This window comes from Providencia sp. 2023EL-00965, from assembly GCF_033550225.1.
Lineage (GTDB): Bacteria > Pseudomonadota > Gammaproteobacteria > Enterobacterales > Enterobacteriaceae > Providencia > Providencia manganoxydans.
This window is the reverse complement of record NZ_JAWUEH010000003.1, coordinates 110364-341049: the sequence shown is the minus strand read 5'-3', so window position 1 is coordinate 341049 and position 230686 is coordinate 110364. Positions and strand designations below refer to the sequence as shown.

Sequence of the window (230686 nt, the reverse complement as noted above, 5' to 3'; positions counted from 1 at the left end):
TGAAAATGTGAAGAAATTTGTTCAAGCATATCAATCAGATGAAGTAGCTAAGAAGGCTGATGAGGTCTTTGATGGTGGTGCAGTTAAAGGTTGGTAATCTTTTTTATTAGTTAAAAAATGATTAATATACTAGGTGGTGCAATGCCACCTAGTATTTTTTGCATTATACATACTATAAATAATTCAAGGTGCGTCTAGGCGATTCGTGTTTTTAAGCACAGACAACGACTTGAAATACGACCAGTATAAAGACAACACATAGCAACTGTATTTCCCCAAGAGCTACTATAAGAAAGGAAAAACTTATGAGATTGTTATTGCTCACCCTCGCTACTTTTATTTTAGCTGGGTGTGGAATGAATCAATACATTCATCAGGGCCAAAATAAAGGCTTCACAAGTATGAAGCTATCTAAACCAGTGCCAAAGAAAGTCGCTGAACCAAATACCGCTAATGTAAAATTAATGAATAGCCCTGAAGAGTTATTAGGGATGCCATTTAAAGATTTAGGGGTTGTTTCTGGCGAATCGTGTCGTGAAAGTATCAAAAGCCCACCCGCCAACTTAAATACGGCTAAAAAAAGCATGTTAACACAAGCAGCTTATATTGCAGCTGACGCTGTACTGCTACATCAGTGCCAGACCTTAGCATCACCCGGTTGCTATCAAGCAACAATTTGTGAAGGTAGCGCAATACAAATTGTTGAATAATAATTATATGCAATCATTCGAGTGTAATGTTATAGGGCATATCGAATCACCCTATAAAGAAAAGTTTGCCATTCCACGCCAACCTGGGCTTGTACCAGGTGGCTCGGGACGTCTACATTTGCATTCACCATATAATGATCCGAATTCAGTGAGGGGACTCACTCAATTTAGTCATATCTGGGTTTTATTTATTTTTCATCAAACAATGCAAGGAGGCTGGAAACCTTTAGTCCGCCCTCCTCGGCTTGGTGGCAATGAAAAAATGGGGGTTTTTGCGACACGTTCTACTTTTCGCCCTAACCCTATTGGTATGTCGCTGATCGAATTAAAAGATGTCATCGTTAAAAACAATCAAGTTATCTTAGAGCTAGGTAGCTTGGATTTGGTAGATGGTACTCCTGTTATTGATATCAAACCTTATCTGCCTTTTGCTGAATCTATTGCAACAGCAAAAGCCGGCTTTGCACAAGATGCGCCATCAGATGATATGCAGGTTATTTTTCTTCCTCAAGTTCAGCAAGATTTAGTCAAATACCAGCAAAGCTATCCAGGTCTTAGCCAATTTATTCAACAAGTTCTTATGCAAGATCCTCGACCTGCCTATAAAAAGCATGGTACTAATGAACAACGTGATTACGCCGTTCACTTATTGGATTTTAATATTCGTTGGCGAGTTATTGATAGTGTGACGGAAGTATTCGCTATCGAACCTTATGAAAAAACCGTTTAACCCCTTTTGACAAAGCTCGGTCACTGATAAACTAACCGTTTATCATGTTGCTTAGCAACCTAGATTGATTTTGGCGAATACATATATTCGCCATAACCCGTTGTTCTAATGGAACCTATACAATGCGTACTAGCAAATATCTGCTCTCAACACTAAAAGAGACTCCTGCTGATGCGGAAGTTATCAGCCATCAGCTGATGCTTCGTGCAGGAATGATCCGTAAACTTGCATCTGGTCTTTATGACTGGCTACCGACTGGTGTCCGTGTTCTACGTAAAGTCGAGAATATCGTCCGTGAAGAAATGGAAAATGCGGGCTCAATTGAAGTGTCTTTGCCCGTAGTTCAACCCGCAGATTTATGGCAAGAGAGTGGTCGTTGGGAACAATATGGCCCTGAATTACTACGTTTTACTGATCGTGGTGAGCGCCCATTTGTTTTAGGTCCAACTCATGAAGAAGTCATTACTGATCTAATTCGTAATGAAATCACTTCATACAAACAACTCCCATTAAATCTATTCCAAATTCAAACTAAGTTCCGTGACGAAGTGCGCCCACGTTTTGGGATCATGCGTTCACGCGAATTTATCATGAAAGACGCTTACTCTTTCCATACATCTCAAGAATCATTACAAGAAACGTATGATGCAATGTATGAAGCGTATAGCAAAATCTTTACCCGTATTGGCTTTGATTTCCGTCCTGTTCAAGCTGACACAGGTTCAATTGGCGGTAGTGCCTCCCATGAATTCCAAGTGTTAGCTCAAAGTGGTGAAGATGATATCGTTTTCTCGACTGAATCTGATTTTGCAGCCAACATTGAACTCGCAGAAGCCGTTACACCACTGACTTCACGAGCAGCTCCAACTGAAGAAATGCGTTTAGTTGATACACCCAACGCGAAAACTATTGCTGAATTAGTTGAACAGTTTAACTTACCAATTGAAAAAACGGTTAAAACACTGATTGTTCGTGCTAAGAAGGATTCAGGTCATACACTCGTTGCTCTACTGATCCGTGGTGATCACGAGCTAAACGAAGTCAAAGCAGAAAAACACCCACTGATTTCTAGCCCATTAGAATTTGCCTCAGAGGAAGAAATCAAAGCAGCAATTAAAGCTGCTCCAGGCTCTCTTGGTCCTGTGAATATGCCATTGCCAATGGTCATTGACCGTAGTGTTGCTGTGATGAGTGATTTCGGTGCTGGCGCTAACATCGATGGCAAACACTACTTTGGCATTAACTGGGAACGTGATCTTGCGCAGCCAGAAACATTCGATTTACGTAATGTAGTCGAAGGCGATCCAAGCCCTGATGGTAAAGGCACGTTACTCATTAAACGCGGGATCGAAGTTGGCCATATATTCCAATTAGGGACTAAATATTCGGAAGCGATGAAAGCCTCTGTTCAGAATGAAGAAGGCCATAACCAAATCGTGACTATGGGCTGCTATGGTATTGGTGTAACCCGTATTGTTGCCGCCGCTATTGAGCAAAGCCATGATGAACGCGGTATTATTTGGCCTGATGCGATAGCGCCATTCCACGTTGCGATTTTGCCGATGAATATGCACAAATCATACCGTGTCAAAGAAGTGGCAGAGAAATTATACGCTGACTTAAAAGCACAGGGTATTGATGTCATTTTTGACGATCGTAAAGAACGCCCAGGCGTTATGTTTGCTGATATGGAATTGATCGGGGTGCCATATACCATCGTTATTGGCGATCGTAATTTAGACAATAACCAAGTGGAATACAAAGCTCGCCGTAGTGACGAAAAATCACTTGTTGGCTTAGATAATGTTATCAGCTTCTTAAAAGAGAAACTGGGCAAATAATTTAATCTGCTATTTTTACTTGCCCAACCTATTTATATTAAAGACAAATAGGTTGGGCTATTTATTATAAGTCCAAATAAGTTGCTAACTGATACCCTCTATCCCTAATTGCTTGCTTAAGCCCTTTTCCAGTTAAAACCTCTAACTCTGTCAATCTCTGATAGGCATATCCACTCATCATTAAATCGTTATCAATAAATGCTGGATGGCACATAATCTCTATAGATTGATATCCCTGTTTTGTTGATCTGTCGAGTATACTCAAAAACAGCGCCTCTGAAACTGAACTAGGTTCACCATAAAACTCAGGTGAAAAATAATCAGTACTACGAGGAATATTCAATATATTTTCAGTACTGTTATGTTCGTGGTAAACCCGCAAGGGTATTCCCTTTTGATTGGCAAATTCAGCAATTAATGGAAAAAGCTGTGCAATCATATGTATATGGTGATGGCTATCTATATGACTTGGTGGGCGACCAAAAACATCATTAAACCGTTGATATTGAGCATTCAACTCTGCCATTATTTCATCTAAAGGTAATTGCCCCTCTGCTTCCAATTCCCACAGCCATTTACCTAATTTACCTTCACGGGTTAAGGTAGGCATTACAGTAAGAGGCGTACCGGTAGTTAATACAAAGTGCATTCCTATCGCCAAGGTGGGTACTTGGATGGCAAGTTCCGCTGCGTGTTGAATATTTTGCATATTCATCATCGCTGTCGTTGATGTCACAACACCATAACGGTGTGCATCAACAATTCCATAATTGACCGATTTAGATAATCCAAAATCATCAGCATTAATAATTAATAAAGAGGGCATATCCCATTCCTATTAAGCTCCAGAGACAATTTTTTCCTGTTCGATATATTTAATGGCTTTAGCAAAATTCGGTAAATAATATTTATGCGCTAGGAGAAGATCTTTCGCCATCTGGCGTGCATCATTATCGGAATTAATAAGAGGATTTAAATTCATGGCTAATAAAATTTCATTGAAATCCCCATTGATTGCTGCATGAGTTGTTGCTATTTCATACTCTTTAATTGCATAAATCAATCCTAATACTTTTTCGTCAAAATACGTGATCCTTTCACTCGGTATTGCACCATCACGACCTAATTTACTGGTTACCTCAATCACCCAATCGGCTGGAATATTATTTATATGGCCATAATGAGGAATATTAACATAGTGCTCCGTTTGCTTATCATTATAAATAGCATTGATAACTTCACAGGCTGCATCTGAATAATAGGCACCGCCACGAGACTCTAATTGCTTGGGTTTTACTTTTAATTCAGGATCTTTATACAACTCGAAAAGTTCTTTTTCTAATTTTTGTACGACTTGCGCTCGTGTGCCCTCTTTATAAAACTCTGCCATTTCAATAACTAACATTTCTTTATGTTTAAAATAATACTGTAAGTATGAACATGGTATCAGTTTCAAAGCACTTAATAGTCCACTATCAAAAGGTAACCCTGTAATATTTTTTACTGAATTAGTGCTATATGCCTTTGATATGATGCCATTCAATACTTCATCAAATCGAGAAACACCATCAACAGTAATATTTTTAATGAATACCATATGGTTTAAACCAAATAAATCTATCGATAGCTGGTTTTCTTTTGTTAAACCTAATACATCTGTAATGAACATTTTCATACCAATCGGGACATTACAAACACCAATAAAACGTTTGAAATTAGTGTGCCGATAAACCGCTTCTGTCAACATTCCAGCAGGATTGGTAAAATTAATAATCCACGCATCTGGACATAGCTTTTCTACATCCTTAATTATGTCAAAAATGACAGGGATTGTGCGTAATCCTTTAAATAAACCACCAGCGCCATTTGTTTCTTGCCCTAAATAGCCATAACTTAGTGGGATCACTTCATCTTTTTCGCGTGCTTTTAATAATCCAACCCGAAATTGTGTCGTCACAAAGTCTGCATCTTTTAATGCTTGCTGACGATCTAATGTTTTATACAATTTAAGTGGTATATTCGCATTCTTTATCATCCGTAAACTTAATTCATAAATAATATCTAGCTTTTCCTGTCCTTCTTCAATATCAACTAACCATAATTCACTAATAGGTAAATCATGATAACGTTTAATAAAGCCTTCAATTAATTCAGGTGTATAACTACTACCACCACCAATAGTCACCACTTTTAATTTTTTGCTCATGTGTGTTCAGACCTCACTAATGAAATTTAGATATAGTAAGTTATAATTAAGTTGAAATATAAACAGGGAATACAATAAATAATGTAATTTCTTTATTTAATCTATATACTCTAAATAATTCTATGTGACTCGGCTAGCTGAGCGTAGTCAACAACCCTGCACCTTGAAGTATGACGAGTATATTAGCCACTTTGTAAACTCTTTCTATACTCACTCGGAGTTAATGTTGTTGCTTCCTTAAATTTTTTCACAAATAAACTCGGACTGCTATAACCTGATTCAAAAGCAATATCAGTTATAGAGTAATTAGTTATCTCTAGTTGTTTTTTTGCAAAATTTATTCGAATACTATTGATAATTTGCATTGGCGTTTTACCGTAATAACGCTTTGTTGCTCGTGTTAAATACTCTTGAGACTTCCCTGTTATTGCAATCATGTTTTCTAATGCATTTTCATTGAACATCGCTATTTCATGCATTTCTTCAATTGTATTTTTTAACCATTGAGGTGTGTCATCTTGCACTTTTTTCTCTCTATAATGACGTAAACGATTAACGACATTGAAAGTAACAATCTCAATAAATTCATTAAATTCATTTTCTCTAAAGTTTAATGAAGCTATTACTGATTCGATATAAGCCATAAATTCATTTTTCAAAGTATAAGATTGAGAAGCAACAAAGAATGAAGGCAATAACGGTGAAAAATACTCCTCAAAAAATGTTTTTTTGATTCCAACATTTAAAATTCTTGTTGCGCCAAACTCATAAAAACTTTCGTGATTTGAACCAATAGGTAAAAAAACAAATTCCCCTCTTTCTAATAATACTTTTCTGCCGTTAACATTTTGGTAGTAACGCCCTGTAAGAACAATCGTATACTCGTAATAATCATGTTGATGCAGCCCTGTAGCACTTTCTGTTTTATTATAAATAACCACATGAAAATCCTTATCATTAAAAATATCATTTTCATAGACAGTTTTAACATCCATATTAGAATTGTTTGTGCTTATTATTGGCTGCATCATACACCCCCTAATCAAGAGTTTATTTTTTTATAGAGCTCAATGAACTCCGTTACCAATTCTTTGGCTAGCATCGTGTTCATTAAGTGATCTTGAGCGTGAGCTAAAATCAAACTCACTTTAATTTTCCCTTCACCCATATCAGTTTCAATCATTTTAGTTTGAACTTTATGTGCGTCACTCAATGCTAATTTTGATTGTTCCATTAACTCAGCAGCTTCAAGATATTGACCTTTTTTCGCTTGCTCTAACGCTTTATAAGCAAAACTTCTTGCCTTACCTGAATTAATAATGAGACCCATAACAATTTCTTCAAGGTCATCAAAAGATAAATTTCCATTATTATCTAAATCAATCATAGCTTCCTCATTTATTATTAAACATTACCGACCAATTAAAACTGTAATGCTTTTTTAGTTTCTTCTTCGCTTTCTTCTTTATTCGTCGTCACTTGGGCTTTATTAGCAATTATTACAAACGGTAAATAAACTAACGTTGCAATACCAAGGTTAAATAAAGCTAAAAGTAAAGCTGCAAAACTGCCGTTTGTATTAAAGAAAGCTCCTAATCCAGTTGGCATTGTCCATGGTCCGATATTCGTGATAGGCGGAATAATTCCCATATAATAGGCAATTACAGTGATCGCCAATAAGATAGGTTGAACAAAAACAAATGGGATAAACATAATAGGATTCATTATGATAGGAATACCAAATATCATAGGCTCGTTAATTTGAAATATTGATGCAGGTAATCCTAGTTTTGCAACTTGTCGATAATCAGCACGGCGTGAAGCAATAAAGATAGCAATAATTAATCCAAGAGTAGCCCCTGATCCTCCAAGAAATACATAAGAATCAAATAAGGGTTTGGCCCATAAGTGGAATGTTTTCCCTGCTGCAAGTGCAGCTTCAACAGAACCATATTCATGATATAACGCCACGTTTTCTATCGCCCATGGTGTCATTATCCCTGAATCTAGCGCTGTTAACGCCAAAGCACCATGAATACCAAAGAACCATAGTAGTGTACAAAAAATAGTATAAGCCCATCCAACAATGCCGCCAAGAGAAGCTAATGGTTTTGATATACCATCCATAATTAATTGATGGAAATTAGTTGTGCTCCCTGCCAAGCTCCATGCAATAACCCCCATAATCAATAAAATGATAAAACCTGGAATTAATGCAGAGAATGAGCGACTAACTGCGCTAGGTACTGTGCTAGGTAATGTAATAACCCAGTTACGACGAACAATAAACGTAAATGCTTCAGCAACAACCAAGCCGATGATCATACCCGAAATGATATTCGCACCGCCTAACCAATTTGCACCTATTGCATAATTACCATTCACATCAAATGGAGTAACAGTAACAAATGCTGCAATAGCAATAACCCCTGCGGCTATAGGATCAACTTTGCGTTCTTCTGCTAATGCCATACTGATAAAGAAAGGTGTCATTAAAGACATGATCCCTAATGTACCATTATAAACATTACCACCAATCCCTTTAAACTTATTTAAAGATTCTATTGCTTCAGGTGAAATATGAATGCCAAGAGAATAAAAAAAAGAACCTTCACCAAAGCTAAGAAAAACGTTATTTATCAAAACGAATAATGCCCCAATTAATACCAAAGGCATTAATTTAATAAAACCATTTTTTATTGCATTTATATGTGGTTGATTTCCTAGTTTTATAGCAACTGGAAGTAATACCTTTTCAAGTGACGTGAGCATATGATTCATAGAATATCCTTAGATACTTTAATCACATATCTTGTTTGTATGAAATAAGACAACCATAACAAATAGATAACGAATTTAATTTATTTAAAATTAATATTTATTGACTAGATTTATTTTTTATTGCTGCTACTGCTGACTTTAGTACTCCCAATCCATCGACTTTGCCATAGAGTACAGAATCAATAACCTCTACAGGCTTAGTGGGTAGGAGCTTCTGGATTTCAGAACATTTCCATGCTATTTGAGGACCAAGTAAAACAAGGTCTGCATCAATTCCCTTTTCTGTCACAAGTGTTTCAGAAAATGCCTCTATAATAACTGGAACATCATATTTTTCAGCTTGTTGTCTCATTTTTGATACAAGAAGAGATGTTGACATTCCCGCTGAGCAAAACAAATAAATAAGCTTTTTTTCCACAATAAACCCCTCGTTCATCCGTCTGCTTTAAATACCGATTAACTGCCATATATATCATTATATTTTTATATTCTATAATTTAACCTTGATTGCTTTTAGTTGAATCGAGTATACGTAATCCCCCTTAATATGAATATTTCACCACTATCTATAATTGTTTCTCATTGACCAACAGCTATGACCTTCTTCACATTTCTTATAAATAACTTATTAATATAAGCAAGCAATTAATAACAACTAGAGAGTATCATTAATGGTTATTATTTGATTTTATATTCTATTTAAGGATTAATTGGTAGTTTTTTAACAAAAAAAGCCAATTTCATATGAAATCGGCTTTAAAATAAGAATATATAGAAAATATTAATTTATTTACAAGAACTCGACTTATCAAACATTATTTGCCCCGTTTGCACTAATGCTGGGTCAAATTGACCATCCTCCATCGAAGGACGAATAGTATAATAACCTTCTATTTCAGCATAAACAGGTGTTCCACCTGTTACGCCTGTCGCACTATAACCTTTTTCAAGCTCTAAACCTGATGCGCTATAAGTACGACCTGTTTTACATTCAGTGAAAGTCGCAGCATCTGCGAGATAACGATATTCACCCACTTTTTTAGTTGAGGTTACTTGGTTTAACGTATAGTTTAATTGCGATTCAATTTTGTTACCTTCTTGGTCAAGAAGGATCATTGATTTATCATCTGCGGATGGTAAGAAGTAACTGCGTTCACCATTCGCATTGGTCATACGCAATTTTTCACCATCTTTTGCCCATGAGCCAGTTTCATAAAAAGTTTGGTTACCATCACGAGTATCTAAATAAACCAATTGCTCTACATAAGTGCCATCTTGATTAACGAGTAATGTTGCCTCAATTCCAGAGCAGTCTGCACAAGGCAATGTTCCTGTATAAGCTCTATCGATATAAGTCACGTTAGGTTGTTTTGCTATTGTTTGGCAACCCGCGAGTGTTACTACACCTGCCGCCATTAATGCTAATAATAGTGATTTTTTCATTACCTTTATCTCCTAACCATTCCATTATTATAATTTTAGTCTATACATTAATGATAACATTTTACGCCAATAAAAATATTATCATGACTATATTTCGGATTTTCCTGACATCTTGAACAAAATAGAGTCACTCGCGAACAAGAATTTATTTATTTAAGTCATCACTGATTATTGTTCTTAAAATTACTGTGCTATTATCCTATTAAGCATGTGATGCTTAGTGAAAATATACTCTAAATAATTCGAGGTATAGCTAGGCTGCAAGTAAGCAAATCACTAGGAGCCTACACCAATAGGTGACTAGTGCGAGTGAACGCCAGCAATAATGCTACAACTCGAAGTATGACGAAGGCGGCAATAACCGCCACTAACACAGTGGTGAGGGAATATGTCTACAGATACTGAATATCAACCTATCAATTGTGATGATTACGAATATCTTGAAATCGCTTGTCAGCGCCAGTTAAAACTTGAGATTAAACTTCATGGCGGCGAAATCATCGAGGGTAAAGCCAGCGATTTGCTCTTGCGTAAAAAAGTTGAGTATCTCATTTTAGAGACTCAAGAAGGCACAAAAGAGCTTCGATTGGATCACATCAACACCTTCAGTCATCCTGAGATCGGCACAATTGTTGTCGATAGCTCTCACTAAAGCTCATACACTATTGAGTCCTTCAGCGCCCCTTATGAACATCCCTGTCGTAAGGGGCTTCTTATTTTATTGACTACTTAAGTTGATATTCATCGAATTTGTCCCAATGAAATGCAACGCCCACTTGCTCATTGTCCACTAACCCTTCGGGGGTAATAAAGCATCCAACAGCAGTAATCAATTGTTCATTGTAATAAATCAGTGGTGTTCGCTCACGCATCCAAGGAGAGATACCTAATTCTTGCCAGATCTTCTTACTGCTTCTGGAATGCATTCTACCGACAATTTTATAAGTACCCTGCAAACCAAAGCGTACAGTCACCTTTTCCGTTGGCATGGGCGGACGAATTTGCCCTTCATCAACCATAACATTCAAAGTGCCTAGCGCTTCAGGTAACATAAATGGTTGCGGGTAATGCCATGTAAATTGTTGCCCGAGTAAGCTGTTAATACGACGTACAATCCACAACGCTCCTTGATACCGCCGAATATCGACATTGCCGAGCTGACAAATAGGTTCCGCATCTTGCCTTGCCAATGCGACTTCCAGCCAAATACGCTGTAATTGATTGAAAGGTGGCATCGATAATTGATGCAGTGCCATCCAGCGACGTAATAACGCATTACGTTTTGCTTGCGTGCAATCATGTAGACCATCAATAAATAAACCGCCTCGATAGTCCATCATTTCATCAAGTGAATCTTGTAATAGCTCATCAAGTAACGCTTCTTGCTCAGCACATAACGACGCACTACGTGAAACAGCTTTTGCAAAATATGGCCAACGCTGTGCTAATGTCGGCATGACACGCAATCTTAAAAAGTTACGGTCATAGCGATCATCTTGATTACTGTCATCTTCAACCCAAATAAGTTTTTCTTTAGCCGCGTATATTTCTAAATCATTGCGAGATACTTCCAGTAAAGGCCTCAATAGCCACGTTTGACCAATTGTTGCATTAAAATTTAAAGATTCGGGCATTGAGGAAAGCCCTGCGGGTCCACTCCCCCGTTTCAAAGCTAATATGAAAGTTTCAGCTTGATCATCTAAATGTTGAGCTGTCACTATAATTTCATTTTCAGCAAGTTCATCACGATAGGCTTGGTAACGCGCTTCCCGAGCAGCAGCTTCAATACCATTTTTAGTGGGATCAACCGTAACACGATAACAAACAAAAGGAATTCCCCATTGATGACATAACTCCAAACAATGCGTTTCCCACTCATCGGCTTTATTATTTAAGCCATGATGGATATGGATCGCTCTAATTTCTAGTTCAGGAAGTTGCTGCTGTTTCAATTGATATAACGTATGAAGTAGAACCGTTGAATCAACACCACCACTAAGTCCAACAAGTATTTTTCTAAAATGACCAATTTTGTTGAATACATGTTCAACGATGGTTTGCGATGATTTCATCATTATTCAGACCTTCTCTATTGTTTACCGCGACCCACACACAACACACCAGAAATAATCACTAGCAGTACTCCTACGATATACGCAATTTCAAATGGATCACTTAAAATCATCACTAACCACAGTACTGACAAAACCGGTGATAAAAATACAATTGAAGCAATTTTTGCGGAATGCCCAGTATTCATAGCTTTAAACCACAAAATATAAGAGACGCCATTAATCAATACGCCATTAATGATAGTTGGCCAGAATGCAGCTTTAGAGGGTAATTTTATTTCGCTAAACATAAGCAGCAAGACTAATGAGGTTAATGTAGAAAATATAAATAACCAGACGGTGCTAATATAAGGATCTATTGAGTACTGTCTAGAGAATACCGACATTAGTGCAAAGCAAAATGCACCACTAAACACAAGTAACAACGCAATCGGATTTTCTACTTGTAGCTGTGTCAAATGGCCTTTTGTAAAAGTAATAATGACAGCAATAAAACCAATGATCACACCGACAATTTGTCTACCCGCTAACTTATCTTTCAGTAAAATAACAGATAGCAAAATAATAATTAAAGGCCAACTATATTGAATGACTAGAACAGCAATGCCATTCTCAATCGAGTAGCCGTAATACAGTAACAAATAAAAAAGACAGTCTAAAAAACCAAGCACAAACACTTTACACAACGTGTTTTTAGGTAGAATAAATAAGTTAGCAGGCCTATAACCAGCGCATAAAGCGACACAAATAACTGAAATAGCAGAAATAAAGTTAGACCAAAACAAAAATTGAAAACTATCCAACCCATTTTGCCCAAAGCGCGAAACAATAGGAATAAAACTCCAAATCAACACACATAAAAATGCGTAGATTAAATAGTTATACTGACGCATGGTCACCCTTCATATTTTCTGCAACCAATAAAAACGGGAGCTGGCTTTTACCTAACTCCCGTTTTTCCGGCACTAATCAATAATGATTAGCAATAGCCATATTCCATCAAACGTTGGTAACGACGATTCTTTAGTGCTTCTTGATCTAATTCAAGCAGCTCATTTAGATCTTCCTCGATACGTGCTTTTAAAGAAGCTGCAATTTCATCATAGTTACGATGTGCGCCACCTAATGGCTCTGTCACAACATTATCAATCAGTTTCAGCTCTTTTAAGCGAGGAGCCGTGATCCCCATAGCTTCTGCTGCTAATGGTGCTTTATCAGCGCTTTTCCAGAGAATAGAAGCACAACCTTCTGGAGAAATCACTGAGTAAGTGCTGTATTGCAACATGTTTACTTTATCACCAACACCAATTGCTAATGCCCCACCTGATCCGCCTTCACCAATAACGGTACAAATCACAGGAACAGATAAACGAGACATCTCACGTAAATTGCGAGCGATAGCCTCTGATTGTCCACGCTCTTCAGCACCTACACCAGGGTATGCGCCTGGGGTGTCGATAAACGTAATTATCGGCAAGTTGAAGCGCTCAGCCATTTCCATTAAACGTAATGCTTTGCGATAGCCTTCAGGTGCAGGCATACCAAAATTGCGGCGAATTTTTTCTTTCGTTTCACGCCCTTTCTGATGGCCTATAACCATAACGGGTAGACCATTTAAACGCGCAATACCACCGACAATAGCTTTGTCATCTGCATAAGCGCGATCGCCCGCTAATTCCTGAAAATCAGTAAATATACGAGATATATAATCTAACGTATAAGGGCGACGTGGGTGACGAGCGAGTTTAGCAATTTGCCAAGCACCCAGATCAGAGAAAATTTTACGTGTCAGCTCAAGACTTTTTTCACGTAAACGAGCAACCTCGTCATCTAGGTTGACTTCTAAATTGTTGTCTTGACGGCTAACTGCGGTCAGCGAATCAATTTTCGCTTCCAGTTCAGCAATTGGCTGTTCAAAATCAAGAAAATCCAGACTCATAATATTCCTATTTTAGTCAAATTCTAATTCTACCTGCTCATTACCCAGCAGAGTTCGCAGAGAATTCAGAAGGGCATCAACGGGTGTTACACGCCAAACAACACCAAATTTAAGCTTGGCTCTGGCGTCATCCTTCTGATAATACAAATGAACCGGAATCGTTCCTGAACGATGGGGTTCAAGAGTGCTGCGAAGTCGGTTCAGCAACTGGTCGTTAATTTGTTTGTCTGACAGTGAAATAGCAAGCCCTCGTGCATATTTTTCCCTTGCTTCACTAATGTCCATCAACTCCCGCACTGTCATTTTATTACCACCGTTGAAATCATCAAAGCTGACCTGACCAGTGGCAATCAGGATACTGTCTTTTTCCAGCAAATGCTGGTATTTATCTAGTGCGTCTGAAAATAGCATAATATCCAGACGACCGGAACGATCATCAAGCGTACAAATACCGATTCGATTGCCACGCTTAGTGGTAATAACTTTAGATGAAAGAACTAAACCTACCACAGTTGTCACTTGACCACGAGGGGTTGGGTTCACATCTTTTAATCTTAAACCGTTAGTATAGCGCTCAATCTCACTTAAGTATCGTGTTATTGGATGTCCAGTTAAATAAAGCCCCAATGTTTCACGTTCGCCATCAAGTACAACTTGTTCAGGCCATTTCGGTACACTTGCATACGAACTTTCTACTTGCTCAGGTGCTTCAGCCAGCACACCGAACATATCAGCTTGCCCAATAGCTTCTGCTTTCGCATGTTGATCCGCGGCTTTTAATGCATCCTCAAGCGAAGACATCAGCGCCGCGCGATGTGGACCCAATTTATCAAACGCCCCTGCCATGATCAGTTTTTCCATCACACGGCGGTTAATTTTTTTGATATCAACTCGAGCGCAAAGATCGAAAATCTCTTTAAAGATCCCTCCTTTTTGGCGGGCTTCTATAATAGCTTCGATTGGGCCTTCACCAACCCCTTTGATTGCACCAATACCGTAAACAATTTCACCTTCATCATTAACGTGGAAATGATACTGACCACAATTAATATCTGGTGGTAACACTTTTAACCCCATCCGCCAACATTCATCGACGAGACCAACCACTTTTTCGGTGTTATCCATATCGGCAGTCATTACCGCAGCCATAAATTCGGCTGGGTAGTGGGCTTTTAGCCATAATGTTTGATATGAAACCAGTGCATAAGCTGCTGAGTGTGATTTGTTAAATCCGTAACCGGCAAATTTCTCTACCAAGTCAAAGATTTTCATCGACAGCTCGCCATCAATACCATTTTTGATGGCGCCTTCTTCAAATACAGAACGCTGCTTCGCCATCTCTTCAGGTTTCTTTTTACCCATTGCACGACGCAACATATCAGCGCCGCCTAATGTATAACCTGCAAGAACCTGAGCAATCTGCATAACCTGTTCTTGGTATAAGATAATACCGTATGTTGGCTCTAGAACAGGTTTTAATGACTCATGTTGCCATTGTACATCAGGGTATGAAATCTCTTCTCGCCCATGTTTACGGTCGATAAAGTTATCTACCATCCCTGATTGTAATGGGCCTGGGCGAAATAGTGCCACCAAAGCGATCATGTCTTCAAAACAGTCTGGGCGTAACCGCTTGATCAGATCTTTCATACCACGGGATTCCAACTGGAATACCGCTGTCGTTTCTGAACGTTGCAACATGTCAAAACTTTTTTGATCATCTAGAGGGATCGCAGCAATATCAATAGGCTCTAAATTTTTCTTAGCTCGCCTTGGGTTGATCATTTCCAACGCCCAGTTAATGATCGTCAGCGTACGCAATCCCAAAAAGTCAAATTTAACTAAACCCGCATATTCGACATCGTTTTTGTCAAATTGAGTAACAGGGTTGTTCCCTTCTGCATCGCAATATAGGGGAGCAAAATCCGTGATCTTGGTTGGCGCAATAACTACGCCACCTGCGTGTTTCCCCGCATTACGGGTAACCCCTTCAAGCTTACGCGCCATATCAATGAGCGCTTTAACTTCTTCATCTGCTTCATAGATTTCAGGAAGCTGAGGTTCTGCTTCAAATGCTTTATCCAGCGTCATCCCGGGATCAGGTGGGACTAATTTAGAAATCCGATCTACAAAGCCATATGGATGACCCAGTACTCGACCAACATCACGAATAACCGCTTTTGCTGCCATCGTACCGAAGGTAATAATCTGTGATACCGCATCACGACCATACATCTGTGCGACATGATCAATGACCTGATCACGTTTCTCCATACAGAAGTCAACGTCAAAGTCAGGCATCGAAACACGTTCAGGGTTTAAGAAGCGTTCGAAGAGAAGATCAAACTCTAACGGATCCAGATCGGTAATTTTCAGTGCATAGGCAACTAAAGAACCTGCACCCGAACCTCGCCCTGGCCCTACAGGTACACCATTGTCTTTTGACCATTGGATAAATTCCATCACGATCAGGAAGTAACCAGGAAACCCCATTTGGTTGATTACGTTTAGCTCGACATCTAAACGTTCATCATATTCAGGTCGTCTTTCCGCTCGAACTTTTTCATCAGGAAATAAAAATTCAAGGCGCTCTTCAAGCCCTTCTTTCGAGCGCATCACTAAAAAGTCTTCTGTTTTCATATCCCCTGTTGGGAACTGAGGTAAGAAGTATTCACCTAGGCGAATAGTAACATTACAACGCTTAGCAATCTCTACACTGTTTTCTAAGGCTTCAGGAATATCAGCAAATAATTCACACATCTCTGCTTCAGTGCGTAAATATTGCTGAGGACTATAATTTTTAGGTCGTTTAGGATCTGATAATGTAAAACCATCATGAATGGCAACGCGAATCTCATGAGCGTCAAAATCACTGCTCTCAATAAAGCGCACATCGTTAGTCGCCACGACAGGCAAACCACGCTGAGTCGCAAGCTCTACCGCAGCATGTAAATAGCTTTCTTCATCCGGCCTTCCCGTTCGTATTAGTTCGAGATAATAACTATTCGGGAAATGGGTTTCATAGAACGCTAAACATTCCTCAACAAGCGCCTGATTGCCTCGCAATAAAAATTGCCCAACATCGCCTTTTCGTCCACCGGACAGTAGAATTAAACCCGCTTTGTGTTTAACTAGCCAATCACGATGGATAGTCGGGCCTATCGCACCATAACCTTTTTGGTAAGCTTCTGAAATTAGTAATGTTAAGTTTTGATAGCCTTCATTATTACGTGCTAAGACGGTTAGATGCGCTATCTCATCGCCCAATTGTTCACTTTCAACAAAGAAATCAGCCCCAATAATAGGCTTGATCCCTGAACTGTGCGTCGCACCATAAAACTTCACTAACCCGCAAAGGTTAGTAAAGTCAGTAATAGCGAAAGCAGGCATCCCCATTGCTGCCACTTTTTTGACTAATGGGCCAGTTTTCGCTAATCCATCAATCATGGAATAGTCGCTATGAACGCGTAAGTGAATAAAACGAGGTTCAGCCATCTAATTTATACTCAGTCTTTCGCTGCTAATGCACGGCGCACTGGCGCAAAACTCGTACGATGAAATTTTGTTGCGCCATGTTGAGCCAATTTTTCTAAATGATAAGCCGTTGGATAGCCTTTATGTTTCGCAAAGCCATATTCAGGATAAGTTTTATCTAGCGCCACCATTTCTCTGTCCCTAACGACTTTAGCTAAAATCGAGGCAGCACTGATTTCTTTAACCAAGCTATCACCTTTGACCACCGCCTGTGAAGGCATTGATAATTTAGGGCAGCGATTTCCATCCACTAAAACAAAATCAGGTGTGATGCTTAAACCTGCAACGGCTCGTTGCATCGCTAACATAGTGGCATGCAGTATATTGATCTCATCAATTTCTTCTGGCTCAGCTCGGCCTATACACCAACACAATGCCTTTTCTTGGATCTCAATAAATAACTGCTCGCGTTTTTTTTCTGTGAGTTTTTTTGAGTCAGCTAACCCGATAATGGGTTTATTAGGATCCAAAATGACCGCGGCAGTGACAACCGCACCAACCAGTGGGCCACGCCCAACTTCATCAACGCCAGCAATTAAGTTGGCTTCTGGGTATATAAAATCCATTAATTTCTAACCAAATCCAAAACAGCATCAGCCGCTTGCCTATCCGCATCACAGCGGATCAACTGGTGAAGCTGTAAAAATGTTGCTTTTAACTGCTCAACCTGTTCGCCACCTTCTAATAACGGCATTAATTGCTGGGCTAATTTCTCAGGCTGACACTCTTCTTGCAGCAGTTCTTTGATAATTTCTTTTCCTGCTAACAAATTGGGCAGTGAAACATAAGGCGTTTTCACTAAACGTTTTGCTAACCAAAAGGTAAAGGGCTTCATTCGATAGCCAACCACCATCGGACATTTTGCTAACATACACTCTAACGCCGCAGTCCCAGAAGCTAATAATGCTGCATCCGCTGCTATCATCGCATCTCTAGCTTGACCATCTAATAAATGAATTTTCAGCTCTGGAGCGACCTGCTGACGAATAGTTTCAAATTGTTCGCGCCGCTTTTGATTGACCAACGGTACAACAATATGTAATTCGGTAAAATGTTGATTGAGAATGGCCGCGGTTTTTAAAAAATCCGCACTCAACATCTCCACTTCTGAATGCCTGCTTCCGGGTAAGATAGCTAAACATTTTGCATTATCAGGTATACCAAGACGTTGCCTTGCTGCTAATTGGTTCACTTGAAGTGGAATTGCGTCCGCCATAGTATGCCCAATAAAACGACAAGGCACATTAAAACGGTCATAGAATGCTTTTTCAAACGGTAAAAAGGCTAGCACCAAATTCGTGGATCGACCAATTTTAAATACCCGTTTTTGCCGCCACGCCCATACTGATGGGCTAACGTAATGAATAGTTTTAATACCTTTTGATTTTAATCGCCCTTCGAGCGTGATATTAAAATCAGGTGCATCAATACCGACAAAAATATCAGGTTGCAGTTGTGTAAAACGTTCAGTTAAATCTTTACGTATAGACAATAACCGAGGGAGGCGCCCTAAAACTTCAACAACCCCCATCACTGCAAGTTCTTCCATTTCATACCAAGCTTCACAGCCTTCAGCTTGCATTAAAGGTCCCGCAACACCGACAAAACGTGCATCAGGAACCTGCTCTTTTAATGCTCTGATAAGCCCTGCACCCAGTATATCGCCAGATGTTTCGCCAGCGACAAGGCCAATAGTCAGTGGGCGATTATGATCCGCCAAAGTTCTCTCCTTAATATACTCGCCATACTTTTTAAGTTGCAGCGTTTCGCATTAAGATAGGATGACTACACTCACTCGCGCCAGTCACATAATTTTCTATGCTTCTAGCGACGCATTGGTTTGTCGCCTCACTGCACCTTGTGTTATTTAGAGTATCGGCCCTGATTTCGCTATTTTTATTTAACGAATAATACCACGGTTAGATTCTGCTGAATCTTCTAAGAAATCACTAAATACCTTCACATGCGGGTTTGCTAGTGCAAGCTGAGCTATTTCACTACGTGCATCTTCCAGTGACTTACCTGAGCGATAAAGCACTTTATAAGCATTACGGATAGCATGGAGTGACTCTTTATCAAAACCACGACGCTTCAGGCCTTCAATATTTAAGCCATAAGGTGTCGCATGGTTACCCTGAGCGATAACATAAGGTGGAACATCTTGTGCAACACCTGAGCAACCGCCGACCATAACATGAGCACCTATTTGACAGAATTGGTGAACCGCCGTCATTCCACCAATAATGGCAAAATCACCGAGTGTAACGTGTCCGCCCAAAGTGCCATTATTAGCAATAATGCAGCGATTACCAATGATGCAGTCATGAGCGATATGTGCATTAACCATTAATAAGTTGTCATCACCCACTTTGGTCAAACCACCACCTTGAGTTGTACCGCGGTGGATTGTCACACTTTCTCGAATACGGTTTCTATCGCCGACTTCGACACGTGTAGGTTCACCTTGATATTTCAAGTCTTGGTTTGCTTCGCCAACTGAAGCAAACTGATAAATCACATTATCACGACCAATTTTTGTATGGCCGTTGATAACAATGTGAGATTTGAGCTCAGTGCCTTCGCCTATTTCAACGTTAGCGCCAATATAACAAAAAGGGCCAATACGAACATTGGCACCGATAATAGCTCCATCTTCAACAATGGATGAGGGATGAATACAGGCTGTTTTATCAATCATATCAGACCTCACGGCGACGGGCGCACATCATTTCTGCTTCGCAGGCCACTTCTCCATCAACTTTTGCAACACCTTTAAAACGCGCAACGCCTCGACGTTCTTTAATAAACTCTACTTCGAGGATCATCTGATCTCCCGGTAACACAGGGCGCTTGAAGCGAGCGTTATCGATCGCAGCAAAATAATACAGTTCACCAGGTTCCAATTTCCCTACGCTTTTAAACGCAAGAATCCCCGTTGCTTGTGCCATTGCTTCCAGAATCAAAACACCTGGAAAAATTGGCTTGCCGGGAAAATGGCCTTGGAAAAATGGCTCGTTGAATGAGACATTTTTTACTGCACGTAGGGATTTCCCTTTTTCGAAATCCAATACACGGTCAACCAAAAGGAACGGGTAACGGTGCGGAAGCAGTTCTAAAATCTCTTCAATGTTCAGAGTATGATTATCACTCATCGAAATACTCTTCCTGTCTATTAATTCAATTTAATTAACGAATCGGCCTGCTTTAACCATGAAGTTAGGTTAACTGGCAGGCCGGAAAAACGTAACTCAGTCGGTTATTTTAACCTGAATTACAAAATGATTACTGATTTTTTTGAATTTGGCTATCTAATTCACGCTCAACTGTTTTCAAGCGCTTATTCATTTCATTGATATTTAACACTAAAGCTGCTGTTTTACGCCATGTTTTATTAGGCTGTAAAGGTATACCCGAAGAGTATACACCAGGCTCAGTAATTGGTCTCATGACCATACCCATACCTGTGACGGTCACCTTATCGCAGATCTCCATATGACCGTTAATCACACTCGCACCACCAATCATACAATAACGGCCAATTTTCAAACTTCCCGCCATGATGACCCCACCCGCGACGGCAGTGCCTTCACCAATGGTTACGTTATGTGCTATCTGACATTGATTATCAATAATAACATTACTACCAATAACCGTATTATCTAATGCGCCGCGATCGATAGTGGTACATGCACCAATCTCGACATGATCACCAATAATGACGGTGCCAAGTTGCGGGATTTTAACCCATTTACCACGGTCATTTGCGTAGCCGAAACCATCAGAACCAATAACGGTACCTGATTGGATCAAACATTGCTCTCCAATTTCAATATGATGGTAGATGCTAACATTTGCCCATAAGCGGCTACCCGCACCAATACGCGTGTTTTTACCAACAAAGCAACCTGCACCGATGACGACGTTATCACCAAGCACCACACCGCTTTCAATGACGGCATTCGCGCCAACCGCAACATTGCTACCTAATATCGCATCCTCAGCAATCACAGCTGACGCATGAATATTTTCTGCGGGACTTGGAGTGGTATCCATTATTTGAGCCATGCGTGCATAAGCCAGATATGGATTATCAACAACCAAAGCTGCAACTTTGCAAGCTTCTAGGTCTTTCGCTGTTAGGACTACAGCAGCCGCCTGACATTCAGCTAATTTATCGCTGTAACGGCTATCAGACAGGAAGGTAATTTGTTGATTGTTTGCTGAATACATCGGAGCAATACCGGTGATGACAATATCGCCATCACCGTGTAACTGTGCATTCAACTGCTGAGCAAGATCAGCTAATCGAATTGAAGACATCTATTATTTAACCTGTTTTTGAACCTGACTGGTGATGTCAATGCTATCTTTTGCATAAGCGACTGCGTTTGCGTCGATAACGACATCATAGCCTTCTTTGGCTGCAACAGATTTAATAGAATCTTGAATACGGCTGAGAATTTTGTTGCGCTCTTCCATTTGACGACGACGATTGTCTTCTTCAAATTTCTGCGCTTTTTCAGCAAACTGATCACGTTTAGTCATCAGCTCTTTTTCTTGCTTTTCACGATCGCTTTGCTTCATTGTTGCACCATCACGGCGCAGTTTCTCTACGCGTGATTGGAGATCTTTTTCCAAGTTCTGCAACTCTGTCGCACGGCTCTTGAATTCGTTCTCAAGCTGTTTAGCAACGGCTTCGCGTGCTGGCATATTTTGGAAAATTTCACCAACGTTCACAACAGCAATTTTATCTGCGTAAGCTCCCGCAGACATCGCTAACGCCAGACTCACACCCGCTGCACACAACAATTTTTTCACACGAAACTCCTTAACCCATATTTATGGCTGGAAATTTTGGTTACCCCCACGCTATATGTGGGGGCTTTCCTTAGATAGACACGATCTAGATTACCATGTTCTACCAATATTGAATTGGAACTGTTCTGATTTATCGCCTTCGTAGTCCTTAATAGGCTGCGCATAGGAGAAGACCAGAGGCCCAAGTGGCGACATCCATTGTAAAGCAACACCCGCAGATGCACGGACATTGGTTGCTTTACCATAGTCAGGCATGCCCGCACGCCATGCTGGATCAATACTGTTCCAGTTGGTATCCCATACAGTACCTGCATCAACAAACAGCGATGTACGTACTGCGTTGGCGTATTTCTCATCAATGAATGGTGTCGGGGTAATCAGCTCAAATGACGCTGCATACATCGCATTACCACCAACCGCATCGCTTGATGGACTACCTGGCTCTGGACCAACAACCCCATTCACATTTTTCAGATAAACGGCTTTCGGACCGATGTTATTGGAGCGGAAACCACGAATGGTACTCGAACCACCTGCATAGAAGTTTTCATAGAATGGCATTTGCTTACCGCCAATACCATCACCAAAACCAGCTTGTGCTCGGCCTAAAATCACCCAAGTTTCATCTTCATTGATTGGGTAGTACTGAGCCGTATCAAAACGCAGTTTATAGTATTCGTTATCAGAACCTGGAACCGTCACTTTACCAGACAGGTTAGTTTTATTACCTGATGTTGGGAAGAAACCACGGTTTAATGAATTATAGGTCCAACCTACGTTAACCGTGAAGTCATCGGCATTAAACTTCTCTTTATTGCGACCGTCGTCATTAATTGGTGGTTTATCCCCCATTGAATAGAGGTAATCCCACATCGCAGCTTGAGGGCGCATATCAGAAAGTGAGTTATGAACATAACCCGCACCAAGGCGGAATGAGTTATTTTCATTGAATGGGAAGCTTAAGAAGCTGTCTAAACCATAAGTTTTGTTAGTATAGCCAGATAAATCAGCATCTTTCGCACGGAAGTCGTTATAGAAAATACGACCACCCAAGCTCACACCGTTAACGGTAAAGTATGGATCAGTAAATGACATCTCAACGTTGGTTGAGTAATCGTTTTTACTTGCGTTAATACCAACCGCATTACCTGTACCTAACCAGTTATCTTGTGTCACACCAACTTGGAAACTGACGCCACTTTCAGTACCAAAACCAACACCAAAGTTCATTGAACCCGTGTTACGTTCTTTTACCTTGTAAACTACATCAACTTGGTCAGGACTACCTGGCACACGTTGCGTTTCGACGTCAACAGTTTCAAAGAAGCCAGTACGATTCAAACGTTCTTTACCTAACTCAACCAAATCATTACCCAGCCAAGCACCTTCCATTTGGCGCATTTCGCGACGTAAGACGGTATCTTTACTAGTATCATTACCTTGGAAACGAATTTGACGAACATAGAAACGGTTACCTGCGTCAATATTGACATGCAGTTTTACGGTTTTATCTTCATCATTAATTTCAGGCTGAGTCATTACACGTGGGTAGGCATAACCATATCGACCAAGAAGGTCTTTAATTTTGTTTTCCATACCCGTTACTTGGGTACCGTTATACAGTTCACCCGGAGTAATGGTAATGAGTTCTTGAATTTCTGTGAGATGATCTGCCGTATTACCATTAACCTCAACGCCGGAGATCTTATATTGATCGCCTTCCGTCACATTAATCGTAATGTAGATATCTTTTTTATCTGGCGTCAAACTGACCTGAGTGGAATCAATATTGAAGCGAGCATAACCTCGGTCAAGATAGAAGCTGCGGAGGGTTTCTAAATCACCAGCCAGTTTTTGTTTCTGATATTTTTGGTCTGCTGCTAAGTTCCACCATGGCACATCATCGCGTAATTGGAATTTATTGACCAATTCCGCTGTCGTGTAATTTTTATTTCCGACCACGTTGATCTGCTGGATTTTTGCAGAAACGCCTTCAGAGAATACAAATTTTAAATCAACACGATTACGAGGCAGTGGTGTAGCAACGGCTTTTACTGTCGCGTTATATTTACCAACACTATAGTAAAAGTCTTCTAGACCTTTCTCTATGTTCGCGATTGTCGTGCGGTCAAGGGCTTCACCAACACGAATATTTGATGCTTCCAAGTTTTGTTTGAGCATATCGTCTTTAACAGATTTGTTACCTGTAAAAGTGATACTCGCGATGGTTGGCCGCTCTTTAACTTGAACGATCAGCGTGTTTCCATCACGCAGGACCCTAACATCTTCGAAGTTACCGGTAGAGAATAGAGATCGAATTGAACGACTAATATCATCGTTATCAATCGAGTCACCTACCCTTACAGGCATGTTCAATAATGCTGCACCAACGGCGACGCGTTGTAGACCTTCGAAACGAATGTCTTTAACTACGAATCCGTCTGAACCGTATGCAGTGGCGCTGCCGAAAAGCAGCGACGCTATGAGCAACTTTTTCATCGCCATCGTTGTTATGCGTATTCCTTACTGGTCCCCGGCTTACTTGTTAGAAGCGAGAGAAATCATTAAAAAGTGCAAGTCCCATTAACAGAATCAATGCCATTGCACCTATCCGATAACTAAAGTCTTGTACTCGCTCAGACACTGGACTTCCTTTAATTTTCTCAATTAATAGGAAGAGCAAGTGCCCCCCATCTAATACAGGCAATGGAAACAAATTGATAATGCCCAAGTTCACGCTTATCAGCGCGATGAACATCAAATAATATACCAAGCCTGACTCTGCCGATACCCCCGCGCCTTTAGCGATCGAGATCGGCCCACTCAAGTTGTTAAGTTTGACATCCCCAACAACCAATTTACCCATCATATTCACGGTCAGCTTCATCAACTGCCATGTTTTATCGCTAGCTTGGTAAATTGCAGAAAATGGCCCATATTGCTGCACCATTTTATATTCATCCGCTAACGGTAACACTGAAAGTTCGACTCCCGCAATTCCAATTTGCTCTCCACCTTTCCCTTTTTGACTATCTGGAGTCAATGTGAGCGAAATGAGCTGGTTGTCTCTTTCAACGCCTAATTTCATTGGTTGATTCGGACTTTGACGAATAAACCGCGTAACAGGATTCCATAAATCAATGATATTCCCATCTACGCTAACAATTCTATCCCCTGCTTGTAAACCTGCGCGTTCGCCAGCAAGCCCCGGTGAAACTTTTAAAATAACAGATGACACTTTCGCCGAAACAGGCATGATACCAAGAGAAAGCACAGGATCTTGCTTTTCAGGATCGAATTGCCAAGTCGTTAAATCAATTGTTTTAGTCACAGGCTCACTAAAACCTTGAGGCAACACTTCTGCGGTTAATTGACGATCACCAATTTTACCCACTAACGCTAGACGAATTGAATTCCAGTCAGGCGTTTCGATACCATCAATTGATTTTAGTTCCATTCCAGGCAAAAAATTTGCCTCAGCCGCTACTGAACCCACTTTTACATCTTCAATAATTGGGCGAACGGATGGAACTCCAATCATAAATACCAACCAGTAGACAACAATTGCTAATAAAAAGTTCGCAATTGGCCCCGCACTAATAATTGCGGCGCGTTGCCCAATGGTTTTATTATTAAAAGCTAGATGACGACGTTCAGGTGTCACATCCCCTACACGCTCATCCAACATTTTGACATAGCCGCCCAATGGGATCATGGCAATAACAAATTCGGTCCCCTGACGGTCAACTTTACGCCATAACGTTTTCCCAAAACCGATAGAAAAACGTTCGACATAAACGCCACAACGACGAGCGACCCAAAAGTGACCAAATTCATGTACGGTAATTAACACGCCAATAGCGATGATAAATGCCGCTAAACTCCAAAAAAATCCCATTTCCTATCCTAAAGACCGAAACCATTAAAAACTAATAAATTCAGGCCAGCAAATACCGGTATTGCAGCGGTTAGACTATCGATTCTATCAAGAATTCCACCGTGACCTGGAATTAAATGACTACTGTCCTTGATCCCTGATTGACGTTTAAACATGCTTTCAGTCAAATCACCGAATACAGATACTACAACAACAATAATTGATGTAACCAGCAAATAATCAGGCATAACAGGGATTGGCGCAAATAAACTAAATAGCCAAGAAATAATTCCTGCTGTGATTAAGCCGCCAACTAACCCTTCCCATGTTTTACCAGGAGAAACTTTTGGTGCCATCTTATGACGTCCCATGGTACGGCCAAAAGCATACGCTCCGGAATCTGCACCCCATACCAACAACATCACATATAGCAACCACCATGCACCAAAGAAAGTATCAGTATGATAGCCAATCGTTCTCAATACCATCATGCCACAATAGAAAGGGATAATGGTCAATACACCAAATAAAGCGCGAACAATCGCTGATTGTCCCCAAGCTTGGGCTGATTGAGGATAAGTGACAACTAATACTATCGCCACGACCCACCAAATGAGTCCTGCCCACAAGCCATATAAAATCAAAGGTTCATTCGCCAACATGGTCATATCAGCAAAAGAGAATTGCATTGCTAATAATGCAACAGCAAAAACGACCGCAAGAACGATGCGTTTAGCTTGGGTTTGCCATCCGGCAAATTGTGCCCATTCCCAAGCCCCTAGTGCACACACTGCGATTACAACATAGCCAAATGCAGCAGGTGAAAGCAAAAAAAGCGCGGCAATAACCAGCGGAATTAATATAATTGCTGTAATTAAACGATATTTCAGCACAATTTACCCCTTTTACTTAACGAGCTCATCATCTGACTCAGCCCCACCATAACGTCGCTCGCGTTGACTAAAAGCATCAATTGCATTCTGAAACACCATTTCATCAAAATCTGGCCACAGTACATTGGTGAAATAGAATTCGGCATAAGCAACCTGCCATAATAAAAAGTTACTAATGCGGTGTTCACCACCCGTTCTAATAACCAAATCAACGTCTTCTTGCTCATGCATACAAACATAATCATTAATTGACTCTTCATTAATATCATCAATAGTCAATTCGCCGTTTTGTACGCGCTCAAAAACCTGTTTCACACTATTAGCAATATCCCAACGACCACCATAGTTTGCTGCGATATTTAACCTTAACCCTGTATTGTTTGCAGTAAGTTCTTCTGCTTTTTGAATACGTTTTTGAAGACGTTCACTAAATCGACCAATATCACCGATAATTTGTAGTTTTACATTATTCTTGTGTAGGTTTTTTACTTCATTATCGAGAGCAAATACAAATAGCTCCATTAAGGAACTGACTTCTTTCTCAGGCCTTCTCCAGTTTTCACTGCTAAAGGCGTATAACGTCAGTGAACTAATGTTATTTTTAACTGCGAAGCGTACCGCATTACGCACAGACTCAACGCCAGCCTTATGCCCAGTTATTCTTAATTTCCCTCTCTGCTTTGCCCAGCGCCCATTGCCATCCATAATAATAGCAACATGCTTTGGTAGCCCTGAGTTGGAGAGATTTTCACCACTAGAGTTCATTAAATATTAATCCTTGTATGCATAGCGTTGAGAATTCAGCATAATCATACCTGTTATTTTTGAGTTTGCTGATAAGACAGATCCTTAATTCCGCGCTAAATACCGATATTATGTTTTTATACTCGTCATACTTCAAGCTGCCGAGGGGTTGACTACGCTCAACTAGCCGAGTCACATAACCTATATATGCTCCCCGCCTATCTTCGCTAGTCGCCTACCCGCAACTCGAACTCTTTTGAGTATATATGCGCGTGACATATTAAAGACTTATCATGCTTATCAGCAACTAAATAAATCACATACTAGACCGAAAATGTCTGTTTGATTAATTGTGCAGCTTCACATCGAGCCTGATTATCGATGTCTAAGACCTCATCAATTGAAACTGGTTCAGATAAATGCAGTTTTTCTAATGTTGCAAGATTAATTTTCGCAATATCTGTAAAACGAACCTTTCCTTCAAGGAAGGCTGCGACAGATATTTCATTAGCAGCATTTAAAATCGTGGTTGCTGCTTGACCTTGATGGCAGGCATCAATGGCAAGTTTCAAACAAGGGTAGCGCTGATAATCAGGCTGAACAAATGTTAATGACGACAATTTTGCAAAATCCAGTGGCTCAACGCCTGAAGAAATACGTTGTGGATAAGCCATGCTATAAGAGATAGGCGTGCACATATCAGGCGTACCGAGCTGTGCAATCACACTACCATCACGGTAGCGAACCATTGAATGGATCACCGATTGAGGATGAACAATAACTTCCATTTGTTGTTGATCGGCATTAAAGAAATAACAAGCCTCAATATATTCAAGACCTTTATTCATCATAGTCGCTGAATCAACAGAAATTTTACGGCCCATCGACCAATTTGGATGATTACAGGCTTCATCAGGCGTTACCTTATCGAGATAAGATAATGGCGTTTCTCTGAATGGACCACCTGAGCCAGTCAAAATAATACTCGAAATACCAGACGCAGATAGGTCGGCAAAACCGAGGTTCAATTGAATAATTTCAGGCAAGCTTTGGAAAATAGCATTATGTTCACTATCAATTGGGAAAACAGAAGCACCATGCTCACGAATCGCATTAAAGAATAGTCGACCACTGGTGATCAGTGACTCTTTATTCGCTAATAAAATTCGTTTTCCTTTGCGAATGGCTGCCAATGTAGGGAGCAAGCCAGCAACACCTGTAATTGCAGACATGACTTGGTCGACATCATCAAGGCCTGCAAGTTGAATAGCCGCTTCACGCCCAGACAAAACTTGCGTTTTACACTGATTATCTGTCAAAATTACACGTAGCTCTTGAGCTGAAACCTCATCTGCCATCGAAGCATATTGTGGTTGGAATTCAAGACATTGCTTTGCCAATTCAGCGACATTTCTGCCAGCAACTAAGGCAACAATTTTAAATTTATCGGGGTTGTTTCTGACGACAGAAAGTGTGCTAGTACCAATTGAACCTGTAGAACCTAGAATAGTAAGACGTTTCATAATGCAGATACTCTGTATTTATTCAATACTGAGATTATATCAGCTTGATCGCTAAGAAAGGATGATTATTAGATCATTTGATATGAGAGAATAAAACCACCAAAGTTGCTCCTTTGATGGCTTTATTGGATGGATTAAAACTCCATCAGCTCAGCTTCTTTTTGAGCTAAAGCATCATCAACTTTTTTGATGAAGTTATCAGTCAATTTTTGAATGTCATCTTGTGAACGACGCTCATCATCTTCACTGATTTCTTTGTCTTTCAACAATGCTTTTACTTTATCGTTAGCATCGCGACGCACGTTACGAACAGCAATACGACCTTGTTCAGCTTCAGCACGAACCACTTTGATCAGGTCTTTACGACGCTCTTCTGTCAATGGTGGAAGTGGAACACGAATCACTGTACCCGCTGATGATGGGTTTAGGCCCAGATCTGAAGCCATGATTGCTTTTTCGATCGCAGGTGACATAGAACGGTCAAATACAGAGATAGCTAATGTACGTGCGTCTTCAACGGTCACGTTCGCTAATTGACGTAAAGGTGTTGCTGAACCGTAGTAATCTACCATAATACCATCAAGCAGGCTTGGAGATGCACGACCAGTACGAACTTTACTGATTTGATTTTTCAGTGCTTCGACACTCTTTTCCATGCGGTCTTGAGCATCTTTTTTGATTTCATTAATCACGTTTTCAACCCTTAAAAACTGGTTATTAAAGGCCGCAATGCAGCCTCGCTTAAACTTTCTGAATTTACGTTAGATAATACAATTAAACTCAGCCGATGTCTCTGAGTATTAATTGTGAGAAATCAGAGTTCCTTCATTTTCGCCCATAACAACACGGCGTAAAGCACCTGGCTTATTCATATTGAAAACACGAATAGGCAAATTATGGTCACGCGCTAGCGTAAATGCAGCCAAGTCCATTACTTTCAATTCGCGCTCAAGGACGTCTTGATAAGTTAATGTTTCATAAAGTACAGCATCTGGATCTTTTGCTGGATCCGCTGAATACACACCATCAACTTTTGTTGCTTTCAATACAACATCTGCTTCGATCTCAATGCCACGTAAACACGCAGCAGAGTCAGTTGTAAAGAATGGATTCCCTGTTCCCGCAGAAAAAATCACAACGCGGCCATGACGTAACAGACTGATAGCCTCAGCCCAACTATAGTTATCACACACGCCGTTAAGTGGAATAGCAGACATTAGTCTTGCATTCACATAAGCACGATGCAATGCATCACGCATGGCTAGCCCGTTCATCACGGTAGCCAGCATCCCCATATGGTCACCAACCACACGGTTCATACCCGCTTGTGCCAAACCAGCACCACGAAACAGGTTACCACCGCCAATAACCACACCGACCTGTATACCCAGCTCTATGAGTTCTTTGATTTCCTGAGCCATACGATCTAAAACGCTAGCATCGATTCCAAAACCTTCTGCGCCTTGTAAGGCTTCGCCACTGAGCTTAAGCAGGATACGCTGATAAACGGGTTTTGCATTGGTTGCCATGGTGTTCTGTCCTACACAGATAATTTATTGGGGTAACACACGCAGAATGCATAAGGCGATTTCTACGTACCTTAATTTTTTTGGGATATACTCCAAATAATTCGAGTTGTAGATGGGCGACAAGTTAAGATAGACGGGGAGCATAGATAAACTCTATGACTCGACTAGCTGAACACAGTCAACACAACTGTAACTTGAAGGATTTCGGGTATATGCTAATTAAAACAGAGCCGCCAATCGGCGGCTCCTTGTAAAGCTGACTACTTACTTACTCATTGCAGCAACTTCTGCTGCGAAGTCAGTTTCAACTTTCTCGATACCTTCACCCACTTCAAAACGGATAAAGTTAGTCACTTTCGCATTTTTCTCTTTCAGCAGATCACCAACAGATTTGCTTGGATCCATAACGAAAGGCTGGCCAGTCAGTGAGATTTCGCCAGTGAATTTGTTCATGCGACCAATAACCATTTTTTCTGCGATTTCGCGTGGTTTACCAGATTGCATAGCGATGTCTAGCTGGATTTGGTGCTCGTGAGCAACAACATCAGCAGGTACATCATCAGGAGTAACATATTCAGGCTTGCTTGCCGCGATGTGCATAGCAATGTGCTTCAGCAGTTCTTCGTCCGCGCCTTCAGCTGCAACTAAAACACCGATACGTGCGCCGTGCAGGTAGCTACCTACTTGTGCGCCTTCAAGGATTGCAACACGACGGATGTTGATGTTTTCGCCGATTTTAGCAACCAGAGCAGTACGAGTGTCTTCAAATTTTGCTTTCAGTGCATCGATATCTGCATTTTTATCAGCAACAACAGAAGCCATCACTTCTTTACCGAATGCCAGGAAGCCAGCATCTTTAGCAACGAAGTCAGTTTCACAGTTCAGTTCGATCAGTGCGCCAGTTTTGCCGTCAGCAAAAACTTCTGCAAGGATAACACCTTCAGCAGCAACACGGCCTGCTTTTTTAGCCGCTTTAGCCTGACCTGATTTACGCATGTTGTCGATGGCTAATTCGATATCACCATTCGCTTCAACGAGCGCTTTTTTACATTCCATCATACCTGCGCCAGTACGTTCGCGCAGTTCTTTTACCAATGCAGCGGTAATTCCAGACATGTGATTTATTCCTCGATATACCTTGCGGGAGGATCCCCCCAAGGATAATTCTGATTCAGATAGATAAAAGGGGCCCAAAGGCCCCCTTCTAACCATATAGCAATACCTGGTTAATAAGGGCTCTACTGAGCAGGCCTTATTATTCAGCTTCTACTAAGCTTTCTTCTGCTTGTACAGCCAGATCTTGAGAACGACCTTCACGAACAGTAGTTGCTACAGCGCCCAGATACAATTTGATTGCACGGATTGCGTCGTCGTTACCAGGGATAACAAAGTCGATACCGTCTGGATCAGAGTTAGTATCAACGACAGCAAATACTGGGATACCCAGGTTGTTTGCTTCTTTGATAGCGATATGTTCGTGTTCTGCATCGATAACGAACAGAGCGTCAGGTAAACCGCCCATATCTTTGATACCGCCTAAGCTGTTTTCTAACTTGCCAAGTTCACGAGTACGCATCAGCGCTTCTTTCTTGGTCAGTTTATCGAAAGTACCGTCTTGAGACTGAACTTCCAGATCTTTCAGGCGTTTGATTGACTGACGAACTGTTTTCCAGTTAGTCAGCATACCGCCTAACCAGCGATGGTTAACGAAATACTGGTCACAGCTGTTAGCAGCTTCTTGAACGGCTTCGCTTGCTGCACGCTTAGTACCAACAAACAGAATCTTGCCTTTACGAGAAGCAATTTTAGTCAACTCAGCCAGAGCTTCGTTGAACATTGGAACAGTTTTTTCCAGGTTGATGATATGTACTTTGTTACGAGCGCCGAAAATGAAAGGTTTCATTTTAGGGTTCCAGTAACGAGTCTGGTGACCAAAGTGTACGCCCGCTTGTAGCATATCGCGCATGGAAACAGTTGCCATTTAATACCTCTGTATTTAAGTAATTGGGGTTATGCCTCCACAGATCCCATAACACCGACTCCAAAGCTGCGTCTAGACGCATAAGAGCACCCCGGTGCATGTGCCGACCTGTGTGTGTTATACACAATTGAGTTTAGTTTAAGCTTACCCATAATTCTAATTATGCGGTGCCATCAACCAAGGTTAAAGTCACATTTGTTCATCGAGAATATGGATTGCCGGCGCGCTTTATACCATAAATCGAATTAATAAGCCAACTTTTGTTGTTTTTTTGCGGGGAGAAAAAACCCATCGATCTTCAATATAAATTGACAGCTAACTCACTTTTTTTAATGCCACATAAATTGGCAATTTGTGCTACCTAAAGCTCAAAATGATAAGCCACACGAGCCGCTCAGCGTATCCTACAACCATTTTTACAACCCAATAAACATCGATGCCTAGTTGGCAGAAAATGCGGTGGCTGGTACCATAATCCTATTAATCTTGAATAGATGGCACTGCTGCCTATTTATTAATCCTTTTCATTTAAATTGTGTCACGCAGCCGTTGCTGACATAAATGGACTGAATTCATGGCTATTATTATCAAAACTGAAGAAGATATTCAGAAAATGCGTGTTGCTGGCAGACTCGCTGCCGAAGTGTTAGAAATGATCGCACCACACGTCAAACCTGGGGTAAGCACTGGTGAGCTAGATCGCCTCTGCCATCAACATATTGTCGATGTTCAACAAGCGATCCCCGCATGCTTAAATTATCACGGTTTTCCTAAATCTGTATGTATCTCCATCAATGATGTTATCTGTCACGGCATTCCTAGTGATGATAAAATTTTGAAAGATGGCGATGTGGTTAACATTGATGTGACTGTCATTAAAGAGGGTTTCCATGGTGATACCTCTAAAATGTTTATTGTCGGTAAACCCACGATCCAAGGTGAACGTCTGTGCCACATTACACAAGAAAGCCTTTATTTAGCATTGCGTATGGTAAAACCGGGTATTCGCCTACGCACACTGGGTAAAGCTATTCAGGAATACGTAGAGAAAAACGATTTCTCTGTTGTTCGTGAATATTGTGGCCACGGTATTGGCGAAGGATTCCATGAGGAGCCTCAAGTTCTCCACTATGATGCAGATGACAGCGGTGTTGTATTGCAAAAGGGCATGGCATTTACCATCGAGCCGATGGTCAACGTTGGCGATTATCGTATCCGTACCATGAATGACGGCTGGACAGTCAAAACCAAAGATAGAAGTTGGTCAGCGCAATATGAACACACGTTAGTCGTTACTGACAATGGTTGTGAAATCATGACACTCCGTAAAGAAGAAGAGCCGTTTATCTCCGCGGTTTTAGTTAACGCTTAACCTTTACACGCTAATCCATTGTGTCATGTCACGTTCAGGTTTCTATATACCAACGTGACATGTCACATTTTTCATTTTTACCGTCCACTCATTCACTCAAAATAATTCAACTTCTGGCTGTTCATCCACAATAATCCCCAGTAAGCTGTTAATTATCCAGTTGAGCTCTCTATGTGGAAAGATAACGATGACACCATCTCCTGTAACCTTCTTATCGCCCTCCTTATTTCAATCTTCAGATATTGAACTATTTTCTCTAAAACAACATGTCGAATCTTTTAACAACTATCTAGAAGAAGCATTCAAGCAAGGTCAGTCGGTCATCGATCTGGTGCATGCACGCAGTGATTATCTTGATGCTCTTTTAACTCGACTATGGCAGGAGTATCAGTTTGATCAACAACCACAAATGTCATTAGTCGCAGTTGGAGGCTATGGCCGACACGAACTGCACCCTTTATCTGATATTGATATTTTAGTGCTCAGCGCCCAGCCCTTGAGCGACGAAATTGCCGCCAAAATAGGCCAATTTATTACCTTACTGTGGGATTTAAAATTTGATATTGGCCACAGTGTTCGCTCGCTAGAGGAGTGTATTGATGCAGGTAACGCCGATTTAACGGTTGCCACTAATCTAATTGAATCAAGACTGATCTGCGGCGACATCACCTTATTTTTGCGCTTACAAAAAACCATATTTAGCGATAACTTTTGGCCTTCAGAGACCTTTTTTGCCGCAAAATTGACTGAACAGCAAGAGCGTCATCAGCGTTACCACAGCACTAGCTATAACTTAGAACCGGACATTAAAAGCAGTCCAGGTGGCTTACGTGATATACACACGCTACTGTGGGTTGGGAGGCGTCATTTCGGCGCGACCACGGTCGATGAAATGGTCGGGTTTGGCTTTTTAACCGAAGAAGAACGACAAGAACTTAAAGAATGTTTGGCTTTTTTGTGGAAAATTCGTTTTGCATTACATTTAGTGGTTAAACGCTATGATAATCGCCTATTGTTTGATCGTCAGTTTAGCGTTGCCCGTTTGTTGGGTTATGAAGGAGAGAAAAATCAGCCTGTTGAACGCATGATGAAAGATTTTTATCGTGTTACTCGACGCGTGCGTGAGCTCAATCAGATGCTATTGCAGTTATTTGATGACGCGATCCTTGCACTCAATCCCGATGAAAAGCCACGACCACTCGATGAACAATTCCAACTACGCGGTTCGTTTATCGATGTCATTGATGACATGCTATTTATCAAACAACCGGCTGCCATTCTAAAAATGTTCTATTTAATGGCCCGCTATCCGAATATTACAGGGATCTACTCAACAACTTTACGCCAACTACGTTTTGCAAGACGTAATTTGTCAGCACCATTATGTGAATTAGCAGAAGCAAGACAGCTATTCCTTAAAATATTACGTCACCCAAGGGCGATTAAAGGTGCCTTTGTGCCAATGCACTTACATAGTGTATTAAGCGCTTATACGCCCTATTGGAGCAATATTGTTGGCCAAATGCAGTTTGATCTTTTTCATGCCTATACTGTGGATGAGCATACTATCCGTGTGTTACAAAAAATCGATAGTTTTACACATGAAGAAAATCGTCGCGATCACCCATTATGTGTCAGTGTTTATCCCAAATTACTGCATCCTGAAACATTAAGGCTTGCTGCATTATTTCACGATATTGCCAAAGGGCGCTCAGGAGATCACTCTGATTTAGGTTCTGAATTTGTCTATGAATTTGCGATGCAACATAATTATCCCATCAAAGAAGCTGAGCTGGCCTCTTGGTTGGTAAAAAGTCATTTACTCATGTCAGTCACCGCACAGCGCAGAGATATCCAAGATCCCGATGTGATCAAACAGTTTGCCCTCGAAGTGAAAACAGTTCCTCGCTTAAATTATTTAATGTGCCTAACTGTTGCTGATATTTGTGCCACCAATAGCACGCTGTGGAATAGTTGGAAGCAGAGTTTGATCCGTGAGCTATTCCTCTCGACAGAGCATCAACTCAATCAAGGCATACAGAGCACACCGGACTTACGTGAGCGCATCCGCCATCACCGCCATCAAGCTTTAGTCCTACTGCGACAATCCCCTATTAATGAAGAAAAGCTCAACAAACTATGGTCTCGCTGCCATGCTGATTATTTCCTGCGACATACGCCATCACAACTCGCTTGGCACGCTTGTAATTTACTCAAGCACGACCTCGAACGACCTTTAGTTTTGATTAGTACACAACCCAAACATGGCGGAACAGAGATTTTTATTTGGTGTCCTGATAAACCTCACTTATTTGCCGCTGTTGCGGGCGAACTTGATAGGCGTAATCTAAGCATTCACAGCGCCCAAATTTTCACCAATAAAGATAATATGGCAATGGATACCTTCGTTGTGCTCGAACCTAATGGCATGCCATTATCAAAAGACCGGTATGAGCAAATCCGTAAAACATTATTGCATGCCGTTCAACAACCTGCGATCCCACTCCCTAAACCACGGACATTACCTTCTAAATTACGTCACTTTACTGTACCGACTAGAGTGAATTTTTTACATTCGACCAACGAACGTCGTAGTTTTATGGAATTATTTGCACTTGATCAGCCAGGCTTGCTTGCTAGAGTGGGTCATGTTTTAGCACAAATGGAAATCTCCTTGTATGGCGCTCGGATCACGACTATTGGTGAAAAAGTCGAAGACTTTTTCGTGCTTGCAGATAAAAATCACCAAGCACTTAATAAAAAAATGCAACAAGAGTTATCAGAAAGGTTGACAGAAACCCTCAATTCGAAGGATAAAACATAACCTTAAAGCAATATTATTACTCGTCCTTAAAGGGGAAAAACAATCAATGCAGCATTTACAAGCAATCATTGAACAAGCATTTGAAGACAGAGCCTCAATAACGCCGTCTACAGTGACACCAGCAATTCATCAAGCAGTCACAGAAACAATTGCATTACTCGATAGCGGTAAACTCCGTGTCGCAGAAAAAATTGATGGGGTTTGGGTTACCCATCAATGGCTGAAAAAAGCCGTATTGCTTTCATTCCGTATTCACGATAATCAGGTAATAGAGGGTGCAGAGAGTCGTTACTTTGATAAAGTGCCAATGAAATTTGCAGATTATGACCAAGCTCGTTTTGAACGCGAAGGTTTCCGCGTTGTGCCACCAGCCGCAGTTCGCCAAGGCGCTTACATCGCTAAAAATAGTGTGCTGATGCCTTCTTATGTCAATATCGGTGCTTATGTTGATGAAGGAACGATGGTTGATACATGGGCTACCGTTGGTTCTTGTGCTCAAATTGGTAAAAACGTTCACTTATCTGGTGGTGTTGGTATTGGTGGTGTACTTGAACCTTTACAAGCAAACCCAACAATTATTGAAGACAATTGCTTTATTGGGGCACGTTCTGAAATCGTTGAAGGTGTAATTGTTGAAGAAGGATCTGTGATTTCAATGGGCGTATACATCGGCCAAAGTACCAAAATTTATGACCGAGAAACTGGCGAAATTCATTATGGTCGCGTACCAGCCGGCTCAGTCGTTGTATCGGGTAACTTACCGTCAAAAGATGGCAGTTATAGCCTGTACTGCGCAGTGATCGTTAAAAAAGTTGACGAAAAAACACGCGGTAAAGTGGGGATTAACGAATTACTCAGAAGTATTGATTAAGCCCCTCTCCTAAGTGGCTAAAAATCGAGCCAACCTCTTTCCCTATCCAAAAAATGATTAACCCCCTTTTATTTCAAGGGGGGGTTTGTCAAATCAAATATTTCACGCATAATATTGTTTTAAACAATGACTCTGTATTTCTACCATTCTCGATTTTCTATAATTCGGTGAACTTTATGTACGATAATCTAAAAAGTTTAGGTATTAGTAATCCGCAAGATATTGATCGTTATACACTACGCCAAGAAGCCAATAACGATATTTTAAAAATCTATTTTCGCAAAGATAAAGGTGAATTTTTCGCCAAAAGTGTGAAATTTAAATATCCACGTCAGCGCAAAACGGTTGCCGCAGCAGATGGCAGCAACAATTTCAAAGAAATTAATGAAATTAACTCAAACCTGCGCTATGCAATTGAAGAGCTAGACCAAATTTGTCAAACCGTCAGCACAGACATTGATTTGAAACATAAGATTCTGGATGATTTACGCCATCTTGAGCACGTTGTTTCAAATAAAATCGCTGAAATTGAAGCTGATCTTGAAAAACTAACTCGCAAATAATAATGCTATTGTCTTAACAGCACCGTAAAATATATTCGCGGTGCTGATATTTACAGTAGTTCAGCCCAAGATTGTAACCACGATTTTGCATACTCTTCAGGCATATCTTCTTCAAGCGCATCGATAAACAGAACATCGCCAATTCTTGTTGCCGATTGTTCAGTAAGTAACTCATCAAAACGTTTCCCTGCACCACAGAAGTTCTCATAACTACTGTCACCAAGCGCAATTAAGCCATAGCGTAATTCAGGTTGATATCCAACCACATCTTGGATTTCATAAAATAATGGAGCAATTGTGTCAGGCAAATCCCCTTGCCCCGTTGATGAGGTGATGATTAACGCGATACCTTCACCACCATTGTATTGTTGCCAGTCATTAAGAATGGGTTCATCAAAGATGGTTATCTCATGACCCAATTGCTCTAATATTTCCTTAGCAGATTCAGCCACTGCTAAAGAATTACCGTAAACTGTTCCTACAAAAATACCAATCTTTGACATGAACACCTCCATTAAATTTACTGCTTATATTCTAAATAATTCGGAGTGCAGCTAGGCAGCTAGCTGAGCGTAGTCAACAACGCTGCAACTTGAAGTATGACGAGTATATCAATCCAATTTGATCATACCTAAGCTATCAGCCACCTGTTGCCAACCAAACTGGTTAATCAACGATAGCCATGATCCATCCCATTTAGCCACTAATGATAGCCGCTCCCCCGAAATAGGGTGACTTAATATTAACTGAGTTGCATGCAACATGAGCCGTGAAACTGCGAAATTTTGGCTAATACCACGATTTTGCCGCAGATCGCCATGCTTACTATCCCCAATAATAGGATGACGAATGTGCGACATATGACGTCTTAATTGATGTTTTCTACCCGTTTCCGGCTTTAATTCTAATAAGCTAAAACGCGATGTAGGATATCGACCAATAGCAATGGGACATTCGACTTGAGCCAGTGGCAAACAATGAGTCACGCACTCTTGCAGTGCTGGCTCACGAGTTGCATGTTTGTCGGCTATTTTATCCAACTGCTCCAGCAGTGGATAATCAATGGTTTGAGCTTCTTCAACATAGCCTCTAACCACTGCATGATAAATTTTTTCAATTTGATGAGATTCAAATTGAGCTGCTAATAACCGTGCAACTTCACTTGAAAGCGCAAATAACAGAACCCCAGAAGTTGGCCTATCGAGACGATGAATTGGATAAACAAACTGACCAATTTGGTCACGTAATGTTTGCATCACAAATACGGTTTCTCTGCTATCGAGCCAGCTCCGATGAACTAACATGCCAGCAGGTTTATTCACTGCAACCATGAATTCATCATGGTAAATAATTTCTAACATCAATAAATTACCTGCATGATCCAGTGCTAAAAAAGCTATCTAACTCACGCAAATGCTCAAGTAATAAGCTATATTGCGCTTCTTCATCATGCTTATACGCTTCTTCAAAATAAGGAGTAATAGCAAAGGCGCCAGGTAAAACAGCATTTTGCTCAATAAGTGCATATAAACGCGGGATCAGCACCCATTGCAACCATTCGGTGGCTTCCATAGTATCAATCGAAAAAGGCTCCGTGCTTTCAAAAGCTTCAGGGCTAGGAGGATATTCATTCCATAGCGATTTCGCTCTCATCTCTTCTTCAATATGACGAAGCTTTTCGATGATCCGCAGTTCAATATTCATAATTCACTCACTCGATAAAATTGGCTCAATTATACGACATATTCCTTATTAACTCTGTCGTATATATGGGGTTTGCAACAATCAAAAACAATTAAGCTCTCACAAGTATTACTCGTGCTTTCACGTAGCACATTTTACCGCAAGTTATTTTTGTAAAGTTATTTAAGGTTTATTTAACTTTTGTTGTAGTTCAGAGGCGCATTATTGTTCGCTTTTAGATCATCCAAATAAAAGATAACTCAACAATCAAGCATGGTTATATATGGGATTATTAAAACAGTGGCGCAATCAGAATAAAATTTGGCAATCCATAAATAAGGGTTATGATAATTTAAAACGACAAGCACGTATTGCCAAACTTCCTAAAAAACCTTATCAGCAATTCCAAATCATGTGTGAAAATTACACTAGTGCTCGCATGTCTAAGCAATTTAGCCATACTCCTGATTTTGCTGAGCGCCCACTAAATAAATATTTGCACCGCAAATGGAATGGAAAGCAAAAGCTACTAACAGCAAGTTATACATTAGAGCTGATAGAAAAAACCTTTACTGCTGACGCTATTCAAGCAATGTTTTCTACAGAACGTAAAGGTTTAAATGTAGCCAATATCGAGCTGAAATCAGGCGATTTTGCTCAATTAAAACTTGTGTATTCTGCATTCCCAAGAGAGGGAGACTTGACCTTACATTTGTTCAACGAATTTGGTGATGATATCTACTTGATGAGCTTTTCATTCGGTACAGAAGGCCAGCTCTATGTATGCTCGCTGCAAGGGCCATCAACAGAACAAAGTACAGAGCAAGTTAAATCTATTACTAAGCAAATGCATAATATGCGTCCTAAAAACCTTTTAATGTCAGCGATATATGCCGTTGCTGCATTTTTCCATTGCACCGCTATTTTAGGTATTTCAAATAATAGCCATATCAAACGTCAACATTTGAAATCGAGTTATGATAATTTTTGGCAAGAATGCAATGCAACAGCAAACAGTGATGGCTGGTATTACTTGCCATTAACTGAGCCAGTTCGTGATATTGAATCGGTTAAAAGCCAACACCGTTCCGCATTTCGTAAACGTGAAGCGTTAAGAGAAGCGATGTATCAAAGTGTTTTAAGCTCACTATCGCAGTATTCTGTGGATCCAAACAAGCAGAGCAAGACGCTTAATTAATAAAAAAAAGCCAGCCAACAAGCGGGGTTGACTGGCTTATCTCATGTTTTAAATGGTGTTACTGCATCCTGCAATGACGACATCCTGCCGTTGACATCCTGTCTCTGTAAACAGTTTAGTGAGCTACATGCATCACTTAGCCATCCTTGACCCTGTATTACTGATAGAATCGCTGAGCAAGTGCACCCTCACCCAGCCGTTTAAGAATGTATTAAAAACATTAATGAAACAACCTAGTAAAACAAATTAAAAAAAACTATAAAACTTGATTTACGTAGGTTGATAGTAACTACATGAAATTAAAAATTTAAATAATTCTCATTTAGATAAATTAAGAAATTTAGAGCTTATCTCTTCATTAATTTGTAAGTCATTTCCTACAAGTAAAATCCTTAATAACTTACTCGACATGCGCTAAGATAGGTGACAGTTTGCCAATAAATTGGGCTAAATCAGGGGCTAATACTTTTCGTTCCTTACTACCAAATTTTTCTAAAATAATTTCCCCAGTTAAGTTACACAAAGAAATCATTTCTAAATCGGATTCTAATGTAGCTATAAATAATGTTGGTGATAGTTTCAAACGTTTCTGAGTGACTAAATGACCAATTAAATTTTCTTGTAACCGTATAAAATCATCTTCATTCCACACCTGAACCAGGCTCAACGTTTGATCTTGAAATTTTGCTTTCATATCTCCCGCAAGCTGTGTGGTATAAAAATCATGGATCGCGGGCTGTAGCTCAATATCTAATGCAATCGCCACTTTATCTAAGTTTTTATTCTGCTCAGGAAATGCCTGCGGTTCCCAATACACCCAGTTTTCACCTGTGCGCACAATACAAGGGGAAGGTATACCATAAAGTTCGGTTGAGGCAGGAGGTAACCCCGTATGCTCCAGCCACATCGCGACATATTGTTGAGTAAAATGAGTTAGTGCTTCAGAGACAGTCATATTCATGTTTATTTAATTATTCAGAATGTTATTAATAGAGATGGCGGCAATGTCGTTAATAAGTGATATTATGGCAGAAATTAACTAATGAATGAACACACCTCATTGTTAACGGCATTTATGCTCTAAATAATTCGAGATGCAGCTAAGCAAAGGTGAATGAGTCGCTAAAGACATTGTAAGCACAGTGGCTAGCGTGACCATTCCCCGACAAAAGAGCCACACCTTGAAACATGAAGAGCATAGCTCAACCGATGACGTTTTAAGGATCAACATGTCACACTATCAGAATAACCCTGCTTTGGATAACCTTACATTAGGCAAAAAAACGGCATATTATGACCAATATGATCCAAGCCTATTGCAAGCCGTTCCTCGTAGCCTAAATAGGGATCCACTCGATATTCACGCTGACAATCTTCCTTTTCATGGTGCCGATATTTGGACTTTATATGAGCTTTCATGGCTAAACAGCAAAGGGGTTCCCCAAGTCGCTATTGGCTTAGTCAGTGTCGATGCCCAAAGCGAAAACCTAATCGAATCGAAAAGTTTTAAGCTTTACCTTAATAGTTTCAATCAAACACGTTATGAAACTTGGGAAAATGTGCGAAGCGTTTTGCAAAATGATCTCTGCGGCTGTGCTAATGGAAAAGTTAGCGTTACACTCCATAAACTTGATGAGTTTTCACAACAGCCCATTAATCAGTTCCAAGGTATCTGTATTGATGATTTGGATATTGAAATAAATGATTATGAATTCAATCGTGAGTTCCTAGCGGGTAGTAGCGAAAGTGACATAGTTGAAGAAACACTAGTCAGCCATTTATTGAAATCGAATTGCCTGATCACTAATCAACCTGATTGGGGTTCAGTACAAATTCATTATCGTGGCCCTAAAATTAACCGTGAAGCATTACTACGCTATTTGGTTTCTTTTCGTCATCATAATGAATTTCATGAACAGTGCGTAGAACGCATTTTTAATGACATAAAACAACTGTGCAACCCTGAAAAACTCAGTGTTTATGCACGTTATACTCGCCGAGGTGGTCTTGATATCAACCCATGGCGCAGCAATACACTATTTACGCCTGAAATAGGACGTTTAGCACGGCAATAAGCAAATTAAGTTAATTGAAATAATTTTTCCCTTTGGGATAAAGGAGAGTTACTTGATTACTCATATCAGTCCATTAGGATCCATGGATCTCTTGTCTCAACTCGAAGTTGATATGTTAAAGCGCACTGCCAGCAGCCATCTCTATCGGCTGTTTAGGAACTGCTCATTAGCAGTGTTAAATTCAGGCAGCTTAACTGATAATAGTAAAGATTTATTAGATAAACACACTGACTTTGACATCAATGTGTTACGCCGTGAGCGAGGTGTTAAACTTGAGCTAATTAATCCACCGCAAGAAGCATTTGTGGATGGTAAAATTATTCGTTCAATTCAAGCTAACTTGTTTGCTGTATTGCGTGACATTCTCTTTGTACATGGCCAAATCATCTATGCAGAACAAAAACTGCATCTCGATTTAGAAAATAGCGCTCATCTTACTAATATCATTTTCTCAATATTACGTAATGCACGAACTCTACACCTCGATGAAGATCCTAGCATGATCGTTTGCTGGGGGGGTCACTCAATCAATGAAGTTGAGTACCTCTATGGACGTAAAGTAGGTAATGAGCTCGGTTTACGTGAGTTGAACATTTGTACGGGATGTGGACCGGGTGCAATGGAAGCACCAATGAAAGGTGCCGCAGTAGGTCATGCGCAGCAACGCTATAAAAATAGCCGTTTTATTGGCCTGACCGAGCCTTCTATTATTGCTGCTGAGCCACCTAACCCTCTGGTTAATGAGCTGATCATCATGCCGGATATTGAAAAGCGCCTTGAAGCATTCGTTCGCTTAGCTCATGGCATTATTATCTTCCCAGGTGGTGTGGGTACAGCTGAAGAGTTACTCTATCTATTGGGTATTTTGATGGATCCTGAAAATAGTGAACAAGTATTGCCTCTGATTTTGACCGGTCCAAAAGAAAGTGCTGAATATTTTGCGGTATTGGATGATTTTATTCGCCATACACTGGGTGATGAAGCTAGCAAACATTACCAAATCATTATCGACGACCCGCAAGAAGTTGCTCGTGTCATGAAAAAGCATATGCCTCTGGTCAAAGACAATCGCCGTAGTACAGGTGATGCCTATAGCTTCAACTGGTCAATAAAGATCAATTCAGAGCTACAGCATCCGTTCGAACCAACCCATGAAAACATGGCGTCACTTAACTTGAATCCAAATCAATCCCCTGAGAAATTAGCTTCCGACTTACGTCGTGCTTTCTCCGGGATTGTGGCGGGTAACGTGAAAGAAGTTGGCATGAAAGCCATTGAGCAGCATGGACCATTCAAGATCCACGGTGATAAAGAAATCATGCAACGCATGGATACCTTATTACGTGGCTTCGTTAATCAACATCGTATGAAGCTCCCGGGTGGAACCGCCTATGAGCCTTGCTACGAAATAGTAAAATAATCACTAACAGGCCAAGGATGGCAAAAATTTTATGATCCACTTATTAATTATTGATGCACTCAACTTAATTCGTCGCATACATGCTGTCCAAGGTAGCCCTTGCGGCGATGCTTGTATGTCTGCCGTTATACAGCTAATCGCACACTCTTCACCAACACATATTGTTGCTGTCTTTGATGAAGAAGGTCGACACCATAGCTGGAGACATGAAAAATTACCTGACTATAAAGCAGGTAGGCAGCCCATGCCTGAAAATTTGCAAGCCGAGCTTCCTCAGCTGATACAACAATTTGAGTCTAAAGGCATCCATTGTTGGCAATCAAGTGGTGATGAAGCTGACGATCTAGCAGCAACATTGGCAAAGAAAATCGCTGATGCAGGCCAAACAGTGACTATTGTTTCAACGGATAAAGGCTACTGCCAACTGTTATCACCATCAATTCGCATCCGTGATTATTTTCAAAAGCGCTGGCTAGATGTCCCTTTTATTGAAAAAGAATTTGGCGTAAAACCTCACCAATTGCCTGATTATTGGGGACTTGCAGGGATCAGCAGTAGTAAAGTTCCGGGGGTAACAGGGATCGGAGCCAAAAGCGCGACTCAACTTTTACAGCAGTATCATTCGATTGAAAACTTGTATGCCAATTTAGATACAGTCGATGAAAAATGGCGAAAAAAACTCACTGGGCAGTTGGATATCGCCAAAATTTGTCGCGACATCGCGACACTAAAAACGGATATTAAATTACAAGGGAATTTAAACCAACTGCGTTATCAGGGGACATTGAATACCCCATAAAAAAACCGAGCCTTAAATGGCTCGGTAGGTTATTAAGATTATCTAATCGCTAATCACGAATTGGTGCGTATGCAGACCAAATTCGTTGAACATGTACTGTAATTTCTTCACGATCGTGATAGAGCTGCTTCGCTTGAATACGCACGTTAATACCTTGTTCGGTTAATTGAGTACGCATCTTTTCAAGGATGTGAGCAACTTCCTCATAGCGTTTTTTCATTGGCAATTTTAAGTTAAAAATGGCTTCACGACACCAACCCTGTAGCAACCACTCCGTCATAAGTGCCGCAACTTTAGCTGGCTTTTCAACCATATCACACACTAACCAAGTGATATTGTTGGTGCTAGGCTGGAATTTAAAACCATCTACTCGATGATGCTTAACTTGCCCTGTATCCATTAAACTCTGAGCCATCGGACCATTATCAACCGCATGTACCATCATGCTGCGTTTTACTAACTGGTAAGTCCAACCTCCGGGGCATGCCCCTAAATCAACGGCATTCATACCGCTACCTAAGCGCTCATCCCATTCATCATAAGGAATAAACACATGGAATGCCTCTTCAAGTTTCAATGTTGAACGACTTGGTGCATCCGATGGAAACTTCAGACGAGGGATCCCCATATAAAATGGAGAGCTGTTTGTACTATATGAATAACCTGTATAACAGCAGCCTGATGCAATAAAGAAAACATGGATAACAGGACGTTTAAAGTTTTCTTTCGCTAATAAGATTTTTTCCTGCCTTAACGCATTACGTAGAGGCACCGTAAATTTACGGCAAAATTTCATTAACTCTTTGCTTTCATTAGTATCTGCTACTTCAACCCGAACATCACCAGCACGCTCGACTTGCTCCTTAAGTGCATTTACTATTGGTGTAATGCGATCCTCTGGAGGTAGATCCTTAAGTAATTCACCCACCACAATCATTTGACGTGCAAAAATTAGCTCACGAAAAGGTAACTCACGAGCAAGCTTATCGGCATCTTCAGCCTGATAACATTCAAAAATAACATAACCGCTATTTTCTTTAACGCGAGCAAAACCATAAACTTCTTTCTGCCCTGCTTTGTCTGTAATTTCTGCCGCACACTCTTTTTCAAAACCTGGGCGACAATATAATGCAATTTTATTACTCATGGCGTAACGCCGGTTTCCTTAGACGCATAGCGCCGATAACGACCAACAGCCAGCCAATAAGAAAACACACTCCCCCTATTGGCGTAAAATAGGAAAAGTATTTTACCTGTAACAAGGCCATACAATAAAGGCTACCACTAAAAAGAAGTATCCCTACAGCAAAAAAAACGCCACACCAGTAGAACCACAAAATCACTTTACGCAATAAAATAGCTCCCAGTACCATTAAGGCAACGGTGTGTAACATTTGATAACGTAAACCAATTTCAATCCATTCCATCTGATGCGCACTCATGACTGATGAAAGTGCATGGGAACCAATCGCACCAAAAGCGACACTAAAAAAGCCACTAATCCCTGCAAAAATCAACATCAAACGACTATTCACAGTAACACCTTCTTTTAACTATACGCGTCACACTTCAAGTCATATAGATTGCAGAATCTATTAACAGATAACTACTTTTTATCATGATTTGAAGCATTATTGGCATGTATGATTACTGAATAAGCGCCACATCCTGGTCACCCATAATAAAACCCAATTTTTCTTGTTCACTCGCTGCCTGAGTCAGGATCCATTGACGAAATGCGGCTATTTTTCCTAAATCCGCTTGGTTTTCCTGACAAACAAGGTAGAACGCGTTTTTACTGACAAGCACCTCACTAAACGGGCAAACCAGACGACCTGCGTCAATTTCATTTTTAGCCATTACATTATTGGTTAATGCCACCCCTTGCCCGTGTACCGCAGCTTGGATCACCATAGCACTATGACTAAAAATTGGACCTTGTTGTACATTGACAACGTTGTGCAATTCTAATTGGCGAATGTAAGCTTGCCAATCCCGACGTGAAGAATCATGCAATAAAGTATGATTCACTAGATCTTCGGGTTGCTTTAACTGGTGTGCTCCAGTTAATAATGCCGGAGAACAAACAGGCATTAAATACTCGGCGTACAACCTATCGGTTCGAAGACCAGACCAATTGCCACGCCCATAAAAAATAGCTACATCAACATCATCAGCTAATTTATCTTCTTCCCTATCAACAGCTTGAATACGCACATCAATACCAGGGTAGGCTTGATTAAAACTTGAAAGACGCGGTACAAGCCATTGAATAGCAAAGCTAGGGGATAAACTAACGGTTAACGCCCCTTTTGCGCTACGTGCCTGTAATTTTCTTGTCGCCTCATTAATTGAGGAAAATATTTCTTTAATATCAAGGTAGTAACTCTGCCCATCTTCCGTTAATAGCAGTGAACGGTTACGACGACGAAATAGTTTCAAGCCAAGAAAATCTTCCAAACTTTTCATTTGATGGCTAACAGCTGCTTGGGTAACAAACAATTCCTCTGCCGCTTTAGTAAAACTTAAATGACGAGCGGCTGCATCAAATACCCTTAACGCATTAAGTGGCGGTAATCTTTTAGACATAATCACTTCTACTCGACATGGTTACACGCATTAGTTTTTTTCATCCGAAGCATTATAAATTGTCCATTGAGGATACGCCAGTAAATACCTATAGTATGCGCACTTCCTAAGCCGGAACGAAAAGTTACAGAGTTTAGTTACTTTGGAACTTTTGGCTTTGTGGTTGTGATGTTGTGTTTGCAAGTTGTCTGGATATACCAGACTTTGTAGCGTTAGCTACTGTTTTTTTCACTTCCTGTACATTTACCCTGTCTGTCCATAGTGATTTTTGTGATGCACCGCTCAAATGCGGTGCTTTTTTTTTCTAACAACACAAAAAAAAGTCTAAAAAAGACAAGCATTCATTAGTTTACAAAAAATATCCTTAGTAAGATATTTAAGATAAATCTTGAATTTGATGCAGTTACAGATCTAAGTGCCTACTCAATATATTCTAAACTATTCGAGGTACAACTCAGTGACTAGTACAAATGAAAATAGTCACCATTCCTCCAAGGAAAGCACTACACTTAAAGTATGATGAGTGATAAATAAAAATGATTGCAATATGACCTAAAACACATAATCATTTCTGTGTAGTCTTAGCCAACCTAATAAATGTAACAAGATATTTCAATAGTAGTTCTAGAATATCATTATTAGTATTGATTACAAATAAAACGCTCAAATTTCAGATACAGAACACACTCAGATAAAGAATAAATAAAATGCATTATTTTTCTGCAAAACAATTTCGCGATCAGTTTCCTGCTATTCATTCTCAAACTATCTTCCTTGATAGCGCGGCCACATCACTAAAACCTTCATTAATGTCTCAAGCCTCTGATGATTATTATCGCTATTCAGGAAGCTCGGTGTATCGTGGTCAATCTCCAGAAGCATTAACAACAACAAAAAATTATGAGCTAGGGCGTAATCGGGCTGCCCAATTGATCAATGCGCAAAGCGATAAAAATATTATCTGGACACGTGGAACAACTGAGTCAATTAACCTAATTACCCAAAGTTATTTTAGAAATAATTTATCACCTAATGATGAAATCATTGTTAGTGAATTAGAACATCACTCCAATTTATTACCTTGGATTATTCTTGCTCAACAAACTGGTGCTAAAATTATTAAATGGCCGGTGAATAAACATTACACTTTAGATATAGAGAGCCTTAAACCTCGATTGAGCTCACGAACAAAAGTCGTTGTGATTACCCAAATGTCAAATGTAACTGGCTTTCAACCCGATATTGCACAAATAACGCTATTAGCCCATTCTGTAGGCGCCCTAATTGTCGTTGATGGTGCCCAAGGGGTCGTTCACTGCCCTATTGATGTCAGTGAGATGGATATCGATTTCTATGCATTCTCTGCACACAAACTCTATGGTCCAACAGGATTAGGTGTGTGTTATGGCAAAACAGAGCTGCTCGCTAAAATGCCACCATGGCACGGAGGAGGGAAAATGCTCACAGAGGTTAATTTTGAACATTTTACTCCGGCTCCTGTTCCATACTGCTTTGAAGCAGGCACTCCGAATATTGCGGGCGTTATCGCTTTTTCTGCTGCTCTTGAATGGCTTGATACAATTGACTTGCCTCAATCTGAAACATACTGCTGCGCTTTAATTGAATATGCATACCAGCAATTGAAGCAATTACCCGGTTTTATTTGTTACAGCCAGCCAAACTCACCTCTACTTGCTTTCAATTTCGCAGGGATCCACTTTAGTGATTTAGGGCTATTGTTGACTGAACAAAAAATTGCATTACGCTATGGTCAACACTGCGCACAACCGTTAATGGATGCGATGGCAATTAGTGGTTGTTTACGTATTTCGGTTATGCCATATAATGATCAGCAAGACATTGATAAATTTATTAATGCAGTCAAATTTGCACTCTCGATATTAAATGATGAAGATGAATAAGGAAGCCTAATGACTTCAATAACACCGACATTTGCTCCACACCCGTTTGGTACGGAGTTAAAAATCGAGGAAATGATAGAACAGTTTTCGACACAAAAAGCGTGGGAAGATAAATATCGTTTACTCATCCAACTCGCTCGCCAACTTCCAGTTTTGACTGAAGAGCAAAAACAGCAGACCCAAGAAGTTAAAGGATGCGAAAATCGAGTATGGATTGGTGCTAGGCTCAATGACGACCAAACTTTTCACTTCTATGGTGATAGTGAAGGACGCGTTGTAAAAGGTTTATTTGCGCTTTTACTCGCCGCTGTTGAACAAAAAAATAGCCAAGAAATTTTGGCTATTGATTTCAAAGAAATTTTGAATAAAACTGGTCTTACAGGGCAGCTCAGTGAGTCAAGGCAAAATGGAATAGCCTCATTAATCACCACTATTCAGAACTTTGCAAGTGAAATGACCCCAACAGAATAGCTAGATAGAGAGGGAGGGAAACGGCAAGTTTCCCCCCTCTAATTTTTTACTAAATTCTCTCTCTGATGTTTAGCAACCATCTTCTTAAGTGCGTGTGATACAGCAATAAAACCAAAGCTGGCAGTTACCATGGTTGCAGCACCAAAGCCTGATGCACAATCCATTCTTTTTGAACCATCGGCTGTACTTTTAGCGGCACAGACAGAGCCATCACTTTGTGGGTAAACCAATTGCTCTGTGGAAAAAACACAGTCAATACCTAACTTCCCTTTGCTATTTTTCACCACATTAAAATCAGACTTCAATCGCTCACGTAACTTAGCCGCTAGAGGATCTTGAACTGTTTTTGCCAGATCAACCACTTGAATTTGGGTTGGATCAATTTGGCCACCTGCTCCACCAGTGGTCACAATAGGAATTTTATAGCGTCGACAATAAGCTAAAAGCGCAGCCTTCGGCCTAACACTATCAATGGCGTCAATCACATAATCAAATCCCACAGCAAGCAACTCTGCTACGTTATCAGCTGTTATAAAATCATCGACAACATTAACAGTACATTCAGGGTTAATCTCAAGGATCCTGGCTTTCATAACATCAACTTTTGGCTGGCCAACGGTTGTTTTGAGAGCATGCAGCTGACGATTAGTATTAGTAATACAAATATCATCCATATCGATCAACGTGATCGCACCAATACCAGTACGAGCCAACGCTTCAGCAGCCCAAACGCCTACGCCACCAATACCAATCACACAAATGTGAGAACGAGCAAAAAGAGACAGCGCCTGCTGCCCATAAAGACGACCGATTCCAGCAAAACGCTGCATCCAAGCATCTGAAAGCTTAGTTTGCATAATAAGTAACAACCTTAATAACTACATATACTCGTCATACTTCAAGTCGCAGCACTTTTCGTTAAGGTATGACGACTCATTCACTTGTCGCCTAGCTGCATCATGAATTATTTAGAGCACAGTTCCAAAAAGTGGTTGGCTTTTCTTCAAAACCCACACTCTTCCATAATGATTATAAAAACCGGCCATTTTACCTGCTTCATGACCTGTCCCGTGATAAATATCGAAATGATGGCCTTTGATAGCCCCACCTACATCAAGAGCAACCATCATACGCATTTCGTAACGCCCCGTAAATTTACCCGTATTATCCAGAACAGGGATTTCAGCCAATAATGCGGTGCCAGGTGGTATCAATGTTTTATCGGAAGCAACTGAAGCTTTAGCAATAAGCGGTACTGCACTTGCCCCTCTTACTGGTACAAATGATTGCGGTTTAAAGAAAACAAATGAAGCATTCTCTTCAAGTAGCTGGCGAACCTCTTGCTCACTGTGGCTATTTGTCCAATCATGGATTGCTTGCAGAGACATTTTTTCTAAAGGAACTTCACCACGATCTACAAGAACCTTACCGATGCTTTTATATCCATGACCATTTTTGCCTGCGTAACCAAAGAAATTTAATGGGCTACCATCACCAAAATCAACATAGCCACTGCCTTGTACTTCCATCATAAAATTATCAACAGCTGAGTTGCTATAAGCCAAAATCAAATTATCGCTTAAAGCACCATTATAGATGGCAGCACGGCTAGGCAATCGTTTCTTTCCTTTTGGCGGCATGGCATAAAGTGGATGTTGGAAAGTGCCTTGTTTAGTACGACGTGCTTCAATAACTGGGGTATAGTAACCCGTAAATTGCACGTTACCGTAGTTATCTACCCCTTCCATCTGGAAAGCGGTTAAATTGAAATTTGCCAACAATTTAGGATCACCACCCGCAACTAACCAGTTTTCAATTGCATGGTAGGTATCATTGTTATTTTGAAAGAGTCTTGGTGATGCATTTTTGATTTCAGTAATTTGGCGCTCGAAGTCTTGTGAGTTGACGGGACGCCCCTGAACATTCAGTTGGCTGACTTGTTTAAGATCTTGATTTAAACGACCATCTTTATATTGCTGCCCTTTGTCCGTCGGATGAGACTGACAACCCGCCAACAAAGAAATAAATGCCCCTGCGACACACCATTTTTGCCATAGTTTCATATCATAATGCCCACACCAATCCAATATGTAGCGCACAATAGCAAACCCAAATCAATAATGAAATGACAAAAATTATTTAGTACGTTAATTAATTCATTCACTCATACATGAGTTTAATAAATGAGCACAGAGAGTATTTTTTGTTCTATTTATGCGAAATTTTGAAAAAAAACACGAAAAAACTTGCATCAGATCTCATCCCGAGTATAGTGCCCGCATCGGACGCGGGGTGGAGCAGCTTGGTAGCTCGTCGGGCTCATAACCCGAAGGTCGTTGGTTCAAATCCAGCCCCCGCAACCAATAATAAGTTAGTATCAAAATATATTTCAGGCGCGGGATGGAGCAGCCTGGTAGCTCGTCGGGCTCATAACCCGAAGGTCGTCGGTTCAAATCCGGCTCCCGCAACCAATATCCCTGAAATATACCCTCTTCTGTCGCGGGGTGGAGCAGCTTGGTAGCTCGTCGGGCTCATAACCCGAAGGTCGTTGGTTCAAATCCAGCCCCCGCAACCAATTTTCGTCATTTCCAATAGAATCCACAAATAAAAAAGGCAACTCACATCTCTGTTCGCCGCCTCTTAAAAACGCAATATCATCTGATTAATTTCTTATGGCAAGTTCACCGCCATTGCGGAAATAAGCTTTAATTCCATGAAAGATTGATTCAGCCATTTGCTGCTGAAATTTAGCCGTTTTTAGTTTTCGCTCTTCCTCAAGGTTACTGATAAACGCCGTCTCAACTAAAATAGAGGGGATCTCCGGTGCTTTAAGTACCGCGAAGCCTGCTTGATCGACTTTGTTTTTATGTAAGCGGTTCACTTTCCCCATACGCTTTAACACTTCATCACCAAACTTCAAGCTATCATTGATAGTCGCCGTTTGCACTAAATCAAGCATCGTATGGTCAAGGTATGCGTCTCCACTTTTACTCACCCCACCAATTAAGTCAGCTTCGTTTTGAGTTTGAGCAAGGTAGCGGGCTGTGTTACTCGTCGCCCCTTTAGTTGATAACGCGAACACAGAAGAACCATTTGCAGAGCGATTAGTGAAAGCATCAGCATGAATTGAGACAAACAAGTCCGCTTGCATTTTCCGCGCCTTCGCAACTCTAACTTTTAATGGGATAAACACATCTTCATTACGTGTCATATAAGCACGCATTTCAGGATCTTTATCAATTAGCGCCTTTAAACGCCGTGCGATTTGCAGCACCACGTCTTTTTCACGTGTTTTATATTTACCCATTGCACCGGGATCTTCACCGCCATGACCAGGGTCTATCATAATAATAATTGGGCGATCTCTACCTGCTTGACCTGGTTTTTTGGCCTGAGCAGGCATTTTTTCTTCTAAATCACCTTTATTGTAATCTTCTAGTAATGCCAGTAATGGATCATCATTTGCACTAACACCCTGCGGATAGAAATCCATTACTAAACGATTTTTAAATTCAGCCACTGGGCCTATAGTAAAAATCTGTGGGCTAACTTTATTTTTAACTTCAAAAACCAAACGTACTGTTTTTGGATCGAATTGTCCGACCCTAACTAATTTTAAGTGAGGATCTCGAGATTGAATTTGCGTTCCCATTTGCTTCAGAACATTATTCAGCTGGACACCTTCGAGATCAATAACTATGCGCTCAGGATTGTGTAATACCAACTGACGATATTTTAATGGGACAGTCGATTCTAACGTTACTCGTGTATAAGACGATGCAGGCCAAATACGAACGGCAATAACGTTACTACTCGCAGCAAAACCGAATGGGCTAACGCTGAGCAACATAACTGCCGCTGCCCCTTTGATAAAGCGGCGCTTCGATGAACTGTGATCTTGGTGACTCATCAATAATTCCGAACCTAAAACATAATATCAGGTGATTTTAGAATAAAAGCCAAGTAGAGGCCAGAAAGATAACTCTAACGAATCATTAGCATACTGTCATCAAGAATACACATTTAAATATAGAGATATGTAAACTCAAATAATAAAAATGTTACAAGTCTTATCTTATCTTTTACTTGATATTTATCGCCAAAAAGAATAAAAATACATAATTAACGAATAAAAATTCACTTAAGAGGGTGGTTATGAAAGAGCGCAGCACCGAATTGGTTGATGAGTTTCGCCATTCGGTACCTTATATCAATGCCCACCGCGGCAAAACGTTTATTATTATGCTTGGTGGCGAAGCAATTGCGCACGAAAATTTTCCAAGTATTGTCAATGATATAGGGCTATTACATAGCCTTGGGATCCGTATTATTGTTGTTTATGGCGCTCGCCCACAAATTGAAGGCATTTTAGCTGAACATAATTATGAGGCTATTTACCATAAACATACTCGGGTTACTGATTCGAATACACTTGAATATGTTAAACAAGCCTCAGGCGCTTTATTACTTGATATTACAGCACGTTTATCAATGAGCCTGAACAATACGCCATTACAAGGTGCCCACATCAATGTCGTTAGTGGAAACTTTGTTATTGCCCAACCACTTGGTGTTGATGATGGTGTTGATTATTGTCACAGCGGACGTATTCGTCGTATTGATGAAGATGCTATCAATAAGCAACTCGACAATGGTTCTATCGTGCTAATTGGCCCAGTAGCTGTTTCTGTCACAGGAGAAAGCTTCAACCTCACTTCCGAAGAAGTCGCTACTCAACTCGCTGTCAAAATGAAGGCGGAAAAGCTGATTGGTTTCTGCTCTTCGCAAGGTGTTGCAGATAAAGAAGGTAATATTTTATCTGAGCTGTTCCCCAATGATGCAGAAATTCGTATTCAAGAATTAGAATCTGAAGGTGATTATTACTCAGGAACCGTTCGTTTCTTACGCGGAGCTGCAAAGGCTTGTCGCCGCGGAGTGCGTCGTAGCCACCTATTAAGCTATCAAGAAAATGGAGCATTGATCCAAGAACTATTTTCCCGTGAAGGTATCGGTACGCAAATTGTTATGGAAAGCGCAGAGCAAATCCGCCGTGCCAATATTAATGATATCGGAGGGATCCTTGAGCTTATTCGCCCTCTTGAACAACAAGGTATCTTAGTTAGACGATCGAGAGAACAACTTGAGATGGAAATTGATAAATTTACCATCATTGAACGCGATAGCTTAATTATCGCATGTGCTGCGCTATACCCCTACCCCGATGAAAAATTAGGTGAAATGGCCTGTGTTGCAGTGCATCCTGACTATCGCAGCTCCTCTCGAGGAGAAGAGTTATTACACCGTGTCGCATTACAAGCAAAACAATTAGGGCTAGATAAATTGTTTGTCCTTACAACACGTAGCATCCATTGGTTCCAAGAGCGAGGCTTCGTACCTGCGGAAATTGAAATGTTGCCTGTAAAAAAACAGGCTCTCTATAATTACCAACGACGCTCTAAAATTTTGATGCTTGATTTAAAAACGCAAGCAGATAAATAACTCACTAAACGACTAACCTAACTCTTAGGTTAGTCGTTGGTTATGCACTTATGATTTAGGCTATTACGCTATTTGCACTATGCGTGATTTTTCACAGAGTGGGAAGCTATCAATTATAGGCTGGATGAGTGCTGACATCTCTGCAAATGAAGTACCATAGAAATAGAATGCGGTTTCTGTCGGTCCTTCCCAAACGCCATGGATTGCACCTATCTCTTCAACAGCCTCATCCAGTTTATCAAAAATTTCATTAATATCGCTATTTTCATAAACCTCATCAGGTAATTCAGTACCATTGAAATATAGCGCCAGCCCTTCTTCATCACCAAACTCAATTACGGTGTCTTCACCATGAATGGCTAAGCGAGATCCTTTAGGGGCTAACATTGATGAAAACAATTGAATAATCAAGCTAATATTCTCATCGCTTGCATCTGCAACCGCGAGTTCAATATCACACTCTTCGGCTTCACCATTATCAGAAAGTAAAGTTCCACCACCAGTCACTTGGATTTCTTTTCCCATTCCTTGCATGACTTGTGTAAATGCATCCTCTAAATCAGCACGTCTTTCCGGTTCAATCCTAGCTTTTAATGTTACCGTCATCGCCGTCATTTCTTGCTGGTTTTCCATATCATTACCTTTTTGCATTTAAATCCAATTATATTGCCAAAACTACGGGGGTTACTTTTCTTTGGCACTCAAAAGCTGTATTGCCAAACCACTACGCCGTTTGGTTGGTGTTTCAATAGCGCGACGAATGATTTTCATACCGCAATACAATGAAAGTTCTTTTTTCGCTCGAGTAATTGCTGTGTAGACGAGCTCACGAGTCAATACAGGCGAATATACCTTCGGTAAAACTAAAGCGGTATGAGTAAACTCCGAACCCTGTGATTTATGAACCGTCATTGCATAAGCTGTTTCATGCAATGGTAAACGATTAGGCTGAATACCTTTAATTGTTCCATCTGGATATTGAAAGTATGCCCTTAATGCACCATCTTCATCTGGAAGTATGATACCTATATCACCATTAAATAAGCCTAGTGGGCTATCATTACGGCTGATCATAATAGGCCTTCCTGCATAATGTTTGTTCATCTGATTGTATGGACGGTGGATCAATCCTTGCCGATGAAGCAGTTTTTCTAGCTTGTCATTGATCCCCATAACACCATAAGGGCCATCTCTCAAAGCAGTCAATAACCGATATTGATTAAACTTATGTAACACCTCAGAAGCAGGCTGCCTAGTTTTTACTGCTAACAGATATTCCTGATAAAAGCCTGCCGCTGCAATCAACATTTGTGCATAATCGTCTTCATCTTGTTGTAAGTATGTATGCACATCAGCTAAGTCCTTAGTTAATAATTTTTCAGCGCGCTTTGTATCACCTTCATTGACCGCTAAAGCTAACTGCCCTATTCCTGAAGATGCAGAGAAACGATAACTTTTGCGTAGTAAGCACAGGCTATTTCTAATTGGGGGTCCTTGCTCAGCAGTAAAATGTTCAAGCGAATAATTGGTCAATTGAGATAACTCAGCGGCTCGTTGAGGACTGTAGCCTACATCAGCAAATTGACAAATATCACCAAGTACAGCTCCCGCTTCTACCGATGCTAACTGATCTTTATCACCTAAAAAAATTAATTTTGCCTGTTTGGGTAAAGCCTCAATCAACTTCCCCATCATCGGCAAATCAACCATAGATGCTTCATCGACAATCAATATATCTAGCACCAATGGGTTATCTTGATTGTAGCGAAATTGCTGGCTTTCAGGTTGTGCACCTAATAATCGATGCAGTGTTTTAGCCTGATTGGGTAACATGCCTCTCTCATCATCATTAAGTGGCAAGCTATTTAATGCTGTCCCTAAAGATTCTGTTAGCCTTGCTGCCGCTTTTCCTGTTGGTGCTGCAAGTTCAATTTTAATAATTTGCTTATTATTGACTGCAAGTTTAATTAAAGCGGCGAGGATCCGTGCAACTGTGGTTGTTTTTCCTGTTCCCGGACCACCTGAAATGACAGATACTTGACTAGTGACTGCAACTGCCGCAGCTATCTTTTGCCAATCGATTTCATTGGCTAAAGGAAATAGCCCATCTAATATGAGTTTAACCGCTTGGTTATCATACTGAGGCAACGAAGTATGCGAAAAAAAACGAGATACCCTTTGTTCGTATTGCCACAAACGCTGAAAATACAAGAAATGATTAGATAAAATTAACGGTGATAGCTCTTTCTCATCAGCTAAAGAGACAAAAGGCGCATCTTTGATATCTTGATAAATAGCTTCGGCACTCGGCTCCCCGATTGCTAGCCAAAATTCCTCAGCTAATTCAGGATGCCTACCTGCAAATAACGTCTCAACACTAATTTCAGACAACGCTAAACACACGTGCCCAGCCATAGTCTCCGAACTTAATAAAGCTGCGGTAAAGAGTAATAATGGGCTCTGCCCTTCTGCGATATTGTAAGCAAACTGAACATCAAGAGGCGTGAACAAATGTTCTTCAAGCGCTTTATCAAACAGCTCTTTCATCATTTTTCTTGTTCCTCTAATGCCTTACAAAATAGCTGATCAAGCTCATTGATAAACGAAGATTCAGGTCGATAATAGAAAATACCATTTTTCGACTCAGCCCGATCAATACCTCGTAAGAAGAGATAATAAACTCCTCCAAAATGCACATCATATTGATAATTTGGTAAACGTTGTTTTAGATAGCGATGTAATGCCAATGAATACAGCTGATATTGTAAATCGTAACGATGATCTACCATGGCTTCTGCCATGGCGGCTTGAGTATAACTCTCTGCACTTTCACCGAGGTAATTTGATTTATAATCAAGAATATAAAACTTACCTTTCCATAAAAATGTCAAATCAATAAACCCCTTCAAAATACCTTGAACTTTTTCAAAGTTAAGAGGCGGGCATACTTTAGATAATGGGTCATAACGATGCGTAATTTGATCAAGCTGTTTAGCTTCTAATAAACTATCAATAGGTAGGTAAAACTGCATTTCATCTAGCATATCACTGGCCGCTAATGCAGATAAACATAAGCCATCATCGTTAAGCGGCGCTTGAACAATCGCAGTCAGCCATAGCTGAAGCATATCGGCCCATTTACTCTCAAAGCCCGAGAGCTCTAATTTCTCCACCAGCCACTCTAATGAAACCTCTTGAGAAAAATCGATTTCTTCCATTAGTTCATGTAAGAACGTGCCTGGAGCTGCTCCTTTAGGGAATTGATGAGGCGTTAAAGTTTGTTCGACTATTGAAGGAAGAGAGGCATCAATACTGACTTCAATATCCATTGTGGGTGCGAGTGAGTTCGCCAACTGTTCAGCACTAATTGTTTGTGCACTTTCAACATGCCCACTACTGTAGCTTAAACCTGAATAACTCGTAACTCGCCAATGATCATCAAAAAAACGGGTAATATTCCTTGCACAAAGCGCTTCATGATCGACTTCACTTAAAGATAACGAATTGGATTTAATATGTGCTATTTGTTCGACACTAATCGTGCTATTAACTAGCTCAGCTAATCTTGCATTAAGTAAATTAAAATCCCCTGCTTCACCTTTTTGTATTAAATAACCTAGAGCAGATAAATGCAGATCTGTTTCGCCGCTTTTCTTGCGGTTACCTTTAATGATAGGGGCAATACCAACACTACAATGATAAATAGCACGAGTGAGTGCAACATAGAGTAAGCGTAAATCCTCAGCTAAACGTTCTTGATCGGCAAGCGCTACGTTTTCTTCACTATCCGCTAAGTCTAAACGTGTACCGTAATCTTCACGATCATGAAAGAGGGCTTTTGATTGTGGTAAAAAATTGCTCACAAAAGGTAGCCAAACAATTTTATATTCAAGCCCTTTCGATTTATGAATAGTGCTGATTTGCACTAAGTGTTTATCGCTTTCTAAACGCATTTGTTGGGCATTCGATTGATGGTCTGGATGAGCTATTTGCTGTGTTAACCAGCGAACTAGCGTATGTTCCCCTTCAAGTTGTAAAGACATTTCTTGAAGTAGCTCACCGATATGCATCATATCCATCAAGCGCCGCTCACCATCTGTCGCAGCAAGTAATGTTTCCGCAATATGCCGCTCTGCCATCAGTACCCGCAACATAGGTAATACTCCCCGCTTGTGCCAAATTATTGCATAGCGGGTAAATTCATCGACCAGTGCTTCCCATGCTTTTTCATTATAGTTTAAAGCATCTATTTGCTGAGCATCCAACCCAATAAGACCTGTCGCTAGCGCACAACGCAACACACGCTCTTTTTCTGGAGACAATACAGCTTGAAGGATCCATAACAGATCCTTTGCTTCTTGAGTGGCAAATACACTTTCACGATTTGATTGGAATACCGAAGGGATATTTAATTGGTTCAAAGCATCTCGGATCAAAACAGCTTCTCGGCGGCTTCTAACTAATACCGTAATATCTGCCGCAGAAACTGGTGATTGCTTCCCATCACCATTTTGAAAAACCGTAGTACCAGCTAATCCCCCCTGTAACCATTCACTGATTTTCCCAGCACACTGTGATGCCATGGTTTGCTCATAATCAGTAATGGATACCGCTTCTCTATCTAGATGCCAAAATGTCAATGCCGTCAGTGGCTGACCATTTTCCAATAATTTTTTACCTGCATTTTTTGCAGAGAAATTAACAGGGTTGAATGGAATTTGTTCAAATATAAACGGATTATCACAATGTCTAAAAATGTGGTTTACCGCCTCTACCATATGCTCAGATGAACGGTGGTTCGTTTCTAACGTATAATGGGCGTTAACCTGCTTCTTCGCCTCAATATAGGTAAAAATATCTGCTCCACGAAATGCATATATAGCTTGTTTCGGATCACCAATAAATAATAAAGCGCTGTGTTCGACACCACGATATATACGCTGAAATATACGGTATTGTTGTGGATCTGTATCTTGAAACTCATCAATCATTGCGACAGGAAAACGCTGACTAATTGCCTCAGCCAGAAACTGCCCACCTTCATTTTTCAATGCTTTATCTAAGCGAGTCAGTAAGTCATCAAACCCCATTTCACCACGACGATGTTTTTCATGAGCAATACTTTGCCTCACTTCAGTAATAGCGAGAGGGATAATTAAATCTTTAATCGTCAATGATTGTGTAAGCAATTGGTCGATTTGAATAAATGCTTGATGTTCAGGACCAACACCGCTTTTCGATTTTTCATGTAAAGTGGCTTGAGAGAAGCGAATAATCTCTTTAGGCAATTGATAATCTTGGGTATCTTCCTCTGCCCAGTTGGTTATTTTCTCTAACCAACTGGGTAAATAACGAGAGCTATAGCTGCGTTTATCGACATCTGAGTTAGTGATTAATTTTTCAAATTCACTGCACCCATCTAACCATGCAGATTTGACATCATTAATTAAGCTAATAAAACGTTGATGTCGTTCTTCAAAGGTCTCTGTATCCTCTCCTCCATTAACAATATATGGCATATCCCCTTGTAAAAACGGTTTTATTTCAGCCAATAATGCTTCTGGGCTATTCCATTGTGACAAAATAACTTTTGCCATCGAATAATCAAGAGGATAAAAGTGGCGGCGCCAAAAATCAGCGCATGCTTGCTTTTGAATTGGTTGTTCATCTTGGATCATATTTTGTTCAAACAAAACGCCCGATTCAAAAGCATTGTTGACTAACATCCTTTGGCAAAAACCATGAATAGTATAAATAGCTGCTTCATCCATTTGCCGTTCAGCCGTTAACAACCAATTTGCGGCAAATTCTCGTTGCTCTGGAGTTGCAATTTGTGAAAGTAGCTCCAAATATTCAGGCTGATCCTCAAACCCTACCCCCTCACGAATACACGCGAGTCGCATATTGTGGATCCGTTCACGTATGCGACCACGTAATTCGTTGGTTGCTGCCTCAGTAAAGGTCACAACCAAAATTTCCTCAACGCTAAGAGGCCGAGGGAAAGCATTTGCTTCCCCCAACCCAAGCAGTAAACGCAGATAGAGGATCCCTATGGTATACGTTTTACCAGTACCCGCTGATGCCTCAATTAATCGCTGCCCTTGTAAAGGCAATGAAAAAGCATCTAGCAATTGGGAACTTATCTGCATTTTATTCACTCTGCATCTTCCTTAATTGGTAACATCTTTTGGAACTCTGAAGCATTTGGATAGAACACCCAGCCTTTCAGTGGTGCGTATCCTGTTTTTTCATCAACATCCTGACCAATAACTTGAGAAGTTAACGCTAAACCTTTACGTTGCATTACTGCATTTTGGTAATAATCAATGACTTGCTGCTGTGTCGTTTTACCAAACAATTCAATAACTTTAGCCCGAGTATCAAAGGTAAAGATATTGCGGCTAAAGTCAGATGAATAGCGTCCTACCTCTTCATAGAAAGTTTGTGGTGGTTGCTTCATTTCTGTAATGATCGACTGTTTATACTGTTCAAACTCTTGAGCGGGTAATTTTTTCAACTTTTCAAGAGCCGTACTATAAAACTCTTGATAACGAGTATTTAAGTAATCAGGCGTTTTTGCATTACTTTGCAGTAAGAACCCAACCCCCCACTGATCACCTAACCCTACTTTGAATGTAAACACAGCATAACCAAGTTGCTCGTTAGTCCTAAGCTGATCATAGAACCATGGTTGAATAATATTAGACAGTAAACCAGATAGCACAGCCCCCTCAATACGGCTATACCCTTCAGGAATAAAAATTTCTGCTAACGCATTATCCGTACTTTTGGCTTGATTATGAAAATCGGCTAGATAAGGCTTATCAATCACAACAATGTCACCACGCCACCAGCCTTTTCCTTTGCTTTTCAGTAAATCACGAGCATCTTTAATAACATTAATACTTTGTTTATCGGTTAAATTACCAATTACCATAGCTTGTAATGATGCGCTCTCTATCATCTTGCTACGATATTCAGTGAGATCTTTTAGTGAAATATTGTCTAGTGTCGATAGACGCTCTTCTTGTTCAAAATAAGGAACAGTATCGATACGTCGTAGTGGCTGCATAGCTATTTCATAAGCTTTGGCATTATTCGCTACTTTTATTTGTTCCTGATACCAAGATTTCGCTTGAGCAAGTTCCCTTTCTGTTGGCTCAAAGCTTAAATACAGCTTTGTCATCGATAGAAATAGCTCAGGTAAATGCTGAGTATATCCACTCGCATTAAACTGCAATCCAACGCCTTGTGAAACAGACACCGACATACCTGCTACCGATGCTTGATATTGCAGCTCATCCATTTTTAATGATGCTATATATTGCAATAATGCTCCAGTCACTTGGGATTTAGCATCTTGATCACCAACTTTTGTTTTCAGTAATAAATTAATAGTTGCTTTAGGCTCATCTGCAAAATATTGGCTTGGCATATACAGCACACGTGTATTGCCATCCTGATAAACTAATTCAGGATGTTTATAGGTTTTTTCGGTCTTAATTAATGACAAGTTATCCGGAATGTATGGGTTCAATTCAGGTAATCTAAATTTCATTTTAGATTCTAGCTGTTCCCACTGAGTTAACTGCTTCTGAGTTATTTTATCGACCTGATAAGCTGCATCAACAAAGTAGGCTTTCTTATTGTGTGGCTCATTTGGGCTAATAAACCAAATCCGTGCATCCTTAGCCGTTAGCTCAGAGAGCCTTGCCTTTATTGCCGAAGGATCATATTTGTCCGCAATATAATCAGAATCTAATACATGGTTGACCGGTACATTAATCATTTGGTCTGATAACCATTCAATGTAGTTCATATCTCTGACGATAGAGCCATAACGGAATGATAAATTCAGTACATTCGCGATTTCATCAAAGTAACTTTTGGTTACGCCTTCTTTTTTCAACAGATCAATATAAGCAAATACAGCCGCAATAATTTCATCACGCTCTGCTAACCCTTTATCTGTCAAAGTAATGTAGATAGAAAAAGTCCCATAATTCCGATCTGCGTTAGGCATTGCAGAGGCACTAATCCCCTCAGCCAATCCTTCAGATACTAGCCAATCTGCTAATGTGCCAGGACTGCGATTTCCGATCAGATAACCAATGTATTCATCACTTTTACTGCGAAAATCAGCCATATTGTTCTTAATACTGAACTCTAATTGAATGGCTTTTTGTGGCTGAGCAGGAACATAGTGGATCACAATCCCTTTTTCATTGTCTGTGACAGCGGGAACATCCGTTGTTGGCGCTTTAACATTATGGTCTGGAATACGCCCAAAGGTTTCTGCTGCAATTTTTGCCAGCGACTCAATAGATTGGTCACCATACAAAACACCATTCATCAAATTCGCCGAATAATATTGCTTATAAAAACCCACTAGTTCATCTTGTAACTTACTACCGGGTTTATCTTGCAACGTCTCTAAATTTCCACCAGAAAAGCGTGAGTTGGGGTGATTAGGATTTAATGTTTCAGAACGAACTTGCCATAGACGCATTCCATCACGGGAACGAGCCATAGTCAGCTCCGCATTGACGGCATTTCGTTCTCTATCTGCATTAGTCGGATCCAGTAGTGGCTCAGCTAAAGCATCCGCTAATCTATCCGTAGCATCCTTTAAGGCACTATTTTCAACTTCTAAATAGTAAGCAGTACGATGTGCCGCGGTACTGGCATTATGACTCCCACCATGCTTTTGTAAAAACTCAGACAAACTGCTGGGTTCTGGATATTTTTTAGAGCCCATTAACACCATATGTTCTAAATAATGTGCAAGCCCTAATTGGCTATCTGGGTTTTCTAAGCTACCAACAGGAATAGAAACAGCGGCTAGTGATTTAGTCGCTTTTGGATCTGAAACCAATAACACTATCATTCCGTTATGTAGCTTAACGGCTTGATAGGTTCGTGGATCATGTTCGCTCTTATTGATAGTTTCGGGTAACACCTGCCAAAGGGGCTGGCCAATCGCTGCTGCCCCCCAAACCATTAAGGTTACCAATAAGAAAAATTGAGCGATACTTTTGGATAAACGTCGCATCCTTTAATGCACCCCTTTTTTTATTTTAGATATTCTGCCATCGGCAGAAGATAACGCTGAGTATTTTCCAACAGCGACTGAATTAAGTTTTGGTCAATATTTCTACAAACTCGTAACACATAATCATCCTCCATCTCCCCTCTTTTCATGGATGAACCTTGGAGGCTTTGCACTAGTACTGATAATGCTTTTTGTTGTACATCTTCAGAAACAAAATCATATTGTTGCGTTTTTTTATCAAAACAAGCTGATAACCAATTCCAACCACTTTGATTTAACAATAACAATGGGCTATTTAGGCCATTACAGTAACCCGTTATAAGCTGTTCTAAATAATTCTTAGCATTTTCTTGCTTTACACTAGAAAAATGCCACGTACTGTTATCACGACCTAGTGCAATACTATCACCTTCACCGATCGTAAAATTAAACAACAGATGTTCTATCCACAGTTGAATACCATCATTTGCTGTCAAATAAGCAGGCCGATAACGTAATACCCCGTTTTCATGCACATTTCTTAATACTCCTGTTAATTTGATGCCATTGATATCAGTATCAATCACATGGTCAAACGGTTGAATATTTTGCTCCTTAACCTTTTCAGCCAATGGCATAATATTATTCATTTGTTGCTCCCAAAACAGCTGCCCAAATTGCTTAGCAGGTAACTGCCCAGAGGCTCTCAGTGATTGATAAAGCTGAACTGGATCTTCATCTTTAACTAATAAAGCTAATACACGCTCATTAATTTTATAGCGCTGTAATCTATCTAAAATAAAAGGCTCATCCTCTGGCAGTTCTGTTTCTTCAATGGCGAAATGAACTTTCAAACGTTGTTGAAAAAAAGCTCTTATTGGATGACGATAAAAACGCAATAGTTGTTCAACTGAAAGCTCAGTGATGATTTCACGTTCATTAAGCTGAGATATAAAAGGTTTGTTCCCTTGAAATACAGTTTGCGCGGCTGGTAACCACTCACTTGCAAAACTCTGATTTATAGAATCGGCAATGAAGTTTTCTTTGGCAAAAGGCACACGGTTGTGCTGTGTGACAAGATGTTTTTTTAATCTCATCGCACTCTCATCAATGTTAAGTTCCTCATCCCCCTGTAAACAAAAACTTTGGCAAATATAATCCAAAAGCTCAGTCACTAGCACAGATGGGTTACAGGTTTGGTTATCCTGTATAGATAGACCAATATAGCTAACATAAAGTTGCTTCGCTGCTGAATTCAATGCTTCTAAGAATAGGTAACGATCATCATCTCGGCGCTTTCGATCCCCTCTGGCAGGCTTCTCTGCCATTAAATCAAAGCCTAGTGGTGGAATACTACGGGGGTATATACCATCATTCATCCCTAACAAACAGACGACTTTGAAAGGTACCGAACGCATTGGCATTAAGGTACAAAAATTCACAGCACCAGCTAGAAAACGCTGACTTATCTTTTCATCGTCAAAACATACAGCTAGTTCATCACGGATCAAACGTAAAGGGACTTTTTCATCATAACCAGAGCTTAAGGCATTTTCGATAATCCTATGCCATTGCTCTGTAACAAGAGTAAGCACTAACTCTGTATCGCCATCAACTTTAAAAAAGCTATGAAGTAGCTGCTGGCAAATCGCTTTCCACTCTTCAAGATTTCTCTCAACTTCTAGTAATGTTCGCCACTCTTTTAATGTATTGACTAATAATGCGAGCTTACCTGCTAACTGAGCAGCTAACCCACTACTTTCATCATAAGGTAAAACATTATGCCAAGGGCCATATCGACTATCCATTGCATAGCCTAATAGCATACGGCTCAACCCAAATTGCCATGTATTTTGCCCGATTACGGGCAGTGCCAAAGCACGCACATTATCATCATCTAAACCCCAACGGATCCCTGACTCATTAACCCATCGACGTAATAAACTTAATTCACTTTCATCAATATTAAAATGAGCGGCAAACGCAGACACCTCAAGTAATGTAAGTACTTGTTCAGTTGAAAAACGGCTTTGCGGAAGGTCAAGTAATAAAATAAATGCTTGTAAAATAGGATGGGCTTGTAATGCCTTTCTATCTGAAATGGAAAAAGGGATATAGCGCCCAGATGCCGTATTGCCAAAAACGGCTTGAATGAATGGTGTATAACTGTCGATATCTGACACCATGACAATAACATCTCTAGGTGTAAGCGTTGGGTCATGCTCAAACAATGACAATAATTGATCTTGCAAAACTTCGACTTCCCTTTGTGCACTATGGCACGAATGAAAAGTCACGGATTGATCGGATAAAGCTAACCTACGTTTGTTGTTACTCGTGAGGTAATCTTGTAGTGTAGTTCCGAATTGAGCATGATTTTCAAGATCTAAAATATCCTGTTGTAAATTCTCTAGTAGGTTGCGACGATTTGTATCAACAAATGCTGATATTTCATTCGCATTATCAATCTGTGAGATAAAATACAGATTATCCCGCCCTAATTTTCCCCATGACGCAAGCAATGGGTTAGCGAGTTCTTGTTCACCTTCATCGTTGAATAACCTTTCAACATTCCCATCAATTCTAAAACGTGATATTTCATGCTTATCAATATAATGCTTCAATTTTCTTTTCTGTAATTTGGCAAGAAAAGAGTGGCTGTAAATATCTCCCCAGTAATAGCGACATGGGTTAGTAAACATCAGGTGAATATCAGTATGCTCTGCAATTGCTTTTAGGGCTTGCAGGTAAACAGGCGGTAAAGATGAAATCCCGCAAATAAAAATACGCTTTGGTAATACATTTTTTAAATCCTGCTCACCTTGTAGCTTGGCAATAAACTGCTGATAAAGATTCGCTCGGTGCCATGGTGACTGCTCAAGAGTTTGAGTATAATCAACCAACTTCAGCCATAATCGTCTTTGCCATAATTGATTTGAGCTTAACCCCTCGACTAATTCATTCTGCTGCCATTTTTCTATCCACTGAGGTCGATAAACTAAATATTGGTCAAATAAATCTGCGACTCGTCCCGCTAGCTGGTGTAACTTTCGCTTATCTGAATCATTCTGTAAGTAATGCCGTAACGGCTCAAATTCTTCTTCATCAATGACTTCAGGTAATATTTTCATCAGTTTCCAAGCCATAGCTTGCTTGGTATAAGCGCTCTCTTTCGGTATATCGGGGAGCACACGACGAAACATATCCCAAATAAAAGTTGCTGGTAGAGGATAATAAATATTCGCAGCTATCCCAAAGCGCTTTGCTAACTCTATTTGTAACCATTGGGACATACCCGGACTTTGTACTAAAACGATTTCTTGCTCGAACGGATGAGAAAGTGGTTCATTTTCCATTAAATGAGCAATTAACTCCTTTAATAGCTCTAATTGATTAGAATGATAAACCTGAAACATGACTATCTCCTGTTCTGCAAAACCAACGGTTTAGCGAAAAATCTTGCTGAGTACTTAATAAACTGACGGTTGTACTTGTGCAACTATCAGACACCATAAGTGACTGTAAGTTTATCTGCCAATTAGGATAAATAAATGATGGGTCATTTGGTATTAACGCCATCTTCGCCGCTTCCTGCTCTAAACGACTTTGTAGCTCCCTTACTGCAACTGAGCTACTAAATATCCAATTGAAATTCAAGGTAATATGTTGAGTGTAGTTTAACAGAGCGACTAGCAGCATAGCAAAAATCACTACAGCAAGCATTGACTCTATGATTGCAAAACCACGCTGCTCTTCCAGCTTATCATTCATTGGCAAAATCCCTTTTTATCAACTGGACAGTAATCAAGCCAACCTTTTATTTGGCTTCGCACTTTCTGTGTACCTGAAATAGGAGAAACCCAGCGATAAAGCGTAACATCATATTGCCCCCTATATTTTCCTTTACCAGAGAGAATAAATTGAGAACCTTTATAATGTTTAAGGCAGCTTTCCCATGAGTGCTCTGATGCTCTCTGGCATTGCCATTTTTGGCGGCTAAATGTTTGCAAAGTCCAGGATTGTTGAAGCCCCCATGACAGCGCTGACTCTGCTTGATTAAATGCTTCAACATATTTTTTTTCCTTTAAAAATTCGTTGCGGGCGTTTTCTTGATAAAAATGTAATGCTTTTAATAACAGTAGCGCTGTTGTCATCAATACCACGACCATCACTAACGCAATGTTTCCCTGCTGCTGAAAAATACGATGCTTCATCGTAAATTCCTTAGCAAAACAGCGCTACGATAATGAAAGGCTTTGTTTGGTAAATACGGTGTTTCAATAACTAAATATATTTCCAGCAACGACTGAACTTCATGCCATACAAATTTTAATGAAGAGACTTTAATCATTAGAGGATCAAATAAAGATTGCCAACGGTTACCATCACAATCCATAACATTTCGATTTGATTCTAATTTTTTGTCATTCAGGCGATAGCCAAAAAAATCAGATTCTTTATTCCTACCTCGAACTGGCCGCCATGTTCCTGACAAATTCTGGTCATAAGCAAAAATAATGCATGAGTTAGGGTATCGACTCAAAAATTTAGCATCAATTTTAATCGCCTCACCTTGGCAAGAAACACGGCTACAATAACCGATACGCCGGAGATCCTTCTCCATATTAATTAGCACCTGACGAGCATCTCTATCAATTTGATATTGAATATATGATTGATGTACTTGCTTAATTAATGTTGGAAAAACAGAGATTGCAGCAATACATACCAAGCTACTGATCGACATAGCGACTAGTGTTTCTATTAACGAAAACCCTTTTTGATGGCTGACATTCATCTGTAAGCCCTAACAGCGGGGAACGCCAATGATTTTTTTATTACTGCAACCTCTTATCCGGCCTGCTGCGGACATAAATACAGTCATTTGCCCAAAATCGTTGATCAGCTCAATGCGAAAAGCCTGACTAGTTCCTTGTTTTCCATAAAGGTCAACGGATGTACGAGTTGCTGATTTCATGCCGATATTGTTAAATTTCGCCGATGACAATATCGCAATCTGTTGGTTAGTCACAGAATCTTTGATAGTGACCGCCCAATCACCCTGAGCATTATTAATTAATAAGATACGATGTTGATTTAAGTAAATGCTTTCCATTAAATGACTGTAAATGAATACGGCAACTTGCCTTGCAGCGTCAATTAAACGGGTGCGTTGTTGCTGTTGCTGCCAACCATATAAAGCAGGTAATAAAACCAATGAGCATATAAATATCACAACCAATATTTCGATCAGCGTAAATCCTTTTTCCTGTTCTTGAGTTTGTCCGCCCATCTATAGCCACCGCCTGTTCGTAAAATATGCGCCTGATAATGTCAGCAAAATCGAATTAAAATAGAAAAAAAGAAGAGTGTTGCGTAACGTTTCGCAAACAGATGCAAGATTTACACATAATCAGTCGTGTTTTCGGAGTAGGCTCGCAAAAAGCTAAAATATGCGGGGAAAAAGATAACGTAGTGGTTAAAAAAACGATAAAAAAGCCAAGGTACAGTATGACCTTGGCCTTCTAAGAGAAGATTAAACGTTATACCGTAAATGGGTATTTAATCGCTTCATGACATTGATAACCTTCAAGAGAAAAATCATCGGTGGTTACCCATGTTTCCAGATCTTCTAACGTTTTAATTTGAGGGTTTATCGTTAATGATGGTAAAGCAAAAGGCTCGCGTTTTAACTGAACATCGCGCATCAGTGGTAATTGGTTTTCATAAATATGTGCATTCACAATTTTATGATACGCCTTACCCGGTTGATGACCCGTAATCCGCGCCATCAAAGCGAGTAACACGAAACATTGTACTTGGTTAAAATTCAATCCAAGTGGTACATCGCAACTACGTTGATAGGAGGTTAAGTGCAGAGTATCACCGAGCAGTGAAAAAGTATGAGTATGCATACAAGGCCGTAAGCATCCCATTTCAAATTCACCTGGATTATAAAACGTAATGATTTCAGCGCGGTCATCAATACCATTTTTTAAGTTATTAACCACTTTTTTAAGCTGATCGAGATGCGTACCATCAGGCCGCTGCCATGAGCGCCCTTGGACACCATAAACGCGCCCCATATCATCTTCACCTTTACGGTGTGGGTTATTCAGCCAAGCTTGATTGTCATTCGCATTTGCATTCCATGTATTACAGCCGATTTCACGGAATTGAGCTGCATTATCATAACCGCGTAGGTAACCCAGTAGCTCTGCTATTGCAGCTTTGTAAAAACTTTTTCGGGTGGTGATTAATGGAAATTGGTTATTTGCCACATCATATTCAAGATCTGCATTAATGACGGTTAAGCAGCGCACGCCTGTACGCTTATTTTCAATCCATTGGCCTTCATTGATGATACGTTGGCATAATTCTAAATACTGCTTCATAGTCATTCTCTTGCGCTATAAGCGGCAGCAGTATCAAACATTCACCACTGCCACCTTATTATGTTCATTTACTTACTTGGCTGTGCTTTATTATCCGGTTTATGAGCAGGGATATTTTTACCATATTTATAGGCCCACATAATCATTAGAATACCAATAATAATCATAGGGATAGATAGTATTTGGCCCATGCTAATACCACCAAATAAACCGAGTTGAGCATCAGGTTGTCTAAAGAACTCAACAATAATTCGGAATGCGCCATAACCAATCAGGAACAGGCCGGAAACGCTGCCCATTGGGCGCGGTTTACGCACAAATAAATTGAGGATCAGGAACAATACAATTCCTTCTAAAAACATCTCATAAAGCTGCGATGGATGACGCGGAAGTACGCCATATTGCTCTAGCGTAGGCAATAACGACGGATCTTGTGCTGCAAGTTGAATGTCTTCACTACGTGAATGAGGGAATAAAAATGCCCATGGTGTATCTAATGTTACACGCCCCCATAGCTCACCATTAATAAAGTTACCAATGCGCCCCATACCTAGGCCAAAAGGAATTAGCGGAGCAACAAAATCAGAGACTTGTAAGAAGCGGCGGCGAGTACGATGAGCAAACCATACCATCGCACAGATCACACCAATCAAGCCGCCATGGAAGGACATTCCTCCATCCCAAACCTTAAATAAATAAAGTGGATCATCAAGAAAGACTGGAAGGTTATAGAAGAAAACGTAACCCAATCGTCCTCCTACAAAAACACCTACAAAGCCAATATAGAGTAAATTCTCAACTTCATTTTTTGTCCAACCACTATTCGGTTTGCTTGCGCGGCGGCCCGCTAGCCATAAAGCAAAAACAAACCCTACAAGATACATGAAGCCATACCAGTGCAGTGATACTGGCCCAATTGAGAACATTACGGGATCAATTTCCGGAAATGCTAAGTAGCTGTTACTCATCGTTCCCCACTTTATTTGTTAATCAAAAATCATTTAGGTTACTGACGAAGTGGGATAAAAGCGTGGTTTCCCCGTTTCATATCATCAGCCGAAAATCAGGCAATGGATTTTCTTTGCTTATCACACAAACCTTAACCGCAGTTAACAAATAGAATAGTTTATTAACTGTCAGATTGCGCATAATAACATAGCTCATGCGAAGAGAAAGTAAGACTGATTAGATCCCACCCCGAACAAAGCCACCAAGCCCATTTTTTTCCAAAAATAAGCTAATTATTTGCCGGATATTATTGCTCGTTTCCGCCGCTAAGATTTCGGGAACCAATTGTTCAACTTTACCCGCATGTAGGCCACGGATCAGGTATTTCACTCGAGGAACACTTCTTCCACTCATGCTTAAAGACCGGTAGCCAAGGGCTATTAGCGCCATTACCCCTAGAGGTTGTCCTGCCATTTCACCACATACGCTTACAGGTAAACCGAGGCGATCACACTCTTCATTAACTTTAGCCAAAAATCTCAGCATTGATGGGTGTAAATTATCGTAAATAGCGGCAACATGGGTATTATTTCGATCAACGGCTAACAAGTACTGAGTTAAATCATTGGTACCAATTGAAATAAAATCTATACGTTTTTTTAATTCAGGAAGGAGGAACAGCAAAGAAGGAACTTCAAACATTACCCCGATTTTCGGCATTACCAGCGTTTTGCCTGTAGCCAAACTCACCTCTTCATTTGCGCGCTTAATTAATCTGAGCGCTTCATCCACCTCATTAATACTGGTGATCATCGGCAATAAGATGCGTAGATTTTGCGTCTCAATATTCGCATGTAGCATGGCTCTAAGTTGGATCAAGAAAATTTCAGGCTGGTCTAACATTACACGGATCCCGCGCCAACCTAGGCAGGGATTTTCTTCACTAATAGGCATATAAGGCAATTGCTTATCAGCACCAATATCTAATGTTCTCAGCACGACAGGTTTATCAATAAATAGCTGTAGTATCTCTTGATATAACTGTTTTTGTTCATCTTCCGATGGAAAGCCATTATGTAGCATAAAAGGCAGTTCTGTGCGATATAGTCCCACACCATCTACAGCCACATTAATTTGTTGCTCATAGCGAGGACTTAATCCTGCGTTAAGATGAATGTGAACAGGTTCACCATTTTTCAAAGTAACGTCTTGCTCTAACGCTCCTTCAGCTAGCTGACTGAGAACATTTTCCTCAGCAATGATTTGCTTATACTCTTGGGCGATTATGTTTTCAGGTTCAATGAATACTTCACCACGATAACCATCGAGGATCAAAAAACGATTATGGAGCAATGAAGGGTCAATATCTGCCCCCATAATGGCGGGGATCCCCATCGCTCTAATTAAAATCGCTGAATGTGAGTGTGTTGCACCATCACGTACTATCACGCCAACAAGCTGCTCAAGAGGCATGTCTGCCAAGACGCTAGCACTTAGCTCATCGGCAACTAAAATAAAATGCTCAGGCCACTGATCAACCGATGTCAAACTATCATCTAAATGAAATAATAAACGTTGTCCCAAAGCACGGAGATCGGCACCTCTCTCTCTCAAATACAAATCATGTAAACGAGAAAATTGTTCTACATAATCCTCTATGACCGTTTTAACGGCCCATTCAGCCACGGCTCCTTGTTCAATAGCATCAAATAATCGTTTTTTTAATTGTGGGTCATGAAGCAAATGATTATAGAGGTCGAAAATTGCTGCGCTTTCTTTCTGCGAGTTAGCAATAAAACGCTTACTAAGACGTCGGCATTCTGAAGCAGCATTTTCAATCGCTGCGATAAGGCGCTGTTTTTCTATGTTTTGGTCGAGTGCCGTCGCTTCACAAATACTTTCAAAGGAGGGCTGTGAACTATCCTGCCACCCATAAGCCATCACGATGCCTTGAGAAACAGGAAGTGCTTTCAGACGACTTTGTCGATACTGGCCAAAAATCCCCTTCGCTTGAGCTTGAGACAATATAACCGCCAGTTGCATTGACAATGTCACCATAAACGACTCTTCGGTTTCATTGAAGAAACGACGTTCATGTTGTTGAACCACCAATACACCCAATAGTTGACGACGGTAAACAATCGGCACACCGAGAAAAGCTTTTAACCGGTCTTCTTTGAGTTGAGGGAGATATTTAAATTCAGGATGCTCGCGGATATCGGCGAGGTTGAGCATTTCAGATTGGCGGCCAACAGCACCAACAACCCCTTCATCAAATCCAAGACGAATAGCAATCCCGCTAGGTTTTTTCAACCCGCGGGTTGCCATTAAGTAGTAACACTGACGTGAATGATCAGCTAAGTAAATTGAACAAACATCAGTTTGCATCGCATTACATGTTTCGTTTACTAAAACTTCCAACGCTTCAGTTAAACTTGTCGCCATCGCGACTTTTTCAACAATCTCACGTAGACGCGTCAACATGATCTTACCTTGCCCCGCGCCTACGGTGATTAAACGCAGGTCTTTGTGCCGTTTTTTGTTCCTGTAGAGGCATCACAACAGGTGCAAACTCTTTCATTACTCGGCGATATACTTCTCGTTTGAAAGACACCACTTGCCTTACGGGATACCAATAACTCACCCATCGCCAGCCGTCAAACTCTGGCGATTTACTGCGCTGAACGTTTATATCGGCTTCATTGCATTGCAGCTGTAGTAAAAACCAACGCTGTTTCTGCCCGATACAAACAGGTTTTGTGTCCCAACGCACCAAACGCTTGGGTAATTTGTAACGCAGCCAATTGCGCGTTGAAGCTAACAACCTAACATCTTTACGTTGTAGGCCTACTTCCTCGTACAACTCTCGGTACATAGCCTGTTCTGGCGATTCACCGGGGTTAATTCCCCCTTGTGGAAACTGCCATGAATGTTGACCATAGCGGCGAGCCCATAAAACCTGCCCTTGCCGATTACAAATTACAATTCCTACATTCGGGCGGTAGCCATCATCATCGATCACCAGACTACCTCAATAACCAAATTTGAAAGATGGCTAATTGTTTCACACATACCCTAACTGGTAAACCTATATCAATAGAGTTTGCAGATATGCGTAAAGACACTACAATAGCGACTGTCTCAACGGGGTGCCGAAATTATTATGCTCAGAGTATGACGAGTATAGGCTGAGAACTCACCCGTAGAACCTGATCCGGGCAATACCGGCGTAGGGATTTGAGCTATCATCCATGTTTATCGCCATGGTGCCCTCTCAAATCCTGTGTAGCTTTTACTCTAACGCAGGAATAAAAATGTTTAAAAAATCATTCTTTAGCGCATTAATTACCTTAACGGCCGTTAGCTTTACTCATCTTGCTTGGGCAGAAAAGCCAACACTGACTGTTTACACTTATGATTCTTTTGCTGCTGAATGGGGTCCAGGCCCACAAATTAAACAGAATTTCGAAGCGCAATGTGACTGTGAACTAAAATTGGTTTCACTGGGTGATGGTGTTGCCTTACTTAACCGTCTGCGTATGGAAGGGAAAAAAAGTAAGGCCGATGTCGTACTAGGGCTCGATAATAACCTCATTGATTCTGCTGAAAGTACGGGGCTATTCGCTCCTGCCGATATCAATACGCAAGCCATGAAGCTGCCAATCGAATGGAATAATGCAACTTTTATCCCTTATGACTATGGCTATTTTGCTTTTATCTACGACACAAGTAAGATCACAACGCCCCCAAAAAGCATGAATGAGCTATTAAATAGCGACCAACCGTGGAAAATCATTTATCAAGACCCAAGAACCAGTACTCCAGGGCTTGGCCTCCTATTGTGGATTGAAAAACTTTATGGTGACCAATCTGCGGATGCTTGGAAAAAAATGGCGAATAAAACGTTAACTGTGACTAAAGGTTGGAGTGAAGCATATGGCTTATTTTTAAAAGGCGAAGGGGATTTTGTTCTTAGCTACACCTCCTCTCCGGGCTATCAAATGTTAAACGATAACAAAGACAACTATGCAGCCGCTTTGTTTGAGGAAGGACATTATATGCAGGTGGAAGTTGCAGCACGATTAAAAAACAGCAATCAACCTGAGCTCGCCAAACAGTTTTTACAATTTATGTTAACCCCTGATTTCCAAAGTACCTTACCAACGACTAACTGGATGTATCCTGTGATCGATACACCACTTCCAGAGGTGTATAACTCACTACCTATCCCTCAAAAATCGTTACAATTTAGTGCGAAAGAAGTTGCTGAACACCGTCAGGCATGGGTTCGTCTATGGCAATCCGCTGTCAGTCGATAATGAATAAATCACTGATCCCGGGGGCATTAGCCTCCGGTTTGCTAATCACAGTTGCATTGCTTGCTTTTGGTGCGTTGTGTGTTTTTTCACCTGAAATATCCATCAGCGATGTAATCAGTGATAGCTACTTATGGCATGTCATTGGCTTTACTTTTTGGCAGGCTTTTTTATCTGCTGTATTCTCAGTTTTACCCACTATTCTACTGGCTCGGGCGCTATTTCGGCGGCGTTTTGTTGGACGAACATTATTATTACGTCTTTGCGCCATGACCTTGGTATTACCCGTTTTAGTGGCAGTATTTGGCATTTTATCTGTTTATGGTAAAACGGGTTGGCTGGCTCAGCTGTATCATTTGCTTGGATTAGAATATCAGTTCACTCCCTATGGTCTCAAAGGTATATTGCTTGCACACATATTTTTTAATATGCCATTAGCAACACGCATGCTTTTACAATCGCTAGAAAATATTTCTATTGAACAACGACAAATTGCAGCTCAGTTAGGATTTAATGAGTGGCAGCAATTTCGCATTTTAGAGTGGCCTTATTTACGTCGGCAAATGCTACCAACCGCATCACTGATTTTTATGTTGTGTTTTGCAAGCTTTGCAACCGTGTTGGCTTTAGGCGGTGGCCCAGCGGCTACGACGATAGAATTAGCCATTTATCAGGCTCTCAACTATGATTTTGATCTCGGTAGAGCTGCCATTTTAGCCTTGATCCAACTCTTTTTCTGTGTCGGTTTAATGTTCTTCAGCCAAAAAATCAATAGCTTATTTTCAATTGGTCACAGCCAACATAATCATTGGTACGATCCGGCTGATAACTATTTTCGCCGTATCCGTGATGCCATCATTATCAGCGCAGCTGTATTACTCTTAATTCCACCTTTACTGGCTATTATTTTAGATGGCCTAAATGGACGCTTATTTGAGGTACTCAGTCAATCTGCATTGTGGCAAGCCGCTTCCACTTCGCTATTTATTGCTATTTGCGCAGGTACATTATGTGTATTCCTCACGATGATGCTGTTATGGAGTAGCCGTGAATTACGCTTACGTAGAGCGATTAAACTAGGGCAAGCGATGGAATTGAGTGGATTGCTCATTTTAGCTATGCCCGGTATCGTGCTTGCGACTGGCTTTTTTATTCTGTTTAATGAAACAATCGGTATTCCAGAATCCCCTTATGCATTAGTGATCATGACCAACGCATTACTTGCGATTCCTTATGCATTAAAAGTACTCGAAAACCCAATGCGAGATCTGGCAGAACGCTATAACCCACTGTGCCACTCACTCGCCATCAGTGGGCTAAATCGGCTGCGGATCATTGAATTAAAAGCATTGAAGAAACCACTCGCCCAAGCTCTTGCTTTTGCTTGTGTGATTTCCATTGGTGATTTTGGCGTAGTCGCTTTATTTGGTAATGACGACTTCCGCACGCTGCCTTATTACCTTTACCAGCAAATTGGTGCCTATCGAACCAATGATGGAGCCGTCACTGCGATGGTGCTTCTTTTATTATGTTTTGGCTTATTCAGCCTACTTGAGCGCATATCAGGAAAACAGCATGATTAAATTAAATAAACTGGATTATCAGTATGACAACCTAAACATGCGATTTGATTTTGCTATTCAGGCAGGTGAACGCGTTGCCGTTATGGGACCAAGCGGCGCAGGAAAAAGTACTTTGCTCAGTTTAATCAGCGGTTTCCAATTTGCCAGAAGTGGCTCTATTTATTTAAATGAAACTGATCATACCTTTACCCCTCCCGCGAAACGCCCTGTATCAATGCTATTTCAGGAAAACAACCTATTCACTCATTTAACCGTTAGGCAAAATATTGGGTTAGGTTTGCATCCAGGCTTACGCTTAACTAATTCACAAATGCAGCAAGTTGAATTGATCGCAGCTCAAGTTAGCCTTTATGAATTTCTTGATAGGCTCCCAGCTCAGCTCTCAGGAGGACAACGACAACGTGCAGCTTTAGCGCGCTGCTTGATCCGCCAGCAGCCTATTTTACTACTTGATGAGCCTTTTTCTGCTCTCGATCCGGCTTTACGCAATGAAATGCTATTACTGCTTGATGACATTTGCCAAACAAAAAACATCACCTTAGTGATGGTATCTCATAACATTGAAGATGCCTTACAAATAGCACCGAGAACACTGGTAATTGCTGATGGCACTATAGCCTACGACGGTAGTACTCAGGAATTATTACGGGGAGATAGCCTCGCTGCTGAGTTACTTGGCATCACAAAAAATACTGTATAAATTCCCACCTCTGTCGTATAGTAGGTTCGTTGATTTTTATGCGAGCCAGCTATGCCCCAATTTATGTCCCCCGCTGAAAAAGGCTTCATTATTAGCCGCCATTGGAGAGATACTCGCCAAGGCGTTGAAGTCAGTTATTGGCTGATCACAGATAATGGCCCACGTAAAGTCACTGTTCCCTATCAACAAGCCGTTGCGTTTATCCCTCAATCGTTATTACCAAAAGTCAAACATTTACTTGATGGGCAAGCTAATATGGCTTATCGGCCTATTGAGTTAAGAGATTTTCAACGTGAAAAAGTTTATGCGATTTATAGCCCACAATATCGACAGCTCCAGAATTTAGATAAAAATTGCCTAGAGTTGGGTATCTCATTACTTGAAACTGATATTCGCCCATGTGAACGTTATCTTATGGAGCGCTTTATTACTGCGCCCGTTTGGTTTTCACGTAATCAACAAGGGGAATATCTACTCAAACCATGTGAAAATTATCGTCCAACGATTAAAGCGGTCTCTTTAGATATCGAAACTAGCCAACATGGCGAATTATATTCAATAGGCTTATCTGGCTGTGGTGATGATGTCGTATTTATGTTGGGGCCTGAGCAAGGGCCAGCGCTCACCGATGCGCATCGTTTAATTTATGTCAGTAGTCGACCACAATTGCTGGATAAACTTAATCAATGGATACAGCAATATGATCCCGATGCAATTATTGGTTGGAATTTGATCCAGTTCGACTTAAATGTGCTACAGAAACATGCGGAGCGTTATGGCATACCTCTATTATTTGGTCGCCAAGGTAAAAAATTAGAATGGCGTGAACATGGTTTCAAACAAGGGGTATTTTTCGCGTCTGCCGAAGGTCGTTTGATTATTGATGGCATTGATGCGTTAAAAGCCGCCACGTGGAATTTCCCTTCTTTTAGCCTTGAAGCTGTTGCCCAAACTTTATTAGGTGAAGGCAAAGCCATTGATAGCCCTTATGATCGCATGGATGAGATCAATCTCCGCTTTCAATACGATAAACCCGCACTTGCTCATTACAATATTCAGGACTGTATTTTAGTCCATCGCATTTTTGAAAAAACCGATTTGATGGCTTTCCTGCAAGAGCGTGCTACCGTAACGGGGCTAGTTGTCGATCGCATGGGAGGCTCAGTCGCGGCGTTTTCACACTTATATATACCTCGGTTACATCGTTTAGGTTTTGTCGCTCCAAACCTTACAGAGCAAAAATTACAGCATAACCCAGGTGGTTTTGTAATGGATTCGCAACCCGGTTTATATGACTCTGTACTGGTGCTCGACTATAAAAGTTTGTATCCCTCAATTATTCGCACATTTTTAATTGATCCCGCAGGGATGATCGAAGGACTAGCCCACCCGGAAAAACAACACTCTGTTTCAGGTTTTCGCAATGCATGGTTTTCGCGCACAGTGCACTGCTTGCCAGATATTGTCAGCCATATCTGGCAAGGCCGTGATAAAGCCAAAAAAGAAAATAATGCCCCGCTCTCGCAGGCATTAAAAATTATTATGAACGCTTTTGCTGGTGTACTGGGGGCTGAAGGGTGCCGCTTTTTTGATCCTCGTCTTACTGCATCAATTACGATGCGTGGTCATGAAATCATGAAAATCACTAAAGAGCTGATTGAGTCTCAAGGTTATCAAGTGATTTATGGCGATACCGATTCAACATTTGTGTGGCTAAAAGAAGCGCACAGTGAGGAACAAGCTCAAAAAATTGGCTTCGAACTACGTGATTATGTGAATAATTGGTGGAAACAGCATTTACAAGACGAATGGCAACTAGAAGGTGTGTTAGAACTCGAATTTGAAACCCACTATCGGCGTTTTTTAATGCCAACAATCCGTGGTTCAGAATCTGGCAGTAAAAAGCGCTATGCAGGGCTCAGCGGTGAAAAAATGGTATTTCGCGGCTTAGAAACTATCCGCTCTGATTGGACACCACTTGCACAGTACTTTCAAAAAGAGCTGTATACACGAATTTTTCATCGTCAACCATACCGTGAATTTATTCGTGAATATGTCCAATCCATTCGTAACGGTGAATATGACGACCGCCTTGTTTATCGTAAACGCTTACGCCGTAAGCTATCGGACTATCAACGCAATGTGCCCCCACATGTCAGAGCCGCTCGCCAAGCAGATGAGTACAATTTAAAGCAACAGCGCCCTCAGCAGTATCAAAATGGCGGTTGGATAAGCTATATCATCACACTTGCAGGGCCCGAGCCACTAGAGATTATTACCGAAACTCCGGATTACGAACATTATATTTTGAAACAAATAAAGCCAATTGCTGATGCTATTTTACCTTTTTTACAAGAAGATTTTGATACGCTGTTAACTGGGCAAATTACTTTATTATTTTGATAATGATGATCAACTAGGCTTAAATTTTGTGCGATTTTTTGCTACAATAGTGAGTTGCGAGTCAGGTGTTATAATAAACAGTGATTGGATTTATCTATTGTTGATATCAAAGAAAACAACATATTCGATGATCCTACAAAAATAATAGAATTCCTTATGTGTTGTTGTTTTTTTAACAGGTGACGATAAGCCTCGCTTGAATTAATATATCGCCCCTTTGATATCTCGCACTTCTTTACTGCACAAAATCTGCGGGATACTGAGTAATCGTTGTCACTCCGGCAACGACAAAAATTAACACTCTTATTTTCCAACACAGGGTGAAGGCAATGAAATGATTTGCCTGCAACAGTCTAAAAATAAACTATCAAAATTATGGAACTGAGTTAAACCTATGCCATTTACTCTTGGTCAGCGCTGGATCAGCGATACAGAAAGCGAACTCGGATTAGGCGCCGTTGTGGCTATTGATGCCCGAATGGTGACTTTACTTTTTCCCGCCAGTGGTGAAAACCGACTTTACTCACGCAATGATGCCCCCATCACCCGTGTGATGTTTAACGAAGGTGATACCATTACAAGCCATGAAGGCTGGCAGCTACAAGTCGAGAGCGTTAATGAAGATAACGGATTACTCACTTATTGTGGTACGCGCCTCGATACACAAGAGCAGGATGTTAATCTGAGAGAGGTCTTTCTCGATAGCAAACTAACCTTCAATAAGCCACAAGATCGCTTATTTGCCGGTCAAATTGACCGCATGGATCGCTTTGCACTACGTTATCGCGCACGTAAATTCCAAAGCGAACAAGTCAAGCATCAGGCAACAGGTTTACGAGGCATTCGTGCTAGTTTAATTCCTCACCAATTGCACATTGCCAACGAAGTCGGCAAGCGTCATCACCCTCGGGTGCTACTGGCGGATGAGGTCGGTTTAGGAAAAACTATCGAAGCAGGTATGATTATCCATCAACAACTGATGGCGGGTCGTGCGGAGCGCGTATTAATCATTGTTCCTGAAAGCTTACAGCATCAATGGCTCGTTGAAATGCTACGCCGCTTTAATTTGCGTTTCTCACTGTTTGACGATAGTCGCTACAGCGAAGCACTACACGATAGCGACAATCCATTTGAAACTGAGCAACTGGTACTGTGCTCTTTAGATTTTGTTCGCCGCAACAAACAACGTTTTGACCAACTCGTCGAAGCGGGTTGGGACATGATGGTTGTCGATGAGGCTCACCATTTACAATGGAGTGAAGCCGCCCCTAGCCGTGAATATCAAGTTATTGAAACCTTGGCTGAAAGTGTACCATCTGTTCTATTGTTAACCGCAACACCTGAACAACTTGGACAAGAAAGCCATTTTGCACGTTTGCGCCTACTTGATCCTAATCGTTTTCACGATTATCAAGAATTTCTTGATGAGCAATCAAACTACCGCCCTATTGCCGATGCAGTATCATTATTACTCTCGGGTAATAAACTGACTAACGACCAGCAAAACTTACTCAATGATTTGATTAAAGAACAGGATATTGAACCATTACTGAAAGCTGCAAATGTTGAAAGTGAAGATGGTATCGCTGCCCGTCAAGAGTTGATCAGTATGCTAATGGATAGGCACGGTACTAGCCGCCTACTATTTAGGAATACTCGTAATGGCGTTAAAGGCTTCCCACATCGTGAATTGCATTCACTGAAAATGCCTTTGCCAACCCAATACCAAACGGCAATTAAAGTCGCGGGTATTATGGGGACGAAAAAAGATCTCGAAACGCGTGCGAAAGAACTGCTTTATCCAGAGCAAATTTATCAAGAATTCGAAGGTGAAAACGCCACTTGGTGGAACTTTGATCCTCGTGTTGAGTGGCTTATGGGCTACTTAATGGCCAATCGTAACGAAAAAGTGTTGGTGATCTGCGCAAAAGCTGCGACTGCACTACAACTAGAGCAAGTACTGCGTGAACGTGAAGGGATCCGTGCGGCAGTATTCCATGAAGGTTTATCACTCTTAGAACGTGACCGTGCAGCAGCTTACTTCGCATCTCAAGAAGATGGCGCACAAGTACTACTTTGCTCTGAAATTGGTTCTGAAGGACGTAACTTCCAGTTTGCTAACCAGCTAGTTATGTTTGATTTACCGTTCAATCCGGACTTGCTAGAACAACGAATTGGTCGACTTGACCGTATTGGTCAAACACGCGATATCGTACTGAGCGTCCCTTACTTAGAACATACCGCACAAGCAGTACTATTGCGTTGGTATCATGAAGGTCTAGATGCTTTTGAGCATACTTGCCCAACCGGACGCACCATTTATGACAAATATTACCAACAGCTTCTGCAATATATGGCAGAGCCTACGGTAACGGATGGTTTTGAAGAGTTTTTGAAAACTTGTCGTGAAGAGCATGAAGCATTGAAAGCACAGCTTGAACAAGGTCGTGACCGACTGCTTGAAATGCACTCTAATGGTGGTGAATCAGGCGTTCAATTAGCTGAAACGATTGGCGCTGAAGATAACGATACAGAACTGGTCAACTTTGCACTCAACTTGTTTGATATTGTTGGTATTAATCAGGAAGATAAGAGCGATAACCTGCTTATTTTAACACCATCTGATCACATGTTAGTTCCTGATTTTCCAGGTCTACCCCAAGATGGCTGCACCATTACTTTCGATCGTGAGCAGGCGTTATCCCGTGAAGACACCCAATTCATTAGTTGGGAACACCCTATCATACGTAATGGTTTGGATTTAGTGTTATCAGGTGATACGGGTAGCTGTGCAGTTTCCTTGTTGAAAAATAAAGCATTACCCGTTGGTACCTTACTGACTGAATTGGTTTATGTTCTTGAGGCTCAAGCACCTAAGAACTTACAAATTAGTCGTTTCTTACCTGCAACCCCAATTCGTTTATTAATCGATTTGAAAGGTAATAATCTTTCTTCACAAGTTGAGTTCGAAAGCTTTAACCGTCAGCTTAATGCGATCAACCGTCATATGGCGAGCAAGCTAGTGAATGCAGTACAAAACGAAGTTCACTCAGTGCTAAAACTTTCTGAACCTATGGTACAGAAAGAAGCCGATATCTTGATTGCTAACGCTAAAGAAGCGGCAGATAAGGCACTCACGCTTGAATTATCACGATTAGAAGCACTGAAAGCAGTAAACCCAAATATTCGTGATGAAGAACTGGATGTGATCGAAGAAGAGCGCAAACAATTACTGACTAATATTGAGCAAGCAACATGGCGCCTTGATGCCATTCGCCTTGTGGTTGTCACTCACCAATAGTCAAACTGTTTTAATTGGCTTAAAATTGTTGTTTATTTCTCCCTCAATCGAGGGAGAATTTATTTTTCAGGAGCGCGATTTCTCATGATGGAACCCTACCATCCCCCAATTGACCCATGGTTACACATTCTATATCAAGATGAACACATCATCGCGGTCAATAAACCGAGTGGGTTACTGTCCGTTCCCGGCAAAGCACCTGAGCACCATGACAGCATTATGAGCCGCATACAACGCGATCATCCAAATGCTGAATCTGTGCATCGCTTAGATATGGCCACCAGTGGCGTAATGGTAGTCGCTCTTAACAAACCCGCAGAGCGTGAATTAAAGCGTCAATTTCGTGATAGAGAGCCTAAGAAGCACTATATTGCCCGCGTTTGGGGTCATTTAGAAAAATCAGAAGGATTGGTTGACTTACCACTTATCTGCGACTGGCCTAATCGCCCAAAACAGAAGGTCTGCTTCGAAACGGGTAAATCAGCACAAACAGAGTATCTGGTTTTGGAATATGAAGAGCAAGCTACCCGCGTCAAGCTATCTCCAATCACCGGCCGCTCACATCAATTACGCGTGCATATGTTAGCAATAGGCCATCCAATATTAGGAGATCGATTTTACGCTCACCAACAAGCACTAGCCCTCGCACCTCGCTTACAGCTACATGCTCAAGAGCTATACATCACTCACCCAGCCTACGGCACACCAATGCATTTTACTTGCCAGCCTGATTTTTAATCATTCAATTGAATAAAAAAGCCTGATCATAGTAGCATCAATACTATGGTCAGGTTTTTTGCTTTTTGCTTTTTGCTTTTTGCTTTTTGCTTTTTGCTTTTTGCTTTTTGCTTTTTGCTTTTCGCTTTTCGCTTTTTATCCAAGCATCACTCGAGTTTCCTCTAAATAGTTCATGCTGTAGCTAGGCGGCAAACGAAAGTTATCCCGATGAGCATACATAAGTATGTGATTCGGGTAACTGAGTGAAGCCAACAACGCTACGGCATGAAATATGACGAGGAAAAATTATTTGAAGCCGCGCTCGCGTTTAACTAGGTCATAAGCCGCTTGGATTGATTGGGCTTTTTGCTTCGCAATCTCCATCATTTCAGGCGGTAGCCCTTTAGCGATCAACTTATCGGGGTGGTGCTCACTCATAAGTTTGCGATAGGCCCGTTTAATCTTAGTGGGTTCATCATTAATTGAAACACCAAGTACTTTGCAAGCATCTTCAAGGGTTGGCCCACTTGATTGTTGGTAATAGCCACCCGATTGTTGCTGAGAATAACCTTGTCCAAATTGGCGACCACCTTGGATCATATCCAAGAATTGCTCAAATTGGCTTTTTGATATTCCTAATTCTTCGGCAATGATAAACAGGACTTTTCTTTCATTTGGATGTAAGTTGCCATCTGCAAATGCTGCCTGTAATTGAATTTCCAGAAACATCTGAATCAGGTCAAAACGGCCATAACACGCCATGCGTAATTGTTTAAGGACATCACGTAATGGGAAATCAGGTGCCTTCCCCTCTCTAAACGCTTGTTGAGCAGCTTTACGCGTTTCTCCGTGCAGTTGCATTCTATCCATCAAATTCGACGCTAACTGAATGTCTGTCTCGGTTACACGGCCTTTTGACTTGGTTAAATGCCCCAAAATTTGGAATGTACTAGCAAAAAATATCGCCTGACGATCACGTTTATTCATCCCACCGGCAAATTTGCGTTGAGCCGATGCTTTATCAAATCCATGGCCTAAAATTAAACCAATCAGTGCGCCCCAAAAGCCCAAACCAGAGACAATTGCCAGTACAACACCGATAATTTTACCCCAATAGTGCATATATCCCTCAATTCTTCAATGCTCAGAATGCAATTTTGCATTATCATACTACCCATTCTGCTCGGTGCATAACTACAAGCGCGTAAAGTTTCTTACATTATACTGGCGCAATGTGGTTGGCTAAGTTAGTCTTTGAGCGTTGCCGGCTATGCCAATTACGACGGAACCGCATATTTAATGATGAAAAAAAGCTATCCAACACTACTTGCCACCATGGTATGGGCGGCAATTTATAGTCAGCAAGCACATGCTGATCTTGCAGCACAATGTATGCTGGGCGTCCCGGTTTATGATAAACCGCTGGTTAAGGGCGCTCCCAAAGATTTGCCAATTCGTATCACTGCGGAGGATGTTCAAGGCGAGTATCCAAACTTTGTTGAATACAGCGGTGATGTTGACATTCAGCAAGGCAATCAAACATTAACTGCTGACAATGTAAAATTAACGCAAACCAACCCTGATAGTGTTGATCCAATCCGTGAGGTCACCGCGACGGGTAACGTACATTACGATGATCCACAAATTATTCTCAAAGGCCCTTCAGCTTGGTCTAACTTGAATAATAAAAATACTGATGTTAATGATGGTAACTACATGATGGTGGGCCGTCAGGGACGTGGTGACGCGAAAAAAATGAAAATGCGTGGTGAAAACCGCTATTCCATTATGGAAAACGGTACCTTTACCACCTGTTTACCGGGTAACGACAGTTGGAGTGTTGCAGGCTCTGAAGTTATCATTGACCGAGAAGAAGAAGTTGCTGAGATCTGGCATGCTCGATTCCGTCTTGGCAATGTCCCTGTGTTCTATAGCCCATATATGCAACTGCCTATTGGCAGTAAGCGTCGTTCAGGTTTCTTAATTCCAACAGGAAGCTATTCTAATAACGATGGGTTAGAGTTCTCTCTACCTTATTATTGGAATATCGCACCAAACTACGATGCGACGATCACACCACAGTTTATGACTCACCGTGGTGTTAAACTGAATAACGAGTTCCGTTATTTAATAGCACCAGGCACAGGTACACTCGCCTTTGACTTTATCAACCACGACCGAGCCTATATTAAAGATAAAGATCGTAAAAAACGTGATGCACGTGAGAGCGATGATCGTTGGTTATTCTACTGGCGTCATTCGGGCACCTATGCCCAACATTGGAACTTTAATGTTGACTACACCAAGGTCAGTGACCGCCAATACTTTACCGACTTTAGTTCCCAATACGGTAGTACCACCGATGGCTATGCAACGCAAAAATTTGGCACTGGCTATTCTGCGGAAAACTGGAATGCCACTTTAACGCATAAGCAATTCCAAATTTTTGTCGATGATCCAAATCGCCGTGCCTATAAAGCTGAGCCACAGTTAGATTTTAACTACTATAAAAACAATTTAGGGGCCTTTGATTTACATACCTATGCTCAAGCTGCTCGCTTTACTAGCGTAGGCAAAAATAACCCTGATGCGACCCGTCTGCATATCGAGCCAGAACTGAGCTTACCGCTCTCAAACGGCTGGGCGAATATGAACAACAGTTTCAAGTTGCTGGCAACGCATTATGATCAGGATATCCCTAAAACGAATAAAAACACTAGCTTAGAAAAAAATGTCACCCGCGTTCTACCTATGTTCAAAAGTGATGCAAAAGTTGTCTTTGAACGTAACCTACTCGAAGGCAGTGATTTTATTCAAACATTAGAACCGCGAGTTCAGTATCTGTATATTCCTTATAAAGATCAGGACAACATCAATAACTACGACTCCGCACTGCTGCAATCAGACTACAACGGTTTATTCCGTGACCGCATCTACAGTGGTCTTGACCGTGTTGCTTCAGCAAATCAGTTCACCACCGGTGTAACAACGCGTGTTTATGATGAAACGTTAACTGAACGCTTTAACTTCTCCGTAGGACAAATTTATTATCTAGAGCGTCCACGCGCAGGTAACTCCAGCCTACAAATTGATGATAAAAGTAATACTGGCTCCTTACTGTGGGCGACAGATTCTTACTGGCGCATCAATGATAAATGGGGTATACGTGGAGGTCTGCAATACGATCGTCGCTTAGGTAACGTTACCATGGGGAATGCGGTTACAGAGTATCGTATTGATGCCGATCGCTTGTTACAGTTAAACTACCGTTTTGTTGACCGTGACTATATTCAAGCCACATTCCGCCGTGATGAGTCAGGTGGTTACACATATACACTACCTGAATACCAACAAGGTATATCACAAGTCGGCGCCGTATTAAGTTGGCCATTAAGTGAACGTTGGGGCTTCGTTGGCTCTTACTACTATGATACGAAACAGCAGCAATCCGCCAGCCAACTGGTTGGTTTACAATACAATACTTGCTGTTGGGCGTTTAATGTTGGCTACGAACGCAAAATTGTCGGCTGGGAAAAAGATAAATTCAACAGCGAATATGACAATAAATGGTCATTCAATGTGGAACTTAGAGGCCTAAATAACAATCATAGTTTAGGTAGTCAGGAAATGCTGAAACAAGGTATCATGCCTTATCAGCGTGCTTTCTGATAAATTTACTCTAAATAATTCGAGATGCAGGTAGGCCACAAGCGAAGATAGACGGGGAGCATAGATGAACTATGTGACTCGGCGAGCATAGCGCAGTCAACAAACCTGCATCTTGAAGTATGACGAATATACACAATTATTTGTACTGCTAGCTCTCTCACATCAGCAAGAGCAGCAGTACAAAAGAACGATTAACCTGCCTTGGGCGGAACCTAAATCAATAAATAGGACCATTATGAAGAATTGGAAAACGCTTATTCTGGGACTGATGTTTGCAAGCTCCACAGCATTGGCTGCACCACAGCAAATGGATAAAGTTGCTGCTGTTGTCAATAACGGAGTTGTGCTGGAAAGTGACGTCCAGAATATGCTGAACACGGTAAAATTGAATGCACGCAATGCAGGGCAACAAGTGCCTGATGACCAAACACTCCGTCATCAGATCCTTGAGCGTTTGATTACTGATAACATCATGTTACAGATGGCTAACCAAATGCAAATCAATATCCCTGAAGAAGCTGTTAACTCAACAATTGCGGATATTGCACGTCAAAATGGTTTAACCTATGAACAAATGCAAGCGCGTTTAAAAGCGGATGGCATCGATATGGCAAAATATCGTAGCGAAATCCGTAAAGAAATGCTGATCGCTGAAGTACGTAATAACGAAGTTCGCCGTCGTGTGACGATTTTGCCGCAAGAAGTTGAATCACTGGCAAAACAAATCAGCAGTCAAGCTGACTACGAAGCAAACGTCAACTTAAGCCACATACTTATTCCATTGCCAGAAAATCCAACGCAAGAGCAGCTACAACAAGCAGATGCTATTGTTACAAAAATTATGGATGAGCTGAAAAAAGGCGGTAACTTTGGCAAACTGGCTATCGCCTACTCAGCAGATCCACAAGCGCTAAAAGGCGGCAACATGGGTTGGTCTCGTCTACAAGAGCTTCCTGTTGTATTCGCTGAACAACTGAAAAATGCGAAAAAAGATGACATTGTTGGCCCAATCCGCTCTGGCGTCGGTTACCACATTCTACGTGTTAACGACATCGATAGCGCCAATAAAACCATTTCAGTCACTGAAGTCAAAGCGCGTCATATTCTGTTGAAATCATCCCCCATTATGGATGATAACCAAGCAAGACAAAAATTGGTTCAAGTTTCACAAGATATCCGTAATGGCAAAACATCATTTGAAGATGCCGCGAAAGAACTTTCTGAAGATCCGGGTAGCGCACTCAAAGGTGGAGAGCTAGGTTGGAACATGCCTGATGTTTATGATCCCGCTTTCCGTGATGCACTAATGAAATTGAATAAAGGTGAAATCAGCCAACCTGTTCGTTCCAACTTCGGCTGGCACTTAATTCAGTTAGAAGACACGCGTAATGTCGATAAAACTGATGCGGCACAAAAAGATCAAGCTTATCGTTTATTGTTCAACCGTAAGTTCAACGAAGAAGCACAAAGTTGGACCCAAGAACAACGCGCTGCGGCATACGTGAATGTCATCGATGGACGTGATAACCAATCTAATGACGAAAAATCTCAATAAACCCATTGTGATCACCCCCGGCGAGCCTGCCGGGGTAGGTCCAGACCTCCTAATCCAGCTCGCTCAAGAGTTTTGGCCTGTAGAGCTGGTTGTTTGCGCTGATCCTGAATTGCTCCTTACACGCGCTAAACAGCTGAATCTCCCTCTATCATTAAAAACCTATGCGCCAGATAGCGGACACGACGCTCAAGAGCCGGGAAGTCTCTCTATTCTCCCTGTTACCTTAAATGCTTCTGTTAAGGCAGGTGTTTTAAACGTTGATAATGGCAGCTATGTCACTGAGACCTTAGCAAGAGCATGTGATGGCTGTTTAAACGGTGAATTTTCTGCGCTTGTGACCGGACCGGTACATAAAGGTGTCATTAATGACGCAGGTGTTCCATTCAGTGGACACACTGAGTTCTTTGCAGATAGAAGCCATTGCCAGCGCGTCGTCATGATGTTGGCAACTGAAGAACTACGCGTTGCGTTAGCAACCACCCATTTGCCATTGAAAGATGTTTCTGCGGCGATCACCCAACAAAGCTTACGTGAAGTCATTACCATCTTAAATCATGATTTACGTACTAAGTTTGGCATTGATTCACCCAATATCTATGTATGTGGCTTAAATCCACATGCAGGTGAAGGTGGTCATATGGGAATGGAAGAAATTGATACTATCATCCCTGCTCTTGAAAACCTGCGTGCTGAAGGGATTAATTTGGTTGGACCATTGCCTGCCGATACCCTATTTCAACCCAAATATTTAGATGATGCAGATGCCGTGCTTGCAATGTATCACGATCAGGGTCTTCCTGTGTTAAAATACCAAGGTTTTGGTAGAGCCGTGAACATTACGTTAGGTCTGCCTTTCATCCGTACTTCTGTTGACCATGGCACTGCGCTAGAGTTAGCTGGTACGGGTCGTGCTGATGCGGGAAGCTTTATTACCGCATTGAAGTTAGCTATCCAAATGACATATAAGAATTCATGAATAATCGAGTCCACCAAGGGCATCTTGCCCGCAAACGTTTCGGGCAGAACTTTTTAACTGACCAATTTATTATCGACAGTATTGTTGATGCAATGCATCCGCAGCCTGGCCAAGCCATCGTAGAGATTGGCCCAGGCCTCGGTGCATTAACCGAACCCGTTGGTAGTAGAATGGACAAAATGACGGTTGTCGAGCTCGACCGCGATCTCGCTGCACGCTTGCATGTTCATCCTCAGTTGAAAGATAAGCTCACTATTATCCAGCAAGATGCGATGACGGTGGATTTCGGTGAACTAGCTAAACAGGCGGGTCAACCTTTGCGTGTTTTTGGCAACTTGCCTTATAACATTTCAACGCCATTAATGTTTCATCTGTTTACGTTCACTAATTCAATTGCAGATATGAACTTCATGCTGCAAAAAGAAGTCGTCAATCGCTTAGTCGCAGGGCCCGGCAGTAAAGCTTATGGCCGTTTAAGTGTTATGGCACAATATTATTGCCAAGTGGTTCCTGTTCTCGAAGTCCCACCAACGGCTTTTGCTCCACCACCGAAAGTTGATTCAGCCGTTGTTAGACTTATCCCTCATCGCGAGAACCCTTATCAGCTAGAAGATATCAAAATGCTCAGCCGTATTACGACGCAAGCATTTAACCAACGCCGTAAAACCATCCGCAATAGCCTTGGTGATTTACTTAGTGTTGAACAGCTGACAGAGCTTGGTATCGATCCTGGCACTCGCGCTGAAAATATATCCGTTGCAGCTTATTGTAAAATGGCAAACTTCTTAGCAAATTTGCCTAAATAAGAGTTGAAAAGGAGGCACTATGCTTAACGAACCGAATGTGAGCATCCAAGTACAGAGTGTCTATATTGTCAGCCAGTCTCAACCTGAGATAAATCGGTATGTTTTTGCTTATACCATATCTATTCGAAACTTAGGTAGAGAAGCCATTCAGTTAATGAGCCGTTATTGGCTCATCACTAACAGTGATGGTCATAAAACTGAAGTGCAAGGTGAAGGCGTCGTTGGCGAACAACCTATTATCCAACCGGGATCCGTCTATCGTTATACAAGTGGCGCTATCTTAGAAACCCCGATGGGAACAATGGAAGGCTATTACGTCATGCTAAACGGCCGAGGGGAACACTTTCATGTTGATATCCCTGCATTCCGCCTTGCTTTACCTACTTTGATTAATTAATTATGTCTACATATCTTATTGGTGATGTACACGGTTGTTATTACGAATTGCGTGCGTTGCTAGAACAAGTTAATTTTGAACCTGAAAAAGACACATTATGGCTCACGGGTGATCTTGTTGCCCGCGGCCCTGAATCATTACAAGTGCTTCGTTATGTTAAAAGCCTTGGTTCATCTGTACGTTTAGTACTCGGTAACCACGATCTGCATCTTTTGGGTATTTACTGCAAAATCAGTCGCAATAAACCTAAAGATCATCTTGATGAGTTACTCAATGCTCCCGATGCAGACGAATTAATTAATTGGCTGCGACGCCAGCCACTACTGCAAGTTGATGAAGAAAAGAAAATCATCATGGCCCATGCAGGAGTGACCCCACAGTGGGATCTGGATACAGCTCGCATGTGTGCACGAGAAGTTGAATCAGTTCTCTCTAGTGATGCTTACCCATTATTCATTGATGCCATGTATGGTGATATGCCCAATAATTGGTCTGAGAGCTTAATGGGGCTGCCAAGACTACGCTTTAGCACTAATGCATTAACCCGTATGCGTTATTGCTTTCCCCATGGTCAACTCGATATGATTTGCAAAGAGAGTCCAGCCAAAGCGCCTTCTCCGTTAAAACCTTGGTTTGCCCTACCTAACCAATTACCTGATGGCTATGCTATCTTTTTTGGTCACTGGGCTTCGCTAGAAGGAAAATATACACCTGAAAATGTCTATGGATTAGATACAGGTTGCTGCTGGGGAGGAAACCTAACGTTATTTCATTGGGAATCTAAGCAATATTATCATCAGAAATCACGACAAAAGCGCCATAAAGATTAATTTATGTTTGTTAGGTCGATAAACTTATATTAAAACGCCTTATTTAAAAGTAATAAAAATAATTAACTCCATTAAGTTCATTTTTTTAATTACAATTTAAAGCGATAACATCCTAGGCTGATAATAAAAAACGGAGCAAGTTGCTCCGTTCTTAATTTTTATTAAGATTAAATTCTTTTGGTTAATATTTCGAAACAATAACCATGGGAATTATTTTCATCTGCCTCGTGATATTCTGTAAATACTGAATCCCATTCATCAGGTTCATAGATTGGGAAATGAGTATCACCAATCACTTCAGCATCAACATGCGTTAAATATAGCTTGCTTGCTAGAGGTAAAAACTGTTGATAAACCTTACCGCCACCAATCACGATCACTTCATGATCATCAGCGTCATCCCGTACCTGTTTCGCTGCTGCTAAAGCTTCTTCAACAGAAGAAACCCAGATAACATCATTATCTGTGCCAGGTCTACTACTTAAAACAATATTTACTCGCTGTGGAAGCGGACGTCCAATTGACTCATAAGTCACCCGTCCCATTATGACTGGTTTATTTAACGTATTACGTTTAAACCATGCTAAATCACCTGGTAAATTCCAAGGCATCGATTTTTCCATACCGATAACTTGGTCAATCGCCATCGCTGCGATTAAACTAATATTCATCTAGTCACCTTAGAGGCTAATATACAATTTTGTGCTCACTATACGTAAAGAGAAAAGCTTCGTCGACTAAATTTAATCTTCCTTAAAAAGCGATTATTAATTTATACTCATATAGTGAGCAAACCGACTAAAAATAACATTTAAAAACAATTAGCTTTAGATACATTAACTAACTAGCTCTTCCCGCTAGACAAAAAGTTTTATGTTGTGAATAATTTTGACGGGCACACAACACATAAATATAACCACCCTATTTCAAACTTGAAGTATAACGAGTAAGGACAATAATGTACGAAACCTCAATACTTATCGCAACCATTGCGACACTAGGTATGTTATCTCCAGGGCCTGATTTCTTTCTGATTATCAAAAATGCGGCTCGTTACCAGCGCTCTGCCGCTCTTATGACAGCAATGGGAGTGATTAGTGCCGTTGCCTTGCATATGTCCTACTGTGTTGCAGGATTAGCAGTACTTATCACAACAACACCTTGGCTATTTAATATTTTGAAATATGCAGGTGCAGCCTATTTGATTTGGATTGGTATAAAAAGCTTAATGCCAAACAAAGGGCAACAAATTGATTTAAACCACACCCAGCACGAAGTCGTCACATTTAAAAAAGCCTTTATGCAAGGGTTCTTATGCAACGTACTTAACCCAAAGGCGACGTTATTCTTTCTCGCCGTATTTACTCAAGTATTGAGTGTTGATTCAACTTTTGGTGAAAAGCTGTGGATTGCCTTTATTATTTGGGGATTAGCCGCTATTTACTGGCCATTATTGGTTTGCTTAATCCAAAGTGCCCCCGTTAGAAAAGGCTTAGCAAAAGTGCAAAAATATGTGGATAAAGTACTGGGGGTCGTCCTAGTCGCTTTTGGGATCCGCGTTGCATTAAGCTAATTTCTATTCCCCAACGAGAGAATACATAGTCAATAAATCAGAAATCCGTGTTGCCTAAACGCTCATGGTAGTCAATACGGATCAAAGTCATAAACGTCATCACACTCTACATTGTAACCTTCTACGTTCTTCTCCAGTAACCAAAAGGACATTTTGATCATTATACAGATACAGTGTTTCACTTATTATAAGCCACTACTTCCCCCTAATCATTCACCATAGTTCAGCTCATTAAATGTAAGCTCTCATTTAAACTAGCACCATTGTTAACACTATATAAAACACTACCATTACTATATAATCACAATCAAATAAGATTAAAATCCAAATATAGGACTTATTATGAGTGAAAACACTTCCTTTTACGATGAAAATGAACTGAATGAAATAAATAAGCTCTCTACTATTTTGTTAACAACAGCAGAACAAGCTGAGTGGCAATCCATGTTACAAAAAGCAATTAACCACCCAGATGAATTATTAGAAGATGACAAATACTCTAACTATTCTGCACTAGAAGATATTTTCGATGAGGATCAAGAAGAAGAAGATAAACTACGATTACTTTTTGATATTTTCTGTTATGCAAACAATGTCGTTATTGATATTGACTGGCGTGGAGAAGAGGATGATGATCAACTAAGTTCGTTTTTAGCACAACGTCTGAATAAAATGAGTCCTTCATTTGAAACTCACGAAGTACACGCTAGAATGAATAAATACATTGAGACCAGTGAATTAGATAACCAACAATTTGATAGCTCAACTGACTATTTTGCTAATAAATTTAGTTTATTACAAAAAGTTATGGCTGAATATAATTATAAAATGGGTGTCTTACCTGTAGATTATGACTCATTTCCTATTTTTATTACTAGCCTTGAACACGCCCCTTTGTTTGAAGAGAGTAGTCTGATAGATTTCATTCCAAACTAAATTTTTTTCAGATACGGATTGGCTCTCTCAACTAATCGATGCTTCTAGGTGGCTATCTTTAATCATCCTTAATAGATAGCCACCTTCATAAATGAACCTGTCATACCATGAACTTAATCTTCTGGCGCAACAACCAATTGCCCCACCGATCCTAAATCCGCCTTCTCTAAATTGTGGCTATAGAACAAAAATGGGAAGTGATCATAAGATGGCTGCATCATTTGCACGAGCAATTCAGTTTTTCCATCGACCCAAACCGTATCTTTCCAACCAAAATCCTCCGCTGGAGTCTGCTGACCATTACGATTAATCACCTTGAAACGTACCCCTTCAATATGAAAAGATTGCGGCACATTACTGGTTACAGCCCAGCGTTCCCAAGCTCCTTGCTGGCTAGATAAATCAATACGACGGGTATCTTTCGTCGCATTATTGATCCCATACGGCTCATTCAAATGAATATCGCGATTACGGATAGAGGAAGTAATTTGCGTTTTGTCTTCCACTAACTGAGTCGGTAGGTCATCGGTCACCAATGACATAAGTCCTGTCGCTCTGATCGTCAACACGTTAGTTGATATCAAAGTTGATGATGGCTCGAATAAACTCTTCATTCTATCTATAAAGGAAGCGGATTCGCCCGCCGTAATGGTGACCTCTTCCGTTTTCGCCATATCAATCAAGACTTCACGACGTTCACCGGGAGCCAATGAGAGTTCAGGAATACTCACTGGTGCAGTTAATAACCCTTGATCTGACGCTATCATCGCAAATGGTCGCCCATCACTAATTTTCATCACATAACGTCGGGAGTTGGATGCATTCAATAAACGCAGACGGATCCAGCCACGAGAGACTTCAACATACGGGTCTTGAACGCCATTTACAATTAACGTATCCCCTAAAAAACCGTCTTCATTGGCTTGATATTCAGGCACACCAAAATTATCTAAACGTTTATCTTGGATAATGACAGGGAAGTCATCAACACCATAGTGTTTTGGCAACCTGAGATTTTTGGTCGAATCATCTTCAATGATCCACATTCCTAATAAACCATTGTAGATTTGCGAGCCCATTTTTCCTTCAGTATTGGCATGGTACCAAAGGGTTGCTGCTGGCTGACGAATGGGGATCACCGGTGACCAGTCCGCACCTGAAGAAATAAGCCTTGCAGCTCCTCCCATCTGAGTACCCGGTACTTGTAAGCCACTAATCGTCATAGAAACAGGATCGGGTAATCTATTACTATAGATTAATTTGATATCATCACCATTCTTGACTTTCACTGTCGGGCCCGGGTAGGAGCCATTAACCCCCCAAACATCCGCAGAGTATTTTCCATCAAAAGACCAATGTATTTTTTGTAACGTCAAAAATAACGGCTGGCCAGATCGGGATTCTAATAATGGTGGAACTGGAAGTGGTGTTTTACCGTTACCACTTGCTAGAGCACTGTTCGGTGTATTTACCAAACATAAAGCCAACCCAGCAATAAGCAGGGATCGGCACCGACTGAATGACATAAATTCTCCACTACATTAAAAACAGCAGCGTTTGTTATTATTAGAGTTGCTTAATAAAAGCCAATATATTTGTCATGTTCTAAGTCGCAGCACGTTACCTAGTGATAATCGTAACGCCTCGAATTATTTAGAGTACAAAATGGCAAATTTTAGGTGTAATAATATCGCGAAATCAGAGTAAACCCTAAAAATATCTATGCCGATAAACAAAATTTAATAGTCAAAAATGACAGCGCTGAACAATATTAGACAGGTAAATAGCAGGATCTCCCCCATTCATTCACTTTCGCTAAAAATGGGGGATACACTCGTCATACTTCAAGTTGCAGCGTTGTTGACGTCGTTCGCTTGTTGCCTCGCTGCACCTCGAATTATTTAGAGTATCAATAGAGGTAAAAAATATTAATTCTTTTGCTTATCCATTTCAGCAACTTCCGCATCAAGTTCTTTGATCTTTGCTTCCATTAGATCATGGCAATGTTGCGCGAGCTCTCTGACTTGATCGCGTGAATAATTTTTAGTGTCTATTGGCTCTAACATCTCAATAATAACGTGACCATTATTCCAACGATTCAGTTTAATTCGCCCTTGCGTACTCGAAACACAAACAGGTACGATAGGTACACCAGCGGCGATTGCTGCATGAAATGCCCCTGTTTTGAAAGGTAATAATCCACGCCCACGACTACGCGTTCCTTCAGGGAACATCCACACTGAAATTTGATGTTTTTTTATTTGATCGGCAACTTGTGAAATCGTGTTATGTGCTTTAGAACGGTTAGCCCTGTCGATTAAAATATTTCCGGTGATCCAATACAGAAAACCGAAAAAAGGGATCAACACTAAGCTTTTTTTACCCACAGTTACCGTTCTTGGTACAACACCATTTGACATTGTTACCATATCATAATTATTTTGATGGTTCCCAATATAGATACTCGGTCCATATTTCTTCGCTTTCTCAGGAACACGATTAACAATTTTAATACCAAATACGACCGATAAGCGGCCAAACATGTGACCAAATGTCATCACATGTTTTGGATTACGTGGGCTAAATAAACAATAAATCGCCCCACCAACACACACCAATATCGTATAAATAATCACAATAATGGTACGAATAAGCGCTAACATAGTGACCTCTGTTCCGTCTAAAAATAGGTAGTTTTGCTACCTATTATCAATTAATTACTGTGCTGTATCAGCAGGTTCAACTTCAATACGTTCAATATTATGTAACCCTCGAGGTAATGAGGTACCTCGACGCCCGCGCTCTGCACGGTATTTCTGCAACTCTTCAGCCTTAAATTTAAGCTTCCGTTTACCGAAATATAACGTGATTGAAGATTGAGCTGGTAGCACTAATAACCAAACCAATAAGTCTTCACCACTAGCCGCTTGTGCGCCGGTGATATTGATAATTTTATTGCCTTTCCCTTTCGATAGCTGAGGTAAATCAGAAACAGGGAACATCAACATGCGCCCAGCCTTAGTAATGGCTAGTAACATGTCTTCCTGCTCATTATTAAGCTCTATCGGCGCTAAGATTTTGGCATTATCAGGCAAGTTAATCAGAGCTTTACCGGTTTTATTTTTCGTTACTAAATCATTAAATGTACAAATAAAACCATAACCTGCATCTGAGGCCATCAAGTATTTTTGCTCATCTTGAGCCATCAATACATGCTCAACAGTCGCTCCCTGTGGCAATGACAGACGACCTGTCAGTGGCTCTCCTTGGCTACGTGCAGAAGGTAATTCTAATGGATCAACCGAGTAGCTACGCCCAGTGGTATCAAGGAACACCGCTGGTTGGTTTGTCTTACCACGAGCAGCACCTTTGAAATTATCACCGGCCTTATAATTCAGATTCGATGGCTCGATATCATGACCTTTAGCACTGCGCACCCACCCCATTTCAGACAACACAACAGTGATAGGCTCTGAAGGTAAAATTTCATGTTCACTCAATGCCTTAGCTTCTTCACGTTCATGCAGTGGTGAACGACGATCATCGCCATATGCTTTCGCATCTGCCTGAATTTCTTTTTTGATCAAGTTATTCAGTTTACGCTCAGAGCCTAAAATACCTTGTAACTCATCACGTTCTTTCGCTAATTCGTCTTGCTCGCCACGAATTTTCATTTCTTCGAGTTTTGCTAAGTGACGTAATTTTAGCTCTAAGATGGCTTCAGCTTGCGTATCGGTGATAGCAAAACGTTCCATCAACACAGGCTTAGGCTCATCTTCAGTACGGATGATTTCAATCACTTCATCAATATTAAGATAAGCAATTAATAAACCATCTAGAATATGCAAACGTCTTAAGACTTTTTCTAAGCGGTGATTAAGGCGATTACGCACAGTTTGGCGACGATAAACGATCCATTCATTGAGTATTTCAACTAACCCTTTCACTGCCGGACGGTTATCAAGGCCAATCATGTTTAAGTTAACACGGTAACTTTTCTCAAGATCTGTTGTTGCAAACAAATGCGTCATCACTTGTTCGAGATCAACACGATTACTACGCGGTACAATCACTAAACGAGTTGGATTTTCGTGATCTGATTCATCGCGCAAATCATCAACCATTGGCAATTTTTTCGCTCGCATCTGGCTGGCGATTTGCTCTAACACTTTTGCACCAGACACTTGATGAGGCAGTGCAGTGATCACCGCATTTCCGTCTTCTTTTTCCCAAACGGCACGCATACGTACAGAACCGCGACCATTTTGATAAATTTTACGAATATCATCCTTCGAAGAAATAATTTCTGCTTCAGTTGGGTAATCAGGCCCCGGTACATATGCCATAATATCATCAAGTGATAACGTCGGTTTCTCCAACAAAGCCACGAGAGCTTGAGCCACTTCACGCGCATTGTGTGGAGGAATATCCGTTGCCATCCCAACAGCGATACCTGTTGTTCCATTCAGCAAAATATTCGGCAAACGTGCTGGCAACATTTTGGGTTCATTTAATGTGCCATCAAAGTTAGGGATCCAATCCACCGTTCCATGAGCAAGCTCACTCAATAAAACTTCAGCATACTTTGATAACCGCGATTCGGTATAACGCATCGCAGCAAAGGATTTAGGATCATCAGGTGCCCCCCAGTTCCCTTGACCGTCAACCAATGGATAACGATAAGAAAACGGCTGAGCCATCAAGACCATAGCTTCATAACATGCGCTATCACCATGTGGGTGATATTTACCTAGCACATCACCCACAGTTCTCGCCGATTTTTTATACTTCGCGGTATTGCTTAAGCCTAATTCGGACATTGCATAAACAATACGACGCTGGACAGGCTTTAGCCCATCACCAATAAACGGTAACGCCCTATCCATGATGACGTACATCGAATAGTTAAGATAGGCACTCTCAGTAAAGGCGTGGAGGGGTAAGCGCTCTACGCCGTCATGAGTAATTTCACTCATTCAATACATTCCTTACTGTTTTTGATCGCGTGATGAAGACTAAACTTCAATTTCAGCCATATCGCCTTTTTCTTGCAGCCAATTACGGCGATCTTCTGAGCGTTTCTTCGCTAAAAGCATATCCATAACCGCTAACGTTTCTTGGTAGTTTTCATCATCAATAGTTAACTGCACAAGACGGCGTGTATTCGGATCCAACGTGGTTTCACGTAACTGAATTGGGTTCATCTCACCCAACCCTTTAAAACGTTGCACGTTTGGTTTGCCTCTTTTACGACTGAGCCTTTCAAGTACGGCATTCTTTTCGCCTTCATCCAACGCATAGAAAGTCTCTTTCCCTAAATCAATGCGATAGAGTGGTGGCATCGCCATATAAACATGTCCTGCCTTCACTAATGCAGGGAAATGGCGCACAAATAATGCACATAATAACGTGGCAATATGCAACCCATCAGAGTCAGCATCGGCAAGGATACAGATCTTCCCATAACGCAGCTGGCTAAGATCTTCACTATCCGGATCCATACCAATTGCAACAGAGATATCATGTACTTCCTGTGAGGCTAGCACCTCATCGGAAGAAACCTCCCAAGTATTAAGAATTTTACCGCGCAGAGGCATGATTGCCTGATATTCACGGTCACGAGCCTGCTTTGCAGAGCCACCAGCAGAATCCCCTTCCACCAAAAATAACTCAGTCATACTCAGATCTTGCGAGCTACAATCGGCTAATTTCCCGGGTAAAGCTGGGCCGCTAGTCAGTTTTTTACGCACCACTTTTTTAGCGGCACGCATACGACGCTGGGCACTGGCAATTGCCATCTCAGCAAGCTGTTCAGCAACTTGGACGTTTTGGTTTAACCATAGGCTGAAAGCATCTTTAATGACACCAGAAACGAAAGCGGCACACTGCCGAGAAGATAGACGTTCTTTGGTTTGACCTGCAAATTGTGGGTCTTGCATTTTAACTGACAGCACATAAGCACAGCGCTCCCAGATATCATCAGCAGATAATTTTACCCCACGAGGCAAAATATTGCGGAATTCACAGAACTCACGCATCGCATCAAGTAACCCTTGGCGTAGACCATTAACATGGGTACCACCCTGTGCTGTTGGGATCAAGTTAACATAACTTTCAGTGAGCAGTTCTCCGCCTTCAGGTAACCATAACAGCGCCCACTCAGCAGCTTCGGTATCGCCAGAAAACTCCCCCGTAAAAGGTTGCTCTGGTAACAGTTCTAAACCGTTAACCGCTTCCATCAAATAATCGGTTAACCCATCAGTATAGCACCAGCTTTGCTCAGTATTATTGAGTTGATCCTTAAACGTGATTTTCACGCCAGGACATAAAACCGCTTTCGCTTTTAAGTTATGGGCCAACCGAGAGACCGAAAAGCGTGGATTATCAAAATAGCTTTCATCAGGCCAAAAATGCACACTGGTTCCCGTATTGCGCTTACCACAGGTACCAATCACATGGAGATCTTCGACTTTATCGCCATTTTCAAAAGCTATTTGGTAAATTTGCCCATCACGGCGCACAGTAACTTCAATACGTTTAGATAAAGCATTAACAACGGAAATACCTACACCATGTAAACCACCAGAGAATTGATAGTTTTTATTGGAAAACTTACCACCCGCGTGCAATTGCCCTAATATCAGCTCCACCGCAGACACTTTCATTTCAGGGTGAATATCAACAGGCATTCCTCGCCCATCATCAACCACCTCAAGGGAGTGATCTGGGTGTAAAATAACCTCAATATGCCCTGCATGGCCTGCGAGTGCTTCATCGACGCTGTTATCAATAACTTCTTGTGCTAAATGGTTCGGCCGACTGGTGTCTGTATACATACCAGGACGGCGGCGAACAGGTTCCAAACCACTGAGGACTTCAATGGCCTCTGCGTTATAACTAGATTGAGTCATGTTGTCATTCTGCGGTAATAGGTGATTAATTGAACAAATTGAATCGTTCAATCCGTGATTTACTGTTGATAATAACAGTGTACATGGGTTTTGGCATTATTTCATTTCTTCTGCCAATCTCAGGAAATGGATTATCTGAGGAAAGTAAGCTTCGAAACCAACGAATGCATGGTTGCCACACGGTTCAACCGTTTGTTTGCATTTTGCCAAATAAGAAACGGCCTGACGATAATCAAGAACTTCATCACCTTCCTGCTGTAACAACCAAATCAAATCAGGGGATGTTATTTGTGGTAGATGCAAAGCTTTCAGCTCATGCATATGTTTTGGTTCAAGAAAATATTTTTCATCAGTATATGGATTGGTGTTTTCACCCAAGTAATCTTGCAACAGATCAAACGGGCGCACGGCTGGGTTAACAACCACCGCAGGCAACTGAAAACGCTGTGAAAACCAAATAGAAAAATAGCCACCAAGTGATGATCCTACCAACCCTATCGGCTCGTCTTGATGCTGTACAATAATGTCTTCTAACATTACAGCGGCCTGCTGTGGATAGCAAGGCAACTGCGGCACCACCATATTAATATGTGGATAGTGTTCTTTGACCCACTGTTTTAATCCATTAGCTTTTGCAGATAAAGGTGAACTGTTAAAACCATGAATATAGAGCAGCGTCGCCATTAATAACCATCCGAATCCAGATCAGGGCTAAACTTTTGAGTATTCAAACGATAAACTTGTGTACTCACTTGCCGATCACCGTGTTCATCAACCGTTAATTCAAGATAACGCCAACCCGGCGCAACCGTATCTAATTCAAAATTTGTACAGTGCGGTTTAAACTGAACACAAGTAGATGGCGTGGCTAGTAACCGAATTCCATTCCAATATTCATCCATTTCTTGATGAATATGACCACAAAGCATAGCCTTAACTTGTGGATAGCCTTTTAAATATTCAGCCAGCATATGGGAGTTACGTAAGCTATGTTGATCGAGCCATGTACAACCCGATGGTAAGGGATGATGATGCAGCATGATCAACGTTGTTCGCTGCGGTTGACTATCTAAGCATTTTTTCATCCACTCAAGTTGCTGCTCAGACAGTTCGCCATGTGGGACATCTTGTAGCTGACTATCTAGCATCAAAATTTGCCATTCGCTACCAATAAGAATTTCTTTAGCGCAAGAAATGCCTGCAAGTTTTAAAGAATTAACCATCGCAGGTTGGTAATCGTGGTTGCCCGGCAGCCAAACGCAAGGCGCTGGTATTAATTCAATACCCTGAGCAAAGTGTTGATAAGCTTGTGGCGATTGATCTTGAACCAAATCCCCTGTAGCGACAATTAAATCAATAGGCAAATTTTGTTGTAAGATAGCATCAAGGACAGCGTGATAGCTTTGGTGCGTGTTAATCCCCAATAGGGTATTCGCTGTATCAGCAAAGAGATGCGTATCAGTAATTTGTAAAATTCTGACTACCTTCGCGTTCCGAGCAGTCACTTCGAGCTGGCTGTCCAAAAGTTTTCCTTGTTCCAATTAAAGATGAATAGCACTAAAGAAAAAAACACCGCTATTCTAGCGTTAGTCGTTGGCCAATATCTGCTAAATAGCACACACTTCATTAGATTAATGATTATTTAAGACTGTTTCACCCATTTTTGTTGCAGTTTTTTATAATTTAGTTGCAACCATTGCAGCACAATTACGGTTGCTGCATTATCAATGATCCCTTGCTCAACCCACTGATAAGCCTGATCACGACTGACCACATGAACTCGGATATCCTCATTTTCTGATTTCAAACCGTGGATCCCTGATGCCTGAGTGCTATCCACTTCTCCGACATAGACATACATACGTTCTGATGTCCCCCCTGGGCTAGAGAGGTAGCTCAAGGCTTTTTCTGTACGGCCTATTTTTAAACCCGCCTCTTCATCAGCCTCACGATGAATAACATTTTCAACCGTTTCATTTGGCTCGATCATCCCAGCGATGGCTTCAAGTAGCCATGGTGTTTCACTGGTTTCGATCGCCGGTAATCTAATTTGCTCGATCAATACGACCTGATCGGTACTGGGATCATAGGGCAAAATAACCCCTGCGTGCCCGCGTTCAAAAACTTCACGAGTAATTTCTTGGCTCCAACCGCCTTCAAATAATCGATGGCGAAAACGGTATTCCACCATTTGAAAAAAACCGTTAAATAATTTACGCTTAGATATAATTTCAACATCATTTTTATTGTATTTAAATGGTTGTTTTGCGTTATTTGTCATAACAGTCTCCTAAACTGATGATTTCCATATTAAGGAAAAATTGTGGAATAAGACAGTTTTTAAGGTTTTTTGCTCTGAGATGAGTTAATGTTTAAACAAATTGAGACGAAATGGCACAAAACGCTACCGTTAACACAACCGATATTCTGTTACAATACGCGTCATTATTTAAATCGATGGGCAACAACAGAGTCTATTTTTGATAACTGTTTTTAGTGCTAATGATTTATTTTGACATAGGTTACTGTAATTGCCCTATTATCCGTCTTAATCTCAGATGGGCTATGCTCTAAATAATTCAAGGTACAGCGAGGCAATAAGTCAACGAGTCGCTAGGAGCATACAAAAGTATGTGACGCGCGTAAGTGAACATAGGCAATAGCACTGTAACTTGAATTATGATGAGCATATAGGTAACAGACTCCACCTATTTGTTGTTTAATCAAGGAATCCAAATGAAGAAACTGCTTCCCCTTTTTATTGCGATGAGTTTTGTGGGTCTCAGTACAAATAGCTACGCAGAAGATCTCCTTCAGGTTTACCAAAAATCGAAAGAGAGCAACCCTGATTTAAGAAAATCGCTGGCAGAGCGCAACCAAGCTTTTGAAAAAATTAACGAAGCCCGTAGCCCATTGTTACCACAATTAGGTTTAGGTGCTGGCGTAACTTATGGTAGCGGTTACCGCGATGCAAGTAATACTGAAAGTAATGGCCTAAATGCCTCGTTGAAATTGACTCAGACGGTCTTTGACATGTCAAAATGGCGTCAATTGAACGTCCAAGAAAAAACCGCAGGTATCTCTGATGTCACTTATCAGACTAGCCAGCAACAACTGATTTTGGATACCGCTACTGCTTACTTCAATGTATTGAAAGCGATTGATGCGCTGTCTTATATCGAAGCAAACAAAGAAGCTGTTTATCGTCAATTAGATCAAACGACTCAACGTTTTAATGTTGGCTTAGTGGCAATCACTGACGTACAAAACGCCCGTGCTAACTATGATAGTGTTTTAGCGCAAGAAGTTGCAGGTCGTAATGATTTAGAAAATGCGGTTGAAAAGCTGCGTCAAGTCAGCGGTGTTTACTATAACCAATTAGCATCATTGAATATTGATCGTTTTAAAACTGTCAATCCTGATCAGGTTGAAGCGATCCTAAAAGAAGCTGAAGAGCGTAATCTTAGCTTACTGAGTGCTCGTTTAGCGCAAGATGTTTCTCGCGAAAATATCCGTTTAGCAGAAACTGGCCACATGCCGACGGTTAGCTTAGATGCTGCAACGAGCGTCACTAATAGCCACAACCATGGTAGCTCTCTTCCACCAACCACTGATCGTAATAGTTACACTGGTCAAAATAGTGTTGGCTTAACATTAAGCTTACCACTGTATAGTGGCGGTGCGGTAAGTTCACAGGTCGAACAGGCGCAATACGGTTTTCAAGGTGCAAGCGAGCAACTTGAAAGCGTCTACCGTAATGTGATCCAATTAGTACGTTCTTCTTACAATAACGTCTCTTCTTCTATCAGCAGTATCAATGCTTATAAACAAGTTGTGGTTTCTGCACAAAGCTCATTAGATGCGATGGAAGCAGGCTATCAAGTCGGAACTCGTACTATCGTTGACGTATTAACGGCAACAACAGCGTTATATCAGGCGAAACAAAACCTATCTAATGCTCGATATGATTATATGATTAATCAGCTCAATATTGAGTTTGCTCGCGGTACCCTCAACGAAGAAGATATCGCACGTTTAAATGCTAGCCTAGGTAAAGAAGTATCTACAGCCTCTAGCAGCATCATCCGTAATATCGAAGCGCCAAAAATTAAATAATTGGCAATTTAAGGGGGGGCTTATAAATAAGCCTCCCTTTCTTTTATTTAAAACCCTTTCCTCAGTAAAATCCTCTTAAACCAATAATATCATTATTATCTACATTCAAATTAATAAACAAAATATATTAATCACTTTAATATTAAATAGTTATGCAAAGATTAAGAATAAATTATGAGGTTTGCGTCAGTGAATGCAAAGTCATTTTTCTTTACTCATTTACCGGTGATATAAAGCTAGCGCCTGTAATTGATCTATATTCGTTATACTTCAAATTGCAGCGCTGTTGACGTCGCTCACTTGCGCCAGTCATCTAGTTTTCTATGCTCTTAGCGACTCATTCACTTGTCGCCTAGCTGCACCTCAAATTATTTAGAGTATAAAAATGGAACTCTCATGAAAAAAATGATCCTGCTGGCATTATGTACTGCTCTTGTTTTACCTGCTTTAACTGCAACTGCGCAAGCTGCGCCACCAGCACATCATCAAGCGGTAAAACCATCGGCTCACGCCGCTAAAGTACATAAAAATAAAAAACCGACTCCACCACCAAAAAAGAAGAAAGCGCCAAAAAAACATAAAGTAAAAACACCACCAAGACCATAATGCATAATTGCTACGCAATAGATGTTTATTGCTCTCTTGCGTAGCAAACTTACTCTCTTTGCCAATCATCTTATTTATATCTAAATATCTAGGTCAGTTTATCTAAATAACCCGCTGTTTTTGATATCATTAAATCCCTTTAAACTGATGACTAAATAGAAAAGACGCCTATAAATAACTATTTTATTCTATAAATTTAATTAGCTTTGTCTTACTGATATTTATCTTAGCAAAATCAGCTAATTCCGATTATAGATATCGGGTTAATGCATAAAAAACACCCAACCAACAACCATTTGAAATAAAAAAGAAATTATTATTTATTATCAAATAAATAAGTTACTCATCATCACTTTTAGTAGAAAATTCACAAAATTTATTATTTATTCGTTTTTCACTGGTGTTTTTGCTTTAATTTTCATCGTAATTGCCCTATCCTAGGGTCAACAACTAACATCTTATCTCACTCTTAATTCAGGGTAATTACCATGACCATGAAGCGCACCAAAGATATCAATCAAGACGCATTTCGTAAGTCTTGGCGTTCATACCGCTTAGCACCTGTAGCTATCGCTGTTAGTGCCGTATTTATGCTTTCTGCTTGCGAAGAAAGTGATGAAACCGTTTCTCTTTACACCAATGCTCAAGACTGTAGCCAAGCGAATCCATCGCAAGCTGAACAATGTACTTTGGCTTACAATAACGCATTACAAGAAGCTGCAAAAACTGCGCCTAAGTATGCTACTCAAGCAGACTGTATTGCTGAGTTCGGTGAGTCAATGTGTACTCAGGCTCCTGCACAAGCAAGCTTTGCGGGTACAAATACAGGCAATGGCGAACAAACAGCACAAGCACAAAGCAGCTCAGGCAGCATGTGGATGCCTCTGATGATGGGTTATATGATGGGTCGTATGATGGGCGGTGGCGCACCATCACAGCCATTATTTAGCTCTAAAAACCCAGCCAGTCCTGCAAATGGCAAATTTGTGGATGCCACAGGTAAAAGTTATGGCCCAGCTGTTGCTGGTGGTCGTTCAATCAGCGTACCTAAAACAGCAATGGCGCCTAAACCAGCAACGACCTCAACAGTAACGCGTGGTGGTTTTGGTGACACAGTGAATAAACAAGCAATGGCACAGAAATCGTCTTCTTCATCTAAATCTTCTTCCCGTTCAATGGGTGGTTGATAAGTAATGAAACGAGTTCCTATTATTGAGCGCCCTGATTGGCGCGAAAAAGCAGCAGAGTTTGGCTTCGGTTTTCACACTATGTACGGCGAGCCGTACTGGTCTGAAGATGCTTATTATCAGTTCTCAATGGCACAAATAGAAGAAATTGAAGATGCAACTGCTCAGTTGCATCAAATGTGTCTAAAAGTTGTAGAACGCGTTATTGAAAGTGATGAGCTACTGACACGTTTTCAGATCCCTAAACACTGTTGGGGCTTTGTACGTCACTCATGGAAAACCAGCCAACCTTCACTCTATTCACGCCTTGATCTCGCTTATGATGGCGTTAACCCTCCTAAGCTACTGGAAAATAATGCGGATACACCAACGTCTCTTTATGAATCTGCTTTTTTCCAATGGATTTGGCTAGAAGATCAAGTAGAAGCAGGTAAGTTACCTGAAAATGCCGATCAATTTAATAGTATCCAAGAACAGTTAATTGAACGCTTTACGCAGCTTAAAGATCAACACGGTTTCCGTTTACTGCATATGGCATGCTGTCGTGATACCGATGAAGATCGCGGCACCGTTCAGTATCTACAAGACTGCGCGAATGAAGCGGGTGTTGCGACTGAATTTCTATTTATGGACGAAATCGGCTTAGGTGAAAGAGGTGAATTCACCGATACCCAAGATCAGGTTATTAGCAACCTGTTTAAGTTGTATCCATGGGAATTCATGCTCAGAGAGATTTTCTCTACCAAATTAGAAGATGCAGGTGTGCGTTGGTTAGAACCAGCGTGGAAAAGCATTATTTCCAATAAAGCATTGCTACCTATGCTATGGGAAATGTTTCCTGATCACCCTAATTTATTGCCAGCTTACTTTGCTGATGGCTCAAAACCAGAGCTAGATAGCTATGTGATCAAGCCACTATTTTCTCGTGAAGGGGCTAACATTCGCGTGATTGAAAATGGTCAAGAGATTGCATCTGCTGATGGGCCGTACGGCGAAGAAGGAATGATCATTCAGCAATTCCATCCACTACCTCAATTCGAAGGTAATTATACCTTGGTTGGAAGCTGGTTAGTGAATGATCAACCTGCTGGGATCTGTATTCGTGAAGATAAAGAGTTAATCACTCAAGATCTCTCACGTTTCTATCCACACGTCATTATTGACTAAATTAATATCACGGCATGTTTTCACATGCCGTTTTTCTTATAATCTATTCACCTACTTGTACTGATAACATACTCAGTGAACCTGATACAATCCCTTCTGTTGGCGTAGATATGACTTCACTGCCATCCCAACTTCCCAGCACATACAATAAAGGTAAAAAATGTTCAGGGGATGGATTTGAACGTTGTCCATCTTCTCTTTCAAGGGCTTGTGTTAACGGGTGCGGCAATTCACCACTCCGTAAATGCTCTATCACAAACTGTTCAAATGAACGAGCCCATGGGTAAGCTGCTGCTTCCGCATTTTGCCAGTTCATTTCTCGTAGGTTATGAACAACATTACCACTGCCCATAATCATCACGCCCTGCTGCCGTAAGATAGCTAATCTACGCCCCATTTCTAGGTGCCAAGCCGCAGGTTTTGTGCCATCAATACTTAACTGAACTACTGGGATATCTGCTTGAGGATACATACGAACCAGTATTTCCCATGTACCATGATCAAGCCCCCACTCACGGTTATCTAAATAAATATCTAATGGTGCTAATAACTCAGCCACTTGTTGAGCTAACTCAGGTGAGCCTAGTGCAGGGTATTGCACTTGATATAATGCATCGGGAAAACCACCAAAGTCATGGATAGTTTTAGGTTGGGACATTGCGGTAACAGCAGTTCCTCGTGTATACCAATGTGCTGATACCATTAAGATTGCTTGCGGCTTTGGTAGTTTTTGTCCGAGAGCTTCCCATGCCTTGGTATAGCGATTGTCAGACAGCGCATTCATTGGGCTACCATGGCCAATGAACAGAGCGGGCATTTTGTCGGTTAACATGATGTTTCATGCTCCATCTTACGAATTCTACCTTCAGCATACGCAATTTTGTGTTAGATCACAGTAGAGTAACTCTGAGCATGTCTATCAAATAAATTGAAAAAGCCACAAAGTGTGCAAATTTGTGGCTTCTTAAATACAGTGCTAAACGTTTAAGTTCAACTTAGCTGGCTTTTTTTTCGGTTTGTAGACGGTAGGCAACCAGATCTTCAATGGTTAACACTGTCATGCCATGCTGCCTTGCGAATTCAACCACTTCAGGCGTACGCGCCATGGTACCGTCATCGTTCGTCAGTTCACACAATACACCTGCGGGTTTAAAACCTGCAAGGGTAGCTAAATCAATACTTGCTTCTGTATGACCACGACGTACTAATACTCCGCCTTCACGACCACGCAAAGGGAACACGTGTCCAGGGTGATGGATATCAGCGGGTACTGCGTTATCCGCGATCGCTGCACGGATAGTGGTAATACGATCTGCCGCAGATACCCCTGTAGTGACACCTTTAGCCGCTTCAATCGTCACCGTAAAAGCAGTTTGGTTTTGGCTGGTATTTTTTTCAACCATCATAGGTAATTCGAGTTGCTTACGACGTTCTTCAGTGATGCATAAGCAAACAATGCCGCTGCTATAGCGGATTGTCATTGCCATTTGCTCTGGCGTCATTGTCTCTGCTGCAAAAATAAGGTCGCCTTCGTTTTCGCGGTCTTCATCATCGAGTACGAGTACACCTTTACCTTGACGTAATGCTTCAAGGGCGCGTTCAACACGTTCGATTGGATTACCGAATTCGGAAAGTAGCGTCTGATTCATGGTAAAAACCTCTTAAGTAATAATTTATTAGTTACCAGAATCAGGGCAGTCTTAGGAGTACGAGAACTGAATAAACAAAAAACACGAATGCGCCTTTTGCAGACTCAGATATGCAACGCAGTACTGTGCTATAAAGCACAAAATGCTGATACAGTTAATTCTCTCCCATCCGGACTATAACCGTCGGCTCCAGAGTCACACTGGATCTGCTGACCTTTACTCATGACAAGTAAAGCGCTCGCGGGCTTCATGCAAAGCATGTTACCGCCGGTGGGGACTTTCACCCCGCCCTGAGATAAACGCATTCAATATAGCGCTAATAATTTTAACGTGCAATCAGCAAAGCCAAAATTGATGCTCAACTCACACTTATAGTCAAAAAAGTTAATAAAAAACGCATAGTTAGATTTAAATTGGCAAATATCTATCAATCTTCTTAGTCAATTAAGCGATCCAGCGCGAGTCTTGTTGAGTTAGCCCCCTTCAAGTATTACACTAGCCCTCAATATCTCTTTAAAATCTTAAGGACCCGCGAATGCTCGATCCGAAAAAAATTGAACAAGTCGCTCGCCAAATTCAAGGCGCTTTACCAAAAGGCGTTCGTGATTTAGGTGAGGACTTCGATAAAAAATTACGCTCATTACTGCAATCACAACTTGGCAAACTGGATCTAGTCAGCCGAGAAGAGTTTGATATCCAAACTCAAGTGTTGCTACGCACTCGCGAAAAATTAGTACAGATGGAACAGCGTGTGAAGGCATTAGAAGAGCGTTTTAATGACGACAATGGTGTCGAAGAGCAGCAACAAAACCAGTGATATTTGTTTCATTACGGCCTGCAATTGCATCATTACAGGCCGTAAATAAAAATTTTAAAATTATTTATTCTTTGGTTTTGATAATATTTTTGATGATATTGGTCGTTGAGATGCCATCTTCAAAATTAAGCACTTTGACCTCACCGCCCGCAGCCCAAACTTCCTCACTGCCCGCGATCTCTTCTGGACGGTAATCGCCACCTTTCACTAAAACATCAGGGAGTACTTCGCTGATCAAGCGTTGAGGAGTATCTTCTTCAAAGGGGACCACCCAATCAACCGATTCTAATGCACCGAGTACGATCATGCGTTGCTCTAACGGGTTAACTGGACGTGTTTCCCCCTTCAATCGACGAGTTGATGCGTCACTATTAACAGCAACAATTAATCTATCACCAAGCTTACGTGCATTGGCAAGGTAAGAAACATGGCCTGCATGCAGAATATCAAAACAGCCATTAGTCATTACGACTCGCTCACCACGTAGCCTTGCATTCGCTACAGCTTGTTTGAGCTGCTGTTCATCCATCACGCCAAAGCCGTTATCAGCACGCCCACGGATCGCATTTTCTAATTCGATTGGCGAAACGGTAGAGGTACCCAATTTACCAACAACTACACCTGCCGCAGCGTTAGCAAGTGCGCATGCTTCATGTAGTGGGCGACCTGATGCAATCGATGCGGCTAAAACACCGATCACGGTATCCCCCGCCCCTGTTACATCATAAACCTCTTGGGCTTCTGTTGGTAAATGCAGTGTCGGTGCATTACGGCGGATCAGGCTCATACCTTGTTCTGAACGAGTGATCAGTAACGCGGTTAAATCAAGAGATTCTAATAATTTTATCCCTTTTTCTTCAACATCTTGGTTATTATGGCAACGACCAACAATCGCCTCAAACTCAGACATATTTGGCGTTAACAACGTCGCACCACGGTAACGCTCGAAATCGTTCCCTTTTGGATCGATCAGCACAGGCACGCCTGCTTTATTTGCCAATTCAATCATTTTTTGTACTTGCGAGAGTGCCCCTTTGGCGTAGTCAGAAAGCACTAATGCGCCAATATGTGGCAATGCTTGCTCAATGCGCTCTAACATCGGTTGCACATCAACGTTTTCGAAGCCTTCTTCAAAATCGAGGCGGATCAGTTGTTGGTTACGCGATAGGACTCGCAATTTAGTGATCGTGGGATGTGTTGGGATAGCCACAAAATCACACCGAACCTTAACCGCATTTAAGCTTTCTGTGAGCGCTTTAGCAGCATCATCAATCCCTGTTAAACCAACAAGACGTGAATTCGCGCCTAACGAAGCAATATTCATAGCAACGTTTGCTGCGCCACCTGGCCGCTCCTCAACCATGTTGACTTTGACCACCGGAACAGGGGCTTCAGGTGAAATACGACTTGCAGGACCATGCCAATAACGATCGAGCATGACATCGCCCACAACCAGTACGCCTGCTTGCTTATAATCAGGGAGTGTTACTTTCATCCCAAAACTCCAATTTTCCAAAAGAAACTGTCAATAATTAACGCGATACTATCATAAAGAAATAACACACGTTAATGATCCTCTTAGGCTACACCTAACCATTTTGTCCAACTTGTTAGCACTTGTTCGCGTTCAGCCGCGAACTGGCTGATATCAACTCGACTAGGCAATGACTGTAAGGCAAGGTGATGTAGCTCATCGCGCATAGAAACATAAGCCTGAGTTAACGCATTCGCTTCCTCTTCAGACATCAAATCATGTTGAGCCATTAACTCAAAAATACGGACATTATCTGACCAACGGGTTAATGATGGATTATCAGGTGCATAGCGTAGCACGAGGTATTGAGCGATAAACTCAATATCGGTAATGCCACCGGGGTCAGCTTTTAAGTCGAACTGCGTTGCTTGATGACTGCCTAAGTGCTGATGCATTTTGAGACGCATATCGCGAACTTGCTGACGAAGTGTTTCCGCATCTTGTGGCGTACATAAGGTTTCATGACGTATACGTTTAAATTCGTGTTGTAATTTTGCATCGCCAAACACCATACGTGCGCGGATCAGAGCCTGATGTTCCCATGTCCAAGCATCGTTTTTTTGATAATCATCGAACGCTTCAATGGTGCTGACTAGCATCCCTGACTCACCGGATGGCCTTAAACGTGCATCCACTTCATACAGAACCCCAGAAGCCGTACGGGTGCTAAACAGGTGAATAATGCGCTGAGCAACGCGTAAATAAAATTGCCTTGCATCGATCGAACGTTCACCATTGGTCACCACACCAATCGGACAATCAAACAGAAATACTAAATCTAAATCGGAGCTGTAACCAAGTTCCCAACCGCCGAGTTTGCCATAACCCAATACCGCAAATCCGTATTGCTTTTCACCTGATTGAGCCAGATGTGCGGGCTCTCCATAACGCTTAACCATTTTTTGCCATGCTTGATGAACAACCGCATCAATAATGGCTTCAGCAAGGTAAGTTAGGTGATCGCTGACTTTCATAACAGGCAACACACCTGTGATATCTTCTGCCGCAATACGTAGCAACTGAGCTTGCTTAAACTGTCTTAATGCTTCGAGTTGTTGTTCTTCATCATCATCTGGCACACGCATTAAATATTGACGTAATTCATCTCGATAAGCGGTTAAAGGTAAAGGTTGATACAGCGATTTGGGATCTAATAACTCATCCAGCAACAGTGGATGGCGAGCCAGCTGCTCTGCAATCATTGGTGATGCCGCACACAAACGAATGACGTGAGTTAATACTTCATCAAATTCAAGCATCAATTCTAAATAAGTGGTGCGGCTGACAATACTTAATAATAGTGGCGTTAAGCGTTCAATCACTTGCCCTGCATCGGCTCGTTCGCCGACTTTTGCCAACAATTTTGGCATTAAGTCATCAAGAACATCACGCCCACGCGGCCCAATCGTACGCTTATTCAGATCATGGCGGAACATTAACACGCCATGGATCATTTTCTGAGCGATCTCTTCATCCTGAGAGGGAAGATAGGATGCGAGTTCTTCTTTTGCTAATTCGCCTTGCCATAAGGTGATGTAGATTTCATCAAAGCTATCTTTCGTTTCTTCATCATCATCTTGACCGATTTGCTCGGTAAAAATTTGATGGACCTCAGACATGTTTTGTTTTAAAACTTGATAAAACGGCTGCCAATGTGTGAACCCCATGCCCCAAGCTAATCGGGCTTGGTCTAATGGCTCATCAGGAAGGGTCTGCGTTTGTTGATCATCAATACTTTGCAGTAGATTTTCAACACGACGTAAAAACAGGTAAGTGCTCTGTAGTTGTTCAACTTGCGATTCAGGTAATAACCCCAGCTCAATGATCCCTTGCATAGCCTGTAGTAAGGACTGTGATTGCAATGCAGGCTCTCTTCCCCCGCGGATCAACTGGAAAACTTGCGTAATAAATTCAATTTCACGAATACCACCAGCCCCAAGTTTAATGTTATTCACCAAACCACGGCGCCTGACTTCGCGTTCAATCATGTTTTTCATATTACGCAATGATTGAATTACGCTAAAATCGATATAGCGACGATACACAAAAGGGCGCAATAACTGCCGTAATGTTTCTGCATAATGTAAGCTATCGGGTCCCATAATACGTGCTTTAACCATCGCATAACGTTCCCAATCTCTACCTTGCTCTTGGTAATAATCCTCTAACGCAGAAAAACTAAATACCAAAGGACCACTATCACCAAAGGGACGCAACCGCATGTCAACACGGTAGACAAAACCATCGACGGTGAGTTGATCCAGTACTCGGATCAACTTTTGCCCTAAACGCGTAAAAAACTGTGCATTATCAAGCTCTTTTCGCCCACCCCGAGTCAACCCATTTTCTGGGTAGGCAAAAATGAGGTCGATATCAGAAGAAAAATTCAGCTCTCTACCGCCAAGCTTACCCATACCGAGCACAAGCAGAGGTTGAGGACGACCTTCGCTATCGCAAGGTGTTCCCCATGATTGACTATATTGGCGATATAACCAATCTCTTGCCGCAACAATGAGTGTCTCCGCAAGAGCACTTAATTGCAAAAGAGTCTCTTTTTCATTACTGATAGTTAAGGTTTGCATCCAAGCAATTCTGACTAACATTTGATGCCGGAAAATACGCAACACACGCATCAAATGGTCTTCATCCATAACCTGGGCCAGTTCTGTTACTAGCCATTGATTATAATGCTGATATTCAGTCGGTTGAGGCTGCTGTTCACGGATCCGCTGTAAAAAATGGGGGTAAGCTAAAACCTGTTTAAGCACAAAATCACTTGAGCTGAGCACAGCGAGTTCTGTATCAAACAAAGGCAGTAACTCACTTTGCTGATCAGAAAATCGCGCGATAACACGTTGTTTTTGGTTTTCAAGCAGTTCCGAGAAAGGATGCATATCGACACCTTAATGAATATCAGTATATTTCAAAGCAATTAGCCACTGCGTAAAAGCTAGCTTACATTTCAACCAACAACTGCTATAACAAAAAGTTTCCGCGGTGCGTGTTTCATCTGCGAGATCATGACGAAGCTGCTCTAATGGAATATCTTGAATAAATTGTGGTGCAGAGTTTTGATAATGCACTAAAAATGCCTGCACAAAACGCAAAAAAACATCAAACCCTTCGCGTGCACCTTCACCATCCGCTAACCAATACGCTTCATGCTGCTGGCTCAATTTCTGCATATGCATCAAGGCTTGATCGATAGGCTGTTGCTCATAATCAAAAATATCATCAGGCTGCTGCACTGGCGTTTTATCCGACTGCATCAATGAATAACCACGGGCCGCCTTACTCAATGATGAAAGGCGTAATCCATCAATATCGGCAAGTTTTTTGGCTAAATTCAATACATCCGCCACAAAACCTTTTTTCAACTCCAACTCAAATTCTTGAATCGGTAAATCACGCGATCCCGCGGAAATTTCGCCCTGATCGAAAACTATCTCGATTTCGCTGTCTTCAAAAGTGGCTAACCATGTTTCGCGCATAAAATGAGTGCTAAACAGAATTTGCAATTGCGACTGTAATTGCTGTACATCCGTACCTTCAGGCCAAATATCAACTGGAAATGCCGCCAAATCGAGCTCTGGCGTTGCAATTTCCACATTATATTCAGGGCGTTGATGCAACCCACCAATCACTTGCCCCGCTGTTTTTATCGTCATTTCATAATGGCCATCACAGCCACGAATACGTAACCCCATATCCCACTGACGTAATTGACGCTCTTCGGTATCAAAATAGATGTTAGTCAGTTTTTTAGCTTCGGTGTGCTGATGGGAAAGAGTCGATAATGATTGGCGCACTGCCTCTATCGCGGTCGTTTGAGCAGATAATTTAAGCTCGACTTCAAGGTGGCTCATACATTTCCTTTATTTAATAATTTCTCTGCACTCATATTACCCCAATTTTCCCCTATCAGGGTAGACTGAGAAAACAAACTATACTGAAAGCAAAAATTCTATTCGCTCGATTAATTTCAGACGTTTATACTGTTAATAACGCGAAATGTGATAGCAGTGAGTGAAGCCGTTCAACTGTACTGCCACTTGAAATATAACGAGTACGAGTATATGTCAAGAAATGCAAGGAACAGCCCCTCTTAGGAGAGTTCCCATTTTCGTTTTACATTTGCACACGCACACTGAACTCTTTAGAGTAAGTCTACATATGTATGCTGCATTCATTCACCATATAAAGAATAGAAAATAATACCATGCGAAAAATACCATTATTCCTCATTTCCATCATAGGACTCAGCCTGTCAATTGGCACTGCTGCCGCCGAGAAACGTTATGTTTCTGATGAATTATCAACTTATGTGCATAGTGGTCCAGGAACAAAATATCGCATTGTTGGCACACTCAATGCAGGAGAAAGTGTAGAGCTACTCTCAACGGATGGTAATTTTGCTCAAGTAAAAGATGAGCGAGGCCGTACCGTTTGGCTACCTACCGAACAACTCAGCAACATCCCGAGTATGAAAACGCGGATCCCTCAGCTAGAAGCCGAAAACCAAAAGCTGCGTCAGCAACTGGAAAATATCGATAATACGTGGAACACGCGTACAGCAGATATGCAGCAACGTGTCGCAGATAATGACAACGTAGTTAAACAGTTAAAAGCTGAAAATGAAAAGCTGAAAAACGAATTAATTAAATCAGGTAAAAAACTGGAAATCGCGGAAGTTAACTTAGACGATCGCCGTCGTGAGCTCATTCTACAATGGTTTATGTATGGTGGTGGAGTCGCTGGTGCAGGTTTGATCTTTGGTTTGATCCTGCCGCATATCATTCCTCGTCGCAAAAAACGTAATGACCGTTGGATGAGCTAAGTATTAATGATGAAAATATATCTGGTAGGTGGAGCGGTACGTGACGAACTGCTTGGCCTGCCTGTTTCTGATCGCGATTATGTCGTTGTCGGCTCTACGCCTGAAGCGATGCTGGCACAAGGCTACCAGCAAGTAGGGAAAGATTTCCCTGTATTTCTACACCCAAAAACCCATGAAGAATATGCATTAGCCAGAACCGAACGTAAAACTGGCTCGGGTTATACAGGGTTTAGCTGCTACGCTGCGCCTGACGTTACCATAGAAGATGATCTATTACGTCGTGATCTGACCATTAATGCGATTGCGAAAGATCAGCAAGGGCAACTCACCGATCCCTATCATGGTGTGGATGATTTAAACGCACGCATTTTACGCCATGTTTCTGATGCATTTGCCGAAGATCCGTTGCGGATTTTACGAGTAGCTCGCTTTGCTGCGCGTTTTGCTGCACAAGGGTTCCAAATTGCGCCTGAGACGCTATCGCTGATGCAATCAATGACAGCATCAGGCGAGTTAAATCACCTTACCGCGGAGCGTGTGTGGGCCGAAACGGAAAAAGCCTTACAATCCACCAGCCCACACGTTTATTTCGAGGTTTTACGCCAATGTGGTGCACTTGCACTGCTATTTCCTGAAATAAACAATTTATTTGGTGTACCCGCCCCAGAAAAATGGCACCCTGAAATAGATACAGGGGTTCATACAATGATGGCACTACAAATGGCGGCGCAATTATCAACAGATGTTGATATTCGTTTTGCCGTACTGTGCCATGATGTTGGTAAAGCACTAACACCCAAGGAAGTTTGGCCGAGTCATCCAAATCATGGTGAAATGGGCATCGGTTTAATTGAAAATCTGTGTGATCGATTCAAAATCCCCAATAGCACACGCGAACTGGCACGCCTAGCCGCACGTTTTCATGACCAGATCCATGTCATCAACCGCTTAAGTGCGACAGAAATCATTCAGCTATTTGATGGACTTGATAGTTGGCGTAAACCTGAGCGCATTGAACAACTTAGCGTCATCAGCGAGGCTGATGCACGTGGACGAACGGGACTTGAACAGCAACCGTATCCACAAGGTGAATTTTTACGTGAAGCATTCAAAGAGGCTCAAGCCGTTAGTGTCAAACCAATCATAGAGCAAGGTTTTCAAGGACCACAAATCCGTGAACAACTCACATACCAACGTATTGAAAAAATTGAACAGTGGCGTCAGCTGCAAACGCTATTATCGATACTTTAACTCATGCGAAGTACCGCTAACGAATGGTTAGAAGTATTAGCTCACCGCAAGACTAGCGACCATAGTTCAACGCAATACGCCACAACGTGGAACATAACGAGTGAATATAAATGGCGGTGTTATCGTGATACCGCCATTGTTCTTATTCTGTTTTACAACCTCTTTCGATAACCACTCCAACGCTTATCGCCTGTGCAACTGCCCCCGGTTTTGACAATTTGATCCGTACCCACGGGCAATTAAAATCATTTAATATAATTTGAGCCACTTCCTCAGCGACACGTTCTACTAAAGCAAACTTATTGTTGCTAACATGGCTAACGATGGCTTGGCTAATTTGCGCGTAATCGAGACAATCGATGACATTATCGCTCTTTGATGCTCGTTTGTTATCCCAACCCATTTCGATATCGAACACCAATTTCTGCTCAATTTGTTGTTCCCAGTCATATGCACCTATGGTGGTGATGACTGATAATTGTTCAATAAATACGATATCCATCACGTCATTTTCTCGTTTGTGTGCTGAATTGATACCACTTTTTGGAAAATATGCGTATTATCCAAGAAGTGAAATAAATACCCTAACTGTTTTGGAGTTAGCTATGAGTGCAACCGCGCTTGGCATGATAATCTTTGCCTACCTTTGTGGCTCAGTTTCAAGTGCCATACTGATCTGCCGGCTGGCAAGATTACCCGACCCCCGTCAACACGGCTCAGGCAACCCCGGAGCAACAAATGTATTGCGCGTTGGCGGTAAATTAGCCGCAGCCTCAGTACTGATTTGCGATGTCCTAAAAGGGATGATCCCTGTTTGGCTAGCCTATTACTTAAAAGTCCCGCCATTCTATCTTGGCTTTGTTGCGATTGCAGCCTGTCTTGGCCATATTTACCCAATTTTCTTTCGCTTTAAAGGCGGAAAAGGCGTTGCTACCGCATTCGGTTCAATTGCAGCCATTGGTTGGGATCTTTCGGGGCTAATTGCAGGAACATGGCTACTCACTGTTCTACTCAGTGGTTATTCATCGTTAGGCGCAATTGTGGGTGCTCTCTTAGCGCCGTTCTATGTTTGGTGGTTTAAGCCTGAATTCACCTTCCCTGTCGCGATGCTTTCCTGTCTGATACTGGTTCGCCACCATGGTAATATTCAACGTCTATGGCGCGGCCAAGAAAGCCGTATTTGGCAAAAACTGAAAAATAAGAAGAAGAAAACTGCGAAAGAAATTGCACAAGAAGCAAAAGATCAGGAACAAAACGATTAAAATTCACAGGCTGTGATTGAAGCTCCTAACGTTCTCAAGTCACTTCAAAAGCAGCCTTTTTACTTCCCTTCCATAATTGTTCTCTTTTTTAATTAAATTTTGCGCTATTACTACGCGTTATTACGTAAAAATTAGATAATCATCAAATAATTCAAAATAATAGCTAATGAAAATTTAAAATAAGTCGAAGTATACCATTGAGAAACTCAACGATAATAATGGTGTACACATGAACCAAGTTCCGTTTACCACACAAAACGAATATCAATTAAACAATGATACAACTTTAATGACCACCAGTGATTTAGATGGTAACATCACTCACGCTAACGACGCCTTTATCCAAGTCAGTGGTTATTCACTCGAAGAATTGCTTTATCAGCCACATAAAATTATTCGTCACCCTGATATGCCAAAAGCCGCCTTTGCTGATATGTGGAGTACCCTAAAAAACGGCCAGCCATGGACGGGGATCGTCAAAAATCGGCGTAAAAATGGCGATCACTACTGGGTTAGAGCCAACATTTGCCCGATGATGCGACAAGGCGTCATTACAGGCTATATGTCAATTCGTACTAAAGCCACCCGCCAAGAAATTGCTGCCGCAGAGCCTCTTTACCAATCACTGAATGAAAATCGCAGTCATTATAAGTTACACAAGGGCTTAGTCATGCCAAAACATTGGTTTGGCCAATACCCCACGCTCTCTATTCGTTGGCGAATTCGCTTATTGGTGATCCTGCTATTTATCGGTTGGATAGGGATGGCAATTTTATCCGGCCTGCAAGGAATGACACTTCTGCGCTCAGCGCTAACGGCCTTTATCACCCTATCTTTCGGTGACTTCTTATTCGAACGGATCATTGCTAAACCGCTTGAAGGCGTCGCTAAACAAGCACTGGATGTTGCCAGAGGGCAATGCCATAGCATTTCACATCTTAACCGTGTCGATGAAGTTGGCTTGATGTTACGTTCTATCGGACAGCTAGGATTAGTTTGTCGTTGGCTCACTAACGATGTGTCTTGCCAAATCGGTAATGTCCACAAAGAAAGCGAGTTACTAGTGCAAGATTGTGATGAATTAGAACAACATACTCAAAAAACGGTTGGTTATGTCCAACAAACCGTTGCCACCATGAACCAAATGTCTGTTTCGGTGCAAATGAACGCCGAAAACACCCTTCGTGCAGATAAACTGTCCAGTGAAACCAGCGGTACAGCCCTACACGCCGCTGAAGCAATGGAAAATGTGGTACACACCATGGATGAAATCGTTCTTAGCACCAACAAAATTAATGCAATTACCGATGTAATCAAAAATATTGCTTTTCAAACCAATATATTAGCACTTAATGCTGCCGTTGAAGCCGCCCGAGCAGGCGAACAAGGAAAAGGATTCGCGGTCGTCGCTGATGAGGTACGTAGCCTCGCCAGCCGCAGTGCTAGCGCCGTTAATGATATTAGAGATCTAATTGATGATTGTGAGAGCAAAGTTCATTCAGGTAAGCTACACGTACATTCTACAGGAGATACCTTACAAAAGGTGGTGGAGCAGGTACAGAATGTGACTCAATTGATTAATCACATTAGCCATGCGACATCTGAACAAGCTGCGGGGTTAGCTGAAATTACCCAAGCCGTCTTCGAACTCGAGTCCATCGCACAAAAGAATACAATATTAGTAGAGCAAAGTGCTAACGCATCTGAAATCGTGAAAAAGCACTCTGTACAACTTGATGATGCAATTACTATCTTGCACTAAGCAATAGAAAATATCAGTGGTTTCGTGGCATGTCACAAAACCACTGATTTAACAAAAAACGAATTATACAGTTTCCACTAATGGCGGTAATTCAGCTAGCGGCCAACGAGGGCGTACCGTAACGCCTAACCCTGTTGTTGAGCCACCTTTTAAACGGATCAAACCCGCCAAAGCGATCATTGCACCATTATCGGTACAAAACTCAGGGCGTGCATAGAACACTTCACCACCACGCTGTTTTAAAACCTCTTCCATTTTAGCTCGCAGTGTACGATTAGCGCTCACCCCGCCAGCCATTACCAAACGTTTAAAACCTGTTTGCTCTAAGGCTCGTTTGCATTTGATAGCCAAAGTATCGACAACCGCATCTTCAAATGCACGTGCAATATCAGCACGAGTTTGATCATCATCGGCATTTTCACGGATCGTATTCGCAGCAAAGGTTTTTAAACCTGAAAAGCTGAAATCCAGCCCCGGACGATCTGTCATTGGGCGAGGAAAAACAAAACGCCCTGCGGTACCCTGTTGCGCCATGCGAGATAAGACAGGCCCCCCTGGGTAGTCTAGCCCTAATAATTTAGCGGTTTTATCGAAAGCTTCACCCGCTGCATCATCAATAGACTCACCAAGCAATTGATATTCACCGATCCCTGTGACGCTGATCAGCTGGGTATGGCCGCCTGAGACTAATAAAGCAACAAACGGAAATTCAGGACTTTTTTCCTCAAGCATCGGTGCTAATAAATGCCCTTCCATGTGATGGACAGCAACCGCTGGCACTCCCCATGCAAAGGCTAATGAGCGCCCAACAGTCGCACCAACCATTAATGCGCCAACCAGCCCCGGTCCGGCGGTATACGCAACCGCATCGATATCTGCACTGGTTAAATTCGCTTCTTTGAGCGCCGCTTGAATCAAGGGCACTGTTTTACGAATATGGTCGCGAGAAGCTAATTCAGGTACGACACCGCCGTAATCTGCATGAACTTTTATTTGGCTATAGAGTTGATTGGCTAATAGACCGGCCTTATCATCATAAATTGCGATCCCGGTTTCATCGCAAGATGTTTCGATACCTAAAACGCGCATTGCACTACCCTTGTTTGTTGCATAAGCCAAAGTCTACCATTAAATTCAGCTGATCGTATAATTTATGATGCCAAAAGGCTGACTTTTCCTGTTGTATAGTCTATAATCAGCACCCTGTAATAAATTTCGTGTGGCTAATTTCATTATTACTTAAATTTGGTTGTGTTTTGGAGCAAGCGGGAACAAACGATTGTTCAAACAAAACAACCAATTGGTAATCTTGTGTGTTTCAATTTTATACGGCACTTTACAAACCCGTACTCATTGAAGTAAAATTCCGCACCATTTTAAATGACGGCTGGTTGAATAAAGCCAGCAACAACCCGATTTCTATTGAGGTGAGAGGCACATGCCGGTAATTAAAGTACGTGAAAACGAGCCATTCGACGTTGCACTGCGTCGTTTCAAACGTTCCTGTGAAAAAGCAGGAGTCTTAGCTGAAGTTCGTCGTCGTGAATTCTATGAAAAACCAACGACTGAGCGTAAACGCGCTAAAGCATCTGCTGTTAAGCGTCACGCTAAGAAACTGGCTCGCGAAAACGCACGCCGTACTCGTCTGTACTAATTGGTCGCGGTGCCTACCGCAATCATAGCAGGCAGTACTAGTAAGCAGTTAAAGGCCGTGCTTTCCTGAGGGAAGCGCGGCTTATTATCGTTCATCAACAGGCGAAAAAGAGGCTTATGGCTGGACGAATCCCGCGTTCATTTATCAATGATTTGTTAGCGAGAACCGACATCATCGATTTAGTTGATGCAAAAGTCCCGTTAAAAAAACAGGGTAAAAACCATCACGCGTGCTGTCCGTTCCATAACGAAAAAACACCTTCTTTCACGGTGAATAGTGAAAGGCAGTTTTATTACTGCTTTGGCTGTGGTGCTCATGGCAATGCGATTGATTTTTTGATGAATTACGACAAATTAGATTTTGTCGAAGCCATCGAAGAACTGTCCGCCTTACATGGTCTCGATGTTCCTTATGAAACAGGGACTGGTACCAGTCAAATCGAACTTCATCAACGGCAAAATTTGTACCAATTGATGGAGAAAATAAACCTGTTTTACCACGCTGCCTTAAGTCATCCATCGGCGAATAAAGCCAAAGATTATTTAAGCCAACGTGGTTTAAGCACAGAAATTATTGAGCATTTTTCAATCGGTTTTGCCCCTGCGGGGTGGGATAATCTGCTCAAAAAATTTGCTGTAAACCCAGAGAGTCGCAAACAGCTTGATGATGCAGGTATGTTGGTGACTAATGATAACGGCCGTACTTATGACCGCTTTAGAGAGCGAATCATGTTCCCTATTCGGGATCGCCGTGGTCGTGTTATCGCGTTTGGTGGTCGTGTTCTTGGTGATGCGTTACCGAAATACTTAAACTCACCAGAAACGGATATTTTTCATAAAGGCCGTCAATTATTTGGCCTTTATGAAGCAACCCAAAATAGCAGTGAAATTGCTAAATTGTTGGTTGTTGAAGGTTATATGGATGTTGTTGCATTGGCTCAATATGGCATTCGCTATGCGGTGGCATCACTGGGTACCTCAACAACTTCTGAACACATTCAGTTGCTCTATCGTTCAACTGATACTGTTATTTGTTGTTATGATGGCGACCGCGCAGGCAGAGAAGCTGCGTGGCGGGCACTTGAACATGCCCTACCTTATTTAACTGATGGTCGCCAATTGCGTTTTATGTTTTTACCTGATGGCGAAGATCCTGATTCTTTAGTCCGCAAAGAAGGCAAAGATGCATTTGAGTTGAGAATGAATGATGCACAAACATTATCTTCATTTCTGTTTGACTCGCTCGTGCCTCAGGTTGATCTAAAAACGCAGGAGGGACGCGCAAAATTTAGTAAGCTGGCGATCCCTTTGATAAAACAAATACCTGGTGAAACATTGCGCCTTTATATGGCTCAAGAGCTAGGAAATTTTATCGGTATACCGGATATTTCTCAGGTTCTTGCTATGATTGATAGAGAGAGTACTGAACCGGTAAGTTACCAAGCGCCAAAATTAAAGCCAACCACAATGCGTATTTTAATCGCTTTGTTGGTACAAAATCCGAACTTCTCTGAGTTCGTTCCCTCATTAGAGGGAATTGCCCATATCCAAATGCCGGGGCTTTCTCTTTTTCAGGAGCTGGTAGATGTTTGCCGTTCCAACCCTGGATTAACAACTGGGCAGTTACTTGAGCTGTATCGTGACAATAAATTTGCTAATCAACTTGAAAAACTGGCAACTTGGAACGATATAGAGATAGAGGAGATCGCGGAAAAAACATTTAAAGATGCGTTAAACCATCTGTTTAATAGCGCGCTTGATGAGCGTTTCGACTATTTGATAGCGAAAGAACGAACGGAAGGGCTGACCCCTGAAGAGCGCGCAGAAGTCCGCTTGATCACGCTTTCCCGTGTGAAAACATAAAGAATACCAAACGGCTTAAGTGCCGATTTACCAAAGGCAAATGCCTGTAAACTGCTACGAAATTAAAGGAGCGTAGCATAACAAAATAAAAAAACTCCTTTGAATGTTCTTGTTGGCCGATTGTTTCGCCGACCGACACCAATCTAAATACTCAGAAGTGTGGATACCGTCTTATGGAGCAAAACCCGCAGTCGCAGCTTAAGCTACTCGTAACCAAGGGTAAAGAGCAAGGTTACTTAACCTATGCTGAGGTCAACGACCATCTGCCGGAAGATATCGTCGATTCAGATCAGATTGAAGATATCATCCAAATGATTAATGACATGGGCATCCAGGTCATGGAAGAAGCACCTGACGCCGATGATTTGATACTCGCTGAAACCACTTCCGATACGGACGAAGACGCAGCAGAAGCCGCTGCACAAGTTCTATCCAGTGTTGAAAGTGAAATTGGTCGTACTACTGACCCTGTGCGCATGTATATGCGTGAAATGGGCACCGTCGAACTCTTAACCCGTGAAGGTGAGATCGACATTGCAAAACGTATCGAAGATGGCATCAACCAAGTCCAGTGTTCTGTTGCAGAATACCCTGAAGCCATTACCTACTTACTTGAACAGTATGATCGCGTAGAAGCTGGCGAAAGCCGCCTATCTGACCTAATTACTGGTTTCGTCGATCCTAACGCTGAAGAAGATTTAGCACCAACTGCAACTCACGTTGGTTCAGAGCTTCCTCAAGAAGAGTTAGATAAAGACGATGATGAAGATGAAGACGATGAAGACGGCGATGACAGCGATAGCGATGACGATAACAGCATCGATCCTGAATTAGCCCGTGAAAAATTCAGCGAACTGCGCGTGCAGTACGAAAAAACTCGTCAACACATTAAACAGTTTGGCCGCAGCAATGCCCAAACAGCTGTTGCTATTGAAGAACTTTCAGAAGTCTTCAAACAGTTCCGTTTAGTGCCTAAGCAGTTTGACTATCTGGTCAATAACATGCGTGAAATGATGGACAGAGTTCGTTTCCAAGAACGTACCATCATGAAACTGTGTGTTGAACAGTGCAAAATGCCGAAGAAAAACTTTATCACCCTGTTTAGTGGTAATGAAACTAGCGAGACTTGGTTAACCGCAGCTAAAGCGATGAACAAGCCATGGTCTGAAAAACTGTTAGATGTTGAAGAAGAAATTCTGCGTTGCCTACAAAGGCTCCGTCAAATCGAAGAAGAAACTGGCTTAACCATTGAGCAAGTCAAAGATATCAACCGTCGTATGTCTATCGGTGAAGCGAAAGCTCGCCGTGCGAAAAAAGAGATGGTTGAAGCAAACTTACGTCTGGTTATTTCGATTGCGAAGAAATACACCAACCGTGGCTTGCAGTTCCTTGACCTGATCCAAGAAGGTAACATTGGTTTGATGAAAGCGGTAGATAAGTTTGAATATCGCCGTGGTTACAAATTCTCAACTTATGCAACTTGGTGGATCCGTCAGGCAATTACGCGTTCGATTGCGGATCAGGCTCGTACTATCCGTATACCGGTTCACATGATTGAAACTATCAACAAACTGAACCGTATCTCTCGTCAAATGCTGCAAGAAATGGGCCGTGAACCTTCACCTGAAGAATTAGCGGAACGCATGCTAATGCCGGAAGATAAGATCCGTAAAGTACTGAAAATCGCTAAAGAACCAATCTCAATGGAAACCCCAATCGGTGATGATGAAGATTCACATCTGGGCGACTTCATTGAAGATACCACTTTAGAGCTACCATTAGACTCAGCCACTTCAGAGAGCCTGCGTTCAGCAACTCATGAAGTCTTAGCCGGTCTAACCGCGCGTGAAGCAAAAGTACTGCGTATGCGTTTTGGTATCGATATGAACACTGACCACACCTTAGAGGAAGTGGGTAAACAGTTCGATGTTACGCGTGAGCGTATTCGTCAGATCGAAGCTAAAGCATTACGTAAATTGCGTCACCCAAGCCGCTCAGAAGTGTTACGCAGCTTCCTTGATGAGTAAGTCATAGTGCCTGTCGACAAACAAAATACGTTTGTCAGTAGTCTAAAACACCTGCTTCGGCAGGTGTTTGTGTATTTAAGCTCGACTCACCTTCCCACGTTTTACCATCAGCAATAACGTTAAACCAATCGCTACTGCCCCTCCCAACATCGCGACATTAAAACCAGATGTAAATGCACAGCGTACTGCGTGTTCTATATAAGGTTGTGTTATCAGCGAAGCATCGTTAATTAATTGACTAAAATCTTGATTTGGTAATATTGAAACAAGCGATTGATCGTCAATTAATTGGCTCACAGCACGATGTGTCATTAAAGTACCTAGCAACGCAATTCCTAACGTCATCCCTGTTTGCCTGAGCGCATTCATTACTGCGGAAGCAATCCCTGAGTACGCTTTATCAACACTCCCCATAATCAGAGCGCCTATTGCAGGGGTGGACATCCCCATTCCTGTACCAAGCACAAATAAAGTCACTGCGATCGGTAAATAAGCAGTATCTGTCGATACATAACCAAGAACAATCGAAGCAGCTGCAATCAACACAAAACCAAACATCATTAAGTGACGAACACTGATAAAACCTGAAAGACGGCCAAAAGAAAATGAAAATAGAGCCATAGCCACAAACTCAGGCGCCATGCGTAATCCAGCTTCAAAGGCGCCCCACCCTTGTCCCTTTTGTAAAAATAAAGCAATAAAGAACACATTGCTATAGGTCGCAAAACCTAACGCAAAAGAAGCCATGTTGTATTGAAAGAAAAACCGATTAGTTTTAAATAAAAAAATAGGGAATAATGGGCGCTCTACCTTTGTTTCTATAATAATAAAACCAATAAGAGCCAATAAACCAAGCCCCATCCCACCTAGAGTGATAAAGCTTGTCCAGCCAAATTCGCCCGCCTCAATTAAGCCAAAGGTGATGCTACCTAGCATAATGATACTCAAAATCTGCCCTAAAGGGTCAAACGCCGCTTTATCAGGATCTGCACTCTCAGAAATACCCAAGCCACCTAATACTAATGTCACAATCCCTAAAGGAATATTGATCAGAAAAATAGTTGGCCAATCCAATATATCAACCAAAAAGCCACCTAATATCGGACCGATAATCAACGACAATGCACTTACCGCAGACCATATACCAATAATTTTTATTCGCTCAATATCATTACTGAATGCTTGTGTGATGATCGACAACGCTCCGGGGATTAATGCCGCGGCAGCGATCCCTTGAATAATCCGTCCTAAAATCAGTACTTGGGGGGTATTTGCCAATGCACAAATCGCTGAACCAACAACAAAGACAGCGATCCCACATAACCAAATTTTCTTACGCCCATAGCGATCACTAATAGGTCCGACAGAGAGGATCAGAGCGGATAAGCACAATGCATAGGAGTCAATAATCCACTGTAGCATCCCCATATCCGCATTGAGATCTTTTTGGATCGCAGGTAATGCGACATTAACAATACTGATATCCAACGTTGCCATAAAAGTGCCTAGGCAGGCCGCGGTAATCAAAAAAATACGTTTCATTTTTATTGCCTTCATGTTCCATGATGTAGGCATCATAAATTACGACCGACCGACGGTCAATTTTATTCTATAGGTACTTCTTACTGGAACATATTTATACGTTAGCTAAAATAAGATATGTACAATTGGCTACTAAAAATAATTCACCAAATCTAATGTAAAATATTAAATTTAATAAAATAGCCCTCCTTAGTTAAGGAGGGTTTTATTATTTTATCGCAGTTACTATTAGATGTTTTTTTATTAAATTCTCGGAAGGAATTTTAAATTCCTCAACATATTTGGTTACGCTAAAACCAGCAAGCTCTAATTTTTTAATTATTTTTTTTGAATGACCTGGATATTTATAGTATACATAATCATTATATACAATCTTTCCTTCCTTCTTTAATACTCGGTACAATTCATTTATTTGTGAATCATAAATATTAAAATGCATCACAAAACTAGATATTATCGCATCAATACTCTCATCATCTTTATTAATTTTACTATTATTTCCGAAAAAACTAGCCTCTCCAATAAGCAGTTTTTCTCTATAATTATTAATAGCTGTCTTTATTGCAAGTGGGCACAAATCCAATCCAGTTATAGATGACAATTTTATATCCATTGATTTAATTACATCAGCAGAAATTCCTCCACCACAACCAAAATCTATAATACTGTCAAAATCTTTAATATCGGATTTAACGATCAAATATTTTATTATTGACTTAGTATAGTCGTAATCAATAACATCACCATTCAGTTTTATCCTTATTTCAGATAAACTACTGACATCAATATCATTCAGCTCGCTAGGTGGATTTGGTATGTAAATTTTATCCATATACCGATAGTATGGCTTATCATTGTACATAATTATATCCCCTAAAGGATTTTTCACATATAATAAATTATTAAATATTTCCATACTATTCACCAAATATTTTATTCATTAGTTTTTTACTATACTTTAATTTAAAAACCCATGATGACTTAAAAAAATTAAGAACCATTAAAAATAGAATAGTGCCAAAAATAATAATATCAGAAAGAAATAATTTTTTTTGTAAGTATCCTAGGCATAATAAACTATCGCCATAAGTAAAATCATTGCACGTATAACGTTCATCATTAAATGAAAATAAAAAATAAACTGAAAACCATATAAAAGCAGGACAAAACAATAACAATTTGACAATTAATTTAACTTTAGATATTTTATAGAAAAAAACTTTAACAGCTAAGGATAAACATGCAATCAGCCATAATGCGTCTAAACTCAAGTTAAATCCTCTTGGAAAGATATTTCCAAATACAATTTTATCTTGCCTAGTTACATCTAAGCCTATAGAACAAATAAGAGATAGTATAATACTAAAAATCAATATATTTATCTCTCTTCTTCGAGATGCAAAAATATCCTCAAATTGAATGGATGAGTTAAACTTAACAATATTTTCATTTATTTCCTTATCAATTTCATTATTATTATTAAGTCTAAACAATGAAGACTTATTAATTCCATCATATATCCATTCTTTAAAATAATTCAAGCTATTTTGAGAGTAAACTTTTTCTATATGTACCACTTTACCATCAATTGATGATTCATTATATTTAATGTCATATTTTTCGTTCGTTTGAATATATATTTTAAAATCAGGCGATTTAAATTTCGCATTATCCAATGATATTGATGCTTTTATTTTAAACCCTTGATGGTTATTTTCTATTTTATGTTTAAATTTTGTTTTAAACCAATAACCATTGGAGGCAGCGCACTTTAAATCATTATTTAGCTTTTCAAAAATATCACATAAAACCACATCGTGAGTTGACTCACCTATTGATAATGGAAATATGATTATATCTTTAATAACATCTTTTTTTTCAGTAATATAAAGAGCACCAGAAGTCTTACTCGAATCATTAAAACAATCAATTATCTTATTAATATTATCAGCATCATTTAATTCACCACTAAAACCATTATCTTTTTCCTTAAATAGCTCTTCAATTAATTCTTTATATGATTTTGAAAATTTGGAGTTTTTCCCCCAAAACTGTTTAATAATCGCTTCATCTTTATAAAAGAATGACATGTCTTTATGTTGTAACTCAACATCATCATCATCATTAATATTAAACCCAACAATAAGTTTAGAGTTATTAACTGTTTCATTGTAATGAAATGCTATTGCATTATAAATGATGACATCGCACTCTCCATCAATAATGTCTCCAACAATAATAAATTGGAAAAACTTGTCAATACTTATAGCTACATCACTATTCGTGGAATCATTTTTAATATTAGTCGTAATTCTCATATCTATTCTCATTTCTAATGATATACAGTACCTATCCCCAATGTGCTAAGCTTACCATTAATATTGAAAAGAAAAAATATAGAGCTACTTTACATCCGCACACCTAAAAACTAACATACTCACATGTTAGACTGCAATCACTAACCCTTTAAAAAAGGGTAAAATTATAACTTATCTTGAAAAACAATGATTAAATAACACCCCAAAAAAAATAAAATCAATACTAATCAAATGGATAGTAGAAACCTCTAGAAAAATCACTAGATATAAAAATAAAAAGGTTACCTAGAACTGCATATTAAGTAACCTTTATAGTGCAAAACAGATAATCTAGGCTATGCTGACCTTAATGAAGAAGGGATCTCTACACAATTAAACATTCCATTTTGAAAATGCAGATATGACTATAATCTATGATAATGCAAATTATAGTCAACAACCGTATTATTCGAAGCACACGCGTATATTACGTCACAATCAGAGAACGTACATATGCTGCGATTTCTTCATTTTGGCAATGGGCAAAAAAGCACTCTTGGAACTGACTGCCCATAACTGCTGTTTTCACTAAACTTTGATCCATAGCACGCAGCGTATCTAAATAGTTTTCTTTGACAATGGCCGCTTTCACTTCATTTAAAATCGCGGCATTACAGCGTTGCGGCTCTGCGCGCTCAAGAGGATAGCCTTGGCCACGTTCACCCGTGAATGCTTTCTCAAAAATATAGCGAACATTAAGCTCTGCCCCCCAGCCATAGCCTTTCGCAAATGCCATTGAAATCGCATTACCGTTATTGATTTGATTAAACAAAAAAGCATCTGAAGGCTCTAAACAGTAACCACAAACCACGCCTGGATGTAAATTAAGCGACATTAAAGCGCCCTGCCCTGTTCCACAACCTGCAACAACAAAATCCACCGCTTTCGAGTTAAGTAATAAACTTGCCATGATCCCAAGATGGATATAAGTCAAATGGTGGTCATGTTCATCTTTCATGCCCACGTTGAATGCTTGGTGGCCTAATGAGGAGCTAACGGTATTCAGCTCGTTAAAAATAACCGCGTTTTTTGCCGCTTGGCTATTTTCCATCATTAATGCAATTTTCATTGTGACTCCTATCGTCATTTATTGTGCCAGTTTATTTACTGGCAAATGCTACATACTGATTCAATTTTTAGTTAAATTAAAAATCTAAAAATAATCGACCGCTCAATAGTTTTACTAAATATCCTTCACCTCACTTCCCTCTAAATAATTCGAGTTATATCTAGGCGGCAAATGAGGATATCCGAATGCAGCCAACAACGTGATAACTCGAAGTATGACGAGGGAATTAGCGAGCCAACCACCCACCATCCACCGCTATCGTATAACCGTGAATGTAATTGGCGGCTTCTGAAGCTAAAAATACACATGGCCCCGCTAAATCATCCGGTGTTCCCCAACGCCCTGCTGGAATACGATCAACAATTTCTTGATTACGTTTTTCATCTGCACGCAAAGCCGCTGTATTATTCGTTGCGAAATAACCGGGAGCGATGGCATTAACGTTAATATTATATTTAGCCCATTCGTTGGCTAATAAACGAGTGATCCCTAATACACCGCTTTTCGATGCCGTATAAGATGGCACACGAATACCACCTTGAAATGACAACATAGAGGCAATATTAATAATTTTGCCGCCTGAGTTTTGAGTAATAAATTGTTTGGCGACGGCTTGTGATAAAAAGAATACTGACTTTAAATTCACATTCATCACATCATCCCAATCCTCTTCAGTGAAATTAATTGCATCTTCACGGCGAATAATGCCTGCATTATTTACAAGAATATCAATATGCTTAAATTCACTAACAGCACGTTCAATAATATGTGGAATACATTCGGTCTTTGTCAGATCGGCTTCTACATTGACAAATTTTCGGCCGACCGCTTCCACTTGTTGCTGTGTTTCAACGGGTAATGAACGGTTTACCCCTAAAATATTGCATCCCGCCTTCGCGAGTCCTAGGGCAATTGCCTGCCCTAAACCTGTATTACAGCCAGTGACGATGGCAGTTTTGCCGGTTAAACTGAATAAATCCATATTCATTATTTCCCCCAATTTAATTTGCTATTAAGCGCTTATTCTTAAAAAATATTGACGCTATAGCCGACGATAAATTTCACGTCATTACGTGAAGTTTTATAATTTGTCTCTGTTGTTCTTAATAACGCAGGTAACAAGGTGACTGACAAACCTTTTGCGGCACCGCTTTCGACGTTATAACGCATTAATAAATCAAGTGAGCGCATCTTGCCGTCATAATCGCGTTGTGAGTTTATTTTGCTGGTATCAGAAACCACATGCCAACCATAGGTTCCTGCTAAGCCCATCGTAAATTCAGGCAGGTTATAATCTGCAAAATTATGGGTAACGCCGAGTCTTACCGCATGGGTACCTGATGCATTATAGTCTTCCAATTGTGAAAGCGTGGCTTGGTAGTCACGCTTATCGGAGTTCGCCCACGGTGTTAATCTAAAATTATAATCAGCCGTTTGTGGTGCATAGTTTTGGCTATAACCTAAAGACCAAGTGGTATTTTTATGTTTTAAATTCAGCCCTGCACTGACGTAATATTCGGTCTTTGGTGATTGAACAGGGGCGATACCATCAATATACCGAGCACCTTGATAAAAAACTTTAGTCTGCAATGAAGTGTCTGTAGATAAATTATCTGAACGTTCCAACTGTAATTGCCAGTTGCGACGATAGTCTTTACCTTCACCATAGCCCGCATCTATCTTCGCATGACCAAAGTCATACACCGCACCGACAGTGTGAATATAGTCAATCACATGACCTTTTTTAATAATGTTGCCATTATCATTAAGGCCAGCGGCATTATTTTGATGCCATGTTGTGGTCATCGGTTTAAAATCACGACTCCAATCGTTTTTAAATCTATCAGCCCATGCATAAGTTAATGTGAAATTATCAATCGATAATGCACTGTCAAAACCGCGATAAGAGTGAGGGTTTAGCCCCCAACTACTTTTTATCGTTCCTGAATTTATCGGGGTAAACCCCGCTGACATTTTGAATTTGGCAATATCATTACCATATTTCAATTTTACCGCTGCCGTTGACACACTCGCGCTTGACTCTTCACAAGGTGAAAATTGCCCATCACCATTACAACTATAGTTGTAATAAAGAATTTCCGATTGCCCAACAGTATTACCTAATTTAATATTGGCTCCGCCCCAAAAATCAAAACCAATCACATCTTTGTAATAACCTGATTTATAATTAAGGGCTAATAAGGCAGTTTGGTTTTTAATTCCCCCAGCCCCTAAACCATAATTTCCTGTATTTTTACTTTTAACCGCTCGATATCTGACATAAAGATTTGAATTAACATCAAGTGAAGCATCAGTATAAATAGCACGATAAAAATCAGAATCATTTGATTCATTAGTAGCAATTAATTTCCCATCGGCGTTGGCTGACTGTATAACACCCATTAATACTAAGAATAAAATCGATTTTTTAAATGCTGTGTTTTTTAGTGTAGGTTTTAACATGGATTTCACCATCGAATTAAACTTATTAGAATTATTAGCAATAGATTATCCTATTGCATAAATATACTCGTCATACTTCAAGTTGCGGCGTTATTGACGACGTTCACTCACACTAGTCACCTATTTATGTAGGCTCCCAGCGACTCGCTCACTTGTCGCCTAGCTGCATCTCGAATTATTTAGAATATAGCAATTAATATTTTTGATTATTTTGTTTTACTATTTTATAGACCATTAATTAATTCAGGAATGCGCCCTCCATATTGATTAATTAAATCTAAATTATGTTTATCTGAATCAGGAATATTACCACTTAAAAATATGGGTAAACTGCACTGTTCTTCACTAAGATTAAATATCACTTCAGCAAATATTCCTTGCACAAGAAAAATACCTAACATGGACGAAATCGGCGAAAACGGAGGTTCCTGCTCACTGGCTTTTAATACTGCATCACCGATAGGAACATTATTATCAATAACCTGATCGGCACAATCACGTAAATGCTGACCTGACGTGTGCTTAGACTGAAAAGTGTCAGCGTATACAGAGCTAGTAATGGCAACGGTATAAGCGCCATGCTGCCGGCCCCACTGTGCGACATCAATCGGCACAGGATTGATCCCCGATGTTGAAATAACAATTAATGCATCTTTTTCAGTAATTTTATAATCAACTAAATAAGGTAAAATATAATTATTTTGTTTTTCTAATTTAGATGAGCGAGCAGCGCCTTCATGAAGCATTAATGGCTCAATTAAAATTGGTCTAACAGGTGCTAACCCACCCGCCCGATAAAATACATCTTCACCGAAAATATGTGAGTGTCCACAACCAAAGAAATAAATAATACCACCTTGACGGATAACATCAGCAAGTTTATTGGCAACTTGATTTATATTTTGTTGTTGGTCTTCAGCTAAAAATGTCAGTTTATCTTTTACAATATTTAAATAGTTATTAATATGACTCATTACCAATATCCTTTCCAATTCGGGTTATATAATCGATAGAGTGCTTCCATATAATAGTAATCGCCCCATAAATTACATTCATTTATCCCTTTATTATGGCTATATGCATAAACACCATGTTTTAATAAACCTTCACAATCTTTATCATGGCTTGCTGATGCAAATTGTTTTACTGCATTTAATAATTGGCTTGCTAATACTGTGTAATTTTTATGTGGAAAGAAGCGTTGTGCTTCAAGTAATCCACAAATCACGATAACTAATGCTGATGTATCCCTTGATTGCTGATCTGCCGCAGTAAAACTGAGATCCCAATAAGGAATGGCATCTTCAGGTAAATGAGCAAAAAAATAATCACAGATACGCTCATATAACGATCCATCGGGCCAAATGCTGCCGATGCGCCAATTTAGCGGTAAACCAAGGATCGCCCACGCTTGCCCTCTGGCCCAACAAGAACTATCACTGAAGCCCTGAAAGGTGCGGCCGTGTGACGGTAATTTAGTTTCAGGGTCAAAATAGTAAGTGTGATGACTAGAGTAGTTATCACGAAAAATATTCTGAACCACATGATTAAAATGCCGTTTAGCTGCCTGTTGATATTTATCATCACCACTTATCTGACTCGCTGTAAACAGCAAAGGTAAGTTAATCAGTGAATCAATAATCAAACGATACTCTTGCTCTTCATTCATCTTTCCCCATGCTTGAATAAAACCAGCATCTTGGTGAAAGCGAGCCAATAAGACGTCAGCAGCAGCAACAATCATCGCATCAACATCACTATTGCCCATGATTTCCTTATAAGCGCCAGCAGATAAACTGTATAAAAAACCGATATCATGGTGATCAAGGATAAAATGGTTTGTTAATCGCTGTTCAAAGCTGGCAATATTACGACGAACACCATTCAGAAAATCATCATCTAGCGTGAATTCATAAGCAATGGCTTGCATCCCTGTCCAAAAACCATTCGTCCAATCATCATTACCTTTAATTCGATATTGATTATTTTGAGCACACGCAGAAGGGAACTGTTCAGAAAATTTTCCCATATTCTGTTTTAGCTTTTTACACAGCAAACTCAGTTCATCAGCGATTTCTTCTTGAGTTAATGGCGCTGGCAAATGATGTATAAATGGGTAATCAGACATTAATCGCTCCTAGATTGTAAATATCCGCTCACGATACTCAGTTAATAACCTTTGGTTATATTCTTTACCGCCCGGTTGATTAATGCTTCTCATCACAGGTGGCTCAATGCCGTCCAGCAAGAGAATATCAATGCACTTGATCACAATACTATTAACAATATAAGCATTAGTCATCGACGAGACCGGCCCTGTCATGATTTTTCCGTTATCAATATTTATCGTGCAATCCCCTTTTGGGCTATGATTATCAATCACCACATCGGCAACGCCATTAATACCCGCTAAGTTTGCATCAACAGGATCTACCGATGAAATACCACTGGAAATCACTATCAGATCATTACCTTTATCTTTAATATTTTTTGCTAACTCAATATGTAACGGCTTAGTCCCTGAATTAGAAACCATCACAAAACAATCATTGGGGCGAATATCAATTAAATTAGCAAAAACATCGCCAGTACCAGCCACTGAATCTAACCATCCCATATGGCCATAGAATTGTTCAATCGCACGTGTATTAACTAGGCCACCTGCTCTACCTGCAAGCTCCACCGCCGCCGCAAAAGAGTGCCCCGATCCAAAGCCGTAAATAACTCCTTTTTGACGAACACATTGTGCAAAAATTTCTGCCGCTTTAGCGATAGTGTTTTGCTGAGTTAAATACACGCGTTCAAGCGTATTAATCACACTTTCATAATACTTTTTTTGATTATCGCTCATAAAACAACCTTACATCCCTTTAAGAAAAGTACTGATATCCGCATCAGGCTCTTCAGGGGTCATTTGTGCTGTCACACTCACCCCTCTTTCTAATAGCTCACGAATAATCTCCAATTCGCTATCACTAATACTGACTGAGCGCTTAATTTGTTTTCTATCATCCTTGTTCGACATATTACCGATATTTAGCTGTTTAACCGCTAAGCCACTATTTAACATCTGCAAAGCAATCTCAGGTGTTTTAACTAAAATTAGCACCTTTTGATTTTCATAATTACCTTGGCTGATATTATTAAATGCCGTTTCACGAGCAAGAATCGACGTATTACATCCATCTGGTGCCGCACTGCGTAACATCATTTTCTCAATATCGTTGGCTGCAACCGCATCATCAATGATCATAATACGATTTGCATTAAAGTGACTGACCCAACGAGTCGCAACTTGCCCATGAATTAAGCGGTCATCAACGCGAATATGTACAATACCTTTCATAACAGCATCCTAATTAACTAAGAATATTAAGGTTATAACCAACCACACCAATAAACATTAAAATAAATATCACTCGCGTAGAGTTCATTCTTTTAAGACCGAGTAACCAATAAGTTAATAAAACAACGAGTAATGGCACTAATCCCGGCATTAATTGATTGGCGACATCCTGTAGCTTTAATGAAATTTCACCATAATGGAATTCAAAACCTAACTTAGCTTTTACTACCGAAGGTATTAATGCCCCAATAACAGTTAACCCTAATATATTGGCTGCACGAGTAATTTTATTTAAACTATTGGTTAAAGAGCCTAATAGGTTTAATCCTTCTTGGTAACCTTTACCAATGCTATAGCGCATAAACAGTAAACGAATAAAGAAGAACATCACCCATAGTAATAATCCTGCTGGGTTGCCCTGTAATGCCATGTAAGAAGCTATCGAACCGATAATCGTTGTTGGTATGACAAAGAATAACGTATCACCAATCCCTGCCAATGGACCCATTAAACCAGTTTTGACACCGACAATCGCATCTTTACTTTCTAAGCCTTTCTTTTCTTCTAATGCGAGGTCTACACCCAAAATTGCTGGTGCCATCGTATTATTAGTATTGAAAAACTGACTGTGTACTTTTGCTGCTTGTTTTAATTCTTCGGGATCTTTATATTTTTCTTTTAAGAAAGGATAGATACTGTATAAATAACCCAAACCCTGCATTTTTTCATAGTTCCAGCCACATTGCCCAAATAAAAACCAGCGCCAGAATACTTTTTTAATTGATTTATTCATCACCCATATCCCCACTTGTTTTTTGAGCTAGCTGAGCTTTTTGATTGTCTGCATTAAAGATATAAATCGCGACAGCTAAACCGATTATTGCCGCACCTAAGATAGGTACTGATAAATAGGCGGCTAAGAAGAATCCAAGTATCAGGAATGATATATTTTTCTTAATTGGCAAGTAACGCATCAATATCGCAATACCTAATGCAGGTAACATACCTCCCGAGACTTTTAATCCATTCATAATGGACTCTGGAACATGCTGTACAACATTATTCACAAATGCGGAACCAAGAACTAATGCAAGGAATACCGGTATCATGCGAGATAGAGAAATCGGTAACTGCCCAACTAAGTTCATTCTTGATGCCAGTTTGATATTACCGCGTTCAATCAACGAATCGGCTTTATGGTGAATAAAGGTATTAGTAAAACGCGCTAAAATATCCAATTGCACCATCAATAAGCCAATAGGTACTGCAATAGTTGCACCGAACTCAGCGCCTTCGCCACTCATGATAGCGAAAGTAGTGCCTAGCACCGCCCCAGTCATATAATCAGGTATGGATGCACCACCAAAGTTACCTACACCCAAAACCAACAAGTTTAATGTGCCGCCAATAAATAAACCTGTTGTGACATCCCCCATAATTAGGCCAGCAAAGAAACCCGCCATACTTGGCTTAACTAAACCTAATGTTGTATTGTTTCCATCGTAGATTGCAAAACCAGAATAAAGTGTTAAAAGAATAATTTGCCAAAACTGAACATGTTCCATTTAATTATTCCTCTTGTTCACTACATTGTTTATCCCATGTTTTTTTATTCATTTGAAATAGGCCTTCTTTTGCTGTTAAAAGAATTTGTTTCTGAGATTCTTCTTTTAATACTTCCTCATCAGCCATAATAATTTCTAGAATTAAATTTAAATTCATCCCTGTAAATAAATGCGTATAGTCCCATAAATCATTACTAGCAATTATTGATAATGCACAGTTGTAAGGGGTACCATTCTTTAAATCAGAAACAATAATTAGATTATTTTTATCTTTTATTAATTGATTAATTTTTATGTTAAGTTCGTCTTTAAATATCTCAATGCCTTTCTCACCGGTTAATTCGTGATAATCGACATTATCTTGTTCTCCTAATATCAGTTCGACAGCTTTTTTAGTTCCACTTGCGTATCCTTCATGAGAAATCAGTAGAATACTTGTCATAAATATTCCTTCTAGGTATTTCTTATTTCAATGTGAAATGTATCAATTGTTTTATAAGTTTCAACATATTCAATAACCTCTTTATCATTATTTAAGGTCAAACGTCTCATTAATACCACAGGGGTATCTTCGGCTAATTGCAAATAATCACTAAACTGTTGTGGTATCACCTTTGTAATATCAATAGTTTGTGTAAAAGGCATTGAATACATATCTAAGTTATTACTGTCTCTTAATAATTCATACAGAGACTGATAAGAACCGCTTTTTAAAAGACTTTCATCTTTAATATAAGAAGAGCAAATATGTGAAACTTGAATAGCAAATGGTTTTTTATTGTTATAACGTGCTCTCACAATTTTATAATACTGCCCATCTTGTTGAATTTTTAACTTATCTACAATTTCAGTTTCATTTTCTAACGTGCAAGAAACCATTTTAATCGATTGAATACCCACTAACTGATTATCGGTTTCAGAAAAAATAATTCTCTCATTACGTTTTGCTTTAGAAACAAAAGATCCTTTTCCTTGATAACGAACAATATACTCTTCATTTACCAGCTCTTGAATCGCACGTAAAATTGTCGCTGTACTCACGCCATAACGGCTTTTTAATTCTGATTCACTATAGAATTTTTGCCCTGGTTTAAACAAACCCGAATTTATCTCTTCTAGTAACTCATCTTTGATTAGTTGGTACTTAGCACGGTGCATTTAAAAATCTCTTATTAACTTTTCAATGTGATCAGCATTAGTTTATGAGTTTCATCATACAACAATGTTTTTTGCAGTAAACCCTAAAAGCCAACTTAACCGGTTAACCGGTTAAGTATTTATTTAAAACAATAACTCGATCACAAATTTTCCTTGTTCAAAGCTATCAAAGGCAGATTTTTATCGAAAAAAGAGCAAAAAAGTCAGAAAGGGAGCAGAGAAGTGAATGATGTAATTAAGTTATAGTTGGCTAGTTTCATACGAAATAAAACCTAACCAACTAATAAATAAACTATTTTTTGACTATTGGCGTTTCATGCAAATAAGTCCAGAAACATTGCTCGTCTTGTATTCGAATACAAACCGTAGAAGTTCGTAGCAATCGAGAATCATCTAACTCATGTAATTCACGATACTGTAACCAACAATATTCACCAACTTCCAAAATAGGTTCGATATTGTCAGGGGTGATCTTCAAAGAAGGCTTAGCTCCAATATTATTACTGAACAATGCATTTACCTGCGCCAATCCTATACAATCACCGCCCATAGTAACCATTTTAAAGTTGCTATCGAAGCTCTCTAATAGCTTATTTAGATCATCAGGCTTATGACCCGTAAAAACATTTTCAATTAACTCATGCAACTCGATAACACTTTGAACTGCTTTATTCATATTACTCATGCGCTTTTCTCTCTAAGAATAAAAATTAACGACAACAAACTCAGTATTGCTGCAATAAAAAAGGTGTACTGATAACGAAGTAAATCACTCTGTGCACTCACTAGACTGAAAATGGAAATCAGCACTACGGTGCCGACACTAAAAGCGACTTGCCGATTGATATTCCATAACACACTGCCCTGCAATAAATCTTTACCCGAAAAATCCAACAATGAACTAATCTGCGCGGTATTAGCGGCTATTCCACCACCTGCTCCCATTAGTAAATAAGCAATAACCAGTTGAATAAGATCAGTACGGCTAGAGACAGTAAATAACAGCGCTATCCCTATACTATGTAGTAATATTCCAATGAAAAATAAACGCTTTTTACCAATATGATGATATAAATAACCACCACTCACCATAGAAACTAATGCGCCAGCCGCATATAGCAACATGAACATACCTGTCTGGCCTGCATTAAAATGCAAATTAGTTTGCAAGTTAAAAATATTGAGTAAATTAACTCCAGTAAATACCCCCGGAACCGCGTAATAGACAATAAAAGCATTACGTAAATTACTATTGCGCAATAGCTGAAAGTTTAAAATGGGCGCTGCACATTTCTGCGCATACTTAATATAAAAAGCAAAGATAATTGCGGATAAAAATAGACTTCCTATAGCTAGCGATAAGTTGTGATAATCGTTATAAAGAGAAAATGATAACAATAACAACAGCAAGCTGACAGTCACTAGCAGTAAACCGAATACATCTGGTTTTTCCCTTCGCTGTCGTTCACTATTATTAATCCATAACCACGCCAAAGCCGCAGCGAGTAATGAAAAAGGCAAATTCGCATAAAACACCCAACGCCAAGATAGGCTATCAATGATCATTCCACCTAGCGCAGGTGAAAACGCAGGGGCTATCAACGCAACTGTCATAATCATAGTGGAAATACGATGACGTTCTTTATTTGGAAATAAGGCAAAAACTAACGCCTGACCCACAGGGATCAATAATCCTCCAGATATCCCTTGAATAAACCGCCAAAAAATCAAACTATAAATCGAATAACTCAAACCACACAATAAAGCGCTGATTGAGAATAACAGCATAGAAAAACATAATAGCTTTTGATTACCAAACCGCCCTGCTAGCCATAAACTAATAGGCATAATTAATACTAAACCTAAAATATAACTATTTGCTACCCAAGCAACCATTGATTGACTGGTTGAAAATACTTGAGCAATATCAGGCAATGCAATTGCTGACATAAAAATGTTTATACAATCAATAAAGAACCCTAACAAAAATATTGTCGCAATTTTATATCGATAAGACATAACAACCTCCGGCGACAAAGAGTAGTGTTAGCCCCTTCCTTTGTCGATGCAAGAGGATTAAACTCATTGTTTAATAAAAACAAACAATCATTGTAATTATGCAGAAAAATCTCAAGCAAATAGCGACATTCCTTCAAGTGGTTGATTCCGGATCATTTACCAAAGCAGCGGATATATTAGGGCTCAGCCGTTCCATGGTAAGCATTGATATCAAGCAGCTCGAAAGTCAATTAAATGTCAGTTTATTGACCCGTAATACGCGGAATATCGCGCTTACAGAAGCAGGAAAGCATTTTTATGATGACTTCAAACGCATTCAATTAAATATCGAGGAAGCCTTTGAAAGAAGCCAAAACTTAGGCAGCAGTGTGACAGGGTTATTACGTTTTTCATCAACCAATGAATTTGGACAGCGTTATATTTTACCTTTGCTACCTGAGTTTTGCCGCCTTTACCCAAAACTACGATTACAATACAGTTTTAACTCTTCATTAGATGATTTAGTGACAGAAAAATTAGACCTAGCAATACGTTTAGGTAACTTAAAAAGTTCTTCACTGAAAACGCGAAAAATAGGTGAATACTCCATCTATATTGTTGCATCACCACAATTTATCAAAAGATATCCAATCAACCATATTGCGGATTTAGCCCAAGTACCTTGGATTACACACTCGTTATTAAATTGGCAAGATACTCAATATGTTTTGCAAAATCAGCAAGGTGAAAAACAAGCACTCCCCATCATTAAAAGCCAATATGAATCCAATTCTGCGGCGGTTATCCATCAAATGACAATCGCATCATTAGGGTTAGCTATTTGCCCCTCGTGGTTGGTCGATGAAGATATTCAATTAGGCCGTTTGGTCAGAATATTACCTGAGTACAATCTCCCCACACAAAATATACAATTACTTTATCCAAGTACCATTTCACTAGCTGCAAAAACACGTGCATTTATTGATTATTTAGTGGAAAGATTTACTTTGTAAAAAAGCCGTATTGTATACAACACGGCACAGACTGTTGACAAACATATCATGTTTGGCGGCAGTCGTTAGGGGGTTTTGAAATAAACGAGGAAAATCAATTTATTGATTTTCGGCTGATAACACGAAGCGGGAAAAACCACGCTTTTATCCCGCTTCGTCAGCAACCTCAGCCGTGTTGTATACAACACGGCATTAAATCAGAGGGATATCCAAAACACTCCATCAGTTTTAATCGCAGTAAACTGCCGTAGGAATTCCTGCAAATTTTGCTCTGGCTCTAAAGTTGCAAAAGTCTGCGGGTGCATAAACTTGGCCATTGCCTCAATTGCAAAAATATTCATCGGATTATTATAGAAATTGTGATAAACCGCCATAACATGTTTATCTTTTACCGCTGTCAGCGATGAAATTCCTTGGCGCTCTACTAATTTAGCTAATTGCTTTTTAGCAACGGTTGCATCTGCCCCATAACCTAACTTAACTGCTGTTGAGCGGCGATTAAAATTCTGCCAATCTGCTCCGGTTAACAAATAAAAGTCAGGATTTAAGCTAATAATATTTTCAATCGAGCTTTCGGCGCCTTTTGCAGGGAAACTGTCTTCAACAAGATTTTTACCACCCGCAAGGCTAGCAAGCACGCCAAAACCAGAACGTCCATAAAGTTGGCAGCAACTATCAGTAAATAAACCGGCATTTGCCTCAATTAATACTGATGGATAAGGTTGTTTCAACTGCCCTTCAATTGCTGCTAATTTTTCTTGATACAATTTTGCAAAATTGTTTGCGCGCTCCTGAGCCCCTAATAGCTCACCTAATAACACAATACTTTTTGGCGTGTTATTGGCGATATCCATACGGAAATCAATAAAAATAACTTTGATCCCAGCCGCCTCTAATTGTGGCATAAATTGGCTGTCGCGCATCGCGGCATAATTAGATTTATGCATTAATACTACTTCAGGCGTTAGCTCAAGTAGCTTTTCAATTTGAATGCCAGTTTCGCGCGTTTTTCTTAATGTCGGTATTTTTGCTAATTCAGGAAGCGCTGAAAAATAAGCCTGTTTTAGATCCGGCGCATATTGTTCTAAGGAATCACTCCAACCGATAATACGTGATACCCCCTCTTGCCCTGCCGCAATATCGACTGACAAAACATCTCGTCCATCAATCAAAAATAATTTATCGACGGGAAGCTCTAGGCTTACCTTGCGGCCTTGCAAATCCGTAACGACTGTTGGTGTTTTAGCTGATGCAATCATACTGGCTAAACATAGTAGCCCAGTTAATAGCCATTTCATTGGACAACCTCATTAAGTAAAAATGAGCCATCAATGATTAAGATGACTCATCTAACATTCAACTTAAAACGTCACACTATAATTAAGCGCAAATGTTCTGCCTCGACCTTTATAGGTATACAAGTCTGCCGCACCATAATTAGGACTATATAACTTAGGTGCACGCTGCCCCCAAATTGTGGTGTAGTCTTCATCCAGTAAGTTTTCGACTGCAAAGCTGACCTTGCCAACTGGTAATAAATAACTGCCTAAGAAATCCACGGTATTATAACCATCGAGTTTGTTACCATCGGCATCAGACATATTGAAGGTTTGCTGACTTTGTAAACGCAGTGACCAGTCGTTAGGATCCCAGCCAACATATGCCGTGACTTTTGATGGACTAGCAAATTTGACACTCCATTTTTCCCATTTGCCATCGACTTTAGTTTCTGATTTTTGCAGATTAAAGTTACTACCCACACTCCAATCGCTATCATCAAAGAAATAATCAACCGCTCCTTCCACACCATAAATACGACGTTTATCTGACTTCATATAAATCGTCATATCTGTGCTATTAATGTCATAACTTCTATCTGATAATGAATAATAAGCAGCAATTTGTGTACGCAAGTTTTCACCGGTATAACGCCACCCTAGTTCATAAGAGTCAACTTTAATACCTTTCACTTTAGTGTCGTTAATATTCACACTATTTTCTAATGCCAAATGCCCATTCGCATCAGCTGTTGGCGCATATTTCCCTGTGCCATAATATTTAGCGATATCAGGGATTTCGAAACCTTGAGAGAAATTAAACCATGTTTGCTGATCTTCCGTTAAATTAACTAATAGACCTGCGTTAAATAATAAGTTGTTATAATCGGTGTTACCACCCGGTACTGCATCAGCAGATTTAATTTTACCTTCAGCAATTTGCTGTTGTTGTGCATACCCAACAAAGCTATCAACTTTGTTTTCAGTATATTGGTAACGCACTCCACCGCTTAAGGTGAATATTGGATTAATATCGTAACTGCTCTGTAAAAAAGCAGCCATATTGGTTGTGGTATAACTTGGATAACGCCCAACTTGATAGGCTTTTTTCAAATCCATACCGCCTGATTCTTTTGCTTTATCTAAGTTAAAGAACATTTGGTTAGCACGAAATTGTTCGTGTTCAGCGTCAGCACCATAAGTCAGCGTCAAATTATCGACAGGCTCACTATTAAACGTCAGCTTAGTACCATAGAAATTGGTTTTTTGATCGGAAGCACTAATACTGGTCACATCCTTTGCTTTATTTAAAGTAGGAAATGGATAAAACTTTTGTGATTCGTCCCGATAATAAACTTGAGCAACAAAATCTTGCCCCCAAAGATCGCCATTTGAATATTGTAAATTCAACATATGGCGCTCAGTACCGGGTAAACGATCTGAGTTTAATTTACTACTATTGTAAGCTTCGCCTTGGCCTTTCACCGCCGCAAAATCTTTACCTAAATAAAGGCCATGTTTTCCATCGGACTCACTTTTATAATATTGAACCGTGGCTTGTAACTGCTGATTATCATCAATATCAATAACCCCTGCGCCCATTACATCCAAGCGATCAGAAAACTGTAGACCCGTTTGTGTATTATCAATATTAATTGCCTTGCCTTTACCATCATACCAACCGCCATAACGTTGATAGGCAACAGATAAACGACCGTGGGCGTTTTCATTACCACCACTCATTGCCGCAGCAACATTTTCATCATGATCTTTGCCATTATTAAAACCAGTTTTACCGCCAATTTGCAGATCAACTTGTTTCTCTTCTTGGCCTTTTTTGGTGACAATATTAATTAATCCACCGCTGCTACCTCCGCCATATAGAGAAGTCGCCCCAGAAATAACCTCAATGTGATTAATATTAAACGGATCAATAGAATCTAATTGGCGACTATCACTACGCGAAGAATTTAAACGTACGCCATCCACCATCACAATCATTGAGCGCCCACGCATATTCATGCCGTAATTAGTACGACCTTGGCCACTGACACTCATACCGGGGATCAGCTGTGACAGAATATCTTTTAACTCTTTGCCACCTTCAGCTTGCTGTTCAATTTCAGCGTTATCTATTACCCATGTCGTTTGCGCCATTTCAGACACACTGCGGTAAGAGCGAGTTGCTGATACAGTCATTTCATCTTGTTTGTTTTCTGCTGCGAATGTAACTGGTGCAATAAATGAAGCAAGGCACGGAGAGAGTACCCAAAGATGCTTAATTTTCATTAATCTAAGATCCTAATATGTCGTTATGTTTTTAGTAAGTCAGCCACTTAACAATATAGAGGCTAATCTTAACTGATAATACACATACAATTAAGAACTATTATCATTGTTATGAAAATTTTCAGGGCAAATACGTAAAAATTGTCATAGAAAAATCTATGGTTAATAGGTGAATAGAAAAAATATGGGACGGGATAATGTGAAAATTAAGCTCATTGGAGCTTGCTCGATCATCAAAGATAGATGACTTGTTAGGAAATAGATCATGACTGCTCCTGTTAAAAACCCTATTTGGCACTTAATATCTGGTGTTTGCTTTTGATTATAGTAAAAGCAAACACCTAATTAACAAGGCTTTAATCAGTAAAATTTAGCTTATTTCTTTGATGCTAAATAATCTTGCAGAGTCCCTTCTGGATTCTTCTTACAGAATTCAACAATTTGAGGTGCTTCAGCAACACTTTGCTCAGTCAGAGCAACGTAATCACCGCCTTTAAATTGAGTCTCAGTATTCGTGATCCATAACGCGACTGGCGCCCAACTTTGTGGGTTGAGATTAATATATTCCTGACAAGTCATCTTCTCAGGCGTAACCACGTTTGAATCGGCAGCCATCGCATTAACAGAAAATGCTGCCATTGCAGCCAAAACGCTAGAGATAACAATCTTTTTCATTATAGACCCTCTATAGTGTATTAATCGTGCATAACTTTACCCATCATATTTCAAATTACAGTGTTATTAGTAAGCTGTACCTTGAATTATTCAGAGTATATGTGGCTATGTTTATTTTTATCACAAACTCACCAAACTTCATACAGTCTTATTTTGATAGTTAAAATAAAGCAAGTTAAATGTTTAATGATATAATAAAAAGAATAATGCCTGAATAACAACAATAATAAACACATCAATATAAATAATGCTTTAAAATTTTAGTAATCAAATATAGATTATTATTAATATACTCATCGAGAATTCACTCTTTTAATGAATTAACTTTTACTTTCAAAAATAAAAATCGATTAATTACTCATTAAAGTTTTATTAATTTAATTAATGATATTAATCTTTTCGATCTAATGATTGTCCAAAATGTCCAGACAGTTTACTTAGTGAGCGAATAGATGAAATAGCGACTTCTTTATTTGGATCTTTGCATAAATCAATTAACCTCACAACCGCTTCTTGTTGTTCGATTGTCGCTTTATAATCCCCTAATGCTGAGATCGCTGCAATCTTGACATCATCGTTGCCTCGAAAGGTTAACCCAATGAGTGTACTTATGATTTGTTTTTCCATGGTTCAACTCGTTATAACAAGAAGAAATTAAGTATAATTAGTTATTTTAAATCAAATAACCCATTACATCTCACTTTATTATGAAGTCAATTGAGTAGCTAATGATGCCTTTACCCATTTAGAGATTATTTTTGGCATATTACCAAAAAAACGTTTTATTTAGATTTTTATGATTATCACTCCTCTAATAAATTATTAAATACCATTAATAATAATATAATTCTATAGTTGATGAGCCATCAAGATGTAACGGAGACGTCAAGTCCAAATCCATCTTATGAGTAATGTAAGCTTGTATAATTAAAATACCTTCAAAATGCCTAAATGGTGATGGAGATGCTGAGTTAACATCAGAACCAAATGAAATATAAGGTGCAGAACCCATTATTAAGCTTCCCCCATGGCCTTTAAGATCAGTTTCTTTGTTCCAGTAAGTTGATGCACTTGGCTCCGTTTGGGTCCAATATCTCGCTTTAGCTGCTTTACCATCTAATTTTGTCTGTGTAAAAGGTAAATTTAATATATACCCACCTATTTTTTGATTATTAACATTTCCTAACCCAACAACAAAAGCTTGCGTTATATCAGTCAAGCCTAGAGGAAGATTTTTACCTAATCCTGCTAACATGGCATCTGAGCTTACTATTGAGCTTCCTATTTCATTTTCATTCGTAGCATTGGGTGTCGAATGTGGTCGATTACTTCTTGCTCGGATAGCGACATTCGTCGATGCATCACAAGCAATTGTCAAATTTAATGTTCGGGCAGGTAATACAGTTATTTTGTTATTAGATAATTCCCCCAAATGAATTGTACTGTAATCAATCTGACCAGCATTTGATACGACAGGCGTACATGCAATGGCCTTCAGGCCTGATGTAATTAAAACATTACTCGATGGTAACTGTGCGAAAAATAATGATAATTGCCCTGATTGCTCTAATAAACTAGGGTTAGTTATATCTGATGAAGCCACCCTAGGAGTAATATTGAATACAAGTTCAGTATTTTTACCAACAACAGCACTTTTAGGTCGAATTTCATCGCCTGACTTTAATAATGGTAATGATTGATAAGTATTATTACGAACAATAGTCGCAGGAGTGCTTATTCCATCAACTCTAAAGTCATTAAGGGTAACTTGTAATATGCCAGCTTGCCCATATTTAAAATCTGAATTATCAATGCCAGTAACATCTTGTATTTTAATAATCGGTTCAACATTTTGTGGACAAATTAATTTTGCTACTACCTGCCGACTAGGTAATTCTCCTTGCCCATTCGATAATTGTTTAATTTGATCTCGTGATATTTGCCCATAATCAACGTTAACCTGAGAGGTCACTAATTGACAATCATTTTTAATTTCATTTTCAGATAATACATTTGAGGAATAGATAAATATATTTACTCCTAAAAACAGTAAAACATACTGTCTTTTAAAGGCTAATTTTAATGGCATTGTACGTTTACCTCTTCGTATAAGACTTGTTCTTTTGGTTCATTCGGTAGTACAAGCTTTATCCCACAAAATTTCTTTTCTGGTGTTTCAACAATCAGCTTCATATTAGGTATTGCTTGCCCCAAAAAAAACTGCCCTGATTGAGTTGATAAAGTTAAAAAATTACCCGCTTCGTCACGAATAACACTATTTTGTGGTAATGGCTTCCCTGAAAAATTAGCTTTTATACGAACACGACGAGATTCAATAACCGTAAAATGCACCGGTACAACTGAACCTTTTGCAGGTGTAATTGTTTTATAGGCATTTAAAATATCACTTTGTCGTGATAAAGATCTTGGATCAACTTTTATTGCATTTTGTTGGTAAGCATTGAGATTAGGAATAACTGAATAACCATTTCCATTCGTCCAAGTAGGCCCAGCTCCTGTATCGATCCGTACATAGCGCCGATCCCCTGCCTTCGCAATACCAAACGTCTCCTTTATTTCATAAGGAGAGAGTAAAATACCTTCATTAACTAATGCAACACCCCCTGTTAATGAAGCCCCCCAACTTGTTTGTTGCTCATTATCGCGACGAATATTCCCTCCCAATTGAGCATAAGGAGTTACTGTATGCAGATTCGCTGAAACAGACTGATAATGTTGTTTATCATTGTACTCATAAGCAATCCCCCAATTTCTATCACGGTCAACATAGTTGTTATATCTTGCTCCCCAACGATTTGAATTATTTGCGTGAGTAACCCAAGATGAAATATTGGCGCGGTCAAGAGGAATGCTTAAACGTAAAAATACAGTATCTTCATATACATTATCGATATTATAAGTACGCTGATAACTCGTATTTAGCGTAATATTTTCAGAAAATGCTTGGCTCCAAGAAAAACTAATATAGTCTTGAGATTGATTATCTTGAGTATAGGTTCGTCCGACTGAAGAACTTAATGTTCCTATTTCGGTCGCCCAATTAATATCGCTACCCAACTGTTTTTGTCTATTATTGATATCATTTTCATTTTTTCGCGTTGCATCACTGAGGTAATGATAATTTTTACTTTGCACTAATGTGTTAGCACCTATCGAAACTTGCTCCGACAATAGATACGATAATGAACCTGAAAATAAAGTTCCTGTGGAAGCGTGATTATTATCATGGGAAAAATCAGTGTTGAATGCCAAAAATGTGTTAGGTGACAGTTTAATGGCATTGTTAAGACCTAGTGAATAATAATCCGTAGATAGTACGGTTCCAGCTTGAACTCCCCAGTGATGACTAATTCCCCACCCTTTTGATAATGAAATAATGAATGGTTTATTATCTGCATGAGGCTCATCATATCGTCCAATACCAAACGAATAACCTGTATTATAATGTGTACTAAAATTAGAAAAAGTTGTTGAAGGAACAATAAATGATTGTTCACTACCATTAACCCCTTTTAGTTTTACATGTAAATCTGCCGTCCGATTAACTAACGAAAACTGAGATAACTCAAATGGGCCAGCAGGAACGGCTGTATTATATATCAATCTACCAGATTGATATATTTCAACCATAGATGATTCTGCGGCGATACCACTTACAATAGCACCGCTGCTATGATTAGTTTCAAGTTGGTTTTCAGGAAATAATTGAAGACCTATCACTCGAGATGCACCAATTACACTATTATTTAGGTTTATTTGTCCTATTTGCAAATTCTTTTTTTGCTTTTCTAATGTTGTTTGAGCATAAGCATATTGGTGAATAAAATCAGACTCAGATAAGTGATTATAAATTTGATAACTGCGTAGCAACCAATTGCCAGTATTAATGCCAGCCTCTGTATTTATATAATACATATCATTGTTGCTACCAGATCCTCCCATATAATTTGTAGAATAATTTACTATAGCGCCATTTCCGCCATAGGTATAATTTGTTTTTTCATTATAATTAATTAAAACTACACTTTCAGGCACAAAAAACCACAATTCTTGTTTCTTAGGTCTTTGAACTATTTCACCATTCTTCCATAACTGCCTAATATCCAAACAGTCATTTTCGCCACTCAATAACAATCGATTTTCTAATCCAATCGTTTCAAGTAACTTAGAGTTAATACAAGGCTCGCCCTGTTCATTAATATCAACTTCAGTATTGACTCTAAATTGATTATTAATATAAATTTTTATTTCCTGTTTCCCTGGTAAAAAAGCAGGAGCTTTAGCTAATTGTGCAGCAATTGCAACATCAATACCACGTGAGCGCAGAAACTCCTCATCAAAATTGGTTTTATCCGCTGCCATAACAGGTTGGATATTAAACCAAATTGCAATTGCAGTTGGCGTATATTTTTTCATATTATCATTACGCTTTATGTTATTATGATTATACTTTTTAAGCAATTACTCTGTTACTAGTGCATCAAAGTACTTACCTGTTGCAAAGCCCCACGTTGTAGCGGGATAAATACGCACATTTTTTCCTTTAACATTTTCTACTTTATTATTAGATGTCAATGAAAATGAGCTATGAGGTAATATATAGCTTTTGGGTAGTGTATACGTCTGCCCCCCTGGAATTAAAGTAACATTCGGAGAAATAAAACGTACAATATAAGGTGAAGGATTATTAACAATAAGTTGATTATTTTCTATTTTCCAATTTAACTCTTTCCATGGCGTTAAATTCCTAGCTAATCCTGCTGGGCGAATAATTACAGGTAGATTTTGTTTAAAGGTTACATTAATTTCCTTACCTAAATCTGAGTTTTTAGGTGGTACCCCTTCAAATGTCGCACGTTTTAATCGTTCAACCTTTAAAGGCTCTTTTGTGGTAATTAAAAAACGTACAGTTTGAGTATCATTACCTTCAACACGAGCAACTGGGGGATAAACTGTAATGAGTTCTTCTGGATCTTCTTCTATATTCTCTATTCGGGTAATTAATAAACTGGGATATTTATCTGTGTTCTTGATATCAATATTTCCCTCTCCATCTTCTTCTTCAATAATAACAATCGAACTTTGTGGAACCATTCCGGCCCCCCAAGCAGAAGTAATATTCAAAAACAAAAAAATAAATAATGAAAAAATTTTTACTGGCATATAGTCATCCACAGAATAAAAGGTAACTTGTATAAACAAACCAAGTCACCTTAGATTAAAAATATAATTAGAAATAATAAAGCTCTATGGTTGATGAACCATCTAAGTTAATTGGTTGTGTTAAATCCAAATTAGACTTATCTGTAATATACCCTCTAATAATTAGGGTGCCCAACAAGGTCTTGAATGCTTGTGGTTTACTCGCTGTATTATCTGTTGAATAAGAAAAATACGTTTCAGCGGAGTTCATACTACCACCATGAGAACTCTCATTGTTTTCAACCCCCCAAACCGTATTTTTATCTAATGTTCCGGAAGCATAAAAGCGTCGAGTAGCGATATCTCCATCCAAAGTTACCAAGCTAGTTGGCAATAACATCATATAACCACCGATATCCTTACCATCAGATCCAGTTCCTAATCCCATTACATCCGGATTTATCACTGTTACACTATAAGGAATATTCGCAATCATATTGCTCAATGTGGTTGCATCAGTTAACTTTGAAGCACCTGTCGTATTTGCTGGCCCTGCATCAGCTGCTGTACCTCGGTTACTGTTAGCCCTTAATGCAACATTAGTTTCACCAGTGCATTGGATAGAAAAAGCTAATGTTTTAACATCAAGTACTGTAGTACCTGTTGCAGATAATGCTGAAGGTTTAATATTACCGTAGTCAACAACCCCGCCTCCACTTGCTGATGGTGTGCAGGCTGTTGGATTAATTGTTCCAATAACTTTAATATCTATTGAATCAGCTGCCATCCCTGATAAAGAAGCCGAGGTTAGTACACTCGCCAATAATATTTTCTTCATTTTATTTTCCTAATATAATAACTGATTCTCAATTAGTAATAATAAAGTTCAATTGTTGAAGAACCATCAAGGTTAATAGGTTGAGTAATATCTAATGCGCTTTTATCAGTAATATAAGCCTGAACAACAACCGATGCATTCATCAACTTAAATTTTTGTGGAACTGCCGCGGCTGCATCAGAGTTATAGCCAAAGTAAGCAGCGCTTGCGGGCAATAAAGAATCTCCATCATTTGAAACACCTGGAGACATTTTGTTCCATGAAGAAGTTTGAGTTGGTGTACCTGTAGAATAATAACGAACTGCGGCATCAACACCATCCAATGTGATACTTGTTACAGGCAAGTTCAGCATATAGCCACCAATTTTTTGCCCATTAGCTAAGCCTAAACCAGCAGCATGAGGCTCTGTTACATTTCCCAAACCATTAGGTTGATTTTTACCTAAACCTGCATCAATTACTGCTTGGTTAACTTTTGCACTACCTGATATATTTTCGGCACCATTAGTGTCTGTAACCGTGTTTGTACGATTACTATTAGCACGTAATGCTACATAAGCCTCACCATCACAACTAATTGATAAATTAACTGTTTTTGCAGGCAATACAGTTGGACCGGTTGCATTCAGTGAATTTGGATTAATATTTCCATAATCCACAACGCCACCACCTGATGCCGTTGGTACACAAGAAGTAGGGCTAATGGTTCCGATAACAGAAATATCGACAGAATCAGCGGCCATAGCAGGCAGAGTAGCCGAGGCTAATAAAGATACTAGTAATAATTTTTTCATATTGATTTCCTACCATAAAGACATAAAAACATTCTATTTAAATAAATAAAATAGTAGATAGTATTTATATTGATAATAAGCATTTTCCCTTGAATCTATTCAAGGAAATAGAGATGATCGAGATAAGACGATATTAAAGACTTTCCCATTACAAATAAGCGTTAATATAATCATACAATCACTTATTTAATACCAATATAAATGAAGAAAGAATTAAAATCAAACGTTAGTCGAATAACATAATACGATGAGCAATTTCATTTAACAACAATATGGCGTACACTATTTAATAAACCCACTTAATAGTGGCTCACCAAATAATCCATATTTGATAATCTTTAAAAAATAGAGATTAAATCCAAAATAATCCATTTATGACTAAATTTTAAAAGTGATATTTCAGTATTTTCATTAATTCAAAATTATTACAATTAAAAACATTTTGAACAACAATGTCACTAGTGATAAAAACTAAGCAATCATTTACGAAATGAGAAAAAAGGATTAAGCGAACTCAATGAAACAATAAACTATATGTAATCAAAAACGCCTTTCAATGATAAATAAACATGCTACAATCTTTAATAAACGCCATATATCACTCCTATGAAGTTAATTTTAAACTTTTAAAATCATAATATTATTACTATTCAAATTATCAATATCTAATTAATGACATTAATCTTTTTGTTCTAATGATTGTCCAAAATATCCAGATAGTATAATTAATGGTAGAATCGATAAAATCGCGACTCCTTTGTTTGGGTCTTTGCATAAGTCAATTAATCTAACAACAGCCTCTTGCTGTTCTATTGTGGCTTTATAATCACCCAATGCAGAGATCGCTGCAATTTTGACATCATCATTACCACGAAAGGTTAACTCCATGAGAGTATCTATGATTTGTTTTTCCATAATTTAGCCTGTTATAACAAGTAGATCTGATATGACTGGCTATTTTAAGTTAAATCAATAATTACATCTTGTCGTATTACAAGAAAATTTAAGTTACTAATTTTAATTTTACACCTTAAATGTAATTTTAAAATATTTTTCACATAAAATAGAATCATAAACAATCCTTATCTAGAGATTCTAATTGTAATAAAATAAATACATAAAAAATAATTAACACAAAGGATAGAGTGAGTTCTTATGAAATTAATAATGGAGAAAAACTCTCCCCATTATTATAGAAGTAAACTTTTAAACTTAATAGAAATAAGTAGTTAGCAATAATGAGCCTTGATACTCCCCGGGTTTGAAAGAGTCAGAGCTGACAATTTTAGCATTTAGCTTCATATTCTTAGAACCATCTTTCAAATTATATTCCCACACATTAGAGGTTCCTGATGTAACCCAATTATTACATTGCATTTTATTATCGCAAATTTCAAAGCTATAAGGGATCTCATCCTGATAGCTATTTGACAATATCGGGTTTGCTCCCGTCCAAGATACACCGATTCTTATAGATGCATCAGAAGTACACTGTATATCAAAGCTACTTGTTGCCTTTACAACTGGGTCAGTCTTGATATTCATCACACCAAAATCTAGGTTATCAGGGGTACTGGTAGAGCATGAAACTGGAGGTGGAGGAGTAAAACCAGCTCTAGTTTCAGTTTCTCCGCAATCACCATTCAGACAAATTTCAAGATTAACAGAACCCTGATTATTATAACCTTGATATACTTTTACTGTTCCAACAGTTTCTCCCCGAGAAAAATAAAAAGAACCTAAATCAGCCCCCAATAGTGGCGCAACTTCTGAACACGACATATTAGTAAATTGTGAAGAAGCACTTGTATACTCTCCTTCCTTAGACAAAATAAAACCTTTAGGAGGTGAAGTCCAACTTGCCATTTTAATCCTAGCACCCCAGTCCAGATCCGTAGAAGACCACCACCCATTACTCCGAAATTTCAGCGTGACTTTGCATGGGGCCTGATCACGTTGAATAGAAGAAGGCGCATAAAATCCAATTAAAGGACGACCTGAATTTGTAATTCCGTTGAATGTGAATCGACACATCCAATAAGGTATACCATTATCATAACCATTTGGACTATCACTACGGATACAACCATAATAATTATGACCCTCTTCACTGTAATCCCATGTCGTGACATCAGCAACTATGACTTGCCCATACGATGGTGTCGTAGAACAAAAAAATAACAATAAAAATAATTTTTTAAACATATTTAATGGCCTTATTCTAGTACCCTAAAATAAATACAATCAACTTATAACAAAATATATTTATTTGAAATAACATTCATTTTATAGAAATGGAAATAATTACGTTAATTATTAATCGCTCTCTAAAAATCATCATTCACCTAGCTTCAAACCAAGATCTTTAATATATTTAATAAAAAATTGCATTTTATAACAAAGTTTCTCTGCACTAGAAATATATAATATTTAATCAACTAAATATTTTAATATCAATAATGTAATCTAACATTTTCAATAATAAAGCGAGCTAACAATCATAAAAAATCTTCTCCGGTGTCACTCATACACCAAAGTATAAGTCAGCGTGGCATAAAATGAACCGGGCTTAATACTTTTATTCTGCAATGCAGCAGGTTCCGCTTTTAAATAAGCGCGAATAGGAATAGTCAAATCACCATTACTAATTGGATAAATCGGTTCAACTTTGGCATCATTAATCAGTAATGCCTGCCCTGTCCCTGTTTCTAAACCAATCACAACGCCAGAAGCTTCACTGTTTGAATCAAACTTTAATAAACCATCTGGTGTTGCATCGCCAGTAAATCTGGCTGAAATCGTTTTGCCTAATGAGGCATTGCACTTTTCTAATTTAAATTGAAGAGTACGATCACTATATTCACCACGCTCACCGGTATATAAATCTTTAATATTAACGTTTTCGCCAAAGTAAACATTGGTATAATTACTATCAGGGTGTACCGTGCACGGCAAAGCCACTAACTTACCGCTATATTCAATATTATTGGGTCCAGCCGCTTGGCTGATTAATGGTAATGCCACCAATGAAACGGCTAAAAAACCTCCCAATAGACAATTCGTTTTCATTATTTTTCTCCTATGGGTAAAGCATTTCAACAGTTGCACTTGCCGTAAAATCACCTTCTAAAGGCATCGTCCCTTTATTACGGATAGGTGTTGCAGTAAAAGGTATTTGCTTAGTGCCATTACTCGACATCACCACTTTTAACCCGTCATTCGGTTTCACTGCCGTGCCATCAGACTCTAAATAAATAGCCAGATTGGTTTGACTGGTCCATAACGCACCCTTATAGAAGTTTGCAGGCACTCCTTTATATTCCATAAATAACGCAACTGAATTGCCAAGGCCGGCACCACAACTCACCGTCAGTGTGAAATTTTGCTGATAATTACCTTTGTGACTAACATTAAGCTCATCAATATCGGTAATCCCAATTTCGCCAAAGTCAATTTTTATCGGCTGGTTTTTACCATTAGCGTCATAAACATCACAAGGCGGGTTATCAATTAAGTTACCTTTAAAGTTCACTTCAATGGCCTGTGTACTGGCACTAAAAAGGGATAGAATCCCCATTAAGCCCAACAACTGATTTCGTGGCTTCTGTAAGTTAAACATTATTGATACTCCACGCTCAATGTGGCTGATGCTGTAAACTCACCCCCGCTAATTCCCCCTGTGTTACTAGGGACGGCAACGGCATATAACGTTGGTTTACTGTTATATCGAAAAGGCAACCAGTCATTCAGTTTTAGTTGTTGGCTACCATTCAAAATTTTGATGGCCATGTCGTTTTCCGTGGTTTTTAACATACCCGCAGCAAAACTGGTGTTAGTATTACGTGCATCCGTTCCGGTAAACTGAATTTTTATAGCTGGGTTATCCTCTTCACATTTAATATTGTAATTAATCTGTGTACGACCATAGGAAATCCCATCAATCTGATTAATAATCATATCTGGAAAAATAACTTGAACAGGTTGCCCTTCTCTAGGACCATAGATTTCACAGGTTTTTTCCACCACAGTCACTTTCACTTGAATGGTAAACACTTCTGCAACGCTCTGCCCACTGGCGAATAAGCATCCGCCTGCGGTGAGACCCGCAATGGCATGTCGAATAAGGTTTCTTGATTTCATCGTCAGCTCCCGATTACTCATAAATCATTTCAAAAGCGATCAGTGCTGAATACGCACCGGGTTCTAATGGCCCAGTGGTTCTTACTGGCGTAACATAATAGGTCAATTTATCTTGTCCAGAAGCGAGCAACACAGGGTTACTTTCTTGACCTAATGGCAATGTTTGGCCTTGACTATCACTAAGCTCTAGCCCTATACCTTGTGCACCATTCACTCGAGCATAATTCGGCATAAACGGAACGGTTGGTGCGATAAAGCGCACTTTCACCGCAGGTTGTGTTGAACTCCAAGCCGTTTGCCCTGTTTGAACATTTTCTAATGAAGTCGGCGTTTCTAAACAATCCAGTAATTCAATTTGAAAAGGAATTGGGCGTCCTTGCCCATTATTACCTTTAAAATCGGCTGTTTCGGCATTACCTAATAACACAGACTGGTAACTAGAGGTCATCGCCAATCGACATGGACTTTCAGTCAGAGAACCCGAAACATATAACACCCCATTTTGACCATCGGTATTCCAATTATCAGTCGGGCGATATAAAGCACGGTTATCATCCGCAGCAAAAACAGAAGTACTGCTTACGCCTATAAATAAACCCACTAAAAGACTATTGCGGATGCGCTGAGTTAAATGTTGTTGAGTCATGGTTCTCTCCTTTCCATTCATGCCGACAGGCCTGAGATAATTGTTTATTTTGTTTCAGGAACAACCTGACAGCTTGCTGCCTGACAACGGAAATTCAGCTCAGGGCGACCACCGTAATCATTGATATAAGTCAACACAGGTGAGTTACCCAACTTACTCGCGCTGACACCTAAGTTTTCACTTCCAAAAGGAGCAACCATGACAGGGGTGAATTCTTTTGCATCAGACTTTGCTGTTGCCCCTGCATTAATAACAGTGACATAGTATGGTGTTGGGTTTTTCAGAATGACCGTTTCACCTTGTTTTTCTAACGTTAATTTATCTTGAGCTGGTGCTGCATTTTTTTCTGGAATAATCGCTTTCGGGCGGTAAAACAGCTTTACACGAGTTTGTAAGGCAATTTGTAATGTGTTTGGCTTATCACTTTTTGGTGGGATCTCACGCAAATTAAAGTAGAACAGGCTCTCACGATCATTTGGCAACATATTGGCTGCGGGCAATGCTTCAATTTTGACTTGGCTTGATTTACCCGGCTCTAAGCGCTGAACCGGCGGTAATACCACTAATGGTGAATTGATTTTTTCACCTTCTGCGTTTTCCATCCAACCTTGTGCTAAATAAGGTAACTGCTTATTGTTATTAGAAATATTTAACGAGATGGATTTTTGACCGCCGTCAAAAATAACCCGTGTACGATCCATAGAAACCGCGGCTTGCGCAGTATAAGAACACAGGAGAAGACTTGTTAACCCTGCGACGATACTGAGTTGAGTTATCTTTTTCATGCTGTAGCAACCTATTTTTGTTGCCCGAAGCAATCTTCGGGCGACGGATTTACATTAAAATGGACAGTTAAGCAAACTTAACGCTGTGTTATATCTTGTGGTTTAGTGCTTGCTCCTACGATAGGAGTACAAGGAAGCAATAATGCTTGTTCAAGAGAGCCTAGTTGTGCTGGGAATATTACTTGACAAGATTTATCATCTCCCCAAGTTACCGTCATCGCATCACCTGGGCTAATCCCACTGATATACGCGCTACCCGCATCACCTACAATTCCCGTATTTTGGTCTTTAGCATTTTTGATCTGCGCACCAAATGGTGGGTGCGAACCGTCCGTTAAACTCAGGACTGTCATCGCTTTTTGGCCTGCAACCACTTCAAAGCGACGGAAGCCCACTGCACCTTCGGTCATAGTGGCTTGCACCACAGACTGCTGTGCATCGACGTTATCTGGCAGTTTATTCAAATCAATCTGTGCTTTACTGCGGTAGTAGCTGTTCACATCACCCACGACCGCTTTACCAAACATATTAGATTCTACTGGAGCCCCAAAACCTTTGATTGGTACGCCTGCGACGCCATCAGTATCCACCACCATACGTGTCCCCCCCATCGAGTTCACACGATGGAAGCCACCACCTTCAGCCGTCATGGTAAAACCACCTGATGCCGATAAACCATAGGCACTGTATTGACCATGTTGATAGCTGGCGTTAGCACTGACCCGAGCAATGTCTGCTTGATGGTTAACGAATGCACTGGTTGATGCGCCATAACGACTACTACCTGCACTGACTTGATAGGTCGTACGGTCATCAATACGGTCATAATAAGTCGCACGGTTAGTGGTATCATTACGGCTAGTATTTAATGAGTAACCAACGCTACCCGCATTTCCCCAAGGGAAAGAGAGTGACAGATAAGCACTATCATCATTCACACCGTTATAAACACTGCGGTTTGCTGATAAGTTAATGCTGATATTTTTAATCGAGCCAATATCCATATACTTCGAGAGCATCACACTGTAATAATCATTACTTGGACGATCCCAATAGGTTTGGTGGTTATAGTTGGCATACAGAGACACCCCCGCGTCACGGAAGTTTTTGTTAACGGAGATCGTATACAGCTCTTTACTTCCGCCGTAACGTACACCGGTTTCTTTTGCATTCAAGTAATCTGACATTGACATAAAGTCACGTTCAGAGAAGCGATAGCCCGCAAACTGCACTTGGCTATCGTACTGTTCAAAACGTTTTGAATAGTTAACGCGGTATGAACCACCACTAATGGTGCTTTCACCCGGTAAACGTGCAAAAGACTGCGTTACGTCGAAAGAAACGGCACCAAAGGCCAGTAAGTCACGTCCGATACCTGCCGATAAGGCATTATAGTTTTGGCTATTTAAGCTCCCACCAAACAGTGACCAACCGTTGTTGACACCCCAAGAGAACTCCCCTGTTAAGAAGCTATTACCTTGACTATGACGGTCATAATTAGTTGGTTGACCTAAAGCTAATTTATATTGAATCTGACCCGGACGCGTTAAGTACGGTAGATTTGCCGTATCAACTTGGAATTCTTGTACAGAACCATCTTCTTCTTTAATCGTGACATCAAGTTTACCGTTGATAGCATCACTCAGGTCTTGGATCCTAAATGGCCCAGGCGCAACTTGCGTTTCATACAATACGCGACCTTGCTGGCTCACCGTGACTGTTGCGTTAGTCTTAGCAATGCCTGTGACTTCAGGTGCATAGCCACGTAAACTAGGTGGGATCATATTGTTATCTGAACGTAAGCTAGCCCCCGTAAACCGAAAGCTATCAAACATGTTCGATTCTAAATAATCTTCACCCAGCGTTAATTTAGCTTGCAATGTTGGAACTGCACGATAAGCGTAGAAACGGTTCCATTGAAAATCTTTATCTGTTCCTGCGTTTTTACCATTTTGATGGCTTAAACGTCCCTGCCAATCGGCACGTAAACGCCAAGCTCCGGCGTTAATCCCCACAACCCCATTACCGTTAACTTGATAGCTGTTATTGCCGCCTTTGCGATAGGAATTATTAGCATTAGCGTTAATATTGTAGTCGGCTAAAATCGCAGGAATACCGTCATCCCAACGTGATGGTGGATCCCAGTTAGGCGCCGTATATTCCATATACGCTTGCGGAATACTCACATATAAAGATGACGTAGCCAGATCACCACGAATTTTCATACCCGGTAAGCTTTCAGGGTTTAAACACTGCCCGTCATGCCACCATGTCAAATCTTTTAATGATGATGAAGTCAGTGCTAATTGATTGATATATTCAGGGGATAAGCAGGCGACACTCCCTTCTGGATCATTTTCAGGCACATAAAATGGCACTTGAATTTCAGGCAGTGTTTCATCATTAACTTTCAACGTTAATGAATAAGTACCGGGCATAATATGCCCTGCACGTGCAAACTGATTTAAATCAATGTTACTTTTGTCTTCTAAATCTAATACATCGGTATTAAATTGAATGGTTTCCGCAGCCAAAGCTGGCAGTGCAGCCCCATGGAGGGCAAAAGCAATCACCACGCTTAATAAACGAGGCTTTGGCATATAAGCGTTAAATAAAGACATAAGTAACATCCCTAAAAGTCAGTATCAGGAAAAATCAGCGTTTTTATTAGTAATAATCCAATTTGAAACGAATCGCTGTCTGGTATTCCCCTGGACGTAATGGGGTTTCATCTGATACCAGTCTTAAACCATAATTGAGAACATGATTACCCGGTTTGATTTCTTGTTTTGGTGTCGCTAAACCCGGTTGTACGATTTGCCCTGATGCATCTTGTAATGACAGCGCAACGCCTTTTGCTGCACCAGAAACGGTAAACCATTGGCCATTTGCTGGACCATCAAACGTGACTGAAAAGGTTTGCCAGTTATCACCGTCTTTAGGCGTTAACTGACAACCAATTAAGGTGATCGAAAAAGGTTGTACAGGGCCATGTCCAACTTGGCGTAACAGACCCATAGGTAAAATTCCCATATCAATAGATTGCTCATAAGAGCCAGTATCAATGGCACAAGCGGTATCAACGATGCTACCTTGCATATTAACTTTGCCCCATATTTCCTCTGGCGCGGCTTGTGCAAGATTTACCCCAAAAGCACCGATTGATAATAGCGCTACATTTAACAGTCCTGTTCGCTTCACGATCACCTCCATTACTGAATAAGTCATGAAGTGCCTAGGCACTTCATGACACACATACATTAATTTTTAACAATTAGTTGTATGCTAAAGTAAAGTTAGTAACCGCAGAGAAGTTACCTGGAACAACTGTTGCACCAGCTAAACCTTTCAGAGCTGCTTGGAATTTCAGCTCGTTGCTGCCTTGAACATAGTTCTGAGTGCTACCAGCATTCACGTTGATTTGTGCGCTAGAAGAGTTCATGATCTTAACTGCTGCGCCAGCTGCATCACCAGTGATTTGCAGTAGGCCAGTGTTTGCAGCTTCGCCATCAACTGCTTCAGTACCCGCGAAAGTGATAGTTACTTGGTTATTTTTTTCCAAGTTACAACCTTCTAATTTGATAGAGAAAGGTTGAGCTGAAGATTCGCCACCTTTTTCTAAAGTCACGTTAGAAACTTGACCCAGTTCAACAGTTTGGTTTTCTTCACCTGGAGCGATAGAGCATGGTGCTTCGATGATTGAACCGTTAAAAGTTACAGTACCTGCATCAACCGCTAAAGCAGATGCACTCATTGCGCCAGAAATCAGGGTTGCTAAAATAATCTTTTTCATGTTGTTACGCCTTTACGATGAACGTTAAAATACAGTGGGTTTTTAATTAGCCCACTTGGTTAAATAATTAATTAATATTTATTTTTAATGGATAAAAATAAATAGAATACCTTCTGAGAACAGAAAGTATTTTCTTTATTCTCAGTTAAATACAAACTTTAAATAATTTATTAGTCTCTAATAGAACATTAGCCGACTAGGTTACTCATCTTTGCTGATAGGGCATTCTCACCTTTATAGTAAGGTGCCGGTGGCAAAAACAAATTAATATAATGAGTACTTACATCTTTTTCCGTATCATTAATATTTAAATAAACAGAACTAAAGAAATTACTTAAACTACAATCTAACTCATGCAATATAACAAAGAGTGTATCTACATTTATATTGCATACACCTCTTTCATATCGAGATATTTGTTGCTGTGAGACATTTAATTTTTCAGCTAACTGCTTTCCTGTTAAGCCTCTTTTTTTCCTTAAGCGAAAAATTTCTTTTCCTACTGCTGCCATAAAAATACTTTTTGACACTTCTTGTTCCACTATCATATTAGGCTCCTAATTCCTGATACAACCAACTTCATTTATTAAAGCCTGCTTGCACAAAATTATTTTTTGCCTTGCTTGGTTCGGATTAAATTTACTTCACTCGCGTACCAAAATCAAATAAAGCAATGTTCTTCAAGCAGTTACCTCTACACATAAAATATCCAAAATAAGAGTATCAACACATAGAAAAACACACTAACATTGGTAAACTCAATATTCACATTGAGAGCATACAAATAAGACCAGATTTATAATCCAATTAAATCCAAAAAAGAATAAAAAGTAGGTGATTAACTCTGAAATTCATAAATATTCAGATTTTAAGTATTAGTACCTAGTTATCATTACGTATCACAATATTAGTCAGCTACCAAAATCAAAAATAAATATAATAAAATCAATTATTTAATGATAATTACGTTATTTACCCATTCTCATATTAAGATATAATATTTTGTAATATCCATAATATTATTTAAATAAATATGATTATTCAGGATTATAAAAAACAGAAAATTTATTTTTATTGAAACTTTATTTTTTAATTTATATTCTGATACAGTTACATTTAATTGATACTTATTACCATCTATAGCAAAAACACATCATTAAATGAAGATCACCTAACAAATCTTCGAGAGTTTATTATGAATAGAGTTACTTACCGTACTATTTATGCCTTAGTATTTTTCTCAACATTACCACTTCCTTCATTATCACAAGAAAACGCAAATCAGCTACCTGGACTATTAAAATTTGCTAATGACTATGAAGAAAAAAAAATAAAGCAAGGTATGGAAGGCAACCAGCCTTATAATAGCGACCTAAGTGGCATTCAGTTACCACAATTGAAATTAAAAATGTTAAATCGACAAATACAAGCATTAACCATCAATGAGCGTCAGTATAAAATTCGTTTACAGCAACAAGAAAGAGAGCTTCTACAAGTAAAATTAAATAAGATTAATAATGATCTATTGTTTTTATTGAATAAGAAGAACATACAACAAAAATTAAAGCAGCAAGAAGAGCTAAAGCAACAAGTCGAGGATGCACTAAAAAAATCAAATAGTGAAAATCTTAATTTGAATAACAATATTAAATTATTGAGTCAACGTATTGAAGAGTCAGAAAAAGCACAAAAAATAGCCATAGAACAAGCCTTAGCGACTAAACAGCCTATACCCGTTGAGCAACTGAAGAATAATGAAGCCTTAAAACAAGCTTATGCCGCAGGCATTGCCATTGGTCAAGATGCCATGACTATCCATAAAGAAAACCAATCATTCGGTCAAGATATGGATAAAAAAGCTTATTTAGCGGGGATCACTGATGCAATTGAAGGTCATATTTTACTTTCCCCCACTGAGCTACATACAGCGCTTATCGCCTCAGATTCTGCTGTCGCAAAAAACCGTGATGCTAAAAAAAAGGAGCAAGCACAGCTCGCCAAAACCTTTTTGGCCAATTGGTCAAAGCAGAAAGGTGTTATGTCTGACTCGCTCGGCTACTCCTATAAAATAAACTATCTCGGACAAGGAAAAATAAAAGCAACCGATATGATCAGCATTGTGGTTAAAGAATCACTATTAGATGGCACTGTGGTGAGTGATATGGATTTACAAAATAAATCACTCACACTACCACTAGAGGGTTATCCACCTCTTTTTCAATCAGCAATTAGTCACTTACAAAATCATGGGGAAATTACCTTTATTGTTCCACCAGAGTTAGCCTATGGCGATGAAGGCTATGCACCAGCAGTCCCTCCAGGAGCATCAATCATGTACACCTTACGTATCGCCGATGTAATAGCCGCTACAGCGAACAAGTAATAGGAATAGCAATGAAAACCATAATATTAATTATCTCGATGATAAGTGCATTAATGCTCACAGGATGCAAAGATGAATCAAAAAAAGAGAAACGACAAAATACAGAAGCGCCTTTGACTTTAATTGATACCTCTAAAGATTTTGAAAAAGGCTTGTCATTTTACAAGTCTGATCCACCTAACTATTCCCAAGCCGCTAAATATTTTCAGCAAGCCGCAGAACAAAATAATATGGAAGCTCAACTCTATTTGGCTGCACTTTATGAATCAGGTTTAGGGGTTGAGCAATCATGGACAGAAGCAATTCATTGGTTTAAAGAAGCTGCGATGCAAGGAAGTGTGCCTGCTCAATATCAGCTAGGGTTAATTTATGAAAAAGGTGAAGGGGTTGAAAAATCGCGCAGCCAAGCCCTACATTGGCTGACACTTGCTGCCGAGCAAGGTGAAGCAGACGCACAACACCAATTAGGTTGGTTATATATGGAAGAAAGTGAAACGAGTCAAGCATCACAACAATCCGCCATGAAATGGTTTCAAGCCGCCGCGGAACAAGGGCATGCATCAGCACAAAACATGCTTGGCTGGCTGTATGAAAATGGTGCCGCAGGGCAACCCAATTTAGATGAAGCCTTAAAATGGTACCAAGCCGCCGCAGAACAAAATAATCCTTATGCACTAAATAATTTAGGATGGTTTTATTGGCAAGGAAAATCAGGAACACCAAATAAAGAAAAGGCATTAGAATACTTTTTACAAGCAGCGGATTTAGGTGATAAAGATGCCCAACTGAACCTTGGCTTAATCTATTATCAAGGTGATGGCATTCCTGCTTCTGTTGAACAAGCACAAAAATGGTTTATGCGCTCCGCCGAGCAAGGTAACGCCTATGCACAATATAATCTTGGTTGGTTAATGCAAAAAGGAGAAGTTGAAAACGCATCCCCCTACGCGGCTCGATATTATTTTGAACTCGCATGTAAAGGCGGTTTAGAGAAAGCCTGCTTTGCACTCGAAAATCAATCTCGCCCTCCTTTTTAACTTCTATCTATAAGTGAGTCCTAATTAGGGCTCACTAGCTCACCTGTTATTTCCTCCGCCAGTAAATCGTCGTTTAAAAACAAAAAACCATCTGATTTTCGTTCTTAAGAATGATAGTCACTTTAGGTAATTTGGCTCTAAAATCATCAACGCATGTTAACTTTTTATTAACATATATTACTGGCAATACTTATTATATTGACGAGGTGCCAAAATGAACGAATCGCTGCACACACAAGAAGTCAATGATATTCCCCAAAAAATTGTTCTAAAATCTTCGCTGAATTTATTGTTAGCAATTATTATTTTTGCAGCGATTGCTCCAGGCATTTTAATGACAGCGCCTGCTGTTGCCAGTCAGCTGGCCTCCCAATGGCAGCTCTCTGCTGATAAAATCGGTTATCTATTCTCCGCTGAATTAGGCGCCATGAGCTTTGCAACTATCCCTGCTTGGTATTGGATCAACCGTATTAACTGGCAAAGAATTGCGGTGTTATCAATTATTGTTTTTATTATTGGTAATTTGATTTCTGCATTTGCAACCACTTATGCGGCGCTATTTATTTTTCGTATCATCGCATCTCTAGCTGGCGGTACTTTAATGATCATCTGTCTTTCTTGCGCAGGGAAAACCGAAAACCCAAGTCGCATGTATGCTTTTTGGGTACTAGGACAATTAATATTAGGTACTCTTGGGCTACTTGCGCTACCACCATTATTTGAACAGTTTGGCTTGCGTATTGTTTACTTTATTTTAGCAGCTTTGATGATTGTATCCTTTCCTTTAATTAAAGCATTTCCAGATCAAGTAGTTAAAAAGGAGCAACCGCAAAATGCAGCTATGGTCAATACTAAAAATAACGTTGCTAATAAGACAATGGCGATCATCGCTATCTTAGTTTTCTATATCTGTCTTAGCCAAGTTTGGACCTTTATTGGTCTATTTGGTGAAAAAAGTGGCTTAAACGCCGAAGAAAATGGTCGAGTTTTAGCTATTGCGACCGTATTGGGGATCATTGGTTCAATGATAGCAGCAGCCATCGCCAGTAAGTTTAAAACCAATAAATTAGTTTTTTTAGGTTATGGATTATTAATTGCCAGCATTTTATTGTTACTCGATTCCCCCGTAGTTACTCGCTTTATCATTGCCGCATTTTTGTTTAAATTTACTTGGACCTTTGTCTTACCTTTTATTATGGCAACGGTTTCTCAGTTAGATACTAGTGGTAGGTTAATGAATAACATCAATCTAGTTATTGGTGGAGGAATGGCGCTCGGCCCAGCAATTGGTGGTTATATCCTAGTCAACTCAACAAATATGGTCGTCTTTATTAGTTTTGCGTTGCTATGCTCTATATGCTCTGCGATATTAGTCGCATGCTTTTTAAAAAGAATTAACTAGCCACTAAAAATCTCTAATAAAACATTAGCCATTTCTTATCGTGGCTAGTGTTTTTGTATCGATTAATGGCAATCTGCTTGATGATGAAATCTAAATATCCCAAGGAGTGGATATGATAATACAGAGAAATTGACCATGATCGCGAATCATTCAATTGGATATAGCACTCGCATTAACAATCATAAAAACCGAAAATTAGTACATTGATATTACTAATATTTTTAATGGTATCGCAATATTTCCCTAGGTAGTAAGAAATAAAAACCCTATTTTTTATAGTCATAAAAATGAAGCAGTTCCAATTCCTTAATAATTAATCAAACGTTTAATTCTAATCTAGATTAAGTGAAGAAAAATAAAGTTTTATTTGCTCTAACTTATCCAAACTACAACTTAAAACTTGAGTAATATCGTATTTTTTCACAATGTCAGTTTCATGATAGAAATAAAAGCATTAGTATTCCAAAAATCATAAATCTGCCGCAAAAAAGATATTTTTCCACCCCCATCACAGTAAAAGTAATAGATTAACAATAAAAAAATAGAATTTATGGTTAATCACCCAATTATTTATTAATTGCTATGCTGGATATCTTGTATAAATATAAACTGAGGAGCTACTGATGCATAAAATTATTATTGATAGTGATCCAGGCGTTGATGATGCCGTCGCGATTTTTTTAGCACTTGCTTCACCTGAAATAGAGCTAGTTGGCATTACGACTGTCGCGGGAAATGTTGGATTAGATAGAGTTCATAATAATGCGAAACGACTGCTAGCATTGGTAAAACGGCCTGATATTCCCTTAGTTAAAGGCTGCTCACATCCAATTATGACAAAATGTAGCAATCACACAGATGTACATGGCGAAGACGGTCTGGCGGGTATTCCTTTACCTGAATCAAATTACCCTGAACACTCAGGCCACGCAGTCGACTTTATCATTGATACTGTGATGTCAAACCCTGGTGAAATAACACTCTGCCCAATAGCCCCTCTAACCAATATAGCCATAGCAATGATCAAAGAACCAAGGTTAGCCGATAATATAAAAGATATCGTATTGATGGGAGGAGCGGCATTCACCCAAGGAAATGTCACGCCAGCGGCGGAATTTAATTTTTATGTCGATCCACACGCTGCGCATATCGTTTTTGAAAATGCCCGCCATGTCACCATGTTGGGTCTTGATGTCACCACAAAAGCTGATATTCGATCTGGTCTTTGTAACTCATTAGAAAAACAAGGCCATATTGCTCAAATTACCGCAGCAATGTCTCGCAAATATGCAGAGTTTGATCCATTTCTACATGACCCATGTGTTATTGCTTATCTTATTCAACCAGAGATATTTTCATCCGTAGAAGGGAATATTTATATTGAATGTGGATCCAAGACCCTATTTGGTCATAGCTTAGTGACTAATAGTACAAAAAATAAAGTTACCAAACCTAAATGCACAATTGTCACCGATGTAGATAGTTCAAAATTAATGCCTTTAATTGCAGAACGCATAGGTACGCTTGGTTAAACAATACATGGCTATATTAGCCGAGTGATCGGTACCTTCAACTATCAAGATCACCTTCTTTTACTCACACGATAATAAAACCGTGTCGACATTTTGTCGTCAATAAGCGATAAAAACAAAAAAGCCACTTCTTTCAAAGTGGCTTAATATGCTGATTTAACAGCTAAAATTTGGTGGCCCCTGCTGGACTTGAACCAGCGACCAATCGATTATGAGTTTCTTGTGTGAAAATTACCTAAAAATACTTTTCGTATAATTTCAACCATTTAACTCATTCGCCATATACCCTATATTACTTAAAAATACCCCTAATTACCGTTCTAGGGTATCCTATAGGTATCCTAGTACAAAACCAAACGATTTCTAGGATACCTTAGTTTATTGGTCTGGGGGTTCAATGGAATCATTCAAATTCACCAAAAGTAAAATAGAGACTATTCCCCCTGCCCCTCAAGGTAAGCAGGTTGAATATGCTGACACTGTAGTAAATGGTTTACGTTTAAGAGTTGGTGCCAGCGGCATTAAAAGCTTCTGCGTTTCTCGTAAACGTAAAGGTAAGTTCATTCGAGCTACCCTAGGCCGTTTTCCTGAACTTACAGTAGACAATGCAAGAGCTAAAGCCTTAGAGGTGCTTGGCGAGGTTGCTATAACTGGTATCAACCCTAACGAGGCTGAACGAACCAAACAAAAGCTATCTATAACATTGAGACAGGCTCTAAATGATTACATCTCTAACAGGGGGCATAGGCTCAAGGAAAAAACCGCTAAACAATACACCTCTACACTCACTAATTTTTCTGGTGATTGGCTCGATAACCAAATAGCCAGTATTACCCGTGAAAGGGTCGAACTTCGCCACAAGGCAATTACAGAAGGTTCCGTTTGGTTTGGTGTTGATAAAAGCACTTTACGCTCTGGTGTTGGCGTGGGTAGCTCTGCTCAAGCTGATTTATGGGGACGCTCTCTTAGGGCTGTATGCCGGTTCGCTCATGATCATTATCGTGACGAGGAAGGCAATACCATATTACCCGATCCCCCTACAAAAGTTCTCAGTTCTAAGCGTCAATGGCATGGTTTAACCAGAAAAACAGAACGTATCAGAAATCATGATTTAGGTCGCTGGCTGGTGGCTGTTGATTCTGTTAGGGCTAAAGGGGTAGATAACCTCGATACAATGGCTATATCAGTTTGTGACGCTCTTAAAGTTGCTTTATTTACAGGGTTAAGGCGTTCTGAAATATTTGGCCTGAAATGGGATAGAGTTAATTTAGCTGGGAGATATTTTTGGATTGATAAAACCAAGAACGGAGATCCATTAGAGCTACCAATTACTGATACCCTGCTTGAGGTATTTAGAAGCCAACTAAAATCACGCCATGAAAATAGTTTATTTGTATTTCCTAATGCTCAAGGCAATGCAGTTACCGATCCACGTCGAGTCATGGAAGAAATTGTAACAGCGACAACTATTAATAATAATCATCCTATAGAGTTCAAATGTCATGATGCACGTAGAACATTTGGAAGTATAGCGGAGCTGGTGGGTGTTGGCTCTTATATCCTAAAGCGCCTAATGAACCATAGAACCCTACGAAGTGCTGACGTTACACAGGGTTACTTACACTTTTCGGCTGATGAGCTACGCGAACCTGCAGAGAAGATTGAACGCGAAATATTAAAACATGCTGGATTGATTGATGATGATATTAGCTTAAATAAAAAACTATTTGAAACTATCTCAAACCTACCAGATAGCGAAAAAAGAAAACTACTATTTGCATTACTAGATAATAAAGAAAGGTGTTCTAATGAAAAATAAAAATGATAATGGATATAATGATTTTTTACGTCTTGTAAATAAAATGTCCGATGCGGACAAGAACTTATTTCATACTGCATTAGAATCTGGAGATATAAAAACTCAATCTATTTTATCTAAAAAATATGGTTTTGTTTGCGTTCCTAAGCTTAATATAGAATTAGAAGAAGAGTTTGTAGATTCTTTACTCGATTGTGACCTAAAAAAAGCGATAGCAAAAAGAAAGACTATAGAGAAAATTTTCAATACTGGATTTGAAGCCGGAATGACCTTTGACTTACCCGAATCAGAGAGGGCTACTTCCATAGATTGTAGTGGTCAACTAAAATTGGCCACGGTTTTAGAGTTTTTCCGGTATTGGTTTTCTGATTCGTTTGGTGGTAATCCACCGTTATATTCATGCGGCCTGACCTCGCTGTAATACCCGACGATATAATCCGTTATTGCATGGGCTGCTTCACTGAAGCTGATGTAGCCGGTCACCGGCACCCACTCATTTTTCAGACTTCTGAAGAAGCGCTCCATCGGACTGTTATCCCAGCAGTTACCACGCCTACTCATACTTTGTTTTATCCGGTATCGCCACAGTAACTGTCGGAACTGCCTGCTTGTATAGTGGCTACCCTGATCACTGTGGAACATGAGCCCGGATGGCTTATTTCGTATTTCCCATGCCATTTTCAGCGCTTTGGTGGTCAGTTTGCTGTCCGGTGAAAATGACATTGCCCAGCCCACGGGTTTCCTTGCGAACAGGTCGAGTACAACGGCCAGGTATGCCCAGCATTTACCGGTCCAGATATACGTTACGTCGCCGCACCATACCTGATTGGGCTCTGTCACTGCGAACTGTCGCTCAAGGTGGTTCGGGATAGCAATGTGTTCATGACCGCCACGTTTATACCGGTGAACAGGCTGCTGACAGCTCACCAGCCCCATCTCCTTCATTAGCCGTCCGGCAAGCCATCGTCCCATCCGGAAGCCCCTGTGTGTTGCCATTACAGCGATACTTCTTGCTCCTGCTGAGCCATGACTGAGGCCGTGCAGCTCCTGAACCTGACTACGTAATACGGCTCTCCTGCCGTCCGGATTGTCAGGCCGGTTTTCCCGGTATCTATAGCTGCTGCGGTGAACTCCGAACACGCAGCAAAGAGTGGCCACAGGATAATGCGCTCTGAGTTTCCCGATCACCGAGACCTGTTCAGGGAGTCTGACATCAAGAGCGCGGTAGCCTTTTTTAATATTTCGTTTTCCATTTCAATACGTTGAATTTTTTTCTTCAGCTCACGTATCTCAATTTGTTCCGGCGTGATAGGGGATGCTTTCGGTGTTTTGCCTGCCCGTTCGTCCCGTAATTGCTTTACCCACCGCGTCAAGGTGGAAAGCCCGACATTCATGGCTTTCGCGGCATCTGCAACTGTATAGTTCTGATCCACAACCAGCTGAGCTGATTCACGTCTGAATTCTGCACTGAAATTTCGTTTTTTCATTAAGGCACCTGTGTTGTTCTGAGGTAAGCATATCACCTCTGTTCAGGTGGCCAAATTTATTAAACCACTACACACATCAGATAAACGAGAACGTAATTGTTTATCTATGAATGATGAATTAGTCAGCGACAACGTGTCAAAATCGCATAAAGAGCGGAGATGCTCAGGCAGGTGGATCTCAAAAAAATCCCGAGCATTTTCTATTTGCGCCATAAATCCTTTAAAGGCCGCATCATGTGCAGCAGCGATATTTTTTTCCATCATCCCACCAGCTCCTGTGAACAGATGCCAGTCACAATAAGATAAAATCTCCACTACGTCATTTCAGAATTTATTGCTGAAAATCATCGACTTTAAAGATTAAATGATTTTTAAAGGTGATGAGTTACCGATAAAAAAACAAAAAACATTCAATTTTACAGCCCCATATTTTTCAAATTTAAGTTATCAATAAGCACTCTAGACATCATAGATACCCGTTATATGTAATACAATTCGCACTCATAAACTTGGAAAATGAATTTAACGTAACGAAGCCCCCTGCGTTTGGACTTATCATTAAAAGTGAGATTTTTTCTATGCCTATAGATTTTCATGATGAAAAAAACAAATCGACTTACGCTACTCGTTCAGTAGCTAAAGAATGGATGGATTTCATTGAGAAACAAGTGGATATAAAGAATAAAATCGTTGCAGATATTGGCTGTGGTGGTGGAATATACAGCCGAGCGTGGGCTGAATTAGGCGCAAAAAATGTCATTGGTATTGATTTTTCTGAACATATGGTTAAAACCGCTAGAGAAAAATCGATAGATTATCCACAAACCACGTTCCAACAAGGTAATGCTGAAAAAACAGGTTTAGCCTCTTCAAGTATTGATTTAGTTTTTGAACGGGCGTTGATCCATCATTTAGTAGATTACAATAATAATTTTCAAGAAATTCATCGAGTTCTCTCCGATAAAGGCTACTTTATTATTCAAGATAGAACCATGGAGAATGTTACCCTCCCGGGTGGAGAACAACACTTACGTGGTTTCTTCTTTGAATGCTTTCCCAAACTGATTGACGTTGAAGCTAAACGCAGACCCACTCAGAAACAAGTCGAAACTGAATTACAGCAAAATGGCTTCAAACTTGTTTCCTCTCAGGTTTTTTGTGAGACTCGACGTATTTATGATAATTTTTCTTCACTAGAACAAGATATTAGCGCGCGTACAGGGCGTTCCATTTTGCATGAGTTAGATGATAATCAAATTACCTTTTTAGTGAATACATTACGTCATCATCTATCCCATTTATCCCCAATTATTGAACAAGATTATTGGCATATTTGGGTCGCCCAGAAAAACCGTTGATTCTATTTACTTTTATTTCTAACGTTTTAAGAGACGCTATGACTATCCAATATTTCGGTCGCCATACATCGCAGTTATCGAATGACCAAAAAGAGACTATCTACACTTTGTTATACCAAAGCTTTGACAGTGATTTTTCTCGAGATGACTTTCAGCACGCTTTAGGTGGCATGCATATTTTAGCTTATGACCAACAACATATTGTTGGCCACGTTTCCATTGTTCAGCGCAATATGGCATTAGGTCATCAGCCCGTCACAGTAGGCTATGTCGAAGCTATGGCGGTCTTAGATAACTACCGCCGCCAAGGTATTGGTCGACAACTCATGTTAGAAACTAATGAGATAATCGCTAATTGTTATCAACTCGGGCTGTTATCTGCTTCTGAAGAAGGCCGCCATTTATATCAATCGGTTGGATGGCATGTTTGGGAAGGGAAGCTCTATGAGCTCAAACAAGGCTCTTACATTCATTCCATTGATGAAGAAGGCGGTGTTTTTGGATGGACAAAAGATAAAACAATTGATTTTTCCCAACCACTCTATTGTGACTTTCGCAGTGGTGATCAGTGGTAATAGATTGAAGATAATTGATAACGATGCAGAGACTCCCCATGAAAGAACAAAATATTTATGATGACCCCATTTTCTTTAAAAATTATCAAGCATTAAGAGTCAATGATACAGGTCTTAATGGCATCATGGAAGAGCCGGCACTAAGGGCGCTATTACCTGATTTAAAAGGTAAAATCGTTCTCGACTTGGGATCTGGCTTTGGTGATTTTGCACGGTATGCGCACAGTAAAGGGGCGAAAAAAGTTTACGGTATTGAGCTTTCAAGTAACATGATAGAACAAGCCAAAAAGCTGACCCATACTGATGATATTGAGTATATTCATGCGTCAATGACTGATCCTATGACATTCGTTGAACATTTTGACTTTATTATTTCCTCTCTTGCAATCCACTATATCGAAAACTTTAATCAGCTTGCAAGCGAGGTCTATTCTCACCTCAAAGAGGGCGGGAAATTTATATTTTCGGTTGAACATCCAATGTGTACGGCTCATGCATCTTCATTTATGAAAAATGAGTCTGGTGAGTTTATCTGTATGCCTGTCGATAATTATCAGGATGAATCTATACGTCATACCTCATGGTTTGTTGATAACGTCATTAAATATCACCGAACTGTCGAAAGTTATATTATGGGGTTACTCAACGCAGGATTTGTTATCGATGCACTTAAAGAGCCCAAAGTCATTAATGAAGCCCTATTGGCAAAACCAGAAGCTGAAATTTTTAATCGCTATTCACCTTTTTTAATTATTAGCGCACACCGCTAGCACATTCTTAACAATGGGTAAAATGTTGCACCTTTGCTATCTCGGTGATTGCGTTATACTCGTCGCGGGCAAAAAATAAGAAATGTCGCGTTTTGAATGGATATGCCCCAACAACAGGACATATCCACCAAAAAAAAATAAAAGTTAACTCAAAGGGTTACGTTGTTTATCCACCTCTTCGATTAAGCGATTAACGTGCTGACTGGCAAACATCTCTTCTAAAGTATTCGTGAGCTTACGGCGCCAGTTAGGGTATTCATAACTGGTTCCGGGGATATTTACGGGCTCCTTTATTCCTAACCAATCTTCCGGTTGTAACCCCAATAATGCACTGCTTGAGCCCGCGACAAAACGATGTAATTGCTCGACAAGATCTTGTGATACTTCATCTGCCGATAAATGCCCGTTCGCAAGTGGATTATCCGTGTTTCTCGACCTTAACGCGGTTAACAAGCCCTGTTTTACCGCCTCGCGATCCTGTCTTAGGTGAGCTAACATGTTGGCATCGGGATAAAGACCTAATTGCTCACCCAATACAAAGTCATGCCCTTCCCAATATCCTTTTAGTGTTGCCATATCATGTGTCGATATGACAGCCATCGCTTGCTCCGCCCACATTTCAGGAGGTCGGGCTTGACGTTGGTCGTCATGCTCAAACCACAACACTTTGTATGAAAACACACCATAGTCATGCAGTTTACTGACGATTTCCTCAGGGACGATACCAAGATCTTCGCCAATAACCATGCACTTCATACGCTGACTTTCTAATGCCAAGATAGCCAGAAGATCATCCACGGGATAACGCACATAGGCGCCACGCGCTGCGCTTTCTCCTTCGGGCACCCACCAAAGACGTAATAATGACATCACATGATCAATACGCAATGCCCCGCAATTTTCCATATTTGCACGTATTAAGTCGATAAAAGGCGCATAAGCACGTTCTACTAAGGTGTATGGGTTAAAAGGCGCCACTCCCCAATTTTGCCCTAGCGGCCCTAAGATATCAGGCGGAGCACCAGTAGAGGCTTGAGTACAATATAACTTGCTGTCGAACCACGTCTCAGCCCCTCCTTGGGTAACACCAACGGCTAAATCTCGGTATAAACCTATTGGCATATTGGCATCACGGCAACGTTGCCAACAGTCAGAAAATTGCTGCCATGCCAACCATTGCAACCACGACCAAAATGCGATTTCATCTTGATGTTCTGTGCAAAATTGTTTTACTGATGGAGAGTCTGCATGGCGATACTCCTCAGGCCAAACAGGCCATCCCCAATAAGCTTCGTTTTGCGCCATCAAGGTCGCATGTAGTGCATCAAAGGCGGCTTGCCAATATAAACTCTCACCACGTTCATCGACAAACTGTTCAAAAGCTAAACGTAATGAGTCTGCTTTCTCTCGTAATGAAAATTGTTGCCAAGCAAAGGTTAATGCCGTTAGTTTTAATTCAGTAACCGTCGAATAGTCAACAAGATCACTCGTTCTAGCGGAGTGTAAACGAGCCTGCGTTTCCGCTAAATCCCACCAGCGCTTTCCTTGCTCACTTAATTGAAAGTCAGCAACCGAATCCACATCAATATAGATAATATTGAGCCAACTACGTGAAGATGGGCTGTATGGGCTGGCACTTTCTGGGTTTGCTGGAAATAATGAGTGAATGGGGTTTAAGCCCACAAAGCTACCGCCTCGAGTCGCTATTTCCCCGACTAAATGCTGAAGATCACCAAAGTCACCAATCCCCCAATTACGGTTTGATCGTAATGTATAGAGCTGAATATTCGCGCCCCACAGCTTTTTGCCCTTCTCAATTTCAGCCGGTATATAACAACGCTTTGGTGCCACAATCACCGTACAATGCCATTGCTTTTCTTGCTGCTTAAGGAGCAAACTGTGGTAACCCACAGTAAGATTTGCAGGCAACACTAGCGGATGCCCAGCCAACACATTTCCTTGGTGTTGGCATTGCTGATTTTCCGTTTCAAACACCCATTGAAACTCGCCACTCCCTTGAATGGCGATACTGATTTCATCATTCTCACGAATGACTTTTACGGTTGGCAAAGGCAGACTTTGTTGTTTTAAATGGGGGGCCTCCCCCCCCATAGCATCAAACAACTTTTGCTGGATATCTAATTCAATATCCTGCAACTGACCATAGGCATTAATATAGTTTGCAGCGATGTCTGGCGAGAGCCTTTCAACATTCTTTCTTTCACACTGCATATTCTCTCCTATGCCTCACGCTTTGCTTGCCAAATACGCGCTTGATAATCAGCAATGGTACGGTCTGAACTGAACATGCCGCAGCGTGCTGTATTTAAGATGGCTGTTCGTGTCCATGCATCTTGATCTTGATATAACGTTGCCGCTTTTTGTTGTGCATCAACGTAGCTCGCAAAATCAGCCATCAATAAATAAGGGTCTCCGCCTTCTTTGCCCAGACTCTGTACCAACTGTGCAAAGGCTTGCGTATCACCGTCACTGTAGGTGCCATCTTCTAATTCAGTGAGAACCGCATCCAGTACAGGATTATTTTTACGCCATGTGAGTGGGTCATACCCGTTCGCTTTCAGTTGCTTAACTTCATCAACAGTCAGTCCAAAAATAAATATATTTTCTGCGCCCACTTGTTCTGCAATTTCCACCGTTGCACCATCCAGTGTTCCCATCGTCAATGCCCCATTTAACGCTAACTTCATATTACCCGTTCCTGAAGCTTCTTTGCCCGCCGTTGAGATTTGTTCAGAAATATCCGCTGCTGGGATAAGTTTTTCGGCAACAGAAACACAGTAATCAGGTAAAAAGACGACTTTAAGTTGATCCCCCACAATTGGGTCATTGTTTATCGCTTCAGCAACTTTATTGATGGCATAAATAATATTCTTAGCCAAATAATAGCCAGGTGCCGCTTTAGCGCCAAACAAGAATACGCGAGGTACGCGTGGTGTTGTTGGGTTCTCACGAATATCTTTATACAGAGCAAGTATATGTAATAAATTAAGGTGCTGACGCTTATACTCATGCAACCGCTTGATTTGAATATCAAACATGGCTTGCGGATTGATCACGATACCTGTACGCGCTTTGACAAACTCTGCTAATCGTTGCTTATTACGTTGCTTAATTGCACGGTATTTTTGCTGGAATTGGCGGTCGTCAACATGTTCTTCCAAGACGTTGATCGCTTCAAGGTCATTAGCCCATTCATGCTTAACCGTCTCATCAATTAACGCTGCTAACTCAGGGTTACACTGTTTAATCCAACGACGTGGTGTGACGCCATTGGTGATGTTCAGAAATTTCTCAGGCCATAACTGATTATATTCAGGGAATAAATCTGTCGTGATTAACTTAGAGTGCAACGCGGCAACACCATTAATCGCGAAGCAAGATACGACGCACAAGTTTGCCATGCGTACCTGCCCTTCATAAACCACAGCAACTTTAGGCCAAACCGTCTGGTCAGTTGGCCATTTTTGTTCGACCAATTTTTTAAACCGCTGATTAATTTCATGAATGATCTGCATATGACGAGGTAACAACGGCTGCATAATGCTTTCATCCCAGCACTCAAGCCCTTCTTGCAACAGAGTGTGATTAGTATAAGCAAATGTTTGGCTCGTGATTTTCCATGCGGTATCCCAATCGAGCAGGTGTTCATCCAGCAATACACGCATCATTTCAGGAATAGCAATCGTTGGGTGCGTATCATTCAATTGAATCACTTCGTATTCAGGTAATGACGCTATCGCTCTGCCTTCACGATGGTGACGGCGTAAAATATCCGCAACAGAGCAAGCACATTGAAAATATTGCTGCATTAAACGTAATTGTTTTCCTGCTAAGTGATTGTCATTTGGGTATAAAACTTGGGTCAGTTTCTGCGCGTCTACCCCTGTTTTTTCTGCCTCTAAAAAGTGTCCTTCATTGAATAATTCGAAATTAAATGGTTGAGCATGTGACGCTTGCCATAAACGTAAAGGCTGCGTTTCATTATTCAAATAACCGACAACCGGTAAATCCCACGCTTCACCCTGTATGATAAAAGCAGGTTCCCAACGTGAAACATGACCATCTTGTGTGACGTTGCCACCAATACCTACTTGTACATTTAACTCAGCATTATGTCTAAACCATGGATAGCTATCACGCTGCCAATTATCAGGGGCTTCCACTTGCTTACCATCCACAAATGACTGTTTAAACAAGCCATATTGATAATTCAAGCCGTAACCAATCGCAGGTTGACCAACAGTGACCATTGAGTCTAAGAAGCAAGCTGCAAGCCGCCCTAATCCGCCATTCCCTAATGCCGGATCAACTTCTTCTTCAAGTAAATCACTTAACTCAATATGGTATTCTTTTAATATATCTGCAATTTCCTGGTACCAACCTAGGTTTAACAAGTTATTTCCTGTTAAGCGCCCAATCAGAAACTCCATTGAAATATAATTCACATGACGAAGTGTGGAGGATGTGGATTTTTTAGGATTCGCTGCCAATAACTCAGCAACAGCATGACTAATTGCCTGCCACCATTGGTGGGAAGTCATTTCCTGTTCTGACTCCAGCCCTAAAAATTGCCATTGACGTTTTAGTGCTGCCTGAAATTGTGTTTTGTTGAAGGTAAGATGCGACATAAATAACCAGACCTCATTATTAGTAAGAATGTATTGGCCTAGTATGCAGAGCGCTTTAACCCCCTTCCTCATCCCAGACAAAATTCTATCGGGAGTAGGTAGGAGGAGGAGAAAAATAAAACAAAAAATAAATTAAAATCAAAAAGTTAATTTAAATCTTTATCATTCCTCCTATCCCATCTAACCGTTATCTCAATATTCTTGATCGCCTCATCCCCCCATAAAAGCTTTTCGATATTGTTCTATTGCCTCACGCTAAAAATGCGTTCTAACGAAATCAGAGTAAATTGTGATACTGCGCACCTTTGTCATGATCAATGATCTAACATGCTTGCATAAATCTAGAATCTGATAGAAGTTATATAAAGAACTTTGATATATCACGAGCGAGTACTTCTTCCGTATGGTTACCCCACTGAGTATGTTAATTCCGTCTAAGTTAAGCCGTCCTGTCCGCCATCAAAATACGGTGGTGCGCGAGCGACTTTTAACTTTATTAGGGTCAACAACACATTACCGCCTTATTTTAGTCACTAGCCCTGCGGGGTACGGAAAAACGACGTTACTTTCCCATTGGGCAACCGAGAAACAACATATCGGTTGGTACACACTCGATGATGGAGACAACCAATCGGAACGTTTTGCCCATTATTTAATTGCGGCAATCCAACAAGCCACCCAAGGTTGTTGCCCAAATAGCGAATCAATGGCACAAAAACGCCAATACGCTAATTTAAACTCATTGTTTTCATTGCTTTTTATCGAATTAACACAATGGCAGCACCCCATTTGGCTAATCATTGATGACTATCATCTGATCAATAACCCAGCCATTCATGATGCTATGCGTTTTTTTTTGAAACACCAACCTGATAACCTGACACTTGTTATCTCCTCCCGCAATGTCCCTCAGTTAGGTGTTGCTAATTTACGAGTGCAAGAGCAGCTTCTTGAAATCGACAGTCAGCATTTAGCCTTCACCCATCCAGAAGCCAAACAATTTTTTGATAATCGCCTTGAAATCCCACTGGAAACAAGCGAATGCCAACGGTTATGTGATGATGTTGCGGGTTGGGTTACGGCATTGCAGTTAATCGCCCTATCAGCTAAGCAAGACTCCCATGCAGCAAAACACTCCGCACGTCGATTATCAGGGATTAATTCCAGTCACCTAAATGAATATTTAGTGGATGAGGTTCTCGACAATGTAAATGGGGAAATGCGCCGTTTACTTCTGACCAGTTCATTATTGCGCTCAATGAATGATGCATTAATTGCGCGTATTTCTGGTACGGAAAATGGCCAAATGCAATTGGAAGATATCGAACGCCAAGGGCTATTTTTACAACGAATGGATAGCTACGGTGATTGGTTTAATTACCATCCCTTATTTAGTAGTTTCTTGAGGCAGCGTTGCCAATGGGAACTCGCCAGCGAACTTCCTCAACTGCATCACGCTGCCGCAGAAGGCTGGATGGCACTGGGTTTCCCGAGCGAAGCTATCCACCACGCTCTCGCCGCTGAAAATCCATTAATGTTACGGGACATCCTACTACAGCATGCATGGGAGCTATTCCATCAAAGTGAATTATCATTACTCGAAAGCTCATTACAGGCTATACCGTGGGAAATGCTATTGGATAATCCTAAGCTTATTTTATTACAAGCTTGGTTAATGCAAAGCCAGCATCGCTATGGTGAAGTGAATACTTTATTGGATAGCGCCGAGCGAGAAATGACCAAAGAACTCGACCATGCGCTACGGGGTGAATTTGACGCGCTACGCGCCCAAGTTGCTATCAATAAGGGTAACCCAAATGAAGCAGAGAAACTGGCACACTCCGCGCTCAATTTGCTTCCTGAAACCAACTATTATGGGCATATCATTGCAACATCTGTACTCGGTGAAGTTCATCATTGCACGGGGAATTTACAGCGTTCCCTTAGCATGATGCAAGAAATCGAAGCCATGGCCCATCGCCATTCAACTTGGCACTATGTTCTATGGAGCATGCTGCAACAAAGTGAGATTTTATTCGCGCGTGGGTTTCTGCAATCAGCCTATGATATTCAAGAAAAAGCGTCTGAGTTAATTCATGAACAACATCTAGAACAATTGCCTATGCATGAATTTCTCTTACGTATTCGCTCACAATTAATGTGGGCTTGGGGAAGACTCGAAGAATCGGAAAGTGCAGCACGTTTAGGCATGAAAGTACTGTCAAATTACCAACCTCAACAACAGCTGCAATGTGTTGTTTTAGTTGTACTCAATGCGCTCGTTCGTGGTGATATTGATAACGCTCGCAGTCATTTGCATTTAATCGAAAATTTACTCAGCAATGGGATCTATCATGATGACTGGGTCTCAAATGCTGATGAAGCGAGAGTCATTTATTGGCAGTTAATCAATGATAAAACTGCCGCTGAAAGCTGGTTACAACAAACATTAAAACCCGCTTTGGCAAGTAATCATTTTTTACAACGTCAATGGCGTAATATTGCCCGTGCCCAAATTCTACTTGGTGAATATGACTCCGCGTTTGAAATCCTTGAAGAGTTGAATCTTAATGCGCGCAATTTGGAGCTAGTGAGTGATTTAAATCGCAATTTACTGCTGCTTAATCAACTTTATTGGCAGAAAAATGACAAAAATGCCGCCCAATCGACACTGATTGAAGCCCTTAATCTTGCGGGTCGTACTGGTTTTCTGAGCTATTTTGTCATTGAAGGTGAATCGATGGCGCAGCAATTGCGCTTGTTGCTACAGCTTAATGTCCTTTCTGAACTAGAAAGACACAGAGCACAGCATATTTTACGTGAAATCAATCAACATCATCGCCACAAGTTTGCTCACTTTGATGAAAACTTTGTAAATCGCTTATTAACCCATCCTCAAGTTCCTGAGTTAATAAGAATTAGCCCGCTAACTCAACGCGAATGGCAAGTCCTTGGGTTGATTTACTCAGGTTATAGCAATGTGCAAATAGCCAATGAATTTAACGTGGCTTCGACCACAATAAAAACACATATTCGCAATCTGTATCAAAAACTGGGCGTGCTTCATCGCCAAGAAGCAGTGGCACTCGCTCGCCAATTACTGCAAACCATGGGCTATAATGCGGTTTAAATCGAGTAGAAGACAGGAACACTCCTGTCATCCTCTCACACCACTAATAAAAGAGGCCGCACTAGGCAACCTTGAAAAAATTAGAATGAATAACTCGATAAGCACTTTAACTAAACAATTTAGCTTGCCATGTCAGCATTTTTATTGGATTTATTAAGACTGAGAGGAATGGTGTTGTGACTGATATAGTTCAGGCTAAGTACACTATCATCAGATACTCAGTTCGTGATAACCGCACATTACACCACAATCAAACGTACCCTTGCATTTTTAATCTAAACATATAGTTTTTGTTGATTGTGGCACCTTGATACACAGAATATAAAATTCTAATTAAAAAGATCACCGATGCTAGCCTAGTGTCACCAGTACTTTCTGCAATACCGTTCGCACCAAGCGACAACGTTATAAATATAAGACCAACAACTAACCACAGAGCAAAAGACCCCCACATTTTTCTATACAGATACACCCAAAAACCAAAGAAAAATGCCGTCCATGAGAATCCGTTTTTGACTATAACGGTGTTCGTACCTTTCGTAAACGTTATATATTTAAGGTTAGCATTTATTGAATTATCCATAATTCTTTCATCACATAAGTTAAATTTTACTTGCAATGTACAATAAAAAATAAGCTTATAGCGAGCTTCAGTTCGATTACAACGTATTCACTCTGATCAATCTAGAATCGAATAGGAGACTGGAACACCCCCGTACATACGAAGTTGGTTCATGTTAATGCAGGAACGGCCAGCACAGCAAACAGACAGCACCACGCTCGACGCATCATTAAAAAAGTGCGCATTACGCGCACTTAGAGGACATAGAACAACAACGAGGTATTTAAATTTATGGCTTTTTCACATTTTCAATAAATGTCTTACGTGCCGATTTGGATCCTAAACGTTCAGCTTCATCAAGCAATTTCAATGCACTATCTATATCACCGTTATCAATCGATTTTTTAATAGCCTGATTAAAGTAATCTTCTGTACCGGATAAAATTTCGGCTTGTTTTACTGGCGGAGTAGCCACTGCAACCGATGTACTTGCAGTATCCCCCACAGTGACAGGGGCAACTTTAGGTGAACCAAATAGTGCACCAATCAACACGCTTGAATTCGAATTTGAAGCGACATTTAGCTTTAACTTACCTTGAGTTACGTGCTTAGCGATGGGGTCTGGAATATCAGGCACCGCATTTCCGACACCCTTCGCGTAAGCTTTTGCTGGGTCAATTTGAGTTGTCGTGTTCTTTAAATCATCCGGTGTGGTAAACACCAGTAAATAAAGCTGTTTTTGGCCTAATGCAGGAGTCAGTTTAATTGTGCCACTCAGGCTATCACCTTCCATGACACTGGCCTCTTGATAAGTAAAATATTGGCTAGGGAAATAAGCAAAAGGCGTCATATTTTGGTCAAAAACCAACACATTAGGCGAATACACTTGATGGCGGTTTATTTCGCTATTCAAGTTTATGGTTAACTCACCCATATTGGCAGGAACACTATAAGCAGCAACAGGGCCACTAATATTGGCGAAATTAAGGGATTGCCCTTGTTGAGCTAAATCAATAATTGATTTTTCAGCTGGATTAACTGGTATCCATGATAGTTGCTGTAATGCAGTTGTCGCTATATTGGGTGCTGCTGATAAATCTTGCGGCACGATATTCACTTCTGCGAAACTGATAGCAGGTACCCCCGCCAGCAACCCCATACTTAAACACAGCGCTAAAAGTTTCTTTTTCATTATATTTTTCACCTATCATCGCATTGATAATAAATGGGAAGATATCGCTACCTTCCCTTTGTAATTACCACCAAATTTCCATTTGAGCGCCATAAGTGAATTCGTCATTATCACCACGACTATTGGTTAACGTGCCTTTACCGCTATTATCTCGGAATGCATTATTGGTAATATCGCCGCTGCTATTTTTCGCATAGCCCCAGTTTTCATCCCATTTTGCATAACTTACATAGAAACGAATGGCGGGACGAGACCAAATACTATCTCCGGCTTGCCATTGCTGGGCTAACGTCATTTTATATTGGCTATTATGTGAGCCAACCTCTTGGGATTTCACGTTATCGTACCCAACTTCAAATAATGTGCTCATTATTGGTGTCCACTTGTACATAGGTCTGACACCGACCGTCCACCAATCCGTTCCTTTGCCATTATCCAAGTCGAGTTTTTGGTACATTCCGACATACATTAAGTCCCATTTATCACCGAGGGAAATACCTCCGTGATCAATAAACCGCCATAGCTTACCGTCATTGTTAATACTTGAGCCTTGCGCCACACCTTTCCCTTGAGATGTCATCGCATCCGTTGCGTACTGAACAACAAATTTATTGAAGCCATTGAGAACACTTTGAGTGTGTTCCGCAGTGAACATCCAACCATTTTTTGAGGCATCATTTTCTAAATGGTAACCATCAGAAGGGTTTGCACGCCCATAGTCGATTCCCAGTTCTAGAACACCACCTGGGTTGACTTCAAGGTTTGATAGACGGACATCATAGGTATCATTTGCAGTACGATCTGCATACTTACGTTGCTGATTACTAATGAAGTTGTAGGAACCACCCGTTTCAGAAGCGCGAGTCGCCGCTAACGCCAGTTTTCCGAAACCTAAATCAATATTATCAATCCCTGTGCCTGGACCTGAAATATCCCAATAGTAAAAGTCAATCATATGAATATCGTGACGTTTATAGAAACGCTTACCCGCCCAAATATCAGCTTCTGGTAAACTGTCGATCAGGTTATTCCCTTGCACAAAAACCTCACGAAAAGCGGGGCTAGTGCTTTCCCAGTCATTCTGCTGCGAAACGGAATAAGCGACATTCGTATCAAAATAAAAGCTCTTATCGCCTTCTTTCCATACCTCTTGCCCTAATTTTAACTCTGCGTAAGTTTCACATTCATTACCTAAACGGTATTTACTTTGTGCACCTGTGACTTGAAAACATTTTTGCTCTCCACCGCTTCCCGTCCAACCAATACCAGAACGCGCATAACCGTGGAAATCAACTGCGAATGCCTGTAGTGGAACTGTTGCTGCAAGAATAGCCATAGTTAACGAATGCTTACGCAAAGTTATCATTTTAATACTCCTAGAGTTGCTTTTATTATGTAGGGATAGTGTTAAACGCCCTGTTCTTTATGCAACCGACGACACGCAGTACCATCCTCTCGAAATAGGTGGCAGCGTTCAGGTGGCAGACCAATGGCGAATGAGGCCCCCTCCTCAACTAACACAATATCGTTTTGCCGATATACAAGGTTTTGGGAGATAGCAGGGATCTGAATATAGATTTGTGTTTCATTACCTAACTGCTCAACAACTTGCACAGTCCCCTCTAAAACAATGCTGGCAATGTTGCTCGGTAAAAGATGTTCAGGGCGAACCCCTAAAGACATCCGGCTACCGACTTGAACATTTGAGCTATCAACAGGTAGCCAAATCTTTTGGTTATTGGGTAATTCAACTTGAACTTGTTCTACTGCGGTGGCAGTTACCTTTACAGGTAAAAAATTCATTTTTGGCGATCCAATAAACCCTGCAACAAAACGGTCAGCAGGATAATGGTAAAGCTCCAGAGGCTTACCCACTTGCGCCACTCTTCCGGCATCCAGTACCACAATTTTATTGGCAAGAGTCATCGCTTCTACTTGGTCATGAGTCACATATATCATTGTGCGTTTCAACCGTTTATGCAGCTTGGATATTTCAATACGCATTTGCACTCGCAAAGCCGCATCAAGGTTAGATAACGGTTCATCCAATAAAAATACGTTTGGCTCCGCAACCAAGGTACGCCCAATGGCGACACGCTGACGTTGCCCGCCGGATAGCGCTTTAGGCCGTCGCTCAAGTAAATGAGCCAGTTGCAAAACCTCGGCGACTTGTGTGACTCGTTGGTTTCTTATCGCTTTACTAACACCGGATAATTTCAAACCAAACGACATGTTTTCGGCAACGCTCAGGTGCGGATAGAGTGCATAAGACTGAAAAACCATTCCAACACCGCGTTCTGCAGGTGGTATTTCATTCATTTTTGTTTCGCCGATGAATAAATCACCACTAGTGATATCTTCAAGGCCTGCGATCATCCGCAATAACGTCGATTTACCGCAGCCTGATGGCCCAACAAAAACAACAAACTCACCCTCTTGGATATCGAGATTGATATTTTTCAATACCACGACATCCCCCCACGCCTTAGTCACATTCTGTAACTGCACACTCGCCATACTTCTAATCCTCATGACATCTTACTGTTTGCAAACAAGTATATTTCAATGGCAGGGACTATAACGGATTGTTGAAAATGAATAATCATCCGTCCGTACTTTTTTATGGAGGGAGGAGAAAGAAGGATAAAATTGAACCGTCATGAGAAAATTACGTAAGCTATTGATGATTTTTGGGCGCTAGGCCATGATATTCCACCTGATTGTTGTGACCTTGATTGCAGAAATAGCAATTATGTTAATTAGATCACAATGCAACAGGTGGAGGCGTAGAGTGGGGGATGATGAGAATATCGTTTTGACAACGCAAACTTAAAACAGTACTGCTCTCTATCACAACTACAGGACGGGAACATGAAAACAAAAACTAGCACTCGCCTACTCGTGCTTTCAACATTAATTACAGCAATATTCTCTACCTCTGCATTAGCAAAAATGGAAGAGGGAAAACTCGTCATCTGGATCAATGGTGACAAAGGCTATAATGGTTTAGCTGAAGTTGGTAAGCAATTTGAAGAAAGTACCGGTATTAAAGTCAGTGTCGAGCACCCTGACAAGTTAGAAGAAAAATTCCCTATGGTGGCAGCAACAGGAGATGGTCCGGATATTATCTTCTGGGCCCATGACCGATTTGGCGGTTATGCACAATCGGGTTTATTAGCTGAAATCACCCCTGACCAAACATTTAAAGACAAAGTGTTTGATTTTGCATGGGATGCAACGGTATTTGACGGAAAACTCATTGCCTATCCTATTGCCGTTGAGTCTTTATCGCTCATCTACAATAAAGACTTAGTCCCTAACCCGCCTAAAACATGGGAAGAAATCCCAGCGCTGGATAAACAACTGCGTGAACAAGGCAAAAGTGCCATCATGTTCAACTTACAAGAACCTTACTTCACATGGCCACTCATTGCCGCTGATGGCGGATACGCATTTAAGTCCGTCAATGGCAAATACGATGTTAAAGATATCGGGGTTAATAATGCAGGGTCGGTTGCAGGGCTCTCATTTATCGTTGATATGGTAAAAAATAAACATATCAGCCCAGACACTGACTACTCCATTTCAGAAGCGGCCTTCAATAAAGGCAATACCGCGATGACCATCAATGGTCCTTGGTCTTGGGGAAATATCGATAAAAGCAATATCAATTATGGCGTCGCTGTTTTACCGACCTTCCACGGACAGCCGTCAAAACCTTTCGTCGGTGTTCTCAGTGCTGGGATCAACGCAGCCAGCCCAAATAAAGAGCTCGCCAAAGAGTTCCTCGAAAATTACCTAATAACAGATGAAGGGTTAGAAAGCGTTAATAAAGATAAGCCACTCGGTGCTGTCGCCTTAAAATCTTACCAAGAGAAACTGGAACAAGACTCACGTATTGCCGCTACCATGCAAAATGCGCGCAATGGTGAAATCATGCCTAACATCCCTCAAATGTCTGCTTTTTGGTATGCCGTTCGTACTGCAACCCTGAATGCGCTTTCTGAGCGCCAAACGGTCACTGATGCATTAAATGATGCGCAAAAACGTATCGTGAAATAATTTGCCTAACGACCCCGTTAAGGTTTAGCGGGGTCATCAAGCATTCCATTGTCGAGGAACAACTTCATGGATGTCGTAAAACGACCTCATTGGTGGCAGAACCATTTGGTCAAATGGTCTCTTGTTAGCCTACTTGGCTTATTATCCTGCTACCTTGTGGTTTTAATGTATGCACAAGGGGAATACCTGTTTGCCATTTTAACCCTAACATTGTGCTCCGTGGGGTTATATATTTATGCTAATCGTAAAACCTATGCATGGCGCTATGTATACCCAGGCTTGGCTGGAATGGCCTTATTTGTGCTTTTCCCATTAGTTGCCACAATCGCCATCGCGTTTACCAACTATAGCAGCACCAACCAACTCACCTTTGAGCGAGCACAAGAAGTCCTATTAGATAGGTCATTTCAAACAGGAAAAGCATTAAATTTCAATTTATATCAACGAGATAACCAATGGCAGCTCGTGCTTAAAGATGGTGAGCAATTATTCAGCTCCGCCCCTTTTTCGTTAGATGGTAAACAACAAATTTCGCTAGAAGAAACGCCAAAAGTGCCAGAAGGTGAACGCGCAACACTGCGAACGGTCACGCAAAACAGGCAAAAACTGGCTGATATCACTGCGGTGATGCCTAATGGTGCTAAATTAGTGATTAGCTCTCTACGCCAATTTTCCAGTACAAACCCGTTATACACCTTAGCGGCAGATGGCTTGCTAACAAATAATAAAACTGGGGTTGTTTATCGACCAAATAATGAAGTTGGTTATTATGAAGCAATTAATAATTTAGGTGAATGGACAGGCGAACGCCTTACTCCTGGCTATACGGTCACCGTTAATTGGGACAACTTCGCTCGCGTATTTACGGATGAAGGTATTCAAAAACCCTTTATTGCGATTTTCCTATGGACCATTGTTTTTTCCGTACTGACCGTCGTTTTAACTGTCGCGGTTGGCATGGTGTTAGCCTGCCTAATTCAATGGGAGCAACTTAAAGGGAAAGCAATCTACAGGCTGCTACTCATTTTACCTTATGCCGTTCCTGCGTTCATTTCCATCTTGATATTCAAAGGGTTATTTAATCAAAGTTTTGGTGAAATCAACATGGTATTGAGCACCTTGTTTGGTATAAAACCAGACTGGTTTAGTGACCCAAATACTGCAAGATTAATGATTATTATCGTCAATACATGGTTGGGCTACCCTTATATGATGATTTTATGCATGGGGTTACTTAAAGCCATACCAGAGGATTTATACGAAGCATCAGCAATGGATGGTGCGGGGCCTTTGCAAAATTTCTTTTACATTACGCTGCCCTTATTACTTAAACCACTAACCCCATTAATGATTGCCAGTTTTGCCTTTAACTTTAATAACTTTGTCCTCATTCAACTACTGACGAATGGTGGTCCAGATCGCATCGGAACAACAACCCCTGCGGGTTATACAGACTTACTGGTAAGCTACACTTATCGGATTGCTTTTGAAGGCGGTGGTGGGCAAGAATTTGGTTTAGCCGCAGCTATTGCCACGTTGATATTCTTAATTGTTGGTGTCTTAGCCATTATTAACCTTAAAGCAACCCGCATGAAATTTGATTAACGGAGAAGCCAAACTATGTCGATGGTACAAGCTAAATCACAGAAATGGCGCATTGCATTTACACATTTATTTTTACTGGTTTTTATCGCTGCCATTATGTTTCCACTTCTAATGGTGGTCGCGATTTCATTACGCCCCGGCAACTTTGCAACAGGGAGTTTAATTCCTGAACATATCTCTTGGGATCACTGGCGTCTGGCTCTTGGCTTTAGCATTGAACATGCTGATGGTAGAGTCACTCCACCGCCTTTTCCCGTTTTATTATGGCTGTGGAACTCCGTAAAGGTGGCAGGTGTTACCGCGATTGGTATCGTCACCCTATCAACCACCTGCGCTTATGCTTTCGCACGCATGAAATTTAAAGGTAAGTCTACAATATTAAAGGGAATGTTAATTTTCCAAATGTTCCCTGCCGTACTCTCTCTTGTGGCTTTATATGCCCTATTTGATCGCCTAGGGCAATACATCCCCATCATTGGTTTGAATACCCACGGTGGCGTTATCTTTGCTTATTTGGGCGGTATTGCTTTACACGTTTGGACGATTAAAGGCTATTTTGAAACTATCGATGGCTCACTGGAAGAAGCCGCCGCTTTAGATGGCGCAACACCGTGGCAAGCCTTTAGATTAGTCTTGCTCCCGTTATCCGTTCCCATTTTAGCCGTCGTGTTTATTTTATCGTTTATTGCTGCGATCACAGAGGTTCCCGTTGCTTCATTATTATTGCGTGATGTTGAAAGCTATACGCTCGCTGTCGGAATGCAACAATATCTCAACCCACAGAACTACTTATGGGGCGACTTCGCGGCTGCCGCGGTACTTTCCGCCATTCCAATCACTGTCGTCTTTTTACTCGCACAACGTTGGCTAGTTAATGGCTTAACCGCAGGTGGGGTTAAAGGATAACAGCACAAAAGCGTTGAAGGCATACAGCTTAAGTGGCCTTCAACATGATAAAAACTGCGATTTTGTTACGATAAGCAAACCGGAGATAGCTATTTTAATAGTGACTCTCCGGTCAATATTTGGCGCTCAGTGATAGCTAATCATTCAACTTAATATCGATGCAATCGCCACTCTTGGCGGAATTTCATCAATGACTCAGAATCACATTTATATAAATGTGATTAACTCAGCTCAGCTTAATTTTTCCGTATAGAAACAAGCATTCAATATAAATCGATTAGCCTATAAACAGTTCCCCGCTTATTTACCTTGCTTATCAATCACAACCTCACCATCTTCTTTGATAAAATCACTTTGTTGCCTATTTGGTAAAATATCTAATACCACTTCAGAAGGCCGGCACAACTTTACGCCTAGTGGAGTGACGACAATCGGCCGATTAATCAGAATCGGGTACTGCAACATAAAATCAATGAGTTGGTCATTTGTATAGTTATCTTGTTCTAAATTTAATTGCTCATATGGTTCAACATTTTTTCGCAGTAATGCCCTTACCGTGATTTTCATATCGGCAATAAGTTTTACTAACACATCCTTAGTCGGCGGCGTGTCAAGATAGTAAATAATCGTTGGCTCAACACCACTATTGCGGATCATTGCAAGGGTATTGCGCGAAGTACCGCAATTGGGGTTATGGTAGATGGTGATATCATTCATTGGGTTACCTTTAATTTAATAGTGAAAGTCGGAGCACTAGCGCAACAAGTGTGACTATGAGCACCGGGATCGTCATGATAATCCCTGTTTTGAAATAATATCCCCATGTAATGGTCATGTTCTTTTGTGATAAAACATGAAGCCACAACAATGTCGCCAAACTCCCTATTGGTGTGATTTTAGGCCCCAAATCGGCACCAATCACATTGGCATAAACCATTGCTTGTTGGATTAACCCCGTCGCGTCACTCCCTTCAATAGATAGCGCACCAATTAATACCGTTGGCATGTTATTCATTATTGAGGATAAAAATGCAGTGATAAATCCCGTACCAATTGTTGCTACCCATAACCCTTTATCCGCAAGGTAATTGAGCGTTTCAGAAAGATAATCGGTTAACCCTGCATTTCTTAAACCATAAACAACCAAATACATACCTAAAGAGAAAATGACGATTTGCCACGGTGCACCACGTAAGACTTTTTTGGTATTAATCGTTTGGCCTCTGGCTGCAATCACCCAAAGAATTAAGGCGCCAATAGCGGCAATCGCACTAACCGGAATCCCCAAAGGCTCTAAAACAAAAAAACCAACCAGTAATAACACCAGTACTAACCAACCCGCTTTAAAGGTAGTCATATCCTTAATGGCTAAAGTCGGTTCACTCAGTTTGGTTACATCATATTGTTTAGGAATATCTTTACGGAAAAACCAATGCAACATCACGAGTGTTGCAACAATTGCTGCAATATCTACTGGCACCATAATCGATGCATATTCAGTAAATCCAATATTAAAGAAATCCGCAGAAACAATATTAACGAGGTTCGAGACAATCAGCGGCAAGCTTGCTGTATCTGCGATAAACCCTGCCGCCATGACAAAGGCTAACGTCGTGCCTTTATTGAAACCAAGCGCAAGTAACATTGCAATCACAATGGGCGTTAATATCAATGCCGCACCATCGTTGGCAAATAAAGCAGCCACCGTTGCACCAAGTAACACAATATAGCTGAATAACAGTCTTCCTTTACCCCCGCCCCACTTGGCAACATGTAATGCCGCCCATTCAAAGAAACCACTTTCATCTAAAAGTAGGCTGATAATAATGACTGCAACAAATGTCGCTGTGGCATTCCACACAATATTCCAAACTATCGGAATATCTTGAAAGCTAATGACGCCAAAAATAAGGGCTAAAACGGCCCCTGCCGTAGCACTCCAGCCAATACCCAGTCCTTTGGGCTGCCAAATAACAAAGGTGATCGTTAAAATAAAAATGAATGCGGCAATAAACATAAAAACCTCATGAAAAGGTGCTTTTCCGCACCTTTTATTTTTAGAAAATAAAACTTATTCTGCGAGCTGACTTAATGCAGATATCCCCACAGGCTCTGTTTCAAGCAAAGGAACAATAGCAACACGTTTTGCCAATGTTGATGTCACCTTTTCAATCTGAGCGACTTCCTGTTCTGCTCTTGAAAGTAACAATGGTGATGTTGTTTCCGTGATAGATAGACTGTTATTGATCACCCACGCCCACGGATGTATATCTGCCCGTATTAAATCATTTTGTAAGTTCTCCGCCTCAAGCACAGGCGTAGTTTCAGCGAGTGTCGTAATAATAACTTTGGTGCGTTCAGGATCTTGTAATTGCATCATCGGTGTTAAATAGTGGCCTTTTTCGCCCATTTTTTTAGCAATTTCTTTATGGTATGCCCCTGTTGCATCTAGAAGTAATAATGTATGTCCAGTCGGCGCAGTATCCATGACGACAAAACGTTTACCCGCGTCTCTAATGATGCGAGAAAATGCCTGAAATACCGCTATTTCTTCTGTGCATGGAGAGCGTAAATCTTCCTCTAGTAATGCACGCCCCTCTTCATCTAAATCTTTCCCTTTGGTTTCTAAGACATAATTACGATAACGCTCAGTTTCAGCGATAGGGTCAATTCGGCTAACTTGAAGATTGGGTAAAACACCATTGAGGGTTGATTCAATATGCGCAGCTGGATCAGATGTGGTCAGATGTACATCAAGCCCTTTTTCTGCCAATTTAACTGCAATTGATGCCGCAATCGTTGTTTTCCCTACACCACCTTTGCCCATTAACATAATCAGCCCATGCTGTTGCTGAGATATTTCGCCAACCAGTTCTGACAAGGTAGGTAAAGAAATAGGTTGTTTTGTCGGAGTAATAGTTGGAATTTGTGGCATCTCATTAGATAACAACTGCTTCAGTGCATCGACACCCACCATATTGATATTTTGTAAATAAAGAATATCGACAGGTAACGAGCGTAGTGCTTCAGGCATAGACTCTAATGCCGCTTGTTCACGAGAGTAGAGCGCATGGGATAACTTATCATTTTCAGTCACCGCCGTTTCAGGGAAAACACCATTGACAATTAATTGCTGATTTCTGATACCCAGAGATGACAACTCGCTATAGGTTCTCGCAACCTCTCTCAATGCCGCTGATTGAGGTCGTGCAACTAATACTAACCTTGTTAGTGATTTATCACTCAACGCTTCCACCGCCATGCTGTACTGTTCACGTTGTTTATCAAGACCAGACATTGGCCCTAAACATGACGCACCATCAGGATTATCAGTAATAAAATCACTCCATGCACTCGGGAGTTGTAATAAACGGATGGTATGCCCCGTTGGTGCGGTATCAAAAATGATATAGTCAAATTGCTTTGTAATTTCGGTATTGGTTAACAACCCAGTAAATTCATCGAAAGCTGCAATCTCTGTGGTACAGGCACCTGATAGCTGTTCCGTAATACTTTGAATTACCGCTTCAGGTAAACTTTCTTTGATTGGATTAATAATTTTGTTTCGATATTCTTCAGCGGCAGCTTGAGGGTCTATTTCAATAGCAAATAAATTTGGAACCCATGTTATTGGCTTAATATTGTTGCCTATCGATTGAGAGAATACTTGCCCAACGTTAGAAGCTGGATCAGTGCTCACCAGTAAGACTTTTTTCCCTTTTTCAGCCAACTTAATTGCGGTCGCACAAGAAATAGAAGTTTTACCCACACCACCTTTTCCAGTAAAAAATAAATAATTAGGTGTGTTATCTAAAAATTTCATTTTATTGCTCCTGTTAACAACACGTTTTACCATTACCACAACACGATTTAACAATTTCGGCTTTTTCAATATTCGGCCGAATACCAAACCATCTTGCTAGCTCATGTCGTTTTGGGTATCGACCAGTCAGCACAATCTCACCATCAAGAATCAATAGTGGAAGTGACTCGGCGCCTGCGGTTTCCAAAAATGTTTTTGCTTTTGTGTTGTTAACGAACTCCATAGGCTCTTGCGCTAAATTAAAACGCCTTATACTTGCCCCTTGTTTTTTTAACCAATCCACATCTGTTGCGAAGTCTACCAATGCTTGATCGACTTCGGTTCCGCAAACACCAGTGCTACAGCATAATGCGGGATCAAATACTTCTAATTTTTTCATATCTCAACCTTATATATGTTTTTTCGAATATGTTAACTTAAAAATTTTTATATAGAACAGCTACTCGCAGGTTCTTTTGTCTCTAAGCTTTTGAGTAAATCTGCAACTCTATTTTTCTCTGTGGCATAGGTGACATCAATGATACTTTTCACCCACGGTAGTAATGCTGGAGATAATCGATAATGAACCCATTTACCATGTTTTGAATCGAGCAAAAGACCCGACTCTCTAAGCATTGCTAGATGTCGAGAAGTCTTTGGTTGCGATAAATTCAAGGCCGTATAGATGTCGCAAACACACAGTTCACCAGATGCTTTTAGCAGTAGCACGATATCCAGTCTGGTTTGGTCGGCTAAAATTTTAAACAGCAGTAGTGGTTCCATACTTTCTCCTATATTTAATGTGTGTAAGATATACCAAGGAAATACATTCGTCAAAACATATATATTGGCCTATGAATTATCTAAACGAACGCTATCTTTATTTATTGATAATTCCTTACTGAGGAAATTAGAACCTTTAATTTTTCAATGTAATAGTATCAAGTGTTAATACTGTCGTATAACACACTATCTGTAGCCCTTGATATTACAGGGCTAGGAGCAAACTTTGGACTTTTCGATGAAATGGGCACACAACCCCTGCTTGCCGTTAATTTGTTTAAGCAATCACAGCATTTTCGCGAAAAACAAAAGATCGAGGATGCAATTCATTACGGCCTAATGGCCTGTAATTCATTCACAGAATCCAGCGAATACTGGCTCGCTTTAGCCGGTTTATATCAACAATCGAAAAATAGACTTCTGAGTATCAAAGCCGCCTTAAATTCTTATGTGTCGAACTGGGGATTCGGAGTACCGCATGACAAAGTGCTTTATTTTTTGAAGCAAGGCATGGATTTTTCAGAGCTCAGCTCAGATCCTGTTATTCAAAAAGTCACTAGTGGTGGGCTTGACTTAAATTTCGGCGGCACAAAAACCAATCATAACTACCCGATGATGAAAGAATGCATCGACGCATATTTCTCTCTTAACCAGCCAGTCACTGCCCTAAAGTTATATCAGAATTATGCGTTCTCCATGTACACAGAGACAAGTGCATTTCAAGAACGCTATGATTTTCGAATTGAGGAATGGAAGTCTGACTTTAAAGCTTTATGCCTGAAATATCTGAATGACTCCAGATCTGAAGTTACATTAAAGTGATGTATGGCTAGAAACAAAAATGCCGCATGATTAGTGCGGCATTTTGCTGGTGGCTTAATCTACCCCGCTCTGGGGGAACCCCTCGCGCGGCGCGTCCCCTCAGACACGCTCGCTACTTCAGTTGCCATCAGCATATCACACCGATCGCCGATCGCAGATTTTTTATACCTTTTCTTTCTGCTTCAGCTTTTCGTACAGAGCCATATGCCACTGGTAAGAGTCCGTTCCAACATGCTCGATGATCTCGTGGCATTTCAGTTTATTCATTCTGCCGAACTGGGTCGGTATGCCCATTTCTAACAACACGCATTCTGTCGCATAATGCTTAGCTTGCTTCGTGTCTTCAGTGTTGACAGTTGGCAGCATACAGCAAGTCAAAAAGACCGACAAAGCCAAAAGAAAAACAAAAAACGTCGGGACCAACAAAAAACCCAGCCTATCCCTATTCCAGAAGTAAACAAAAAACACAGCACTGGCAACTGTAATACCCAACGAAATCAAGCTCGGTAATTCTACCGATTCAGCCATAATCATCCGCAAACTCCTTCGGATTTCACGTAGCGCGATCGAAAGTGACCACTTTACGATGCATTCACTCGGTTTCTTCTGGGATCACTGCGAGCGGCAGATCACTGTGAACAACCTGCCAGCATTTAGCGAACTTCAACCGCAGCACTCTCTCTTGACAAACCAAGACGGTGTCTTCGCTGTCACGTAACGCCACCAGTTTTTTACCCGCCTGCATAGGCGTAAACCTGCCCGACACACCCGATAAAACATGTTTACTGCCTGCCAGATGAATAACGGTGTTATTGCCATCAAAGGCACGGATCAGTGAATAGCGATATGGCCCTTCAAAATAAACCGGCTGTACCAGTTGCTGCTGCTCCCCTTCGACCAGAGAATTAACAAAAAACCGGTCCAAATTCATGCGTAATTTTTTTACGCCGGTCGGATCCTGATTTGCCACTGAAGATGGCACCACAAAATTCACCGATTGCATTTCTGCCGAAACAACCTGAGCGGAAACGGCCATTGCCACTACAGATACGATTACCCTGATCATGATTTTCATATGCTCAACTCGTTTGTAAAACCCTTACGGGTGGCGGTCGCCGTGCCGGTTACCCCAACAATGGATAATTATCCTGGTATACCGACTACCTTCAATTTATGGGCTTTTAGGTTTCCTCCCTGTCAGCCCGTGGAAACGTCATCCTGATTATCGTCTGTAAATTTGTGATAATCAGGGCTGTGACTTTACAGCGGTGTTTCTTCATTTTTCGGCACAAACAGCACACATGAACCGTTGCCTGATTGCACCACCTCCGGCGAGCAAGCGTATGTTTCCTTTGTAGAGGCGAAGACAGTGAATGCCCAGCCACCAGGAGGCATGTTGCCTTTTCCAGGACTGAGCCAATCCACCTGCCCTTTCAGTTCGTATCGGCTTCCGTCGTAAATAACGACGGTGTGCAGCGACTGGTCAACGGAAGTCACTTCCTCAACCAGGAATAATTCGACCGGGCCATCATGGACGTGATGTTTGATTTCAGAATACGGCCGAGTTTCCACAGGGCTTGCACCGATCTGATTAATGCGAGAGTCCTGTTGCTGATCGGATGTATCGACTGAGGCATGGAGCTCTGCTGTCAACATGAGCATACCAGCCAGAAGCAGGAATGGCTTTTTCAACACTTACCCCCTTTTATCGCTCCCCCACGGAGCACAAACAGAAAGTTTGCCCCTCAGCAAACTCACTGTTTTTTGATACTGACCGACTGACGCATGATTGCCAACACATCACTGGCTGACATTTTCCAAGCTTCAGCTTGACGTCGCAGTACAAAAGCGCCCAACTCTATTCGCCGAGCATGATCTAACATGAATGTCATTGTATTCCCGGCTTCAGAGATCGTCATGCCGCAACCCACTGACCCATTGTTATTTACCACAAAGCCTTTGTTTTTGTTCGCGCCGTGGAACTTAGCACGCATTTCTTTTTCAAGCCCGAATAAAGCGCCGCAAAATGCGGTCAATTCATACCGGGACAGTTGTATCGTGATTTTCTGATCCCAGAGCACATCGCGCCCTTCCAATGTCATGGGTGCCATCGAGATATTCAGCGTCAGAAAACCTTCTTTTCCTTCGGACTGCACGTATTGAACATCCAATGCCGTCCGCTTTTTTTCATCGCGCTGGCGATCAGAGTACAGCTTCAGCTGTTCACCAAATTGATTCATAATTCCTCCTGATACCATAGTATCCCCAGCCAAGCCCGTGACGAAATTTTCGCCACCAGGTCAAAAGGTGAGATTGAACGGGTAGTTTTATTGTTTTATTGCATTCAGACCATGCCCCGAATCTCACCAAAGTGAGTTTGAGCGGGAAATATATACTTAGTTTCGGTGAGTTTGAACGGGAAATATAGTCTTGTTGATCAAGGCCTGACGAAAAAGGTGTGATTGGATGGGATGGCAAGGGAATAATGTTGATTTTTTACCCTGTTTTATGTCCCTACAGCCCGCTTCTTGTCTAAAACTCCTGAGTTTGTTCTCTTTTTAACCGATCAGTTCCCGCTATAACACACTTTATCGCTAGGTTACCCGCTACGACTCACTTTGGACAGGACGCATACCCACCACAACTCACCTTTCTCAAGCTTACTCCTATCAGAATTACCCGTTCAAACTCACTCTTTCATTCGTTTTGTTTACCAAATAAAAAACCCGCCTTTCGACGGGTTTCCGATATGACTCGCTTAATCCAACGTCGGGTTTCGGTTGTGAACATGCACGACCGAGTCCCGTCCAGCCTTGATGACCTCGTATTGCAAATAGCCAATACTATTCAGTTCGTTGAGAGCGTCGGTGATTTTACGGTTTTGGTCTGCGACCCTACCATTCATCATCAAGCGTTCACGAAGCCTCGACATTTGGATTGGCGCAGGCTGTCGTGGCAACGCTTCGAAATAAGTATACAGCGCCTGGGCTGTCTCATTTCTCGGCAGTGCCATTAGCGGCTTGCGTCGTAACAAACTTAAGTGGTCATTGCTGTAGAGCTCCCAAAGGCGCTCATCTGCTTCCAGTACAACCAGATCATCGACAACATCAAATTCTGCCTTCAACAGCAAGCCTGTTACCAAAAACTTCTTGGTACCTGGCGTTGTGAATGTGATGGTCTTTGCCCTGATTCGAGTTAACGAGTCGGCTATCTCCTTACGCAATTTCGAATCTAGCCGCTTCGATGGATACCCGCAGAACTGCGAGAACTCGCTGAATTTAACCTTGATCTTATTTCCATGCAGAGCATCAGGACATGCGCTAAACGCATGGATAATCCCCAACCAGCAACGAAAATCAATGAAATAGTTAAGCTGTGGACCGGTGATCACCACGTTGGTGTAGCCTTCACTACGGGCATACTCCAGGTAGCTGAGCGATTCGCTCGCGTCCAACGGCTTACCAACCTTTCCTTTCGATCGGATATTCGGTGTAAACACGCCAAGCCGCAATAACGAGACGGGTTGAACACTCGAACTGTTTGTTATTGTGAGTTTCCTGTGTGACGAATTTTCGTCAGCAGGTATCGCATCCTTGAATAACAGGATGTTATTACTACAATTTTGTTGCATCAAACCATAACCCCTCATGGTTGTGAATAAAAACTCGGCTTTCCCCTTTCAGACTCACCGAGTTTCCCACTGTACCACACCCAAATCCCATCCAAACTCACTTTCTTCCCTTTCAAACTCACTTTCCTCCCTTTCAAACTCACCTCAATCCTCTGTAGGCCACGCCACCAGCGGCCTGCGAGCGACAGGGATCTTTTAGGATCTGTTAGGAACTAATTAGGTTAATTATTAGGATCTAGCTTGTTGAAAAGTTGATAAGTGAAAACCAGCGCCCAACACAGGTACTGGTTTTTGTTTGGGTGGCTATTCTGCCCAATGGGCTTTGAGTTGTCTGTTAGCTTCATCTAACGCAGCTGAAGCTGAGGGCATGATGCGGTTATCGAAAACCCAGGGCGCATCTTTCCAGTTGCCTTGCTGCCGAATATAGCCCAGTCTTATCGCTTGCATGAATGTCATCGGCTTTGGGCTAATAGGATTCACCACCAGCCCCTTGGCGCGATTGACACGCACTTTCAGGTAAGCCAGCACACGCTCAGCCTGCGCTTCTTTTTGCCCTGACAAGTCCCAGATACTGCGTCTCAAATGCTTAATGGCTTCTTCACTGGTCACGCGTAATCCCTCGTAGAGTTCAGTACACTGATGCTTGGCAAATCGCACTGAAATTCAGTGTCATCGGCACGGTCTATCCAAGTTATACACGCTCCAGATCGCCATACCGCCAGAACGGGGTCGCTCATGCAGTTTTCAACACTCTCATCCGAGTCATCAAAGTCGTCGAACGTCGCTTCGCTATAGATGACAACATGGAGGAATTGCGGGTTTCTTTCCAATACAGCAAAAGCGTCGATCAGCGCGGATTTGTCAAATTTCAGCGTTACGTTCAAACAGCGAATATTATCTTGGAGTTTAAGTTCAGTCAGCATTGGTTACCCTTTCATGCCCTGAGGCTCTCTCATGGCGATCCTCAGCAGTTTTACGATGTTTTGTGCGAAATGATGCGATGAGTACCACATCGCATCGTAGAAAGCGTTACAGCGCTATTTCATTGCAGGCTCTTTTCGACCCAACGATATTCTTTGGATTGGAAATTATCCTGCAAGCAGATCGTGCATTTTCCGTTGCGGCACTCTGCGTAAACACTCCAGTGGAATGCGGGTGTATCACAGCTGCCGGAAACTGATTTAACAAAGCCACCGAGCTCATGCTTTTTTGCAATGGTAAGTTTGGACGTGGCGATAGCTGAGCGGAGCTCAAACGCATCAAACTCCACGGTAATTGACCCAGCTGGGAGCGTCACTTCGTTACAGACGGAGTACAGTTCGCGAGGTACGGTAAAGCAGGTATTAGCCAGCGCATATTGCTCAGCTGTTAGGTTTCGTGGCGACTCCACTGCACAGAGCAGCGTATCCCATGTAATGCCGATGTTTGCATCATGAGTTCGATCCACCAGCTGAAGCGCCTTGTGTGCCTCATATTCAGAAATGGGTTCCATCTCATTGTCAGACAAAACTTGGTGGATGTCTTCAGTATCCCACAGCTTGGAAAGCACAACATCGTATTGATTTTTTGTGGACAGGTGCGCGATTAACTCTTTGACTGTGCAGTACATAAGAAACCTCTTTTATTGATATTGTTTGTTTTGTTTACCTCTTTATTGAAGCATGACCTCAACCGCTGACGAAGAATAGATAGCAGAATAATTAATTTATTAGTTGCCATATTGGCAACCAATAGTTTAGATGCTACAATGTTGACAAATAGGAAACATGAGAGATGCAATGCACGTAATATCAAGAGAACCTTTTGACCAGGCATCCAAGCGATTTCCAAACAGTGCTCAGGCGCTATCTGACATATATCGAACACTCAAGCGCGACAGTTATCAAACGCCTGATGAGCTTAAAAAGGTTTTCCCCAGCCTTGATCGGATGAAGTATAGAGAGAAATGGTGGGTCATCGACATCAGTGGCAATTCATTAAGAATGATGTTTTTTGCCGACTTTGACCGGGGGAAAATATTCGTGAAACATATAACAACCCACGCTGAATACGATAGGTTGACTGATCACTACCGGAGAACAAAAGCATGATGTTTCAAGATGCAGTAAACGCAGCACAAAACCTGATAAGCATTGTGCCGTTATTGGGAAACAGCCATTCTCGCGAAGACTATGAAAAAGCCGTTCAACTGGTTGAGCACCTTGTCGAAAATGACCCAGACAACCCGCTTATCGACTTGATTTGCGCGAAGATTGATGCGTATGAAAAAACAGCGCCCGAATTTGCTGAATTTAACGAGCGCTTAGCAAAAAGCAATGGCGGTGTAGCAGCATTGAGAACGCTGATGGATCAATACCACCTTAATACGACAGACTTTCAAGATGAGCTCGGTTCGCGCTCATACGTTAGCCGCATCCTCAACGGTGAACGAGGATTAACACTGGAGCACATTAAAAAACTGTCTGCGCGTTTTAATATCCCTGCCTCCATTTTCATAGACTAAACGGTTACAATCGAGTTCCTACACTAACAAAAAACCCGCTTTTTATGCGGGTTTCTTTTTTGATTCAGTGGACAATCTTACCGAATTAGCTGCCGGTTGTGCAGAACAGTACAGGTCGCACCAAGACCCGCATGCAGCACGAAAGCTATCAACACAAATCCCCCTGAAGCTGGGATATGAAACGAGTCTAGGAAAGCCGTTGTCACCGTCAACATCAAACCAAAAAGGCCTATGTATTTAACCGCCAACGAGAGACACACAACCACTGGACTTCGCAGCCCTGGCAATTTGTGTGTTTCGTGATACTGGTACTTTGCATACAATCCACACAGCACCAGCAAGGACAATGTCATCAACGTTAAAGTGCCGATCAGTAGTGCCAGCATGACAACCCCCTTAACCCCAACTTGTCAGCCAATATGGCAAACGCTTTTCCACAGCTTTCGCGCTTCACCACTCACGTCGAATGAGTAGCTCTCACCCAACTCGTTATCATCGAACTTGCACACCAGGCCATACGGCGTAATGAGCATGTGCGCACCCGATACGCTGATCCCAAACAACCGGATGCTGATATGTACGGGAACAGACATCACCCCTTTACCCCTCTGGCGATATCGCTCTAACGCCGAACTGAACATGCCGCGATTAATCAGCACCTCCAGCAAGTGTTCGTTAACCCAACTACCCTGGCCGCCAAAGACGGTTGAATTCGGATTTACGCTGATAATGTTTCGTGGCTTCATCTATCCCCCCAGCGCTCTTTTCAGCGCCTCACTTTGGATGGCGTTCCCCCCCGGTATCGGGAAGTTCCAGTATCACTCAGCAGATATCGCTGACGAAAAAACCGCCCGAAGGCGGCTTTGACATTGGCTGTTAGAGGTCAATTTCCAGTAGAACAGTTTTGACCATCGTGCCGGACTCTTTGAAAGCTTTGTCTTCCAGTTCAGTGAATGAGCCCCCGAGCAGTTTCACACGCTCACGGAAGGCCTTGGTCAAGGCATCTTCACGGAACAGCACGCCCGCAGACAAAATGCCCCGCAGGCGACCACCTTGCGTATACACCCCACCTGAAAGCAGCAGATCCAACGCTCGGTTTGTATGCTTAATGTCGGCCTTATTTTTGAAAGGCGGGTTCATGATGATGACATCGAATTTCTCGTCCATTTCATGGCTGAGAAAATCAGCATTGACCAGTTCAAGGCTTGTGCCCGTAAATTCAGGGTTTACCAGCGACGTAATTTCAGGGTCGCTGTTCAGTTGCTGAACGCGCTTTTCATCCAGCTCAACAGCCACGATATTGAGGTTTTTTGCCGCTTTAGCCACAGCTTTGACAATACGCCCATCACCGCAGGACGGCTCCAGCACTCGATCCCCGTCCTGAATATTGGCACTGGTAACCATCGTATTGATGATTTTTTCCGGCGTTGGAAAAAAGTTGAAGTCGTCTTTTGGCACCACAACCGATCCAGACAGGATAATGTCGTCGATACGCCCTTCCGCACTGCCATCAAAAATATGGGCTTTCTCTTTGCGGTTCCACTTCCCACCAGCGGCTTCAAGCACCTTGTTGGTGTTGGTGTACAGGCGACGATCCAGCTGGCCTTCCAGGAAGAGTTTGTTGCCCTCCACACGCGCTTCAGACAGAACTGCGAGGACGTCATTTGATACTTGCATTTCTTACCCCAATTTATTGATATTGAATTAGCCACCAGCCCCACGCTGACGGCTTAAATTGCTTTACCCGATCACTACGACGGATTGATAGCTTTCAGCAGCCAGTACGTCGTCTTCATCGTTGTCCTGCCAGAACATGGCTGGTAGACGATCAACTTCAAGATGGCTTGGCATCCATCCCAGAGTGCGTGCAACCCAGAAACTTCGGGTATGCCCAGCATTATCGACAACGGATACCCGTTCGCCTTCATAGCCCACCAGCTGAGGACTCAGGTTCCCAGTGCATTGCAAACCGGTGCGCTTCGCGTACTGATGGCCTTTTTCCATCATTGCCATACACTCGGTGTAATGCTCGAAAGAGCCTGCTTTGCTCTTCGGTTCGACAACCCCCATCCACTGAGCCACGGCTTTTGCACGCTTCGCCAGCAGGGCTATCCCGACCTTGAAAACACCACGGTCTTGAGTGAAAACGTATTGCTGTTTTAGCTTGTCGATTTTCAGCTGGTTCATAACGGGTTTCCTCGTTGCGATAATGTTCGGCCTGCGATCAGACCGAACGATTAGGTGTCAGACTACGTACTGTACGTTTAACTCTTGATGAAGCTGCTTTAGGACTGTTTCCCCACTCAATTCCAGCGATTCCATTTTTCCACCGATATAGGCAGCGCCAGTCACTTCAGTGTGGAAAAACGCGCCACGATAAATGATGCTATTCATGACAATGGAGATAACCCCCACGCTGCGAAGCTCATACAACAGCTCTTCTGCCGTCCATTCCATCGCATTGATCCAACCACGCAAATCCTCCAATGCCCCTTCATCTGGCGTAGGAGCCGCAAGCAGTTCATCCAGCTGCTGCACAAACTCATGGTCTGGCTTAAACGCTCTAAGAAAGCTACCAATCGCTTCTTTTCCACTTAGTCGATTAAAACCGAATGAGACACTGCGATTAGATGAATGGAAAAACTCCAACCCTTCTTTGGGCAAGGATCCAATGGGCGCATCTGCACTAAACGTGACGATAAAACTTTGGATAAATTCTTGCTTATCTGACATGTGAATCCTCTTTTCTTATTGGTATCGTTGTTTTGTTTACTTAACCAGTAAAACATGACCTAAGCCGCTGACGAATAATAGAAAAGAGATTATTTTGAGAAACAATATCGAGTAGTGAAAATGTTATTTCCGGAAGGACTCCACAGCTATTTTCCCGTGGTAATGATGAAGCGCGCGAACGCTTTCCTTGTGGTCGTCATCACCCGCCTTGCCCGATTGGCTGTATCGCTTAGTTGTCTGGTATCGCTCAACCAAAGCCATATACTCCGGATCATTTGCCCGGTCATAACGGACAGCAAAGCGACGGCTGACCCCAAACTTGTTTCTACGGTTGGCACCCATGAATCTTCCTTTTAAACCCGAGTTGGTTCGATAGGAAGATCATCCCACAGGTTCAGCGCTGACAAAGAGGTTCAAAATAAAATACATTCCCCCTGTTTTTACTGGTTGAACAGCCTCCCAATTATCAAATCACTACCTTTGCTCGTGTAATGTATCCCGTCATGGGTTCGTACCTGCACATCGTTCACGGTAAGGTTAAACTGACGCCCAATAGCGACCTCGGGGTCGAAAAAAGCGATCTGTGTTTCATCCACCGCCTGACGGATTGCTTGTCTGGTATTTACCAAGGCGGCTTCGGTGGCAGGATTCTTCATTGCAGGTGGCAATATCCAGATAATCGATGCACCGGGGTTGCTCTGCTGGATTTGCTGGATAAACTGTGTTGCCTTCTGCTGGTAGTTCGTGACTTGGTTTGCACCGATGCCGTCATTAGCCCCCAGAGAGATAACCACGGTCTCATAGTCCTGAAAACTCATTGTCTGAACATAATCGTTCCACTTTACCGAACTGCGGTCGGTAAGCCCTGTGCTCTCCTTATAAAGGCCGTCTACTGGGATGTGCTTCTTTGCGCTCGTCGCGAGGGTATAGGTTAAGCTATCACCGATAAACAGTGGCTTAGCCAATGATATTGCAGGCAGGAACAGGGTAAGAAATAAGGCAGTTTTCATAACTATTTCCAGGTCGATACACTGCCGATGATTTTAAAAAAGATACTTTTTTAATCCACGTTAAAGGCCGACGCTTTGCGGACAAAAAAGCCCACACCATCTGGTGCAGGCTTGGAGTCGAACTTTTTAGCACGCCTCATCAGGCCATTGCGGTTTCGGCCAGAGACAAAGCTTGTTCTTGAGTTTTAGCGATCCCCAACCACAAGATCCTTGCTGAAGGAAAGTCGAAGCGCAGGATGTTCAAAGCGCGCTGTTCATCCTCAGCAAACACGGGCTTGTATGCCGCGACACAGCGCTCATACTCAGCACCTTTTCGTAGCTGAGGAATTGCATAAACGATGAAGCAACGGTCTTCTGGCTCACCATATTCCGGTCCTGCTATTGATACAGCGTAATCGAACGCAAATTTTTTCACGTCATAGAAACTACCACTTTCTTCATGTGACATCGTGTATTCAATTTTTGTCCCAGCATTAGCACGTTTTTTCATGTGCTCAGTTTGCTGAGCATTGTTCCAGCGGTGCAATTGCATACGGCTGGCTTCTTTGCCCTTCAGGACAGCCTTGGCGTTTGGCTTGTAGCCTTGCGCGATCAACGCGTCAATCCACTCGCGGACAGTCACTACTGAACCGTTGAAACGGATTGCTGAAGCTAAATGGTTTTCAGCACGTTTTTCGTTTGCATTGACTAATGGGGTCATCGTAACTTCCTCGGTTTATTCATTTTGTTGACCCAATCATTCAAGCATGAGATTGACCGCTGACGAAGTGATTACACGCTGATTTTTATCATAAAAAATGCCCATCGAGGGTGATGGGCATTAAGGGGTATCGTGGGTTTGGGAAGCCCACTTCATTGATCAGACGCTAAGCATGTGTGGCAGCGTCGAACTCGGGTGAAAACACTGGGTTAACGCGAATGACTGTAGCCATTTCGACTTTCAGATTTACCTCCACATATTCCCCGTGCTTTAGAAACTGAACTTTCTGGTCGATACGACGCATTCCAATGCCGTTAGATTGAGCCTGAACCCACCAATCAAAGTCGGGCGGGATTGTCAGAGTTAATCCGTGCCATTGGGTCATAAACACGTTACCCATTGGCTTATACGTTTTCTGAGGCTTGCACCAGAATGGAAACATCAGCTGAACTAATGCACCATTGCGTGGGTCTACAAACTCCAGGAAAACACCAAAAGGTGACTCTCCTAAGACCTTTTTAAAATCCATCCACGCAGCGTGACAGAAGGTATTATCTCTCAATACTTTAACCATTTTCACGTCGTTCATTTCATTCAGCCTTGTTGGTTTCTATGTAATTAGTAAACCATGACCTCAGCCGCTGACGAATAGCGTAAACTATATTATTTTGAATTATTTCTTTTGTGATTGGTTTTGCTTCAGGCAAAAAAATGCCCACCGAAGTGAGCGATTAAAACGGGGCAACTTAACCTTTCCCGTTGATGATCCGAATCAACCTTTCATTCTGCTCCTGTGCCAGTGCTTCCGCCATTTCCTGAACGGCCATCATACGTTTGGTTGGCATGGGCTCGCTGAACAACGACGCAGTAGCAATAGCTTCAAGATACTCAGACTTCAGCTGATTTGCCTCTGCATCAGCGATGGGGAAAGTAGGTAACGGTACGCGTTTCGCGATGGAGGTTGCGACAGATTTCTGCGTTTTCATCGCTGAATTAGTCACAACAAATAACAGGAAATATCCCGCTAAGATACCCAGGCCAATTTTAGCGATCTTTGCTTTGACTCCTTTCGCGGTCAACATGGCTATCGCTGAACAGGTAATGCCCAGGCAAATGAAAAAGAGCGCCCCACCAGAGGTAGAAGCCACTGCGGTGAATAAAGTGATCATATTTCCTCGCTTAAGTGTTGTGGTAGACCAGGATATTGTCCCCCGTAGACAACCGGTAATGAAATTTCTAATCCTCATTTTAAAAATCAAGCCCCCTCTAACTTGACAAGACCGCTAGCGAGGATATTGTTTTGATTAAAATTAATAACAAGGTGGTTAATATGGACAGTCGTCTTCGCGACCTAATCAATGATTATTTAAAACGCGTTTCTGAAGCCATTGAGTTAATGAAGCTCTCAGGGTTCGAATTGCCAATATCTAATAACGCGTGGGCAGGAAACAGCATTCCACAAAGCGGGGAGTTGCATAGTGGCATCAGGTATTTCAAACATGGTTACGGATGCGCCGTGCATTTACGAACGGGCACTATCGATTTTGATTTTGGAGAACACGGGGAATTCAATGGTTTCGATTTTTGGCGCTTATCCGGCTTTGCAAAGGACAATTTAAGCCAATATGGATTTCAAACACCTGATGAATTAAAGCAATGTTTCGACGCTGAAATAACGAAAAGCAATCTGCTTTATTCTGGTTACATTCTTTATTATCTAAATGAACAGCAATAGGCCGGAAACCGGCCTATAAAAACACATATCGCCTACTTATCCGTGAAAGAAAATAGGCATGTTTAATACTCCGTGAAAGAAAATAGGCATGTTTAATACGCCGCTGATAAAGTCCTTTTCAGCTTTCAAATCACGGTAAAACGGTGAGTGAGCCTCTGCCAGTGCCAACAACGCACCACGCTCCGGACCAAATTCATTCACCTGCTGGGTGATCTCCGCAAAAATTTTACGGACGGTTTCCAGGTGACTGGCTGGTAAGCCGTCTTCCTCCAGTAACTGAAGGAATTCCGTGAACATCACATTGCGCGGGATCGGGTTATATTCTTGAGACACATTCACCTCCTAAATGCCCTCAGGGGCGGTTGATAATGCTATTCATACACTGTATTAATTACGCGTTGTCCAGCGTGTCACGCCTTCAGGCAATGGCACTTCCACCTCGGAGAAGTAACCGGTCTGGTATTTTCTCGCTTCTGAGTTACGCGAAAAGATGTAATGCAACGCCAGTTCTTTGTTGGCAAAAGTCATCCTGGTAAAGGTTTTCACTGGTGCAATAATGCCCTCCAGACATTGATTTTCGTTGTACCCAACAGGGCAGATATCGAACCAATGAGCATGGTTGAATGGTGCTTTTGTCTTCGCAATCTTCGCTTTATTCGGATCGTCATAACGCTGAGGCAACGTCACTTCAATCACATCGACAGGGGCATCCTGGTGGAGGTGAGGACTACCAAGCAGTGTATCGATCATAGGCCTGCCGCTTTCATCGCGTAGGCTCTCTGCAAGCCACAGCGTGCTCTTAGAACGATGTGGATGTGACACGTATTCCTGTGCGTAGCGCCAGCGGACATCAAAGCTGTGTATTTCGGATACAGAGTTGCTATTCAGTGAATAGTCCAGCCCGCTGTATTCGAGATCCTTGTTCGTGCTGAACATGTTCACGTCGGGCATTTCCTTAGAGGAAAACATCCACATGTCAGCAGCCTTTGTGCTCAGTTCTTTGATGCGCCCTTCAGGGTGTTTGTAGAACGATGCATACATCTCCGCCAGACCGCTCTTGGCGCTCTCACTTTCCAGCAACTGATAGATGCAGTGTACCGATCGGCTTATAGAGCCCACGTACACAAAGTTCCATTCACTGCCTTCAATGCGGATGCCGATCGGGATCATCAAAGCTGGAACCTGGACTTGCCCACCCGTCTCATGAACGTAGTTCATCTCGTAGTAAGCTTCTTTCCAAAGATGAGACATTTCCGCCAGACGTCTTTGGTTGGCTGGGTTTAAACGATGTAGATCACCGGCTCTGCTTTCCACAAAGCTAAACGCTTCCTGTTTTTCTTCATAACTGCCAAAAGCAGCATTCAGATTCTTCCACGCCTCCGCCTCCGGCCATTCAAAAATTGTTGTTTCCGCCACATTCGAGGCGTTCAGTTTCACCCAGCTGCGTGAGCCTTCTTTGATTCCCGTTTTCGTCAGGTTGAAGTTAATGCGCTGCACCCAGATATGCGGCTCTATCCGATCATCACGCTCACCATCCGTTGGCGCAACGTACAACGATAATTTACCATTCGTGTTCACAATGAGGCGCAAAGGTGCGGCCTTAATTATGCGCGCAAAATCGACTATCTGAGGCAGCATATTCATGCCCCGGCAGGCGATCATGTCCATCACGCCCAGCAGGTTTTCCCACTGCGCTTTGTCGGCCATCGCCTCTGCCAAAGGTGCTCCACGGTTCGCTGCACGCCATGCCATGACTGTTTTGTCGATAACGGTATCTTGGTCGGCTTCATTCCCCACACGCCCTACCACCAGCGCTGCTTTCAGCAGGTCGCGAGACTTCTGCTCTGACTGACGCTCTTCTCGTAGGTACTTAGCCAACGATTTGAACAGCGCAATGTAGTAGGTGTGGTCCGAGCGCACAGCCCGAGAATAGATGTAGTGCTCCAGATGCTCAGCGGTGACCGCGTCCAGGCACAGGTAAGGCAAACGTGCGTCGTCTTCCTTCCACTGTTTGTTGTACTTTTCGATACAGACGTTGACGTTATAGTCACGCGTCACACTTCCTCTCTTGTTGCTATAACTGGTCTTGCTGACTGGCGCTTTGACATTCAACAGGCCGTCTTTGATAAAGGCTACAGCTACGTTGCGGTCGTCTTTAAAGTCCACGGTAAAACTAAAGGAACCATAGGAACGATCGTCATTTTCTTTGGCTGCACCTGGCGCAGTCTCTGGGTTCGCCAGTGAATGCCATTGGCACATCACACGAGAGCCGCTACGTAGGTGACTGTTTGCCCATTCGATGAAACCAGCCAAGGATGGATACTTTTTATTTTCTGGGTTACTCAGCATGCCTGTACCGTCAGCATCATGAATGAAGCGGCAATGTTGCTCTTGGAATTTCATCGACACAAAATTCAGACCCAGACTCCGGTCGTAGAAATCACCAAATAGTTGTTCCCGATGGTCAAGCCCACAACACATAATCAGGAAACGTTTGTAGTGCAGTGCCATGCGCTCATGCGCCTTCAGCCGATCAGAATAAGCGACGTTTTGGAATTTAATTTGTTCCCCATCCATCCCCCGGAACAAGCGCTCTTGCTCATCCCGAGACGGGAACAGCATGTTCGCACCCAGGTGAGACTCCACAGGGGACACGATGCGATACAGGTTTTCGCCGTCGCGAACCATCAAGAATACCTTGGCATTCTCGCTGTTATTAATAAGGTTTTCCATACGGTCTTTGTAGTCGATATAGCGGCGAGTCGTTGCCATGACCAGTACGCAGCGCGGCGAAGGGAAAATTTGATCCACCAGCGCATGGGTATTGCACAGCGCTTGATAGAACTTGTCCAGGTCACCAAAGTCGAACCAGTCACTTAAGTCGTGGTAGATGGCCAACTCTTCATCGACCATCAATTTCTGCTGAACAAAGGTCAGAGGCTCATTGCTGGGAGCGGACTGCCCTTTACGGATCACCTTCACGTTGACGTCTTTGCCAATATAGAGATCTAAAGACTTGATACCGTCCATCAGTTTGTCAACCTGAGAACGCGCATCTTCTGTTGCAGCCAGCTGCGCCGCTGCCATTTCGGCAAAATAAGGCACCACAGCCTGAACTGCCGCTGTAATTTCGATATTACGCTCTTGGATCCACTCGGATTGGATTGTCGCTATTTGATGGTTTTGCTCGGCCGCATCACGCATGTTCTTGATATCGGCTTCAGTCACGCCCGCTGCAATAGCATTACCCACCGAGCCTGTAGCCAGGCGAATAGCGTTATTACTGATAGCAGGCATGGTGCTCGCACTTACACCTTTCTTTGCGGCTTTTTGCTCAATACGTTCTGTCACAATAGCTTTCATCGCCTCAGGGTTAGCGAGAGACTTCGACAGAGATTGAGTTAGATCGGTAACACGCTGCTGGCACAATGCGACTTCAGCATCACGGATCTGACGCGCATCATCAGCGAATACAAAAAGCTCAACAAAGTCATTAAACAAGAATCGGTGCTCTTTGACAGTTCGCTTAACACTGTGAGAAACGCCGTCTTTGTCTACTGTGACAAAGGTTGCGTATTGCTCGTAGTGCTTCGGATGTGCGCGGAGGATGACGGTATGAAGCTGATTTTCAACCCAACGTAGGGATTCGATGAGAAGTACCTCATCCATCAGGATAGCTTCTTCTGGGATATCCTGCATTGCGCGCCAATATTGCCCGCTTTGAAGTGAGTTGAAACGCTGGATACGTTCGACGTGTTCTTCACGAACTACAATGCCTGTCATGGCTCTGCCCTCAATTGTGATTCATTTTCTATTACTATCTTTACACGTAGTGAACAGCTGACGAATAGGTCACAGGCGCACAGAAAGACATATTTGAATAGGGATAGAGGGATCTGACCAGCGCATGTTTGCAGGGCGAAACCACCTTCATTCACCTGCATGTTTGCAGGAGGAAACTCCGCCCCATCGTTACGCGTCTGCGGAAAACAGCATACTTGCAAGGGGTAAAATCAGCTCCTACGCTGCATGTTTGCAGGGGAATAGCATATTTGCAGGGGGTAAACTCAGCCCCTCCGCTGCATGTTTGCAGGGGAATAGCATATTTGCAGGGGGTAAACTCAGCCCCCTCCGCTGCATGTTTGCAGGGGAATAGCATATTTGTAGGGGAATAACACTGCCGTTCCGCTGCATATTTGCAGGGGAATAGCATATTTGCAGGGGAAATTCCCTGCCGTTCCGCTGCATGTTTGCAGGGGAATGCATATTTGCAGGGGGAAACTCCAGCCCCTCCCCTACATGTTTGCAGGGGAAAAGCATATTTGCAGGGGAAATTCACTGCCGTTCCGCTGCATGTTTGCAGGGGAATGCATATTTGCAGGGGGGAAACTCCAGCCCCTCCCCTACATATTTGCAGGGGAAAAGCATATTTGCAGGGGGGAAACTCCAGCCCCTCCCCTACATGTTTGCAGGGGAAATTCACTGCCGTTCCGCTGCATGTTTGCAGGGGAATGCATATTTGCAAGGGGATAAACTCAGCCTACTACTGCATGTTTGCAGGGAAAAGCATATTTGCAGGGGGGATATAACTGCCGTTCCGCTGCATGTTTGCAGGGGAACAGCATATTTGCAAGGGGATATAACTGCCCCTCCGCTGCATGTTTGCAGGGGAACAGCATATTTGCAAGGGGATATAACTGCCCCTTCGCTGCATGTTTGCAAGGGAATAGCATCTTTGCAAGGGGATATAACTGCCCTTCCACGACATGTTTGCAAGGGAACAGCATGTTTGCAGGAGGAAATCACGGTTCCTCAATAACATGTTTGCAGGGGGACGCATACGCCCTGGAATATACTTAATCCAGGTCGGTATTTTTCAACAAATCTGGGTCACGCGAATTGATTGAGAAAAAAACTTGTCGCTTTCCTTTCGACACCCTATAGCCTTCAGTGTACTTGAGGTATTTGACGTCTTCTAATAACTTCATTGCCCTTCTAACCATTTCAAGTTGCTTATAAGGGTCTGAGCGCATATTTAAACGCTTCATCAACCTTTCAAATGAGACTATCTGCACCCTATTCTCACTGTTTGGCAACCCTTCAAGAAAAGCATAGATAGCCTTTGCCACTTCATTTCTTTTGATCGCAGGGAATACCTTCAGCTTCAGAACGCGCTTGTAGTCCATTTTGTACAAGTCACTTAATTTTGGATTGAATTCCAAAATAACTTCGTTTGCAGCTGTATCCACCCTGGAGAAATTCAACAAGTGAGTTGTAGCACTAATCAAATCATCGCCAGTATCTTTGTACACAGATATTGAAGTGGATGTAATTTTTCGAAGTGATTTAGCGACCCTTTCTTTCAGGATTTTGTTAATTTGCCTTGTGTTGTAATCACACATCTTTGCAAAATCACTGAAGGGAAGCACAACTTTATTGTCTACCATTGGATATTCACTGAGTGACTGAATTATTGAAAGCCAGATACGAAAGTCTGTATCCATATCTAATTTAGGCCCAGATATGGTGACTCTGTCATAACCTTCGCTATTAACAATCTCAAGGTTTCTCAGCTCTTCCGAAGCATCCATCACCCTGCTACCAACATTTTTCTTTTCCCTGCTACTAACGGGACTAAAAACACTAAGCCTAAGCAGTGAGATAGGTTGAATCGATCGCGTATCTGTTGATGATATGTAATCAATTTCGCCCGTCGTCTTGTTTTTTACTTCCACAGACAGGCCTAAATCATTAATATCCTTAGCCATAGTTATTCCTAAAATATTATTATTTGTTAACAGGCATTTTGAGCCTTTGCATATTTGCAGGGGGATGTATAACATGTTTGCAGGAGGAAATCAGCATATTTGCAAGGGAAAAATGCATGTTTGTAAGCTGATCTTGCATGTTTGCAAGGGGAAATAACATGTTTGCAAGGGAATTTAACTCTGCAACTGGTTGAAAATAAAATAAAATATCAACCTTAGATCACTTAGTTGTTTTTAGTTATTTAAGATCACAATAGATCCAATTATTAGATCACTCCTGTTAATAACGGGGATAACTTCCTTACCACCCTTCAATTTACTTTAAAAACTCTAAATGTATTTCCATTGGGAAAAATAATTTCAAATCCTACTTTTTCACTCCGCATCTCTATTAAAAACCGATGCCTTTCCGTCCCTAGAAATCAGTGGATTATTCAGTAATAACTCCTTTCCTTCATTCTTGCATAAATCAAAAACCACCTTTAATTGATTGATTTTAAAGATTAACTATAAGGATTTGGTTTCCTTTATTTGTCCACAGCCGGAAGTAACATATACATGTTTGCAGGGGAATGATTTGCATGTTTGCAAGGGAAAATATGCATGTTTGCAGGATGATCTTACATACTTGCAAGGAGAACTTACATATTTGCAGGAGGAAACAGCATGTTTGCGGGGGAAAAATGTTCTATAATACTTTGATAGTATTAATCAATCTCGCCCTTAGATCCCTTAGGTCTTTTTAGATCAGTTATTAGATCAAAAGATCCAATTATTAGATCATCCCTGTGAATAATGGGTATAACTATTTGAAAAGCGGACATCTGGAATGCAATCCGCTTAAAGTTTAAGTAGCCACACGGGATCGAATTTATTTAAAAAGCAATATTTTTTGCCAGACCAAAAACAAAATCATTAGTGAATGTAAAATCACGCCACACCAGGCAACCATCCGCATCACGAATTTCTACCTGAGTTGATGTCTTACTATAACGAATGATCTCAATAGTCTTTCCAGACAAACCACCAGCTCTGATCAATGCTTCTGTAACCTTCAGACCTTCTTGTTGACGAAGGTCATATGCATTGTCATCCGATTCAGTGGAACCCTGTTCAGCACGGGCAATTTGAGCCTCAGCAGAGCGAAACAGGTCAGCCAATTCTTTCCCTTTATTTCGCTCTACACCTGCAAAAACTTCTTCTAAATACGTCATATTTTACCCTTGTGACCAATTTGAAATGATCGTGCTTGTGAAACCAACGATCTCTTTTGAGATCACTTCTTCGGCTTGGAATACTTCGATGCAAATTTCTTTAGAGCCAGAAGCGAGTTCTACCCGACACAATGGAAACGTACCCATAATGTCCCGCTTAAGCTTCGCCAAAAGCTCGCTAAGTGATTTTCCAGGGATCTTTGGAGCTAAGTGAGCAGGAACTGAAACTTGCAGGCAAATCGCCTCAGGGGCGTTACAAGCGCTATCACACATCAAACTCATCGTGCCATAACCGACCAGTGAACGATGATAGAACACCGCTTCACGGGTAGCAGACTCGTGATTGGAGATCAGCGCATAACCATTTTTTTCCAATTCTAGATAGTCGCTATTAGCAATACGCTGAGAGTAGTCCTCACCCCAGGATGCATTATTACGGCCTTCAAAACGGGCATGGTGATAGTGAGACTTTAAAAAAGCATAATGCTCTTCACGGGAAGGCATGGGAATGTGTGAGTAATTCATCAGTGTTTATTCCTTTGCGTATCAGACTTTCAGTATCAAGCCTCCCATGCAGCTGACAAAGGGGTAAACACAACGGAAATCGAAAAACAAATTTAGTTTGTGGAAATGGGTGGGTAATCCCACCCACTGAAATTACTGGCCGACGTTGGTTAACACTTCACGAATGCGATCAATGGTGGTTTGGGCTTTATCATCCCCCACTCCCGCCCCCCTATTGTGAATTTCGGCCGCAATATGACACACTTGGTCAATGACCATTTCAGGAACTGCCTTCACCACACTTTCCGGACGTGCTAATACGAGATTCATTTCGCAAACAGTGACACCAGCACGACGTGCCATAGCTTCACGTTCACCTGCCGCTACACGCAGATCGTCAATCGATTGCAGCATCGCTTCATTATCTGGCTTACACCCCAGTTCATCGGCAATCTCTTTAATGCATTGCGGAAGCACATCGTCTGAGAAGTGCTGAAGCCGGAACTGGATCAGCGCCAGCTGTTCATCCGGTGTTAAGCTCACGCCTGCCCCCCAGAATGAAAGGCGATTTTTCATGTCCACGAGTCGGGCATGGTTGGTCAGAATATTGGCGTTGCGGGTACCATCAACATCAGGCCCAGCATTCGTTTTTTCAGGTGTCGGATTCATGAAAACCTCATTTTCGGAATGGGTGAATTTCTCAACTACAGTTGCACTTCAACATGAGTTGCTGAAATGTCATGTCGGACATTTTCACTACTTTCTCAGGCACTTCAGCACCGAGACTCTTCAAGTGTGCTCTCAGTTCGTCCCGCTCCTTCATCGTTTCAATCAAGAGCCGAGACACCTGTGCTGACCACTCTGGCCGCATGTGGACTGGCGACTCCGGATAATTGTTCCAGTGCGCCATCATGGTTAAAGCCACGCGCAATGTGTCGCGTTCGAAAACCGAGAGTGACTTAACGCAGATCCCCGGAGGGAATTTTTCCGCCTTAATTAATTTAAGATAGTTAATTTGAGGCCGATTGTTTGCCAGGCTCATGATGCCTCCGTAAAAAAGCAGGTTTTGTGATAATAACGTCCACATCCATGCAACGATTGTCCTGACACATTTGCGCCTGACTTTTGTCGTAGAGCATCAACGCGACACGCTCGCCGGGCAGAGGCAGATCTTTTTCTGCCGGGATCTCACCCACTACATCAATACGGACGGTACTTTTGTTACTGTACAGGCTTAACCCGTCACGTTTTTCAATATCGACTCGGTATTCAGCGATGACAGAATCGGTTTTCTCCTGGCTGGGCATCAATTCGAACCCAGCGATCAGAGCGCCCCCTAACACCATAATCAACGCACCATCTAACAACACATCGGTCATATTCGTTTTCATCATTCATATCCTGTATGAATAGTAAACTTCAATACTGACTCAACTTGTACTGCCGACGAAATTAAGCGTTTCACGCTGCCTCCTGAACGAAGCGCTCCATTGTTCTCACCACGAGACGGAAGTGTTTGCTTAGCGCAACAGGGTCCCGCCCAGCCATTTTGGTGATGGGATCGGAGTCATGCTTCAGCATCAAGCCATCATCCAGTCGCCACAGCATCCGCAGATACTCCAGTTTCAGTTGATTGACGATCACTTCTCTCAGATGCTGAGAGAGCCCCTGGCAGCTTGTAATTGCATTACGACGAGTATGTTGATGGTAACGACGAAAAGCGCGCTCAGTGGACGTGCCGGACTTACTCAGCTTCAACGAGCACCAAGCACTGGTATGTCCGATCACGAAAACCGAAAGTGTGTTTTTGGCCCTATTTTTCTCTTGCTGCATGGATAGTTCATCCTCGCGCGTCAAAGATGCACGGATCCATTGACCGGTTGAGGTCTGATTCGCCAAGTGCCACTGCATGGTGAATGCCAGATTAGCCCACCAGCGTAGACGGATGATACTGGCGTTCACTTTGTTGGCGATCAGAAACTGATAGCGTTCCGTCGTTAGTACACGCAGGTCTTTACGAGACGCAATCCCATCCATTGTCTGATGGCCGTTTAAGCCCAGGCTGCGATAAGTTTGGCCGCGCTGCATCATGCGGTTGTACAGTGCTGACTTTCCTTTGCACAGGGAAACTGCACCGAAGCGCAGATAAAATTGAGCAGCACTGCCGGAGGTGTATTGCCCAGCCAATACCGCTTCACGCAGTCGAGGATATTCCTCCCAAATGATGAACTCAGCAGCATCCGCGTCGATGGTCACTTCACTGTCCTCGCTGAAGCTAACCACGCGACGTTTTCCGTTCGGCGTATTGATAATGCGGCTGGCACGCTCATCGTCGGCACCGTTAAAATAGGCCATTTCAGCGATGGGATCAGCCAGGCCATCCATACCGGAATCATTACCAAACTGCCCGACCTTGACCCACAATGCTTTGGGCATAGGGGTCTTTGGGGTGACAGGCATTTCAGGCTCATCTTCCAGTAAGTCGAGCTCACCTTTTGCCCAGACGCGGCGATAGATTTCCAGAGCATGAAACGGTTTTTCGTTAAAATGGTGGAATGACCACATGAAGTCTATATGGATTAACGCAACCTCACTGACAATGCGAAATTGAGGTGACGCCATGCGGCGGTTGTGGGCGGTGTTTTCCAGTTCGCCCGATCGAAGTTTATCGGCTACATCCTCAGCACGCAGCTGCTCAACGTAGTCCATACTGCAACAAACATGCAGCAGGCGCTCCAGGAAGCGCGGTGAATAGACATCAGGCTGAACCTTGATGAAGCCTCCAGCATACAAGGTGCGACCCACAGGATGCCTATCTTCCCACGCATTGCGACGCTTGGACAAAAATCTCTGAATACGGTTGAGCCCAGCCATGTAACCGTGGCGATCGTCATCAGAACGCAGAAGGTTTTCCATTGATTTATCGAGACCGACCGCCTGGCAAGCCCAACATCCAAACCGGCTCCCACAGGCTTCACTGGATTTTTTCTCAGAACCCGACCAAACACATTCCCCTGTTGCGGCCTTGTAGAGCTCAGCGGTGTCGTTGTTGCTGTCCAGGTAGCTCGGCAGCAGATACTTAGAAGCGCTTCCGGCGCTTAGCAGAAACTCCCACACGTCGCCCTGTAACCAATGCCTGATGGGGTACAATTCGCCGCCTTCTTTTGTGATCTTAACCTGACTCGCATTCCCGCCTTTTAAGGCGATGTTTTTGGCTCGGATAACGCCCTCTGCATCGCGGCTTCCCAGCAGCAAACAGACGCGTTTACCCACGGATTTTGGCAGGCTTTTCACGTATGCCGTTTTGGCGCGTTTGGCCGCAAAAATCTTCAAGTCGTTGGAGCACTGACGCACTGAGCTGTTGGTGAACGTGGGCAAGCCACGCCCCGTCAGTATCCGCCCCGTCCAGCTGGAGGTGAGCCCCGGTTTTGCGAGAACAATAGACAGCGGCAGGTTTTCTTGATCGATGAACTTTTCAAGCGCAGCCAGTTTCTGATCGGCGAGCCAGCGTATCTCAGGGGTTTCAATGCCAGTATCGGTATGCAAAAGGTAATGGTGTTGGCTAATAGGAATTCCCGCGCGAACAGCGCGCACCAACGCCATGAGGAATAAGTGCAGGACAATTTCGGAGTCTTTACCGCTACTCCAGGCGAGGGAGATCGTCCAATTATCAGCAAGGGCTTGGTAGATAGAAGCTGTGCCATTATGGATGAGATCAGCCATGCTGACTCCACGACTGGCATCACGATAGTTCAGGTCGGCATCTTCCTTCAGTGTTTGCCATACGGCCTGCCACTTATCCGCTTTTAAGACTGATATGGAAGGTAGTTCCGGATTTTTAAAGTTGAAGGAATGCTGCATAAATCACCTGTTATTTGTTTTGTTTACAGGATATTTTCTCATGAGGCAGACAGCTGACGAAGTAATGAGCGCTAAAAACAATTCTTTAGCTAGATAATTAAATTTATAATATTCTGTGATAAATTAGACTAAAACCTAAAAGGTTATCTCATGTGGCAAATTGAACTGGAAAGTATAATTAAGAAATTGGATTCAGATTACGAAATTGCGAAGGAGGAAACATTATGCTGTTCAGGGGCAGCTTATTGTGCTTTTGAAGCAAATACAGAAACCTTCAAATATGCAATTGGTTTTATAGAAAGATTTTTTTCGAATAGCAAATTCTTCACCTACATCCTAACATCCTATGAAAATCAAGAAATAATTAATCAGTATATTTCTAATGATGAAAGTAAAGACATTTCATTCGTAATTAAAGGGGCTGACATTTATAATAATTGTAACTGCCTACGCAGCCACCGAAATATTATTAGCCTTAGCTTTATCAATGAGCATAAAGAAAAAACAAAATGGAAATGCCATCATGGCGGCTCTTATGCATCTTGGTTGAGTGGTGCGCACGAAAGAATTGATGTAGCAACATATAACTTGCAACAAATAAAGTTAATTAAAAACAAACTTGAGTTATTTGATTTTATAGAAAAACGATATTACTATCCGAATGAAACATCAAGTGTTAATGATAATAAAATAACACAACATAAAGACAATTATAAGTATTACCATATTTTAGATAGTATTATAAAACAATTCAATAGGGATAAACCGAACGATCTAACAGAAAGAAATGTCGATATCGAATCAATTTCTCAGGAATACAATGCCAATGGAGTGAAGCTAAAACTGGTTGACGCACAGTTTGCCCGGTATAGCTTGTTATCTATTAATGAGTTTACTAACATAGAAAACGACGGTCCGTTTGGTGCTGTGTTTGACAGTCGAATAAATAAGAAATTGCAAATTAATACTTCTCCAAAGTTATTAAATATATTTAAAGAGTTGATCTCCTGTAACTATTTAAAAAATCTAGCATTAAAGCCAATGGGTATCATTGACGTAGGTTTCGGATTGGAATCTATAGAACGAGGCGCCCCTCTTGGTGCATCAATAAAAATGCTACCTTCATTATCTTGTTTTTATGGTGTGATATATAATGATAAATTAATAGTTTCACACAACAAAGAAAAGCAAGAAATAACATTTGAAGAATTAAGGGATGATTACAATCTATTGGATGACGGCTGCGTTGTTACTCAAGTTATTCACATTAAATATTTTATAGTCAAGAATGTGGAGAATACTTCATTGAGCATCTAGATCATGAGTATATTTTATATGATTCATCTGAATATACATTAAAAGAGGAAAAACCTGAACAAAAAGGCAGTGTAGATAAAATAAAAACATTTAAAATTGACAACTCGAAAATTCCTTTTTTCTATAAGCATAAAGGTAATTACTTGCTACTCATAATTCTTGAGCTATATTTTATGAATAAAGAATTATTGCGAGAGTATTTTGAAGAAGTAAATAAGAACAAATAGATAAGTTTAAAAAAAGCCAGAATACCCTGGCTTTGGTAACATTCAATATTCTTCAAACTGTGGTCCGGTGTAGTTGTCAAATCGCGACCACTGGCCGTTGAAGGCCAAACGAACCGAGCCGATAGGCCCGTTACGCTGCTTACCCAGGATAATTTCGGCTACCCCTTTGTGCTCGCTATTCTCGTTGTAGACCTCGTCACGGTAGATGAACATGATGAGGTCCGCATCTTGCTCTATCGAACCCGACTCGCGCAGATCCGAGTTTACGGGTCGTTTATCTGCTCGTTGCTCCAGTGAGCGGTTAAGCTGCGATAAGGCCACCACGGGTACCTGTAGTTCCTTCGCAAGCGCCTTCAAAGAGCGGGATATTTCTGCTATTTCCTGTGTTCGGTTGTCTTTCAACGCCGGAACCCGCATCAACTGAAGGTAGTCCACCATGATCAGGCTCAAACCACCGTTTTCACGAAACACTCGCCGTGCCCGCGATCGCAATTCAGTCGGAGTTAGGCCGCTGCTGTCGTCGATATAGACGTTTCGTTTTTCCAGCAAAATGCCCATCGTGCTTGAAATACGAGCCCAATCTTCGTCATCCAGTTGGCCCGTCCTGATTTTGGTCTGGTCAACGCGGGACATGGAAGCCAGCATACGCATCATGATTTGTTCACCTGGCATCTCCAGGCTGAAAATCATCACAGGCTTGTCCTGTGTCATCGCTGCGTTCTCACAGATGTTCATCGCAAAGGTGGTTTTACCCATTGAAGGGCGCGCTGCGACGATGATCAGGTCGGACTTTTGGAGTCCGGCTGTCTTTTTGTTCAGATCGGTGTAACCCGTATCGACGCCTGTCACCCCGTCATGCGGTGTTTGGTACAGCTGCTCGATGCGCGTTACAGTTTTCTCCAGAATGGCATCAATGCCCATCGGCCCGCTGTCTTTATTAGTTCGAGCCTCTGCAATCTGGAACACACGGCTTTCGGCCAGGTCCAGTAATTCAGCACTATTCCGACCCTGGGGATCGTAACCCGCATCCGCAATATCATTGGCCGCAGTGATCATTTCCCTCACTACGGCACGCTCACGCACGATGTCGGCGTAGGCTGTGATGTTAGCGGCGCTTGGGGTATTTTTCGACAGTTCGGCCAGATAGGCAAAGCCACCGACCAAGTCAAGCTGGTTGTGTTGCTCCAGTGCTTCAGCAAGTGTGATCAGGTCAATCGGTCGGCTTGATTCCACCAGCCGTTGCATCATGGTAAAAATACTTTTGTGGGCACGGGTAAAGAAATCCCCTTCCACAACACGTTCGCTCACCAAATCCCAGCGTTCATTGTCCAGCATCAGACCGCCAAGAACGGATTGCTCCGCTTCAAGTGAATGGGGAGGCATTCGAAGACCAGCCAGACGCATATCTTGTTCAGTGGCGATCGTGGACGAACGTTGATTTTTCTCTTTCATCACCGGCCTCACAGCGTGTTTCGTTGCGCGATTTGGCGTTCACATTCAGCCGCCAAGGACGGGTAATGCTGTGCAATTGCAGAATACAGTTGCTGGCTCATGCAAGAGGCTTCACGTTCCTGCCCAGAGCTACGATACGCATTTTCTTTATCGTGATCGTAGTTGCTGAGCAGCTGTCGAACGTAATTCACTTTTATGCGAGCCAGAAACGCGTCGGTGTTTTTGCCTTTTCGGCGAATGGAATGGCCTTTCCCCAGCGCGCGCGGCTTACAGCCTCGGCTTTCATAGTGGGAGATAGCTAACGTTTCCAAGGAAGCGTCATCAATGACGCGGATGGTGATTTTAGGCAGGATAGGCAGTGCGTGATCCATAAAACCTCCGAGCTGCCGTGACGTTATTTTTTTATTGAACGGCACGGGCGGTGTAGTGAAGTGAGATAAAAAAGGCCGGAGAACCGGCCTAATCTTGCGAAGACAGCGCGTTGGTTTATGCCTCAGCGTCGCCCTCGCCTTCACCGTCATGAGCCTCAGTGGCTTCTTCATTGCCTTCGTTTTCAGCCTCAGCAGCTTCTTTCGCCGCCTGTTCGGCTTCCTCTTCCAGCTTGGCCGCTTCTACATCGCTCAGCGCTGCCATCAGCTGGCGGGCAACTTCAGGGGACAGACGCAGCACCACTTCTTCCGGCACGGTCTCAGCGATTTCAATCTGGTTTTCGTGCTCAGCCGTTGGTGCGGGAGGGATCTGCGAGCGCAGCTGATCCAACGTCGGCAACAGGCTTTCGAAGGTTTTGCGCACGACTTTTGGTTTCACCTTGGCTTTCTTCGGCGAAGACACATAGCGCGCGGTGACGCGGTTTTTACCTGCTTGCTCGGCTTTAGCCAGAGAAGCCATCAGGATGTCGAAAGCGTCACGGTCGGTGCCTTGGCAATCAGTGATCACGTCAATCGCAACATCACCGGACACTTTATCGTCTCGTACCAATTTTTTAATGCGCTCTTCGGCTTTAGCCAGGATCAGGCTGCGACGAACGGTTACGCCGGACAGACCCAGACGACGAGCGATAGAGTCGATTTCGTGGCCCCAATCAACCAGACGGCGGAAACCTTCAGCGCGCTCAATCATCTTCAGGTGCTTGGTGTTGGCGCTTTCGATCATGTTGAAGACTTCTTCGTCCTTACCGCCTTCGAACTCTTCAATGATCAGCTTTTCAAATACTGCACCTTCAGCGATAGCGGCCATCAGGCCGGTGAAGCGGTGGTGACCGTCGATGATTTTCAGGCGAGTCACACCGTTCACAACAACCACTTTAACGCGGATAGCCGGGACGCTGCTCGGGTGGTTCAGGTAGGCGTTCTTGAACATCTCTGCGCGCTCTACATCAACCTCACGCAGGTTCAGGCCTTCTTCAACGTACAACCATGAGACGCTGACCGCGTACACGTTGTTTCGACCAACGTTCAGCTCTTCAAACAGCGCGCTGTTTGCAGCTGTTTTGCGCTCTTTGGATACGAAGTCGCTCAGACCACGCAGCGTGGATGGGGCCTTGTCCATCTGACGCATGATAGCGCCCAGATTGCCCATCAGCTCGTTGTCACGGGAAGCTTGGAAGATTTGTTGTACGTTGATAGTCATGATAGTTACTCCGCAAATTGTTATTGGTTGTTTACGTGTTTGTGCTTACTTCTGAATCCAGTTAAACACGGCGTGTACCGGTGACGAATAGCAAATGCGGAAAAAAATAGTCTTTTTTCGATTGTTTTTTTATCGATGGGAAATGGGCGTAAAAAAAGCCAGTATTGCTGGCCTTTGGTTGGAGAGTTCCGTTACTGTGAGTTGGCTTTCGCTTCCGTCATGATTTTGTTCATTGCAGCGGCAAGCTGCTCGCTTTCACCTTCGGTGTAATCCGGCCAAGGAACGAAAGGACGATTTGTTTTGTTCAGCAAAGAGAAACCTGTAGGGCACCGCCATTGCATTGGAGTCGTTTGACCTTCAGTGAAGTTAACCAACATCAGTTCTTGCTCGCAAGTGACATCTTTCACACCACCGATCTCAATCAGGCGGGTGCTCATTATCCCAAAATGTTCATCTGCAAACTTCAAGTGGTCATAGGCCGCAAATGTGCTGTAAAGGCCGACCCACAGAAGGATCTGGATATTAAGGATAGTGCCTATCTGTCCGAGAGTTTTTTCTTTCATGGCTTTGCGTAATAAAAGCGCGGCACCAAACAGCAAGTACAGGCCACCAGCCAGGAAAAGCCATACAGGTAAATTGGAGCCTGATTGGTCCACCTGTTCAGAGCCTGCATCCATCAATGATTTGATGAATGGAGCAAGGAGCAAGAAGAAAGCCGGAACATAGAATAGCCAAGTCAATTTTACTTGTCCGATAGCTGCTATACGTTTTTCCTTGTCAAGGCTCGCTTCTTCTAGCACAACTTTCATTGTTTTTGCGAAGGAAAATATCGCTGCGATCATAAATAGGACCGTCATTATTAAATACATTTACTCTCCAAAACTCAGGAATACATACTTTGAAGCAATGGTACAATGTTAATAATTAAAATAGTAATTAATTCAGTCGCAAATTGAGGGGCATTTTCAGGTAACGGTAAATGAACTGCCACCCTTCCCCGTGTGGTGTACGGTAATCCAGGCGCGGTAGATGCTGCTTTGCATCGTGTTGATTATAGTTTTTCGATGCAGTATTGAATTGGAAAAAATGCGCGAGCTCATGCGCTACCAGCGCCCGAAGATGGTCTAGTCGGTTAATGGAATAAAATGAGCCAATTTCCTTATCCTTGCAAACATGCGCGTACTCGTGAAAGTAGCATGCAAACATGCGCAGGCCGTATATTTCGACCAAATCCGTCTCGAAGATGAGTAACCAGTACTGAAAGGTTAGGTGCTAATATAGTACCTAACCTTTATTTTCAATGTGTTATGTGAATATTCGCGTGCTGATGGTAATTCAAGGGGCACCAATGGCACATGTACATTTCATGTATATTTCATGTAATTCTCGTGGTTATTATATTTGGCAAAAGTCATATGTAGGAAAGCTAATTCGATTTGACTTGAGAACTAGAGATCTACAAATCGCTCATAAACGTTCAAAAATTCTACTTAGTACTTTTCATCGATTAAAAAAAGAATGCACTGATTTTGATGAGATCAGAGCACATTTAATTAATGAACGAGATATGTTCATCGAAGAAGGGATTCATTTAGAGGCAAACTACATTTATTGGATTAATAGCGGGAATTTACCTAGTAGACAGCAGAATGATAGCCGCTTTCAAGCTAAAGGGCATAAAATTAGCCAAGTTGCTGATGAGTGGTACAACGAAATGAAATCTGAATGGAGGCCATTAACATTTAAAGGTAACAAGGCTGCGATTGATTATTTAATTAGCCTATATGGTGATAAAGATATTCAATCATTTAACAAACCAAAGGTAGCTAGTTTTAAAAAGGCTTTAAAGAATAAGTATAAGTCTGAATTCTCTAGCCAATCCATGTTTAAGAAAGTATCAGCTCTTTTTAGCTTTGCCGCTGATAAAAGGGATTATATTACTAAAAATCCTTTTAGTAATATGGGATATAAGAAGATTAAAAAAATTAACCCTAGAATCTCAGTATCCACTGAATCACACAAAAAAGTACTTGAACTTATAGAGCACAAATCTCATCTGTGGTGGCTTATACAGGTACTATATTACACAGGTATGAGAGTGACCGAATGTATACAGCTAACAGAGCAGGATTATGTATACATTGCGGATAAAGGACAAAAGATAGCTTGTATAAGTGTTAATGATAGGGATGGTAAGAGGATTAAAAATTCAAGTAGTATAAGAACTATACCAATTCATAAAAATTTACTTCAAAGCGGAATTATGGATGAGAAGCCTGTATTTCCATGGGCTGTTCATAATCCAGTATCTAATGCTGTAGCAAACCTATTTAAAAAAATAGATGTGTAGTGGTCAACTAAAATTGGCCACGGTTTTAGAGTTTTTCCGGTATTGGTTTTCTGATTCGTTTGGTGGTAATCCACCGTTATATTCATGCGGCCTGACTTCGCTGTAATACCCGACGATATAATCCGTTATTGCATGGGCTGCTTCACTGAAGCTGATGTAGCCGGTCACCGGCACCCACTCATTTTTCAGACTTCTGAAGAAGCGCTCCATCGGGCTGTTATCCCAGCAGTTACCACGCCTACTCATACTTTGTTTTATCCGGTATCGCCACAGTAACTGTCGGAACTGCCTGCTTGTATAGTGGCTACCCTGATCACTGTGGAACATGAGCCCGGATGGCTTATTTCGTATTTCCCATGCCATTTTCAGCGCTTTGGTTGTCAGTTTGCTGTCCGGAGAAAATGACATTGCCCAGCCCACGGGTTTCCTTGCGAACAGGTCGAGTACAACGGCCAGGTATGCCCAGCGTTTACCGGTCCAGATATACGTTACGTCGCCGCACCATACCTGATTGGGCTCTGTCACTGCGAACTGTCGCTCAAGGTGGTTCGGGATAGCAATGTGTTCATGACCGCCACGT

207 protein-coding genes, 3 tRNA genes, 1 pseudogene and 2 riboswitches (2 of these 213 only partly in view) are annotated in these 230686 nt (G+C 41.2%); of the genes and pseudogenes, 65 read left to right on the top strand and 146 right to left on the bottom strand.

What is annotated here, in order from left to right:
• The 4 genes from SC428_RS06695 to proS form a co-directional block, all read left to right on the top strand.
• Positions 1-97, top strand: the final stretch of a protein-coding gene (locus SC428_RS06695; protein WP_070927392.1) for a MetQ/NlpA family lipoprotein. Its footprint begins 725 nt before the window's first position; 97 of the gene's 822 nt are visible here — the last part of the coding sequence; its start codon lies beyond the left edge, outside the window; its stop codon occupies positions 95-97.
• 208 nt (positions 98-305) lie between these two features.
• On the top strand, positions 306-710 hold the full coding sequence (gene rcsF, locus SC428_RS06690; protein WP_070927390.1) for an Rcs stress response system protein RcsF: 405 nt from the start codon (positions 306-308) through the stop codon (positions 708-710).
• A 7-nt stretch (positions 711-717) separates the two neighbouring features.
• Positions 718-1440 carry a tRNA (N6-threonylcarbamoyladenosine(37)-N6)-methyltransferase TrmO gene (gene tsaA / locus SC428_RS06685; protein ID WP_140185898.1) on the top strand — a complete coding sequence of 241 codons (723 nt, stop codon included), beginning with the start codon at positions 718-720 and terminating at the stop codon, positions 1438-1440.
• A gap of 122 nt (positions 1441-1562) precedes the next feature.
• Complete coding sequence (proS, locus tag SC428_RS06680) at positions 1563-3281, top strand: proline--tRNA ligase (RefSeq protein ID WP_070927387.1); 1719 nt, start codon at positions 1563-1565, stop codon at positions 3279-3281.
• Between the two features lie 64 nt (positions 3282-3345).
• Here the strand turns inward: proS and chbG are convergent, their stop codons facing one another.
• From chbG to nlpE, 7 genes are all read right to left on the bottom strand, one after another.
• Positions 3346-4107 (bottom strand): chitin disaccharide deacetylase, encoded by a 762-nt coding sequence (chbG, locus tag SC428_RS06675; protein WP_318706479.1) that lies wholly within the window; start codon positions 4105-4107, stop codon positions 3346-3348.
• A 12-nt stretch (positions 4108-4119) separates the two neighbouring features.
• The gene (locus SC428_RS06670; RefSeq protein WP_318706477.1) at positions 4120-5487 is read right to left on the bottom strand and encodes a 6-phospho-beta-glucosidase; all 1368 of its coding nucleotides are present in this window, start codon (positions 5485-5487) and stop codon (positions 4120-4122) included.
• A gap of 182 nt (positions 5488-5669) precedes the next feature.
• Complete coding sequence (gene chbR, locus SC428_RS06665; RefSeq protein ID WP_412544577.1) at positions 5670-6515, bottom strand: transcriptional regulator ChbR; 846 nt, start codon at positions 6513-6515, stop codon at positions 5670-5672.
• A gap of 14 nt (positions 6516-6529) precedes the next feature.
• Positions 6530-6874 carry a PTS N,N'-diacetylchitobiose transporter subunit IIA gene (gene chbA / locus SC428_RS06660; protein ID WP_070927378.1) on the bottom strand — a complete coding sequence of 115 codons (345 nt, stop codon included), beginning with the start codon at positions 6872-6874 and terminating at the stop codon, positions 6530-6532.
• Between the two features lie 35 nt (positions 6875-6909).
• Positions 6910-8268, bottom strand: a complete 1359-nt coding sequence (gene chbC, locus SC428_RS06655) for a PTS N,N'-diacetylchitobiose transporter subunit IIC (RefSeq protein WP_070927376.1) — start codon at positions 8266-8268, stop codon at positions 6910-6912.
• A gap of 97 nt (positions 8269-8365) precedes the next feature.
• The gene (locus SC428_RS06650) at positions 8366-8686 is read right to left on the bottom strand and encodes a PTS sugar transporter subunit IIB (protein ID WP_070927402.1); all 321 of its coding nucleotides are present in this window, start codon (positions 8684-8686) and stop codon (positions 8366-8368) included.
• Between the two features lie 368 nt (positions 8687-9054).
• Positions 9055-9711, bottom strand: a complete 657-nt coding sequence (gene nlpE, locus SC428_RS06645) for an envelope stress response activation lipoprotein NlpE (protein WP_140180492.1) — start codon at positions 9709-9711, stop codon at positions 9055-9057.
• Positions 9712-10099: 388 nt separating this feature from the next.
• On the opposite strand from nlpE, the gene rof reads away from it, so the two are divergent.
• Entirely contained in the window at positions 10100-10363 is a 264-nt protein-coding gene (gene rof, locus SC428_RS06640) for a Rho-binding antiterminator (RefSeq protein ID WP_070927372.1), read from the top strand.
• A gap of 73 nt (positions 10364-10436) precedes the next feature.
• Here rof and tilS read toward each other — a convergent pair whose 3' ends face one another.
• The 19 genes from tilS to rpsB all read right to left on the bottom strand — a co-directional run bounded on the left by tilS (position 10437) and on the right by rpsB (position 32621).
• A complete protein-coding gene (tilS, locus tag SC428_RS06635; RefSeq protein ID WP_070927369.1) occupies positions 10437-11786 on the bottom strand; it encodes a tRNA lysidine(34) synthetase TilS in 1350 nt (449 codons plus the stop codon).
• Between the two features lie 14 nt (positions 11787-11800).
• A complete protein-coding gene (locus tag SC428_RS06630; RefSeq protein ID WP_070927367.1) occupies positions 11801-12676 on the bottom strand; it encodes a DMT family transporter in 876 nt (291 codons plus the stop codon).
• An 86-nt stretch (positions 12677-12762) separates the two neighbouring features.
• On the bottom strand, positions 12763-13722 hold the full coding sequence (gene accA / locus SC428_RS06625; RefSeq protein ID WP_070927366.1) for an acetyl-CoA carboxylase carboxyl transferase subunit alpha: 960 nt from the start codon (positions 13720-13722) through the stop codon (positions 12763-12765).
• A 12-nt stretch (positions 13723-13734) separates the two neighbouring features.
• Positions 13735-17217, bottom strand: coding sequence for a DNA polymerase III subunit alpha (dnaE, locus tag SC428_RS06620; protein WP_140185890.1), 3483 nt, complete (start codon positions 17215-17217; stop codon positions 13735-13737).
• An 11-nt stretch (positions 17218-17228) separates the two neighbouring features.
• Positions 17229-17822 (bottom strand): ribonuclease HII, encoded by a 594-nt coding sequence (rnhB, locus tag SC428_RS06615; RefSeq protein WP_070927364.1) that lies wholly within the window; start codon positions 17820-17822, stop codon positions 17229-17231.
• A complete protein-coding gene (gene lpxB, locus SC428_RS06610; protein ID WP_070927362.1) occupies positions 17822-18976 on the bottom strand; it encodes a lipid-A-disaccharide synthase in 1155 nt (384 codons plus the stop codon). The genes rnhB and lpxB overlap by 1 nt, the downstream gene beginning before the upstream one ends.
• A 180-nt stretch (positions 18977-19156) precedes the next feature.
• Positions 19157-19954 (bottom strand): acyl-ACP--UDP-N-acetylglucosamine O-acyltransferase, encoded by a 798-nt coding sequence (lpxA, locus tag SC428_RS06605; RefSeq protein WP_070927360.1) that lies wholly within the window; start codon positions 19952-19954, stop codon positions 19157-19159.
• A gap of 1 nt (position 19955) precedes the next feature.
• Complete coding sequence (gene fabZ / locus SC428_RS06600; protein WP_004916757.1) at positions 19956-20408, bottom strand: 3-hydroxyacyl-ACP dehydratase FabZ; 453 nt, start codon at positions 20406-20408, stop codon at positions 19956-19958.
• A 130-nt stretch (positions 20409-20538) separates the two neighbouring features.
• Positions 20539-21576 carry a UDP-3-O-(3-hydroxymyristoyl)glucosamine N-acyltransferase gene (gene lpxD / locus SC428_RS06595; RefSeq protein WP_070927358.1) on the bottom strand — a complete coding sequence of 346 codons (1038 nt, stop codon included), beginning with the start codon at positions 21574-21576 and terminating at the stop codon, positions 20539-20541.
• A gap of 3 nt (positions 21577-21579) precedes the next feature.
• Positions 21580-22074 carry a molecular chaperone Skp gene (gene skp, locus SC428_RS06590; protein ID WP_140180488.1) on the bottom strand — a complete coding sequence of 165 codons (495 nt, stop codon included), beginning with the start codon at positions 22072-22074 and terminating at the stop codon, positions 21580-21582.
• 90 nt (positions 22075-22164) lie between these two features.
• Positions 22165-24579, bottom strand: coding sequence for an outer membrane protein assembly factor BamA (bamA, locus tag SC428_RS06585; RefSeq protein WP_140180486.1), 2415 nt, complete (start codon positions 24577-24579; stop codon positions 22165-22167).
• 40 nt (positions 24580-24619) lie between these two features.
• Positions 24620-25972 (bottom strand): sigma E protease regulator RseP, encoded by a 1353-nt coding sequence (rseP, locus tag SC428_RS06580; RefSeq protein ID WP_318706454.1) that lies wholly within the window; start codon positions 25970-25972, stop codon positions 24620-24622.
• 8 nt (positions 25973-25980) lie between these two features.
• Positions 25981-26844: a phosphatidate cytidylyltransferase gene (gene cdsA / locus SC428_RS06575; protein ID WP_070927352.1), complete on the bottom strand. Its 864-nt coding sequence runs from the start codon at positions 26842-26844 to the stop codon at positions 25981-25983.
• A gap of 12 nt (positions 26845-26856) precedes the next feature.
• On the bottom strand, positions 26857-27609 hold the full coding sequence (gene uppS / locus SC428_RS06570; protein ID WP_070927350.1) for a polyprenyl diphosphate synthase: 753 nt from the start codon (positions 27607-27609) through the stop codon (positions 26857-26859).
• 302 nt (positions 27610-27911) lie between these two features.
• Complete coding sequence (ispC, locus tag SC428_RS06565) at positions 27912-29111, bottom strand: 1-deoxy-D-xylulose-5-phosphate reductoisomerase (RefSeq protein WP_318706451.1); 1200 nt, start codon at positions 29109-29111, stop codon at positions 27912-27914.
• A 134-nt stretch (positions 29112-29245) separates the two neighbouring features.
• On the bottom strand, positions 29246-29803 hold the full coding sequence (gene frr / locus SC428_RS06560) for a ribosome recycling factor (protein WP_070927346.1): 558 nt from the start codon (positions 29801-29803) through the stop codon (positions 29246-29248).
• A gap of 108 nt (positions 29804-29911) precedes the next feature.
• Positions 29912-30640, bottom strand: coding sequence for a UMP kinase (gene pyrH, locus SC428_RS06555; RefSeq protein WP_070927344.1), 729 nt, complete (start codon positions 30638-30640; stop codon positions 29912-29914).
• Positions 30641-30904: 264 nt separating this feature from the next.
• Positions 30905-31756 (bottom strand): translation elongation factor Ts, encoded by an 852-nt coding sequence (tsf, locus tag SC428_RS06550; RefSeq protein ID WP_070927343.1) that lies wholly within the window; start codon positions 31754-31756, stop codon positions 30905-30907.
• Between the two features lie 139 nt (positions 31757-31895).
• The gene (gene rpsB / locus SC428_RS06545) at positions 31896-32621 is read right to left on the bottom strand and encodes a 30S ribosomal protein S2 (RefSeq protein ID WP_070927341.1); all 726 of its coding nucleotides are present in this window, start codon (positions 32619-32621) and stop codon (positions 31896-31898) included.
• A gap of 574 nt (positions 32622-33195) precedes the next feature.
• Here rpsB and map point away from each other — a divergent pair.
• From map to SC428_RS06525, 4 genes are all read left to right on the top strand, one after another.
• A complete protein-coding gene (map, locus tag SC428_RS06540; protein ID WP_070927339.1) occupies positions 33196-33993 on the top strand; it encodes a type I methionyl aminopeptidase in 798 nt (265 codons plus the stop codon).
• 187 nt (positions 33994-34180) lie between these two features.
• Complete coding sequence (gene glnD / locus SC428_RS06535; RefSeq protein ID WP_318706447.1) at positions 34181-36817, top strand: bifunctional uridylyltransferase/uridylyl-removing protein GlnD; 2637 nt, start codon at positions 34181-34183, stop codon at positions 36815-36817.
• Positions 36818-36863: 46 nt separating this feature from the next.
• Entirely contained in the window at positions 36864-37688 is an 825-nt protein-coding gene (gene dapD / locus SC428_RS06530) for a 2,3,4,5-tetrahydropyridine-2,6-dicarboxylate N-succinyltransferase (RefSeq protein WP_140180474.1), read from the top strand.
• A 176-nt stretch (positions 37689-37864) separates the two neighbouring features.
• Positions 37865-38251 carry a DUF3461 family protein gene (locus SC428_RS06525; protein ID WP_070927333.1) on the top strand — a complete coding sequence of 129 codons (387 nt, stop codon included), beginning with the start codon at positions 37865-37867 and terminating at the stop codon, positions 38249-38251.
• Between the two features lie 50 nt (positions 38252-38301).
• On the opposite strand, the gene SC428_RS06520 is transcribed toward SC428_RS06525, so the two are convergent.
• From SC428_RS06520 to SC428_RS06510, 3 genes are all read right to left on the bottom strand, one after another.
• Positions 38302-38754, bottom strand: coding sequence for a flavodoxin (locus SC428_RS06520; RefSeq protein WP_070927331.1), 453 nt, complete (start codon positions 38752-38754; stop codon positions 38302-38304).
• 108 nt (positions 38755-38862) lie between these two features.
• Complete coding sequence (gene truC / locus SC428_RS06515) at positions 38863-39612, bottom strand: tRNA pseudouridine(65) synthase TruC (RefSeq protein WP_318706444.1); 750 nt, start codon at positions 39610-39612, stop codon at positions 38863-38865.
• A gap of 7 nt (positions 39613-39619) precedes the next feature.
• Positions 39620-39955: a YqcC family protein gene (locus tag SC428_RS06510; RefSeq protein ID WP_140185886.1), complete on the bottom strand. Its 336-nt coding sequence runs from the start codon at positions 39953-39955 to the stop codon at positions 39620-39622.
• Between the two features lie 262 nt (positions 39956-40217).
• On the opposite strand from SC428_RS06510, the gene SC428_RS06505 reads away from it, so the two are divergent.
• Positions 40218-41132 carry a VirK/YbjX family protein gene (locus tag SC428_RS06505; RefSeq protein ID WP_070927327.1) on the top strand — a complete coding sequence of 305 codons (915 nt, stop codon included), beginning with the start codon at positions 40218-40220 and terminating at the stop codon, positions 41130-41132.
• A gap of 400 nt (positions 41133-41532) precedes the next feature.
• Here SC428_RS06505 and syd read toward each other — a convergent pair whose 3' ends face one another.
• Positions 41533-42093 (bottom strand): SecY-interacting protein, encoded by a 561-nt coding sequence (syd, locus tag SC428_RS06500; RefSeq protein ID WP_318706440.1) that lies wholly within the window; start codon positions 42091-42093, stop codon positions 41533-41535.
• 268 nt (positions 42094-42361) lie between these two features.
• Here syd and queF point away from each other — a divergent pair, with 268 nt between their 5' ends.
• From queF to xni, 3 genes are read left to right on the top strand one after another with little or no spacing between them, the layout of a single operon-like run.
• The gene (queF, locus tag SC428_RS06495) at positions 42362-43207 is read left to right on the top strand and encodes an NADPH-dependent 7-cyano-7-deazaguanine reductase QueF (protein ID WP_140180464.1); all 846 of its coding nucleotides are present in this window, start codon (positions 42362-42364) and stop codon (positions 43205-43207) included.
• Between the two features lie 52 nt (positions 43208-43259).
• The gene (gene ppnN / locus SC428_RS06490) at positions 43260-44627 is read left to right on the top strand and encodes a nucleotide 5'-monophosphate nucleosidase PpnN (RefSeq protein WP_140180462.1); all 1368 of its coding nucleotides are present in this window, start codon (positions 43260-43262) and stop codon (positions 44625-44627) included.
• A gap of 31 nt (positions 44628-44658) precedes the next feature.
• Positions 44659-45426: a flap endonuclease Xni gene (xni, locus tag SC428_RS06485; RefSeq protein WP_070927321.1), complete on the top strand. Its 768-nt coding sequence runs from the start codon at positions 44659-44661 to the stop codon at positions 45424-45426.
• 49 nt (positions 45427-45475) lie between these two features.
• Here the strand turns inward: xni and rlmM are convergent, their stop codons facing one another.
• The 3 genes from rlmM to SC428_RS06470 form a co-directional block, all read right to left on the bottom strand.
• Positions 45476-46573, bottom strand: a complete 1098-nt coding sequence (rlmM, locus tag SC428_RS06480; RefSeq protein WP_070927319.1) for a 23S rRNA (cytidine(2498)-2'-O)-methyltransferase RlmM — start codon at positions 46571-46573, stop codon at positions 45476-45478.
• Positions 46566-46961, bottom strand: a complete 396-nt coding sequence (locus SC428_RS06475; RefSeq protein ID WP_070927317.1) for a DUF423 domain-containing protein — start codon at positions 46959-46961, stop codon at positions 46566-46568. The genes rlmM and SC428_RS06475 overlap by 8 nt, the downstream gene beginning before the upstream one ends.
• A gap of 112 nt (positions 46962-47073) precedes the next feature.
• The gene (locus SC428_RS06470; protein ID WP_140185882.1) at positions 47074-48015 is read right to left on the bottom strand and encodes a transcriptional regulator GcvA; all 942 of its coding nucleotides are present in this window, start codon (positions 48013-48015) and stop codon (positions 47074-47076) included.
• 707 nt (positions 48016-48722) lie between these two features.
• Between SC428_RS06470 and csdA the strand changes: the two genes are divergently transcribed.
• Together csdA and csdE are read left to right on the top strand one after the other, a co-directional pair.
• Positions 48723-49937, top strand: coding sequence for a cysteine desulfurase CsdA (csdA, locus tag SC428_RS06465; RefSeq protein ID WP_318706433.1), 1215 nt, complete (start codon positions 48723-48725; stop codon positions 49935-49937).
• 9 nt (positions 49938-49946) lie between these two features.
• A complete protein-coding gene (csdE, locus tag SC428_RS06460; protein ID WP_070927312.1) occupies positions 49947-50408 on the top strand; it encodes a cysteine desulfurase sulfur acceptor subunit CsdE in 462 nt (153 codons plus the stop codon).
• Between the two features lie 38 nt (positions 50409-50446).
• On the opposite strand, the gene tcdA is transcribed toward csdE, so the two are convergent.
• Positions 50447-51265, bottom strand: a complete 819-nt coding sequence (gene tcdA, locus SC428_RS06455) for a tRNA cyclic N6-threonylcarbamoyladenosine(37) synthase TcdA (RefSeq protein ID WP_070927310.1) — start codon at positions 51263-51265, stop codon at positions 50447-50449.
• A gap of 111 nt (positions 51266-51376) precedes the next feature.
• Positions 51377-52471: a murein transglycosylase A gene (mltA, locus tag SC428_RS06450; protein WP_070927308.1), complete on the bottom strand. Its 1095-nt coding sequence runs from the start codon at positions 52469-52471 to the stop codon at positions 51377-51379.
• A 223-nt stretch (positions 52472-52694) separates the two neighbouring features.
• Between mltA and SC428_RS06445 the strand changes: the two genes are divergently transcribed.
• The 3 genes from SC428_RS06445 (at position 52695) to SC428_RS06435 (ending at position 52983) form a co-directional block, all read left to right on the top strand.
• Positions 52695-52771, top strand: a tRNA-Met gene (locus tag SC428_RS06445).
• Positions 52772-52802: 31 nt separating this feature from the next.
• Positions 52803-52879, top strand: a tRNA-Met gene (locus tag SC428_RS06440).
• A 27-nt stretch (positions 52880-52906) separates the two neighbouring features.
• Positions 52907-52983: transfer RNA gene (locus tag SC428_RS06435), tRNA-Met, on the top strand.
• A gap of 87 nt (positions 52984-53070) precedes the next feature.
• On the opposite strand, the gene amiC is transcribed toward SC428_RS06435, so the two are convergent.
• Positions 53071-54318, bottom strand: coding sequence for an N-acetylmuramoyl-L-alanine amidase AmiC (gene amiC / locus SC428_RS06430; protein WP_070928828.1), 1248 nt, complete (start codon positions 54316-54318; stop codon positions 53071-53073).
• 245 nt (positions 54319-54563) lie between these two features.
• Between amiC and argA the strand changes: the two genes are divergently transcribed.
• Positions 54564-55907, top strand: coding sequence for an amino-acid N-acetyltransferase (gene argA, locus SC428_RS06425; RefSeq protein ID WP_070928829.1), 1344 nt, complete (start codon positions 54564-54566; stop codon positions 55905-55907).
• A gap of 63 nt (positions 55908-55970) precedes the next feature.
• Here the strand turns inward: argA and SC428_RS06420 are convergent, their stop codons facing one another.
• The 13 genes from SC428_RS06420 to rppH all read right to left on the bottom strand — a co-directional run bounded on the left by SC428_RS06420 (position 55971) and on the right by rppH (position 75303).
• Complete coding sequence (locus tag SC428_RS06420) at positions 55971-56558, bottom strand: hypothetical protein (protein WP_412544576.1); 588 nt, start codon at positions 56556-56558, stop codon at positions 55971-55973.
• A gap of 33 nt (positions 56559-56591) precedes the next feature.
• Positions 56592-58454 carry an exodeoxyribonuclease V subunit alpha gene (recD, locus tag SC428_RS06415; protein ID WP_318706492.1) on the bottom strand — a complete coding sequence of 621 codons (1863 nt, stop codon included), beginning with the start codon at positions 58452-58454 and terminating at the stop codon, positions 56592-56594.
• Positions 58454-62056: an exodeoxyribonuclease V subunit beta gene (recB, locus tag SC428_RS06410; RefSeq protein WP_318706427.1), complete on the bottom strand. Its 3603-nt coding sequence runs from the start codon at positions 62054-62056 to the stop codon at positions 58454-58456. Before recB ends, recD begins: the two co-directional genes overlap by 1 nt.
• Positions 62057-62061: 5 nt before the next feature.
• On the bottom strand, positions 62062-64959 hold the full coding sequence (gene ptrA, locus SC428_RS06405; RefSeq protein WP_318706425.1) for a pitrilysin: 2898 nt from the start codon (positions 64957-64959) through the stop codon (positions 62062-62064).
• Between the two features lie 20 nt (positions 64960-64979).
• Positions 64980-68354, bottom strand: coding sequence for an exodeoxyribonuclease V subunit gamma (recC, locus tag SC428_RS06400; RefSeq protein ID WP_070928831.1), 3375 nt, complete (start codon positions 68352-68354; stop codon positions 64980-64982).
• Positions 68332-68709, bottom strand: a complete 378-nt coding sequence (locus SC428_RS06395; protein ID WP_140180443.1) for a prepilin-type N-terminal cleavage/methylation domain-containing protein — start codon at positions 68707-68709, stop codon at positions 68332-68334. Before SC428_RS06395 ends, recC begins: the two co-directional genes overlap by 23 nt.
• Positions 68706-69152 carry a DUF2509 family protein gene (locus tag SC428_RS06390; RefSeq protein WP_318706421.1) on the bottom strand — a complete coding sequence of 149 codons (447 nt, stop codon included), beginning with the start codon at positions 69150-69152 and terminating at the stop codon, positions 68706-68708. Before SC428_RS06390 ends, SC428_RS06395 begins: the two co-directional genes overlap by 4 nt.
• Positions 69149-69736, bottom strand: coding sequence for a prepilin peptidase-dependent protein (locus SC428_RS06385; protein ID WP_140180439.1), 588 nt, complete (start codon positions 69734-69736; stop codon positions 69149-69151). The genes SC428_RS06390 and SC428_RS06385 overlap by 4 nt, the downstream gene beginning before the upstream one ends.
• A 9-nt stretch (positions 69737-69745) precedes the next feature.
• The gene (locus SC428_RS06380) at positions 69746-70231 is read right to left on the bottom strand and encodes a prepilin-type N-terminal cleavage/methylation domain-containing protein (protein ID WP_318706418.1); all 486 of its coding nucleotides are present in this window, start codon (positions 70229-70231) and stop codon (positions 69746-69748) included.
• Positions 70232-70481: 250 nt separating this feature from the next.
• Positions 70482-71333 carry a thymidylate synthase gene (locus tag SC428_RS06375; protein ID WP_140180435.1) on the bottom strand — a complete coding sequence of 284 codons (852 nt, stop codon included), beginning with the start codon at positions 71331-71333 and terminating at the stop codon, positions 70482-70484.
• Positions 71334-71401: 68 nt separating this feature from the next.
• Positions 71402-72301, bottom strand: a complete 900-nt coding sequence (gene lgt / locus SC428_RS06370; protein WP_140180433.1) for a prolipoprotein diacylglyceryl transferase — start codon at positions 72299-72301, stop codon at positions 71402-71404.
• A 217-nt stretch (positions 72302-72518) separates the two neighbouring features.
• On the bottom strand, positions 72519-74765 hold the full coding sequence (gene ptsP, locus SC428_RS06365) for a phosphoenolpyruvate--protein phosphotransferase (RefSeq protein ID WP_283126023.1): 2247 nt from the start codon (positions 74763-74765) through the stop codon (positions 72519-72521).
• 4 nt (positions 74766-74769) lie between these two features.
• The gene (gene rppH / locus SC428_RS06360) at positions 74770-75303 is read right to left on the bottom strand and encodes an RNA pyrophosphohydrolase (protein ID WP_140180429.1); all 534 of its coding nucleotides are present in this window, start codon (positions 75301-75303) and stop codon (positions 74770-74772) included.
• 113 nt (positions 75304-75416) lie between these two features.
• A riboswitch (TPP riboswitch) is annotated at positions 75417-75535 on the top strand.
• 60 nt (positions 75536-75595) lie between these two features.
• Between rppH and thiB the strand changes: the two genes are divergently transcribed.
• The 6 genes from thiB (at position 75596) to rluA (ending at position 85322) form a co-directional block, all read left to right on the top strand.
• A complete protein-coding gene (gene thiB / locus SC428_RS06355; protein WP_070928838.1) occupies positions 75596-76600 on the top strand; it encodes a thiamine ABC transporter substrate binding subunit in 1005 nt (334 codons plus the stop codon).
• Positions 76576-78180: a thiamine/thiamine pyrophosphate ABC transporter permease ThiP gene (thiP, locus tag SC428_RS06350; protein WP_318706412.1), complete on the top strand. Its 1605-nt coding sequence runs from the start codon at positions 76576-76578 to the stop codon at positions 78178-78180. Before thiB ends, thiP begins: the two co-directional genes overlap by 25 nt.
• Positions 78173-78880 (top strand): thiamine ABC transporter ATP-binding protein ThiQ, encoded by a 708-nt coding sequence (thiQ, locus tag SC428_RS06345; protein WP_318706410.1) that lies wholly within the window; start codon positions 78173-78175, stop codon positions 78878-78880. The genes thiP and thiQ overlap by 8 nt, the downstream gene beginning before the upstream one ends.
• Positions 78881-78931: 51 nt before the next feature.
• On the top strand, positions 78932-81283 hold the full coding sequence (locus SC428_RS06340) for a DNA polymerase II (protein WP_318706408.1): 2352 nt from the start codon (positions 78932-78934) through the stop codon (positions 81281-81283).
• A gap of 394 nt (positions 81284-81677) precedes the next feature.
• Positions 81678-84584, top strand: coding sequence for an RNA polymerase-associated protein RapA (rapA, locus tag SC428_RS06335; RefSeq protein ID WP_070928842.1), 2907 nt, complete (start codon positions 81678-81680; stop codon positions 84582-84584).
• Positions 84585-84668: 84 nt separating this feature from the next.
• Complete coding sequence (gene rluA / locus SC428_RS06330; protein ID WP_070928843.1) at positions 84669-85322, top strand: bifunctional tRNA pseudouridine(32) synthase/23S rRNA pseudouridine(746) synthase RluA; 654 nt, start codon at positions 84669-84671, stop codon at positions 85320-85322.
• 285 nt (positions 85323-85607) lie between these two features.
• Here the strand turns inward: rluA and djlA are convergent, their stop codons facing one another.
• Complete coding sequence (gene djlA / locus SC428_RS06325; RefSeq protein WP_070928844.1) at positions 85608-86423, bottom strand: co-chaperone DjlA; 816 nt, start codon at positions 86421-86423, stop codon at positions 85608-85610.
• A 180-nt stretch (positions 86424-86603) separates the two neighbouring features.
• Between djlA and lptD the strand changes: the two genes are divergently transcribed.
• The 6 genes from lptD to apaH all read left to right on the top strand — a co-directional run bounded on the left by lptD (position 86604) and on the right by apaH (position 93534).
• Positions 86604-88970, top strand: coding sequence for an LPS assembly protein LptD (gene lptD, locus SC428_RS06320; protein ID WP_318706490.1), 2367 nt, complete (start codon positions 86604-86606; stop codon positions 88968-88970).
• Between the two features lie 235 nt (positions 88971-89205).
• Positions 89206-90525, top strand: coding sequence for a peptidylprolyl isomerase SurA (gene surA / locus SC428_RS06315; protein WP_318706404.1), 1320 nt, complete (start codon positions 89206-89208; stop codon positions 90523-90525).
• Complete coding sequence (pdxA, locus tag SC428_RS06310) at positions 90506-91501, top strand: 4-hydroxythreonine-4-phosphate dehydrogenase PdxA (RefSeq protein WP_318706402.1); 996 nt, start codon at positions 90506-90508, stop codon at positions 91499-91501. The genes surA and pdxA overlap by 20 nt, the downstream gene beginning before the upstream one ends.
• Positions 91498-92307: a 16S rRNA (adenine(1518)-N(6)/adenine(1519)-N(6))-dimethyltransferase RsmA gene (gene rsmA, locus SC428_RS06305; RefSeq protein WP_070928847.1), complete on the top strand. Its 810-nt coding sequence runs from the start codon at positions 91498-91500 to the stop codon at positions 92305-92307. Before pdxA ends, rsmA begins: the two co-directional genes overlap by 4 nt.
• A gap of 19 nt (positions 92308-92326) precedes the next feature.
• Positions 92327-92704: a Co2+/Mg2+ efflux protein ApaG gene (gene apaG, locus SC428_RS06300; protein WP_070928848.1), complete on the top strand. Its 378-nt coding sequence runs from the start codon at positions 92327-92329 to the stop codon at positions 92702-92704.
• A gap of 2 nt (positions 92705-92706) precedes the next feature.
• A complete protein-coding gene (gene apaH, locus SC428_RS06295) occupies positions 92707-93534 on the top strand; it encodes a bis(5'-nucleosyl)-tetraphosphatase (symmetrical) ApaH (RefSeq protein ID WP_272580672.1) in 828 nt (275 codons plus the stop codon).
• 167 nt (positions 93535-93701) lie between these two features.
• On the opposite strand, the gene folA is transcribed toward apaH, so the two are convergent.
• A complete protein-coding gene (gene folA / locus SC428_RS06290) occupies positions 93702-94205 on the bottom strand; it encodes a type 3 dihydrofolate reductase (protein WP_070928850.1) in 504 nt (167 codons plus the stop codon).
• 287 nt (positions 94206-94492) lie between these two features.
• Between folA and SC428_RS06285 the strand changes: the two genes are divergently transcribed.
• Together SC428_RS06285 and SC428_RS06280 are read left to right on the top strand one after the other, a co-directional pair.
• The gene (locus SC428_RS06285) at positions 94493-95107 is read left to right on the top strand and encodes a LysE family translocator (RefSeq protein ID WP_140180413.1); all 615 of its coding nucleotides are present in this window, start codon (positions 94493-94495) and stop codon (positions 95105-95107) included.
• A gap of 342 nt (positions 95108-95449) precedes the next feature.
• Positions 95450-96043, top strand: coding sequence for a hypothetical protein (locus SC428_RS06280; protein ID WP_257644768.1), 594 nt, complete (start codon positions 95450-95452; stop codon positions 96041-96043).
• 113 nt (positions 96044-96156) lie between these two features.
• On the opposite strand, the gene ftsP is transcribed toward SC428_RS06280, so the two are convergent.
• The 7 genes from ftsP to nudF form a co-directional block, all read right to left on the bottom strand.
• The gene (gene ftsP / locus SC428_RS06275) at positions 96157-97569 is read right to left on the bottom strand and encodes a cell division protein FtsP (RefSeq protein ID WP_070928852.1); all 1413 of its coding nucleotides are present in this window, start codon (positions 97567-97569) and stop codon (positions 96157-96159) included.
• A 402-nt stretch (positions 97570-97971) separates the two neighbouring features.
• Positions 97972-98706 (bottom strand): 1-acylglycerol-3-phosphate O-acyltransferase, encoded by a 735-nt coding sequence (locus SC428_RS06270; protein ID WP_070928853.1) that lies wholly within the window; start codon positions 98704-98706, stop codon positions 97972-97974.
• Between the two features lie 54 nt (positions 98707-98760).
• Positions 98761-101019, bottom strand: a complete 2259-nt coding sequence (gene parC / locus SC428_RS06265) for a DNA topoisomerase IV subunit A (RefSeq protein ID WP_318706394.1) — start codon at positions 101017-101019, stop codon at positions 98761-98763.
• Between the two features lie 39 nt (positions 101020-101058).
• The gene (gene parE / locus SC428_RS06260) at positions 101059-102954 is read right to left on the bottom strand and encodes a DNA topoisomerase IV subunit B (RefSeq protein WP_070928855.1); all 1896 of its coding nucleotides are present in this window, start codon (positions 102952-102954) and stop codon (positions 101059-101061) included.
• Between the two features lie 96 nt (positions 102955-103050).
• Positions 103051-103638 (bottom strand): esterase YqiA, encoded by a 588-nt coding sequence (gene yqiA / locus SC428_RS06255; protein ID WP_140180407.1) that lies wholly within the window; start codon positions 103636-103638, stop codon positions 103051-103053.
• Positions 103638-104477, bottom strand: coding sequence for a 3',5'-cyclic-AMP phosphodiesterase (gene cpdA, locus SC428_RS06250; RefSeq protein WP_070928856.1), 840 nt, complete (start codon positions 104475-104477; stop codon positions 103638-103640). The genes yqiA and cpdA overlap by 1 nt, the downstream gene beginning before the upstream one ends.
• A gap of 119 nt (positions 104478-104596) precedes the next feature.
• Entirely contained in the window at positions 104597-105235 is a 639-nt protein-coding gene (nudF, locus tag SC428_RS06245) for an ADP-ribose diphosphatase (RefSeq protein WP_140185866.1), read from the bottom strand.
• Between the two features lie 455 nt (positions 105236-105690).
• Between nudF and tolC the strand changes: the two genes are divergently transcribed.
• The 4 genes from tolC (at position 105691) to SC428_RS06225 (ending at position 110030) form a co-directional block, all read left to right on the top strand.
• Positions 105691-107070, top strand: coding sequence for an outer membrane channel protein TolC (gene tolC / locus SC428_RS06240; protein ID WP_070928857.1), 1380 nt, complete (start codon positions 105691-105693; stop codon positions 107068-107070).
• A gap of 396 nt (positions 107071-107466) precedes the next feature.
• Positions 107467-107676 carry a hypothetical protein gene (locus tag SC428_RS06235; RefSeq protein ID WP_070928858.1) on the top strand — a complete coding sequence of 70 codons (210 nt, stop codon included), beginning with the start codon at positions 107467-107469 and terminating at the stop codon, positions 107674-107676.
• Between the two features lie 488 nt (positions 107677-108164).
• Positions 108165-108863 (top strand): DUF1190 family protein, encoded by a 699-nt coding sequence (locus tag SC428_RS06230; protein ID WP_140185862.1) that lies wholly within the window; start codon positions 108165-108167, stop codon positions 108861-108863.
• Between the two features lie 6 nt (positions 108864-108869).
• Positions 108870-110030, top strand: a complete 1161-nt coding sequence (locus SC428_RS06225; protein WP_070928860.1) for a glutathionylspermidine synthase family protein — start codon at positions 108870-108872, stop codon at positions 110028-110030.
• Between the two features lie 43 nt (positions 110031-110073).
• Here the strand turns inward: SC428_RS06225 and ygiD are convergent, their stop codons facing one another.
• Both ygiD and ribB read right to left on the bottom strand, forming a co-directional pair.
• Positions 110074-110862 carry a 4,5-DOPA dioxygenase extradiol gene (gene ygiD / locus SC428_RS06220; RefSeq protein ID WP_318706388.1) on the bottom strand — a complete coding sequence of 263 codons (789 nt, stop codon included), beginning with the start codon at positions 110860-110862 and terminating at the stop codon, positions 110074-110076.
• A gap of 163 nt (positions 110863-111025) precedes the next feature.
• The gene (gene ribB / locus SC428_RS06215; protein ID WP_140180399.1) at positions 111026-111679 is read right to left on the bottom strand and encodes a 3,4-dihydroxy-2-butanone-4-phosphate synthase; all 654 of its coding nucleotides are present in this window, start codon (positions 111677-111679) and stop codon (positions 111026-111028) included.
• Between the two features lie 153 nt (positions 111680-111832).
• Positions 111833-111980: riboswitch (FMN riboswitch) on the bottom strand.
• Positions 111981-112214: 234 nt separating this feature from the next.
• On the opposite strand from ribB, the gene ubiK reads away from it, so the two are divergent.
• The gene (gene ubiK, locus SC428_RS06210) at positions 112215-112496 is read left to right on the top strand and encodes a ubiquinone biosynthesis accessory factor UbiK (RefSeq protein WP_140180397.1); all 282 of its coding nucleotides are present in this window, start codon (positions 112215-112217) and stop codon (positions 112494-112496) included.
• Between the two features lie 64 nt (positions 112497-112560).
• Here ubiK and hldE read toward each other — a convergent pair whose 3' ends face one another.
• From hldE to SC428_RS06195, 3 genes are all read right to left on the bottom strand, one after another.
• On the bottom strand, positions 112561-113991 hold the full coding sequence (gene hldE, locus SC428_RS06205; RefSeq protein WP_140180394.1) for a bifunctional D-glycero-beta-D-manno-heptose-7-phosphate kinase/D-glycero-beta-D-manno-heptose 1-phosphate adenylyltransferase HldE: 1431 nt from the start codon (positions 113989-113991) through the stop codon (positions 112561-112563).
• Positions 113992-114074: 83 nt separating this feature from the next.
• Entirely contained in the window at positions 114075-116924 is a 2850-nt protein-coding gene (gene glnE, locus SC428_RS06200; protein ID WP_318706384.1) for a bifunctional [glutamate--ammonia ligase]-adenylyl-L-tyrosine phosphorylase/[glutamate--ammonia-ligase] adenylyltransferase, read from the bottom strand.
• 9 nt (positions 116925-116933) lie between these two features.
• Entirely contained in the window at positions 116934-117896 is a 963-nt protein-coding gene (locus tag SC428_RS06195; protein WP_070928863.1) for an inorganic triphosphatase, read from the bottom strand.
• Between the two features lie 353 nt (positions 117897-118249).
• On the opposite strand from SC428_RS06195, the gene SC428_RS06190 reads away from it, so the two are divergent.
• Positions 118250-118867 (top strand): TIGR04211 family SH3 domain-containing protein, encoded by a 618-nt coding sequence (locus SC428_RS06190; protein ID WP_070928864.1) that lies wholly within the window; start codon positions 118250-118252, stop codon positions 118865-118867.
• A 9-nt stretch (positions 118868-118876) separates the two neighbouring features.
• Positions 118877-120118 (top strand): multifunctional CCA addition/repair protein, encoded by a 1242-nt coding sequence (locus SC428_RS06185; protein ID WP_318706488.1) that lies wholly within the window; start codon positions 118877-118879, stop codon positions 120116-120118.
• A gap of 142 nt (positions 120119-120260) precedes the next feature.
• Here SC428_RS06185 and folB read toward each other — a convergent pair whose 3' ends face one another.
• The gene (gene folB / locus SC428_RS06180) at positions 120261-120620 is read right to left on the bottom strand and encodes a bifunctional dihydroneopterin aldolase/7,8-dihydroneopterin epimerase (RefSeq protein WP_070928865.1); all 360 of its coding nucleotides are present in this window, start codon (positions 120618-120620) and stop codon (positions 120261-120263) included.
• A gap of 103 nt (positions 120621-120723) precedes the next feature.
• Here folB and plsY point away from each other — a divergent pair, with 103 nt between their 5' ends.
• The gene (gene plsY, locus SC428_RS06175) at positions 120724-121380 is read left to right on the top strand and encodes a glycerol-3-phosphate 1-O-acyltransferase PlsY (RefSeq protein ID WP_070928866.1); all 657 of its coding nucleotides are present in this window, start codon (positions 120724-120726) and stop codon (positions 121378-121380) included.
• A gap of 229 nt (positions 121381-121609) precedes the next feature.
• A complete protein-coding gene (locus tag SC428_RS06170; RefSeq protein ID WP_070928867.1) occupies positions 121610-123142 on the top strand; it encodes a methyl-accepting chemotaxis protein in 1533 nt (510 codons plus the stop codon).
• A gap of 63 nt (positions 123143-123205) precedes the next feature.
• Here the strand turns inward: SC428_RS06170 and tsaD are convergent, their stop codons facing one another.
• Positions 123206-124231: a tRNA (adenosine(37)-N6)-threonylcarbamoyltransferase complex transferase subunit TsaD gene (tsaD, locus tag SC428_RS06165; protein ID WP_318706378.1), complete on the bottom strand. Its 1026-nt coding sequence runs from the start codon at positions 124229-124231 to the stop codon at positions 123206-123208.
• A gap of 349 nt (positions 124232-124580) precedes the next feature.
• On the opposite strand from tsaD, the gene rpsU reads away from it, so the two are divergent.
• The 3 genes from rpsU to rpoD all read left to right on the top strand — a co-directional run bounded on the left by rpsU (position 124581) and on the right by rpoD (position 128685).
• Positions 124581-124796, top strand: a complete 216-nt coding sequence (gene rpsU / locus SC428_RS06160; protein ID WP_001144069.1) for a 30S ribosomal protein S21 — start codon at positions 124581-124583, stop codon at positions 124794-124796.
• A gap of 116 nt (positions 124797-124912) precedes the next feature.
• A complete protein-coding gene (dnaG, locus tag SC428_RS06155; protein WP_318706376.1) occupies positions 124913-126658 on the top strand; it encodes a DNA primase in 1746 nt (581 codons plus the stop codon).
• A 119-nt stretch (positions 126659-126777) separates the two neighbouring features.
• On the top strand, positions 126778-128685 hold the full coding sequence (gene rpoD, locus SC428_RS06150) for an RNA polymerase sigma factor RpoD (protein WP_081335972.1): 1908 nt from the start codon (positions 126778-126780) through the stop codon (positions 128683-128685).
• 75 nt (positions 128686-128760) lie between these two features.
• On the opposite strand, the gene SC428_RS06145 is transcribed toward rpoD, so the two are convergent.
• The 16 genes from SC428_RS06145 to SC428_RS06070 form a co-directional block, all read right to left on the bottom strand.
• Positions 128761-130227, bottom strand: a complete 1467-nt coding sequence (locus tag SC428_RS06145; RefSeq protein WP_318706374.1) for an MFS transporter — start codon at positions 130225-130227, stop codon at positions 128761-128763.
• A gap of 208 nt (positions 130228-130435) precedes the next feature.
• Complete coding sequence (locus SC428_RS06140; protein WP_318706372.1) at positions 130436-131143, bottom strand: class I SAM-dependent methyltransferase; 708 nt, start codon at positions 131141-131143, stop codon at positions 130436-130438.
• Between the two features lies 1 nt (position 131144).
• Entirely contained in the window at positions 131145-132545 is a 1401-nt protein-coding gene (locus tag SC428_RS06135; RefSeq protein ID WP_318706370.1) for a hypothetical protein, read from the bottom strand.
• A 466-nt stretch (positions 132546-133011) separates the two neighbouring features.
• Positions 133012-133653, bottom strand: a complete 642-nt coding sequence (locus tag SC428_RS06130) for an RpiB/LacA/LacB family sugar-phosphate isomerase (RefSeq protein ID WP_318706368.1) — start codon at positions 133651-133653, stop codon at positions 133012-133014.
• 226 nt (positions 133654-133879) lie between these two features.
• Positions 133880-134641: a 2-dehydro-3-deoxy-D-gluconate 5-dehydrogenase KduD gene (gene kduD / locus SC428_RS06125; protein WP_318706366.1), complete on the bottom strand. Its 762-nt coding sequence runs from the start codon at positions 134639-134641 to the stop codon at positions 133880-133882.
• A 38-nt stretch (positions 134642-134679) separates the two neighbouring features.
• A complete protein-coding gene (locus SC428_RS06120; RefSeq protein ID WP_233445641.1) occupies positions 134680-136116 on the bottom strand; it encodes an OprD family outer membrane porin in 1437 nt (478 codons plus the stop codon).
• A gap of 224 nt (positions 136117-136340) precedes the next feature.
• The gene (locus SC428_RS06115) at positions 136341-137090 is read right to left on the bottom strand and encodes an SIS domain-containing protein (protein ID WP_070928874.1); all 750 of its coding nucleotides are present in this window, start codon (positions 137088-137090) and stop codon (positions 136341-136343) included.
• Complete coding sequence (locus tag SC428_RS06110) at positions 137090-138244, bottom strand: glycoside hydrolase family 88 protein (protein ID WP_318706363.1); 1155 nt, start codon at positions 138242-138244, stop codon at positions 137090-137092. Before SC428_RS06110 ends, SC428_RS06115 begins: the two co-directional genes overlap by 1 nt.
• Before the next feature lie 9 nt (positions 138245-138253).
• A complete protein-coding gene (locus SC428_RS06105; RefSeq protein WP_318706361.1) occupies positions 138254-138967 on the bottom strand; it encodes a sugar isomerase domain-containing protein in 714 nt (237 codons plus the stop codon).
• Positions 138968-138976: 9 nt separating this feature from the next.
• Entirely contained in the window at positions 138977-139462 is a 486-nt protein-coding gene (locus SC428_RS06100) for a PTS sugar transporter subunit IIB (protein WP_318706359.1), read from the bottom strand.
• Positions 139463-139475: 13 nt separating this feature from the next.
• Positions 139476-140255 carry a PTS system mannose/fructose/sorbose family transporter subunit IID gene (locus SC428_RS06095; RefSeq protein WP_070928877.1) on the bottom strand — a complete coding sequence of 260 codons (780 nt, stop codon included), beginning with the start codon at positions 140253-140255 and terminating at the stop codon, positions 139476-139478.
• Complete coding sequence (locus SC428_RS06090; RefSeq protein ID WP_318706356.1) at positions 140248-141027, bottom strand: PTS sugar transporter subunit IIC; 780 nt, start codon at positions 141025-141027, stop codon at positions 140248-140250. The genes SC428_RS06095 and SC428_RS06090 overlap by 8 nt, the downstream gene beginning before the upstream one ends.
• 4 nt (positions 141028-141031) lie before the next feature.
• The gene (locus SC428_RS06085) at positions 141032-141469 is read right to left on the bottom strand and encodes a PTS sugar transporter subunit IIA (RefSeq protein WP_140180377.1); all 438 of its coding nucleotides are present in this window, start codon (positions 141467-141469) and stop codon (positions 141032-141034) included.
• Between the two features lie 11 nt (positions 141470-141480).
• On the bottom strand, positions 141481-142185 hold the full coding sequence (locus SC428_RS06080) for a GntR family transcriptional regulator (protein WP_318706353.1): 705 nt from the start codon (positions 142183-142185) through the stop codon (positions 141481-141483).
• Between the two features lie 292 nt (positions 142186-142477).
• Positions 142478-142870 carry a hypothetical protein gene (locus SC428_RS06075; protein WP_272580692.1) on the bottom strand — a complete coding sequence of 131 codons (393 nt, stop codon included), beginning with the start codon at positions 142868-142870 and terminating at the stop codon, positions 142478-142480.
• Positions 142867-144204, bottom strand: a complete 1338-nt coding sequence (locus SC428_RS06070) for an MFS transporter (protein WP_318706349.1) — start codon at positions 144202-144204, stop codon at positions 142867-142869. Before SC428_RS06070 ends, SC428_RS06075 begins: the two co-directional genes overlap by 4 nt.
• A gap of 98 nt (positions 144205-144302) precedes the next feature.
• Between SC428_RS06070 and SC428_RS06065 the strand changes: the two genes are divergently transcribed.
• On the top strand, positions 144303-145196 hold the full coding sequence (locus SC428_RS06065; RefSeq protein WP_070928880.1) for a LysR family transcriptional regulator: 894 nt from the start codon (positions 144303-144305) through the stop codon (positions 145194-145196).
• A gap of 197 nt (positions 145197-145393) precedes the next feature.
• Here the strand turns inward: SC428_RS06065 and SC428_RS06060 are convergent, their stop codons facing one another.
• From SC428_RS06060 to SC428_RS05965, 20 genes are all read right to left on the bottom strand, one after another.
• Positions 145394-146494, bottom strand: a complete 1101-nt coding sequence (locus SC428_RS06060) for an ABC transporter substrate-binding protein (RefSeq protein ID WP_070928881.1) — start codon at positions 146492-146494, stop codon at positions 145394-145396.
• A 63-nt stretch (positions 146495-146557) separates the two neighbouring features.
• Complete coding sequence (locus SC428_RS06055; protein WP_140185844.1) at positions 146558-148762, bottom strand: TonB-dependent siderophore receptor; 2205 nt, start codon at positions 148760-148762, stop codon at positions 146558-146560.
• Positions 148763-149137: 375 nt separating this feature from the next.
• On the bottom strand, positions 149138-149437 hold the full coding sequence (locus SC428_RS06050) for an HdeA/HdeB family chaperone (RefSeq protein ID WP_070928883.1): 300 nt from the start codon (positions 149435-149437) through the stop codon (positions 149138-149140).
• A 390-nt stretch (positions 149438-149827) separates the two neighbouring features.
• A complete protein-coding gene (locus tag SC428_RS06045; protein ID WP_070928884.1) occupies positions 149828-150064 on the bottom strand; it encodes a HEAT repeat domain-containing protein in 237 nt (78 codons plus the stop codon).
• 205 nt (positions 150065-150269) lie between these two features.
• Complete coding sequence (locus SC428_RS06040; protein WP_318706340.1) at positions 150270-151526, bottom strand: DUF1120 domain-containing protein; 1257 nt, start codon at positions 151524-151526, stop codon at positions 150270-150272.
• Positions 151517-153874, bottom strand: coding sequence for a fimbria/pilus outer membrane usher protein (locus SC428_RS06035; RefSeq protein WP_070928886.1), 2358 nt, complete (start codon positions 153872-153874; stop codon positions 151517-151519). Before SC428_RS06035 ends, SC428_RS06040 begins: the two co-directional genes overlap by 10 nt.
• A gap of 45 nt (positions 153875-153919) precedes the next feature.
• On the bottom strand, positions 153920-154621 hold the full coding sequence (locus tag SC428_RS06030) for a fimbria/pilus chaperone family protein (RefSeq protein WP_283126051.1): 702 nt from the start codon (positions 154619-154621) through the stop codon (positions 153920-153922).
• A 67-nt stretch (positions 154622-154688) separates the two neighbouring features.
• Positions 154689-155438 carry a DUF1120 domain-containing protein gene (locus SC428_RS06025; protein ID WP_283126052.1) on the bottom strand — a complete coding sequence of 250 codons (750 nt, stop codon included), beginning with the start codon at positions 155436-155438 and terminating at the stop codon, positions 154689-154691.
• A gap of 32 nt (positions 155439-155470) precedes the next feature.
• Positions 155471-156232 carry a DUF1120 domain-containing protein gene (locus SC428_RS06020; RefSeq protein ID WP_070928889.1) on the bottom strand — a complete coding sequence of 254 codons (762 nt, stop codon included), beginning with the start codon at positions 156230-156232 and terminating at the stop codon, positions 155471-155473.
• 678 nt (positions 156233-156910) lie between these two features.
• Positions 156911-157147, bottom strand: coding sequence for a HEAT repeat domain-containing protein (locus tag SC428_RS06015; RefSeq protein WP_318706334.1), 237 nt, complete (start codon positions 157145-157147; stop codon positions 156911-156913).
• A gap of 297 nt (positions 157148-157444) precedes the next feature.
• Positions 157445-158437 (bottom strand): spore coat protein U domain-containing protein, encoded by a 993-nt coding sequence (locus SC428_RS06010; RefSeq protein ID WP_318706332.1) that lies wholly within the window; start codon positions 158435-158437, stop codon positions 157445-157447.
• A 315-nt stretch (positions 158438-158752) separates the two neighbouring features.
• Positions 158753-159301: a fimbrial protein gene (locus SC428_RS06005; protein ID WP_318706330.1), complete on the bottom strand. Its 549-nt coding sequence runs from the start codon at positions 159299-159301 to the stop codon at positions 158753-158755.
• 10 nt (positions 159302-159311) lie between these two features.
• On the bottom strand, positions 159312-159851 hold the full coding sequence (locus tag SC428_RS06000; protein ID WP_318706327.1) for a fimbrial protein: 540 nt from the start codon (positions 159849-159851) through the stop codon (positions 159312-159314).
• Positions 159851-160372: a fimbrial protein gene (locus tag SC428_RS05995; RefSeq protein WP_318706325.1), complete on the bottom strand. Its 522-nt coding sequence runs from the start codon at positions 160370-160372 to the stop codon at positions 159851-159853. Before SC428_RS05995 ends, SC428_RS06000 begins: the two co-directional genes overlap by 1 nt.
• Positions 160373-160385: 13 nt before the next feature.
• Positions 160386-161018 (bottom strand): fimbrial protein, encoded by a 633-nt coding sequence (locus SC428_RS05990; RefSeq protein ID WP_070928894.1) that lies wholly within the window; start codon positions 161016-161018, stop codon positions 160386-160388.
• Positions 161019-161062: 44 nt separating this feature from the next.
• The gene (locus SC428_RS05985; RefSeq protein ID WP_070928895.1) at positions 161063-161803 is read right to left on the bottom strand and encodes a fimbria/pilus periplasmic chaperone; all 741 of its coding nucleotides are present in this window, start codon (positions 161801-161803) and stop codon (positions 161063-161065) included.
• Between the two features lie 77 nt (positions 161804-161880).
• Positions 161881-164433 carry an outer membrane usher protein gene (locus tag SC428_RS05980; RefSeq protein WP_318706321.1) on the bottom strand — a complete coding sequence of 851 codons (2553 nt, stop codon included), beginning with the start codon at positions 164431-164433 and terminating at the stop codon, positions 161881-161883.
• A gap of 37 nt (positions 164434-164470) precedes the next feature.
• Entirely contained in the window at positions 164471-165004 is a 534-nt protein-coding gene (locus SC428_RS05975) for a fimbrial protein (protein WP_233445681.1), read from the bottom strand.
• Between the two features lie 73 nt (positions 165005-165077).
• Positions 165078-165596 (bottom strand): fimbrial protein, encoded by a 519-nt coding sequence (locus SC428_RS05970; protein ID WP_318706318.1) that lies wholly within the window; start codon positions 165594-165596, stop codon positions 165078-165080.
• Between the two features lie 188 nt (positions 165597-165784).
• Positions 165785-166144 carry a helix-turn-helix domain-containing protein gene (locus SC428_RS05965; RefSeq protein ID WP_070928898.1) on the bottom strand — a complete coding sequence of 120 codons (360 nt, stop codon included), beginning with the start codon at positions 166142-166144 and terminating at the stop codon, positions 165785-165787.
• Between the two features lie 647 nt (positions 166145-166791).
• Here SC428_RS05965 and SC428_RS05960 point away from each other — a divergent pair.
• The 6 genes from SC428_RS05960 (at position 166792) to SC428_RS05935 (ending at position 174190) form a co-directional block, all read left to right on the top strand.
• Positions 166792-167979: an FKBP-type peptidyl-prolyl cis-trans isomerase N-terminal domain-containing protein gene (locus SC428_RS05960; RefSeq protein ID WP_318706314.1), complete on the top strand. Its 1188-nt coding sequence runs from the start codon at positions 166792-166794 to the stop codon at positions 167977-167979.
• Positions 167980-167990: 11 nt separating this feature from the next.
• Positions 167991-169016, top strand: coding sequence for a tetratricopeptide repeat protein (locus SC428_RS05955; RefSeq protein ID WP_318706312.1), 1026 nt, complete (start codon positions 167991-167993; stop codon positions 169014-169016).
• Positions 169017-169230: 214 nt separating this feature from the next.
• The gene (locus tag SC428_RS05950) at positions 169231-170418 is read left to right on the top strand and encodes an MFS transporter (protein WP_140186524.1); all 1188 of its coding nucleotides are present in this window, start codon (positions 169231-169233) and stop codon (positions 170416-170418) included.
• 623 nt (positions 170419-171041) lie between these two features.
• Positions 171042-171950 (top strand): nucleoside hydrolase, encoded by a 909-nt coding sequence (locus tag SC428_RS05945; protein WP_140186522.1) that lies wholly within the window; start codon positions 171042-171044, stop codon positions 171948-171950.
• 397 nt (positions 171951-172347) lie between these two features.
• Positions 172348-173769, top strand: a complete 1422-nt coding sequence (locus SC428_RS05940; RefSeq protein WP_318706308.1) for a site-specific integrase — start codon at positions 172348-172350, stop codon at positions 173767-173769.
• Positions 173759-174190, top strand: a complete 432-nt coding sequence (locus SC428_RS05935; protein ID WP_318706306.1) for a hypothetical protein — start codon at positions 173759-173761, stop codon at positions 174188-174190. The genes SC428_RS05940 and SC428_RS05935 overlap by 11 nt, the downstream gene beginning before the upstream one ends.
• On the opposite strand, the gene SC428_RS05930 is transcribed toward SC428_RS05935, so the two are convergent.
• Positions 174088-175256 (bottom strand): IS3 family transposase gene (locus SC428_RS05930; RefSeq protein WP_094963256.1). Its coding sequence is split into 2 segments (ribosomal slippage): positions 174088-175007 and positions 175007-175256, totalling 1170 coding nucleotides; the frame shifts between segments, so codons are not numbered across the junction. The genes SC428_RS05935 and SC428_RS05930 overlap by 103 nt on opposite strands.
• Positions 175257-175328: 72 nt before the next feature.
• Positions 175329-175520, bottom strand: a pseudogene (locus SC428_RS05925) (Rpn family recombination-promoting nuclease/putative transposase); the annotation flags it as partial.
• Positions 175521-175834: 314 nt separating this feature from the next.
• Between SC428_RS05925 and SC428_RS05920 the strand changes: the two are divergent.
• The 3 genes from SC428_RS05920 to SC428_RS05910 are packed head-to-tail and all read left to right on the top strand — an operon-like array spanning position 175835 to position 177959.
• Positions 175835-176614, top strand: a complete 780-nt coding sequence (locus SC428_RS05920) for a class I SAM-dependent methyltransferase (RefSeq protein WP_094963186.1) — start codon at positions 175835-175837, stop codon at positions 176612-176614.
• Positions 176615-176652: 38 nt separating this feature from the next.
• Complete coding sequence (locus tag SC428_RS05915; RefSeq protein ID WP_094963187.1) at positions 176653-177189, top strand: GNAT family N-acetyltransferase; 537 nt, start codon at positions 176653-176655, stop codon at positions 177187-177189.
• A gap of 38 nt (positions 177190-177227) precedes the next feature.
• The gene (locus SC428_RS05910; protein ID WP_172412311.1) at positions 177228-177959 is read left to right on the top strand and encodes a class I SAM-dependent methyltransferase; all 732 of its coding nucleotides are present in this window, start codon (positions 177228-177230) and stop codon (positions 177957-177959) included.
• A gap of 144 nt (positions 177960-178103) precedes the next feature.
• On the opposite strand, the gene malQ is transcribed toward SC428_RS05910, so the two are convergent.
• Positions 178104-180191, bottom strand: a complete 2088-nt coding sequence (gene malQ / locus SC428_RS05905; protein ID WP_094963189.1) for a 4-alpha-glucanotransferase — start codon at positions 180189-180191, stop codon at positions 178104-178106.
• 8 nt (positions 180192-180199) lie between these two features.
• Positions 180200-182608 (bottom strand): maltodextrin phosphorylase, encoded by a 2409-nt coding sequence (malP, locus tag SC428_RS05900; protein ID WP_094963190.1) that lies wholly within the window; start codon positions 182606-182608, stop codon positions 180200-180202.
• A gap of 421 nt (positions 182609-183029) precedes the next feature.
• Between malP and malT the strand changes: the two genes are divergently transcribed.
• Positions 183030-185738, top strand: coding sequence for an HTH-type transcriptional regulator MalT (gene malT / locus SC428_RS05895; protein ID WP_094963191.1), 2709 nt, complete (start codon positions 183030-183032; stop codon positions 185736-185738).
• 250 nt (positions 185739-185988) lie between these two features.
• On the opposite strand, the gene SC428_RS22175 is transcribed toward malT, so the two are convergent.
• From SC428_RS22175 to malK, 4 genes are all read right to left on the bottom strand, one after another.
• Positions 185989-186321 (bottom strand): DUF2628 domain-containing protein, encoded by a 333-nt coding sequence (locus SC428_RS22175; RefSeq protein WP_094963192.1) that lies wholly within the window; start codon positions 186319-186321, stop codon positions 185989-185991.
• 268 nt (positions 186322-186589) lie between these two features.
• Entirely contained in the window at positions 186590-187492 is a 903-nt protein-coding gene (malM, locus tag SC428_RS05890) for a maltose operon protein MalM (protein WP_094963193.1), read from the bottom strand.
• 64 nt (positions 187493-187556) lie between these two features.
• Positions 187557-188858, bottom strand: a complete 1302-nt coding sequence (locus tag SC428_RS05885) for a maltoporin (RefSeq protein ID WP_094963194.1) — start codon at positions 188856-188858, stop codon at positions 187557-187559.
• Between the two features lie 41 nt (positions 188859-188899).
• Positions 188900-190009, bottom strand: a complete 1110-nt coding sequence (gene malK / locus SC428_RS05880; RefSeq protein WP_094963195.1) for a maltose/maltodextrin ABC transporter ATP-binding protein MalK — start codon at positions 190007-190009, stop codon at positions 188900-188902.
• Positions 190010-190363: 354 nt separating this feature from the next.
• Between malK and malE the strand changes: the two genes are divergently transcribed.
• The 3 genes from malE to malG all read left to right on the top strand — a co-directional run bounded on the left by malE (position 190364) and on the right by malG (position 194065).
• Positions 190364-191554, top strand: a complete 1191-nt coding sequence (gene malE, locus SC428_RS05875) for a maltose/maltodextrin ABC transporter substrate-binding protein MalE (RefSeq protein ID WP_094963196.1) — start codon at positions 190364-190366, stop codon at positions 191552-191554.
• Positions 191555-191620: 66 nt separating this feature from the next.
• Positions 191621-193159 carry a maltose ABC transporter permease MalF gene (gene malF, locus SC428_RS05870; protein WP_094963197.1) on the top strand — a complete coding sequence of 513 codons (1539 nt, stop codon included), beginning with the start codon at positions 191621-191623 and terminating at the stop codon, positions 193157-193159.
• A 15-nt stretch (positions 193160-193174) separates the two neighbouring features.
• Positions 193175-194065: a maltose ABC transporter permease MalG gene (gene malG, locus SC428_RS05865; RefSeq protein ID WP_094963198.1), complete on the top strand. Its 891-nt coding sequence runs from the start codon at positions 193175-193177 to the stop codon at positions 194063-194065.
• Positions 194066-194365: 300 nt separating this feature from the next.
• Here malG and arsC read toward each other — a convergent pair whose 3' ends face one another.
• From arsC to SC428_RS05840, 5 genes are read right to left on the bottom strand one after another with little or no spacing between them, the layout of a single operon-like run.
• A complete protein-coding gene (gene arsC, locus SC428_RS05860; RefSeq protein WP_094963199.1) occupies positions 194366-194782 on the bottom strand; it encodes a glutaredoxin-dependent arsenate reductase in 417 nt (138 codons plus the stop codon).
• A 10-nt stretch (positions 194783-194792) separates the two neighbouring features.
• Complete coding sequence (locus SC428_RS05855) at positions 194793-196082, bottom strand: arsenic transporter (RefSeq protein ID WP_166267946.1); 1290 nt, start codon at positions 196080-196082, stop codon at positions 194793-194795.
• A 54-nt stretch (positions 196083-196136) separates the two neighbouring features.
• Complete coding sequence (gene arsA, locus SC428_RS05850; RefSeq protein ID WP_191901270.1) at positions 196137-197888, bottom strand: arsenical pump-driving ATPase; 1752 nt, start codon at positions 197886-197888, stop codon at positions 196137-196139.
• A gap of 13 nt (positions 197889-197901) precedes the next feature.
• Positions 197902-198267: an arsenite efflux transporter metallochaperone ArsD gene (gene arsD / locus SC428_RS05845; protein WP_042847034.1), complete on the bottom strand. Its 366-nt coding sequence runs from the start codon at positions 198265-198267 to the stop codon at positions 197902-197904.
• Positions 198268-198314: 47 nt separating this feature from the next.
• Entirely contained in the window at positions 198315-198650 is a 336-nt protein-coding gene (locus tag SC428_RS05840; protein WP_042847035.1) for a metalloregulator ArsR/SmtB family transcription factor, read from the bottom strand.
• 243 nt (positions 198651-198893) lie between these two features.
• Between SC428_RS05840 and SC428_RS05835 the strand changes: the two genes are divergently transcribed.
• Entirely contained in the window at positions 198894-199472 is a 579-nt protein-coding gene (locus SC428_RS05835; RefSeq protein ID WP_042847036.1) for a hypothetical protein, read from the top strand.
• A gap of 162 nt (positions 199473-199634) precedes the next feature.
• On the opposite strand, the gene SC428_RS05830 is transcribed toward SC428_RS05835, so the two are convergent.
• The 8 genes from SC428_RS05830 to SC428_RS05795 form a co-directional block, all read right to left on the bottom strand.
• Positions 199635-200006, bottom strand: coding sequence for a hypothetical protein (locus SC428_RS05830; RefSeq protein ID WP_042847037.1), 372 nt, complete (start codon positions 200004-200006; stop codon positions 199635-199637).
• A gap of 58 nt (positions 200007-200064) precedes the next feature.
• Positions 200065-200547, bottom strand: a complete 483-nt coding sequence (locus SC428_RS05825; RefSeq protein ID WP_042847038.1) for a hypothetical protein — start codon at positions 200545-200547, stop codon at positions 200065-200067.
• A 185-nt stretch (positions 200548-200732) separates the two neighbouring features.
• Positions 200733-201164, bottom strand: coding sequence for a hypothetical protein (locus SC428_RS05820; RefSeq protein ID WP_144138807.1), 432 nt, complete (start codon positions 201162-201164; stop codon positions 200733-200735).
• Between the two features lie 62 nt (positions 201165-201226).
• Positions 201227-201712, bottom strand: a complete 486-nt coding sequence (locus tag SC428_RS05815; RefSeq protein WP_226617273.1) for a hypothetical protein — start codon at positions 201710-201712, stop codon at positions 201227-201229.
• A gap of 518 nt (positions 201713-202230) precedes the next feature.
• Positions 202231-203103, bottom strand: coding sequence for a RepB family plasmid replication initiator protein (locus tag SC428_RS05810; protein ID WP_052219406.1), 873 nt, complete (start codon positions 203101-203103; stop codon positions 202231-202233).
• Positions 203104-203406: 303 nt separating this feature from the next.
• The gene (locus tag SC428_RS05805; RefSeq protein WP_052219360.1) at positions 203407-203712 is read right to left on the bottom strand and encodes a hypothetical protein; all 306 of its coding nucleotides are present in this window, start codon (positions 203710-203712) and stop codon (positions 203407-203409) included.
• Positions 203709-204026 carry a hypothetical protein gene (locus tag SC428_RS05800; protein ID WP_042847040.1) on the bottom strand — a complete coding sequence of 106 codons (318 nt, stop codon included), beginning with the start codon at positions 204024-204026 and terminating at the stop codon, positions 203709-203711. Before SC428_RS05800 ends, SC428_RS05805 begins: the two co-directional genes overlap by 4 nt.
• 119 nt (positions 204027-204145) lie before the next feature.
• Positions 204146-204712: a hypothetical protein gene (locus tag SC428_RS05795; protein WP_042847041.1), complete on the bottom strand. Its 567-nt coding sequence runs from the start codon at positions 204710-204712 to the stop codon at positions 204146-204148.
• 169 nt (positions 204713-204881) lie between these two features.
• On the opposite strand from SC428_RS05795, the gene SC428_RS05790 reads away from it, so the two are divergent.
• Together SC428_RS05790 and SC428_RS05785 are read left to right on the top strand one after the other, a co-directional pair.
• Complete coding sequence (locus tag SC428_RS05790; protein ID WP_042847414.1) at positions 204882-205193, top strand: type II toxin-antitoxin system HigB family toxin; 312 nt, start codon at positions 204882-204884, stop codon at positions 205191-205193.
• Positions 205190-205606, top strand: a complete 417-nt coding sequence (locus tag SC428_RS05785; protein ID WP_042847042.1) for a helix-turn-helix domain-containing protein — start codon at positions 205190-205192, stop codon at positions 205604-205606. Before SC428_RS05790 ends, SC428_RS05785 begins: the two co-directional genes overlap by 4 nt.
• Before the next feature lie 77 nt (positions 205607-205683).
• Here SC428_RS05785 and SC428_RS05780 read toward each other — a convergent pair whose 3' ends face one another.
• The 10 genes from SC428_RS05780 to SC428_RS05735 form a co-directional block, all read right to left on the bottom strand.
• Positions 205684-205992 carry a hypothetical protein gene (locus SC428_RS05780; protein ID WP_166268285.1) on the bottom strand — a complete coding sequence of 103 codons (309 nt, stop codon included), beginning with the start codon at positions 205990-205992 and terminating at the stop codon, positions 205684-205686.
• Positions 205993-206016: 24 nt separating this feature from the next.
• Positions 206017-206352: a hypothetical protein gene (locus SC428_RS05775; protein ID WP_166268283.1), complete on the bottom strand. Its 336-nt coding sequence runs from the start codon at positions 206350-206352 to the stop codon at positions 206017-206019.
• A 130-nt stretch (positions 206353-206482) separates the two neighbouring features.
• Positions 206483-207283 carry a methyltransferase gene (locus tag SC428_RS05770; RefSeq protein ID WP_042847045.1) on the bottom strand — a complete coding sequence of 267 codons (801 nt, stop codon included), beginning with the start codon at positions 207281-207283 and terminating at the stop codon, positions 206483-206485.
• Between the two features lie 63 nt (positions 207284-207346).
• Positions 207347-207793: a hypothetical protein gene (locus SC428_RS05765; protein WP_052219361.1), complete on the bottom strand. Its 447-nt coding sequence runs from the start codon at positions 207791-207793 to the stop codon at positions 207347-207349.
• Positions 207794-207850: 57 nt separating this feature from the next.
• Complete coding sequence (locus tag SC428_RS05760; protein ID WP_042847046.1) at positions 207851-208339, bottom strand: hypothetical protein; 489 nt, start codon at positions 208337-208339, stop codon at positions 207851-207853.
• Positions 208340-208462: 123 nt separating this feature from the next.
• Positions 208463-208681, bottom strand: a complete 219-nt coding sequence (locus SC428_RS05755; RefSeq protein ID WP_042847047.1) for a hypothetical protein — start codon at positions 208679-208681, stop codon at positions 208463-208465.
• A 98-nt stretch (positions 208682-208779) separates the two neighbouring features.
• On the bottom strand, positions 208780-209349 hold the full coding sequence (locus SC428_RS05750; protein WP_072035184.1) for a GDSL-type esterase/lipase family protein: 570 nt from the start codon (positions 209347-209349) through the stop codon (positions 208780-208782).
• Positions 209350-209488: 139 nt separating this feature from the next.
• A complete protein-coding gene (locus tag SC428_RS05745) occupies positions 209489-210049 on the bottom strand; it encodes a hypothetical protein (RefSeq protein ID WP_042847048.1) in 561 nt (186 codons plus the stop codon).
• 166 nt (positions 210050-210215) lie between these two features.
• Positions 210216-210638: a hypothetical protein gene (locus SC428_RS05740; protein WP_042847049.1), complete on the bottom strand. Its 423-nt coding sequence runs from the start codon at positions 210636-210638 to the stop codon at positions 210216-210218.
• Positions 210639-210795: 157 nt separating this feature from the next.
• Entirely contained in the window at positions 210796-211128 is a 333-nt protein-coding gene (locus SC428_RS05735) for a hypothetical protein (protein ID WP_206086751.1), read from the bottom strand.
• Positions 211129-211379: 251 nt separating this feature from the next.
• On the opposite strand from SC428_RS05735, the gene SC428_RS05730 reads away from it, so the two are divergent.
• On the top strand, positions 211380-211784 hold the full coding sequence (locus SC428_RS05730) for a DUF6896 domain-containing protein (RefSeq protein WP_042847052.1): 405 nt from the start codon (positions 211380-211382) through the stop codon (positions 211782-211784).
• Positions 211785-211820: 36 nt separating this feature from the next.
• On the opposite strand, the gene SC428_RS05725 is transcribed toward SC428_RS05730, so the two are convergent.
• From SC428_RS05725 to SC428_RS05685, 9 genes are all read right to left on the bottom strand, one after another.
• Positions 211821-212117, bottom strand: coding sequence for a hypothetical protein (locus SC428_RS05725; RefSeq protein ID WP_042847053.1), 297 nt, complete (start codon positions 212115-212117; stop codon positions 211821-211823).
• A gap of 54 nt (positions 212118-212171) precedes the next feature.
• Positions 212172-215567, bottom strand: coding sequence for a hypothetical protein (locus SC428_RS05720; protein WP_042847054.1), 3396 nt, complete (start codon positions 215565-215567; stop codon positions 212172-212174).
• A gap of 1073 nt (positions 215568-216640) precedes the next feature.
• The gene (locus SC428_RS05715) at positions 216641-217552 is read right to left on the bottom strand and encodes a RepB family plasmid replication initiator protein (RefSeq protein ID WP_042847057.1); all 912 of its coding nucleotides are present in this window, start codon (positions 217550-217552) and stop codon (positions 216641-216643) included.
• A gap of 875 nt (positions 217553-218427) precedes the next feature.
• On the bottom strand, positions 218428-218766 hold the full coding sequence (locus SC428_RS05710; protein WP_191901268.1) for a hypothetical protein: 339 nt from the start codon (positions 218764-218766) through the stop codon (positions 218428-218430).
• A 3-nt stretch (positions 218767-218769) separates the two neighbouring features.
• Positions 218770-219291, bottom strand: a complete 522-nt coding sequence (locus tag SC428_RS05705; protein ID WP_191901267.1) for a hypothetical protein — start codon at positions 219289-219291, stop codon at positions 218770-218772.
• Positions 219292-219423: 132 nt separating this feature from the next.
• Positions 219424-219813 (bottom strand): hypothetical protein, encoded by a 390-nt coding sequence (locus SC428_RS05700; RefSeq protein WP_208201657.1) that lies wholly within the window; start codon positions 219811-219813, stop codon positions 219424-219426.
• 157 nt (positions 219814-219970) lie between these two features.
• On the bottom strand, positions 219971-220312 hold the full coding sequence (locus tag SC428_RS05695; RefSeq protein ID WP_042847060.1) for a hypothetical protein: 342 nt from the start codon (positions 220310-220312) through the stop codon (positions 219971-219973).
• The gene (locus tag SC428_RS05690; protein WP_166268273.1) at positions 220281-220664 is read right to left on the bottom strand and encodes a hypothetical protein; all 384 of its coding nucleotides are present in this window, start codon (positions 220662-220664) and stop codon (positions 220281-220283) included. The genes SC428_RS05695 and SC428_RS05690 overlap by 32 nt, the downstream gene beginning before the upstream one ends.
• 67 nt (positions 220665-220731) lie before the next feature.
• On the bottom strand, positions 220732-223131 hold the full coding sequence (locus SC428_RS05685) for a phosphoadenosine phosphosulfate reductase family protein (RefSeq protein WP_166268271.1): 2400 nt from the start codon (positions 223129-223131) through the stop codon (positions 220732-220734).
• 150 nt (positions 223132-223281) lie between these two features.
• Between SC428_RS05685 and SC428_RS05680 the strand changes: the two genes are divergently transcribed.
• Positions 223282-224448, top strand: coding sequence for a hypothetical protein (locus tag SC428_RS05680; protein ID WP_166268269.1), 1167 nt, complete (start codon positions 223282-223284; stop codon positions 224446-224448).
• Between the two features lie 269 nt (positions 224449-224717).
• On the opposite strand, the gene dnaB is transcribed toward SC428_RS05680, so the two are convergent.
• The 4 genes from dnaB to SC428_RS05660 all read right to left on the bottom strand — a co-directional run bounded on the left by dnaB (position 224718) and on the right by SC428_RS05660 (position 228625).
• Positions 224718-226127, bottom strand: coding sequence for a replicative DNA helicase (gene dnaB / locus SC428_RS05675; protein WP_042847063.1), 1410 nt, complete (start codon positions 226125-226127; stop codon positions 224718-224720).
• An 8-nt stretch (positions 226128-226135) separates the two neighbouring features.
• Positions 226136-226498 (bottom strand): hypothetical protein, encoded by a 363-nt coding sequence (locus tag SC428_RS05670; protein ID WP_042847064.1) that lies wholly within the window; start codon positions 226496-226498, stop codon positions 226136-226138.
• A gap of 115 nt (positions 226499-226613) precedes the next feature.
• Positions 226614-227756: a ParB/RepB/Spo0J family partition protein gene (locus SC428_RS05665; protein ID WP_042847065.1), complete on the bottom strand. Its 1143-nt coding sequence runs from the start codon at positions 227754-227756 to the stop codon at positions 226614-226616.
• 191 nt (positions 227757-227947) lie between these two features.
• On the bottom strand, positions 227948-228625 hold the full coding sequence (locus tag SC428_RS05660) for a hypothetical protein (RefSeq protein WP_191901265.1): 678 nt from the start codon (positions 228623-228625) through the stop codon (positions 227948-227950).
• 479 nt (positions 228626-229104) lie between these two features.
• Here SC428_RS05660 and SC428_RS05655 point away from each other — a divergent pair, with 479 nt between their 5' ends.
• A complete protein-coding gene (locus SC428_RS05655; RefSeq protein ID WP_196053769.1) occupies positions 229105-230106 on the top strand; it encodes a tyrosine-type recombinase/integrase in 1002 nt (333 codons plus the stop codon).
• A gap of 3 nt (positions 230107-230109) precedes the next feature.
• On the opposite strand, the gene SC428_RS05650 is transcribed toward SC428_RS05655, so the two are convergent.
• Positions 230110-230686, bottom strand: a protein-coding gene (locus SC428_RS05650) for an IS3 family transposase (RefSeq protein ID WP_094963266.1); it runs 592 nt beyond the window's last position. Within the gene, positions 230110-230686 belong to an annotated coding region that runs on past the window's edge; the region does not span the whole gene.

Bases quoted from the DNA above. Each gene is read 5' to 3' on its own strand.
- ptrA (WP_318706425.1), bottom strand. From the start codon at position 64,959: ATGCGACGTTTATCCAAAAGTATCGCTCAATTTTTCTTATTGGTAACC.
- SC428_RS06395 (WP_140180443.1), bottom strand. From the start codon at position 68,709: ATGAATGATAAGCTGGAAGAGCAGCGTGGTTTTGCAATCATAGAGTCA.
- SC428_RS06340 (WP_318706408.1), top strand. From the start codon at position 78,932: ATGCCCCAATTTATGTCCCCCGCTGAAAAAGGCTTCATTATTAGCCGC.
- malF (WP_094963197.1), top strand. From the start codon at position 191,621: ATGGATGTCGTAAAACGACCTCATTGGTGGCAGAACCATTTGGTCAAA.
- SC428_RS05810 (WP_052219406.1), bottom strand. From the start codon at position 203,103: ATGCAACAAAATTGTAGTAATAACATCCTGTTATTCAAGGATGCGATA.
- SC428_RS06120 (WP_233445641.1), bottom strand. From the start codon at position 136,116: ATGTTAAAACCTACACTAAAAAACACAGCATTTAAAAAATCGATTTTA.
- glnE (WP_318706384.1), bottom strand. From the start codon at position 116,924: ATGCATCCTTTCTCGGAACTGCTTGAAAACCAAAAACAACGTGTTATC.
- SC428_RS05780 (WP_166268285.1), bottom strand. From the start codon at position 205,992: ATGCTGGCACTACTGATCGGCACTTTAACGTTGATGACATTGTCCTTG.
- SC428_RS06080 (WP_318706353.1), bottom strand. From the start codon at position 142,185: ATGCACCGTGCTAAGTACCAACTAATCAAAGATGAGTTACTAGAAGAG.
- uppS (WP_070927350.1), bottom strand. From the start codon at position 27,609: ATGAACTCTAGTGGTGAAAATCTCTCCAACTCAGGGCTACCAAAGCAT.
- malG (WP_094963198.1), top strand. From the start codon at position 193,175: ATGTCGATGGTACAAGCTAAATCACAGAAATGGCGCATTGCATTTACA.
- SC428_RS05950 (WP_140186524.1), top strand. From the start codon at position 169,231: ATGAACGAATCGCTGCACACACAAGAAGTCAATGATATTCCCCAAAAA.
- csdE (WP_070927312.1), top strand. From the start codon at position 49,947: ATGACTTCAATAACACCGACATTTGCTCCACACCCGTTTGGTACGGAG.
- rapA (WP_070928842.1), top strand. From the start codon at position 81,678: ATGCCATTTACTCTTGGTCAGCGCTGGATCAGCGATACAGAAAGCGAA.
- proS (WP_070927387.1), top strand. From the start codon at position 1,563: ATGCGTACTAGCAAATATCTGCTCTCAACACTAAAAGAGACTCCTGCT.
- SC428_RS05910 (WP_172412311.1), top strand. From the start codon at position 177,228: ATGAAAGAACAAAATATTTATGATGACCCCATTTTCTTTAAAAATTAT.
- SC428_RS06090 (WP_318706356.1), bottom strand. From the start codon at position 141,027: ATGGAACATGTTCAGTTTTGGCAAATTATTCTTTTAACACTTTATTCT.
- SC428_RS05750 (WP_072035184.1), bottom strand. From the start codon at position 209,349: ATGAAAACTGCCTTATTTCTTACCCTGTTCCTGCCTGCAATATCATTG.
- SC428_RS05970 (WP_318706318.1), bottom strand. From the start codon at position 165,596: ATGAAAAAGATTATTTTAGCAACCCTGATTTCTGGCGCAATGAGTGCA.
- SC428_RS05990 (WP_070928894.1), bottom strand. From the start codon at position 161,018: ATGACTCAACAACATTTAACTCAGCGCATCCGCAATAGTCTTTTAGTG.
- SC428_RS05995 (WP_318706325.1), bottom strand. From the start codon at position 160,372: ATGAAATCAAGAAACCTTATTCGACATGCCATTGCGGGTCTCACCGCA.
- SC428_RS05710 (WP_191901268.1), bottom strand. From the start codon at position 218,766: ATGACGTATTTAGAAGAAGTTTTTGCAGGTGTAGAGCGAAATAAAGGG.
- SC428_RS05660 (WP_191901265.1), bottom strand. From the start codon at position 228,625: ATGTATTTAATAATGACGGTCCTATTTATGATCGCAGCGATATTTTCC.
- ftsP (WP_070928852.1), bottom strand. From the start codon at position 97,569: ATGTCATTCAGTCGGTGCCGATCCCTGCTTATTGCTGGGTTGGCTTTA.
- SC428_RS06520 (WP_070927331.1), bottom strand. From the start codon at position 38,754: ATGTCAAAGATTGGTATTTTTGTAGGAACAGTTTACGGTAATTCTTTA.
- SC428_RS06225 (WP_070928860.1), top strand. From the start codon at position 108,870: ATGAAACGAGTTCCTATTATTGAGCGCCCTGATTGGCGCGAAAAAGCA.
- mltA (WP_070927308.1), bottom strand. From the start codon at position 52,471: ATGAAACTATGGCAAAAATGGTGTGTCGCAGGGGCATTTATTTCTTTG.
- SC428_RS06055 (WP_140185844.1), bottom strand. From the start codon at position 148,762: ATGAAAATTAAGCATCTTTGGGTACTCTCTCCGTGCCTTGCTTCATTT.
- SC428_RS05915 (WP_094963187.1), top strand. From the start codon at position 176,653: ATGACTATCCAATATTTCGGTCGCCATACATCGCAGTTATCGAATGAC.
- plsY (WP_070928866.1), top strand. From the start codon at position 120,724: ATGAGTGCAACCGCGCTTGGCATGATAATCTTTGCCTACCTTTGTGGC.
- SC428_RS06020 (WP_070928889.1), bottom strand. From the start codon at position 156,232: ATGAAAAAATTATTACTAGTATCTTTATTAGCCTCGGCTACTCTGCCT.
- rsmA (WP_070928847.1), top strand. From the start codon at position 91,498: ATGAATAATCGAGTCCACCAAGGGCATCTTGCCCGCAAACGTTTCGGG.
- amiC (WP_070928828.1), bottom strand. From the start codon at position 54,318: ATGAGTCACCAAGATCACAGTTCATCGAAGCGCCGCTTTATCAAAGGG.
- tsf (WP_070927343.1), bottom strand. From the start codon at position 31,756: ATGTCTGGAATTACCGCTGCATTGGTAAAAGAACTGCGCGAACGTACT.
- malE (WP_094963196.1), top strand. From the start codon at position 190,364: ATGAAAACAAAAACTAGCACTCGCCTACTCGTGCTTTCAACATTAATT.
- rlmM (WP_070927319.1), bottom strand. From the start codon at position 46,573: ATGAGTAATAAAATTGCATTATATTGTCGCCCAGGTTTTGAAAAAGAG.
- SC428_RS05885 (WP_094963194.1), bottom strand. From the start codon at position 188,858: ATGATAACTTTGCGTAAGCATTCGTTAACTATGGCTATTCTTGCAGCA.
- rpsB (WP_070927341.1), bottom strand. From the start codon at position 32,621: ATGGCAACTGTTTCCATGCGCGATATGCTACAAGCGGGCGTACACTTT.
- SC428_RS05745 (WP_042847048.1), bottom strand. From the start codon at position 210,049: ATGACCCCATTAGTCAATGCAAACGAAAAACGTGCTGAAAACCATTTA.
- SC428_RS06195 (WP_070928863.1), bottom strand. From the start codon at position 117,896: ATGAGCCACCTTGAAGTCGAGCTTAAATTATCTGCTCAAACGACCGCG.
- SC428_RS05770 (WP_042847045.1), bottom strand. From the start codon at position 207,283: ATGCAAGTATCAAATGACGTCCTCGCAGTTCTGTCTGAAGCGCGTGTG.
- thiP (WP_318706412.1), top strand. From the start codon at position 76,576: ATGGCAATCCGCTGTCAGTCGATAATGAATAAATCACTGATCCCGGGG.
- SC428_RS05815 (WP_226617273.1), bottom strand. From the start codon at position 201,712: ATGAATCAATTTGGTGAACAGCTGAAGCTGTACTCTGATCGCCAGCGC.
- SC428_RS05755 (WP_042847047.1), bottom strand. From the start codon at position 208,681: ATGGGTGCCAACCGTAGAAACAAGTTTGGGGTCAGCCGTCGCTTTGCT.
- nlpE (WP_140180492.1), bottom strand. From the start codon at position 9,711: ATGAAAAAATCACTATTATTAGCATTAATGGCGGCAGGTGTAGTAACA.
- SC428_RS06075 (WP_272580692.1), bottom strand. From the start codon at position 142,870: ATGAGTAATATGAATAAAGCAGTTCAAAGTGTTATCGAGTTGCATGAG.
- SC428_RS06170 (WP_070928867.1), top strand. From the start codon at position 121,610: ATGAACCAAGTTCCGTTTACCACACAAAACGAATATCAATTAAACAAT.
- tsaD (WP_318706378.1), bottom strand. From the start codon at position 124,231: ATGCGCGTTTTAGGTATCGAAACATCTTGCGATGAAACCGGGATCGCA.
- rof (WP_070927372.1), top strand. From the start codon at position 10,100: ATGTCTACAGATACTGAATATCAACCTATCAATTGTGATGATTACGAA.
- lptD (WP_318706490.1), top strand. From the start codon at position 86,604: ATGAAAAAAAGCTATCCAACACTACTTGCCACCATGGTATGGGCGGCA.
- surA (WP_318706404.1), top strand. From the start codon at position 89,206: ATGAAGAATTGGAAAACGCTTATTCTGGGACTGATGTTTGCAAGCTCC.
- SC428_RS06375 (WP_140180435.1), bottom strand. From the start codon at position 71,333: ATGAAGCAGTATTTAGAATTATGCCAACGTATCATCAATGAAGGCCAA.
- xni (WP_070927321.1), top strand. From the start codon at position 44,659: ATGATCCACTTATTAATTATTGATGCACTCAACTTAATTCGTCGCATA.
- SC428_RS05825 (WP_042847038.1), bottom strand. From the start codon at position 200,547: ATGAAAATCATGATCAGGGTAATCGTATCTGTAGTGGCAATGGCCGTT.
- parC (WP_318706394.1), bottom strand. From the start codon at position 101,019: ATGAGTGAAATTACTCATGACGGCGTAGAGCGCTTACCCCTCCACGCC.
- glnD (WP_318706447.1), top strand. From the start codon at position 34,181: ATGACACCATCTCCTGTAACCTTCTTATCGCCCTCCTTATTTCAATCT.
- SC428_RS06040 (WP_318706340.1), bottom strand. From the start codon at position 151,526: ATGCCATTAAAATTAGCCTTTAAAAGACAGTATGTTTTACTGTTTTTA.
- lpxD (WP_070927358.1), bottom strand. From the start codon at position 21,576: ATGTCTTCAATTCGATTAGCTGATCTTGCTCAGCAGTTGAATGCACAG.
- SC428_RS05740 (WP_042847049.1), bottom strand. From the start codon at position 210,638: ATGAACGACGTGAAAATGGTTAAAGTATTGAGAGATAATACCTTCTGT.
- SC428_RS06230 (WP_140185862.1), top strand. From the start codon at position 108,165: ATGACCATGAAGCGCACCAAAGATATCAATCAAGACGCATTTCGTAAG.
- SC428_RS06525 (WP_070927333.1), top strand. From the start codon at position 37,865: ATGTACGATAATCTAAAAAGTTTAGGTATTAGTAATCCGCAAGATATT.
- malK (WP_094963195.1), bottom strand. From the start codon at position 190,009: ATGGCGAGTGTGCAGTTACAGAATGTGACTAAGGCGTGGGGGGATGTC.
- nudF (WP_140185866.1), bottom strand. From the start codon at position 105,235: ATGACAAATAACGCAAAACAACCATTTAAATACAATAAAAATGATGTT.
- pyrH (WP_070927344.1), bottom strand. From the start codon at position 30,640: ATGGCAACCAATGCAAAACCCGTTTATCAGCGTATCCTGCTTAAGCTC.
- SC428_RS05670 (WP_042847064.1), bottom strand. From the start codon at position 226,498: ATGGATCACGCACTGCCTATCCTGCCTAAAATCACCATCCGCGTCATT.
- SC428_RS05800 (WP_042847040.1), bottom strand. From the start codon at position 204,026: ATGCTGACTGAACTTAAACTCCAAGATAATATTCGCTGTTTGAACGTA.
- SC428_RS05965 (WP_070928898.1), bottom strand. From the start codon at position 166,144: ATGATAGTGGAACAAGAAGTGTCAAAAAGTATTTTTATGGCAGCAGTA.
- pdxA (WP_318706402.1), top strand. From the start codon at position 90,506: ATGACGAAAAATCTCAATAAACCCATTGTGATCACCCCCGGCGAGCCT.
- ygiD (WP_318706388.1), bottom strand. From the start codon at position 110,862: ATGTTAACCGACAAAATGCCCGCTCTGTTCATTGGCCATGGTAGCCCA.
- SC428_RS06130 (WP_318706368.1), bottom strand. From the start codon at position 133,653: ATGAAAATTGCATTAATGATGGAAAATAGCCAAGCGGCAAAAAACGCG.
- hldE (WP_140180394.1), bottom strand. From the start codon at position 113,991: ATGAAAGTAACACTCCCTGATTATAAGCAAGCAGGCGTACTGGTTGTG.
- SC428_RS06110 (WP_318706363.1), bottom strand. From the start codon at position 138,244: ATGTCTGATTACCCATTTATACATCATTTGCCAGCGCCATTAACTCAA.
- tsaA (WP_140185898.1), top strand. From the start codon at position 718: ATGCAATCATTCGAGTGTAATGTTATAGGGCATATCGAATCACCCTAT.
- rpsU (WP_001144069.1), top strand. From the start codon at position 124,581: ATGCCGGTAATTAAAGTACGTGAAAACGAGCCATTCGACGTTGCACTG.
- SC428_RS05830 (WP_042847037.1), bottom strand. From the start codon at position 200,006: ATGATTATGGCTGAATCGGTAGAATTACCGAGCTTGATTTCGTTGGGT.
- SC428_RS05680 (WP_166268269.1), top strand. From the start codon at position 223,282: ATGTGGCAAATTGAACTGGAAAGTATAATTAAGAAATTGGATTCAGAT.
- SC428_RS05945 (WP_140186522.1), top strand. From the start codon at position 171,042: ATGCATAAAATTATTATTGATAGTGATCCAGGCGTTGATGATGCCGTC.
- parE (WP_070928855.1), bottom strand. From the start codon at position 102,954: ATGACTCAATCTAGTTATAACGCAGAGGCCATTGAAGTCCTCAGTGGT.
- SC428_RS05705 (WP_191901267.1), bottom strand. From the start codon at position 219,291: ATGAATTACTCACACATTCCCATGCCTTCCCGTGAAGAGCATTATGCT.
- SC428_RS06085 (WP_140180377.1), bottom strand. From the start codon at position 141,469: ATGACAAGTATTCTACTGATTTCTCATGAAGGATACGCAAGTGGAACT.
- SC428_RS06190 (WP_070928864.1), top strand. From the start codon at position 118,250: ATGCGAAAAATACCATTATTCCTCATTTCCATCATAGGACTCAGCCTG.
- SC428_RS05940 (WP_318706308.1), top strand. From the start codon at position 172,348: ATGGAATCATTCAAATTCACCAAAAGTAAAATAGAGACTATTCCCCCT.
- SC428_RS05790 (WP_042847414.1), top strand. From the start codon at position 204,882: ATGCACGTAATATCAAGAGAACCTTTTGACCAGGCATCCAAGCGATTT.
- SC428_RS06105 (WP_318706361.1), bottom strand. From the start codon at position 138,967: ATGAGCGATAATCAAAAAAAGTATTATGAAAGTGTGATTAATACGCTT.
- SC428_RS06630 (WP_070927367.1), bottom strand. From the start codon at position 12,676: ATGCGTCAGTATAACTATTTAATCTACGCATTTTTATGTGTGTTGATT.
- fabZ (WP_004916757.1), bottom strand. From the start codon at position 20,408: ATGAGTGATAATCATACTCTGAACATTGAAGAGATTTTAGAACTGCTT.
- SC428_RS06095 (WP_070928877.1), bottom strand. From the start codon at position 140,255: ATGAATAAATCAATTAAAAAAGTATTCTGGCGCTGGTTTTTATTTGGG.
- ubiK (WP_140180397.1), top strand. From the start codon at position 112,215: ATGCTCGATCCGAAAAAAATTGAACAAGTCGCTCGCCAAATTCAAGGC.
- rnhB (WP_070927364.1), bottom strand. From the start codon at position 17,822: ATGGATTTTATATACCCAGAAGCCAACTTAATTGCTGGCGTTGATGAA.
- recB (WP_318706427.1), bottom strand. From the start codon at position 62,056: ATGCAGATAAGTTCCCAATTGCTAGATGCTTTTTCATTGCCTTTACAA.
- tolC (WP_070928857.1), top strand. From the start codon at position 105,691: ATGAAGAAACTGCTTCCCCTTTTTATTGCGATGAGTTTTGTGGGTCTC.
- SC428_RS06070 (WP_318706349.1), bottom strand. From the start codon at position 144,204: ATGTCTTATCGATATAAAATTGCGACAATATTTTTGTTAGGGTTCTTT.
- malM (WP_094963193.1), bottom strand. From the start codon at position 187,492: ATGAAAAAGAAACTTTTAGCGCTGTGTTTAAGTATGGGGTTGCTGGCG.
- bamA (WP_140180486.1), bottom strand. From the start codon at position 24,579: ATGGCGATGAAAAAGTTGCTCATAGCGTCGCTGCTTTTCGGCAGCGCC.
- SC428_RS06380 (WP_318706418.1), bottom strand. From the start codon at position 70,231: ATGGGCGGACAAACTCAAGAACAGGAAAAAGGATTTACGCTGATCGAA.
- SC428_RS05775 (WP_166268283.1), bottom strand. From the start codon at position 206,352: ATGAAGCCACGAAACATTATCAGCGTAAATCCGAATTCAACCGTCTTT.
- SC428_RS06060 (WP_070928881.1), bottom strand. From the start codon at position 146,494: ATGAAATGGCTATTAACTGGGCTACTATGTTTAGCCAGTATGATTGCA.
- lpxA (WP_070927360.1), bottom strand. From the start codon at position 19,954: ATGATTGATAAAACAGCCTGTATTCATCCCTCATCCATTGTTGAAGAT.
- kduD (WP_318706366.1), bottom strand. From the start codon at position 134,641: ATGAATATGGATTTATTCAGTTTAACCGGCAAAACTGCCATCGTCACT.
- SC428_RS06025 (WP_283126052.1), bottom strand. From the start codon at position 155,438: ATGAAGAAAATATTATTGGCGAGTGTACTAACCTCGGCTTCTTTATCA.
- SC428_RS06010 (WP_318706332.1), bottom strand. From the start codon at position 158,437: ATGTTTAAAAAATTATTTTTATTGTTATTTTTTTGTTCTACGACACCA.
- SC428_RS22175 (WP_094963192.1), bottom strand. From the start codon at position 186,321: ATGGATAATTCAATAAATGCTAACCTTAAATATATAACGTTTACGAAA.
- SC428_RS05655 (WP_196053769.1), top strand. From the start codon at position 229,105: ATGGCACATGTACATTTCATGTATATTTCATGTAATTCTCGTGGTTAT.
- SC428_RS06285 (WP_140180413.1), top strand. From the start codon at position 94,493: ATGTACGAAACCTCAATACTTATCGCAACCATTGCGACACTAGGTATG.
- arsC (WP_094963199.1), bottom strand. From the start codon at position 194,782: ATGAATGATATCACCATCTACCATAACCCCAATTGCGGTACTTCGCGC.
- SC428_RS05960 (WP_318706314.1), top strand. From the start codon at position 166,792: ATGAATAGAGTTACTTACCGTACTATTTATGCCTTAGTATTTTTCTCA.
- SC428_RS05840 (WP_042847035.1), bottom strand. From the start codon at position 198,650: ATGGAACCACTACTGCTGTTTAAAATTTTAGCCGACCAAACCAGACTG.
- SC428_RS06390 (WP_318706421.1), bottom strand. From the start codon at position 69,152: ATGAAGCATCGTATTTTTCAGCAGCAGGGAAACATTGCGTTAGTGATG.
- rseP (WP_318706454.1), bottom strand. From the start codon at position 25,972: ATGGGATTTTTTTGGAGTTTAGCGGCATTTATCATCGCTATTGGCGTG.
- SC428_RS05785 (WP_042847042.1), top strand. From the start codon at position 205,190: ATGATGTTTCAAGATGCAGTAAACGCAGCACAAAACCTGATAAGCATT.
- SC428_RS05980 (WP_318706321.1), bottom strand. From the start codon at position 164,433: ATGTTACTTATGTCTTTATTTAACGCTTATATGCCAAAGCCTCGTTTA.
- SC428_RS06065 (WP_070928880.1), top strand. From the start codon at position 144,303: ATGCAGAAAAATCTCAAGCAAATAGCGACATTCCTTCAAGTGGTTGAT.
- folA (WP_070928850.1), bottom strand. From the start codon at position 94,205: ATGAATATTAGTTTAATCGCAGCGATGGCGATTGACCAAGTTATCGGT.
- SC428_RS06280 (WP_257644768.1), top strand. From the start codon at position 95,450: ATGAGTGAAAACACTTCCTTTTACGATGAAAATGAACTGAATGAAATA.
- dapD (WP_140180474.1), top strand. From the start codon at position 36,864: ATGCAGCATTTACAAGCAATCATTGAACAAGCATTTGAAGACAGAGCC.
- dnaG (WP_318706376.1), top strand. From the start codon at position 124,913: ATGGCTGGACGAATCCCGCGTTCATTTATCAATGATTTGTTAGCGAGA.
- SC428_RS06510 (WP_140185886.1), bottom strand. From the start codon at position 39,955: ATGAATATTGAACTGCGGATCATCGAAAAGCTTCGTCATATTGAAGAA.
- folB (WP_070928865.1), bottom strand. From the start codon at position 120,620: ATGGATATCGTATTTATTGAACAATTATCAGTCATCACCACCATAGGT.
- SC428_RS06140 (WP_318706372.1), bottom strand. From the start codon at position 131,143: ATGGAAATATTTAATAATTTATTATATGTGAAAAATCCTTTAGGGGAT.
- SC428_RS06185 (WP_318706488.1), top strand. From the start codon at position 118,877: ATGAAAATATATCTGGTAGGTGGAGCGGTACGTGACGAACTGCTTGGC.
- djlA (WP_070928844.1), bottom strand. From the start codon at position 86,423: ATGCACTATTGGGGTAAAATTATCGGTGTTGTACTGGCAATTGTCTCT.
- SC428_RS05715 (WP_042847057.1), bottom strand. From the start codon at position 217,552: ATGGCTAAGGATATTAATGATTTAGGCCTGTCTGTGGAAGTAAAAAAC.
- SC428_RS05765 (WP_052219361.1), bottom strand. From the start codon at position 207,793: ATGAACCAGCTGAAAATCGACAAGCTAAAACAGCAATACGTTTTCACT.
- dnaB (WP_042847063.1), bottom strand. From the start codon at position 226,127: ATGAAAGAGAAAAATCAACGTTCGTCCACGATCGCCACTGAACAAGAT.
- SC428_RS05795 (WP_042847041.1), bottom strand. From the start codon at position 204,712: ATGTACTGCACAGTCAAAGAGTTAATCGCGCACCTGTCCACAAAAAAT.
- ispC (WP_318706451.1), bottom strand. From the start codon at position 29,111: ATGAAACGTCTTACTATTCTAGGTTCTACAGGTTCAATTGGTACTAGC.
- malT (WP_094963191.1), top strand. From the start codon at position 183,030: ATGTTAATTCCGTCTAAGTTAAGCCGTCCTGTCCGCCATCAAAATACG.
- accA (WP_070927366.1), bottom strand. From the start codon at position 13,722: ATGAGTCTGGATTTTCTTGATTTTGAACAGCCAATTGCTGAACTGGAA.
- thiQ (WP_318706410.1), top strand. From the start codon at position 78,173: ATGATTAAATTAAATAAACTGGATTATCAGTATGACAACCTAAACATG.
- SC428_RS06470 (WP_140185882.1), bottom strand. From the start codon at position 48,015: ATGTCTAAAAGATTACCGCCACTTAATGCGTTAAGGGTATTTGATGCA.
- SC428_RS06000 (WP_318706327.1), bottom strand. From the start codon at position 159,851: ATGTTTAACTTACAGAAGCCACGAAATCAGTTGTTGGGCTTAATGGGG.
- SC428_RS05835 (WP_042847036.1), top strand. From the start codon at position 198,894: ATGGGCACACAACCCCTGCTTGCCGTTAATTTGTTTAAGCAATCACAG.
- lgt (WP_140180433.1), bottom strand. From the start codon at position 72,301: ATGAGTAACAGCTACTTAGCATTTCCGGAAATTGATCCCGTAATGTTC.
- SC428_RS05935 (WP_318706306.1), top strand. From the start codon at position 173,759: ATGAAAAATAAAAATGATAATGGATATAATGATTTTTTACGTCTTGTA.
- SC428_RS05955 (WP_318706312.1), top strand. From the start codon at position 167,991: ATGAAAACCATAATATTAATTATCTCGATGATAAGTGCATTAATGCTC.
- SC428_RS05920 (WP_094963186.1), top strand. From the start codon at position 175,835: ATGCCTATAGATTTTCATGATGAAAAAAACAAATCGACTTACGCTACT.
- syd (WP_318706440.1), bottom strand. From the start codon at position 42,093: ATGAATATGACTGTCTCTGAAGCACTAACTCATTTTACTCAACAATAT.
- SC428_RS06385 (WP_140180439.1), bottom strand. From the start codon at position 69,736: ATGAATGTCAGCCATCAAAAAGGGTTTTCGTTAATAGAAACACTAGTC.
- thiB (WP_070928838.1), top strand. From the start codon at position 75,596: ATGTTTAAAAAATCATTCTTTAGCGCATTAATTACCTTAACGGCCGTT.
- chbC (WP_070927376.1), bottom strand. From the start codon at position 8,268: ATGAATCATATGCTCACGTCACTTGAAAAGGTATTACTTCCAGTTGCT.
- SC428_RS06115 (WP_070928874.1), bottom strand. From the start codon at position 137,090: ATGAGTCATATTAATAACTATTTAAATATTGTAAAAGATAAACTGACA.
- ptsP (WP_283126023.1), bottom strand. From the start codon at position 74,765: ATGTTGACGCGTCTACGTGAGATTGTTGAAAAAGTCGCGATGGCGACA.
- SC428_RS06420 (WP_412544576.1), bottom strand. From the start codon at position 56,558: ATGCAAAAAGGTAATGATATGGAAAACCAGCAAGAAATGACGGCGATG.
- rluA (WP_070928843.1), top strand. From the start codon at position 84,669: ATGATGGAACCCTACCATCCCCCAATTGACCCATGGTTACACATTCTA.
- SC428_RS06015 (WP_318706334.1), bottom strand. From the start codon at position 157,147: ATGGAAAAACAAATCATAGATACTCTCATGGAGTTAACCTTTCGTGGT.
- map (WP_070927339.1), top strand. From the start codon at position 33,196: ATGGCTATTATTATCAAAACTGAAGAAGATATTCAGAAAATGCGTGTT.
- tilS (WP_070927369.1), bottom strand. From the start codon at position 11,786: ATGATGAAATCATCGCAAACCATCGTTGAACATGTATTCAACAAAATT.
- SC428_RS05855 (WP_166267946.1), bottom strand. From the start codon at position 196,082: ATGTTTATTGCCGCATTCATTTTTATTTTAACGATCACCTTTGTTATT.
- malQ (WP_094963189.1), bottom strand. From the start codon at position 180,191: ATGCAGTGTGAAAGAAAGAATGTTGAAAGGCTCTCGCCAGACATCGCT.
- SC428_RS05730 (WP_042847052.1), top strand. From the start codon at position 211,380: ATGGACAGTCGTCTTCGCGACCTAATCAATGATTATTTAAAACGCGTT.
- chbG (WP_318706479.1), bottom strand. From the start codon at position 4,107: ATGCCCTCTTTATTAATTATTAATGCTGATGATTTTGGATTATCTAAA.
- apaG (WP_070928848.1), top strand. From the start codon at position 92,327: ATGCTTAACGAACCGAATGTGAGCATCCAAGTACAGAGTGTCTATATT.
- SC428_RS05695 (WP_042847060.1), bottom strand. From the start codon at position 220,312: ATGAGCCTGGCAAACAATCGGCCTCAAATTAACTATCTTAAATTAATT.
- SC428_RS05690 (WP_166268273.1), bottom strand. From the start codon at position 220,664: ATGATGAAAACGAATATGACCGATGTGTTGTTAGATGGTGCGTTGATT.
- SC428_RS06145 (WP_318706374.1), bottom strand. From the start codon at position 130,227: ATGAAACGTATTTTTTTGATTACCGCGGCCTGCCTAGGCACTTTTATG.
- SC428_RS06030 (WP_283126051.1), bottom strand. From the start codon at position 154,621: ATGCCAGTAAAAATTTTTTCATTATTTATTTTTTTGTTTTTGAATATT.
- malP (WP_094963190.1), bottom strand. From the start codon at position 182,608: ATGTCGCATCTTACCTTCAACAAAACACAATTTCAGGCAGCACTAAAA.
- SC428_RS05760 (WP_042847046.1), bottom strand. From the start codon at position 208,339: ATGTCAGATAAGCAAGAATTTATCCAAAGTTTTATCGTCACGTTTAGT.
- SC428_RS06270 (WP_070928853.1), bottom strand. From the start codon at position 98,706: ATGTTAGCGCTTATTCGTACCATTATTGTGATTATTTATACGATATTG.
- SC428_RS06670 (WP_318706477.1), bottom strand. From the start codon at position 5,487: ATGAGCAAAAAATTAAAAGTGGTGACTATTGGTGGTGGTAGTAGTTAT.
- recC (WP_070928831.1), bottom strand. From the start codon at position 68,354: ATGTTTCAGGTTTATCATTCTAATCAATTAGAGCTATTAAAGGAGTTA.
- SC428_RS06100 (WP_318706359.1), bottom strand. From the start codon at position 139,462: ATGAAAGGTATTGTACATATTCGCGTTGATGACCGCTTAATTCATGGG.
- SC428_RS05720 (WP_042847054.1), bottom strand. From the start codon at position 215,567: ATGACAGGCATTGTAGTTCGTGAAGAACACGTCGAACGTATCCAGCGT.
- SC428_RS06035 (WP_070928886.1), bottom strand. From the start codon at position 153,874: ATGAAAAAATATACGCCAACTGCAATTGCAATTTGGTTTAATATCCAA.
- SC428_RS05685 (WP_166268271.1), bottom strand. From the start codon at position 223,131: ATGCAGCATTCCTTCAACTTTAAAAATCCGGAACTACCTTCCATATCA.
- yqiA (WP_140180407.1), bottom strand. From the start codon at position 103,638: ATGGCGACGCTGCTCTATATTCATGGTTTTAACAGTTCACCTTTATCT.
- tcdA (WP_070927310.1), bottom strand. From the start codon at position 51,265: ATGCAAACTAAGCTTTCAGATGCTTGGATGCAGCGTTTTGCTGGAATC.
- recD (WP_318706492.1), bottom strand. From the start codon at position 58,454: ATGAAAGAGCTGTTTGATAAAGCGCTTGAAGAACATTTGTTCACGCCT.
- argA (WP_070928829.1), top strand. From the start codon at position 54,564: ATGAAAGAGCGCAGCACCGAATTGGTTGATGAGTTTCGCCATTCGGTA.
- SC428_RS06005 (WP_318706330.1), bottom strand. From the start codon at position 159,301: ATGAAAACGAATTGTCTATTGGGAGGTTTTTTAGCCGTTTCATTGGTG.
- SC428_RS06135 (WP_318706370.1), bottom strand. From the start codon at position 132,545: ATGAGAATTACGACTAATATTAAAAATGATTCCACGAATAGTGATGTA.
- SC428_RS06235 (WP_070928858.1), top strand. From the start codon at position 107,467: ATGAAAAAAATGATCCTGCTGGCATTATGTACTGCTCTTGTTTTACCT.
- SC428_RS06045 (WP_070928884.1), bottom strand. From the start codon at position 150,064: ATGGAAAAACAAATCATAAGTACACTCATTGGGTTAACCTTTCGAGGC.
- ribB (WP_140180399.1), bottom strand. From the start codon at position 111,679: ATGAATCAGACGCTACTTTCCGAATTCGGTAATCCAATCGAACGTGTT.
- rcsF (WP_070927390.1), top strand. From the start codon at position 306: ATGAGATTGTTATTGCTCACCCTCGCTACTTTTATTTTAGCTGGGTGT.
- queF (WP_140180464.1), top strand. From the start codon at position 42,362: ATGTCACACTATCAGAATAACCCTGCTTTGGATAACCTTACATTAGGC.
- arsA (WP_191901270.1), bottom strand. From the start codon at position 197,888: ATGAAATTTTTAGATAACACACCTAATTATTTATTTTTTACTGGAAAA.
- SC428_RS05985 (WP_070928895.1), bottom strand. From the start codon at position 161,803: ATGAAAAAGATAACTCAACTCAGTATCGTCGCAGGGTTAACAAGTCTT.
- truC (WP_318706444.1), bottom strand. From the start codon at position 39,612: ATGTTAGAAATTATTTACCATGATGAATTCATGGTTGCAGTGAATAAA.
- arsD (WP_042847034.1), bottom strand. From the start codon at position 198,267: ATGAAAAAATTAGAAGTATTTGATCCCGCATTATGCTGTAGCACTGGT.
- csdA (WP_318706433.1), top strand. From the start codon at position 48,723: ATGCATTATTTTTCTGCAAAACAATTTCGCGATCAGTTTCCTGCTATT.
- chbA (WP_070927378.1), bottom strand. From the start codon at position 6,874: ATGATTGATTTAGATAATAATGGAAATTTATCTTTTGATGACCTTGAA.
- chbR (WP_412544577.1), bottom strand. From the start codon at position 6,515: ATGCAGCCAATAATAAGCACAAACAATTCTAATATGGATGTTAAAACT.
- SC428_RS05665 (WP_042847065.1), bottom strand. From the start codon at position 227,756: ATGACTATCAACGTACAACAAATCTTCCAAGCTTCCCGTGACAACGAG.
- apaH (WP_272580672.1), top strand. From the start codon at position 92,707: ATGTCTACATATCTTATTGGTGATGTACACGGTTGTTATTACGAATTG.
- dnaE (WP_140185890.1), bottom strand. From the start codon at position 17,217: ATGGCTGAACCTCGTTTTATTCACTTACGCGTTCATAGCGACTATTCC.
- SC428_RS06505 (WP_070927327.1), top strand. From the start codon at position 40,218: ATGGGATTATTAAAACAGTGGCGCAATCAGAATAAAATTTGGCAATCC.
- SC428_RS06050 (WP_070928883.1), bottom strand. From the start codon at position 149,437: ATGAAAAAGATTGTTATCTCTAGCGTTTTGGCTGCAATGGCAGCATTT.